Annotated in this window: 187 protein-coding genes, 2 tRNA genes, 2 pseudogenes and 2 riboswitches (1 of these 193 only partly in view); of the genes and pseudogenes, 95 read left to right on the plus strand and 96 right to left on the minus strand. The window is 64.6% G+C overall.

Annotated features, from left to right (window positions below):
• From ACWPM1_RS11150 to ACWPM1_RS11180, 7 genes and pseudogenes are all read right to left on the minus strand, one after another.
• Positions 1–564, minus strand: a pseudogene (locus ACWPM1_RS11150) (heavy metal translocating P-type ATPase); its annotated part reaches 1,464 nt to the left of the window's first position; the annotation flags it as partial.
• A gap of 157 nt (positions 565–721) precedes the next feature.
• Positions 722–4,000: an efflux RND transporter permease subunit gene (locus tag ACWPM1_RS11155; protein ID WP_455694900.1), complete on the minus strand. Its 3,279-nt coding sequence runs from the start codon at positions 3,998–4,000 to the stop codon at positions 722–724.
• 1 nt (position 4,001) lies between these two features.
• Complete coding sequence (locus ACWPM1_RS11160; protein WP_455694901.1) at positions 4,002–5,186, minus strand: efflux RND transporter periplasmic adaptor subunit; 1,185 nt, start codon at positions 5,184–5,186, stop codon at positions 4,002–4,004.
• Between the two features lie 11 nt (positions 5,187–5,197).
• On the minus strand, positions 5,198–6,406 hold the full coding sequence (locus tag ACWPM1_RS11165) for a TolC family protein (RefSeq protein WP_455694902.1): 1,209 nt from the start codon (positions 6,404–6,406) through the stop codon (positions 5,198–5,200).
• A gap of 58 nt (positions 6,407–6,464) precedes the next feature.
• On the minus strand, positions 6,465–6,812 hold the full coding sequence (locus ACWPM1_RS11170; RefSeq protein ID WP_455694903.1) for a hypothetical protein: 348 nt from the start codon (positions 6,810–6,812) through the stop codon (positions 6,465–6,467).
• Positions 6,813–6,907: 95 nt separating this feature from the next.
• Entirely contained in the window at positions 6,908–7,495 is a 588-nt protein-coding gene (locus tag ACWPM1_RS11175) for a methyltransferase family protein (RefSeq protein ID WP_455694904.1), read from the minus strand.
• Positions 7,496–7,500: 5 nt separating this feature from the next.
• Entirely contained in the window at positions 7,501–8,148 is a 648-nt protein-coding gene (locus tag ACWPM1_RS11180; RefSeq protein WP_455694905.1) for a cation transporter, read from the minus strand.
• Between the two features lie 70 nt (positions 8,149–8,218).
• On the opposite strand from ACWPM1_RS11180, the gene ACWPM1_RS11185 reads away from it, so the two are divergent.
• Entirely contained in the window at positions 8,219–8,617 is a 399-nt protein-coding gene (locus ACWPM1_RS11185; RefSeq protein WP_143251055.1) for a MerR family transcriptional regulator, read from the plus strand.
• A 122-nt stretch (positions 8,618–8,739) separates the two neighbouring features.
• Here ACWPM1_RS11185 and ACWPM1_RS11190 read toward each other — a convergent pair whose 3' ends face one another.
• Positions 8,740–9,063 carry a YnfA family protein gene (locus ACWPM1_RS11190; protein WP_455694906.1) on the minus strand — a complete coding sequence of 108 codons (324 nt, stop codon included), beginning with the start codon at positions 9,061–9,063 and terminating at the stop codon, positions 8,740–8,742.
• The gene (locus tag ACWPM1_RS11195) at positions 9,063–9,419 is read right to left on the minus strand and encodes a bleomycin resistance protein (protein ID WP_455694907.1); all 357 of its coding nucleotides are present in this window, start codon (positions 9,417–9,419) and stop codon (positions 9,063–9,065) included. Before ACWPM1_RS11195 ends, ACWPM1_RS11190 begins: the two co-directional genes overlap by 1 nt.
• A gap of 399 nt (positions 9,420–9,818) precedes the next feature.
• Between ACWPM1_RS11195 and ACWPM1_RS11200 the strand changes: the two genes are divergently transcribed.
• The 3 genes from ACWPM1_RS11200 (at position 9,819) to ACWPM1_RS11210 (ending at position 12,325) form a co-directional block, all read left to right on the plus strand.
• Positions 9,819–10,493 carry a hypothetical protein gene (locus ACWPM1_RS11200; RefSeq protein ID WP_455694908.1) on the plus strand — a complete coding sequence of 225 codons (675 nt, stop codon included), beginning with the start codon at positions 9,819–9,821 and terminating at the stop codon, positions 10,491–10,493.
• Positions 10,494–11,261: 768 nt separating this feature from the next.
• Positions 11,262–11,648 (plus strand): c-type cytochrome, encoded by a 387-nt coding sequence (locus ACWPM1_RS11205; protein ID WP_455694909.1) that lies wholly within the window; start codon positions 11,262–11,264, stop codon positions 11,646–11,648.
• 38 nt (positions 11,649–11,686) lie between these two features.
• Positions 11,687–12,325 (plus strand): cytochrome b/b6 domain-containing protein, encoded by a 639-nt coding sequence (locus tag ACWPM1_RS11210; protein WP_455694910.1) that lies wholly within the window; start codon positions 11,687–11,689, stop codon positions 12,323–12,325.
• A 22-nt stretch (positions 12,326–12,347) separates the two neighbouring features.
• Here the strand turns inward: ACWPM1_RS11210 and ACWPM1_RS11215 are convergent, their stop codons facing one another.
• A complete protein-coding gene (locus ACWPM1_RS11215) occupies positions 12,348–14,084 on the minus strand; it encodes a DEAD/DEAH box helicase (RefSeq protein WP_455694911.1) in 1,737 nt (578 codons plus the stop codon).
• A 133-nt stretch (positions 14,085–14,217) separates the two neighbouring features.
• Here ACWPM1_RS11215 and ettA point away from each other — a divergent pair, with 133 nt between their 5' ends.
• Complete coding sequence (gene ettA, locus ACWPM1_RS11220) at positions 14,218–15,891, plus strand: energy-dependent translational throttle protein EttA (protein ID WP_455694912.1); 1,674 nt, start codon at positions 14,218–14,220, stop codon at positions 15,889–15,891.
• Between the two features lie 204 nt (positions 15,892–16,095).
• A complete protein-coding gene (locus ACWPM1_RS11225) occupies positions 16,096–16,485 on the plus strand; it encodes a response regulator (RefSeq protein WP_455694913.1) in 390 nt (129 codons plus the stop codon).
• 50 nt (positions 16,486–16,535) lie between these two features.
• Here the strand turns inward: ACWPM1_RS11225 and ACWPM1_RS11230 are convergent, their stop codons facing one another.
• Positions 16,536–16,916, minus strand: coding sequence for a winged helix-turn-helix transcriptional regulator (locus ACWPM1_RS11230; protein WP_455694914.1), 381 nt, complete (start codon positions 16,914–16,916; stop codon positions 16,536–16,538).
• A 95-nt stretch (positions 16,917–17,011) separates the two neighbouring features.
• On the opposite strand from ACWPM1_RS11230, the gene ACWPM1_RS11235 reads away from it, so the two are divergent.
• The 3 genes from ACWPM1_RS11235 to ACWPM1_RS11245 all read left to right on the plus strand — a co-directional run bounded on the left by ACWPM1_RS11235 (position 17,012) and on the right by ACWPM1_RS11245 (position 19,633).
• Complete coding sequence (locus ACWPM1_RS11235) at positions 17,012–17,584, plus strand: FMN-dependent NADH-azoreductase (RefSeq protein WP_455694916.1); 573 nt, start codon at positions 17,012–17,014, stop codon at positions 17,582–17,584.
• Positions 17,585–17,847: 263 nt separating this feature from the next.
• Positions 17,848–18,831, plus strand: a complete 984-nt coding sequence (locus ACWPM1_RS11240) for an RcnB family protein (protein ID WP_455694917.1) — start codon at positions 17,848–17,850, stop codon at positions 18,829–18,831.
• Between the two features lie 133 nt (positions 18,832–18,964).
• Positions 18,965–19,633 (plus strand): prolyl hydroxylase family protein, encoded by a 669-nt coding sequence (locus ACWPM1_RS11245; RefSeq protein WP_455694918.1) that lies wholly within the window; start codon positions 18,965–18,967, stop codon positions 19,631–19,633.
• A 7-nt stretch (positions 19,634–19,640) separates the two neighbouring features.
• Here ACWPM1_RS11245 and ACWPM1_RS11250 read toward each other — a convergent pair whose 3' ends face one another.
• The gene (locus ACWPM1_RS11250) at positions 19,641–20,192 is read right to left on the minus strand and encodes a DUF1003 domain-containing protein (RefSeq protein ID WP_455694919.1); all 552 of its coding nucleotides are present in this window, start codon (positions 20,190–20,192) and stop codon (positions 19,641–19,643) included.
• A gap of 6 nt (positions 20,193–20,198) precedes the next feature.
• Positions 20,199–21,809 (minus strand): lysine--tRNA ligase, encoded by a 1,611-nt coding sequence (locus ACWPM1_RS11255; protein WP_455694920.1) that lies wholly within the window; start codon positions 21,807–21,809, stop codon positions 20,199–20,201.
• A gap of 332 nt (positions 21,810–22,141) precedes the next feature.
• Here ACWPM1_RS11255 and ACWPM1_RS11260 point away from each other — a divergent pair, with 332 nt between their 5' ends.
• Positions 22,142–24,775, plus strand: coding sequence for an ATP-dependent DNA helicase (locus ACWPM1_RS11260; RefSeq protein ID WP_455695162.1), 2,634 nt, complete (start codon positions 22,142–22,144; stop codon positions 24,773–24,775).
• 22 nt (positions 24,776–24,797) lie between these two features.
• Positions 24,798–25,304: a SixA phosphatase family protein gene (locus tag ACWPM1_RS11265; protein WP_455694921.1), complete on the plus strand. Its 507-nt coding sequence runs from the start codon at positions 24,798–24,800 to the stop codon at positions 25,302–25,304.
• Here the strand turns inward: ACWPM1_RS11265 and soxR are convergent.
• A complete protein-coding gene (soxR, locus tag ACWPM1_RS11270) occupies positions 25,301–25,744 on the minus strand; it encodes a redox-sensitive transcriptional activator SoxR (protein WP_455694922.1) in 444 nt (147 codons plus the stop codon). The two genes, ACWPM1_RS11265 and soxR, sit on opposite strands and share 4 nt — an antisense overlap.
• An 87-nt stretch (positions 25,745–25,831) precedes the next feature.
• Here soxR and ACWPM1_RS11275 point away from each other — a divergent pair, with 87 nt between their 5' ends.
• Positions 25,832–26,206, plus strand: a complete 375-nt coding sequence (locus ACWPM1_RS11275; protein WP_455694923.1) for a VOC family protein — start codon at positions 25,832–25,834, stop codon at positions 26,204–26,206.
• A 33-nt stretch (positions 26,207–26,239) separates the two neighbouring features.
• Here the strand turns inward: ACWPM1_RS11275 and ubiA are convergent, their stop codons facing one another.
• On the minus strand, positions 26,240–27,142 hold the full coding sequence (gene ubiA, locus ACWPM1_RS11280) for a 4-hydroxybenzoate octaprenyltransferase (protein WP_455694924.1): 903 nt from the start codon (positions 27,140–27,142) through the stop codon (positions 26,240–26,242).
• A 39-nt stretch (positions 27,143–27,181) separates the two neighbouring features.
• Here ubiA and ACWPM1_RS11285 point away from each other — a divergent pair, with 39 nt between their 5' ends.
• From ACWPM1_RS11285 to ACWPM1_RS11295, 3 genes are read left to right on the plus strand one after another with little or no spacing between them, the layout of a single operon-like run.
• On the plus strand, positions 27,182–27,928 hold the full coding sequence (locus tag ACWPM1_RS11285) for a 16S rRNA (uracil(1498)-N(3))-methyltransferase (RefSeq protein ID WP_455694925.1): 747 nt from the start codon (positions 27,182–27,184) through the stop codon (positions 27,926–27,928).
• Between the two features lie 42 nt (positions 27,929–27,970).
• Complete coding sequence (locus ACWPM1_RS11290) at positions 27,971–29,341, plus strand: glutamate--cysteine ligase (RefSeq protein ID WP_455694926.1); 1,371 nt, start codon at positions 27,971–27,973, stop codon at positions 29,339–29,341.
• Positions 29,342–29,351: 10 nt separating this feature from the next.
• Entirely contained in the window at positions 29,352–29,651 is a 300-nt protein-coding gene (locus ACWPM1_RS11295) for a putative quinol monooxygenase (RefSeq protein ID WP_455694927.1), read from the plus strand.
• A 3-nt stretch (positions 29,652–29,654) separates the two neighbouring features.
• Here the strand turns inward: ACWPM1_RS11295 and ACWPM1_RS11300 are convergent, their stop codons facing one another.
• The 5 genes from ACWPM1_RS11300 to ACWPM1_RS11320 form a co-directional block, all read right to left on the minus strand.
• Positions 29,655–31,034: a methyltransferase family protein gene (locus ACWPM1_RS11300; protein ID WP_455694928.1), complete on the minus strand. Its 1,380-nt coding sequence runs from the start codon at positions 31,032–31,034 to the stop codon at positions 29,655–29,657.
• A gap of 42 nt (positions 31,035–31,076) precedes the next feature.
• Entirely contained in the window at positions 31,077–32,423 is a 1,347-nt protein-coding gene (locus tag ACWPM1_RS11305; protein ID WP_455694930.1) for an outer membrane protein assembly factor BamB family protein, read from the minus strand.
• Between the two features lie 23 nt (positions 32,424–32,446).
• The gene (locus ACWPM1_RS11310) at positions 32,447–33,211 is read right to left on the minus strand and encodes a tetratricopeptide repeat protein (RefSeq protein ID WP_455694931.1); all 765 of its coding nucleotides are present in this window, start codon (positions 33,209–33,211) and stop codon (positions 32,447–32,449) included.
• Between the two features lie 120 nt (positions 33,212–33,331).
• Positions 33,332–34,483: a glycosyltransferase gene (locus tag ACWPM1_RS11315; RefSeq protein ID WP_455694932.1), complete on the minus strand. Its 1,152-nt coding sequence runs from the start codon at positions 34,481–34,483 to the stop codon at positions 33,332–33,334.
• Positions 34,480–35,370: an alpha/beta fold hydrolase gene (locus tag ACWPM1_RS11320; protein ID WP_455694933.1), complete on the minus strand. Its 891-nt coding sequence runs from the start codon at positions 35,368–35,370 to the stop codon at positions 34,480–34,482. The genes ACWPM1_RS11315 and ACWPM1_RS11320 overlap by 4 nt, the downstream gene beginning before the upstream one ends.
• Before the next feature lie 68 nt (positions 35,371–35,438).
• Here ACWPM1_RS11320 and ACWPM1_RS11325 point away from each other — a divergent pair, with 68 nt between their 5' ends.
• Together ACWPM1_RS11325 and astD are read left to right on the plus strand one after the other, a co-directional pair.
• Positions 35,439–36,842: a protein adenylyltransferase SelO family protein gene (locus ACWPM1_RS11325; protein WP_455694934.1), complete on the plus strand. Its 1,404-nt coding sequence runs from the start codon at positions 35,439–35,441 to the stop codon at positions 36,840–36,842.
• Between the two features lie 103 nt (positions 36,843–36,945).
• Positions 36,946–38,391: a succinylglutamate-semialdehyde dehydrogenase gene (gene astD / locus ACWPM1_RS11330; protein WP_455694935.1), complete on the plus strand. Its 1,446-nt coding sequence runs from the start codon at positions 36,946–36,948 to the stop codon at positions 38,389–38,391.
• A gap of 130 nt (positions 38,392–38,521) precedes the next feature.
• Here the strand turns inward: astD and ACWPM1_RS11335 are convergent, their stop codons facing one another.
• Positions 38,522–38,977, minus strand: coding sequence for a glycine zipper 2TM domain-containing protein (locus tag ACWPM1_RS11335; RefSeq protein WP_455694936.1), 456 nt, complete (start codon positions 38,975–38,977; stop codon positions 38,522–38,524).
• 191 nt (positions 38,978–39,168) lie between these two features.
• Here ACWPM1_RS11335 and rarD point away from each other — a divergent pair, with 191 nt between their 5' ends.
• Positions 39,169–40,077, plus strand: a complete 909-nt coding sequence (gene rarD, locus ACWPM1_RS11340; protein ID WP_455694937.1) for an EamA family transporter RarD — start codon at positions 39,169–39,171, stop codon at positions 40,075–40,077.
• Here rarD and pyrC read toward each other — a convergent pair.
• Positions 40,055–41,092, minus strand: a complete 1,038-nt coding sequence (gene pyrC, locus ACWPM1_RS11345) for a dihydroorotase (RefSeq protein ID WP_455694938.1) — start codon at positions 41,090–41,092, stop codon at positions 40,055–40,057. The two genes, rarD and pyrC, sit on opposite strands and share 23 nt — an antisense overlap.
• Positions 41,093–41,131: 39 nt before the next feature.
• Here pyrC and ygfZ point away from each other — a divergent pair, with 39 nt between their 5' ends.
• Positions 41,132–41,860, plus strand: coding sequence for a CAF17-like 4Fe-4S cluster assembly/insertion protein YgfZ (gene ygfZ / locus ACWPM1_RS11350; RefSeq protein ID WP_455694939.1), 729 nt, complete (start codon positions 41,132–41,134; stop codon positions 41,858–41,860).
• A 6-nt stretch (positions 41,861–41,866) separates the two neighbouring features.
• On the opposite strand, the gene ACWPM1_RS11355 is transcribed toward ygfZ, so the two are convergent.
• Entirely contained in the window at positions 41,867–42,487 is a 621-nt protein-coding gene (locus tag ACWPM1_RS11355; protein WP_455694940.1) for a COG3650 family protein, read from the minus strand.
• On the opposite strand from ACWPM1_RS11355, the gene ACWPM1_RS11360 reads away from it, so the two are divergent.
• Positions 42,480–42,944 carry a hypothetical protein gene (locus ACWPM1_RS11360; RefSeq protein WP_455694941.1) on the plus strand — a complete coding sequence of 155 codons (465 nt, stop codon included), beginning with the start codon at positions 42,480–42,482 and terminating at the stop codon, positions 42,942–42,944. The genes ACWPM1_RS11355 and ACWPM1_RS11360 overlap by 8 nt on opposite strands.
• Here the strand turns inward: ACWPM1_RS11360 and ACWPM1_RS11365 are convergent.
• On the minus strand, positions 42,941–43,570 hold the full coding sequence (locus ACWPM1_RS11365) for a dioxygenase family protein (RefSeq protein ID WP_455694942.1): 630 nt from the start codon (positions 43,568–43,570) through the stop codon (positions 42,941–42,943). The two genes, ACWPM1_RS11360 and ACWPM1_RS11365, sit on opposite strands and share 4 nt — an antisense overlap.
• Before the next feature lie 129 nt (positions 43,571–43,699).
• Between ACWPM1_RS11365 and ACWPM1_RS11370 the strand changes: the two genes are divergently transcribed.
• The 3 genes from ACWPM1_RS11370 (at position 43,700) to ACWPM1_RS11380 (ending at position 44,579) form a co-directional block, all read left to right on the plus strand.
• Entirely contained in the window at positions 43,700–43,936 is a 237-nt protein-coding gene (locus ACWPM1_RS11370; protein WP_455694943.1) for a hypothetical protein, read from the plus strand.
• A 67-nt stretch (positions 43,937–44,003) separates the two neighbouring features.
• Positions 44,004–44,189: a hypothetical protein gene (locus ACWPM1_RS11375; protein ID WP_455694944.1), complete on the plus strand. Its 186-nt coding sequence runs from the start codon at positions 44,004–44,006 to the stop codon at positions 44,187–44,189.
• A gap of 18 nt (positions 44,190–44,207) precedes the next feature.
• Positions 44,208–44,579, plus strand: a complete 372-nt coding sequence (locus tag ACWPM1_RS11380) for a hypothetical protein (protein ID WP_455694945.1) — start codon at positions 44,208–44,210, stop codon at positions 44,577–44,579.
• Between the two features lie 48 nt (positions 44,580–44,627).
• Here the strand turns inward: ACWPM1_RS11380 and ACWPM1_RS11385 are convergent, their stop codons facing one another.
• Complete coding sequence (locus ACWPM1_RS11385) at positions 44,628–45,203, minus strand: DUF4142 domain-containing protein (RefSeq protein WP_455694946.1); 576 nt, start codon at positions 45,201–45,203, stop codon at positions 44,628–44,630.
• A gap of 252 nt (positions 45,204–45,455) precedes the next feature.
• On the opposite strand from ACWPM1_RS11385, the gene ACWPM1_RS11390 reads away from it, so the two are divergent.
• Positions 45,456–46,079, plus strand: a complete 624-nt coding sequence (locus ACWPM1_RS11390; protein WP_455694947.1) for an OmpA family protein — start codon at positions 45,456–45,458, stop codon at positions 46,077–46,079.
• 52 nt (positions 46,080–46,131) lie between these two features.
• Here the strand turns inward: ACWPM1_RS11390 and ACWPM1_RS11395 are convergent, their stop codons facing one another.
• The 6 genes from ACWPM1_RS11395 to ACWPM1_RS11420 form a co-directional block, all read right to left on the minus strand.
• On the minus strand, positions 46,132–46,458 hold the full coding sequence (locus ACWPM1_RS11395; protein WP_455694948.1) for a hypothetical protein: 327 nt from the start codon (positions 46,456–46,458) through the stop codon (positions 46,132–46,134).
• A gap of 5 nt (positions 46,459–46,463) precedes the next feature.
• Complete coding sequence (locus ACWPM1_RS11400; RefSeq protein WP_455694949.1) at positions 46,464–46,703, minus strand: hypothetical protein; 240 nt, start codon at positions 46,701–46,703, stop codon at positions 46,464–46,466.
• Positions 46,704–46,778: 75 nt separating this feature from the next.
• Positions 46,779–47,045 (minus strand): hypothetical protein, encoded by a 267-nt coding sequence (locus ACWPM1_RS11405; protein ID WP_455694950.1) that lies wholly within the window; start codon positions 47,043–47,045, stop codon positions 46,779–46,781.
• A gap of 76 nt (positions 47,046–47,121) precedes the next feature.
• Complete coding sequence (locus ACWPM1_RS11410) at positions 47,122–47,331, minus strand: cold-shock protein (protein WP_455694951.1); 210 nt, start codon at positions 47,329–47,331, stop codon at positions 47,122–47,124.
• Between the two features lie 241 nt (positions 47,332–47,572).
• Positions 47,573–48,169 (minus strand): SOS response-associated peptidase, encoded by a 597-nt coding sequence (locus ACWPM1_RS11415; protein WP_455694952.1) that lies wholly within the window; start codon positions 48,167–48,169, stop codon positions 47,573–47,575.
• A 71-nt stretch (positions 48,170–48,240) separates the two neighbouring features.
• On the minus strand, positions 48,241–48,828 hold the full coding sequence (locus tag ACWPM1_RS11420; RefSeq protein ID WP_455694953.1) for a fasciclin domain-containing protein: 588 nt from the start codon (positions 48,826–48,828) through the stop codon (positions 48,241–48,243).
• Positions 48,829–48,999: 171 nt separating this feature from the next.
• Between ACWPM1_RS11420 and ACWPM1_RS11425 the strand changes: the two genes are divergently transcribed.
• Positions 49,000–49,887: a DUF6929 family protein gene (locus tag ACWPM1_RS11425; RefSeq protein ID WP_455694954.1), complete on the plus strand. Its 888-nt coding sequence runs from the start codon at positions 49,000–49,002 to the stop codon at positions 49,885–49,887.
• Between the two features lie 14 nt (positions 49,888–49,901).
• On the opposite strand, the gene ACWPM1_RS11430 is transcribed toward ACWPM1_RS11425, so the two are convergent.
• A complete protein-coding gene (locus ACWPM1_RS11430) occupies positions 49,902–50,150 on the minus strand; it encodes a hypothetical protein (RefSeq protein WP_455694955.1) in 249 nt (82 codons plus the stop codon).
• Positions 50,151–50,253: 103 nt separating this feature from the next.
• On the opposite strand from ACWPM1_RS11430, the gene ACWPM1_RS11435 reads away from it, so the two are divergent.
• Complete coding sequence (locus tag ACWPM1_RS11435) at positions 50,254–50,616, plus strand: Mpo1-like protein (RefSeq protein ID WP_455694956.1); 363 nt, start codon at positions 50,254–50,256, stop codon at positions 50,614–50,616.
• Positions 50,617–50,860: 244 nt separating this feature from the next.
• Here the strand turns inward: ACWPM1_RS11435 and ACWPM1_RS11440 are convergent, their stop codons facing one another.
• Positions 50,861–51,787: a hypothetical protein gene (locus ACWPM1_RS11440; RefSeq protein WP_455694957.1), complete on the minus strand. Its 927-nt coding sequence runs from the start codon at positions 51,785–51,787 to the stop codon at positions 50,861–50,863.
• 729 nt (positions 51,788–52,516) lie between these two features.
• Positions 52,517–54,373: a phosphomethylpyrimidine synthase ThiC gene (thiC, locus tag ACWPM1_RS11445; protein WP_455694958.1), complete on the minus strand. Its 1,857-nt coding sequence runs from the start codon at positions 54,371–54,373 to the stop codon at positions 52,517–52,519.
• A 29-nt stretch (positions 54,374–54,402) separates the two neighbouring features.
• Positions 54,403–54,510: riboswitch (TPP riboswitch) on the minus strand.
• Positions 54,511–54,615: 105 nt separating this feature from the next.
• On the opposite strand from thiC, the gene ACWPM1_RS11450 reads away from it, so the two are divergent.
• Together ACWPM1_RS11450 and ACWPM1_RS11455 are read left to right on the plus strand one after the other, a co-directional pair.
• A complete protein-coding gene (locus ACWPM1_RS11450) occupies positions 54,616–56,166 on the plus strand; it encodes a flavin-containing monooxygenase (RefSeq protein WP_455694959.1) in 1,551 nt (516 codons plus the stop codon).
• Positions 56,167–56,243: 77 nt separating this feature from the next.
• Positions 56,244–57,707, plus strand: coding sequence for an Nramp family divalent metal transporter (locus ACWPM1_RS11455; RefSeq protein WP_455694960.1), 1,464 nt, complete (start codon positions 56,244–56,246; stop codon positions 57,705–57,707).
• A gap of 1 nt (position 57,708) precedes the next feature.
• Here the strand turns inward: ACWPM1_RS11455 and ACWPM1_RS11460 are convergent, their stop codons facing one another.
• Positions 57,709–59,514, minus strand: coding sequence for a flavin-containing monooxygenase (locus tag ACWPM1_RS11460; protein ID WP_455694961.1), 1,806 nt, complete (start codon positions 59,512–59,514; stop codon positions 57,709–57,711).
• Between the two features lie 113 nt (positions 59,515–59,627).
• On the opposite strand from ACWPM1_RS11460, the gene ACWPM1_RS11465 reads away from it, so the two are divergent.
• Both ACWPM1_RS11465 and ACWPM1_RS11470 read left to right on the plus strand, forming a co-directional pair.
• Complete coding sequence (locus ACWPM1_RS11465) at positions 59,628–60,314, plus strand: DUF6445 family protein (protein WP_455694962.1); 687 nt, start codon at positions 59,628–59,630, stop codon at positions 60,312–60,314.
• Positions 60,315–60,599: 285 nt separating this feature from the next.
• Positions 60,600–63,047, plus strand: a complete 2,448-nt coding sequence (locus tag ACWPM1_RS11470) for a hypothetical protein (protein WP_455694963.1) — start codon at positions 60,600–60,602, stop codon at positions 63,045–63,047.
• A 19-nt stretch (positions 63,048–63,066) separates the two neighbouring features.
• Here ACWPM1_RS11470 and ACWPM1_RS11475 read toward each other — a convergent pair whose 3' ends face one another.
• Positions 63,067–63,903: a MipA/OmpV family protein gene (locus ACWPM1_RS11475; protein ID WP_455694964.1), complete on the minus strand. Its 837-nt coding sequence runs from the start codon at positions 63,901–63,903 to the stop codon at positions 63,067–63,069.
• Between the two features lie 94 nt (positions 63,904–63,997).
• Between ACWPM1_RS11475 and crtY the strand changes: the two genes are divergently transcribed.
• The 6 genes from crtY (at position 63,998) to ACWPM1_RS11505 (ending at position 71,894) form a co-directional block, all read left to right on the plus strand.
• A complete protein-coding gene (crtY, locus tag ACWPM1_RS11480; protein ID WP_455694965.1) occupies positions 63,998–65,179 on the plus strand; it encodes a lycopene beta-cyclase CrtY in 1,182 nt (393 codons plus the stop codon).
• Complete coding sequence (locus ACWPM1_RS11485; RefSeq protein WP_455694966.1) at positions 65,176–66,666, plus strand: phytoene desaturase; 1,491 nt, start codon at positions 65,176–65,178, stop codon at positions 66,664–66,666. The genes crtY and ACWPM1_RS11485 overlap by 4 nt, the downstream gene beginning before the upstream one ends.
• Before the next feature lies 1 nt (position 66,667).
• Complete coding sequence (locus tag ACWPM1_RS11490; RefSeq protein ID WP_455694967.1) at positions 66,668–67,249, plus strand: LOG family protein; 582 nt, start codon at positions 66,668–66,670, stop codon at positions 67,247–67,249.
• A gap of 37 nt (positions 67,250–67,286) precedes the next feature.
• Positions 67,287–68,327 carry a phytoene/squalene synthase family protein gene (locus ACWPM1_RS11495; protein ID WP_455694968.1) on the plus strand — a complete coding sequence of 347 codons (1,041 nt, stop codon included), beginning with the start codon at positions 67,287–67,289 and terminating at the stop codon, positions 68,325–68,327.
• Between the two features lie 139 nt (positions 68,328–68,466).
• Entirely contained in the window at positions 68,467–70,347 is a 1,881-nt protein-coding gene (locus ACWPM1_RS11500; RefSeq protein WP_455694969.1) for an acetyl/propionyl/methylcrotonyl-CoA carboxylase subunit alpha, read from the plus strand.
• Entirely contained in the window at positions 70,344–71,894 is a 1,551-nt protein-coding gene (locus tag ACWPM1_RS11505) for an acyl-CoA carboxylase subunit beta (RefSeq protein WP_455694970.1), read from the plus strand. The genes ACWPM1_RS11500 and ACWPM1_RS11505 overlap by 4 nt, the downstream gene beginning before the upstream one ends.
• Here ACWPM1_RS11505 and ACWPM1_RS11510 read toward each other — a convergent pair.
• Positions 71,891–73,159, minus strand: coding sequence for a multidrug effflux MFS transporter (locus ACWPM1_RS11510; protein ID WP_455694971.1), 1,269 nt, complete (start codon positions 73,157–73,159; stop codon positions 71,891–71,893). The two genes, ACWPM1_RS11505 and ACWPM1_RS11510, sit on opposite strands and share 4 nt — an antisense overlap.
• An 86-nt stretch (positions 73,160–73,245) precedes the next feature.
• Between ACWPM1_RS11510 and dinB the strand changes: the two genes are divergently transcribed.
• The gene (dinB, locus tag ACWPM1_RS11515) at positions 73,246–74,358 is read left to right on the plus strand and encodes a DNA polymerase IV (protein ID WP_455694972.1); all 1,113 of its coding nucleotides are present in this window, start codon (positions 73,246–73,248) and stop codon (positions 74,356–74,358) included.
• On the opposite strand, the gene ACWPM1_RS11520 is transcribed toward dinB, so the two are convergent.
• From ACWPM1_RS11520 to ACWPM1_RS11535, 4 genes are all read right to left on the minus strand, one after another.
• Positions 74,355–74,825, minus strand: coding sequence for an NUDIX domain-containing protein (locus ACWPM1_RS11520; protein WP_455694973.1), 471 nt, complete (start codon positions 74,823–74,825; stop codon positions 74,355–74,357). The two genes, dinB and ACWPM1_RS11520, sit on opposite strands and share 4 nt — an antisense overlap.
• Positions 74,813–75,430, minus strand: a complete 618-nt coding sequence (locus tag ACWPM1_RS11525) for a 6-phosphogluconolactonase (protein WP_455694974.1) — start codon at positions 75,428–75,430, stop codon at positions 74,813–74,815. Before ACWPM1_RS11525 ends, ACWPM1_RS11520 begins: the two co-directional genes overlap by 13 nt.
• A 66-nt stretch (positions 75,431–75,496) precedes the next feature.
• Positions 75,497–76,054, minus strand: coding sequence for a TMEM165/GDT1 family protein (locus ACWPM1_RS11530; RefSeq protein WP_455694975.1), 558 nt, complete (start codon positions 76,052–76,054; stop codon positions 75,497–75,499).
• A 15-nt stretch (positions 76,055–76,069) separates the two neighbouring features.
• On the minus strand, positions 76,070–77,380 hold the full coding sequence (locus ACWPM1_RS11535) for an alkaline phosphatase PhoX (protein ID WP_455694976.1): 1,311 nt from the start codon (positions 77,378–77,380) through the stop codon (positions 76,070–76,072).
• A 90-nt stretch (positions 77,381–77,470) separates the two neighbouring features.
• Here ACWPM1_RS11535 and ACWPM1_RS11540 point away from each other — a divergent pair, with 90 nt between their 5' ends.
• Positions 77,471–78,265, plus strand: coding sequence for an SDR family oxidoreductase (locus ACWPM1_RS11540; protein ID WP_455694977.1), 795 nt, complete (start codon positions 77,471–77,473; stop codon positions 78,263–78,265).
• 10 nt (positions 78,266–78,275) lie between these two features.
• Positions 78,276–79,145, plus strand: coding sequence for an ROK family protein (locus ACWPM1_RS11545; RefSeq protein ID WP_455694978.1), 870 nt, complete (start codon positions 78,276–78,278; stop codon positions 79,143–79,145).
• Here ACWPM1_RS11545 and ACWPM1_RS11550 read toward each other — a convergent pair.
• Both ACWPM1_RS11550 and ACWPM1_RS11555 read right to left on the minus strand, forming a co-directional pair.
• Positions 79,137–80,054, minus strand: coding sequence for an alpha/beta fold hydrolase (locus ACWPM1_RS11550; protein WP_455694979.1), 918 nt, complete (start codon positions 80,052–80,054; stop codon positions 79,137–79,139). The two genes, ACWPM1_RS11545 and ACWPM1_RS11550, sit on opposite strands and share 9 nt — an antisense overlap.
• Positions 80,055–80,080: 26 nt before the next feature.
• Positions 80,081–80,154, minus strand: a tRNA-Gly gene (locus tag ACWPM1_RS11555).
• 132 nt (positions 80,155–80,286) lie between these two features.
• Here ACWPM1_RS11555 and ACWPM1_RS11560 point away from each other — a divergent pair.
• From ACWPM1_RS11560 to mmsB, 5 genes and pseudogenes are all read left to right on the plus strand, one after another.
• Entirely contained in the window at positions 80,287–80,769 is a 483-nt protein-coding gene (locus tag ACWPM1_RS11560; protein WP_455694980.1) for a hypothetical protein, read from the plus strand.
• A 31-nt stretch (positions 80,770–80,800) separates the two neighbouring features.
• A complete protein-coding gene (locus ACWPM1_RS11565) occupies positions 80,801–81,946 on the plus strand; it encodes an acyl-CoA dehydrogenase family protein (protein ID WP_455694981.1) in 1,146 nt (381 codons plus the stop codon).
• Positions 81,943–82,989, plus strand: coding sequence for an enoyl-CoA hydratase/isomerase family protein (locus ACWPM1_RS11570; protein WP_455694982.1), 1,047 nt, complete (start codon positions 81,943–81,945; stop codon positions 82,987–82,989). The genes ACWPM1_RS11565 and ACWPM1_RS11570 overlap by 4 nt, the downstream gene beginning before the upstream one ends.
• A gap of 201 nt (positions 82,990–83,190) precedes the next feature.
• The gene (locus ACWPM1_RS11575) at positions 83,191–83,976 is read left to right on the plus strand and encodes an enoyl-CoA hydratase-related protein (protein WP_455694983.1); all 786 of its coding nucleotides are present in this window, start codon (positions 83,191–83,193) and stop codon (positions 83,974–83,976) included.
• Positions 83,969–84,847 (plus strand): annotated as a pseudogene (gene mmsB, locus ACWPM1_RS11580) (3-hydroxyisobutyrate dehydrogenase); the annotation flags it as partial. The gene ACWPM1_RS11575 and the pseudogene mmsB, both read left to right, overlap by 8 nt.
• Here mmsB and tatC read toward each other — a convergent pair.
• From tatC to ACWPM1_RS11625, 9 genes are all read right to left on the minus strand, one after another.
• Positions 84,831–85,625, minus strand: a complete 795-nt coding sequence (gene tatC / locus ACWPM1_RS11585; protein ID WP_455694984.1) for a twin-arginine translocase subunit TatC — start codon at positions 85,623–85,625, stop codon at positions 84,831–84,833. The pseudogene mmsB and the gene tatC overlap by 17 nt on opposite strands.
• A 121-nt stretch (positions 85,626–85,746) precedes the next feature.
• The gene (tatB, locus tag ACWPM1_RS11590) at positions 85,747–86,103 is read right to left on the minus strand and encodes a Sec-independent protein translocase protein TatB (RefSeq protein WP_455694985.1); all 357 of its coding nucleotides are present in this window, start codon (positions 86,101–86,103) and stop codon (positions 85,747–85,749) included.
• A gap of 34 nt (positions 86,104–86,137) precedes the next feature.
• The gene (locus ACWPM1_RS11595) at positions 86,138–86,392 is read right to left on the minus strand and encodes a twin-arginine translocase TatA/TatE family subunit (protein WP_455694986.1); all 255 of its coding nucleotides are present in this window, start codon (positions 86,390–86,392) and stop codon (positions 86,138–86,140) included.
• Between the two features lie 17 nt (positions 86,393–86,409).
• Entirely contained in the window at positions 86,410–86,967 is a 558-nt protein-coding gene (gene scpB / locus ACWPM1_RS11600; protein WP_455695163.1) for an SMC-Scp complex subunit ScpB, read from the minus strand.
• Between the two features lie 53 nt (positions 86,968–87,020).
• On the minus strand, positions 87,021–87,821 hold the full coding sequence (locus ACWPM1_RS11605; RefSeq protein WP_455694987.1) for a segregation and condensation protein A: 801 nt from the start codon (positions 87,819–87,821) through the stop codon (positions 87,021–87,023).
• Positions 87,818–88,834 (minus strand): beta-N-acetylhexosaminidase, encoded by a 1,017-nt coding sequence (gene nagZ, locus ACWPM1_RS11610; RefSeq protein ID WP_455694988.1) that lies wholly within the window; start codon positions 88,832–88,834, stop codon positions 87,818–87,820. Before nagZ ends, ACWPM1_RS11605 begins: the two co-directional genes overlap by 4 nt.
• 76 nt (positions 88,835–88,910) lie before the next feature.
• Positions 88,911–89,588 (minus strand): SPOR domain-containing protein, encoded by a 678-nt coding sequence (locus tag ACWPM1_RS11615; RefSeq protein ID WP_455694989.1) that lies wholly within the window; start codon positions 89,586–89,588, stop codon positions 88,911–88,913.
• Between the two features lie 3 nt (positions 89,589–89,591).
• The gene (argS, locus tag ACWPM1_RS11620; protein ID WP_455694990.1) at positions 89,592–91,337 is read right to left on the minus strand and encodes an arginine--tRNA ligase; all 1,746 of its coding nucleotides are present in this window, start codon (positions 91,335–91,337) and stop codon (positions 89,592–89,594) included.
• 54 nt (positions 91,338–91,391) lie between these two features.
• On the minus strand, positions 91,392–92,042 hold the full coding sequence (locus ACWPM1_RS11625; protein ID WP_455694991.1) for a hypothetical protein: 651 nt from the start codon (positions 92,040–92,042) through the stop codon (positions 91,392–91,394).
• A gap of 75 nt (positions 92,043–92,117) precedes the next feature.
• Here ACWPM1_RS11625 and ispH point away from each other — a divergent pair, with 75 nt between their 5' ends.
• The 3 genes from ispH to rnhA are packed head-to-tail and all read left to right on the plus strand — an operon-like array spanning position 92,118 to position 94,497.
• Positions 92,118–93,092, plus strand: a complete 975-nt coding sequence (gene ispH / locus ACWPM1_RS11630; RefSeq protein WP_455694992.1) for a 4-hydroxy-3-methylbut-2-enyl diphosphate reductase — start codon at positions 92,118–92,120, stop codon at positions 93,090–93,092.
• A gap of 8 nt (positions 93,093–93,100) precedes the next feature.
• A complete protein-coding gene (thrB, locus tag ACWPM1_RS11635; protein WP_455694993.1) occupies positions 93,101–94,060 on the plus strand; it encodes a homoserine kinase in 960 nt (319 codons plus the stop codon).
• On the plus strand, positions 94,057–94,497 hold the full coding sequence (gene rnhA, locus ACWPM1_RS11640; protein ID WP_455694994.1) for a ribonuclease HI: 441 nt from the start codon (positions 94,057–94,059) through the stop codon (positions 94,495–94,497). The genes thrB and rnhA overlap by 4 nt, the downstream gene beginning before the upstream one ends.
• On the opposite strand, the gene ACWPM1_RS11645 is transcribed toward rnhA, so the two are convergent.
• Together ACWPM1_RS11645 and ACWPM1_RS11650 are read right to left on the minus strand one after the other, a co-directional pair.
• Positions 94,494–95,594, minus strand: coding sequence for an NAD(P)/FAD-dependent oxidoreductase (locus ACWPM1_RS11645; RefSeq protein ID WP_455694995.1), 1,101 nt, complete (start codon positions 95,592–95,594; stop codon positions 94,494–94,496). The two genes, rnhA and ACWPM1_RS11645, sit on opposite strands and share 4 nt — an antisense overlap.
• Positions 95,591–96,412 (minus strand): alpha/beta fold hydrolase, encoded by an 822-nt coding sequence (locus tag ACWPM1_RS11650; RefSeq protein WP_455694996.1) that lies wholly within the window; start codon positions 96,410–96,412, stop codon positions 95,591–95,593. The genes ACWPM1_RS11645 and ACWPM1_RS11650 overlap by 4 nt, the downstream gene beginning before the upstream one ends.
• A 226-nt stretch (positions 96,413–96,638) precedes the next feature.
• Here ACWPM1_RS11650 and ACWPM1_RS11655 point away from each other — a divergent pair, with 226 nt between their 5' ends.
• From ACWPM1_RS11655 to ACWPM1_RS11685, 7 genes are all read left to right on the plus strand, one after another.
• Positions 96,639–97,127: an A24 family peptidase gene (locus ACWPM1_RS11655; protein ID WP_455694997.1), complete on the plus strand. Its 489-nt coding sequence runs from the start codon at positions 96,639–96,641 to the stop codon at positions 97,125–97,127.
• An 87-nt stretch (positions 97,128–97,214) separates the two neighbouring features.
• Positions 97,215–98,300 carry a Flp pilus assembly protein CpaB gene (cpaB, locus tag ACWPM1_RS11660; RefSeq protein WP_455694998.1) on the plus strand — a complete coding sequence of 362 codons (1,086 nt, stop codon included), beginning with the start codon at positions 97,215–97,217 and terminating at the stop codon, positions 98,298–98,300.
• A 53-nt stretch (positions 98,301–98,353) separates the two neighbouring features.
• Entirely contained in the window at positions 98,354–99,922 is a 1,569-nt protein-coding gene (locus ACWPM1_RS11665) for a type II and III secretion system protein family protein (protein ID WP_455694999.1), read from the plus strand.
• Positions 99,923–99,935: 13 nt separating this feature from the next.
• Positions 99,936–100,583: a CpaD family pilus assembly protein gene (locus ACWPM1_RS11670; RefSeq protein WP_455695000.1), complete on the plus strand. Its 648-nt coding sequence runs from the start codon at positions 99,936–99,938 to the stop codon at positions 100,581–100,583.
• A 4-nt stretch (positions 100,584–100,587) separates the two neighbouring features.
• On the plus strand, positions 100,588–101,865 hold the full coding sequence (locus ACWPM1_RS11675; RefSeq protein WP_455695001.1) for a pilus assembly protein CpaE: 1,278 nt from the start codon (positions 100,588–100,590) through the stop codon (positions 101,863–101,865).
• Between the two features lie 75 nt (positions 101,866–101,940).
• Positions 101,941–102,912 (plus strand): type II secretion system F family protein, encoded by a 972-nt coding sequence (locus ACWPM1_RS11680; RefSeq protein WP_455695002.1) that lies wholly within the window; start codon positions 101,941–101,943, stop codon positions 102,910–102,912.
• A gap of 15 nt (positions 102,913–102,927) precedes the next feature.
• Entirely contained in the window at positions 102,928–103,929 is a 1,002-nt protein-coding gene (locus tag ACWPM1_RS11685; protein ID WP_455695003.1) for a type II secretion system F family protein, read from the plus strand.
• A gap of 16 nt (positions 103,930–103,945) precedes the next feature.
• Here ACWPM1_RS11685 and ACWPM1_RS11690 read toward each other — a convergent pair whose 3' ends face one another.
• The 4 genes from ACWPM1_RS11690 to ACWPM1_RS11705 all read right to left on the minus strand — a co-directional run bounded on the left by ACWPM1_RS11690 (position 103,946) and on the right by ACWPM1_RS11705 (position 107,467).
• Complete coding sequence (locus ACWPM1_RS11690; protein ID WP_455695005.1) at positions 103,946–104,404, minus strand: MarR family winged helix-turn-helix transcriptional regulator; 459 nt, start codon at positions 104,402–104,404, stop codon at positions 103,946–103,948.
• 46 nt (positions 104,405–104,450) lie between these two features.
• Positions 104,451–105,323 carry a crotonase/enoyl-CoA hydratase family protein gene (locus ACWPM1_RS11695; RefSeq protein WP_455695006.1) on the minus strand — a complete coding sequence of 291 codons (873 nt, stop codon included), beginning with the start codon at positions 105,321–105,323 and terminating at the stop codon, positions 104,451–104,453.
• A 160-nt stretch (positions 105,324–105,483) separates the two neighbouring features.
• The gene (locus tag ACWPM1_RS11700; protein WP_455695007.1) at positions 105,484–106,266 is read right to left on the minus strand and encodes an SDR family NAD(P)-dependent oxidoreductase; all 783 of its coding nucleotides are present in this window, start codon (positions 106,264–106,266) and stop codon (positions 105,484–105,486) included.
• Between the two features lie 28 nt (positions 106,267–106,294).
• On the minus strand, positions 106,295–107,467 hold the full coding sequence (locus ACWPM1_RS11705; protein ID WP_455695008.1) for an acetyl-CoA C-acetyltransferase: 1,173 nt from the start codon (positions 107,465–107,467) through the stop codon (positions 106,295–106,297).
• 414 nt (positions 107,468–107,881) lie between these two features.
• Here ACWPM1_RS11705 and ACWPM1_RS11710 point away from each other — a divergent pair, with 414 nt between their 5' ends.
• The 3 genes from ACWPM1_RS11710 (at position 107,882) to ACWPM1_RS11720 (ending at position 113,357) form a co-directional block, all read left to right on the plus strand.
• Entirely contained in the window at positions 107,882–110,950 is a 3,069-nt protein-coding gene (locus ACWPM1_RS11710) for a TonB-dependent receptor domain-containing protein (RefSeq protein WP_455695009.1), read from the plus strand.
• 128 nt (positions 110,951–111,078) lie between these two features.
• Positions 111,079–111,330, plus strand: coding sequence for a hypothetical protein (locus ACWPM1_RS11715; RefSeq protein ID WP_455695010.1), 252 nt, complete (start codon positions 111,079–111,081; stop codon positions 111,328–111,330).
• 62 nt (positions 111,331–111,392) lie between these two features.
• On the plus strand, positions 111,393–113,357 hold the full coding sequence (locus ACWPM1_RS11720) for a tetratricopeptide repeat-containing sulfotransferase family protein (RefSeq protein WP_455695011.1): 1,965 nt from the start codon (positions 111,393–111,395) through the stop codon (positions 113,355–113,357).
• A gap of 4 nt (positions 113,358–113,361) precedes the next feature.
• On the opposite strand, the gene ACWPM1_RS11725 is transcribed toward ACWPM1_RS11720, so the two are convergent.
• Both ACWPM1_RS11725 and ACWPM1_RS11730 read right to left on the minus strand, forming a co-directional pair.
• Positions 113,362–114,081, minus strand: a complete 720-nt coding sequence (locus tag ACWPM1_RS11725) for a 2OG-Fe(II) oxygenase (RefSeq protein ID WP_455695012.1) — start codon at positions 114,079–114,081, stop codon at positions 113,362–113,364.
• A gap of 133 nt (positions 114,082–114,214) precedes the next feature.
• Positions 114,215–117,679 carry a TonB-dependent receptor domain-containing protein gene (locus ACWPM1_RS11730; RefSeq protein WP_455695013.1) on the minus strand — a complete coding sequence of 1,155 codons (3,465 nt, stop codon included), beginning with the start codon at positions 117,677–117,679 and terminating at the stop codon, positions 114,215–114,217.
• Between the two features lie 398 nt (positions 117,680–118,077).
• Here ACWPM1_RS11730 and ACWPM1_RS11735 point away from each other — a divergent pair, with 398 nt between their 5' ends.
• On the plus strand, positions 118,078–121,470 hold the full coding sequence (locus ACWPM1_RS11735) for a TonB-dependent receptor domain-containing protein (protein WP_455695014.1): 3,393 nt from the start codon (positions 118,078–118,080) through the stop codon (positions 121,468–121,470).
• A gap of 71 nt (positions 121,471–121,541) precedes the next feature.
• Positions 121,542–122,528 (plus strand): prolyl hydroxylase family protein, encoded by a 987-nt coding sequence (locus ACWPM1_RS11740; protein WP_455695015.1) that lies wholly within the window; start codon positions 121,542–121,544, stop codon positions 122,526–122,528.
• A gap of 4 nt (positions 122,529–122,532) precedes the next feature.
• On the opposite strand, the gene clpB is transcribed toward ACWPM1_RS11740, so the two are convergent.
• A complete protein-coding gene (gene clpB, locus ACWPM1_RS11745) occupies positions 122,533–125,112 on the minus strand; it encodes an ATP-dependent chaperone ClpB (RefSeq protein ID WP_455695016.1) in 2,580 nt (859 codons plus the stop codon).
• A gap of 613 nt (positions 125,113–125,725) precedes the next feature.
• On the opposite strand from clpB, the gene ACWPM1_RS11750 reads away from it, so the two are divergent.
• Positions 125,726–127,054, plus strand: coding sequence for a hypothetical protein (locus ACWPM1_RS11750; protein WP_455695017.1), 1,329 nt, complete (start codon positions 125,726–125,728; stop codon positions 127,052–127,054).
• 58 nt (positions 127,055–127,112) lie between these two features.
• Positions 127,113–127,853 (plus strand): AAA family ATPase, encoded by a 741-nt coding sequence (locus ACWPM1_RS11755; protein ID WP_455695018.1) that lies wholly within the window; start codon positions 127,113–127,115, stop codon positions 127,851–127,853.
• Between the two features lie 163 nt (positions 127,854–128,016).
• On the opposite strand, the gene ACWPM1_RS11760 is transcribed toward ACWPM1_RS11755, so the two are convergent.
• Genes ACWPM1_RS11760 through ACWPM1_RS11770 form a run of 3 tightly spaced genes read right to left on the minus strand, consistent with a single transcriptional unit; the run spans position 128,017 to position 130,121 of the window.
• Complete coding sequence (locus ACWPM1_RS11760) at positions 128,017–128,505, minus strand: YybH family protein (protein WP_455695019.1); 489 nt, start codon at positions 128,503–128,505, stop codon at positions 128,017–128,019.
• A gap of 41 nt (positions 128,506–128,546) precedes the next feature.
• The gene (locus ACWPM1_RS11765) at positions 128,547–129,170 is read right to left on the minus strand and encodes a hypothetical protein (protein WP_455695020.1); all 624 of its coding nucleotides are present in this window, start codon (positions 129,168–129,170) and stop codon (positions 128,547–128,549) included.
• 57 nt (positions 129,171–129,227) lie between these two features.
• The gene (locus ACWPM1_RS11770; protein ID WP_455695021.1) at positions 129,228–130,121 is read right to left on the minus strand and encodes an NAD-dependent epimerase/dehydratase family protein; all 894 of its coding nucleotides are present in this window, start codon (positions 130,119–130,121) and stop codon (positions 129,228–129,230) included.
• A gap of 76 nt (positions 130,122–130,197) precedes the next feature.
• Here ACWPM1_RS11770 and ACWPM1_RS11775 point away from each other — a divergent pair, with 76 nt between their 5' ends.
• Positions 130,198–131,118: a LysR substrate-binding domain-containing protein gene (locus tag ACWPM1_RS11775; RefSeq protein ID WP_455695022.1), complete on the plus strand. Its 921-nt coding sequence runs from the start codon at positions 130,198–130,200 to the stop codon at positions 131,116–131,118.
• Positions 131,119–131,473: 355 nt separating this feature from the next.
• On the opposite strand, the gene ACWPM1_RS11780 is transcribed toward ACWPM1_RS11775, so the two are convergent.
• Positions 131,474–131,851, minus strand: coding sequence for a hypothetical protein (locus ACWPM1_RS11780; protein ID WP_455695023.1), 378 nt, complete (start codon positions 131,849–131,851; stop codon positions 131,474–131,476).
• A 233-nt stretch (positions 131,852–132,084) separates the two neighbouring features.
• Entirely contained in the window at positions 132,085–132,288 is a 204-nt protein-coding gene (locus ACWPM1_RS11785; RefSeq protein ID WP_455695024.1) for a hypothetical protein, read from the minus strand.
• A gap of 602 nt (positions 132,289–132,890) precedes the next feature.
• Here ACWPM1_RS11785 and ACWPM1_RS11790 point away from each other — a divergent pair.
• Positions 132,891–133,589, plus strand: a complete 699-nt coding sequence (locus ACWPM1_RS11790; RefSeq protein WP_455695025.1) for a Crp/Fnr family transcriptional regulator — start codon at positions 132,891–132,893, stop codon at positions 133,587–133,589.
• 183 nt (positions 133,590–133,772) lie between these two features.
• A complete protein-coding gene (locus ACWPM1_RS11795) occupies positions 133,773–133,943 on the plus strand; it encodes a hypothetical protein (protein WP_455695026.1) in 171 nt (56 codons plus the stop codon).
• Positions 133,944–134,075: 132 nt separating this feature from the next.
• Here the strand turns inward: ACWPM1_RS11795 and ACWPM1_RS11800 are convergent, their stop codons facing one another.
• From ACWPM1_RS11800 to ACWPM1_RS11815, 4 genes are all read right to left on the minus strand, one after another.
• The gene (locus tag ACWPM1_RS11800; protein WP_455695027.1) at positions 134,076–134,867 is read right to left on the minus strand and encodes a hypothetical protein; all 792 of its coding nucleotides are present in this window, start codon (positions 134,865–134,867) and stop codon (positions 134,076–134,078) included.
• Between the two features lie 288 nt (positions 134,868–135,155).
• A complete protein-coding gene (locus ACWPM1_RS11805; RefSeq protein ID WP_455695028.1) occupies positions 135,156–135,788 on the minus strand; it encodes a tyrosine-type recombinase/integrase in 633 nt (210 codons plus the stop codon).
• Positions 135,789–135,906: 118 nt separating this feature from the next.
• Positions 135,907–137,823, minus strand: a complete 1,917-nt coding sequence (locus tag ACWPM1_RS11810) for a TonB-dependent receptor domain-containing protein (protein ID WP_455695029.1) — start codon at positions 137,821–137,823, stop codon at positions 135,907–135,909.
• An 85-nt stretch (positions 137,824–137,908) separates the two neighbouring features.
• Positions 137,909–138,973, minus strand: a complete 1,065-nt coding sequence (locus ACWPM1_RS11815) for a sensor histidine kinase (protein ID WP_455695030.1) — start codon at positions 138,971–138,973, stop codon at positions 137,909–137,911.
• A gap of 103 nt (positions 138,974–139,076) precedes the next feature.
• On the opposite strand from ACWPM1_RS11815, the gene ACWPM1_RS11820 reads away from it, so the two are divergent.
• The gene (locus ACWPM1_RS11820) at positions 139,077–139,841 is read left to right on the plus strand and encodes a LytR/AlgR family response regulator transcription factor (RefSeq protein WP_455695031.1); all 765 of its coding nucleotides are present in this window, start codon (positions 139,077–139,079) and stop codon (positions 139,839–139,841) included.
• Positions 139,842–140,362: 521 nt separating this feature from the next.
• On the opposite strand, the gene ACWPM1_RS11825 is transcribed toward ACWPM1_RS11820, so the two are convergent.
• Together ACWPM1_RS11825 and ACWPM1_RS11830 are read right to left on the minus strand one after the other, a co-directional pair.
• A complete protein-coding gene (locus ACWPM1_RS11825; RefSeq protein ID WP_455695032.1) occupies positions 140,363–141,193 on the minus strand; it encodes a DUF5681 domain-containing protein in 831 nt (276 codons plus the stop codon).
• Positions 141,190–142,521 (minus strand): site-specific DNA-methyltransferase, encoded by a 1,332-nt coding sequence (locus ACWPM1_RS11830; protein WP_455695033.1) that lies wholly within the window; start codon positions 142,519–142,521, stop codon positions 141,190–141,192. Before ACWPM1_RS11830 ends, ACWPM1_RS11825 begins: the two co-directional genes overlap by 4 nt.
• A gap of 478 nt (positions 142,522–142,999) precedes the next feature.
• On the opposite strand from ACWPM1_RS11830, the gene ACWPM1_RS11835 reads away from it, so the two are divergent.
• From ACWPM1_RS11835 to ACWPM1_RS11845, 3 genes are all read left to right on the plus strand, one after another.
• A complete protein-coding gene (locus tag ACWPM1_RS11835; RefSeq protein WP_455695034.1) occupies positions 143,000–145,162 on the plus strand; it encodes an acylase in 2,163 nt (720 codons plus the stop codon).
• Between the two features lie 31 nt (positions 145,163–145,193).
• Positions 145,194–148,058, plus strand: coding sequence for a M16 family metallopeptidase (locus tag ACWPM1_RS11840; protein ID WP_455695035.1), 2,865 nt, complete (start codon positions 145,194–145,196; stop codon positions 148,056–148,058).
• A gap of 62 nt (positions 148,059–148,120) precedes the next feature.
• Complete coding sequence (locus ACWPM1_RS11845; RefSeq protein WP_455695036.1) at positions 148,121–148,423, plus strand: hypothetical protein; 303 nt, start codon at positions 148,121–148,123, stop codon at positions 148,421–148,423.
• A 200-nt stretch (positions 148,424–148,623) separates the two neighbouring features.
• Here ACWPM1_RS11845 and ACWPM1_RS11850 read toward each other — a convergent pair whose 3' ends face one another.
• Positions 148,624–148,866: a hypothetical protein gene (locus ACWPM1_RS11850; RefSeq protein ID WP_455695037.1), complete on the minus strand. Its 243-nt coding sequence runs from the start codon at positions 148,864–148,866 to the stop codon at positions 148,624–148,626.
• A gap of 148 nt (positions 148,867–149,014) precedes the next feature.
• Here ACWPM1_RS11850 and ACWPM1_RS11855 point away from each other — a divergent pair, with 148 nt between their 5' ends.
• The 3 genes from ACWPM1_RS11855 (at position 149,015) to ACWPM1_RS11865 (ending at position 153,952) form a co-directional block, all read left to right on the plus strand.
• The gene (locus ACWPM1_RS11855) at positions 149,015–151,189 is read left to right on the plus strand and encodes a TonB-dependent receptor (protein ID WP_455695038.1); all 2,175 of its coding nucleotides are present in this window, start codon (positions 149,015–149,017) and stop codon (positions 151,187–151,189) included.
• Positions 151,190–151,191: 2 nt separating this feature from the next.
• On the plus strand, positions 151,192–152,271 hold the full coding sequence (locus tag ACWPM1_RS11860) for a PepSY-associated TM helix domain-containing protein (RefSeq protein WP_455695039.1): 1,080 nt from the start codon (positions 151,192–151,194) through the stop codon (positions 152,269–152,271).
• Between the two features lie 118 nt (positions 152,272–152,389).
• Positions 152,390–153,952, plus strand: a complete 1,563-nt coding sequence (locus ACWPM1_RS11865) for a serine hydrolase (RefSeq protein WP_455695040.1) — start codon at positions 152,390–152,392, stop codon at positions 153,950–153,952.
• Positions 153,953–153,958: 6 nt separating this feature from the next.
• Here ACWPM1_RS11865 and uvrC read toward each other — a convergent pair whose 3' ends face one another.
• Positions 153,959–155,905 carry an excinuclease ABC subunit UvrC gene (uvrC, locus tag ACWPM1_RS11870; protein WP_455695041.1) on the minus strand — a complete coding sequence of 649 codons (1,947 nt, stop codon included), beginning with the start codon at positions 155,903–155,905 and terminating at the stop codon, positions 153,959–153,961.
• Between the two features lie 74 nt (positions 155,906–155,979).
• Between uvrC and ACWPM1_RS11875 the strand changes: the two genes are divergently transcribed.
• From ACWPM1_RS11875 to ACWPM1_RS11890, 4 genes are all read left to right on the plus strand, one after another.
• Positions 155,980–157,086, plus strand: a complete 1,107-nt coding sequence (locus tag ACWPM1_RS11875; protein WP_455695164.1) for an NAD(P)/FAD-dependent oxidoreductase — start codon at positions 155,980–155,982, stop codon at positions 157,084–157,086.
• Between the two features lie 81 nt (positions 157,087–157,167).
• The gene (locus ACWPM1_RS11880; protein ID WP_455695042.1) at positions 157,168–158,751 is read left to right on the plus strand and encodes a WS/DGAT/MGAT family O-acyltransferase; all 1,584 of its coding nucleotides are present in this window, start codon (positions 157,168–157,170) and stop codon (positions 158,749–158,751) included.
• Positions 158,748–159,551 carry an esterase/lipase family protein gene (locus ACWPM1_RS11885; RefSeq protein WP_455695043.1) on the plus strand — a complete coding sequence of 268 codons (804 nt, stop codon included), beginning with the start codon at positions 158,748–158,750 and terminating at the stop codon, positions 159,549–159,551. The genes ACWPM1_RS11880 and ACWPM1_RS11885 overlap by 4 nt, the downstream gene beginning before the upstream one ends.
• A 75-nt stretch (positions 159,552–159,626) precedes the next feature.
• Positions 159,627–160,205 carry a hypothetical protein gene (locus ACWPM1_RS11890; RefSeq protein ID WP_455695044.1) on the plus strand — a complete coding sequence of 193 codons (579 nt, stop codon included), beginning with the start codon at positions 159,627–159,629 and terminating at the stop codon, positions 160,203–160,205.
• A gap of 53 nt (positions 160,206–160,258) precedes the next feature.
• On the opposite strand, the gene ACWPM1_RS11895 is transcribed toward ACWPM1_RS11890, so the two are convergent.
• Positions 160,259–163,156: a TonB-dependent receptor plug domain-containing protein gene (locus ACWPM1_RS11895; RefSeq protein WP_455695045.1), complete on the minus strand. Its 2,898-nt coding sequence runs from the start codon at positions 163,154–163,156 to the stop codon at positions 160,259–160,261.
• Positions 163,157–163,404: 248 nt separating this feature from the next.
• Between ACWPM1_RS11895 and infA the strand changes: the two genes are divergently transcribed.
• From infA to ACWPM1_RS11920, 5 genes are all read left to right on the plus strand, one after another.
• Complete coding sequence (gene infA / locus ACWPM1_RS11900; RefSeq protein WP_067681512.1) at positions 163,405–163,650, plus strand: translation initiation factor IF-1; 246 nt, start codon at positions 163,405–163,407, stop codon at positions 163,648–163,650.
• A gap of 15 nt (positions 163,651–163,665) precedes the next feature.
• Positions 163,666–164,247 (plus strand): Maf family protein, encoded by a 582-nt coding sequence (locus ACWPM1_RS11905; protein WP_455695046.1) that lies wholly within the window; start codon positions 163,666–163,668, stop codon positions 164,245–164,247.
• Positions 164,248–164,257: 10 nt separating this feature from the next.
• Positions 164,258–165,214 carry a ribonuclease gene (locus ACWPM1_RS11910; protein ID WP_455695047.1) on the plus strand — a complete coding sequence of 319 codons (957 nt, stop codon included), beginning with the start codon at positions 164,258–164,260 and terminating at the stop codon, positions 165,212–165,214.
• Positions 165,211–165,384, plus strand: a complete 174-nt coding sequence (locus tag ACWPM1_RS11915; RefSeq protein ID WP_455695048.1) for a DNA gyrase inhibitor YacG — start codon at positions 165,211–165,213, stop codon at positions 165,382–165,384. The genes ACWPM1_RS11910 and ACWPM1_RS11915 overlap by 4 nt, the downstream gene beginning before the upstream one ends.
• 84 nt (positions 165,385–165,468) lie before the next feature.
• Positions 165,469–165,544: transfer RNA gene (locus ACWPM1_RS11920), tRNA-Phe, on the plus strand.
• Between the two features lie 17 nt (positions 165,545–165,561).
• Here the strand turns inward: ACWPM1_RS11920 and ACWPM1_RS11925 are convergent.
• Positions 165,562–167,094 carry an MFS transporter gene (locus ACWPM1_RS11925; RefSeq protein WP_455695049.1) on the minus strand — a complete coding sequence of 511 codons (1,533 nt, stop codon included), beginning with the start codon at positions 167,092–167,094 and terminating at the stop codon, positions 165,562–165,564.
• A 100-nt stretch (positions 167,095–167,194) separates the two neighbouring features.
• On the opposite strand from ACWPM1_RS11925, the gene ACWPM1_RS11930 reads away from it, so the two are divergent.
• Genes ACWPM1_RS11930 through ACWPM1_RS11940 form a run of 3 tightly spaced genes read left to right on the plus strand, consistent with a single transcriptional unit; the run spans position 167,195 to position 169,196 of the window.
• Positions 167,195–167,569 carry a hypothetical protein gene (locus tag ACWPM1_RS11930; RefSeq protein WP_455695050.1) on the plus strand — a complete coding sequence of 125 codons (375 nt, stop codon included), beginning with the start codon at positions 167,195–167,197 and terminating at the stop codon, positions 167,567–167,569.
• On the plus strand, positions 167,569–168,633 hold the full coding sequence (locus tag ACWPM1_RS11935; protein ID WP_455695051.1) for an alpha/beta fold hydrolase: 1,065 nt from the start codon (positions 167,569–167,571) through the stop codon (positions 168,631–168,633). Before ACWPM1_RS11930 ends, ACWPM1_RS11935 begins: the two co-directional genes overlap by 1 nt.
• Complete coding sequence (locus ACWPM1_RS11940; protein WP_455695052.1) at positions 168,630–169,196, plus strand: N-acetyltransferase family protein; 567 nt, start codon at positions 168,630–168,632, stop codon at positions 169,194–169,196. The genes ACWPM1_RS11935 and ACWPM1_RS11940 overlap by 4 nt, the downstream gene beginning before the upstream one ends.
• A gap of 12 nt (positions 169,197–169,208) precedes the next feature.
• Here ACWPM1_RS11940 and ACWPM1_RS11945 read toward each other — a convergent pair whose 3' ends face one another.
• Positions 169,209–169,664: a YaiI/YqxD family protein gene (locus ACWPM1_RS11945; protein ID WP_455695053.1), complete on the minus strand. Its 456-nt coding sequence runs from the start codon at positions 169,662–169,664 to the stop codon at positions 169,209–169,211.
• A 285-nt stretch (positions 169,665–169,949) separates the two neighbouring features.
• Between ACWPM1_RS11945 and purC the strand changes: the two genes are divergently transcribed.
• A complete protein-coding gene (purC, locus tag ACWPM1_RS11950) occupies positions 169,950–170,756 on the plus strand; it encodes a phosphoribosylaminoimidazolesuccinocarboxamide synthase (RefSeq protein WP_455695054.1) in 807 nt (268 codons plus the stop codon).
• 23 nt (positions 170,757–170,779) lie between these two features.
• Here purC and ACWPM1_RS11955 read toward each other — a convergent pair whose 3' ends face one another.
• Entirely contained in the window at positions 170,780–171,658 is an 879-nt protein-coding gene (locus ACWPM1_RS11955; protein ID WP_455695055.1) for a diacylglycerol/lipid kinase family protein, read from the minus strand.
• A gap of 52 nt (positions 171,659–171,710) precedes the next feature.
• Here ACWPM1_RS11955 and ACWPM1_RS11960 point away from each other — a divergent pair, with 52 nt between their 5' ends.
• The 3 genes from ACWPM1_RS11960 (at position 171,711) to purQ (ending at position 175,524) form a co-directional block, all read left to right on the plus strand.
• Positions 171,711–174,536 carry a M16 family metallopeptidase gene (locus ACWPM1_RS11960; RefSeq protein ID WP_455695056.1) on the plus strand — a complete coding sequence of 942 codons (2,826 nt, stop codon included), beginning with the start codon at positions 171,711–171,713 and terminating at the stop codon, positions 174,534–174,536.
• Positions 174,537–174,607: 71 nt separating this feature from the next.
• Complete coding sequence (purS, locus tag ACWPM1_RS11965; protein ID WP_455695057.1) at positions 174,608–174,847, plus strand: phosphoribosylformylglycinamidine synthase subunit PurS; 240 nt, start codon at positions 174,608–174,610, stop codon at positions 174,845–174,847.
• Positions 174,847–175,524 carry a phosphoribosylformylglycinamidine synthase subunit PurQ gene (gene purQ / locus ACWPM1_RS11970; protein WP_455695058.1) on the plus strand — a complete coding sequence of 226 codons (678 nt, stop codon included), beginning with the start codon at positions 174,847–174,849 and terminating at the stop codon, positions 175,522–175,524. Before purS ends, purQ begins: the two co-directional genes overlap by 1 nt.
• 3 nt (positions 175,525–175,527) lie before the next feature.
• Here purQ and ACWPM1_RS11975 read toward each other — a convergent pair whose 3' ends face one another.
• The 6 genes from ACWPM1_RS11975 to ACWPM1_RS12000 form a co-directional block, all read right to left on the minus strand.
• The gene (locus ACWPM1_RS11975) at positions 175,528–177,891 is read right to left on the minus strand and encodes a putative bifunctional diguanylate cyclase/phosphodiesterase (protein WP_455695059.1); all 2,364 of its coding nucleotides are present in this window, start codon (positions 177,889–177,891) and stop codon (positions 175,528–175,530) included.
• A gap of 97 nt (positions 177,892–177,988) precedes the next feature.
• The gene (gene glmS, locus ACWPM1_RS11980; protein ID WP_455695060.1) at positions 177,989–179,812 is read right to left on the minus strand and encodes a glutamine--fructose-6-phosphate transaminase (isomerizing); all 1,824 of its coding nucleotides are present in this window, start codon (positions 179,810–179,812) and stop codon (positions 177,989–177,991) included.
• Positions 179,813–179,828: 16 nt separating this feature from the next.
• A complete protein-coding gene (locus ACWPM1_RS11985) occupies positions 179,829–180,197 on the minus strand; it encodes a PIN domain-containing protein (protein ID WP_455695061.1) in 369 nt (122 codons plus the stop codon).
• Positions 180,194–180,544: a ribbon-helix-helix protein, CopG family gene (locus ACWPM1_RS11990; protein WP_455695062.1), complete on the minus strand. Its 351-nt coding sequence runs from the start codon at positions 180,542–180,544 to the stop codon at positions 180,194–180,196. The genes ACWPM1_RS11985 and ACWPM1_RS11990 overlap by 4 nt, the downstream gene beginning before the upstream one ends.
• A gap of 31 nt (positions 180,545–180,575) precedes the next feature.
• Positions 180,576–181,484, minus strand: a complete 909-nt coding sequence (locus tag ACWPM1_RS11995) for a DMT family transporter (protein WP_455695063.1) — start codon at positions 181,482–181,484, stop codon at positions 180,576–180,578.
• 53 nt (positions 181,485–181,537) lie between these two features.
• Positions 181,538–183,223, minus strand: a complete 1,686-nt coding sequence (locus tag ACWPM1_RS12000; protein WP_455695064.1) for a hypothetical protein — start codon at positions 183,221–183,223, stop codon at positions 181,538–181,540.
• Between the two features lie 275 nt (positions 183,224–183,498).
• Here ACWPM1_RS12000 and ACWPM1_RS12005 point away from each other — a divergent pair, with 275 nt between their 5' ends.
• Both ACWPM1_RS12005 and ACWPM1_RS12010 read left to right on the plus strand, forming a co-directional pair.
• Positions 183,499–185,034 carry a hypothetical protein gene (locus ACWPM1_RS12005; RefSeq protein ID WP_455695065.1) on the plus strand — a complete coding sequence of 512 codons (1,536 nt, stop codon included), beginning with the start codon at positions 183,499–183,501 and terminating at the stop codon, positions 185,032–185,034.
• 110 nt (positions 185,035–185,144) lie between these two features.
• A complete protein-coding gene (locus ACWPM1_RS12010; protein WP_455695066.1) occupies positions 185,145–186,671 on the plus strand; it encodes a CpaF family protein in 1,527 nt (508 codons plus the stop codon).
• Here ACWPM1_RS12010 and ACWPM1_RS12015 read toward each other — a convergent pair.
• Positions 186,668–186,898 (minus strand): hypothetical protein, encoded by a 231-nt coding sequence (locus ACWPM1_RS12015; protein WP_455695067.1) that lies wholly within the window; start codon positions 186,896–186,898, stop codon positions 186,668–186,670. The genes ACWPM1_RS12010 and ACWPM1_RS12015 overlap by 4 nt on opposite strands.
• A 54-nt stretch (positions 186,899–186,952) precedes the next feature.
• Between ACWPM1_RS12015 and ACWPM1_RS12020 the strand changes: the two genes are divergently transcribed.
• Both ACWPM1_RS12020 and ACWPM1_RS12025 read left to right on the plus strand, forming a co-directional pair.
• A complete protein-coding gene (locus ACWPM1_RS12020; protein ID WP_455695068.1) occupies positions 186,953–187,861 on the plus strand; it encodes a DMT family transporter in 909 nt (302 codons plus the stop codon).
• Positions 187,862–187,930: 69 nt separating this feature from the next.
• A complete protein-coding gene (locus ACWPM1_RS12025; protein ID WP_455695069.1) occupies positions 187,931–188,059 on the plus strand; it encodes an entericidin A/B family lipoprotein in 129 nt (42 codons plus the stop codon).
• 59 nt (positions 188,060–188,118) lie between these two features.
• On the opposite strand, the gene ACWPM1_RS12030 is transcribed toward ACWPM1_RS12025, so the two are convergent.
• The 9 genes from ACWPM1_RS12030 to ACWPM1_RS12070 all read right to left on the minus strand — a co-directional run bounded on the left by ACWPM1_RS12030 (position 188,119) and on the right by ACWPM1_RS12070 (position 199,000).
• Complete coding sequence (locus ACWPM1_RS12030) at positions 188,119–188,601, minus strand: ABA4-like family protein (protein ID WP_455695070.1); 483 nt, start codon at positions 188,599–188,601, stop codon at positions 188,119–188,121.
• 4 nt (positions 188,602–188,605) lie between these two features.
• A complete protein-coding gene (gene gcvPB / locus ACWPM1_RS12035) occupies positions 188,606–190,201 on the minus strand; it encodes an aminomethyl-transferring glycine dehydrogenase subunit GcvPB (protein WP_455695071.1) in 1,596 nt (531 codons plus the stop codon).
• Entirely contained in the window at positions 190,198–191,562 is a 1,365-nt protein-coding gene (gene gcvPA, locus ACWPM1_RS12040) for an aminomethyl-transferring glycine dehydrogenase subunit GcvPA (protein ID WP_455695072.1), read from the minus strand. The genes gcvPB and gcvPA overlap by 4 nt, the downstream gene beginning before the upstream one ends.
• A 35-nt stretch (positions 191,563–191,597) precedes the next feature.
• Positions 191,598–191,969, minus strand: coding sequence for a glycine cleavage system protein GcvH (gcvH, locus tag ACWPM1_RS12045; protein ID WP_455695073.1), 372 nt, complete (start codon positions 191,967–191,969; stop codon positions 191,598–191,600).
• A complete protein-coding gene (gene gcvT, locus ACWPM1_RS12050) occupies positions 191,966–193,111 on the minus strand; it encodes a glycine cleavage system aminomethyltransferase GcvT (RefSeq protein ID WP_455695074.1) in 1,146 nt (381 codons plus the stop codon). The genes gcvH and gcvT overlap by 4 nt, the downstream gene beginning before the upstream one ends.
• Positions 193,112–193,265: 154 nt before the next feature.
• Positions 193,266–193,355: riboswitch (glycine riboswitch) on the minus strand.
• Between the two features lie 50 nt (positions 193,356–193,405).
• The gene (metH, locus tag ACWPM1_RS12055) at positions 193,406–196,018 is read right to left on the minus strand and encodes a methionine synthase (RefSeq protein WP_455695075.1); all 2,613 of its coding nucleotides are present in this window, start codon (positions 196,016–196,018) and stop codon (positions 193,406–193,408) included.
• 17 nt (positions 196,019–196,035) lie between these two features.
• Positions 196,036–197,079, minus strand: a complete 1,044-nt coding sequence (locus ACWPM1_RS12060; RefSeq protein WP_455695076.1) for a homocysteine S-methyltransferase family protein — start codon at positions 197,077–197,079, stop codon at positions 196,036–196,038.
• Positions 197,076–197,993 carry a methylenetetrahydrofolate reductase [NAD(P)H] gene (gene metF, locus ACWPM1_RS12065; RefSeq protein ID WP_455695077.1) on the minus strand — a complete coding sequence of 306 codons (918 nt, stop codon included), beginning with the start codon at positions 197,991–197,993 and terminating at the stop codon, positions 197,076–197,078. The genes ACWPM1_RS12060 and metF overlap by 4 nt, the downstream gene beginning before the upstream one ends.
• On the minus strand, positions 197,990–199,000 hold the full coding sequence (locus tag ACWPM1_RS12070) for an ArsR/SmtB family transcription factor (RefSeq protein ID WP_455695078.1): 1,011 nt from the start codon (positions 198,998–199,000) through the stop codon (positions 197,990–197,992). The genes metF and ACWPM1_RS12070 overlap by 4 nt, the downstream gene beginning before the upstream one ends.
• Before the next feature lie 194 nt (positions 199,001–199,194).
• Here ACWPM1_RS12070 and ACWPM1_RS12075 point away from each other — a divergent pair, with 194 nt between their 5' ends.
• From ACWPM1_RS12075 to ACWPM1_RS12085, 3 genes are all read left to right on the plus strand, one after another.
• Positions 199,195–200,472: a rhamnosyltransferase WsaF family glycosyltransferase gene (locus ACWPM1_RS12075; protein WP_455695079.1), complete on the plus strand. Its 1,278-nt coding sequence runs from the start codon at positions 199,195–199,197 to the stop codon at positions 200,470–200,472.
• A 668-nt stretch (positions 200,473–201,140) separates the two neighbouring features.
• Positions 201,141–202,475, plus strand: coding sequence for a site-specific DNA-methyltransferase (locus ACWPM1_RS12080; RefSeq protein ID WP_455695080.1), 1,335 nt, complete (start codon positions 201,141–201,143; stop codon positions 202,473–202,475).
• Positions 202,475–203,350 carry a DUF5681 domain-containing protein gene (locus ACWPM1_RS12085; RefSeq protein ID WP_455695081.1) on the plus strand — a complete coding sequence of 292 codons (876 nt, stop codon included), beginning with the start codon at positions 202,475–202,477 and terminating at the stop codon, positions 203,348–203,350. Before ACWPM1_RS12080 ends, ACWPM1_RS12085 begins: the two co-directional genes overlap by 1 nt.
• 384 nt (positions 203,351–203,734) lie before the next feature.
• Here ACWPM1_RS12085 and ACWPM1_RS12090 read toward each other — a convergent pair whose 3' ends face one another.
• Together ACWPM1_RS12090 and ACWPM1_RS12095 are read right to left on the minus strand one after the other, a co-directional pair.
• A complete protein-coding gene (locus ACWPM1_RS12090; RefSeq protein ID WP_455695082.1) occupies positions 203,735–204,886 on the minus strand; it encodes a caspase family protein in 1,152 nt (383 codons plus the stop codon).
• 7 nt (positions 204,887–204,893) lie between these two features.
• Positions 204,894–205,589, minus strand: coding sequence for a hypothetical protein (locus tag ACWPM1_RS12095; RefSeq protein WP_455695083.1), 696 nt, complete (start codon positions 205,587–205,589; stop codon positions 204,894–204,896).
• 451 nt (positions 205,590–206,040) lie between these two features.
• Here ACWPM1_RS12095 and ACWPM1_RS12100 point away from each other — a divergent pair.
• Positions 206,041–207,114 (plus strand): hypothetical protein (locus ACWPM1_RS12100; protein WP_455695084.1); only part of this gene is annotated, 1,074 nt, incomplete at its 3' end.

Here is a 207,114-nt window from a genome sequence, read left to right on the forward strand (position 1 = left end):
GCTGCTGTCACCGAGCACCACGAAACCATCTGCGGGTAGCCGCTCGTTGGGCTTCACCAGAACTACGTCGCTGATGACCAGTGCCTCTACTGGCACCTCCAACGTCGCACCGTCGCGCCGGACGACAGCGGTCTTCGGTGCCAATTCAGCAAGTGCTTCAATCGCGCGCTTGGCACGACCCATCGCGTAGTGCTCCAGCGCATGCCCTAGGCTGAAGAGGAAGAGCAGGAGCGCACCCTCAGCCCAAGCGCCGAGCGCTGCGGCGCCAGCTGCGGCGACCAGCATGAGCGTATCGATCTCAAATCGCTTCTGTCGCAGGTTTTGAAGTGCTTCACGGGTAGTGAAGTAGCCGCCCAGAGCGTAGGCAGCGATGTAGCATGCGAGAGGTAGCCAGTCGGGTGCCCCTTCGACCAGCTTTTCAATTGCGAACCCGATGCTGAGGGCCACCCCACAAGCCAGCGCAAAGTACAGCTCCGTGTTCGGACCGAGGATGCCCCCATGCGCATGGTCTCGGCCATCGTTAGGACCATGACCGCCCGGTCCATGTGCGTGACCCTCGTGGCTCCCGGCCTCGGGCAAGCGTCCAGTGCTCGATGGAAGGTGAAGTTCAGCTACGCTTGCCATCAAGTTGTCTCTCTCACCAATTTCGCGGCAGGTTGCGCTTGGAGAACCGAAACCCGCGGTTTCACTGCGCGCTCACAAAACCTTGCGGGCCCCGCACTCATGCTGGCTGCCCTGCGGGTCTATTGTCGTCGACCACCCGCTCGCCCAGCGAAGTCACATCGCTGTAGTCCCCAGGCACGTGCTCCTTGTGGCGGCCGCGCAGCAACAGGTGACTGATTGCGGGCAAGACAAAGAGAGTTAGCAAGGTCGAAGTGATCAGCCCGCCAATGACGACGATCGCCAGCGGCTTCTGCACTTCAGCGCCAGTGCCGGTGGCAATCGCCATTGGCACAAACCCTATTGCGGGCACGATACCGGTCATCAGCACCGCACGAACGCGTTCCATCGTGCCTTCCGCAATGGCCTGATCCACCGGTCGCCCTGCGTCGAGACGCTGATTGATGCTGGTCATCACAACGAGCCCGTTCAGCACCGTCACGCCGGACAACACGATGAACCCCACGGCAGCAGACACCGAGAAGGGGAACCCTGTTAGCAGCAGCGAGAACACACCCCCGGCCAACGCAAGCGGGATGGCCGAATAAACCGCGATAGACTGACGGATACCTCCCAGCGCCATGAACAAGATGCCGAAGATTGCCGCGAAGATGATCGGGATGACAAGCGACAGGGTCCGGGAAGCCGCCTGGAGATTCTGGAATTGTCCACCCCATTCGACGAAGCTACCCGGCGGCAACTTGATCTGCTCGGCGACTTTGGCCTGCGCCTCGGAGACGAACGAACCCAAATCGTTGCCACGCACGTTTGCTTGCACGACCACGCGGCGTTTGCTGTTCTCTCGGCTGACCTGGTTGAGGCCTTCCGAGAAATTGAAGCGGGCGACCTCGCGCAATGGCACCGAAGCACGGTGCGCGTCTTCGCCAGAGAGGATCACTGGAAGCGCGCCGACCGCGTCGAGATCGTTGCGGGTGAAGTTATCGAGACGAACAACGATGTCGTATCGCCGATCACCCTCAAACACGATCCCTGCTTCACGCCCGCCCATGGCGGCCGCGACCGTGTCGCTAACGTCCTGAAGGCTGAGCCCATAACGAGCAATCGCGTCGCGATCGAACTGGACGTCGAGGACGGGAAAGCCCGCTGTCTGCTCGACCTTTACATCGGCTGCGCCCGGGACGGTGTCGAGCACTCCCGCGATCTCCTGGGCTGTACGTCCCATGGCTTCGAGATCATCGCCATAGACCTTGATGGCGATATCCCCTCGCACGCCCGCGATGAGCTCATTGAACCGCAGCTGGATTGGCTGACTGATTTCTACGGCGTTTCCAATGAGGGGTTCCAGCGCTCCTTCTACGCGCTCGATAACATCGTCCTTGGTATCAACCCCGTCGGGCCACTCATCCTTCGGTTTCAAGATGATGAATGTATCCGAGGCATTCACAGGCATCGGGTCGCTTGCCACTTCAGCGGTGCCCGTCTTGGAGTAGACAAGCGACACTTCTGGTAGTTTCATAACCGCGCGCTCTACTTGGCGCTGCATCTCGGTCGACTTGTTGAGCGAGGTCGAAGGGATCCGCAGAGCCTGCATTGCCAAATTGCCTTCACCAAGCACGGGAAGGAATTCGCTCCCCAGCATCATGAAAACCAGCACTGCCGCGCCGAACGTGCCCGCGCCGGCGCCGATCCAAGGCCACGGCCGGGAGATCACGCGCTTAAGCACCGGTTCGTAGCGCTCCTTGACCCAGGCCACTGCCTTCACCTCTTTCTCGGCAACTTCGCCGCGGATGAGCAAGGCGATCATTGCAGGCACGAAGGTAAGGGAGGCCACGAATGCACCTGCGAGCGCGAGCAACACCGTGATTGCCATCGGCGAAAAGGTCTTGCCCTCCACTCCCGTGAAGGTGAGCAACGGTACGAACACGAGGAAAATGATCGCTTGCCCGTAGAGCGTCGGCTTCACCATCTCGCGCGATGCTTCGAATACCTCGTGCAATCGCTCGTTTAGGTTAAGCACGCGTCCCAGCTGATGCTGACGGTGTGCCAAGCGTTGCAAACAGTTCTCGATGATGATGATCGAGCCGTCGACTATCAGTCCGAAGTCGAGAGCTCCCAGGCTCATCAAGTTGCCCGAGGTGCCCGTGAAGTTCATCCCGGTGCCCATGATTAGGAATGAGATCGGGATAACCAGCGTCGCGATGATCGCGGCCCGGAAATTGCCAAGCAGCCAGAACAACACAGCGGCAACTAGAAGAGCACCTTCGGCGAGGTTCTTTTCGACCGTGCCAATGGTCGCATCGACCAGCTCGGATCGATCTAGCACCGGCTTGACGGTCACTCCCGGCGGAAGCGATTTTGCCACTTGATCCAATCGTTCGTCGGCAGCTGCAGCTACGATCCGGCTATTGCCGCCGGCGAGCATGAGCACAGTGCCGATGACAACTTCCCGGCCATTCTGAGTGGCTGATCCGGTACGCAGCTCGCCGCCAATCTGGACGGTAGCAACATCTCCCACTCTGACTGGCACACCGCCGCGATTGGCCACCGTGGCCCGGGATATTTCATCCAGAGTGCGTATGCGGCCGTCTGCACGTACCAGGAACGCCTCCCCGCCGCGTTCAACGAAGTTAGCGCCAACCGAGACATTGGCAGCCTCGAGTGCCTCGGCTAGATCAGTGAAGGACACCCCGAAGCTAACCAACTTTGCGGGATCTGGCTGGACGACGAACTGCTTCTCGTATCCGCCGATAGAGTCGATGCCCGCAACACCCGTCACTGAGCGTAGCTGTGGACGGATTACCCAGTCCTGGACCGAGCGTAGATAGCCTTGCTTGGCCACGTCATCTGTGAGGAGCTCTCCTTCGGGAGTCAGGTACGAGCCGTCGGGCTGTATGCCGGGCCGGCCGGGGATCTTTGGGTTTGCCTTGGTGCCAGCAGGAGCAAAGTCGACGACGTACATCAGGACTTCGCCGAGTCCGGTTGAAACTGGACCCATCTCGGGCTCGATGCCCTCAGGCAACGCGCCTTTCGCCTGGTTCAAGCGCTCCGCAACCTGCTGACGAGCGAAATAGAGGTCGGTATGGTCCTCGAAGACAACGGTTACTTGGCTGAAACCGTTGCGCGAGATCGATCGTGAACCCTCGAGACCAGGTATACCGGCCATCGCGGTTTCGACCGGAAACGTGACCAACCGCTCCATGTCGAGCGGACCGAGGTTGGGCGCGACTGTGTTGATCTGCACCTGCTTGTTAGTGATGTCCGGCACCGCGTCGATCGGCAGCTTGAGGAGCTGGGTCACCCCATAGGCCGAGACAATCAGAGTGACGATGACCACCGCCCACCGAAATCGGATGGCGGCATCGAGAATCCGTTCGATCATCTTAATGCTCCGCCTCGCCCTTGCCGAGTTCGGCCTTGAGCAAGAAAGCGTTTCTCGTGGCGATAGTGACGCCGGGACGTAGCCCGCTAACGACTTCGATCCGGCCGCCGCTGCGCTGGCCTGTAGTTACGTTTGTGGCCTGGAAACCTTTGGCGGTCTTCACGAACACGACGTCTCGGCCCTCGACCGACTGGACAGCTTCTTCGGGCAAAGTGATGCGCCCGTCGCCGTCCTCCCCCGACCGGATTCGCACACGCAAACCCTGGCCTTGGCTGAGCCCAGCTACGCCAGCTGGTTGCAGTACCGCAGTAAGGCTACGGCTCTCCGGATCGAGCCCAGGCGTGATTGAGCGCACTGTTGCGCTGCGGGTATTTCCTCCCGGCAATTCGAGAACGGCCACTACACCGGGACGGATGCGCGCAGCATCGGCGGGCAAGACGGAAGCATTGATCTGGATGCTGTTCGGGTTCGCGACGCGGAACAACTCGGTCCCGGCAGCGACGAACGCGCCCAGCTTGGCGTCGCTCTTGGTGACCTGGCCAGAGACTAAGCTAACGACGGATAGCGTGCGACCGTCCCCGCTCACCCTGGCGGCGCCGGCCGCAGCCTGTGTCCGCCTGACCTCGGCTTGGGCTTCAGCCAACGCCGCTTGTGCTCCTTCCAGATCTTGGCGGGCGGTTACCTTGGCATCATATAGACGCTTCTCGCGGTCGTAGGTCGATCTCGCCAGCGCCAGCCGCGCGGCGGCGGCGCTGCGCTCTGACGCTATCGAAGAGGCCTCGCGGCTTTCCATCACTGCCACCGCCTGCCCGGCGTTGACGTAGTCACCCAAGCGGCGGTTGATGCGCACAACTGTTCCATCAGCGCGTGCGGTCAAAACCGACTCCCCCTCCGGGGTCGCCGCAACCACGCCTTGGGTGATGATCTCGGAGCCAATCCCGCCGCTGCGAACGACCTCGGTGATTATGCCGGCAGCTTGAGCGCGAGCCCCGTCAATCGCGACGAACCCTTCAGGACCGTGGTTTTCCTCCGCTTCGCCCTGCTCCCCCTCTTCGCCTGCCGGTTCTGCAGCGTCCGGAGAGGTGTCGAACAGGGTCTGGCCAAGAAGAATGCCTCCGGCTGTGAACGCAAGTGCCCCCGCCGCCGCGAAAGCGAAACGGCGATTATCGTTTTTGAGCAGTTCCATCGTTGGATATCCTACTGAGCGTTGGCGCGAGCAAGCGCGGCCAAGGCAAGAGCACGGTCAAGTTGGGCATCGATCACTGCCAGCCGTGCGCGGTTCAATGCTTCCTGGGCTTCGATAAGCTCAAGCAGCGGGAACTTGCCCGCACGGTAACCCAGCTCTGCAACGCGTAGAGCTTCGGTAGCCTCGCGAAGGCCGGCGCCAGCCAAGGCGGCCACACGCTCGTCAGCCGCGGCAAGCAAATTTTCTGCTTCGCGTCGGGTGAAGCTCGTATCAAGCCGGGCTTGGAGCACTGCGGCTTCTGCAGCGTCCAGTTCGGCGGTAGCGATCGGCACACCGGAGCGGACCGATCGCTTGAACGGGAGGGGGACCGAAACACCCATTACCAGCGCATGGTCACCGGTCTCTTCGAACCGCCGCACACCGCCAGACGCGGTGATGTTTGGCATACCTTCTGCGCGCGCCAGTGCGATCCGCGCGGTGCTTGTGTCCCGTTCAGCGGCAGCCAGTCGTTCGTCGAGACTCGCCGCTAGAGCAGGTAGCGAGCCGGTAGGAGGGACATCGCTGCCAGACGCCGACAACTCGGGATCGTCGGTGGCAATCAGAAGCCCAAGGCGCCGACGGGCCGTCAAGAGTTGGCCGAAGGTTCGGAGCGCTTCAGCGCGTGCTTCGGCCAGCAGGGCATCGGCGCGCAACTTGCGAAGGGGCGGGTCACGCCCAGCATCGACTAGCAGCCCGGCTACCCTGGACAGCTCTTCGGCGCGCGTGATGTTGCTTCGAGCTAATACTGCGCGTTCTTCGGCCGCGCGTAGCTCGGCATGCGCCGCCGCGACATCGTAGGCTAGATCAACCTCGGCCTTTCGTAGCGACAGCTGAGCGAAGCTTAGCTCGGCGGCGGCGACCCCCTGCCTCGCTCGACGCTCGCCACCGAGTTCGAATTCCTGCGAAACCGCCAGCGTCGTCTCGGTTTGCCGAAAGACGTCGTAGGGGCCGGTGCCGGCAAAGTTTTCCAGCTCCAGCTCGAGCTCAGGGTTTGGACGCAGTCTAGCCTGGATTGCGCGTGCCTCGGCCGCGCGAAGTTGCGCCTGGGCTCGAACAATTCGAGGCGAAGCTTGCAGGCTTTTATCCAGAGCTTGGCCGAGAGTGACCGGTTCAGCTAGGGCTGAACTGACCGGAATGACAAGCGCACTCGCGAAAAGCGAGACGCACCAACGTCGTAACATTTTGAGATACTCCTGATCCTATGCAGTTCGCGCGAGCAAGCCCGCGCGGGCAAAAGACTCAGGTTGCGGGAGGCTCGATCGGGGGCGCGCTGCGCAGCGAGGGCATGGCGAGCACCGACGACACGAGATAAACTTCGGCCATCAGCTCCCGGCTCGCGGCGGCCTCGATCGCGGAGACCGGCGTGGCGCAGCTGCAATGGTGATGGATAGCTAACCCTGATCCCGTGGGTGCTTGTTCCGAAGGCGCACCATCATCGGATGCCTGGTTCTCGGCTTCTGCGAGATGTCCGGATACTTCACCGGCGTGGGCCGCAGCGTCGTCGGAGGGGTGAGCTAGCAAAGGCGAACTCACGCTGCCTAACAGCAGGCCGAAAAGTACGAGAAGAGCTAGAACGCTACGATGCACGGAGGGCCGCCTATCAGACCGCTTCCTCGCAAGCAATTGTGCGGTGACCATAAGCCGCATTCGCCATTGGCTAAGCTGCACGAGGGAGACTTAGATCAAAACCAGCGTCGCACAGATCGGCGATACTGTTCGAAGCTGTCCCCGTGCAGGGCTGAGAGATGCGTCTCTGCAAGCCGAACTTGCACTTGCATCAGCACTTCGCCGAGAAGGAATATTGCAAGCGTCATCCCGCTGGGAAGGACCAGGAAGAGGCCAAGCAAGCTTGCCCGCATGCCCAAAAAGATGGGGTTCCGACTGTGCGCGAAGATCCCCCGTGTGACCAACGGCGTCGGCGTATCCTTGTCAATCCCTATGCGCCAGGAAGCGCCCATTTGAGCCTGCGCTGCCACTATCCAGACCAGCGACAATATCAGCAGGACCCAGCCGGCTTTCTGAAGTGCGGAGTGCTCCAACCAGCGCAATTGCCCGAGCACTCGGTCAGGAAGTCCCAGCGAAAGCGCGATCAACAAAGCGAATACCGCTATTAGCGTTGCGCGAAACCACTTCCCGACTAGACCATAGGCCGTGTCGTCATATGGCAAAACCAGGGCGCTCACCCCGTCGCGTCGCCACAGGCGGAAGGTTGGCCAGAAGAAGGCCAGCGCAAAGAACATCGCAAAGAAGACCAAGAGCGCGAAAGCCATAGCCACTACTCCGCAGGGTGCGCGTGAGGCCGCGCGATGTCCGCTAGCTCGCCTCGCGCTTGCCGAATAATCTGGAATCCGCCCGAAAGGCCAAGCGTTGCCAAGATCGCGGCCACGACGAGATCGGGCCAAGCGGTCCCAGTGCCGAACACACCAGCCGCGGCCGCCACGACCGCGAGGTTGCCGATCGCGTCGTTCCGCGAGCAAATCCAAACCGAGCGCATGTTCGCGTCGCCGGAGCGGAAGCGGTACAGCATCAATGCGACGCCCACGTTGGCGACCAGGGCCAAGACGCCGATCAGGCCCATCGTCCCGGCGTGAGGTGATGCCCCAAGCACCGCAGCATAAGCAGTGCTGCCGAGCACCCACAGACCCAGTGCGATCAGTGTGATGCCCTTGAGCAGAGCAGCGCGGGCTCGCCAGACCAGGGCCATCCCGGCAACGACCAGGCTTATCGCGTAGTTCGCCGCATCGCCCAGAAAATCGAGAGCGTCCGCCATCAACGCACGCGAATCGGCGCTAACACCAGCGACCAGTTCTAAGGCGAACATGCCTCCATTGATGACCAGAGCGATCCACAGCGCCCGACGCCAGCGTGGATCATTCAGTCCGCTTTCGGTGGCGCATCCGCCACCCGAACAACTCGCACTCACGGTCCTACCTCCTCGACAAACTCCGAGTCGGCATCACATATGCACCTTATAGCAAGTAGAGGGTCAAGCGATGGGTTTGACGATCGGCCAGATGAGCAAGGCGACCGGCGTGAAGCCGGTCACCATTCGGTTTTACGAGAAGAATGGCTTGCTTAAGACGCCCAGCCGCAGGGACAACAATTACCGGGCGTATGGGCAGGACGACCTTGATAGGCTTTCATTCATACGGCGTGCCAGGAAGCTAGGTTTCAGCCTCGAGCAGATCGCCGCGCTCCTGACACTATCAGACAGCAAAGGTCAGGACTGTTCGAGTGTGGACCGCATTGCGCGTGAGCACCTCTCCGAAGTGGAGCGAAAGCTCGCGGACCTTAATGCCCTTCGTCGTGAGCTACAGTCAGTGGTCTCGTCGTGCGCAGGAGGATCGGTAGGCGACTGCCGGATCATTGAGGCGCTCGCGCCCAAGAATTAGCGACAACTGTCGGTTTCGAAGCCTTGGCGGTGGAGTCGATCAGCCCGCTGGCACGAACCTCCTACGGCTGCGGCGCGCCCTACAATTTACTCGTATCGGAAAGCAACGTCTGGCTGAATGTGCTACAGAGGGCGGGGTCCGAAGAGGATTATTGCTGCACCCACTAGGCACACTGCAGCGCCTGTCATATCCCAGCGGTCTGGCGTCGCTCCTTCAACCACCCACAACCACGCGACCGCAGCGACGATATAGACGCCTCCGTAAGCCGCATACGTGCGCCCAGCGTGCTCCGCATCAACAAGCGTCAGCAGATACGCGAAAAGCGCCAATGACAGCACTCCAGGCACAAGCCACCACGGCGACTTATCCATTCGGAGCCAAGCCCAGAAAGCGAAGCAGCCCGCAATTTCGGCGAGTGCGGCTCCGATGTAGGCAAATGCTGACATCAATTTTGAATAAGGCGCAGGAGGGTGCCGTCAGGATCGATAAGCGCTGCGATGGTAAGCCCGCTGTCTTCCTCCTGCGGAGGCTGAACACGCGGATGTCCCCAACCCTGCTCGGGCACACCAGCCTCTGTGCACAGGGCGTAGAAACCCGATAGGTCATCCAGCCGAAGGCAGCAGCTGAACCAGCTATCCGCAGGAATTAGCTCCGGATGAGGGAAGAATTCTAGGGTGAGGCTGTCCCGCGTCAATACCATCCAGCCGTCATCTCTCCACCCTTCGATGAAACCAAGACGCGAGTAGAACGACGAGGTCGACTCAAAATCTCTCGATGGCAGGCTGGGCGTTACTTGATCCATATCAGGCCTCCGGCGCGACCGAACATTTGCCTCCCGCTCAATGTCCGCAATGGTCGTTAGCAGACAGGCTGCTGTCCCGCGGTTCAAGCCGAAAGCGGTATGTCTGCTGCCGGCCCATTATTGGACGCTGGAGCAAGCACGCGGAGCGGCTGGGCTCAACGGGCACTCGGAATAGAGACTTAGGCGCCGGATCCGCAGTGATGCAGCGTGCTTACGTACTCTTCGTCCTTACAAAATCAGATGCGTCCGTCGCGGGGGACGGCCCCAAAGTTCAGCTTATCATCCGAAGCGGTATCCGGAAGAATTGTCCGGTGGAGCAGTTAATCCATAACTTCTTCCACTCGAAATAGCTCGTTACCAATCCGATTTTGATTGACAAAATCTACTAGATTTGATACAATGAGCTCACTTCCTTCGCATTCCATCTGCACGCTCATTGAGTGCAGTTTGACGGATGCCAAGGAAGTGTTTCCAATCGACATTTTAGGATTGACAATGAGCAGCGAATTTTCTGCGATTCAGACGTCTGTCAACAGCTCTCAACTCGAGCGTATGATCAATCGGCCCTCGAGCGTTGTGGCAGAGTTTGCATCGCTTGTGGGGTGGTATGGCCTCCCAGGACATTTCGCAAAACTCGACATCAGCGGGGCGATCAACGTGCTGATATTATCGACAGCCGCACATCATGGCGTAGAACCGAAGGTGTTGCGGCCGTGGCTTCCACGGCTCCGCACCGAGGCCCTTGTCAGGCTAGCATGCGACTTGAGTAACTGGGGGTATCAAGGGCCTCCAGAAGAAGAGATGGCTTTCAATGCGAAGCTCTACGGTAGCGCGGCTGACGTGCGAGCGGGAGTAGCTCGATTGCTTGGCATTAACCTGTTCGATGCTGCAGGCTTGCTGCGTTACCATTCTTCCAGCGACATTGAGTGCTTCACCAACAAGCAGATGGAACTGGGGCACGATGGACGTGCCCCGCGGTTCTCAATTTTCGCATCAGATCTAGCGCAGCGGATCAAAGAGGTGTGTCCCAGTCCGCTTTTCATTGCACGCCCCAAGGTGAATGTCTGGGCATGAGCTTCGCCCTGGGCTGAGCTTCCTCACAGGTTTACAATCTCTCGACCAACCCGCCACGGGCCTAACAAACACATTTGCGGAAAAGGCGCCGTAACCGACTTCGCTTGATATTCAGGGGAGGATCTCGAGCCGACGGCCGAGGCAGATTTGCGAACGGTGCGACCCATCTCAGATAGGCTATCTGGAACTGAAATTCAGAAGGATGTGGAAGGTCCTGCGAGCGAGTTTATGTGTACGAAAGGGGACCGAGCCAGGGCCCATTCGCCGGCTAGTTTTGCCGGATTTTGTTTTACAGCTTTAAGCTAAGCCATTGAGCAGATTGGTGCGAAATTTCGGGTGTTTTACATCCATCCCATTGATTTGCCTCCAATACACGTTGCTCAGATGGCAGAGCGCCAGGAATCGTCGCCAACGCTACCCCACATTTTACGCCTGATCCTTCAAGCTTACGGCCACGCCGTGCGAAACGGGCAGTGTTTTACCCATAAACATCTGTAATGAAGCGAAAAATATCTGCTTTGGGAGCAGGATGTCGCAGGTTCGAATCCTGTCTCCCCGACCAACAGCTGGGCGGTCCGCAGGCAGATTTGTCTTTCTGCCGGTCGCTCGATGCGGCAAACAATGCTCGATCGAATGACGGCATCGAGGAGCGGCATGTTCGAACGACGACCGGCAGCAATCGGTTTGGCTGCACTGGCATTGGCCGTTTCTGCCTGCCAAGAATCGGCTCCTCCACCGGCTCCGGACAAGTCTCCGGAAGCGCCATCGATGGCCGAGCTCGTCGAGATACGTCACGATAACTTCGAGGCGATCAGCAAGGCCAACAAGGCGATCAAAAAGGAGCTGGAGCGCGACGCGCCTGACCTGAAGGCCGTCGGGGCAAGCGCAGCGGACATCGCCGCACGAGGCCCGCCGATCCGTGGCTACTTCCCCGTCGGAAGCGGGCCGGAGGCCGGACTGAAGACCGAAGCGCTGCCGACTATCTGGGAGAAGCCCGCCGAATTCTCGGCGGCTGCCGACAAGCTCGTTGCTTCGGCCAAGGCGCTGCAGAGCGCGGCCAACGGCGGCGATGCGGACGAAACGAGATCCGCCGCCGCAACGATGGGCGGCACCTGCAAGGCCTGTCACGACAACTTCCGCCAGAAGAAATCATGATTTCGCCAGGCGAGGCCGCGTCGCCGTCATCGACGGCCGTGTGGGACCTGCCCGTCCGGGCGGTGCACTGGAGCCTCGTACTGGCCCTGCCCGCGCTTTGGTGGACCGGTGAGAACCACGAGATGGACTGGCACATGCGGATCGGGCTCGTCGTCCTCGCGCTCGTCGTGTTCCGCATCCTCTGGGGGTTTGCTGGGAGCTCCACCGCGCGCTTCGGCAACTTCGTGCGTGGGCCCGGGCAGGTGCTGGCGTATCTGAAGGGCAAAACGCGACACTCGGGCGTGGGGCACAATCCCGTGGGCGGTTACAGCGCGCTCCTGCTCCTGGGCCTGCTGGCGCTGCAGGTGGCGCTCGGCCTGTTCTCAGGAGACGAGGACGACGGCGTCACCGGCCCGTTGAACCAGCGTGTGTCATACGCCGCAGGAGATTTCGCGACCGAGGCGCACGAGGTGCTGTTCTACGCGGTCCTGGCGGCCGTGGCGGTGCACATTGCCGCGATCCTGTTCTACCTGTTCGTCAAACGGAACAACCTCGTGTCGCCGATGCTTACGGGCAGGAGCAAGGCGCTCGTCTCGGAGGCCGGGCTCACTACCGTCGCCGGCTGGCGTGCGGCGGCATGCGCGGTGATCGCGCTGACGTTCGCCTGGTGGATCTGGAGCGGGGCTCCTCTCGGCTGACGGGAGCCGTCCGCGAGGATAGCTAGGGCCGCGGCGACTTGCCTCCCTTGCGGTGCGGCTTCTTGCCGTGCGGAGGCCCGGGCCGCCGGTTTGCGTGGACCGGTCGTGCTTGCGCCTCGTTGCCCTTGCGGCGTTGCTTTGCGACGTCCCGCGGCGTGTCGGGCGCTTCCTCGATTCGGACATCGCCGCCGTCCTCCGTGCCCGCAGTGCGTGCGACCGCGCCGGCAAACTTGCCCGCGATCGCGCGCGGTATCTGGAAGTGGGTCTCGTTGGCGCTGATGCGGATGGCGCCGATCTCGTTGCGCGTGATGTGGCCGCGGCGGCACAGCAGCGGCAGGATCCAGCGCGGATCGGCGTTCTGGCGCCGGCCGACGTCCATGTGGAACCAGACGACATCCTCGAATCCGGGCCGGTGCCGCTCGGTGCGGTCGGCCTGGCGCGCTTCGGGTGTGTTGGCGGTAAGGTCTTCGGCTTGCGGCAGCGTCGCGCGATGGGCGCGGACGAGCGCTGCCGCGATATCCTCGCCGCTGCGCTCAGCCATCAATTCGGCCGCCAGCGCCCGGTCCTCGTCGTCGAACTCTGCGGGTGCCAGAAGCATTTCCAGCAGGCGCTTGCGGTCGTTCCGGCGGATCTCATCGGCGGTGGGCGCGGGGATCCATTCGGCCTCGATGCGCGCGCCGCGCAGCATCGATTCGACGCGCCGGCGGCGCGGATAAGGCACGATCAGGACCGCTGTGCCCTTCTTGCCCGCCCGTCCGGTTCGCCCCGAGCGGTGCTGGAGCGTTTCGGCATCGCGCGGCAACTCGACATGCACGACCAGGCTCAGCGTCGGAAGGTCGATCCCCCGGGCAGCGACGTCCGTCGCCACGCACACGCGCACCCGGCGGTCGCGCAGCGCCTGCAGCGCCTGATTGCGCTCCGACTGTGAGTGCTCACCCGACAATGAGACTACGGCGAACCCCCGCTCCTGCAGGATGGCGTGCAGCCGTCGCACGTTCTCGCGCGTGGCGCAGAACAGCATCGCGGTTTCCGCCTCATGAAAGCGCAACAGGTTGACCACAGCGTGCTCGATCTCGGCCGGACCGACGGTGACCGCCTGGTAGGTGATGTCGCCGTGGCCGCGGTCGTCGCCGACGGTCGAGATGCGCAACGCGTCGCGCTGGTAGCGCTTGGCAAGGTTCGCGATGGCTGGCGGCATGGTGGCCGAGAAAAGCAATGTGCGGCGCGTGTCTGGCGTGGCGTCGAGAATTTCCTCGAGATCTTCGCGGAAACCCATGTCGAGCATCTCGTCGGCCTCGTCGAGGACAATGGTCCTCAGTCCGGCCAGGTCGAGCGCGCCCCGCTCGAGATGGTCGCGCAGCCGCCCCGGCGTGCCGACCACGATCTGCGGCCCCTCGCGGAGCGCGCGGCGTTCTTTCGAAGGGTCCATGCCGCCGACGCAAGTCGCGACCCGGACCCCGGCCTTTCCGTACAGCCAGACTAACTCCCGGCTCACCTGCAGCGCCAACTCACGCGTCGGCGCGATCACCAGCGCGAGCGGCTGGCCGCCGAGCTCGGCGCTCCCGTCGGCCTTGAGCAGCTCGCTTGCCATGGCGAGGCCGAACGCAACCGTCTTGCCGGAGCCGGTTTGCGCCGACACCACCAGGTCGCGCCCCGCGGCATCAGGTGCGATGACGGCGGCCTGCACCGGCGTCGGTTCGAGATAGGCGCGCGCGCGGAGGGCTTCCGCGAGGACGGGAGGCAAGCTGGAATAGGGCATGGCGGGGCCGTTAGGCGCATTCGCGCAAGAAAGCACCAGCCAATGCGCCGCCTACCCGCTTGCCCCGTCCCGCCCCAGCCCCTATCTGGCGCGCCGAATTCCAGCCACTTGCCGTTTACCCGAAGGACCACCGATGGCCGCCCAATACGCATATGTCATGAAGGGCATGACGAAGACATTCCCCGGCGCGCCAAAGCCGGTTCTGTCGAATATCAACCTGCAGTTCTACCAGGGCGCCAAGATCGGCATCGTCGGCCCCAACGGCGCCGGCAAGTCCACGCTGATCAAGATCATGGCGGGGATCGACAATGACTTCGTCGGCGAAGCCTGGCCGGGCGAGAACATCTCCGTCGGCTATCTCGAGCAGGAGCCCGAACTCGACCCCACAAAAACCGTGCTCGAGAACGTTAAAGACGGCGCCCGCGAGACGGCAAACCTCGTCGAGCGCTACAATGCCATCGCCGCCGAAATGGGGGAGCCTGACGCCGACTTCGAGAAGCTCGGCGAAGAGATGAGCGAACTGCAGGCCAAGATCGACGCGGTCGACGGGTGGACGCTCGACAACCAGCTCGAAATCGCGATGGAAGCGCTGCGCTGCCCCCCCGGCGACATGGGCGTGCAGAGCCTGTCGGGCGGCGAGAAGCGCCGCGTCGCGCTCACCCGCCTGCTGATCCAGAAGCCCGGCATCCTGCTGCTCGACGAGCCCACGAACCACCTCGACGCCGAGAGCGTCCAGTGGCTCGAGAACCATCTCAAGGAATATGCGGGCGCGGTGCTGATGATCACTCACGACCGCTACTTTCTCGACAACGTGGTCGGCTGGATTCTCGAGCTCGATCGCGGCAGCTATTACCCGTACGAAGGCAACTACTCGACCTACCTCGAGAAGAAGGCCAAGCGCCTCGAGCAGGAAAGCCGCGAGGAGAGCGGCAAGCAGAAGGCGCTGCAGCGCGAACTCGAGTGGATTCGCCAGACTCCGGCGGCGCGCCAGACCAAGTCGAAAGCGCGCATCCGCAAGTTCGAGGAGCTGCAGAACGCGCAGGACAACCGCCCGGTCGGCAAGGCGCAGATCGTCATCCAGGTGCCCGAGCGCCTGGGCGGCAAGGTGATCGAAGCGAAGAACATCTCAAAGGCCTACGGCGACAAGCTGCTGTTCGAAGACCTCAGCTTCACCCTGCCCCCCGGCGGCATCGTCGGCGTGATCGGTCCCAACGGCGCGGGCAAGTCGACGCTGTTCAAGATCCTTACCGGCAAGGAGACGCCCGACGGCGGCACAGTGGAGATCGGCAGCACCGTCCACCTCGGCTTCGTCGACCAGAGCCGCGACGACCTCAACCCCAAGCACAACGTGTGGGAGGAGATTTCCGACGGGCTCGACTACATGAAGGTCAACGGGCAGGACATGTCGACCCGCGCCTATGTCGGCGCGTTCAACTTCAAGGGCCCGGCGCAGCAGAAGAACGTCGGCAAGCTGTCGGGCGGCGAACGCAACCGCGTGCACATGGCCAAGATGCTCAAACAGGGCGGCAACGTGCTGCTGCTCGACGAGCCGACCAACGACCTCGACGTCGAAACCCTCGGCGCGCTCGAGGAAGCGATCGAGAACTTCGCCGGGTGCGCCGTGGTCATCAGCCACGACCGCTTCTTCCTTGATCGTCTGGCCACCCACATCCTTGCCTTCGAAGGCGACAGCCATGTCGAGTGGTTCGAAGGCAACTTCGAAGCGTACGAGGAGGACAAGCGCCGCCGCCTGGGCGACGCAGCGGACCGCCCCACGCGCCTGGCTTACAAGAAGCTCACCAGGTGACTGGGACCCGCGTCGCCCGCGCCGAAAATGTCCCGGTGACCGGTTGCAGTCTCGCCAATGACGGGGCATTGCCCTCGCCGGAACGGTAAGCATCGCGGGATGTTTATAGCGTCATCGAACCTCTGGCCGTGCAGAGGCGATTCCGCTCCGCTCTGATATTCCAGCAAACGGAATGGGTCGCTCCATTCGCACTGGCCGGGTTTTATGGACGATATTCCGCCGATCCTCGTCGTGGATGACGAGATGCTTGTAAGGCTCGCGCTTGTCGAAGCCCTCGATGAAGGAGGCTATAGCGTCGTCGAGGCGGCTGACGGCGACTCCGCCATTGAGGAAATCGAGAAGGCCGAAACGCTTCGCGGCCTGGTCACGGACGTTCGCATGCCCGGCGCGAGCGGGTGGGACATTGCGCACAAGGCTCGCGAGAAGTTCCCCTCACTCGCGGTCGTTTACGTCACCGGCGACAGCGCAGATCAGTGGGCAGCGAACGGCGTTCCGCTCAGCGTAGTTCTTCAAAAGCCTTTTGCCCACGCCGAACTCGTTGCGGCGTTGTCCAACTTGCTGGTGGCTAATCCACCGGCACCGCCCCAGGGCTAAATCCCCCACCGCGGTTCTGCCTTCGGGCATCTCTGGCAATTGAGTCGCTCTCAGGCCGCTTTCCTCATCAGCGCATCGTATTCTGCCCGGTTTGCGTGAATCTGCGGCAGGTGAGCGAAGGTCCAGTCGGCTAGCGCCAGCACTGGCACCGCCAGCGACCGGCCCAGTTCAGTCAGGTTGTATTCGACCGAAGGCGGTAACGTGGGATGCACCGTGCGATCCACCATCCCGTCGCGTTCGAGGGTCCGCAGGGTGCGCGTCAGCATTTGCTGGCTGATACCGCCGATCTCGCGCTTGAGTTCGTTGAACCGGCAGCGTTTTGTGGTGAGCGCCTTGACGATCAGCACGGTCCATTTGTCGCCAACCCGGCTAAGCAACTCGCTAACGGCGCGGCAGTCGGGGTTGGCGTGGGGGTGCGGGTTCTCAGTCATACCGGTGTGACCTGGTCAGCGAAATTTGCGTTCTTGCGAGGCCAATATGGTCACTTATGTGGTGCTGGTCAACATTTGTGACCGGAGTTTACACCATGAACATTCTGCACCTCGATTCCGCCATCACGGGCGATGACAGCGCCAGCCGCGCGCTCACTGCCGCCATCCTGCGTGAACTCACCGCCGCCGGAACGGGCACGCGAGTGACCTACCGCGACCTCGCAGCCGACCCGCTCGACCACCTCACCCTCCCCGGCTTTGCGAGCGAGGAATCGCAGACCGCGCTCGCCGAGTTCAAGGCGGCCGATACCGTGGTGATCGGCGCGCCGATGTACAATTTCGGCATTCCGAGCCAACTCAAGGCCTGGATCGACCGCATCGCCGTCGCCGGCGAGACCTTCCGCTACACCGCCACCGGCCCCGAGGGCCTGTCGGGCGACAAGCGCGTGATCGTTGCGGTCGCGCGTGGCGGCGTCTATAGCGAGGACAGCGGTCAGCGCGCGATCGAGCACGCCGAGCGCTATATGGCGGACGTTTTCGCTTTCCTCGGCGTCACCGACCTCACCTTCGTGATCGCCGAGGGCCTCAAGGTCGGTCCCGCTGAGCGGGAGGCCGCAGTCGCCGCTGCTTACCGGCACATCGGGCAGTTGGTTCCGGTCGCCGCTTGATACTCGCGTTCGACAAAGCATTTTCCTACATCAGGGGTGCCTTGCTAATCTGTCAGGCATGCTCGTCCGCTACCGACTTCGCCGCTTCCTCTCGACTGGCGCCGGCCGATCGCGGGAGCAGCTTGGCGGGCGAGAATTTTCGTCTCCAGAACAGTGTGCCAAGTGTGCCGTCGTTCAGTTTCGCGACAGCCGCGATTAACTAGCTATCGAGTCGTTAATCAGACCGCAGGTGGTGGGGCGGTTCTTCGACACGGAGTACGCCCATGAATATCAGGAACCTGCTGCGTGCCGGAAGCGTAACCGCGCTTGCCGCAGCGCTAACCATCGGGGCGCTGCCCGTCACTGCTCAAGACGAGGATCGCCGCGGACGTCTGCGCGAAAATCGCAGCGGCGACCAGCGAGCCGAACGGCCCCAGCACGTCGAACGCGCCGAAGCTCGCCAGGAACGCCGCGCCCAGCGCGCGGAGCAACCTGCCCAGGCACCCCGGGTCGTGCAGCGACCGCAGCGGCAATGGCAGGCACAGGCCCAGTCGCCGGTCGCGCAGGAACGCAGCGGACGTGACTGGAACCGCAGCGACCGCCGCAGCGGAACCGGCGCCGAACGCTCGGGACTCGAGTGGAACCGCCGCGACAACACCAGCAACGACTGGGGCCAGGCGCGCGCCGCCCGTGCGCAAGCTGAAGCCCAATCCGCCGCTCAGGCTCGCGCCGCAGCACGGACATCGGGCGGGTGGGAACGCAACCGCACCTACAGCGACCGCGACCGCAATCAGACCTACCGTAACGGCTATCGCGATGGTCGCCGCACCGACTCTTGGCGCGACAATCGCCAGCAGCAGAACGCCTATCGCGAAGGCTATCGCGACGGCGACCGGTCGGACGATCGCCGGTGGGACGGCAATCGCGACGGGCGCCGCTATTCAGGCGACCACCGTCGCTGGAACAATCACGACTGGCGCCGTGACAATCGGTACAACTGGTACAGCTACCGCAATGCCAATCGCAGCATCTTTCGTCTCGGCAGCTACTACTCGCCCTATCGCGATTACCGCTACAGCCGGCTGAGCATCGGTTTTCGCCTCGGCAGCCTGTTTTATGGCAGCCGCTACTGGATCAACGATCCGTGGCAGTACCGCCTGCCCGCGGCCTACGGCCCCTATCGCTGGGTCCGCTACTACGATGACGCGCTGCTGGTCGACATCTACAGCGGCGAAGTGGTCGACGTGGTTTACGATTTCTTCTGGTGAGCTTTCCCGGGCGGGATTGAGTGGCCTGCTCTTGGGAGAACTGAACCCCCGCCAGCCTTTGCGCCGGCGGGGGTTCTTTTTCGGAATGCCGCGGAAGGTTTGCGCGCGGCAAGCCGATTGCTAGGAAAGCCAAATGGCTACGACCGAACTGATTCCGGACAAGGACGCGCTTCGCCGCGTGGGCGAATCCGTCCGCAATCGCCTCGCCGGGAATCCGCAGGTCTACAAGGTGCCGACCGATAAGGCGGAAATCTTCGCCATCGGCAACTTCCTGACTCCCGGTGAGTGCGAGCGGCTGATGCGGATGATCGATACCGTGGCCCGTCCGAGTTCGCTTTACGACCAGGACTACGCGACCGGCTTCCGCACATCCTATTCCGGAGACCTCAGCCCGCACGAGCCGCTGGTCATGGCAGTGAGCCGACGGATCGACGACCTACTCGGCATCAACGGCATCTGCGGCGAGGCGATCCAGGGGCAACGCTACTTCCCGGGGCAGCAGTTCAAGCCGCACAACGACTGGTTCTACACCGACCAGGAGTACTGGCGCGGCGAGCGTAAGCGCGGCGGGCAGCGGGCATGGACGGCGATGGCGTTCCTCAACAAGGTGGACAAGGGCGGCGAAACCCACTTCGTGGAAGTGGGCGCCAAGATCGAGCCCAAGCCGGGGGTGTTGCTGGTGTGGAACAACGCCCTGCCCGACGGCAGCCCGAACGAAGGAACCCTCCACGCCGGCACGCCGGTGGTCGAGGGCGTCAAATACGTGCTCACCAAGTGGTATCGCACGCGCAAATGGAAGTAGGCGGTCGTCAACTCTGATGACGCACTTCCTCCATCGCTTCCTCGATCGTCTCTTCGGCTTTCTTCGCTTCCCGCACCGCGAAGTGCGCGATCCGGTCGAGCTTGCGCGACAGGCGGGTAATTTCGACCACCGTGCGCAAGTTGATCTCGTAGTCGTGCCGGTTGGTAATGCGGTCCTTCTTGGCCTGGCGGTTCTGGCTCATGAGGATGATAGGTGCCTGCAAGGCCGCCAATGTCGATAGCGTGAGGTTAAGCAGGATGAAGGGGAACGGGTCGAACCGAACCCCCCAGGCCTGCATTACGTTAAGAGCCATCCACAGCACCATGAGCGCGAGGAAGGCGATGATGAAGCCCCAGCTACCGCCGATCGCAGCGACCCTGTCGGCCATCCGGTCGCCGAGCCTGACATTGACCACGTCGATCTCGTCGGGATCGAGCTCGATCTCGGTCGAGGCGACGCGGCACAGGACGCGCTTCTCATCCTCGTCGAGTTCATCGAAAGGCCGGCCGAGCAAGTCCTCCGCCAAGGCCTCGGGGCTGGTATCGAATGATTTGCGCACGACGCTTCAGCTGCGCGCCAAGGCTTCGCCGATCAGCCGACGCGTGTTTTCGATGCCGTAGAGCGCGATGAAGCTGCCCATCCGCGGGCCCTGATCACTGCCCAGGAGGGTGCGGTAGAGCGTCTGGAACCAGTCGCGCAGCGACGCGAAGCCGAGCTCCTCGCGCTTGCCGATTTCATAAACCATCGTCTGCAAGTCCTCTGCCGAGGCGTCCAGATTAACTTGAGATAGGATTTTGTCGAGTTCCCGCAACGCCATAGCCTCGTTGGCGCTCGGCGACGTGCGCGAGAGCTCGGGCGCGACAAGATCGCGATTGTAGGCGAGTGCATTGCCGACGAGCTTGTCCAGCTCGGGATGCGCGGCGGGGTCAGCATTCGCGACGTAATTACCGAGATAGGACCACACCTGCTCGCGCGTCGCCGAAGCGCCGAGCACGCCGATCAGGTTGAGCAACAACGAGTAAGTCACCGGCAGGCTATCGCCGGCGCCCTTCCTCTCCGGGTCGGTCGCGCCGAGCAAGTGCCAGGCCGGGTTGCCGAGCTGCTTGTCAAGCGGCTGCTCGGCCAAGGCAGCGCGGAATTGCCAGTAGTCGTCGACAGCCTTCGGGATCACTCCTGCATGCAGGCTCTTGGCGCTCTTGGGGTTCGGATAGATGTAGCCGCCGAGGCTGTCCTCGCTGCCGTAAGTCAGCCATTCCTCGATCGTCAGGCCGTTGCCCTTGGACTTGGAGATCTTTTCGCCGTTCGCATCGAGGAACAGCTCGTAGATCAGCCCCTCCGGCTTCCGGCCGCCGAGTACCTGCGCAATCTTGCCCGACTGGACGCCGCTGTCGGTCAGGTCCTTGCCGTACATTTCGTAGTCGACCCCCAGCGCCACCCAGCGCATTGCCCAGTCGACCTTCCACTGCAGCTTCGCCATTCCGCCGAGAACCGACTGCTCGACAGGCGTACCGTCCTCGTCCGTGAAACGGATCGTGCCTGCTTCGGCGTCTATCACTTCGACCGGCACTTGCAGCACCTTGCCCGAAATCGGGCTGACCGGAAGAACCGGCGAGTAGGTCGCGGCCCGTTCCGCGCGCAGCGTCGGCAGCATGACGTCCATGATCGCGCGATAGTTGCGCAGCACCCCGCGCAGAGCCTCGTCGAACCGCCCCGAGCTGTACATCTCGCTCGACGAGATGAACTCGTAGTCGAACCCGAAGTGATCGAGGAATTCGCGCAACTTGGCGTTGTTGTGGGCGGCGAAGCTGTCGAATCCGGCCCCGAAGGGATCCGGGATGCGCGACAGGGGCTTGCCGAGATTGGCAGTCAGCAACTCCCCGTTGGGCACATTGTCAGGCACCTTGCGCAGCCCGTCCATGTCATCGCTGAACGCGACCAGCCTAGTCGGCACACCGCCGGTCAGCGCTTCGAACGCGCGGCGGACGAACGTCGTGCGCAGAACTTCCTGGAAGGTTCCGATATGCGGCAGGCCGCTTGGGCCGTAGCCGGTTTCGAACACCACGGGCGCACCATCCGGGCGGCGTCCGTCGGGATAACGCTTCAACAGCTTGCGCGCCTCCTCGAACGGCCAGGCCTTGGAGGAACGGGCGGCTTCAATAAGAGCGTCGTCGGTCATCGCGGGTTCCATTTAGCCAAACCGCCGCGGAAGCAAGCGAAAGGCCCGAAGCGCTGTAGGACTTGGCACACTTGGCACACTGTTCTGATGAGAAGAAATCATCGCTGCCGATTGGGGAAAGAGCGGACGGAAGAGAGGCGACGGGCGATGCACCCGTCAGGCCTACTCAAGCGCATCATCTGTAGGAAAGCGATGTTTACTTTTCGTTCCGCCGACCGCATTTCCGCCTCGTGACCGCTGCCATCACCTTACCTGCCGTTCACGCGAGCCATGCTGGAACCTGGTTGCGCGAACGCGGCGCAACTCGCGGCTGCGGCAAGGGCGAAGCCGTGATGGCGGCGGCCGACACGCCGCTGCTGATGCTGAATGCACCGTTGGTCGCCACGCGCCTCGGATATCCAGACCTGTCGGGGCTCGACCTCCTGGAGCTGTTCGCGTTCGTCCATCCCGCGCGCTTCGTTGTGCCGACACCAAAGGGCCTCGCACATGCGCTCGGGATGGCCGAGCCCGCGGCCGACGACGCCGTACCGGCCTTCCTGCAAGAGGCAGCCGGACGCCTGATCGAAACGTGCGAAAGCGCCGGGTGGACCGAGCGCGAAGGCGCTTGGTCGAGCTTGCAATCGCTGATGCGGCTGCGCTGGCCGTGGGCCCAAGTTCTCGCGCCCTACGTCCGCAAGCCCGAGCGCGCCGAACGCTGGCTGTTTGCCAAGCTGCCCGAATGGGAAGAGACCCCGGAGCGACCCCAGCCCGGCCATGTCCTGATCGAGGAAGAGGAGGTCGAGGCGCGCCTTGCCCGGCTTACCGGCGAAGGCGCGGAGGCGCGCGAAGGCCAGCGTCGTTACGCCCGCGAGGTAGGCGGCGTCTTCGCGCCTCGCCCCAAACGCGGAGTGCCGCACGTCCATCTCGCGCAAGCGGGGACCGGGATCGGCAAGACCCTGGGCTACCTGGCGCCGGCGCACCTGTGGAGCGAGAAGTCCGGCGGCACAGTGTGGGTTTCGACCTTCACGAAGAATCTCCAGCGCCAGCTTCGCCGGGAAAGCAGGCGGGCCTGGCCGCAGACCCGCGCGGACGGCTCGCGACCCGTGGTCGTGCGCAAGGGCCGAGAAAACTATCTCTGCCTGCTCAATCTGGAAGACGCGTTGCAGGGCGGGTTCGGTGGGCGCGCCGCGATTTTCGCCCAACTAGTCGCCCGGTGGGGGGCGTTCACGCAGGACGGCGACATGATCGGCGGCGACCTGCCCGGTTGGCTCGGCACGCTGTTTCGCAAGCGCGGCGTGGCGGCGTTGACCGACCAGCGCGGTGAATGCGTTTACGCTGGCTGCCCGCACTACCGGAAGTGCTTCATCGAACATGCCGCGCGCGCCTCCGCTCAGGCCGACCTGGTGATTGCCAATCACGCGCTGGTGATGGTCAATGCCGCGCGTACCGGCTTTGGCGGCAGTTTCCCCACGGCTCGCCCGACGCGCATTGTGTTCGACGAAGGCCATCACGTATTCGAAGCGGCCGACAGCACTTTTGCCGCCGCCCTCACCGGTGCCGAAGCGATCGAGCTGCGGCGGTGGCTCGTCGGACCCGAGAAGCAATCGCGTGGCCGGCGGCGGGGGTTGGCGGCCCGCTTGGCCGACGTCGCCAGCTACGACGAGGCCGGTCGCAAGGCGGTGGAGGCGGCACTCGCCGCCGCACACGCCCTGCCCAGCGACGGTTGGCTCCAACGGCTGGTCGATGGGATCCCCCATGGCCCGATCGAAGCGCTGCTCGGTGCGGTTCGCGCGGTGACCTACGCCCGCGACGAGAGCGGCGGGCAGGAAGCCGGATACGGGATCGAGACCGAGGCAGCCGGGTTGGACGGGCCGATTGTCGAACTGGCCGGGCGAGCCGCGGGCGCGCTCGCCGAGATTCGCGCGCCGCTGCTTCGCCTGGGTGGTCGGCTGGAAGCGATAATATCGGACCCACCGGATTGGCTGGACGCGCAGGGCCGCGCGCGGATCGAAGGGGCGCGACACTCGCTATCGTGGCGGTGCGACCTGCTCGCCGCGTGGGAGGCGCTGCTCGATCGGCTGGGGGGGCCTGGCGATCCCGAATTCGTCGACTGGCTGGCGGTGGAACGCAACGAGGCTCGCGAGTTCGATGTGGGCCTACATCGGCACTGGCTCGATCCGATGAAGCCGTTCGCTCACGTTGTGCTCGAGCCCGCACACGGGGTAATGCTGACCAGCGCCACGCTAAAGGACGGTCCGGACTGGGAAGCCGCGGTGGCGCGCAGCGGGGCGCCGCATATCGAGGTCGTGCCTCGGCTGAGCGAGGCGGAAAGCCCGTTCGATTACGCAGCCAATTCCGAAGTGCTGATAGTCACCGATATCCAGCGTGGCGATGTGTCGGCGTTGGCCGGCGCCTACGGCCGCATCATCGAAGCCTGTGGTGGCGGGGTGCTCGGGCTGTTTACCGCGATCCGCCGCTTGCGCGCGGTGCATGGGCGTATCGCCGACCGGCTCGCGCGGTCCGGCCTGCCGCTCTATTCGCAACACGTGGACCCGATCGATACCGGCACTTTGGTCGACATCTTTCGCGACGACCCTGGTGCGAGCCTGCTGGGCACCGACGCGCTGCGCGACGGCGTGGACGTACCGGGCCACTCGCTACGGTGCGTGGTCATGGAGCAAGTCCCCTGGCCGCGCCCCACTATCCTCCATCGCGCGCGCCGGGCGGCGGCCGGCGGCTCGGCTTATGATGACCGGCTGATCCGCGCGAGGCTTGCGCAGGCGTTCGGCCGGCTCATCCGCAGCAAGGATGACCGGGGCCATTTCGTGGTGCTCTCGCCCGCGTTCCCGAGCCGGCTGCTACCCGCTTTCCCGGCCGGCACGCCAATCGTTCGCTGCACGCTCGACGAGGCTTTACAACGCCTGGCGCAGGCGCGAGACGGAGGCCTGACTCGCACCGAAGCCGTGGCGCCAGAAGGGGCTACCTGACCTGACGAAACTGCTCGGCCTGTTGCGGCACGCCAAGTCCGAATGGGACGACATTGGCCAGCGCGACTTCGACCGCGGTCTCAACGAGCGCGGCCGGCGCGGCGCCCGGCTGATAGGCGGCCATATCCGGGAACTCGGCTCCCGCTTCGACGTGGTGCTGGCGAGCCCTGCTGAACGCGTGAAGGCGACATTGGTGGAAGCCTTGCCCGGAACGGAAGTGCGCTACGACCAGCGCATATACCTGGCGGACGCGGAGACCCTGCTCGATGTTCTCCGCGGGGCCGGTGACGCCGAGGCGGTGCTCCTCTCGGGTCACAACCCCGGCTTGCAGGACCTGATGTTCGCGCTGGTGGCACCCGCGAACGAGAACGACATGTTCGACGAGGCGGCGGTCAAGTTCCCCACGGCCACCTTCGCCTTGCTCGAGCTGGCGATCGACGATTGGGCATCCCTCGACAAGGAATGCGGCAAGCTCGTCCATTTCCAGCGCCCACGCGATCTCGATCCCACGCTGGGCCCGGAGCACTAGCGCAGGACGCGCGGCCCGCTACCCCCCTCTCCCCACCTGTCCTGCGGGTTGTAGAGGCGGCATTTCTTCAGGCTCAGGCAGCCGCAGCCGATGCAGCCGTCGAGGTCCTGGCGGGTCTTTTCGAGCGTCGCGATCTTTGCGTCGATCGCTGCCCGCACGCCGCTGCTGATCCGCCTCCAGTCGGCCGCCGTGGGATTGCGCCCGTGCGGCAGTCGCGAGAGCTCGCGTTCGATGTCGGTTAGCGAGAGCCCGAGGTTCTGTGCGATGAGCACGAAGCTCAACCGGCGGATGTCGCCGCGCAAAAAGCGGCGCTGGTTGCCGCCGGTACGGATGGGCTCCACCAGCCCGCGCGCCTCGTAATAGCGGATCGCCGAGACGCTCAGTCCCGTGCGGCGGGACAACTCGCCGATGGTCAGCAGGTCGGTCGCGCGAAGTTGCATCGAAAAACTCCTTGACCTCAAGTTAGCTTGAGGTTGCATCAAAGCCAAGCGGGCGATTCGATCCGCGGCTTGATAAGGTATTCAACGATGCCGACCGGCTTCCTCGAACACGTGAACATCACCGTCTCCGATCCGGAGCGCAGCGCGGCCCTACTCAAGCGAATAGGCGGCTGGCACGAACGCTGGCGCGGCCCCTCGCAGCTTGGCGGGTGGACAATCCACTGCGGCGACGATCGCGCATACGTGGCAATCTATACCCGCGACGGAGCCGCCGCCGGCCCTTTTGCCAAGGGCGCACCGCTCAATCACGTCGGGCTAGTCGTCGACGACCTCGACGCCGCCGAAGCCGCCGTGATCGAGGCGGGTCTCGAGCCTTTCAATCATGCCGATTACGAGCCCGGGCGGCGCTTCTACTTCTTCGACTGGGACCACATCGAATGGGAGATCGTCAGCTATGAATGAGATCATCCTGCGCGAACCGATGTTGGCGGCTTCTCAAGCGTTGCCCACGACAAAACAGGCCGCCGCGACCAGCGCGCCGGCGAAGCGATTCGAGCGGAACCGATCGAGCGGATTGGCAGGGTCGCTCGGCTCGAGCGTGAAGCCCTGCCACAGCAAGTGAGCGCTGGCCGGGACGAGGGCGAGCAGTGCCATCCAGTCGGCGCGGAGCAGCCAGAAGGCGAGACTCCAGCAGGTGATCGCGAGGCAGTAGAAAGCGAGGACGCCGGCCTGCACCTGGTTGCCCAGCCGCAGCGCGCTCGAGCGGATGCCGACCAGCGCATCGTCCTCGCGATCCTGCAGGGCGTAGATTGTATCGTAGCCCATGCACCAGAAGAACGCGCCGGCGTAGAGCGCGGCGACGACCTCTAGCTTGTCGCCGCGCAGCGCGGTCCAGCCCACCAGCGCTCCCCAGGTGAATACAAGCCCGAGCCATGCCTGCGGCCACCACGTAATCCGCTTCATAAAGGGATACGCTGCGACCAGCGCGAGGCTTGCCAGCGCGACGAGCTGCGCCTGCCAACGTAGTTGCAGCATGACGACCATGCCGACGGCGCACAGCGCCAGCAACCACATCCATGCAACTTTCACGGAAACCCGCCCGCTCGCCACGGGACGGCTGGAGGTGCGGGCTACTTGCCGGTCCAGATCGGCGTCGACGATGTCGTTGTACACGCACCCCGCTCCGCGCATGGCGATACTGCCGAGCAGGAGCCAGCCGACCAGCGCAAGCTGCCACCCGGCGCCCGCCAGCCAAACCCCCCAAGCGCAAGGCCAGAACAGCAGCCACCAGCCGATCGGGCGGTCGAAACGGGCCAGCAAGGCCAGGTCGCGCAGCGGCTGCGGCAAGCGGGCTACGACGCCGCGGTGCTCGCTGTCGGGGACGATCGTATCGCTCACTGCTTGTCCCCTACCGCCCGCCGTGCCACCTGCAAAGGGATGCCCGCTACCCCCGCCTGGCCGCCCAAATCGACTCCGCGCCTCTACGTCGACCGACCGCTGGCGTCGGGGGAGGACGTGACGCTGGATCAGGCCGCAGTGCGCTACTTTTTCACGGTGCTTCGGCTGAAGGCGGGCGATCCCGTGCGCCTGTTTGACGACCTAACCGGCGAGTATGTCGCTACTCTGGGAGAGTTATCGTCCGGCCGTGCCTCGGCGAAGGTCAGCGCACTCTTAGCCCCGCGCGAGGAAACGCCCGACCTGTGGCTGTGCGTATCTCCGATCCAGCGCGACAACTTCGCACTCGTCGCGGAGAAGGCTTGCGAGCTCGGCGTCCGGAGGTTCGTGCCGGTCGAGATGCGCCGCACCCAGATTCACCAGGTCAACGCCTCCCGGCTGGAGAAGCGCATGATCGAAGCCGCCGAACAGTGCGAACGGACCGCCCTTCCTCAGCTGGCTTCGCTCGTGCGTCTGGAGAGACTGCTCCCCGATTGGCCCGCCGACCGCACGCTTTTCTTCTGCGACGAGCGCGGCGGCCAACCGGCGGCGGCGGCGATGGCGGCCCACGACGGTCCGGCAGCCATACTCATCGGTCCCGAAGGTGGCTTCGACGATACCGAGAACGCCGCCATACGCGCGGTGCCGCAAGCCGTCCCGATCTCCCTCGGGCCCCGCATCCTCCGTGCCGAAACAGCCGCGATCGGAGCCGTCGCCTTATGGATGGCGACCGTTGGCGACTGGCGATAAATTCGCTGGCGCGGGGCTTTTCCGTTTCCTAGTGCAACCGGCATGAGCACCCGCGAAGCGTCGAGCGCCGACGATCCCATCATCGAAAGCCGCGACCAGTTGGTGGCGCCGATGGCTGACGGCGAGAAACCGAAAGACGCTTGGCGCATCGGCACCGAGCACGAAAAGCTGGTGTACAAGGGCGAAGACCATCGCGCGCCGTCATACGACGAGGCTTGCGGCATCCGCGACATGCTGATGGCGCTCACCCAGTTCGGCTGGGAGCCGGTCGAGGAGAACGGCAAAGTCATCGCGATGCGCGGCGCCGACGGCACCGTCAGCCTCGAGCCTGCCGGGCAGCTCGAGCTGTCGGGGGCGGCGGTGGAGAACCTTCATCAGACCTGCGCCGAAACCGGCCGTCACCTCAATCAGGTCAAGGCGATCGGGGAAAAATGCGGTGTCGGCTTCCTCGGGCTCGGCATGTGGCCCGACAAGACGCGGGCCGAGCTGCCGATCATGCCCAAGGGCCGCTACGAAATCATGCTCCGACATATGCCACGTGTCGGCAGCCTCGGTCTCGACATGATGCTGCGCACCTGCACCATCCAGACCAACCTCGATTATTCGAGCGAGGCGGACATGGTGCAGAAGTTCCGCGTCTCCCTCGCGCTGCAGCCGCTTGCGACGGCGCTGTTCGCCAATTCGCCCTTCACCGAGGGGAAGCCCAACGGCTACCTCAGCTATCGCAGCCACATCTGGTCCGACACCGACCCGCACCGTACCGGAATGCTGCCGTTCGTGTTTGAGGATGGCTTCGGCTACGAACGCTACGTCGATTATATGCTCGACGTACCGATGTACTTCGTGTTCCGCGAAGGGCGCTACATCGATGCCGCGGGGCTCAGCTTTCGGGAATTCCTCAAGGGCGATCTCCAGGCCTTGCCAGGCACAAAGCCAAGCGAGTCCGACTGGATCGATCACCTTTCCACTGCCTTCCCGGAAGTCCGGCTCAAGTCCTTTCTTGAGATGCGCGGCGCCGATGGTGGTCCGTGGAACCGCATCTGCGCCCTGCCGGCGCTGTGGGTGGGCCTGCTTTACGACCAGACCGCGCTCGACGCAGCCTGGGACCTCGTCAAGGACTGGACGATGGAGGAGCGCGAAAACCTCCGCAATGCAGTGCCAAAGCTCGGCTTCGACGCGCCGGTCGCACGGGGGCGCACATTGCGTGATCTCGCGCCTGAAGCGCTCAAGATCGCCCGCGCGGGTCTCGCCGCGCGGGGCAAGCTCAACAGCAGCGGCGATAACGAAAGCGGATTCCTGGAACCGCTCGACGAGATTGTCGCCAGTGGCAAAGTGCCAGCCGAGCGCCTGCTGGATCTCTATCATGGCGAATGGGCAGGCGATGTGAGCCGGGTTTACGAACAGAGCTTTTGAAAGGAGCGCGATGATCCTCGTGGTGGGAACGGTCCGCGTGCCGGAAGGCGCTTTCGAACGCGCGCACGACGCCATGGCCGAGATGGTCGAAGCCACGCGCCGCGAAGACGGCTGCATACGCTACGCGTACGCGCGCGACGTGCTCGATCCCCAGGTGATGCACATTTCCGAAGCCTGGCGCGACCGCGATGCGCTAAAGGCCCATTTCGCGACGCCGCACATGGCTCGATGGCGCGAGACTGTGGCGGCGGTGGGATTCACGGACCGCGACTTGCGCATCTACGATACCGACGAAGGCGAGCCGACCTAGCGCCTATTCAGCCGGCTCCAGCCCACCTTCCGTTCCTCTCAAACGCCCTGCGAATCGCCGCTTGATGCGTACCAATGGCGAAGTGATCAGTCCGTGCTCTGCCATCCATGAATGGTAGGCGCGGTACTTGGGGTCTTCGGCCCACAGATGATCTTCCTCGGTGCGCGCGCGCCAGTAGTAAATCGCGCCGACCGCTGCGAGGCACACGGTGTTGCGTACCGTATCGACCACCGAGCCGTTGGTGACGAGGAATGGGAGCGTCGCGAGCCACCAGAACAGGTTCTTGGACAAGTACGCGGGGTGCCGCGTGAAGCGGTAGGGGCCGTTGGTGAGCACCCCTCGATAAGTGAGGTTGGAGAACCGCAGGCCAAAGGCAAATGTCGCCCAGGCATATACCGCGGTCAGCGCGACGAGAGCCGCAGCCCAAAGAGTGATCAGCACCGGATACTCGCCGAGCCAGAAAGTCCAGTTGGCGTCGCCCTTCCCCGGGGTGCCGAACTCGTAGCCGAGCATTCCCGAGCCCATGAAGGTATATACGAACGGCGGGTAACACATCAGCGCCGCGATCCACCCGGCAAGGTAGGGATTACCGCTGCGGATGTGCGCGTCGAGCGGTCGGAACGTGACGAGGTATCCGACAGTGCCGATCTGGACGTCGATCAGGAAAAGCAGGCCAATAAGTGCCATACCCAGCGCCGCCGGATTCGCCGCGATGGCACCGAAGTCGGCATTCACCGCCGCTTCGAATCCCGGTGGCAGAATCGAGATCATGAAGGCGCTGAAGAATCCCTTGATGATCCAGGCGCGCCAGTGGCGTTTGACTTCCTCGAAGTCGTATCCATCGCGGCCCAGCAGCATCGCACCGAAGTGCCACGCATGGTCTCTCGGGTTGACCAGATAGCGGTCGATCCACAGCACATACGGCACCGAAAACACCAGCAGCGGGAACGCGGCCGCCTCCAGCACCCGCATCGCGAACAGATATTGGCCGTCCCAGTACCAGCGCCCGATCGCGTAGAAACATGCGATCGCGATCCATGTCGCCCATAGCCCGACAAGCTTTACCAGCGAGAAGCGCGCCGTCGTGGCAAGCGGCTGGGGCCGGGACCAATCGATCCCCGTCGACGGTCGTCGATGGACTTTGTCGACCGCCAGCGAGACGACGATCATGGGCAGGATGGAAAAAAGCATCCCGCTGACCGCGGCGTAGGGCCCGTCGAGACGCAGGCGTGGCCCCGGAATAGCGAGCGCCTCGGCAATCGCCGGCCAGTTGCGGCAAACCAGTATCCACGCGAACAGGCCCGTGACGCCGGCGATCCCGACCCACGGCGACACATCGCTGCGGGGCAGGTCGTCATTCCCGGGCCGGCGCGCGCTTTCCACGCCCCCTTGCTAACCGGAAACGCTTAAAAGTGCACTTACCGCCTAACGGAAGGCGTGGATCGTACCGTTCTCGTCGAGCACGTACAGCGTCCCGTTGGCGACGACGGGCGGTTGTGCAATCGGCGCCTTCAGCGTCTGGAACAGCGAGGCGGAACCCTCGCCGACGCTTACGCGGTAAATCTGACCGAGCGAGTTGGCCACCCATAGCTGGTTGCCCGCGAGCACCGGCCCGGTCCAGAAGATGGGATCCTTCTTCTTCTCGACATTGCGATAGCGGCCGAGGTCGGTGATCCAGCGGACGCGGCCATTGCCGCGCGCAATCGCCAGCAGCCGCGCGTCGTCGGTGAGCGCGAAGATCCATTCGCCCGCAACCGCCGGCGTCGAAATGCCGGCAAGGTTGAGCTCCCAGATCCGCTGGCCTGTCACCAGCTCATAGGCGGCCATGCGTCCGCCCTGGCCGAGCGCATAGACGCGGCCCGAGTCGATGATGGGATCGGCGTCGATATCAGAAAGGGCTCCCACCTCGGTCGAGATCGACGTGCGCGCGAGCGCATCGGCCCACAGGGTGCGCCCGTTCTCATAGCGATAGGCGACGAGTTCGCCGCTGGAGAATCCGGAGATGACGGTACCCTGCGCCGCCGCGGGGGACGCGACGCCGAACAGCCCGGTCTGGGCGGTGGCGCCGGACTCGTTCCACAGGAGCTTGCCGTCGCTGGCCGAGAGAGCCACGACCTGGTTGTCCTGCGTCATTACATAGACCGAGCCGAATGCCAGGGTCGGTGCGCCGCGCAACGGACCGGCCGGCTTCACTTTCCAGACCTGCGATCCGGTGTTGGCATCGAGGGCCACGACTTCGCCCACGCCGTTGGTAGCGTAGACGCGGCCCCCTTCGTAACTGACACCGCCGCCGAAATTCGCGGCACGGAGTTCGCCGCCAACCTCGGCGGCATGGCTCCAGAGCTTCCCGCCGCTCTGCGCATCGAAGGCATGAACCATACCCTCGGTGTCCGCTACGAACACCTTGCCATCGCCGATCACCGGCACCGCTGCCAGCCGTCGCCGGTCGCTGGATCCGGCTACGTTAGCGGTCCACACCTGAGCGAGATTGTCTGCCAGTGCGAGGTGACCGTAGCTCTTGCCCGCGTTCCCGCCGGGCTGCGCCCATTCGGTGTTCGTCTGCGCTGGCGGTAGCACCACTGCGACGCCTGCCAACGACGGATCGACCTTGGCGGTCTCGACGCGGGAGAGGACCGGAAGGCGGTTGCCGACGGTCGGGGTCACCTTCTTGTCGCCACCACCGCCCAGGACACCGCAAGCGGAAACCCCGAGCGCAAGCGCCAGCGCCGTGCCCGCGCGACCGAAGAAACGAAAAAGCGTGGCAGTGGTCATCGGGTAAGTTGTCCTTGCGGAAATCATTGGACCGGCGTCCGCGTCTCGTTGATCACGGTATCGACATCCTCGATGGCATCGACGCCCAGAAGGCCCGCCATCTGGCGCGTGCGGGAACGGAGGGTATCGGAACTATTGTCGTCCTTGGCGATCGCGGCAAATAGGGCGCCCGCTTCCGCCTGGTTGCCCTGGTCCAGGTGAGCCATCGCCACCAACTCGCCCGCCGGCCCGAAGAACGGGTTTCCGGGAACCGCGAGTGGCTTCAGGCGGGCGATGACATCAGCGGGCTTCGTGGTGTCGTAGCGGGCAGTGACCGCGCGGATGGTAGCGATATCGCGCAACGCCTGCGGCGCGTCTCCGTCTGCCGCGACCTGATCGTAGAGTGCGGCAGCTTCGGCCGGCTTGGCCTGTTCCATGGCAATGCCTGCCTTGAGCAGTCTCGCCGCCGCTTGAGCGCCCTCGCCTCCGTCGGCGATCACAGCGGCAAGAGCGGCATCGCCGCTCGCCAAGTTACCGCTCTCGACCTGGTCCAGCGCGCCGACAAGCTTCTCGCTATCGGCTTCGCGGGCGGCATTCTGCCGGCTTTCCCAAAACAAGTAGCCGCCAAATAGCGCGAGCACGAGCACGACGGCGATCAGCGCAGGTCGGCCGAAGCGCTTGGCAGCGTCGGCATACTGATCCTGCCGCACCGCGTCATCGACCTCGCGCAGCAGCACATCTTCCTGTGCCGCCTGCGCCAGAGCGCGCTTGTCGTCCGCATTGAGCGATTTGTCGGGTCGAAGAGCCACGCGGGTTATCGTCTCGTGTTGGGAGAAATTCGGATGCGGCGGGTCTTTAGCCGATGGGGCGGTCAATTCAACTTACAACCACTGGATGTCCGCCACGGAGTGAACCGCGGGTGAAGCGCTTCAGGGCAGGTCCGGCCTCCCCATCGCACTCGCATACAGCCGGCGGTAGGCGGCAATCATCGCTTCTTCGTTATACGATGCGCGCGCCTTTGACCGGTTGGCCTTGCGCAGGAGACTGCGCGCATCGGCATAGTGGGCCAGTTCGTCGAGCGCATGTGCCAGGGCTGCCTCGTCGCCCGGGGAAATGATAAACGGCCCGTTGGCCTCCGCGACCATGCGGGCGATGTCGCCCACCGCGTAAGCCGCGACTGGGCGTCCGGCCGCCATCGCCTCGACCAGGGAGATTGGAAACTGCTCTGAGTGGGACGAAAGCGCAAAGACGTCGAACAACCCGACAAAACGATCCGGATCGCGAACGAAGCCCGGCAGGTGGACGCGGTGCTCGACCCCAAGCCGTTCGGCTTCCGCGCGAACGGTCTCCCGCTCCGGGCCCTCCCCGACGATGACCAGGTGCCAACACTCAGGCAGCGGCGCACAGACCCGCACCAGCGCGGCGAGGTTCTTTACCGGGCGAAGCCCTGCCATCGTGCCGACCCAGAATTCGCCCGGTCGCTTGATGAGGCCAGGTATCGCATCGTCCGGCGGCGTCCTTGCGAACGCTTCTACGTCGATCCCGTTCGGAATGACCTTCACCCGACCGATGGGCTGCTGCCATGTGGTGAGGGCGATCTCCTCTAGCGTTTCCGAAGGCACCACCAGCGCCCGGGCCCGTCCGAGAGCGATCCGGCGGTACCAGTTGCGGGAGGCCTTCAACCGCACCTGTTCGTCCTCGTTGAAACCGTCCTCATGGTGGATCAATGGGGGCAGGCCGAACGCTTGTCCGAACAGGGTGTTCGCCATTACCGCATCCATCGCGCCCCAGTTGTAGGTCAGCACGAGATCGTATCCGCGCATCGCTTCCGCGAGCTTCTTCAACCGACCCGGCGTAGGCCGGCCCTGAAGCGCGGGAAATCCCGCCGGCCAGTCGACGTTGATCGCTCGCGAGATTTCCGCCGCTGCACCGATCTCCCCGGGCACGCCGGACACGATCGCATGCGCGACTTTCGGGCCGAACGCGTTCATCAGCCGGACCGCGCGACGCTCCTTGCCGCCGCTCGCAAAGCTCGAGTGAAGATGTAGGATGCGCGGGGGCGCCCCTGAACTGGCGGTCATGCGACTTGAGTAAGAAGCCGGTCGATCGCTTCGAGCGTACCGGGTTCCGCCAGGGTCGGCGCATGGCCGATCCGCGGAACCGTAACCAGGTCCATGTCGGGCACGCGGCGTTGCATCTCGCGTGCGGTGTCGGCCGACAGGATGGCCGACAGCTCGCCTCGCAACAGCAGCAGCGGGCGGCCGGCGAGCGCCTCGAAGGCAGGCCAGAGGTCCGTAGCCGCCGGCGCCGCGTGCGAATCGAACGGGTCCGCGATCCCCATGTCATAGTCGTATGCGATCCGCCCGTTCGCGCCGAGCACCATCAGCCGCTTGGCCATGGCCAGCCAGTCGCTCAGCGCGAAGTCCGGGCAGGCATGCCCGTGAAGCTCTTCGAGCTCGCGAGCGGCGTGCATCCAGGTCGGGAAACTCCCGCCGTGACCGACATATTCGCGGATGGCGGCGATGCCGGCCGGGTCTATCTCGGGCCCCACGTCGACCAGCGTCGCGGCGGCGATCTTGTCGGGTGAAATCATCGCGAGCAGCATCGTCATCAGCCCGCCAAGCGAGGTGCCGACCGAAACGAAGCGGCCGATCGCCTCCTGCTCGAGCAAGGCAGTCAAATCGGCTACATAGTGAAGTGGCGTATAGGTCGCGGTGTCCTTCGCGTAGTCGGATTGGCCGCGCCCGCGCATCTCGGGCACGATCACCCGCCATTCGCCCGCCAGGCGCTCAGCCAGCGCCGCTCCGTCGCGCGCGTTGCGAGTGAGGCCATGAAGGATGATCACCGGCGGCCGGTCCTCCCGACCCGGATAGTCGCGGAAATGGAGGCGCAGGCCATCGCCCGATTGCCAGTGGCGGTCGGCCCAGCCGCGCTCGCTCATACGGTCCGAAACGGTTGCCATTTCCATCGGCGCGGCGCGGTCCTTCAGATCGTTCGCGGCTTGTATGGCCGCACCCTTGCCCCCACTATCGCCCGATGAGCGCAGAACCGCAACCTGCCGATTTCCGCCCCGAGAAGCCGCTGCTCGCTCTCGCCGACTGGCTGGCGGATCCGGTGGAACCGGCCGATTTCCCGCGCACCGAACTGCGCTTCAGGAACGACCGCGCCGCCGCGTCGGTGGGCTTGGCTGACCTTACGGACGAGGATTGGATCAGGCACTTCGCCAGGTTCGAGCCGCTGCCCGGGACCCTGCCGGGCCCTCTCGCCTTGCGGTATCACGGGCACCAGTTCAGGGTCTACAACCCCGAGATCGGCGACGGACGCGGGTTTACCTTCGCCCAGATGCGCAGCGCCGACGGGCGACTGCTCGAGCTCGGCACAAAAGGCTCGGGCACCACCCCATGGAGCCGCACTGCCGACGGCAGGCTCACTCTAAAAGGCGCCGTGCGCGAGCTGCTCGCCACCGAGATGCTCGAGGCGCTCGGTGTAAACACCAGCAAGACCTTCTCGATCGTCGAGACCGGCGAGGACCTGGTGCGAGGCGACGAGCCTTCGCCGACACGCTCCGCGGTTCTCTGCCGCCTTAGCCACGGACACATCCGCATCGGGAGCTTCCAGCGCCTCGCGGCGCTCGATGAGCGCGAACACATGGCGCGGTTGGTCGATTACTGCCTCGCGCAGTTCCCCGGACCGACGCCGCCCATCGATGCGCCCGGGCGCGAGAATCCGAGGGTCGTCCTGCTGCACCAGGTGGTCGAGCGGCTTGCCGACCTCGCGGCCAGTTGGATGGTCGCTGGCTTCGTCCACGGCGTTCTCAACACCGACAACATGAACGTGACGGGAGAGAGTTTCGACTACGGGCCGTGGCGGTGGCTGCCAAGCTGGAACCCCGGCTTCACTGCGGCCTATTTCGATCACGCTGGGCTCTACGCCTTCGGCCGCCAGCCCGAAGCGCTCTATTGGAACTGCGGTCAGCTTGCGATGGCCTTGCGCAGCCTCAGCGAGGCGCCACCGCTGCTGGCCGCGCTCGAGCGGTTCGGTCCGCTCTACATGGCAAACGTGCAAAGGCGCTGGCTTTGGCGGCTGGGCGTGACCCCGCGCGGAGAAGAGGCCGACGCAGCTGTCGTCGCGGCGTGCGAAGCGGCCATGAGCGAGGGCGAAGTGAGCCCGGACCTCTTTTTTCATCGCCACCGCTTCGGCCGCGGCGCCGACGGGCCACTCGGCGACGCGCTTGTCGGATACGAGGCGACGGCCAACTCCCATTCGTTATGGGAGGAGGAGGCGCCGCCGTCACTCGTCATCGAGCGGGTCGAAGAACTGTGGGCCTCGATTGCCGAACACGACGACTGGACTCCGCTGCTGGACGAGGTCGAGGCCATTCGCCGGCTGGGCCACGCGCTGGGCCCGCCCCCACTCGCAGCGGGCCATGCGCCGCTGTGAGACGGGTTAACGGTGGAAAGATATTCACCATCTCCCGCATCTGTGCGTAAGGACAACTGCGGTTAGCGCCTAACCCCGTCCCCGGCCCGGAGTAACCATCCCGTTGTCTGCTGCCGAAATCATTTCCTACGAGCCCGCTACGGGCGCGCAACTGTGGCGCGGCGAGATCGGTGATGTCGATCAGGCGGCCGATCGCGCGCGTCGGGCGTGGCCGGAATGGGCGGCGCGGCCGCTCGCCACGCGGGTAGAACTGGTCCGCCGGTTCGCCAACGAAGTGCGCAAGAGCCAGAAGGAATTCGCTGCGCTGATCGCGCGCGAGACGGGCAAGCCGCTATGGGAAGCGCGTACCGAAGTGGAATCGGTGATCGCGAAGGTCGACATCTCGGTCGGCGCCTATGCCGAACGTACCGGTCAAAAGCGCTTCGACAGCGCGCTTCAGGGTACCGCTGCCGTGCGGCACAAGCCGCATGGGGTGATGGCCGTGCTGGGCCCCTACAATTTCCCGGCTCACCTGCCCAATGGACACATCGTCCCGGCGCTAATCGCCGGCAACGTGGTCATCTTCAAGCCGAGCGAGAAGACCCCCGCAGTGGGAGAGTTTCTCGTCGGGTGCTTCCATCGTGCGGGCATCCCCGAGGCGGTGGTGCAACTGCTGTTGGGCGGGCCCGCAGAGGGCCAGGGCCTAGTGGCGCACCGCGATATCGACGGGGTCTTGTTCACGGGCAGCGCGCAAGTCGGAATTGCCATCAATAAGAAGCTCGCGACCAGTCCGGGCAAGATCGTGGCGCTCGAGATGGGCGGCAACAATCCCATCGTGGTGATCGATACGCCCAAGGTGGCGGAAGCCGCCATCCTCGTCATCCAGAGCGCTTTCACCACCGCGGGCCAACGCTGCACCGCGGCGCGGCGCCTGATCGTCAAGGCAAGCATGTACGACGCGCTGGTCAGCGAGATTCGCAGCCTGGCGAACCGCATCGTCTTTGCCGAGCCCTTTGCCGACCCGGCGCCGTTCATGGGGCCCCTGATCGACAATGCCGCGGCCGATCAGTTGACCGAGAGCTTCCTTTACCTGCTGTCGCATGGCGGCAAGGCTATCAAGCATATGCTGCGCCCTGACGACCGACTGCCTTTTGTGAGCCCGGCCATCATCGATGTCACGTCGATGAAGGACAGGCCCGACGTGGAGCTGTTCGGTCCGCTGTTGCAGGTGATCCGAGTGGAGGACTTCGACGAAGCGATCGCGGAGGCGAACAATACGCGCTTCGGTCTCAGTGCTTCCCTGGTCGGCGGCAGTCCGCAGGACTATAACCGGTTCTGGGCCAACGTGCGGGCCGGAATCATCAACTGGAACCGGCCGACCAGCGGGGCCAGCAGCAAGGCGCCGTTCGGCGGTCTTGGCCTGTCGGGCAATCATCGGCCCTCGGCGTTCTACGCCGCCGACTATTGCGCCTTTCCCGTCGCGAGCACCGAAATGGACCAGCCGCGCGCCACGCTGGGAACGGGCTTCCGCGAAGGCGAGGTAAACGCGCCGCGCCGAGTGCGCACTTAGCCCCGGTCCATCGCCGCCGGCGCCTAGGAAGAAGGCGCCCCCCGCCGAAGCGAGAAGCGCCTTCCGCGACCCCCAAAGGGTTCGCGCTTGCGGCCGCGGGTGGGCACGGCCGCGAAGCTGGTTGGCTACCTTAGCGACACCGGGTGCTGCTGCGGTCGATCGAACGGCCGAGAAGGGCACCGCCCGCCGCGCCGAGAATCGCACCCAGCGTGCGATCACCATAGCGGCCGGCAATCTCGCGCCCGAGTAGCGCACCGCCGGCGGCCCCGATGACCAATCCGGTGGTGCCGTTCGAGCGGCGGCAATAGTAGCGGCCGTCGTCGCCCTGCCAGACGCGGGTGTTCGCGTGGACCGGATCGCCATAATACGCCTGATTGGAGCCGTAATTGTTATAATAGCGCTCATCGTTGTAGCGCTGGTAATCGCGACGGTGCTTGCGGCCGTGCTCGGCCTTTGCACCGCTCCATACGGCGCCGTTGTCATAAGCAGCGCTGTGAGACGTGGGGGCGGCGGCGACCGGCGCGGCGAACGCTAGGCCGGGAATGGCCAGGGCGAGCGCGGCGCTCTTAAACATATGGGTCTTCATCAGGAATTCCTTCTTACTCTCGCGACCGAGAGGCTGAGTGGCACCCCTGCTGTCACGTTCATAAATACAAGGATGTTGCTGAACGAAACGCAACGGAGCCGTCAGATTGCGAATTTCCCGTTTCGCTGGAGAAATTCCCAGCTTTTCGGGCCTTGCCGCTGACCGGAGCCCGACCTAGGCCGGCCGCGAAGATGAACGAACCGGCCATCGAACCTGCCTCGGGCCTGCCGGCGGCGCTGGGAGCTTACCTGATCTGGGGCTTCCTGCCGCTTTACCTGATTCTCGTTCGCACGGTTCCGGCCGTGGAGTTTGTCGCCTGGCGGATCATCTGGACGGTCCCGTTGTGTTTCGTCATCGCTGCCCTTCGCCGGCAATGGCCGGAAATCCTCGCCGCCCTGCGCAATCCGCGCGTGCTGGGCTGGCTGGCGATCAGCGCCATGCTTGTGGGCGCCAACTGGCTGATCTATATCTGGGCGATCCAGGCAGGCGAAATCTATGCGGCGAGCTTGGGTTACTACATCAACCCATTAGTGAACGTACTGCTTGGCACTGCATTGCTGGGAGAGAGGCTGAGCCGGCGGCAATGGCTGGCGGTCGCCATCGCCACCGTCGGAATCGCCAGCCTGCTGGCGGGCGCGCTGACCACCCTGTGGATCAGCCTCACACTGGCCTTCAGTTTTGGCACCTATGGTCTCCTTCGCAAGCGCGTGCCGGTGGGGGCCTTGCCGGGCTTGGCGGTCGAAACTCTGCTCCTGCTCGCGCCGGCGCTTGCTGTTGCTGGTTGGTACGGCGCGACGCCGGCGGGCTCGTCGTTCGGCGGCGAACTCGGGATGAGCGTGCTGATCGTGCTCGGCGGGGCGCTGACCGCGATCCCGCTATGGCTGTTCGCAGTGGCCGCGCGGCGAATGGACTATTCCACCCTCGGCTTCATCCAGTTTCTCTCGCCGACGATCGTCTTCGTTCTCGGGCTGACGGTGTTCGACAAGCCGTTGCATGGGGCGGAGCTCTGGGCCTTCATCGCAATCTGGATCGCGATCGCGATCTTCGTGTGGGACCTCTGGTCTCAGGCGCGCGGGGTCAAGGCTCCAGTCGCCAGTTGAGGCTCTCACCGGCATGGAACGGCACCACCGCCGCGCCGTTCGCGTCGAGGGTATCCGGCACGACCCGCTCGATCCGCTCGAGCGAAATCCATTCCTCGTTCTCCGGCAGTCCGTAGAACGCCGGCCCCGCCAGCGAGGCAAAAGTCTCGAAGCGATCCAGTGCGCCCTCTTCCTCGAATACCTGGAGATAGCTTTCGAGCGCGAAGGGGGCGTTGAAAATGCCCGCACAGCCGCACGCGCTTTCCTTGGCCTCGCGCGAATGCGGCGCGCTGTCGGTGCCCAGGAAGAACTTGCCGCTGCCCGAGGTTGCCGCCTTGCGCAGCGCCACGCGATGCTTCTCCCGCTTGGCGACCGGCAGGCAATAGGCGTGGGGTCTGATCCCGCCTACAAGCATGGCATTGCGGTTGAAGTGCAGGTGCTGCGGGGTAATCGTCCCGGCCACATTTGGGCCCGCACTCTCGACGAACGCAACGCCTTCGCTGGTCGTGATATGTTCGAACACCACCTTCAGGCCGGGAAATTCGCGCACCAGCCGAACGAGGTGGCGATCGATGAAAACTGCCTCGCGGTCGAAAACATCGACGTCCGGGTCGGTCACCTCGCCGTGCACGCACAACACCAGGCCGCCCTTCTCCATGGCCGCGAAGACTGGGGCGAGCTTGCCCATGTCGGTCACGCCGTGGGCGGAATTCGTCGTGGCGTTGGCCGGATACAGCTTCGCCGCCGTCAGGACCCCCTGCGCCTTGCCCATTGCCAGGTCCGCTGCGCGGGTCTCGTCGGTGAGATAGGCGGTCATCAACGGTTCGAACGACGATCCGGCTGGAAGGGCCGCACGGATCCTTTCCCGATAGGCGCTTGCGTCGGCGGCGGTGATAACCGGCGGAACGAGGTTCGGCATCACGATCGCCCGCGCGAACTGGCGGGCCGTGTATGCCACCACGCCTGCCAGCATATCGCCGTCGCGCAAGTGGACATGCCAGTCGTCGGGGCGCCTGACGGTGAGGGATTCGGCCATGCGGGTTCCCTTACGCGCCGCCGCTCCTATCTGTCACCCATGCCCGGAACTCGTCTCTTCGATCGCACCGTCGTCCGCGTCACACCCGAGACCGACTGCGAGGACGCCGGTCAATTTTTGCAAGGCCTGCTGACGAACGATGTGATGGGGCCCTTGCCCGTCTACGCCGGACTGTTGAGCGCGCAGGGCAAGGCACTGTTCGACGTGATCGTGTGGCCCGGCGTACCGGGCGAACTGCTGCTCGATTGCGAATCAGCCGTCGCCGACGATCTGGTCAAGCGGCTCTCCCTTTACCGCCTCCGCCGCAAGCTCGCCATCGCCCGGGATGACTCTGTCGCGGTGCACTGGAAGTCGCTGCCCGGCGACGGCGGGGCGGACGATCCGCGGCTCGCGGACTTGGGCGAACGATGGATTGCCCCCGCCTCCGCAGCAGATGAGGCGGCCGACGATGCCTGGCGCGCCCACCGCTTGTTGCTGGGCGTCCCCGAGGGCCGGGTGGAACTCGGCGACGTGCTCTGGCTCGAAACGAATGCAGCCGAGCTAAACGGCGTGAGCTTCAGCAAGGGGTGCTATGTCGGCCAGGAGAACACCGCTCGGATGAACTGGCGCCAGAAGGTCAACCGCCGCCTCGTCGTGGTACCAATCGGTGAGTCCGACGAGGCGCGCCGGCGGGCGGCGTATCCCAAGCTCGGGTTCGCGGTCGACCATCTCAGGGTCGAGGCTATTCCCCCGGCAGCCCTTCCCCACTGGATGCAATTGGCCGAATGACCCGCTTCAGGGGTTGGCCGGCCCGCTGAACGAATTGCGCTCGGTCCACGCGCAGCCGCTCCGCTGTTCGCCCGTAACTTCGAGGGTCGCAACGAAGGGATAAGTCCGGTCGCTCATCCCGTCGGAGCATTCGCCCGGAGTGACCGCCAGCACGAAACGCGCGCCTTCGTAGATGCCCGTCCAGGACACCCCGCCCCGGCCCGCGAATCGGGATACCGCGAAGTCGGTGCCATCTGGGTTGTCGGGATGCGAATACGTGAGCGCCGTGCCTTTAACCTGGCCGCCCCAGAAGGGCTCGGTGCCGACGAATTTCACGGTCTCGTCGGGGGCGATGCCGGCGAATGCCGTCTCGTAACCGGCTTCCTCTTCCTCCAATTTCTGCGGTCCCGGCGAGGCGCCCTGTTCCGAGGGGGCTGACGAACCAGCCTGCGCCGGATCGCTTTCGACGGCCTGTTCGCTCCCGCACGCTGCAAGGCCAAAAAGCAGCGCGGCAGCCGCCGCCAGTATGGAGATATTCATATCGTTTGGACGCTCCCGACAGTCGGCGGTTCCGGTTTCGAGGAACGCGGCATCGGCCTCGAGCGTTGCAAAGGCAACCAGTTCAATAGTTCCGAAGGCAATGGCCATGCGGGTCAAACCCACCTTTCTGGGTGCGTGTGCACTCGTCTCGATTGCCGGGGCTGTCGGTGGCGCCACGATCAACACCCAGCCCATCCAGCGGGCAGGCATCGGCTCCGAGATGCTACCTCGAACCGATTTCGCCTTCGATCCGTCGGACGACGGCCTGCCGCGCGAAGCGCCGCCCGAGCACTACGCGATGAACACGCCCGAAGGACGGATCGAAGTTGCCGAACTCGCCGACCGAGGCCTTTACTCCCAGCAACGCTTCGGGTGGAGCGAAGTGGCTTACGAGCCGCCCCCACCCCCGGCATGGCCGGAACCGAGCGGCGAGTGGACGACTGAGGTCGCCAGCGCCGAGCCGGGCATCGACCAAGAGCCCGCCCGCCCCCCGGAGGAAATGCCTCGCGAAGAGCCGGTGAATCCGCGGATCATCGACGTGTCCGCGGAGCTCGCTTCGCTCTAGCCGTCCATCAGGACCACGTCCCAGTGATACCGGTTGTCGGCGACCAGCGCGGCAATCGAGGTCGGCGCGCCATCGCCAAGCTGCTTGAACAACATGTCGTCGACGTTCGTTTTCGCTTCGTCGGCGAAGTACATTTGCGCCGGCAGCCGATGCGCCCTCCCGCGAATATCGAAGTGGATGTGCGGCGTGCGCATCCCGATGGGGGAGCCGTATGCTGCCGGCTTGACCGTGGTGATCTTCCAGGTTCCGTCCGCGCCCGTGACGAGGCTGGCGTAGCCCTGGAAATCCGGGTCAAGTGGCGCCGTGGCAGGATCGTTCGCATGATCGTATCGGCCTGCCGCATTGGCCTGCCACAGCTCAAGCCGCGCGCCTTCGATTGGCTGGCCTAGGCGGTTGAGCACCCGGCCGGTAACTTCGATTATCTGCCCTTTGGCGCGTTTGCTCCGCCCTGCGACGCGCGTCAGGTCCGCGTCGGCGTCCATCGGCTGGATGACCGGATAGAACGGCCCGACCATCGATTCTTCGGTAAGCCTCAGCGCCTGGCCGAAGACGCTTCCGCTTGCGAGCACACCGATCGTGCCGGCTGCAAATGCCCGGCGGCCCATTCGCAATGTCTCAATTGTCACGCTGCCCTCCCCCCGAGGAACGCGACCGCGGTCAGATTACCCGCAGTGGCCGGCAGGAGTCAAAGGGGGCGATCGGGAACGCCGGCCCCCTGCGGACGCTTCTTGGGGGCAGGACCAATGGAGATCCCCATGAGCGAGAGCACACGCACGCAGGCCATGCCAGAAGATAAGGACGATCATCCGCCGGCCCGACCGGGGACCGCCGAGACCGCCGGCAAGGGCGGCGGCGGGGACAGCGGCGGCGGCCCCTATCCCAACCCGCACACAGGCAAGGACAGGACGGGCAAGGGCGGTGACTTCGAGGGTGGCCAGAGCGGCGGCAAGGGCGGCGGCGGAACCGGCGAAAGCGATCTATCCGGCCTCTAGGCAAGGCCTTCCGGAACATGGCGACTCGCGCGGTGTTGACCCTATGCCAACAGCACAGGAGGTCGTGATGGCAACCAAGACCAGCGGCGAGCGCGAGCTCATCGAGCCCAACAAGGGCGACAAGCGATACGTGCGCCGCAACGACGACGGCACCTTCGGCGAGACTGTCGACCAGTCTCGCTCCTTGAGCCGCGACGCCCAGCGCCATTCGAATACGAAGAAGCCGCGCAACCAAGGCGACAAGGGCGACTAGGCCGGTCGGCCCCGATCGATGGCGGAACGGATAGTCGGCTGGCGGATCGCGGACGGTGACCGGACCAAGCTGCTCGAACGGTTCCCGCCGAGGTACTCGGAAATCGTCGCCGACCACGTCACGCATGGCCGTGCCGACGAGGCGCCTCCGCTGCCGGACGCGCCCAGTGCGTCGGTCATCGGCCATGCCGACGACGGTGCTGGGGTCGAGGCACTAGTGGTCGCCATCGGCGGATCGCCGGCGCGGTGGGACGGCAGCCGCTACCACATCACATGGTCGCTCGCGCCCGGCCGCGAGGCCAAGGAAAGCAACGACGTCATCGCCACGCGCGGCTGGGAGCCGGTCGAACGCAACCTTGAAGTCCGGCTGATCGCCGCGGATTGGCCCTAGCCCGCAACGGGACCGGAGCCGGCGCCAGGCCGGCTCCGGGGAGGCGCATCAGGGAAGAGTGCGCGCCTCCTTAAGGTGTCCCTCGACGACCGGGGCCGTCTTGGCGGCAAAGTCCTTCAGCGTCCCCTCGCCGCGCTCGGCGTGGCCCTGCAGCAGCGACAGCGCGGCGGTATGCGCGGCGACCTGCTGCTGCTTGAAGGTCCGATCGAAGTTGTCGCCTGCCGACTTGAGCGCATCGAGATCGCTGCGCTGGCGGGCCGTCATCTGGGGGTTGACCGTGAGGTTCTGGCTGCCCGCCGCTGCCTTGAGATCGGCGCTCGACTTGGTGTGATCCTTCACCAGCATCGCGGCGAAGTCTTTTACTTCCTGGCTCTTGGCGCTCTGCTGCGCAAGCTTGCCGGATTCGATCTCGAACATGTCGCTCGCGGCGATGGCATCGACAAAGCGCTGTGCATCAGCCGGAGCGGCGGCTTCGGCGCTCGCTGCGGCGGCATTGCCCGCCCCGGATTCAGTGAGGCTCGTGCCGGCTTCGCCCGCCTCGCCGGTTTCGGTGCCGGTGCCCGAGCCCGAGCAGGCGCCGAGCGCGAGCGTGGCGGCGGCGGTGAAGAGGAGAGTGGTTTTCATGATCGCAGGATCCTCGTGCGCATTAAAGGTGCACTCGCAACCGACAGGAATCGCCTGAGTTCCGCGCAAACGACCAAAATTCTCGTTCCTTTGCATCGACTTAACATAGGTTGGACCATCCGAATGGAAGCCGAGGTCGGGGCCGCCGACAGGATTGCCAAATGTTAATCCGGGACACCCCCGGCACGTCCCCACGTTGCCGCCGGTAGAACGCACCGCTGCGTTCGGCTCACACTGAAGAAGGGGACTGATATGGCTGTCAACAATGGTAACGATCACGATCGGCACGACCGCGCGGCTGATGCCGCCGGCGGCGGGATGCGCCGCTGGTTGCCGTGGATCATCGGGGCTCTCGCTCTGCTGCTCCTGCTGCTGGCGCTTCGCAGCTGCGACGACGATCGCGGCGAAGCCGGCACCGAGACCGTAATCACCGGAGACACTACGACCGTGACGCCCGCCGGCACCGCTGCCGGAACCGCCGCCACGGGCGAACCGTCCGCTTGGAACAGTGCGGCGTTCACCAGCTACCTCGGCGGCAACGAGCCGGTCGGCCGTGCCTTCGCGCTCGACCAGGTGAACTTCGCCAGTGGCTCGTCGTTGATCCGCAACGAAGCGCAAGGCCAGATCGCCGAGGTCGCTGCCGCGCTGAAGGCACGCCCGACGGCGCGCGTATCGCTGCGCGGCTACGCCGACCCGGCGGGCGACGCCGCCGCCAACCAGGAACTGTCGGAAACCCGCACCCAAGCGGTGCGCAACGCGCTGATCAAGGCGGGCGCGGGCGAGAACCAGATCGCCGCCGCCAGCGCGATGGGCGAAACCGGCAATGCCGCGACCGAGGCCAACCGCCGCGTCGAGATTACCGTGACCGCGCGGTAAGAAATCGATCCAGGGCTCGCGCTGGCTGATACCGGCGCGGGCCCACGGGGGCCTAGCCCGGTGTGGTGTCTTGTTCGTGCTCTCCGGGCGGGTCGAGACGCACGATCCAGTCGGGATAGCCGCTTTCGGAAAGCACGATATCGTCGCTGTGGACCATGTCGCTGCCGGTCTCGATCCACCCGCGGCCATCGCAGGTGGGGCATATCGTCCGCTTCGAACGCTGGCTGGCTAGATCGAACTCGTTGTTCCACTGGCCGTGCCCGGCGCACAAAGGGCAAATCCGGTCGAGATTGCCCGACCGGTGGCGGAACGGAATGCCGTCGAACGAATGGCGATCGCCGGGCGAGAGGTTCGCCACGACGCGGCTTTCGTGCGCCACGGCGGCTAGCCCTTCTTCGCCCGCGCGCCCTTCTTGCCGAGCTCGGACTGGGCGGCGCTGCTCTTGCGCGGGTTGCTCTTGCCTTCCTTGCCAGCCTTGGCGTTGGCGCGTTGAGCGGTCGCGCTGCCCCTGCCTTTCTTCTCCGCCATTGCAGTCTCCTCGAGAGAGGAATGACCGGCGAGCGGCGGCGTTCCGGGGCGGAAGGCCTGGCAGGGATCGGCTATCACGGGAAAGTCGTCGGGCACGCCACTGCCGGCGAGCTCAAGCGGCTGGTCGAGAACTTGTGCCGGCGGCGCCTTCCGCCTGACGCGCGTTCCGCCCTACTGGGCGAGGACTTGTGCCTCGGCGGCTTCGTGGCGCGCCAGGCGGGTGGCTTCGGCCTGTTCGGCCTCGGCTTCGCGGCGGGCGAGGCGAAACACCTCCGCCTTTTCGCGATCAACCACCACGCGGCGGGCCTGATCGGCCAGCGCACGCCAGGTCTTGGCAGAGCGAAGCGCGCGTTCGCGCACGTTGTCGAGCACGGCCACTTCGGCCTCGGCGGAAGCTTCCTTGGCGCGGGCGTCGTAAAAATCGAAGGTCTGGCTCATGGGGCGCTCCGGCAAGGGACTCGGGTAGACGGCATTCCGGGCGCAGCGCACACAGGCGCCGCGCCCGGAGGTATGCTTAGGCGGCCGACAGGTTGACGGCGCTTTCCTTGCCATTGCGGCCGGCTTCGACATCGAAGTTGACGCGCTGGTCTTTGCTCAGCGTCTGCATGCCCGCTGCCTGGACGGCCGAGATGTGGACGAAGCTGTCGGCCGAGCCGTCGTCGGGCTGGATGAAGCCGTAGCCCTTGTCGTCGTTAAAGAACTTTACGGTGCCTACTTTGGCCATGGGTGTTTCCTTTCAAGAAACGGTAATGCCGCCGGGCGGAAATGCCGGGCCGGTCGTGCGTCGGGTCTCAATTGAAAGGAAGTCGTCGTCTAATTTGCGCCCCATGCCGTCAGGCAGAATGGCGGTCGTCAAAAGCCGAAGTCCGTCGCAAAATTCGACGTCAGCGAGGCTTATATAGCACGGGTACCCCGATTTACCTAATCGGGCGTATTTTCCCGGCCATATCAAGAGCTCGCGACGGCTAGCGGCCGTTCCAGCGCTGGGCGGTGCGCTCCACCGCCATGAGGTCGGGATAAGGCCGGCACAGCAGCCCCGCGGCGTCGGGCGCGCCGTCGAGCCAGTCGTCCCAGTCGCTGCGCCTGAGGATCACCGGCATGCGGTCGTGGACGTCGGCGACGTTGAGGCACGCCTCGGTCATGACCATCGAGTAGGCCGGTCCCCATTCGGGGGTGTCGCGCCAGATGCCGGCGACGGCGAACAGCTCCTCGCCCGGCAGGGTGAACCAGGTGCGCGTCTTGGCGCCCTTCTCGCCTTCGGCCTCGGCGAACGCGGTCACCGGGATGAGGCAGCGGCGCTCCTGGAACGAGTAGCGCCACATGAAGCTGTCGAGCTTGTCGGCGCGCGCGTTGTTGACCGGGCGCGGCTTCGATCCGGGCCTGGCGTCGCGCGGCTTGAAGGGGAAGCCCCAGACCATAGAGCGGACTTCGCCGCGAGCGAACACCAGCCCGGGATAGCCGGGGTAGATCTCCTCCGGCGCGTTGCTGCCGCCGACCACGATGCCTTCGAACAGCCGCGCGACTTCGGCGGCGGACCTGGTCATGCGGTAGAGGTTGCACATCGCCCCATGATAGTGCGGACGAGGCGCCGGGCAAAGGGCGAGCCCCGCTATGGAGCCCGCCCCGCCCTTGGTTACTTGGGCATCAACACCGTATCGATGACGTGCACCACACCGTTCGAGGCGTCGATGTCGGTCTGCGTCACGGTGGCGACGTTGCCCGCGGCGTCGGTCAGGGTAACCTTGCCGCCGTCGGCCTTGGCGGTCAGCACCGCGCCGTTGACGGTGGTGAGCTTCGCGCCCGCCGCGCCGGCGGCGCCGATCGCCTCGGTCAGCGCGGCGGCCAGCGTCTCGCCCTCGACCACGTGGTAGGTGAGGATGCCGGTGAGGTCCTCCTTGCCGGCGGGGCTCATCAGCGTATCGCGCGCAGCTTGGGGGACCTTCTCGAACGCCGCATTGGTCGGCGCGAACACGGTGTAGGGACCGGGGCCCGACAGCGTCTCGCCCAGCCCGGCCGCGGTAACCGCGGCGACCAGCGTCGAGAAGTCGGGATTGCCCTGCGCGACTTCGACGATCGTGCCGGCGGCGGCGGTCTCGTTAGCCATCCCGTCGGCCATGGCCGCTTCGTCGGTGGGGGCGGCGGTCGTCTCTTCGGGTGCTTCGCTGCACGCGGCAAGGGCAAGCGCCCCGGCCGAGGCGAGCGCGATGGTCAGTGTTCTCATGGTTTGCGTCCTTCGCTTGTCGAATAATGACGTGCGGAAGCGCGGCGAGCCCGCGCGACCGGGCGGAGATACGCAGCCACTGCGCCGGCGGATGCATGGAAGCGGCGAAAAAGTGGCCGGTGCGCGGCAATCGGGTTCGCCTCGCGCCAGGCGCTTCGCTAGAGCCGGCGCATGCGACTGACCCGGATCCGCGACCTGACCCTGGAAAGGCCGCTCTCGTCAGGGCACGCGTTCGTGTCGGCCGCCAGCGGGCTGGTCGTGAAGGGCCGCCGCCTCGGCGTGGTGGCCGACGACGCGCACGATCTCGCGGTGTTCTCGCTCGAGGACGATGCGCCCGGCAGGCTTGTCGGCCTGATCGAGGGCGACCTTCCCCGAGACGCGGCGGCGCGCAAGAAGGTGAAGCCGGATTTCGAGGTACTAGTGGCGCTACCCTGCGCGGGACGAGATCGGCTTCTGGCAATGGGTTCGGGTTCGAGGCCAAGGCGGATGCGCGGCGCGATCATCGATCTGCCCGTCTCGGGCGAGGCGCCGAGCGTGCGACTGATCGACCTCGCACCGCTGTTCACCGCCCTCGCCCCGGTGGTGCCGGAGGTCAATCTCGAGGGCGCGGTGGTCGAAGGCGACCGGCTGCTGATGTTCAACCGCGGCAACATGCGGTCCCCGGCGTCGCATGTGGTGGAGGTGCCGCTGGCGGTGGTGCTGAACGGCAGGCCGGCCACCGCCAGGCTCCGCGCAGAACTGGCGCTGCCGGTGCTGTCCGGCGTGCCGCTCACCGTGACCGACGCTTGCCGGCTGGACAACGGGCACATCCTGCTCTCCGCCGTCGCCGAGGCGACCGCCGACAGCTACGCCGACGGCGCGCTGATGGGCGCGGCGATCGTGGAGCTCGACGGGCAGTTCAACCTGCTGGGCGTCCAGCCGCTCGACCCGCCGATCAAGGTGGAGGGCATCGCCGCCCGCGCCACCGAAGGCGGCCTGCACCTGCTGTGCGTGACCGATGCCGACGATCCGTCGCAGGCCTCCGGGCTCTATGCGGGGCTCTACGAAAGGCCGCGGTGAGCGCGGCCCGGCGGTCAGCCGATGGTGCGGACGCCCTCGTCGGCCCAGTCGCGGTCGACGTCGACGCCCTGCTCGGCCCAGCGTTCGCGGGTCCAGCAGCGGACGCGCTCGACGCGGGTGCCGGTGACGGCCTCGATCCGCATGCAATAGCGGGTATCGGCGGATCCGGCCGGGGCGGTTGCGGGGCGCGTGTCCTGCATCGCGGCGGCCGGCGCGGCGGCGGCAAATGCAGTGAGCCCGAGAACCCATTTCCTGGTCGCCATTTCGTGTCTCCTTGCAGGCAACGCTGGGGCGACTCCGATACCACCGATCGGCCCGCCGCGCGAGCTTGCGCCGCATCCCCGATCGGGGCAGCATCGCGGAGCCATGACCGAGCCCGCCGACGCCGCCCGCTACGCCACCTTCGCCGAGTTCTGGCCGTTCTACCTGCGCGAGCACGCGCGCCCGCTCACCCGCGCGCTGCACTACGTGGGGACGAGCCTGGTGGTGGGGATCGCCGCGTTTGCGGTGGTGACCGGCCGCTGGTGGTGGCTGCTGGCGATGCCGGTGGCGGGCTACTTCTTTGCGTGGCTCGCGCACTTCACGGTCGAGAAGAACCGCCCCGCGACCTTCACCTACCCCCTATGGAGCCTCGCCGCCGACTTCCGCATGTGGTGGCTGTGGCTGACCGGGCGGCTGGGGGCGGAGTTGCGGGCTGCGGGGGTGGGCGAAAATGCTTCGAGCTACTAGCTTAGACAAACACCAATGCGACATCAGCAATGCCTAGGGGGGCAATCATCACTATGCCGAAGCAACGTGTCACTGTTTGGGGTGAGGTCATTCTGATTGACGTTCACCAAGTGTCAAAATCCGTCTGGACCGCCTCCGGTGAATACATGGGGCAGCGCATTGATACCAAAGATCGGACTGCCAGCACCGCGGCCAAGAGATGGAAGGAAGCAGCTACCTATCGCGGCAATTGATAGCAGTCGGTTTAGGTGAACCGTCGTTCCAATTCACCTTTCAGTTCGCGATGTTCTGATTGAACGATGTGGTCCATCTCACAGAAGCAAATCAATAGCCTATGACCATCACCTTTTTCGAGGCCCATTGGGCCACCTTCTAGTATGGAGTTTGAGAGGGCCTGAGCCACGCGGCTTCCATTTGCGTGCTGCTGCGCCGCTCGCAAGGCCCGGAGGATCACCTCCAAGATGTAGGCAATGAACTCGTTGGTTACATCTTCTGATCGGAGCAACTCTTTCAAGCATATTCCAATCGACAAGATAGCCGATTTAACAATACTGGCATTCTCATGCTGCGCCCTTACAGTTTTGATCCGCGCGGCAACATGGTCGTTTTCAACGTACTCAAAAAGCTGAATCCACTCCCGTAAGTTGCGAATAATCGTATATATTATGAAGTGAGCGTAGTTTGGAAACTCAGACTCGCGGTCATATCCCGACGCGTTAATGTCGATGTTCTTCACGACCCTCGACAATATCAAGTTCATGTAATACAACCACATATGCCACTCGATCTTATCTCGAACGGCAGATCTAACCATGATGTCGAAGAAGTGGCACGACAGAAAAAGGCTGTCGTTCTTCTTTGCTTTGTCGATATCGCGTGGCTTTGAATTTAAGAAACGCTGATAAGTTTCATCTTCATCAACGCAGTAAATCGCGAACTCGCCGATAGGGCGGTAAACCTCGAGTTTCTCGGCGACTCTAGCATCCTTGAAAAGAAAATTGATTATGTAATTTTCTTGGTCGATCACATAGAAATGGCGATCTAGGTTATCGTTGTCCCAGATTTCTTGTCGAAGCGGGCCCCCTGGGGCTTCGATCATGTAAGTTAATGAACGATCTGAAAACTCGTAGTAATCCACTCGATCCGCCGTCATTAAGCTAAGGGCGAACATCGGACGCTCTTGAGAAATGAACCGTACGAAACTCTCGTGAGTCAGTATGCGACGAATGACGAGCCGCGCATGACTTTCTGCGCCATCCTCTGACGGAAAAATTGAGGCGATTGGTTTTAGAGCATAAAGGGCCAAAGACTGGACCTGTTTCCATAAGCGTATGCAGCGATAATTCGACCTCACTTTTCTCGGCACCTGCGAGTAAGTCGATCCAAGCCGCCTTTTCGGTTCCGTGGACACGAACCCTATCAAGAGTAAGTTGAAGCCAGTGGGAGCGAGAAGCCCGCTTGGCCAAGTTCTCAATGTGAGGCTCGACAAGCTCGACAAGCTCGCCGTATCGGCGATCCGAAAGAAGTTGTTCAACGAGGTTACGGAACGTGGCGTAATCGCGAATTGAGAACTTCTTCGTGCGATAACCAATGGCAAGAATACCAAGCCAAGTCACTGCCACTAGAAACGCTATGTCATTAGGAGAACTAGACTCTTTGTCCAAATCTAGCCAAGCGCAATAACTGCTATGGCAGCGGAGTCCGACGTATTTAAATAGAAGCAAATAAAAGATTGATCCGATCAACAGGATCGACGGCAGCCATATCTTCCATCCTAACAGTCTAAAGCGTAGCTTAGCGACCGGAGGAGCGATCGTGTACAAGGCCACCAACAGGGCCAAGCATCCGAGGAATCCGTCGATCGACATAAACGCTCGCTAAGACGCGGTCGGCTCTTAAGCTAGTCGTGCTGGCGCCCGCCAGCACCGATATATAGCTCCCGCCCGCCCTCATTATAAACCCGGCTCATCTCCGCCATCCCGGCCTCCGCCTCATCCGCCGCCACGAACGTCTCCACCCCGGCGTTCTGCTTCGCCGCGAACTCGCGGACTTCCTGGGTGATCTTCATCGAGCAGAACTTGGGGCCGCACATCGAGCAGAAGTGCGCGGTCTTGGCGCCTTCGGCGGGGAGGGTCTGGTCGTGGTATTGCTCGGCGGTGTCGGGGTCGAGGCTGAGGTTGAACTGGTCGCGCCAGCGGAATTCGAAGCGCGCGCGGCTCAGCGCGTCGTCACGGACCTTGGCGGCGGGGTGGCCCTTCGCCAGATCGGCGGCGTGGGCGGCGAGCTTGTAGGTGACCACGCCGGTCTTGACGTCGTCGCGGTCGGGCAGGCCGAGGTGCTCCTTGGGGGTGACGTAGCAGAGCATCGCCGTGCCGAACCAGCCGATCATCGCCGCGCCGATGCCGCTGGTGATGTGGTCGTAGCCGGGCGCGATGTCGGTCACCAGCGGCCCGAGGGTGTAGAACGGCGCCTCGCCGCAGGCCTCCAGCTGCTTGTCCATGTTGGCCTTGATCTTGTGCATCGGCACGTGGCCGGGCCCTTCGATCATCACCTGCACGTCCTGCGCCCAGGCGCGCTTGGTCAACTCGCCCAGGGTGTAGAGCTCGGCGAACTGCGCCTCGTCATTGGCGTCGGCGATGGAGCCGGGTCGCAGGCCGTCGCCCAGCGAATAGGCGATGTCGTAGGCTTTCATGATCTCGGTGATCTCGTCGAACCGTTCGTAGAGGAACGACTCCTTGTGATGCGCGAGGCACCACTTGGCCATGATCGAGCCGCCGCGGCTGACGATGCCGGTGACGCGCTTGGCGGTCATCGGGATATAGGGCAGGCGCACCCCGGCGTGGATGGTGAAGTAGTCGACGCCCTGCTCGGCCTGCTCGATCAGGGTATCGCGGAAGATCTCCCAGGTGAGGTCTTCGGCCACGCCGCCGACCTTTTCCAATGCCTGGTAAATCGGCACGGTGCCGATCGGAACGGGGCTGTTGCGGATGATCCATTCGCGGGTGTCGTGGATGTTGCGCCCGGTGCTGAGGTCCATCACGGTGTCGGCGCCCCAGCGGATCGACCAGACCATCTTGTCGACTTCGCTCGCGACATCGCTGGCGACCGCCGAGTTGCCGATGTTGGCGTTGATCTTGACCAGGAAGTTGCGGCCGATCGCCATCGGCTCGCACTCGGGGTGATTGACGTTGGAGGGGATGATCGCGCGGCCGCGGGCGACCTCGCTGCGGACGAATTCAGGGGTGACGTAGTCGGGGATCTCCGCGCCGAAATCCTCGCCGTCACGCTCGTGCGCGATTTGCGCGCGGCCGAGGTTCTCGCGCTCGGCGACGTATTCCATCTCGGGCGTGATGATCCCGCGGCGGGCGTAGTGCATCTGGCTGATGTTGCCGCCCGCCTTGGCGCGCAAGGGCCGGCGCAGCGCGGTCGGGAACGGGGGCACACCGCCCGAGCGGTCGGGGCCGAGCTGGCCGTTGTCCTCCGGCCGCACCTCGCGCGGGGCGTATTCCTCGACGTCGCCGCGGGCGAGCTGCCAGTCCCGCCGGATCATCGGCAGGCCCGCTTGGATGTCGATCTGCGCGGCGGGATCGGTGTAGGGGCCGCTGGTGTCGTACACCCGCACCGGCGGCTCGCCGCTCGAGGGCTCGAGATCGATCTCGCGCATCGCCACGCCCAGCGGCCCCACGTGGACCTTGCGGCTGCCGCGGATCGGGCCGGTTGTGACGCCTATCTCGAGCTTCGAATTGATGTCGGCCATGTGCGCGGGTCCTCTCGAAGGCGGACTGGGGGCGCGATACCGACCCTCCCTCCGCCCGTGCTAACGGGTTCAGGTTCGACGGGTCGTGGGGCGCGAAGCCCACCTCTCAGCGCACGCGCGCTCCCCGGGGATGGCCGCGACACTAGGCGCTTCGCCCGCAGGGGTCCAGCCGGCGCGAATTGATTCCGGTCAAGGATGTGGCGCGGGCATGTGGTATCTTCGATCCTGAGGAGATGCCGACAATGAACGCGATGAAGCCCGTGGCCCCGCCCGCCGCCGCCACTCATGTCGATGTGCTGATCGTCGGCGCGGGGATATCAGGCATCGGCTCGGCCTATCACCTGCAGGACCAGTGCCCGGGCAAGAGCTATCTCATCCTCGAGATGAAGGACACGTTCGGAGGCACCTGGGAGACGCACAAGTACCCGGGCGTCCGCTCCGACAGCGATCTCTACACCTTCGGCTACCGCTTCAAGCCGTGGGTCGGCGCGCCGATCGCCAGCGCCGAGGAAATCCTCAAGTACATGGGCGACGTGATCGAAGAGAACGGCATCGGCGAGCATATCCACTACAGCCACCGCATCGTGCGCTGCAGCTTCTCGCGCGCGACCGACCTGTGGACGGTCGAGGCCGAGCGGCTGGCCGACGGCGCCGTGCAGGCCTTCACCTGCCGCTTCCTGTGGATGTGCCAGGGCTACTACGATCACCAGACGCCTTACGTCCCGCCCGAATGGCGCGAGCGCGGCCTCGCCGACTTCAAGGGAGATTTCGTCCACGCCCAGCAATGGGATCCGGGATACGACTATACCGGCAAGCGCATCGTGGTCATCGGCTCGGGCGCGACGGCGGCGACGATCGTGCCCGCCTTTGCCGAAAAGGCCGCGCACGTGACGATGCTGCAGCGCTCGCCGACCTACTTCTTCTGCTCGGAGAACAGGAACGAGCTGGCCGACCGCCTGCGCCAGGTGGGGATCGACGAGCCGACCATCCACCGCGTCGTCCGCCAGCAGATCATGCACGACCAGGACCTGCTCACCAAACGCTCCCAGGAAGAGCCGGAAGCGGTGTTCGAGGAGCTGAAAGCGCTCATCCGGCAATTCTCGGGCAACCCGGAGTTTGAATTCGAGCCCCATTTCACTCCGAAATACCGCGTTTGGCAGCAGCGATTGGCGTTCTGCCCCGAAGGCGATGTGTTCAAAGCGGCTGTTTCAGGGAAGTTGAGCGTTGTAACAGACACTATCGAGCGCTTCATCGACACGGGCGTGCTAACCGCCTCGGGCGAGGTGATCGAGGCCGACCTGATCGTCGCGGCCACCGGATTCCAGCTTTCGGTGATGGGTGAGATCCCGTTTTACGTCGACGAGCGCCCGGTCGATTGGCACAAAACCGTCACTTATCGTGGGATGATGTTCACCGGCGTGCCCAACCTCGCGTGGGTGATGGGCTACTTCCGCGCGAGCTGGACGTTGCGGGTCGACATGATGGGCGATTTCGTCTGCAACCTGTTGAAAAAGATGGATGAAAGGCGCGCCACACGGGTCGAGGTGACCTTGCGCGAGGAGGACCGGGGGATGGCTCTGCTCCCCTGGATCGAGGCCGACAACTTCAACCCTGGCTACCTCATGCGCGGCCTCGACCGCCTGCCGAGGCGCGGCGACAAGTCCGAATGGCGCCACAACCAGGACTACTGGCGCGAGCGCGAGGAAATCCCCGCGATCGACCTCGACGGCCCGGAATTCGTCTACACCTCCGCCCAACCCGCCGAGGGCGGACTGGAAGCCGTTGCGGGCTGAAACCCCACCCCCCCGCTGGACTTTGCGCGCGGCGTAGCGAATAGTCCGCCCCGGGTTGCGGCACCGGGGGGATGCCGATGACGGGGGCTAGCGCACGCGAAGACCGCACCGGGCTCGAGCCTTGGGGCCGTGCCGACTTGCCGGCCGCGCCGCCCACCCAGGGCCTCAAGATGTTCGGGGTGATCGGCCCGGGCGTGATCCTGCTCGGCAGCGCGCTCGGCAGCGGCGAGTGGCTGCTCGGCCCCGCGGTGCTCGTGAAGTACGGTACCTCGCTGCTGTGGGTCGCCGGGGTGGCGATCCTGCTGCAGACAATCTTCAACACCGAACTGGTGCGCTACACGCTCTACACCGGCGAGCCGGCGGTGATCGGGTTCATGCGCACCCGCCCGCATGCGCGGTTTTGGGCGCTCGTCTACGCGGCGCTCTACCTGCTGCAGGCCGGGTGGCCGGCGTGGGCGGGGGCGGCGGCGGGGGCGATCGTCTACATGGCGATGGGCAGCCTGCCGGGCGAGGCGCAAGCGGGGCTGGTGCACACGATCGGCGCGGGGATATTCGCGGCCTGCGTGCTGATCCTGCTGGTCGGCCGGCGGATCGAACGGACGCTCGAGCTGCTCAACTGGGTCCTGGTGGCGACGATCCTCATCGGGCTGCTTGTGTTGTGCATCATCATCGCGCCCGCCGACCGGTGGGTGGCGACCGCGACGGGCTTTGCCGGATGGAATTGGGATCAGGGGCAGTTCCTGTTCCTGCCGCCGGGCGCCGACTGGTTCCTGCTCGGAGCGTTCGCCGCCTATTCGGGCGTCGGCGGGGTCGGCAACCTGACGCTCAGCAACTGGGCGCGCGACAAAGGCTTCGGCATGGGCGCGGTGGTGGGCTTCATTCCCACCGCCGTCGCCGGCAATACCGTGCCGCTGGCGCACCGGGGGAGCGTGTTCGCGCCCGACGCGGCCAGCATGGCGCGCTGGCGCGGCTGGTGGCGGATCGTTCGCGCCGACCAGTACGGCGTGTTCTTCATCGGCGCGATCCTCGGCATGGCGCTGCCGGCGATCCTCTACACCGCGGTAATCCCCGCGGGCGAGGACATTCGCGGCCCGGGCATCGCGGCCAGGTTGGCGGACGCGATGGGACCGGGGACCTGGATGGCGTTCAGCATCGCGTTCATGGGCGCGTGGCTGCTGTTCAAGGCGCAGCTCGACATCCTCGAAGGGACGGTGCGCGCGGTGACCGACATCCTGTGGACTGGCAGCACCCGCGTCCGCCGGTGGACCAGGGGCGACGTGAGGCTGCTCTACTACAGCGTCCTCGCGTTATTCGTCGCCTGGGGGCTGGTCGCGCTCGGCCTCGCGCAGCCGATCGTGCTGCTGCAATTGAGCGCCAACGTCGGTGGGGTGGTGATGGTCCTCGCCTCGCTACACATCCTCTACGTCAACACCACGATGCTCCCGCCCGAGCTGCGCCCGCCGCTATGGCGTCGCGCAGCGCTGGTGGTAACGGCGGTGTTCTACGGCGGCTTCGTAACGCTGTGGCTTAGCTCGATCTGATCTAGCGGAACTCCAGTCCCGCGAACTCGCCGGACTTCCGCCACGTGTCGATATGATTGAAATAGCCCTGCGCTCCGGCAGGGTGCCCCACGGCGAACCGGGCCTGATCGCCGAAACCCTGTCCCTCGTTGTTGTAGTACCCGGGCGTGCATTCCGTGCTGCCGAGTCGCTGGCCCGGCCCGGTCAGCAGCAGGTCGATCCACGCTTGTTCGGCTTCGGCCGTCGGCTCGACGGTCTCCGCGCCGCGCCGCTCGGCCTCGCCCACCACCGCCGCAATGGTGTCGGCATGATCGACGATGTTGTGGGGCACATTGGCGATGAAATTCGCCGCCTGCGTCGGCTGGACCATGAACACGTTGGGGAAACCGTGCATGTGCAAGCCGTGCAGCGTGCGCATGCCCTCGCCCCAATGCTCCGACAGTTTGCGCCCGCCGCGTCCCACCGTCTCGAACCCGGCGCGCGAGGAATACTCGCTGCCGACCTCGAACCCCGAGGCATAGACGATGCAGTCCACCTCGTACTCGACGCCGTTCGCGACCACGCCGCGCTCGGTAATCCGCTCGACGCCCTGCCCCTCGGTATCGATCAGTCGCGTGCCCGGCTGGTTGAACGCCTCGAGATACTCGTCGTGGAAACACGGTCGCTTGCATAGCTGCCGGTACCAGGCCTTGAGCTTCTGCCCTGCCTCCGGGTCCTTCACCACGCGTTCGGCGCGCTGGCGGATTTCCTCCATCTTCTCGTTATCGGCATCCTCGAACGCGGCCATTACGCCCGCCGGCGTACGCTGCTCGGGCGGCAATGCGACGATCTGCGCGCGTATGCGCTTGCCGAGGTCGGTCCACCCGTCCTGCACCAAGTCTTCCGCCGGAAAGCCGTTGCCGAGATTGGCGACGAAATTCTCGTGCCAACGCTTCTGCCACCCGGGCCCCGAGACGTCGGCGAACCACGCGGGATCGATCGGTCCGTTGTTGCGCTCGTCGACCGACGAGGGGGTGCGCTGGAACACCAGCAATTCCTTTGCCGCGCGCGCGAGGTGCGGCACGGCCTGCACCGCGGTAGCGCCCGTGCCGATGATGGCCACGCGCTTGTCGGAAAGCTTGGTCATCGGCGCGCCGGAGGGATCGCCGCCGGTGTAGGCGTAGTCCCACCGGCTGGTGTGAAAGCTCTTGCCTTTGAACTCCTCTATCCCCGGGAGGCCGGGCAGCTTGGCCACATGCAGCGGCCCAGTGCCCATGCCGACGTATTTCGCGGTGAAGGCATCGCCGCGATCGGTTTCGATCCGCCAGGCCTTGCCGTCCTCCTCCCAGACCACACTGGTCACCTGGGTGTGGAACAGCGCATCGTCGTTGAGCCCGAACTGCCGCCCGATCCGGGCACAGTGCTCGCGGATTTCCGGGGCATGCGCGTACTTCTCGCTCGGCATGTGACCGGTTTCCTCGAGCAGCGGGAGGTAGATCATGCTCGCCGTATCGCACTGCGCGCCCGGGTAGCGATTCCAGTACCAGGTCCCGCCAAAGTCGCCCGCCTTGTCGATTATGCGAACGTCATCGATGCCGGCCTGCTTGAGCCGCGCACCGACGACCAGCCCCGCGAACCCGCCGCCGATGAACGCGAAGGTGACGTGATCGTGCAGTGGCTCGCGCGGTTTGACCGGGAGGTAAGGATCGGTGGCGAGGTCGGCGAACTCGCTTTCGAGCCGCCGGTACTGCGCCGCGCCCTCCGCCCGCAGGCGCTTCTCCCGTTCTGCAGCGTATTTCGCGCGCAGGGCTTCCTTGTCGATAACCGTCGTTGCCGTAGGCATATCCATCGTGCGTTCTTTCGCGTCCTCGAAGCAGCGGTATGGCGTAAATGCGACAACGTCCGGCTCGGCGCAAGTCCGCGCGATTGACTTCGCCTCGCCCCGACGCGACGCTGCCCGGCGTGACGAAGCTCCCCGAAGCCAAGGTGTCGGTGCGCCGGATCGGCCGCGAGGGCGAGCCGATCGTGGTCATCGATGGGTTCAGCGGACAGGTCGACGAGCTGCTCGCCGCGGGCCGTTCAGCAGATTATCGGCCCGGCGGAGCCTCGTATCCGGGTATCCGCGCGTGGGCCGAGCCCGGCTATCTCGACCTCCGCCGCGACCTGATGTTCGGCGCCATGCAACGGGTGTTCGGGTTCACCCGCGGCATTCGCTGCGAGGTTTCCACTTTCTCGCTGGTGACGCTGCCGGAGAGCGATCTCGCGCCGCTCCAGCGGATCCCTCACTACGATCATTCCAGCGGCGAACTCATCGCGGTGATGCACTACCTGCAGGGGCCGGAGAGCGGCGGGACCGCCTTCTACCGCCATCGCCGAACCGGCTATGAAACCATCACCGAAGCGCGCGAGCCTGCCTACAACGCGGCCCTGGCGGAGGACGAGCGGGAATTCGGCATGCCTCGGGCTCGGTACCACTACGGAAACAGCGATCGCTACGAGATGCTCGACGAGGTCGAGGCCGTGCCCGATCGACTTGTTCTTTATAGGGGGCGCCAGCTCCACTCGGGCGTGATTCCCGCTGCTGATGCGCTCTCGGCCGACCCAGAGAAAGGGCGACTAACGATCAACATGTTCCTGCGTGGGACGTAAGGTTCTGGACGCACGCGCGTATTTGTCTTGCGTGATAGGATTTCCTGGCGATTAATCATGCGCGGGAGATCGGGGGGTCCGAGGTCTCGCTTCAATCGGCTGCTGGTCACGCGTTTCACCCCGAGGGACGCGAGCGACCGGTTGCCCGGAGAATCCATCATGTATTCCGCCTTCGCCAAGATCGCGTCCGCGCGTCGCGCAATAGTTCTTTCCGCATCCGCTGCTGGTGCCTTCGCGGTCCCTGCGATCGCGCAAACCGTGGTTCCGAGCATTCCGACGACACCTTTGAACGATACGGATTGCACCTTCGAAGAGGTGAATCCGGTTCTCACCGTGCCGCCCTGTACGACGGTGGGCACTCGCAACGTCACCTACAACGGCCGCACGCGGACAGTTCGCAACGGTTCGACCGATTTCCTGACCGACAACTACTCTGTCACTTATAATGGAAACCTCATCGTCGACGGCTTGCCCGTACAGACCGCGGCTAATTTTTCATATCCGTTCGGAAATCAGACCGGCCCGGGCGGTGGGCCCGTCGATGCTTCCTATTTTTTCGGCACCACGGGTCAGGTCGTGAACGTGTCGGCCAGTTATACCGGCGAGAAGATCCAGGTCGTATCGACCGGCGCAGCTGGTTCGGCGGTCCCCGCCAGCCCGCCTGCTTACTGGTCCCGGGTCACCAACCTGACGGGCACAGTCCATAGTATAGCCATCAGCCTCGATTCTTACTTCGAAACCAGCGACGGCGGCGAATACGACTTCGAACTGGCCTCGCTGAACGCGGCAAACGTGGTCAACAATGCGACGGCGCTTTCCGGCAGGTTCCACGGCTCTGCAGGCAATGGCGCCATCCAGTTCGGAAGGCTCACAGGCACCGCGACCGTCATCCCAGGCCCTGTTACCACGCCTTATCCCAGCGATGCCAACGCGGTGAACACAGGACTGCAATCGCTTTATCAAATGGGCTACGCCGTCTCGGCAACGGTCACCACCAACCTTGATGAATTCGGGCTCACGACCCCCAAGGTCACCGTGTCAGAGGGAATCGCAATGAATGGCAGCAAGATCACGGGTCTTGCAGCGGGCACAGCCGCCACCGACGCGGTGAACAAGGGACAGCTCGATGCCGCGATCGCCGGAGCCGGAGGTGGGACGCCCTATCTCGCGGTTGGGACGGCAGGCAATTCAGCGAGCGCAACCGGCGCGAATTCACTCGCGGTGGGCCCGAGCACGACAGCTGGTGGGGTGTACTCGTCCGCTCTGGGTACTTCGAGCTCGGCCACGGGCGAGGCATCGACCGCGGTAGGTGGAAGGTCCAGCGCAAACGCGCTCAACGCAACAGCAGTCGGTTACCAAGCCACCGCCGGTGAGGTTGGAACCGCTGTCGGGATGAATAGCTTCGCAGCCGGCGCGGGTACCGCGCTTGGAACGCGTGCGCGTACCACGAACGCCGACTCGGGCACCGCTCTCGGATACGAAACAAGCGCTGGCTTCAATGCAACGGCCGTTGGTGCTTCAGCGACCGCGACAGGTGCTCAGACAGTAGCGTTGGGAACCGGGACAAATGCCACGGCGACCAACAGCATCGCGATCGGCCGTGCAGCCGCTGCGCAGACCCAGGGCGGGATTGCGATCGGCGCCTTTGCCGGAGCGGTGACGAACGATTTCGGCATCGCGATCGGCAACTCCGCCCAAGCGAGCGGTTTCCATTCAAGCGTGGTCGGCAACAGCAGTACGGCTGGAGGAAATTATTCCTTGGCTCTCGGTCATCAAACGAGCGCCGCGGGGTCGAGCTCCATAGCTATTGGGTCCGATGGTGACGATGCCGACAGCAAAGGTGCCCAAGCCACTGCAGCGCAGTCGATGGCGATCGGACCGGACGCGAGCGCGACGGGCGTTCAGGCGAGCGCGGTCGGGGTGGTCGCTGCCGCGACTGCCGAACAGTCGAATGCTTTCGGTTTCCAGTCCGGCGCCTTCGGCTACAAGTCGACCGCGGTGGGATCTTCCTCACGTGCGACTGAAGACAAGACGACCGCAGTCGGAGAGCGATCGGAAGCTCTGGCCTATGGCACCGTGGCTGTTGGCCTTGAGGCGACGGCTGCGGCGACCGCCAATTACGGCACCAGTATCGGAGCTTTCAGCCAAGTCGCGGGCGCCAACGGAACCGCGGTCGGTTATGCCGCTCAAGCCAATCACGCAAACTCGACAACGGTTGGGTACCAAGCGACAAGCACTGCCGCCAATCAAGTAACGCTGGGCGGAGCCGGAAGCGCCGTCCGCATTGGCGACGTCACGGCCTCGACCGCAGCGCAAGTTGGCCCCGTCGACATAGTTACTGTCGATGCGAACGGCACGCTCGGTCGTCAGCAAGCCGCCTCTGCACAGGCGGTGCAAGCCGTTAGCGCGCAGATGGAATACATTGCCGCCGTTACCGACAGCCAATTCTCCGCCCTGTCGAACCAAGTGTCGGACCTCTCGTTCCGCCTCGATGATCTCAGCCGCTCCACATCGGGTGGGATCGCGGCCGCGATGGCTTTGGGAGGGACTATCATCGTGCCCGACAGCACCGTTTCGGTCAGCGTCAATGCCTCGACCTACCGGGGGGAGCAGGGGTATTCGGGCGTCGTCGCGGCGCGGCTCGCGCCTAAGGTCTACGTTACAGGCGGTGTTGCGGGCTCGACCGCCAAGAAGTCGACCGGCGCGCGGGTCGGCATGGCGGTGGGGTTTTGACGAGCGGACTTGGGCGCGGTCAGAAGGTATACCCTACTCCGACCGCGCCAAGCCACTGACCCGTGCTGCCACGGATCGACGTGTACGGTGTGTCCTTCGCGTCGCCGAGCATACGCGAGTGGCCGCCAATCACGACGCCCGACAGGCCGCCGTTGGTAAGATCGCCATCAAAGTCGACCGCGAGCAGCAGCGTGGCGCCGGCCTTCGTCCAGCCGCTGTCGGCGGTGAACGTCGGCAGGCCGCTGGCGGCGCTCTGGGCCGGCGTCACTGAGTAGTAGTACCTCGTGTAGTCGCCGTCGGCGCGCTCGGCCGATAACGACAGCGAGGCCGCCATGCCTCGGCTGAGCGGGGTGAAGTAAGTCACGCTCGGCGAGATGGTCATGCCTTCGTGCGCCCCGGCGAGATCCCACAGCGTATCAACGCCGAAGGTCAGCGAATCGTAAGGATTCAAAACCTTCGGCACGCTGAAACCGGCAGCCACGCCGACCTCGATCGCGGTATCCAGTTCGCCGGCGGCGGCGACCACTGGATCCTCGATCTGGCGTGCCCTGTTGGACCTGACCCGCGCGACCGGACCGAGGGCCAGACCTGACGAGGGCACCAGATCGAGAGCCAGCCCGGCGGGGCGCGGCTGGATGCCGATGCCGGCAACCTTGCCCTGGACGATAGGCGCAGGAAAGAGCACGTAATCGTCCGACCCGTCGTAGCTCGGGCCGTATCCGACACCGATGCCAATGCTGAGCCAGGCCTCGTCGTAAACCGAGTCCGGTGGGCCGGCAGTTTCGACTTGTTCGTCCTGCGCGATGGCATTGGTGGCCGTGAGCAGTGCCGCGGCTGCGACGATTGCATTCTTCATGTACCGGACCCTCGTTTCGTCGCTTAACCGATATCAGCACCGCAATGTTCCAAAGCATTGCCCGCAATCGCTTGCGCTCGTAGGGCGGGAGGCAATGAACGGGCGCGAATTCGATGTGGCGATCGCCGGCGGAGGGCTCGCGGGCGGACTCACCGCGCTGGCGCTGCACCGGGCCCAGCCTGCGCTGAAAATCGCGCTCGTCGAAGGTGGCGCCCGGCTCGGCGGCAACCATCGCTGGAGCTGGTTCGCGAGCGATCTCGATGCTCGGGGGGCCTCGCTGCTCGAGCCTTTCAATACGGCCCGGTGGAACGGCTACGGCGTTCGCTTCCCCGGTTTCGAGCGCCGCCTCGAGACGCCCTACAATTCGCTGTCTTCGGCCGATTTTGACGCCGGTTTGCGGGAATTTCTGCCCCCCGATGCCATCCTGACAGGCCAGCCGGCGGCGGCGCTCGACGCGCACGGAATGAACCTCGCCGATGGCGGGCGCATCGAAGCGCGTTGCGTGATCGACGCCCGCGGGATCGACCGGGCGCCGCAGCTCGAAGGGGGTTGGCAGGTCTTTCTCGGCCGCCGCATCCGCACGTCGCGGCCGCATGGGCTGGACCGGCCGATGGTGATGGACGCCGCGGTGGACCAGCACGGCTCCTGCCGCTTCGTCTACACCCTGCCGCTCGGCACCGATGAGCTGTTCGTCGAGGACACCTACTACGCCGACGAGTCCACCCTCGATCGGGATGAGCTTTCGGCGCGGATCGACCGCTACTGCGCCGCTCACGGGTGGAATGGCGAGACGATCGACAGCGAGACGGGAGTCCTGCCCGTCGTTACCGGCGGCAACTTCGAGGCGTTCCGCGCCGCCCACCGCACTTCCGGTGTCCCTACGATCGGCGCGCGGGGCGGGTTCGTGCATCCGCTGACGAGCTATACCCTGCCCTTCGCGGTCGAGACCGCGCTCGCGATTGCCGACCAACCGGGCATCGCCGGCCCCGAACTCGCCAAGCTGGTCGAGGGGCGCGCGGCGGCGCACTGGCGGCGCACGGCGTTCTACCGGCGGCTGGGCCGCATGATGTTCGGCGCGGGTTCGCCCGAGGAACGGTACCGCGCCTTCGCGCTCGTGTATGGGCTGCCGCAGCCGCTGGTCGAGCGCTTCTACGCCGGCAAGTCCACCCACGCCGACCGGGCACGCATCCTGTGCAATCGGCCCCCGGTGCCGGTACTGAGGGCCATACGCGCGCTGGCCACGCATGGCGAACGGCTCCAACGGAAGGCTGCATGAGCATGGAAGGCAAGACCGCTTGCGTCATCGGCGCCGGCTTCGGCGGCCTCGCGCTGGCGATCCGGCTGCAGGCGGCGGGCGTAAAGACCACGGTCGTCGAAGCCCGCGACAAGCCGGGGGGCCGCGCCTACTACTGGGAGCGCGAGGGGTTCACCTTCGATGCGGGCCCGACGGTGATCACCGATCCCGACTGCCTGAAGCAGCTGTGGGCGCTGACCGGGCACGATATGGCCGCCGATGTCGAGCTGATGCCCGTCACTCCTTTCTACCGCCTCAACTGGCCCGACGGCGTGAATTTCGACTATTCTAACGACGAGCCGCGCCTGCGCGCCGAGATCGAGCGGGTCGCACCCGGCGACTACGAGGGGTACGAGGATTTCCTGCGTTACTCCGCCGGGGTGTACAAGGAAGGCTACCTCAAGCTCGGCAACGTGCCGTTTCTAGACTTCGCGAGCATGATCAAGGCCGCCCCTGCGCTGGCCAAGTACCAGGCCTGGCGTTCGGTCTATTCGATCGTCTCGAGCTACGTGAAGAGCGAGAAGCTGCGCGAGGCACTGTCGTTTCATACCTTGCTCGTCGGCGGCAATCCGTTCACCACCAGCTCGATCTACGCTCTGATCCACAAGCTCGAAAAGGACGGCGGGGTATGGTGGGCGCGCGGCGGCACCAACCGCCTGGTGGCCGCGATGGTCCGCCACTTCGAGCGGCTGGGCGGAACCGTGCGCCTGCACGATCCTGTGAAGCGCGTGCACACGATCGGCACCGTCGCCACCGAGGTGGAGACCTGCAGCGGCTGGCGCGAACGCTTCCACGCTGTCGCCAGCAACGCCGACATCATGCACTCCTACCGCGACCTGCTCGGCGGCACGAAGCGCGGGGCGGATCAAGCCAAGAGCCTCTCGCGCAAGAAGTTCAGCCCATCGCTGTTCGTGGTGCACTTCGGGCTCGAAGGCACCTGGCCCGGCATTCCCCACCACGCGATCCTGTTCGGGCCGCGCTACAAGGGACTGCTGGAGGACATCTACGATCACGGCGTGTTGCCGGCGGATTTCTCGATCTATCTCCACCATCCCACGGTCACCGACCCGAGCATGGCCCCACCGGGCAAGAGCACGTTCTACGCGCTGGTCCCCGTCGCCCACATGGGCAAGCTCGCCGTGGACTGGGAGCAGATCGGCCCGATGCTGGAGAAGCGCATCCTCGACGAGCTCGGCCGGCGGCTGATCCCCGACATCCACGACCGCATCGTCACCAAGTTCCACTACGCCCCGCGCGATTTCTCGCTCGATCTCAACGCGCATGTCGGCAGCGCCTTCAGCCTCGAGCCGGTTCTCACGCAGAGCGCCTGGTTCCGCGGCCACAACCGCGACGACGTGATCAAGAATTTTTACCTCGTCGGTGCAGGAACACACCCCGGCGCCGGCATTCCGGGCGTCGTCGGCAGCGCCAAGGCAACCGCGGGGCTGATGCTGGAGGACCTGGCCTGAAATGAAGCGCCTTGCGGTATATTGCGGTTCCGCGAGCCCGTCCGATCCCCGTTACATCGAACTCGCGCGCCAGGTCGGCCATGGCCTCGCGCAGCGGGGCATCGGCGTCGTCTACGGCGGCGGCCGGCTCGGGCTGATGGGCGCGGTCGCGACCGGCGCGCTCGACGCAGGCGGCGAAGTGATCGGCGTGATCCCGCACGCGCTCGCCAACAGCGAGGTGGCCAACCACGATTGCACCGAGCTGCGGACCGTATCGGGCATGCACGAACGCAAGCAGGCCTTCACCGATTTGTCGGACGGGTTCGTCACCATTCCGGGCGGGGTCGGCACGATGGACGAGCTGTGGGAAGCGGTAAGCTGGTCGCAGCTCGGCTACCACCAAAAGCCGGTCGGCTTGCTCAACGCGTTCGGGTTCTACGACCACCTCATCGCCTTCAACCGGCACATGATCGAGACCGGCTTCATCCGTCCGGCGCACGAAGGGATCATCATCGCCGACGAGACGTTGGACGGCTTGCTCGACAAGATGGCCGCCTATCGCCCCCACACCCCGATCTTCGCGATGAAGGCGAGCGAGCTGTGAGGCGCGCCTGAGACGCCCTCGCCTCGTTCGGCCGCGGATGCTGGCCCCCTCGCGCATCCTGCGCACCACCCCTGCGCAGGCCGGCGGCGGGCGCTCTCGCGAAGAGCTGGTCGACGAGGCGGAAGACGCGATCGAGCGCGGTTCCAAGAGCTTCGCCTTCGCCAGCCGCCTGTTCGACCGTGACACGCGGGAGAAAGCCTGGCTGCTCTACGCCTGGTGCCGGCGCTGCGACGATCTTGCCGACAACCAGGACCACGGCGGCGAAATGGGCGAGCAGGAGGGCGCCGAGCGCCGTCTGACCGCGATCCGCTTGCTCACCGAGCGCGCTTTCGAAGGCCTGCCCACCGCCGATCCCGCATTTGACGCCTTCGGCCTCGTCGCGCGCGAATGCGGGCTAACGCGCGAGATGGCCGAAGACGTGATCATGGGGTTCGAACTCGACGCGCAGGGCTGGCGGCCGCGCAACGAGCGCGACCTGGCGCGCTATTGCTACCACGTGGCCGGCGCGGTGGGCGTGATGATGGCGGTCGTCATGGGGGTCCCGAAAGAGGATTCCTGGATGCTCGACCGCGCCTGCGACCTCGGCTTCGCGTTCCAGCTCGCCAACATAGCGCGCGACCTGGACGAGGACGATGCGGCGGATCGCTGCTACCTGCCGCTCGAATGGCTGGCCGAGGAGGACATCGAACCGGGCCAGTTGATGAAGCCGCACCACCGGCAGGAGGCGGCGGACATGGCCGCGAGGCTCGTTCGCCGGATGGAGCGGCACGAGGCGATGGCGCGGCTGGGGGCCGCCCGCCTGCCCTTCCGCAGCCGCTGGGCCGTGCTCGCCGCCGCCCGTATCTATGGTGCGATCGGCCGCGAGGTGGTGCGCCTGGGACCGGAGGCATGGAATCACCGGGTCGTGATCGGCAAGCGCGATAAGCTGCGCCACGTAGCCGCCGCCTTCTGGGAAGCGGTTAGAAACAAGCCCGAAGAACCCGGCGAGCCGCCTGCCTGGAGCCGCGGCGATATCCTCATCGACGTGCGCATGAGCCAGCCAATTCCGAATCTGCCTATGGAGCCTTTGCCGGAGTAGACCTGAGATCGTCATTGCGAGCGCTCGAAGAGCGCGCGGCAATCCAGCTCCTTTGCTCAAAAAGACGCCCCGCCGGTCGATGGATTGCTTCGTCGCTTAGCTCCTCGCAATGACGAATAAATTGGGTTAGCCCGCCCCCATGATCACCAAGCTTCTGATCGCCAACCGCGGCGAGATTGCCTGCCGCATCATGCGCACCGCGCGTGCCATGGGCATCGCCACGGTCGCGGTATACTCCGACGCCGATGCCAAGGCGCTGCACGTGCGCCAGGCGGACGAGGCGGTGCATATCGGACCCTCCCCCGCCGCGGAAAGCTACCTGCGCGGCGAGAAGATCATCGCTGCCGCCAAGCAGACCGGGGCGGACGCCATCCATCCGGGCTACGGTTTCCTCAGCGAGAACGCCGACTTCGCCCGTGCGGTCATCGCGGCAGGGTTGATCTGGGTCGGGCCCAAGCCCGAAAGCATCGAGGCGATGGGCCTCAAGGACGCGGCCAAGAAGCTGATGCGCGCCGCCGGAGTGCCGGTGACGCCGGGTTACGAGGGCGAGAACCAGTCGGTCGAGCGGCTGCAGAGGGAAGCCGCGGCGATCGGCTATCCGGTGCTGATAAAGGCGGTCGCCGGCGGCGGCGGCAAGGGCATGCGTAAGGTCGATGCGCCGGAGGATTTCGCGGCAATGCTCGAAAGCTGCCGGCGCGAGGCCAAGGCCAGCTTCTCGAACGACGACGTCCTGCTCGAAAAGTGGATCACCTCGCCCCGGCACATCGAGGTGCAGGTGTTCGGCGACAGCCACGGTACCGTCGTCCACCTGTTCGAGCGCGACTGCTCGCTCCAGCGCCGCCACCAGAAGGTGATCGAGGAAGCCCCCGCCCCCGGCATGGATGAAGCCACGCGCGAGGCGATCTGCGCCGCCGCCGTCCGCGCGGCCAAGGCGGTCGACTACGAAGGCGCCGGCACGATCGAGTTCATCGCCGACGCCAGCGAAGGCCTGCGCGCCGACCGCATCTTCTTCATGGAGATGAACACCCGCCTGCAGGTCGAACACCCGGTGACCGAAGAAATCACCGGGGTCGATCTGGTGGAGTGGCAGCTAAGGGTGGCAAGCGGGGAGCCGGTGCCGCTGAAGCAGGAGGAGCTTAGCATCAACGGCCATGCCATCGAGGCGCGGCTTTATGCGGAGGACCCGGCGAAGGGTTTTCTGCCGAGTACGGGACGCCTCGAACGCTTCGAGGTCAACGACGAGTACGTTCGCGTGGACACGGGAGTCGGAGAGGGGGGCGACGTCTCACCGTTTTACGACCCAATGATCGCGAAGGTCATTGCTCATCAGCAGGACCGCAACAACGCCATCATCCTGCTCAAGGGTGCACTTGAAGGCACGGCCGTTTGGCCGGTCAAATCGAACGCCGGATTTCTTTATCGACTGCTCGAAGAGTCGCAGTTTCTGGCTGGTACGATGACGACCGACCTGATCGCGGCGCGCGGTGACGACCTTCTTCCTTCCGCTTCCCCGAGCCAAGCGATGCTTCAAACCGCCGCCTTGCACTTGCAGCGCGAATATGTGGGACTGGAACGTGCGGCACTGACAGGATTCAGGCTCAACGCCGCGCCGAAACGGGCGGTGCTGCTCGAAACCGCGGATGGTCCGGTGACCGCGGAGATCCCTCACGATTGGAACGACGAGGTCTGGTCGTCGGCGGCCGGACCTGGCGCCTCCTTGGTGACTGAGAAGGGATCAACTTTCGCGCTGAGACCCTTCCATCCGCATGGCAGGGGACATCACTCCGCCCACGATGGCGACATCATCGCCCCCATGCCGGGCAAGGCAATCGCAGTCGATGTGGCCGAAGGAGACAGTGTCACCGCCGGTCAGCGGCTGCTGGTGCTCGAGGCGATGAAGATGGAGCACGCGCTCACCGCGCCGTTCGATGGGACGGTGGCGGAGCTCAACGTTAGCGAAGGCGCGCAGGTACAGGTCGAGGCGCTGCTCGCGCGCGTGGAGCCGCTTGCCGAGGAATGACCTGGGCCAAGGAACTCGAGGAACTGCGCCGCCGCGAGGCGCTCGCCGAGGAAATGGGCGGACCCGACAAAGTCGCCCGCCAGCATGGCCGCGGCAAGATGGACGCGCGCGCGCGGATCGCCGCGCTGGTCGATCCCGGCTCCTTCCGCGAGATCGGCAAGATCGCCGGCAAGGGCTCGTACGACGAGAACGGCGAGCTGACCGGCGTCCTCCCCGCGCCATTCCTGTTCGGCAAGGCCACCATCAACGGCCGCCCGGTGGTCGCCACCGCCGACGACTTCACCATCCGCGGCGGCGCGGCGGATGCCGGGATCGGCCGCAAGATGGTCCAGGCCGAGAAGATGGCCCGCGAGCTGAAGATGCCGCTGATCCGCATGATCGACGGCACCGGCGGCGGCGGCTCGGTCAAGACGCTCGAGATGATCGGCGCGACCTATATTCCCGCCGTGACGTTGTGGGGCGACGTGGTGAAGAACCTGGAGACCGTGCCGGTGGTCGCGCTCGCCTTGGGGCCGACCGCGGGGCTCGGCGCGGCGCGCATCGTCGCCAGCCACTATTCGATCATGGTGCGCGGCCTCAGCCAGATCTTCGCCGCCGGTCCCGCCGTGGTCGATGCGATGGGGGATTCGTGGAAAGGCGGCGCGGCCAATCACGAGGACGCCAAGGAGGCATTGGGTGGCAGCGCGATCCACACCCGCAACGGGGTGGTGGACGACGAGGTGGCGAGCGAGGCCGAGGCCTTCGCCCGCGCGCGGCACTTCCTGTCGTTCATGCCCGAGTATGTCGGACAGATTCCACACCGATCAGACTGTTCCGACCCTGTTACCCGGCGCGATGAAGCGCTTCTTTCGCTCGTTCCGCGCGGCGAAAAGGAGGTCTACTCGATGCGCCGCGCGCTCGATCTGGTGTTCGACAAGGGCACCGTGTTCGAGATCGGCCGCATGTGGGGCCGCGCCGCCATCACCGCCCTCGCCCGCCTCGACGGTTGGCCGGTGATGGTCCTCGCGAGCGACCCGAGTTTCCTCGGCGGATCGTGGGACGCGAAGACCTCCGAGAAGGTCGAACGCTGGGTAAAGCTCGCCGACCTGTTCCGGTTGCCCATCGTCCATCTCGTTGATAATCCAGGGTTTATGATCGGTCGCGAGGCCGAAGTCGCCGGAACCATCCGCTACGGGGTGCAGGCGATGAACGCGGTCTACAAGGCGACCGTGCCGCTCGCCTCGGTGGTCATGCGCCGCGCCTACGGCATCGCCGGCAGCGCGATGTCGAACGCCGACCTTTACCAGTACCGATACTGCTGGCCCTCGGGCGACTGGGGCAGTCTGCCGATCGCCGGCGGGCTCGAGGTCGCCTACAAGTCGGAAATCGAGGCGGCAGCCGATCCCGCCGCCGAACTCGAAGCGATCCGCGCCCGGCTGGCCAAGGTCACCAGCCCGTTCCGCAGCGCCGAGCGCTTCAACGTCGAGGACATCATCGACCCACGGGACACGCGGCCCCTGCTTTGCGAATTCGCCGAACTGGCTTGGCGCAGGCTCGGCGCGAGCTAGTGAATCTCGTGCATCGCCAGGTATTTGCGCGCATCCCGCGGGCGCCGGAACAGCACGCCCCGCTCGCTGAATAGAACGAGGCAGAGGCTCAGGAAGCTGCAGCCGAACAGCGCGAAGGCGAGCGGCTTCGCAGTGCCATCGTAGAGTTGGCCGATCGCAATCCCGAGCAGCGCCCCCATCGACATGCGAACGAAGCTCTGCGCGCTGGACGCGGCGCCGGCGGTCCTCTCGAACGGCTGCATCGCGATCGAGCCGAAGTTCGCGCCCATGAATCCGAGCAGGCAAAGGTTGGCCGCCATCAGCGGCACGAACCATTCGAGCGACTTGCCGTGATATAGGGCGGCATAAACCTGCAGCGCCGATACGAAGATGAATGTCACCAGCGCGCTGTGGCTCACCCGCCTGGCGCCGAAGCGCTCGACAATGCGCGAGTTGGCGAAGCTCGACACCGCCAGTGTCGAAGCTGTCGCGCCGAATATAAAGGGGAAGTTATCGCCGGCTCCGAAGTGCTCGCCGACCAGTTGCTGCGCGCTGTTGATATAGCCGAACATCGCCCCGAAGGTGAGCCCGCTACCGAGCACGTAGCCGATCGCCACGCGGGTGCGGAAGGTCAGCGGCAGGTTATGCGCGACGCTGCGAAAGTCGAGCGGCTGGCGGTCTTCGCGCGCCAAGGTCTCGGGCAGCCGGAAGTACGTCCATCCGCCGACTAACGCGGCCAGTGCGGCCATGCCGACGAAGACCCACGGCCAGTTGCCCATCTCGAGAATGAGTTGGCCAAACGTCGGCGCGAGCACAGGTACGACCATGAACACGATGAAGATGGTGCTCATCAGCCGCGCCATCGTGTCGCCTTCGAAGCGGTCGCGCATGACAGCCGCGGGGATCACCCCAAGCCCGGCGGTGCCCAGACCCTGCACAACGCGCAACGCGAGCAGCGCGTCGTAGCTTGGCGCCACGGCGCAGAGCAGCGAGGTGACCACGTAGAACCCGAACGCCGCGAACAGCAGTGGGCGCCGGCCGAACCGATCCGCTAGGCTGCCCGGCAGCAGGCACCCTACTCCGCTCGCCAGCAGGTAAACGCCGACGACGAGTTGCCGGCGGTTGGGATCTTCGATTCCGAAGCTCGCCGCGATCTCGTCGAGCGCGGGAAGCATCGCGTCGATCGCCAGCGCGCCCAGGCTCATGATCGCCGCCATCAGGGCGACGAACTCGCCGCGCCGGATCACCCGGGCGCTGCCGTCGCTAGCGTGAATGGCGGTGGTCATTCCCGGGGCCATGCCCTCCACGCCACGGCATGGAAAGCGCTTTTGGAAGCATTGGAGAATTCGCCGGCGAACTCTAGACTGCCGGGATGGACGAGGACGACGAGGAAGAGGAAGCGCAAGGGCTGCGCAAAATCATCCACGTCGATATGGACGCCTTCTTCGCCAGCGTCGAGCAGCGCGACCATCCCGAGCTTCGCGGCAAGCCGGTCGCAGTCGGCGGCTCCGGCGGGCGCGGTGTGGTTGCCGCAGCCAGCTACGAAGCGCGCAAGTTCGGCGTGCGCAGCGCGATGCCCGGGATGACCGCGCGACGACTGTGCCCCGACCTCATTTTCGTGCGGCACCGGTTCGAGGTGTACAAGGAGGTCAGCCGTCAGATCCGCGCGATCTTTATGGAGTACACGCCGCACGTCGAGCCGCTCAGCCTCGACGAGGCCTATCTCGACGTCACCGACGACCTGCAGGGAATCGGCAGCGCGACGCTCATCGCCGAGGACATCCGCCGACGCATCCGGGCCGAAACCGGGCTAACGGCCAGCGCGGGCGTCAGCTACAACAAGTTCCTCGCCAAGCTGGCGAGCGATCAGAACAAGCCCGATGGCATTTGCGTAATCCGGCCCGGTCAAGGAACGGCGTTCGTGCAGAGCCTGCCGGTCCGACGGTTTCACGGCGTTGGACCCAAAGGGGCCGAGAAGATGGCGCGGTTGGGAATTGAGACCGGCGCCGATCTCGCGGCCAAGGACCTGCCTTGGCTACGCGCGCATTTCGGCAGCTTCGCCGACTACCTCTACCGGGCAGCACGCGGGATCGACCTGCGCGCCGTGAGAGCCAACCGCATTCGCAAGTCGGTCGGCGGTGAGCGGACCTTCTCCGAAGACATTTCGAGCGGCCCTTTGCTGCGCGAAACGCTCGAGAACATCATTGAAATCGTCTGGGAGTCGATCGAGCGCACGAATGCCAAAGGACGCACCGTGACGCTGAAGATGAAGTACACCGACTTCCAGATAACGACGCGCGCGAAGTCGCTGCCGCATGCGGTAGCCGACAAGACCGAGTTTGCGGCAGTTGCGCGCAAGCTTCTCGACGAGGCGCTGCCCCTTCCGCTCCCGATCAGGCTGATGGGGCTCACGCTCTCCAATCTGGACCGGGGGGAAGTTGCGGTCGAGCGGCCGCGCGATGACGCCCAGCTTTCGCTGCTTTAGCCCTTTCGCTCTTTCCAGGCGGCGATGCGTTTGCGGGTGAGCGGCGTTTGCGGCTCGGGTAGCGAGTGGACCGGGAAGAACTTCGCCTCGATCACCTCCCGGCAGTCAGGCACGGGCCGGTCGATCGTTCGGCCCGTCACGAGATAGCCGGTGTGTGGGGCGCCGGAGACGATCTCCTCGATCGCCTCGATGACGTGCGGGTTCTGAAGCGTGCAGCCGGTTTCTTCGGCCAGTTCGCGGCAAGCCGCATCCTCGGGCTTCTCGCCGCGGTTCATTCCCCCGGCCGGCAGACACCAGCTTGTTGGCCCGTAGCTATGCCTGACCAGGAGCAGCCTTCCCTCAAGGTCCAAAGCCAGTACCGACACGCCTGAGAGCCTCCGCCCCGTCGCTTTGCGCCACCTGTGGCGCAAGCGATACGCAATTCGCAGCAGGAGCCGATGCAGCGGCGCCGGGATCAGGCGAAGCATGTCACCGGCTGCCTGGCCGCGCCAAGAAGGCGCGCAACGGGAAGGTCGCTCTCCCCCGCCGCCGCGGTGTCGAACACGCGCCGCTTGGCCTCGCCGCGGATCACGAACATGAGCCGGTCACTGTTCAGTAGCGCCGGAAGGGTCAGGCTGATCCGATCGAATGGCGCCTCCGGCGGCAGAGGATCGGGCGTCAGGCGGCGGATCGAGGCAGGATCGTCCACTCGGGGCTGGGTGTTGGGAAAGAGCGAGGCGACGTGACCGTCCTCCCCCATTCCCAACCACGCCAAAGCGAAACGGGGAACCTGCTCCATCTCCGTCAGCGTCACTACCTCCGCGCCGACCGGTTGCATCAGCGCGCGTATGCGGCCGGTATTCGACGCCGGATGATCTTCGGCGACCACACGGTCGTCCCCCGGCCACACGGTCACTCGCGACCAGTCGAGCGGCTGGGTGGCCAGGCGCTGCAGTATCGGGAAGGGCGTCGACCCACCCGGAACGGTTATCGCAGTAGGCCCGCCGCGAGCGAGCGCTTCTCCTAGTATGTGCCCGATCCACGCCGCGATCGCGGCGTCGTCCGCATCTTCGATGACAGTGGGCTGTCCCATAGCCCTTCGATAGCGCAATCCGGTGCCGCTGCCAGCGCCATTGTCGAGAAAAAACAGTGCCTAGGGTCAGCCAATGATCCCGCGTGCCGCCAGTGCGACTAAGATTGCAGCGACCAGCAAGGCAAGGCTGAGTGCCAAGCGAATTGACCGGAGCCGCCAGCGATCGATCTCTTCTCCGAACAGCGCGCCGCATGCCAGCGCCGCCGTGCCGCCCAGCGCGCCGCCTATGCCGGCCATCCATGCCGACCCGCCCGCGGCAAAGGCAAACACGCAGAAGCGCGAGGCATCGCCCAACTGGTGCGCAAGCAAGACAACGAAGCTGGCGAACAGCGAGCGGGTCGGTTCCTCGGGCAGTTTGCCAGGCCGCCTCCATGCAAGTTCGATGGCGGCGAGCAGCAAGGCAAACCCGACCAGCATGTCTGCCGCCGGGCCCGGCAGGATCAGCGCCAGCGCAAGTCCGGCCGTGGCCATCGCCAGCGCAGAGGCAGTCGAAGCGGCGGCGGCGACGGCAAGGAGGCTGCGGTCGTTACCTAACCGCTCAGCGAGCCGGGCAACGAGCAACTGGTCGCGTCCGCCGAGCGAAACCGCGAATACCGAAACGAGGGCGAGCAGAAACGCCGCCACGCGGCTAGCCTGCGGTCAGACCCACGGGCCGGTGATGGCAAAGGTCTTGGCGGGGCTGTAAAGATTGACGAACAGCGTCTTGCCGTCGGGCGAGAAGCAGGCGCCCGCCCATTCGGTCTGCACGTGCGAACGGGCCAGCGGGTAGGCGACGCCCGAGGGCGCAATGCCGCGGAGGTGGTTGTCGACCACGTCGGTGTACTGGTCCTCGCACACCACCAGATCGCCCCACGGTGCGATGGTGAGATTGTCGCCATAGTTGAACTGGTCGGGACTGGTCGATTCGAAGAAGAGCTGCAACTTGTCGGTGGTGCCCGACACATCGAGCCGGAAGATCTGCCCGAGCTTGGCGGTGCCGCCGCTGGTGGCGGTGAAATACATCTCGCCCTCGCCCATCCAGATCCCCTCGCCGCGCGCGAACTTCGCGGCGCCGAGCGCTGCCCCGCGCATGCGGAGATCGTCCTTCGGCGCTTCGACGGCGTCGAGATCGACCCAGCGCGCCGGGTGCCAACTATGCGGCGCATAAGCGACGCCGCCCCAGTTGCGGGTGTCCTGCACCCCGTCCGACAGCACGAGTGCCTGCAGTTTGCCGCCCTGCTCGAGACGGCCCTTCACGTTGGGAATGAAGCGATAGAGCAGCGAGTCGTCGCGGTCCTCGGTAAGGTAGGCGTAGCCGGTGCGCGGATCGACGCAGGCCGCCTCGTGGTTGAAGCGGCCCATCGCCTTCAGAGGCACCGGATCGACGAGGCCGGGTGCGTCCGCAGGCACTTCGAATACCCAGCCATGGTCCTTGCCGATCCGGCCGTCAGCAAGCGAGGTGTTCTCTTCGCACGTCAACCAACTGCCCCAGGGCGTGACCCCGCCGGCGCAATTGCGGATCGTGCCGGCGAGCGAGCGATATTGCCTTTCGACTGCAAGCGTATCGGCATCGAGCACGATGGTCGTGGTGCCCCCGGGCAGGGGAACGAGGCTCTTGGCGATATAGTCGTAGGCGCGGCCCATCACCCCGCCGCCATCGTGGCGGGGCGGATAGCACTCGTGGTTGCGGACGAGCGCGATCTTCCCGTTCGGGAGGTCGAAACAGCCCATCCCGTCCGCCGCGTCGGGGACGGTGAAGCCGTCGCTCATCGCGTCGCCAAGCTTTGAGATCAGGCGGTAGGAAAAGCCCTGCGGAAGATCGATCAGCCCCGCTGGATCGGGCACCAGCGCGCCGTATCCCACGCGCCCGCCTCGGGTCGTCACGGTGGTGCATCCACCACACGCGGCCAGTGCGGCAAAGGCGCTGGCGGTTGCGCCCAGGAAGCTGCGGCGGTGCATCGGCATGGTCATGGAATACGATCCCCTCTTGGCGTTTCGGCCACGCGCCTGCGATAGCGCGGTGACGCGGCGATGACAGCCGATTCTTGTGGGAGATGCGCGATGAAGATCGAAGCCGGCTTGGCGGCCGTAGTCACCGGCGGGGCCTCCGGCCTAGGCAAGGCGAGCGCCCATGCGCTGAGCGATGCCGGATTCAACGTCGCCATCTTCGACCTCAACGATGAAGCGGGCGAAGCACACGCGAACGCCATCGGCGGGTTGTTCTGCCACGTCGACATCACGGACGAGGAATCGGTTCTAGCCGGCTTCGAGAAAGCACGCGCGGCGCACGGGCAGGAGCGGGTCACGGTCCACTGCGCCATGACCAGCCGCCGCGGCAAGACCGTGGGCTGGGACAAGGCCAGCGGCGGGTACAAGCGGCTCTCGACCGAGGACTATGCGTTCGGCGCCGAAGGAGTGCTCGTTTCGAGCTATCGCGTGGCGTCAATCTCGGCGCTCGGAATGGCCAATGCCGAGCCGCTCAACGACGACGGCGAGCGCGGTGCGATCATTCTCACCGCCAGCGTCGCCGCGCAGGACGGCCAGATCGGCCAGGTCATCTACGGCAGTTGCAAGGCGGGCGTGAACGGCCTGGTGCTGCCGATGGCGCGCGACCTGATGGATCTCGGCATCCGGGTGAACTCGATCATGCCGGGCATCTTCGCGACGCCGCTGATGCTGGGGATGAAGGATCGCAATCCGGCGATGTGGGACCAGCTCAACGCCAGCGTTCCGTTCCCCAAGCGCCTCGGCGAGCCGGAGGAGTTCGCCTCGCTCGTGCTCGAGATCGCCCGCAACGGATATCTCAATGCCCACCAGTTCCGCCTCGACGGCGGCATCCGCATGCCGCCCAAGTAGGATTCGGCAGGTGATCGGAGCGATCGAGGCCGGCGGCACAAAGTTCGTGCTGGCGCTCGCTCGGGAGGACGGAACCGTGCTCGAACAGGCGCGGATCGATACGCGTAGTCCAGGGGAGACTTTCGCGGATCTGACCGACTGGTTCTCGGTCGCCCAGGACCGACACGGCTCGATCCAGGCTTTCGGCATAGGCAGCTTCGGCCCGATCGATATCGACCCGCTGTCCCCGGGCTGGGGGACGTTCACCACCACGCCCAAGCCCGGTTGGAGCGGCGCGAGTTGGCCGTGTGCGCTGGAGCAATTCGGCGTGCCGCTCGCCATCGACACCGACGTCAACGCCGCCGCTCTCGGCGAGTGGCTGGCCGGCGCGGGGCGCGGGGCCCGGACGCTGGCCTACACCACCGTAGGGACCGGCATCGGCACCGGGGTATTGTCGGAAGGTCGGGCGCTGGGCGGCGCGGCGCACTATGAGGCTGGCCACATCGCGGTACCTCGCGGGCGGGACGACGACTGGCCGGGCATCTGCCCCTATCATCGAGACTGCCTCGAAGGTCTGGCCAGCGGCCCCGCCATCCTCGCGCGGTGGCGGCACGATCTGTCTCGGGGTTCCGCGGAGGAGATTTCCCTAGTTGCCCGTTACTTGGGCCACCTCGCCGCGACGCTAGTGCTGCTGCACATGCCGGACCGGATGGTCTTCGGCGGCGGGGTGATGAAGAGCGCCGGTCTGCTCGAGAGGTTGCGAACGGCCACGCGGAAGCAGTTGAACGGCTACATCGCCGCGTGGGACCGCGACCTCGATGACATGATCGTCGGCCCGGCCCTCGGGGACGATGCCGGGATAGCAGGGGCTATCGAACTGGGGCGCCGAGCGCTAAGCTAGCTCGACCAGGCCTTCGCGGATGGCGGCGATCATTTCGAGCGGCTTGTCGACCATGATGTGATGCCCTGCATCGGGGATCGCCGTGACGAAACGGCAGTCGTCCAGCAGCTCGACCAGCTCTTCGAGACGGCCGTCGGGGAAGAGGAGCGAGTCGGCACCATAGATCACGCCCATCGGTGCAACCGGGCGCGCCGACAGCGAGCCACGATCGAAGTGGGCCCAGAACTGCGGATCGAAGCGCCAGGTCCAGCCGCCCGGATCTGCATCTGTCTCGGGCACCTCGTGCAGCGCGTTGCGCGCCATGAAGTCGACCACCTCGGGATAGGCCGCGCCCTGTTCCGGCATCAGGCGAAACCGCCGCAGGGCGAGCTCCAGCGTGCGGTACCGGTTGTGCGCCTCGCGCCCTTCGGCGAGCCGCGGCGGCGGCCCGCCACCGGGCTTGGGCGGCGCAGAATCGACCAGGATCGCGCCGGCAATCGCCTCCGGGTGAAACGCGCCGATATAGAGGGTCGGGAAACCGCCGAAGGAATGCGCGACGATCACCGGCGGCTTGCCCGACGCGGACAAGCCCGCGACCTCGACCGCGGCGAGTGCTTCCTTGGCGAATGTCGGAATCGAATACCGCTCGCGCCAGTCGGAACGACCCATGCCGGACCACGATATCGCGGCGCAGCGATAGTCGGCGGCAAACATCGGCGCGATGAAGCTCCACCAGTCGGCATGAGCCGCATTGCCGTGGAGGAACAGTAGGCCGGGCTTGCCGACCTCGCCCCACGTCAACAGCTCGATAGCCGCGCCCTCGACTTCGAAGCACGAACGTTGCGGCGCATCGGCCAGGGCCTCGGTGAACCACCCTGCGGCCGGGGGGTGCTCTCCGCCGAAACGGCCGAGCAGCGACGGGTCTTCCAACTGTGTTCCCCCGTCGGCGTGGCGGATGGAGCGGGTAGCGGGAATCGAACCCGCGCGTTCAGCATGGGAAGCTGACAGGCTACCATTACATCATACCCGCCTGCGGGCGGGCATTAGCGGGGGCGCCGTCAGTAGGTCAATCGTTTCGGCCAGCCCGCTTGACTTCGAGCGATTGCGCTGACGAATGGGACGACCGCCGCAGTTGTTTTGCACCGCCTTGGGGAGTCTCCCGATGAAGTACCTCGCCGCCATGATTCTGCCGATCACGCTGTTAGCCTGCCAACAGAGCCCCCAAGACAGCGCGACAACCGAGGGTGCCAACGGGGCTGCGGACGCTGCACCGGCCGTGAGCCCTTCGGACACCGCAAGCGTGGCCCCGACACCTGCCGGGGTGCCGGGCGAGGGCGAAATCCCCTCTACCATGCAAGGCCGCTGGGGCATGGTGCCGGCGGACTGCACGAGCACACGCGGCGACGCCAAGGGCCTCCTGCGCATCTCGCCAACGACGCTGACCTTCTACGAATCGGTCGGCCGGCTGGCGTCGATCATGGATCGCAGCGACAGCTCCATCCGCGCCGAATACGCCTTTACGGGCGAAGGCATGGAGTGGAAGCGCGACATCGAGCTGAAGGTATCCGGCGATACGCTAACCCGCACCGATCGAGGCGGTGAGGAGCCGGGCGGTCCGTTCACTTACACCAAGTGCGCCGCTTGAACCTCGCGCAGCATCGGCTTACGCGGCGCGCATGACCGGCCAGTTCCAGCTCACCGACGACCAGCTCGCCATCCAGGAGATGGCGCAGAAATTCACCGCCGACCGCATCACCCCGTTCGCGGCGCAATGGGACGAGGAGCATCACTTCCCGCGCGATGTCGTGCAGGCCGCGGGCGAGCTCGGGTTCGGCTCGATCTACGTGTCCGAGGAGAGTGGCGGGATCGCCCTCGGCCGACTCGAAGCGGCGCTGATCATGGAGGCAATGGCCTACGGCTGCCCCGCGACGAGCGCCTACGTCTCGATCCACAACATGGCGAGCTGGATGATCGACCGCTTCGGCGGGGCCGAGATCAAGGCGCGCTTCCTGCCCAAGCTCGTCAGCATGGAACACATCGCCAGCTACGCGCTCACCGAGCCGGGCTCAGGCTCGGACGCGGCGGCGCTCAAGACCAACGCGCGGTTGGACGGCGATCACTACGTCCTCAACGGCACCAAGCAGTTCATCTCGGGCAGCGGGTTCAACGACCTATACGTGGTGATGGTCCGCACCGCTGACGACAAGTCGAAGGGCATTACCTGCCTCGTGGTGGAAAAAGGCACCCCGGGCCTCAGCCACGGCGCGCCCGAGAAAAAGCTCGGCTGGAACGCCAGCCCCACGGCACAACTGATCTTCGAGGATTGCCGCGTGCCTGTCGCCAACCGCGTCGGCGGTGAAGGCGAAGGCTTCCGCTTCGCGATGGCCGGCCTCGACGGCGGACGGCTTAACATCGGCGCATGCTCGCTCGGCGGCGCACAGCGCTGCCTCGACGAAGCGGTAAAGTACACCAAGGAACGCCAGCAGTTCGGCACCCCGATCGCCGACTTCCAGAACACCCAGTTCATGCTCGCCGACATGGCGACCGACCTCGAAGCGGCGCGCGCCCTGCTCTATCTCGCCGCCGCCAAGGTGACCGACGGGGCGCCCGACAAGACGCGCTTTTCGGCGATGGCCAAGCGGCTGGCGACCGATTCAGGGAGCAAGATTGTCAACGACGCGCTCCAACTGTTCGGCGGCTACGGCTACTTGAAGGACTACCCGATCGAGCGCTTCTGGCGCGACCTGCGGGTTCATTCCATCCTCGAAGGCACCAACCAGGTCATGCGGATGATCGTCGGCCGGGACATGCTGCGCCAATGACGGACGAAGTGGTGATCCGCACAGACGGCCGCGTAGGGCACATCTCGCTCAACCGGCCCAAGGCACTGCACGCGCTAACTCTCGACATGTGCCACGCGCTGAGCGCGGCGCTGACCGCTTGGGCCGATGAAAAAGGGATCGAGGCGGTGATCCTCGACCACGCCGAAGGGCGCGGGTTTTGCGCCGGGGGCGACATCAACCTGCTGCGCCACAGCGCGCTGACCGACGGCGGCGCGTCGGGCCGCGCGTTCTTCCACGACGAGTACCAGCTCAACCACCAGATGTTCGAGTACGACAAGCCGATCGTCGCATTCATGGACGGGATCACGATGGGGGGCGGGGTCGGTATCAGCCAACCGGCGAAGTTCCGCGTCGCTACCGAGCATACCCGTTTCGCGATGCCAGAGACCGGGATCGGCCTGTTTCCCGACGTCGGAGGTGGCTGGTACCTCTCACGCCTTCCAGGGCGGGTGGGTCAGTTCCTTGCGCTCACCGGCGCACGGCTCGACGGAGCGGAATGCCTGTGGGCGGGCCTCGCCACGCACTACCTGCCGAGCGACAAGCTCACCGAAGCCAAGGCGCGCATTGCCGAGCATCCGGATCGCGTCGCGGGTATTCTCTCCGAATTGTCGGTTACCCCGCCCCCGGCTCGGATCGAGGAGAACGCCGAGCGGATCGCGCATCACTTCAAGTCCGACCGGCTGGAAGAGATAATCGCCAGCCTCGAGGCCGATGATGGCGAATGGGCGATGAAGGAGCTGGCAACCATCCGCACCAAGAGCCCGCAGACCTGCAAGGTCGCGCTCCGGCAGCTGGCGAATGCCGCGTCACTGACCGATTTCGCGGACGAGATGCGGATGGAATACCGCATCGCCAGCCGCGTGCTCACCCGCCCCGACTTCGCCGAAGGGGTGCGGGCGGTGATCGTCGACAAGACGAGCGATCCCAAGTGGGCCCCAGCTACGCCCGAGGGCGTGAGCGAGTCGCTGATCGACAGTATCTTCGCACCGCTGCCGCAGGACGAGGAGTGGACACCCGCCTGAAGGACGCACGGCGAGAATTCGCTTTCCTACATCTTCGAGCTTTGACAAGGCTTGGCCCAAGCCCGGTCGCAACGGCGGGGCGCGTAGAAAAAGGCAATGTGGTCAATACGATAGGGTATCTTTCGGCAGCAGTTACGGTGTATACTTAGTGTAGCCTTCCGCGCCAGCGAACCCGATTTGGAACGATGTGAGGGAGGCCCCGTGGCCGAGTACGAAACTATCACCGTCGAACAGCGCGATGCGGTCACGCTGATCACGCTCAATCGGCCGCAAGCGCTGAACGCACTCAACTCGCAGGTGCTCGAGGATTTGGTCGCCGCGTTCGCCGCTTTCGAGGCCGATCCCGGCCAGCGCTGCGCGGTGCTCACTGGCGCGGGCGACAAGGCTTTCGCCGCCGGGGCCGATATCAAGGAGATGGCCGACAAGCCCGCGGCCGATTTCTATCTCGACGACTTCTTCGCGCGCTGGACCAGCCATCTGGTCAAGGCGACGCGCAAGCCGTGGATCGCCGCGGTCAACGGCTTCGCGCTCGGCGGCGGATGCGAGCTGGCGATGATGGCGGACTTCATTATCGCCTCCGAGAAAGCGAAGTTCGGCCAACCCGAAATCAAGCTCGGCGTGGCCCCCGGAATGGGCGGGAGCCAGCGGCTGACCCGCGCGGTGGGCAAGGCCAAGGCGATGGAGATGTGCCTGACCGGCAGGATGATGGACGCCGCCGAGGCGGAGCGCAGCGGGCTGGTGGCGCGCGTCGTGCCGCACGAAAATCTTGTCAATGAAGCGCTCGATACGGCCCGTTCGATCGCTTCGATGCCGCCGATGGCAGCGATAGCGAACAAGGAAATGGTCAATGCAGCGTTCGAGACCAGCCTCGACCAGGGCCTCATCGTCGAACGCCGCATCTTCCAGATCCTCGCCGCGAGCGAGGACAAGGCCGAGGGAATGGCCGCGTTCATCGAAAAGCGCGACGGACAGTGGAAGGGTCGCTGACATGAGAATCGCCTTCATCGGCCTCGGTAACATGGGCGGCGGGATGGCCGCGAACCTCGTCAAGGCGGGGCATGAAGTGCGCGCGTTCGACTTGAGCGAAGACGCGCTTGGCCGGGCCATGGACAACGGCTGCCAGACCGCCGGTTCGATCGGCGAAGCGGTTGCGGATGCCGAGGCAGTGGTTTCGATGCTGCCCAACGGCCAGATCGTGCTCAGCGCTTATACCGGCGAGGTGATCGGCAAGGCGCCCGCGGGCGCGCTGTTCATCGACTGCTCGACGATCGATGTTGCCACCGCGCGCGAGGTGGCCGAGCAGGCCCGGAAGGCCGGCTACGCGATGGTCGACGCGCCGGTCTCGGGCGGGATCGCCGCGGCCAACGGCGGCACACTCACCTTCATGGTCGGCGGGTCAGACGAGGCCTTCGCGCGTGCGAAGCCGGTCCTGGAAGCAATGGGCAAGGCCGTCATCCACGCCGGTGCCGCCGGTAACGGGCAGGCGGCCAAGATCTGCAACAACATGCTGCTGGGCATCCACATGATCGGCACCTGCGAGGCGTTCACGATGGCCGAGAAGCTTGGCCTCGATCAGCAGACCTTCTTCGACATCTCCTCGGTCAGCAGCGGCCAGTGCTGGTCGATGACGAGCTATTGCCCGGTCCCCGGGGTGGGGCCGGTCACCCCGGCCGACAACGGCTACCAAGGCGGCTTCGCCACCGGCCTCATGCTGAAGGACCTCAAGCTGGCGATGGAAGCGGCTGAGACCGCCGGACTCGACCCGCAGATGGGGCGGCGGGCTAAGGAGCTCTACGAAGCGTTCGACGCGGCGGGCAACGGCGCGGTCGACTTCTCCGGCATCATTCGGACGCTGTAGGCGCCGCCGCTTCCTCGGTCGCGGAGTCCTTGGCCTTCTTGCGCTCGGTGAAGTACATCACCGCCAGTGCGCCTTCGAACAACAGGATCAGCGGTATCGCGAGCATGAGCTGGCTGATCACGTCCGGCGGCGTCGCGACCGCCGCGATCACGAACGCGACCACGATCATATAGCGCCGCGCACCCGCCAACTGCGCGCGGCTGACGATGCCCGCGGTGTTGAGCAGCAGCAGCAGCACCGGCAGCAGGAACGACAGCCCGAACGCCATGATGAACTGCATCACCAGGCTGAGGTAGTCCTCCGAATTCGGCAGCGCGTCGATCTGCACCCCGCCCTGCGTGCCCTCGAACCCGAGGAAGAACACGAAGGCCGTCGGCATGACGACGTAGTACGCCAGCGCTCCGCCGGCGACGAACAGCACCGGAGTCGCCAGCAGGAACGGCAGGAACGCCTTCTTCTCTTTGGCGTAGAGCCCCGGCGCCACAAACGCCCAAAGCTGGTTGGCGATGATCGGGAATGCGAGGAAGAACGCCCCGAACAGCGCGACCTTCAGTTCGACGAAGAACTGGCCGTAAAGCTTGGTATAGATAAGCCGGTTCTGCCCCGCATCGAGCAGGGGCTGGACGAGGAACGCCAGAATATCCTGCGCGAAATAGAAGCACACCCCGAAGGCGATGGCCAAGGCCACGAACGCACGCAGCAGCCGGGCGCGCAGCTCGATGAGGTGATCGAGCAGCGGCGCCTGCGTCTCGTCGATGTCGGGAATGCGAAAGACCATCAGCGCCCTCGCTTGGCCTTCGTCATTGTGGGGCGCTGCAAGCGCAGCGGCAATCCATTGTCCGGGAGATGGATTGCTTCGCCACACTCGCAATTACGGCGGAAAGGAGGTCGGACTGTCATCAGCGCAGCGGGAGCTGAGGCTCGTCGGCCCCGGACGATGGACCCTCAGGCTCCGCGCGCGCCTCGGCGCTAGCGGCGGTCGGCGGCAATGGGCGCATCTCGTGGTCGGACAGATCGACCGGTGGATGCTCCGCCATGATCCGGGCGTTCTGCTCGGCCCACTTCTTTTCCATCTCTTCCATCTCGGCCTCGCGGATCATCGCCTCGATGCCCGAGCGGAAATGGTTGGAGGTCCGGCGCACCTTGCCGATCCATTTGCCCGCGGTGCGCAGCGCGCGCGGCAAGTCCTTCGGACCGATCACGACCACAGCGACGATCACGATCATCAACAGTTCGGTTGCGCCGATATCGAACATGGATCTGCCCGGCCCTTAGAGGGCGTTCAACGGATCACTCGCGGTGATCGGCGCTCGGATGCGGGTCCTTGGCCGCTTCGCCGGCGGGCTTCGCGTCGTGGTGCGGGCCCTCGAGGCTGTGCACCTTGGGAGCGGCGCCGGGCTTGGCTTCGTCTTCGTTCATGCCCTGCTTGAAGCTTTTGATGCCCTTGCCGAAGTCGCCCATGATCTCCGCGACGCGGCCACGACCGAACAGCACGAGGACGATCAGCAGAACGATCAGCCAATGCCAGATGGAAAACGAGCCCATGGGTAATCTCCTTGCGCTCAATCTAGGGGATCGGCGGCCTCATTGCCAGCCTGCGGCGCCGTTTCCTCCGCGACTTCGAGCGACAGCGCTTCAAAGGCATCTTCCAGCGGATCGAGCAACCCAGCCGCCTTCAATTCGTCGATTCCCGGCAGGTCCCTGCGCGACACAAGGCCGAAGTGGTCGAGAAACTCGGGCGTGGTGGCATAAATGACTGGCCGGCCCGGGACCTCGCGCCGCCCGGCCGTGCGCACCCAGCCCGCCTCCATCAGCACGTCGAGCGTACCGCTGGAGGTCTGCACGCCGCGGATCGCTTCGATCTCGGCGCGGCTCACGGGCTCGTGATAGGCGACGATCGCCAGCACCTCGGTAGCCGCCCGGCTGAGCCGGCGGACCGCTTCGCGCTCGCGGCGCAAGATGTGCGCGAGATCCGGCGCGGTCTGGAAGCGCCAGCGCCCGCTGCGCTCGACGAGGTGCACCCCCCGCGGCTCGTAGTGCGCGGCAAGCCTGGAAAGCGCCTCGCGTATCTCCGCGGGGGGAGAACCGCCGAGATGCGCGGCCAGCGATTCGGCACTCATTGGCTCTTCGGCGGCGAACAGCGTGGCCTCGACCGCGCGCTCGATTTCTTCGCTCACGCTACCACCCGGCGCAGCCGCAGCGGACCGAAAACCTCGTCCTGCTCCATCTCGGCCTTACCCAAGCGGGCGAGTTCGAGCACGGCAACGAAGCTTGATGCCAGCGCCGACTTGCGCAAGCGCGGCTCGGCATACGGCGGAAGAAACTGGCGGATCTCCATCCAGTCCAGTGTGACGCCGAGCATCGCCGAGACCCGGTCGAGCGCCGACTCCAGCGTCATGACCGGGCGCTCGCGCACCATGTGCACCACAGGGGCGGTGCGCGCCTTTACCTGACCGTACGCTTGGACGAGCGCGAACCAGTCGCACTGCCACAGGTTCTTGCGATCGGTCCGCAGGCCTTCGGGCGCGCTGCGCACGAAGACGTCGCGGCCCAGCCGGTCGCGGCCCATCAGCCGCGCCGCGGCCTCGCGCATCGCGGCGAGGCGCGCGAGCCGCAGTTGCAGCCGCGTTGCCAGTTCGTCGGGACTCGGATCCTCCTGCTCGTCGCGCGGCAGCAGCAGGGCGGATTTGAGATAGGCGAGCCATGCGGCCATCACGAGGTAATCGGCCGCCAGTTCGAGCTTGAGCGCCTCGGCCCGCTCGATGTAGGCGATGTACTGGTCGACCAGCGAGAGAATAGAGATCGCCTTTAGATCGACCTTCTGCCGCCGCGCGAGGTCGAGCAGCAAGTCGAGCGGACCCTCCCAATTGTCGAGCTCGAGATAGAGCGCGACGTCGTCCGTCGGCGCGGACGCGGGGCCGGTCCAGTCGCCCGCCTGGTCGCCGAGATCGAGGATCAGAGCGTCCTCGCTCACGCATTCGCTCCAGCAATGGCAAGCAGCTCGTCGCGAGTCGCCAGGAGCGCCTGCTTATCGGCCTGCGAGCGCTGCCCGGTGACGGCGAGCGCACGCTCGAGCCGCGCCGAGGTGTCCGCGCTCATCGCCGGCAGGCGCCGGGCGATCTCCGCCATGTAGTCGAGATTGGCCCAGCAATAGAGCGCGAGGTCGCAGCCCGCGGCGACGGCGCGTTCGGCGCGCTCCGGCACCGATCCGCTCAGCGCCTCCATGTCGAGGTCGTCGGTGAGCAGCAGTCCGTCGAAGCCGATCTTCCCGCGGATCACTTCGCGGATAACCGTCGGCGATTGAGTGGCCGGGTGCGCTGGATCCCAGGCGTCGAAGACGAGGTGCCCGGTCATTCCGATCGGCGCGTCCTTGAGCGCGCGGAACGGAGCGAGATCGATCTCGAGCTCCGCTTCGTTGGCCGTGACGGTGGGCAGCTCCTTGTGGGTATCGCAGTGGGTGCGGCCGTGTCCGGGCATGTGCTTGATGCAGCCGACGACTCCGGCGTTGGCGAGGCCTTCGAGGATTGCACGGCCGAGAGCGGCGACCCGGAGGGGCTCGGCCCCGAGCGCCCGGTCCCCGATCACGTCGTGGGCACCGGGCTGGCGGACATCGAGCGGCGGATGGCAATCGACCGTGATCCCGGCGTCGGCGAGCTCCATGCCCATCGCTTCGGCATTAGCCCGCGCCGCCGCGATCGCCGAACTCGGGGCGATTTCGTACAGGGCGTCGAACGCGGCCCCAGCGGGGAAGGCCGTAAAATGAGGGGGACGCAGCCGGGCCACCCGACCGCCTTCCTGGTCGATGCACACGAATAGCCGGTCGCGGCCGTGGAGTTCGCGCAGGGAATCGGTCAGCGCGCGCAGCTGATCGGGCGTATCCACGTTACGGCCGAACAGGATATACCCGGCCGGGTCGGTCTCACGGAACAGCCCGCGCTCATCGTCGGTGAGGCGAAGGCCGGAGAAGCTGAAAATCGCAGGCGTCATCGCCTCAGACTCGCACGGAAAAGGCGTGGGCCGCAAGCGCGCGCCCGATGCAATCCCCTACGCGTGCGGCAGGCGCCTAGCGCTTGACCTGGCAGGCCACTCCGTCACCCTTGAGCGCCTCGCAGAGACGGCTGGCCGCCGCGGCGTCGCCCGCCATCGCCTGGAGGCGGAACACAGTTCCGATGTCTGCCTGTCCCTGCACCACGCGGTGCGAAACCCCGGCGAGCTTGTCCGTCTGGGCGAGCAGGCGTTGCCACCCGGCCTCAGCGTCCGCCTTGTTCGAGTACGCGCCGACCTGCACGGCGACCCCGCCGGAAGCCGCAGGGGTAGAGGTCGCCTCGGGAACAGCAGCGGCCTTTGCGGTGGCGGTGGGCGCAGGCGCGGTCTCGGCCAGGCGCCCCTCGCGCCGCTCGCCCTCGCCCACTGCAGGAGCAAGGTTGCCGGTGCCTTCGAACTGCTTGCCACCGGGATCAGCCGGCTTTTCCTTGTAGGGGCCGGCCGGCGCGCGGATTGTGCTGCCGTCCGCGACGAGCTCGGAGTCCGGCGCCCGCTGCCCGAACCACCAGATGCCGCCGACGAAAGCCGCCAGCGCCAGGAGGGCCAGCAGGGCGAAGCCGAAGATGCGGCCGGTATCGACCCCTTCCTCCTCGTAGTCCTCATCGCCCGATTCCAGCCAGGGCAGCCGTTCGTCCTCGTCCGCGAGGGTGAACTGCTCGTCGGCCACGAAGTCGTCGTCCCTCCGCCCCCCGATCATCGCTTACATCTCCTCGACCGCCTCGACGCCCAATAGCGCGAGGCCGTTGCGGATCACTTGCCCGATCTGCTGGCCGAGGAAAAGTCTCGCGCCGGTCAGCGCCGCATCCTGTGCCACGATGAAGCGCTTGTCGGGCGAATCGTTGCCGAGGTTCCAATAGGCATGGAACGCCGCGGCTAGATCGTAGAGGAAGAACGCGACCCGGTGCGGCTCGCGCGCGGCGGCCGCGGCCTCGACCAGGCGCGGGAACTGCGCGGCCTGCTTGACCAGTGCCAGCTCTTCCTGCCCAAGCCGATCGAGCGCCGCCGGATCGGGTGTCAGCCCCTCGGCCAAGGCCTTGCGCATCGTCGAATGAATCCGGGCGCTGGCATATTGCACGTAGAATACCGGGTTGTCCTTCGACGCCTCGACCACCTTGGCGAAGTCGAACTCCATCTGCGCTTCGGGCTTGCGGGTGAGCATGGTGAAGCGGACGACGTCCTTGCCGACCTCATGCACCACATCGGCGAGAGTGACGAAGGTGCCCGCCCGCTTCGACATTTTCACCGGCTCGCCGGCACGCAGCAGCTGGACCATCTGCACCAGCTTCACGTCGAACGGGATGGAGCGGCCCTCGCCCTCCCCCAAGGCGGCGACGGCGGCCTTGATCCGCTTGACGGTGCCCGAGTGGTCCGCACCCCAGATGTCGATTAGCTCGTCCGCCTTTGCGGCCTTCTGCATGTGATATGCGAGGTCGGCGCCGAAGTAGGTCCAGCTTCCATCGCTTTTGCGGATCGGACGGTCCTGATCGTCGCCGAACTTGGTGGCGCGGAACAAGGGCAGTTCGACCGGTTCCCAGTCGTCGGGGGTCTTGCCTTTCGGGGCTTCCAGCATGCCGTCGAACACGAGGTCATGCTGCCGCATCCAGGCCTCGGCCTCGGCGGGCTTGCCGGCCGCTTGCAACTCGGCCTCAGACGCGAACACGTCATGCCGGATTCCGAGCAGCGCGAGATCGGCGCGGATCATGTCCATCATCGCGCGGACGCTCTGGCGCCTGAACTCGGGCAGCCATTCGTTCTCCGGCGCGTCGGCGAACTGGGCGCCGAACTGGGCTGCGAGCTCCTTGCCGAGTGGAACTAGGTATTCGCCAGGATAGAGCCCCTCGGCGATGCCGCCAGCTGCTTGACCCAGCGCCTCGCGGTAGCGCCAATGGGCCGAACGCGCGAGCACGTCGACTTGTCCGCCCGCGTCGTTGACATAGTATTCGCGGGTCACTGGATGCCCGACGAACTCGAGCAGATTGGCGAGCGCGTCGCCGACCACCGCGCCGCGGCAGTGGCCCATGTGCATCGGCCCGGTGGGATTGGCGCTGACGTACTCGACGTTGACCCGCCGGCCCGCTCCCACCTGCGAACGGCCGTAGTCGGTCCCGAGAGCCGCGATGGTGCATAGTTCGGTCAGCCATTCGCCTTCGGCGAGCCGCAAGTTGATGAACCCCGGCCCGGCAATCTCCGCGCCCACCACCGAGGATTGCCGCGAGAGGTGCTCGATGATCTTCTCGGCAAGCGCGCGGGGATTGGTGGCCGCCTGCTTGGCAAGCACCATCGCGGCGTTGGTGGCGAGATCGCCGTGCGACGGATCGCGCGGCGGCTCGACGGTTATCGCCGCTTCGCTTGCGCCGGGCGGCAGCGCGCCCTCCATCTCTAGAGCATGCAGCACAGCGGTAATGCGCGCCGCGAAGGCGGCGTGGAGAGTCTGGGTCTCGGACATGGCGGCGCGGGTTAGCCGATCAGCGCTAAAGCGCAAGGCTCGCGCCGGTCGGCACTAGCGGGTAGCGTTGTAGGCCAGTTGCTGCTCGGTGAGCTGGAAGCCGATGAGAAGCTCGAAGGTCGCGCGGGCTACCGCCGCCTTCACCGCCGGATCGGACAGCGGATCGATCGCCGCATCCTCGTCGCCAGCTCGGCGCTTGCGGGTGATCTGCTCTCGGATATCGGCCGGCAACGTCGCCTCGGCACGATCGACGTAGGCGCCGGCCTGAGCCCGAGCCTGCGCACGCTCCTGGCCGTCAGCAAAGTTCAGCGTCACTTGACCTACCCTCTTCGAAGTGACCTGGCTTCCACCACGAAGAACCACCGAATAGAACGGCAAGGTGACCTGGCGAGCCCCGCGCGGGTCGGTGCGGCGGGCCAGCACGTCGAAGGTTGCGTTGGTATAAAGGCGCGGGCTGCCCTCGTCGCATGTCGAGCGCACATTGGTGATTGAGGCGCTAACGTCGATGTTGGCCGCCGTGACATCGCCCGGGACCCGGAACGTCGTGACGTCCCCGGTATAGTCCGGCACGCCCACGGCCGGGCACGCCGTACGCACCGCGGTGATGCCTACTCCCTGGTCCAAAACCAGTTCGCCATCGGACTTGCAGCCGGCCAGCGCGGCCCCCATCATCAGCATGGCGGCAAGGCGAAGGCGGTTGGTCATGTCAGGGTCGATCCACAAAGCAGCGTTGAGCCGTCGCCCTAGCGGCGCGCGCGGCGAAGCGCTAGGGGGCCGGATATGAACGCGCCCTTGCACCCCACGTATGCCCCTGCAGACAAGCCTCTGCTGACGCTGCTGATAGCCGCGCCACGGGGGTTCTGCGCGGGTGTCGACCGGGCGATCGAGATCGTAGAGCGGGCGATCGAGCGCTTCGGAACGCCGGTTTATGTGCGGCACGAGATCGTCCACAACCGCTTCGTAGTCGACTCGCTCAAGGCCAAAGGCGCGGTTTTCGTCGACGAGCTCGACGAGGTCCCAGATGGCGCGCCGGTGGTGTTCAGCGCGCACGGCGTGCCCAAGGCCATCCCCGTCGAAGCCAGCCGCCGCGAGATGGTCTGGGTCGATGCGACCTGCCCTCTGGTCAGTAAAGTGCACCGCCAGGCCGAGCGGCAGATCGAGGCGGGGCGGCATATCATATTCGTCGGCCACGCCGGACACCCGGAGGTCATCGGCACCATGGGACAGGTTCCCGATGGCTCGATCACCCTCGTCGAGACCGTCCAGGATGTTGCCGCGCTCGATTTCGCCATAGACATCCCATTGGCGTTCCTGACCCAGACCACGCTCTCGGTCGATGACACGCGCGAGATCGTCGCGGCGCTGCAGGCAAAGTATCCGCAGATCGTCGGGCCCAAGGCCGAGGACATCTGCTACGCGACTTCCAACCGCCAGGCAGCGGTGAAGGCGATTGCACCCGGCAGCGACCTCGTGCTCGTCATCGGTGCGCCGAACTCGTCGAACTCGCTCCGCCTGGTCGAAGTGGCCGAACGGATGGGGACTGACGCCAGGCTGATCCAGCGGGCGAGCGATATCGATCCGGCGTGGCTGGAAGGCGTCGGAACCATCGGTCTGACAGCGGGTGCCTCGGCGCCCGAAAGCCTCGTTCGCGAGGTCGTCGCGCGTCTCGCTGAATGGCGCACGATCGAGGAAAACACCCTGGTCACCGCCGAAGAGAAGATGGTCTTCAAGCTGCCCCGTCTGCTCGCCGGCTGACGGATAACATGGCGGTCTACACCCACCTCGCCGCCGAGGACATGGCCACCTTGCTTACCGCCTACGACGTGGGCGAGTTGGTTTCGGCCAAGGGCATTGCCGAGGGCATTTCCAATTCCAACTGGCTTGTCGAGACGACTACGGGCCGGTTCATCCTTACCATGTACGAACGCCGCATCGACGTCAGCGACCTGCCGTTCTTCCTCGGACTGCTCGATCATCTCTCGGCGAATGGCTGCCCGGTGCCGCGCACGATCCACGATCATGGCGGCGCGGGCTGGCGCGAGGTGAAGGGCAAGGCGGTTGCCCTCATCGAGTTCCTGCCCGGAATTTCGGTCGATCGCCCATCCCCGGCGCAAGCGCACGCAGTCGGGCAGGCATTAGCTCGCTTGCATCTCGCCAGCGAGGACTTCGGCCGTCGGCGCCCCAATCCGCTCGATCTCAAGCACTCGTTAAACGCACTGGATGCGTGGGGCCATGAAGCGTTGCAAAAAGTCGATCCCGCGCTTCCGAAGATTGCGGCGTTGGGCGAAGCGCTACGGGCAGATTGGCCGCAGGATCTGCCCATGGCCATCTGCCACACCGATCTGTTTCCCGACAACGTACTTATGCGCGGCAACCGCGTTACCGGGATGATCGACTTCTACTTCGCCTGCGACGAGGCGATGGCCTACGACCTCGCGGTCACCCATGCTGCATGGAGCTTCGACCTCTCCGGCCACCGCTTCGACCAAGCGGTCGGCGCTGCGCTGCTCGCGGGCTACCAGAGCGTCCGGCCTTTGACAGCGCCCGAGCGGGTGGCATTGCCTGCCTTGGCTCAAGGCGCATGTCTTCGCTTCGTTGCCAGCCGCGTCGAAGACTGGATTGCCACCCCTCCCGAAGCTTTGGTCACCCGCAAAGAACCGATGGGGTTCGCGCGGCGCTTGCAATTCTACGCAGATGCGGGCGAGAAGCCGTTCGAATCATGAAGAAAGTCGAGATTTTCACGGATGGCGCCTGCAAGGGGAATCCCGGCCCCGGCGGCTGGGGCGCCCTGTTGCGGATGGGCCGACACGAAAAGGAAATGTCCGGCGGCGAATTGGCGACCACCAACAACCGCATGGAGCTGACTGCAGCAATCAAGGCGCTCGAGGCGTTGATTGAGCCATGCGACATCCGCCTTCACTCCGACAGCAAGTACGTCCTCGACGGCATCACCAAGTGGGTGCACGGCTGGCAGAGGAACGGGTGGAAGAACGCCAGCAAGCAGCCGGTGCGCAACGCCGACCTGTGGCACGAGCTGATTGCCGCCGCCAACCGGCACAAGATCGAATGGATCTGGGTAAAGGGCCACAACGGCCACGCCGAGAACGAGCGCGTGGATGCTCTCGCGTGCGAGGAGGCGAACAAGGCGGCGGCCCGCTAGAAGCGGGCGGGTGAATAAAGCCCGGCGTCAAGCGCTTCGGTCATCCCATCGCGCGCTGTGCCGAGAAGGAGTTGGGCAGCAAGTCGGGCAGCAGCCGGGGCGGTCTGGATGCCGAAACCTCCCTGACCCGCGAACCAGAACAGTCCAGGTACCTGCGGGTCGAAGCCGTAAACGGGCAGACGGTCCGGCGCGAAGCTACGCAGGCCGGCCCACTTCCGCTCTACCGCCACGACGCGCCAGTCGACTACCCGCTCGAACCGGTCGATGGCCTCCGCGATCGCCAACTCCTCCGGTGCGGCATCGCACGGCGGCGAGGGCTCCTCGTCGTGCGGGCTCAGCCAAAGGCGGCCGCTTTCGGGCTTGAAGTAGAACCGGCCCGCGATGTCGAGCACGAGCGGCAGATCGGGGGGCGGCGGCGGATCAGTCCTCAACTGCGCCACTGTCCGGCGGAGCGGCTGGATGCCGAGCGCGCTCGCCCCGGCAAGCTCGGCCAGGCTGTCAGCCCAAGCCCCCGCGGCGTTTGCCAGCACGGCGGCGGAAACAACCTCGCCGCTTTCGGTTTCGAGCTGCCAAGCATCGCCAGTATATTCCGCGCTCACCACCCGCGCCCTTGTTCGCAGTTCAACCCCGCCCTGCTTCGCGGAGGTCAGGTAATGGTGATGCAGCGCTGCGACGTCGATATCGGCGCAGGCCGGTTCCCATACCGCGCCGTTCCAGCCTGCGCGCACCCCAGGCAGGCGCGTGGCCAGCCCCCTTGCGTCCAGCCGTTCGATCTGGACACCGCTTCCCGCAAACCGCTGCATGAACGCATCGAGTTCGGACGCTTCCTCCGGGCCGCCGACGTAGAGCGCGCCGCGCGGTGACAGGAATCCATGCTCCCGCAGCCACGGGCCTGAGGCGAGCGTAAGCGGGACTACATCGGGCCCTCCGTAGCATTCCTCCCAGAAAGCGGCGGACCGCCCGGTGGTATGGTAGCCCGGCCGGTCCTCCGCCTCGAGTATGACGACGCGCTTCGCTCCGTGCGCCGCCAGTTCGGCGGCAAGGCTCGCCCCGGCGATCCCCGCGCCGACGACGGCGATGTCGAAATCCTCGCTCATCCTTTAGCATCTAGATGTGCGAGGAACTCTTCGATCGCCGCGAGCGCGCGCAAGCGCACGGGATCGGCCTCGCGCAGGATCTCATGACGCGCCTCACTGCCGAATGTCACCAGCTCAGCGTTGGGCAACCGGGCGACGGCGGCAAAAATCGCCTTGTATGCCACTAGCCGATCGTCGGCAGCCGCGAGAATGAGGGTGGGCACCGACACTCTTTCAAGCACGCCCGGGGCAAAGAGTCCGCGCATCGAGGCGTAAGCCCGCTCGACCCAGCGCCAGCTTCCGGGACCCATCACCAGTTCAGGCCTTTCTCGTCGCCACCAAAGTTCATCTTCGTACCGCGCGTCGTCATGGGTCAACAGGTGGCGCCTCGATGCGGGCGGTTCGCCGGGCTTCACGTCCCACTTCCACGCGGGGCGACGCGGATCGCCCACGGCACACATCGCCTGCGCTATTCGGTGCATCGCCGCCGGCGGCAACGGCGCGTGGAGGCCGAGCATCGGGGCGACCAGCACGAGGCCGTCGGGCGCCACTTTGCCTTCGGCGGTCGCCCGCAGAGCGAGGTGCGCCCCCATCGAATGGCCCGCGAGAACCTTCGGGCTGGGACCAGAGCCGACCCACTCGCTCCAGAACGCAGCAAGGTCCGCGACCCACTCTGCAAAGTCCTCGATGTGACCGGTGACCTCGTCCGCGCCGAGACGGCCGGAACCGGCCTGGCCGCGCCAGTCGAGCGACGTCGTTCGCCAACCGGCCGCGTGCCAGTGGGTCAGCGTTTCGAGGTACTTTTCGTAGCCATCGCCCCTGCCGGCAAGGAACAGCAAGGAGCCTTTCGCGCCATTCTCGGGCTTGGGAAAATCGATCCGCCTGATCGCGTGGCCGTCGGTCGCCGACCATAGGCATTCGACTGCGCCCGCAGGGGTCGCACGCCGGCCGAGCGGGTTTCCGTCACCGGCACTTGCTTGGCTAATGTCGAACCTCCGGGGTTGGTTACTATTTGGTAAGCACTGCAGGGTAGCACCACGGCTGAAGGGGACCGGGGGCTTACCAATGCTGGGCGGATATCTGCACTACGGGCTGGTCGTAGCCCTGGCAATCGCGCTGCTCGTTGCCGCCGCCACCGATTGGCGTCGCCGTCAGATCGACAACTGGCTCAACGCCGGAATCGCCCTTGGCGCACCGCTGTTCTGGTGGGCCAGCGGTCTCGACCTGTGGCCTGGTGTCGCCCTGCAGCTGGGCGTGGGCCTGGGCGCATTTGTTGTTTTCGCAGCGCTGTTTGCGCTCAAGTGGATGGGTGGGGGCGACGTCAAGCTGCTGACCGCTCTCGCCCTGTGGATCGAACCCACGTGGTTCCTCAAGCTCATCATCGTGATGGCGCTCGTTGGCGGGGTACTGACCCTGGTCATGGGTGCTTGGCATATCGCCCGGCACCGGCGTGACCGGCTGGCCATCCCCTACGGCGTAGCCATCGCCATCGCCGGTCTATGGGTCATCGGCGTGCATTATCTGCCCACTGCGCAAACGGCGGTGGCCGGGTGAACCTGATTTTAACCGTTCGCCGCTTAACCACGGCAACCATACCCGCCCGCGGTGTCACACGGGCCGATTGAGGGGGCTTTGACAGCCATGGACAGGAAGAAGCTGCTGCTGATGGGGGGTGCGCTGGCGATCGCCATCGTCACCGCGATGATGGCCCGGAGCATGTTCGCCGGGGCATCGGCGCCGGAGGCGCAAGCCGCGCCGGTTCCAAAGGGGCCCAAGGTTCTCGTGGCGCAGCGGGTGCTGCCGACCGGCACCATAATTACGGCCGACGCGATCGGCTTCCAGCCCTGGCCGCAGGAGCTCGTCAAGGACGCATACTTCATCGAAGGCGAGGCGGACGTGAGCAAGCTGCTCGGCACCGTCGTGCGCTTTCCGGTGACCGCCGGGGAGCCCGTTACTCAGGGTTCGCTGGTCAAGCCCGGCGACCGCGGCTTCCTCGCTGCCGCTCTCGGGCCGGGTATGCGTGCCGTTACCGTGCCGGTGTCGGCCAAGACCGGCGTGGGCGGCTTCGTCTTCCCCGGCGACAGGGTCGACCTCGTTCTCACCCAGACCGTCAAGGGCGAAGGCCCTGGCGATCTGCGCGCCTCCGAAACAATCCTACGCAACATCCGCGTGCTGGCGACCGATCAGTCGACCACTCAAGAAGTCGTCAACGGAAACACCGTGGTGAAGCAGTTCACGACCGTCACGCTCGAAGTTACGCCGAAAATCGCCGAGAAGGTGTCGGTGGCGCAGACGATCGGCACTCTCAGCCTGTCGTTGCGCTCGATCGCGGACAGCCAGTCTGAACTCGAGCGCGCCATCGCTCAGGGCGACATCAAGATCCCTGACGGCGTTTCGCCGCAGGAGGAGGAAAAGCTGCTTCGCGAGGCCATGAACCGTCCGAGCGAAGGAGCCACCACCTACCAGACGGGCGGCGACGTATCGCGCTTCCAGCGCCGTACGCTCCCCCCGGCGCCGGCTTCGGCCGCTGCGCCGGGAGCACCGGGCGCACCGCCGCGCACTTACGTGCCGGCCAAGCCGCGCTCCACGGTCACCGTTACACGCGGCAAGGCGTCTACCACTGTCGAAATTTCGCGCGGCGGACAAGTCAGCGAGTTCACGGGCACCCAGGCTAACGCCGTGCGCAATGGCGGCCAGGTCGTCTCCGGCATCATGGGCGCATACTGATGATCGCGCATAACAACATGGGGCCCAGCAAGGCTCATTCGAGGGGCAAATCGATGAAACGCCGCCTTTCCACCACAGTCCTGCTCGCCGGCCTCGCCGTCGCTCCGCTGGCGGGCTTGCCCGTCGTGCCGGTCGCCGCGCAGGATACGGTCGCTCCGACCCGTGACATCAACCTGTCGATCGGCCGTGGCGAACTCATCAACGTGCCCGGCAGCATGGCCGACGTGTTCGTCGCCAACGACAACGTTGCCGATGTGCAGATCAAGTCGGAACGCCAGCTCTACCTGTTCGGCAAGGCCGGCGGGGTGACGACGGTTTACGCCAGCAACAAGTCCGGTGCGATCATCTGGTCGGCCAACGTCCGCGTCGGCTCGAACATCGACAGCGTCGACCAGATGCTGGCCCTCGCGATGCCCGAAGCCAAGGTGAACGTCGCCACGATGGGGACCAATACCTTCCTTCTGACCGGCACCGTCGCCGCGCCTGAAGATGCTGCGGAGGCCGAGCGCCTGGTCCAGGCCTTCGTCGGCGAGGACGCCAACGTCATCAGCCGCCTTCGCACCGCGACGCCGTTGCAGGTGAACCTGCAAGTGCGTTTTGCCGAAGTGAGCCGATCGCTCGTTCGCGAGATCGGCGCCAATCTTCAGACCGTTGATACGACCGGCGGCTTCAAGTTCGGTGTTTCCACCGGCCGTGGTGCCGCCACGAAGTATACCCCTGGAAGTCCGGCAGGATTGGGCGTGGGGTTCACCGCTGCACCCGATGGGGGTAGCTTGGTTGCCTCTACCGGAAGCGGATCGACATTGGCCGGTTTCGGCAAACTGTTCGGTCTCGACATTGCGAGCGCACTGGATCTCGCAGAACGCGTAGGCCTCGTGACAACGCTGTCGCAGCCCAACCTGACCGCACTGTCGGGCGAGACCGCAGACTTCCTTGCTGGCGGCGAGTTTCCGGTGCCGATCAGCCAGGGTCTCGGCTCCACCTCGGTGGAGTACAAGAAGTACGGCGTGAGCCTTGCGTATACTCCCACGGTGCTTGCCAACGGCCGTATTTCACTTCGCGTACGTCCTGAAGTCTCCGAAATATCGAGCGTGAACTCGGTAACGCTGAACGGCTTCCAGATTCCCGCTTTGACCACGCGCCGAGCGGAAACGACTATCGAGTTGGGCTCGGGACAAAGCTTCATGATCGCGGGTTTGATGAGCAATGCCTCGCAGAACTCGATCGACAAGACGCCGGGCGTCGGAGACATCCCGATCCTCGGCAACCTGTTCCGCTCGACCAGCTATCGCAAGGGCGAAACCGAACTCGTCATCGTCGTCACGCCGTATCTGGTGAACCCCGTCAACGATGGCGACATCAAGCTGCCGACGGATGGGTTCAATGCTCCTAACGAGGCAGCCCGGTTGTTCGGCATGCAGGACAACGCCGGTGTAACCGGTGGAACCCGCCCTGGCCCGACGGCCGTACAGAGCAATGTTCCGGCCTCGCCCGGAATCTCGGCCCTTACGCCAGACGCGATCATGCCGTCGCAGGCGCCCGGCGAAGAAACCAAGCGTCGGAAGAAACGCCGCACCGCCAGCAACGAAGCCGCGGCGAAGCCCGGCTTTAGCCTCCAGTGAAAAGGTGAGAGTGATGACCACCACACGCCAAGTTGCGGGCGCCCTCGCCCTCACTGTCGCCCTCTCGGTTTCGGCCTGCTCGGGCCCCGCATGGGATAACACCAGCCTCTACAGCGCGCGCCAGCCCGTGGTGGAGCGGACGAGCTACACGCTGGACGTTGCCACTTCCTATGAAGGTTTGACCGTTCCGGAGCAGCAACGCCTGTCTGGCTGGTTTGACGCCATGGATCTGCGTTATGGTGACCGCGTATCGGTCGAAGATCCCGTGGCTGGTGGCGCGACACGCGCCTCGGTCGCTGCGATCGCTGCACGCCATGGCATCCTGTTGGCCGACGGAGCGCCGGTCACCACCGGCCAGTTGCAGCCGGGCACGGCCCGGGTCGTGATTACCCGGTCCAGCGCCTCGGTACCGAACTGCCCCAACTGGGATCGCAAGAGCGACGCCAACTACGCCAACGCGACCTCGCCCGGATATGGCTGCGCGGTCAACGGCAATCTCGCTGCAATGGTCGCCAATCCGGAAGACCTGATCGAGGGCCAAAGCGGAAACGGCGAAACCGTGATCATGAGCTCGAACAAGGCGATCAAGACATATCGCGAGAAGGCTAACACGGGCACGGGCGAGCTAAAGGCGCCCCCCACCACTGGCGGAGGGAATTGAGGACATGAATGCCCCCTGGAAACCCGGCCCCGGCGGCCGCGACCCTTTCGCCGCTTTCATATGCGACGAAACTGCGCTGGACACGCTGCGCCCGGTCGTCATCGAAATGGGCTGGCAGCCCGAGAAGTGCGCCAAGGGCGGCCTCCGAAACGCCGTCCAGTCGCTGTCGGTGTCGGCGAGCCCGAACATCCTGATGGTCGACCTGTCGGAAAGCGGCGATCCGCTCAACGACATCAACGCGCTGGCGGAAGTCTGCGAGCCAGGCACTGTGGTCATCGCGGTCGGCCAGGTGAACGACGTCCGCCTCTATCGTGACCTGCTCGCGAGCGGCATTCACGACTACCTTCTCAAGCCGCTCTCGGCCGGCCAACTGCGCGATGCGCTGACTAACGCACACGCCGTGTTCTCGGCCCCGAAGGCCAACGACCCGGACGCGGCCAAGCGCCACATCTCCACCGCGATCGTCGGTACACGTGGCGGAGTCGGCGCCTCGACCTTGGCGACTTCGCTAGCCTGGCTGTTCTCGGCGGACCACAAGCTGCCCACCGCCCTCCTCGACCTCGACGTGCATTTCGGCACCGGCGCGCTGGCGCTCGACCTTGAGCCCGGACGCGGACTGACAGACGCGATCGACAATCCGAGCCGCATCGACGGGCTGTTTATCGAGCGGGCGATGATCCGCGCGAACGACAACCTCGCGATCCTGTCGGCTGAAGCGCCGATCAACTCGCCCCTGATGACCGACGGCAGCGCCTTCGTTCAACTCGAGGAGGAGTTCCGTCACGCTTTCGAAATGACGGTAATCGACCTGCCGCGGAACATGCTGATCAATTTCCCGCACCTGTTGGCAGACGTGAACGTGGTAATCTTGGCGACCGAGATGACGCTGGCGAGCGCGCGGGACACCATTCGCATACTGAGTTGGCTGAAGACCAACGCAGGCCACGCCCAGCCGATCATCGTTGCCAACAAGGTTCAGACCGGCATCGCGGAGATCAGCAAGCCCGATTTCGAGGCTTCGATCGAGCGCAAGATCGACTTCATGGTCCCGTTCGACCTCAAGGCGGCCGCCAACGCCGCCAAGCTGGGCCAAACCTTCGCCGATGCCAATCGCGCGAGCAAGGCGAGCCAGGTCATCCGGCAGTTGGCCGAACGCGTAATCGGCGCGTCGGACGACGAATCCGCCGACAACGTGGCGGCCAAGAAATCGCTTCTCGGCAGCTTCGACTTCAAGTCGTTGCTGGCCAAGAAGGGCAAGGCGCCGGCGAAAGCCGACGCCTGACGCTCGATGCCGCGGCGGCTCCGGCTGCGCGACAACGAGTGAACGACGACGCGGGTTAGGGGACGGATCGGTCCGATGAACATTGTTCAGTTGCTGATGATCGCCGGTGGACTGATGGCCATGCTGGTCCTCGGTTACTCCGCGTTCGCGGGCCCGTCCGTGGCGAAGGAAGCAACCCGGCGGCTGCAGGCCGTACGCTATCGCCACTCCGAAAGTACCGACACCAAGGTCGAATCCCAGCTCAAGAAGGCGATAGCCGCCCGCAAGCCCAAGACTTTTAAGGTGGCTGGCTCGGGTTCACGCATCGAAGCTCTTACCGGTCGGCTCGACCGCACGGGCAAAGGCTGGACGCTGACCCAGTACCTCTATGGTTCGCTTGGAATCGCCGTTCTATTCATGGTGATCGTGTTCCTTCGGACCGGCGCGCCGGTAATGAGCCTGGCGGTCGGTATGTTCGCCGGCGCTGGGATCCCGCACATGGTGGTGAACTTCTTCATCAAGCGGCGCACGAACCAGTTCAACTCGAAGTTCCCCGACGCCATCGAACTGCTGGTCCGCGGCCTCCGCTCCGGCCTTCCCGTGACCGAGACGCTGCAAGTAGTGGCACAGGAGATCGCGGGGCCGGTGGGCGTCGAGTTCAAGGGCATCGTGGATCGCATCCGCGTCGGCCGGACAATGGAGGAGTCGCTTCAGGTCACGGCCGACCGGCTGCAGATCGCGGAATTCAGCTTCTTCTGCATCACGCTCGCCATCCAGCGCGAGACCGGCGGCAACCTCGCCGAAACGCTATCCAACCTGGCGGACGTGCTGCGTAAGCGCGGCCAGATGAAGCTCAAGATCAAAGCGATGAGCTCGGAATCGAAGGCGTCGGCCTACATCGTCGGCTCGCTGCCTTTCATCGTGTTCTTCATGGTTTGGTGGATCAACCCGACCTACCTCGCCGGCTTTTTCAGCGACGATCGCCTGATCGTGGCCGGCCTCGGCGGCATGGTGTGGATGGGAATTGGCGTGTTCATCATGGCCAAGATGGTCAACTTCGAAATCTAACGGATCGCAGCAGCCATGATCAGCAACGCACCCGGCCCAACGCTTCTCGGCTTCGACGTCATACTGGTAGGCACACTGCTCGCCGGCGTGGCGGCGCTCGCCATGGTAATGGCGATCTACGCGGCTGTTACAATCAAGGACCCGATGTCGAAGCGGGTGAAGGCGCTCAACGCTCGCCGCGAAGAGCTGAAGGCCGGTATCGTCAAGGCCAACGCCAAGAAACGCACTAGCCTCGTGCGGCGCAGCGAGGGGACCGACAAGGTCCGGGAAACGCTCGCCAACATGAAGGTGTTGCAGCAGAGCCAGATCGAGGTCATCCAGCAGAAACTGGCCTGGGCTGGCTACCGCAATAAGGAATTGGCGGTCTATGTGATCGGCGCGCGCATGATCGTGCCGATCGTTTTCGGACTGATTGCCTTCATCCTAATCTACGCGCTTAACACCTTCCCGGAGTGGGGCAGCATGAAGCGCCTGCTCGCGCTGACCGCCTCGGTCGGGATCGGCTACAAGGCGCCGGAGATTTTCCTCAAGAACAAGGCCACGAAGCGGACCGATCTCGTTCGTAAGGGCTTGCCGGATGCACTCGACCTGCTGGTGATCTGCGCGGAAGCGGGCCTGACGGTCGACGCCGCGTTCAATCGCGTCGCCAAGGAACTCGGCCGTGCCTACCCGGAACTGGGCGACGAGTTTGCCCTGACCGCGATCGAACTGTCGTTTCTCACCGAGCGGCGCATGGCGTTCGAAAACCTCGCTTACCGCGTCAACCTTGACGCGGTGAAAGGCGTCGTCACCACGATGATCCAAACCGAGCGCTACGGCACGCCGCTGGCGTCGGCGCTGCGGGTGCTCTCGGCAGAATTCCGCAACGAGCGCATGATGCGCGCGGAAGAGAAGGCGGCGCGTTTGCCGGCCATCATGACCGTTCCGCTGATCCTGTTCATCCTGCCGACGCTGTTCATCGTCATTCTCGGCCCGGCCGCCTGCTCGATCAGCGACGCCTTCGCCAACCAGAAGTGAGGCGGCGGGTCGGGCGCTAGAGCGCTTCCGGGTCGAGTTCGCCCACGGCTTCGCGCAGCCGGGCGAGCATGGCGCCGAAGCTCTCGCGCTCCTGGCATGAGAAGCTCTCGAACAACTGGCGTTCCATGTCGAGCGCCAGGGGCATGATCCGCCCGTACATTTCGCGGCCGTCGCCCGTGAGTTCGAGATGGTGCGATCGCCCGTCGCGTGCGTTGGCGGTGCGGGCGGCCAGGCCCCTGTCTTCGAGCGCCTTGCACGCCCGGTTGACCGCCACCTTGTCCATCACCGTGGCCGCCGTGAGATCGCGCTGGGTCTTTGCCCCGGCGTCGCCGAGCACGGCCATCACGCGCCATTCCGGAATTCGCAAGCCGAATTGCCGGCGGTAGACTTCGGCCACCCGGGTGGACACCGCGTTCGAGGTGACCGACAGCAGGTAGGGCAGGAAGTCGGCTAGGCGAGTGGCAGGTTCGGTCATCGCAACCGGTTTCCCCCGAAACCGTCCGCTAGGCAAGCGCCGTCGGTCACTCGTAACGCGGCTGCTCCCACCAGGGGTAGAAGTCGGGCATGCTGGCGCCGACCGTGTCGGGGTAGTCGGGCGCGCGCTTCTCGAGGAACGAGTTCACGCCTTCGCGCGCATCGGCGCTACGGCTGAGGCGATAGATCGCCCGGCTGTCGATCCGGTGAGCCGCCATCGGATGCTCGGCCGCCGACAGCCGCCAGAGCATCGCGCGAGTCATCGCCACCGATACCGCCGAGGTATTCTCGGAAATCTCGTGAGCCAGCGCGAACGCCGCATCGAGCAGTTCGCCTTGCGGATGGACTGACCGCACCAGGCCCTTGTCGAGCGCTTCGGCGGCATCGAAGATGCGCCCGGTCATGCACCATTCGAGCGCGGTCTGGATGCCCACCAGCCGCGGCAGGAACCAGCTCGACGCCGCCTCGGGCGTGATCCCCCGCCGGGCGAACACGAAACCGAAGCGTGCATTGTCCGAACACAGCCGCATGTCCATCGGCAGCTGCATCGTTGCCCCGACCCCGACCGCTACGCCGTTGCAGGCCGAGATCAGCGGCTTCTTCACGTCGAACAGCCGCAGCGTGAGACGCCCTCCCCCATCACGCACCCGCTCGTCGGAGAGATCCTCGACTACCTCGGGATCGGAGAACACGTGGCCCCCGCCTTCCGGCGTAAGGTCCGCGCCAGCGCAGAACGCGCGCTCGCCGTGACCGGTGAACACCACCGCTCGCACCCGGTCGTCGCCGTCCGCCTCGTCCATCGCATCGATCAACTCGGCCATCATCGTGCGAGTGAAGGCGTTCATCTTCTCGGGCCGATGAAGGGTAACGAGCGCCACCGGGCCTTGAACGTCGTACTTGATCTGGCCGTAACCGCTCATGCGGGTTCCCCTCGGGCGATGTTGGACTTGGCACACATGGCACACTGTTCTGCGCAACAAAAACCGGCGCTACCTGACCCGCTGCAAACCGCGGGAAAGGGAGCGCCGGAAATCGTCATCGGCACGGCCTAGCGCGGACCGGGCGGTGTAGGAAAGCGGATCAGCGCGGCGCCATGCGGATCGCGCCGTCGAGGCGCACGTCTTCGCCGTTGAAGTAGCCGCATTCGATCATCGTCATCGCCAGCATCGCGTATTCCTCGGCGTTGCCGAGCCGCTTGGGGAACGGCACCGAAGCGGCGAGCGCGTCCTTCACGGCTTGCGGGGCAGCGTTCATCAGCGGGGTGTTGAAGATGCCCGGGAGGATCGTGTTCACCCGGATGCCCTCGCTCATCAGGTCGCGCGCGATCGGCAAAGTCATGCCGACCACCCCGCCCTTCGATGCCGAGTAGGCCGCCTGGCCCATCTGGCCGTCCTCGGCTGCTACCGAAGCGGTGTTGACGATGGCCCCGCGCTCGCCGTCCTCGAGGGAGTCGAGCGTCAGCATGCCGGCCGCCGATTTCGCGATGCAGCGGAACGTGCCGACGAGGTTGATCTGGATGATCCAGTTGAAGGCATCGAGCGGGAAGTGCTTGATGCTGCCATCGGTCTTCGAGCGGCTTGCGGTCTTGATCGCATTGCCGGTGCCAGCGCAGTTGACGAGGATCCGCTCCTGCCCATGTGCTTCGCGGGCCTTGGCGAAACCGGCGTCGACCGACCCATCGTCGGTCACGTTGACCTCGCAGAACACCCCGCCGATCTCCGCCGCAACCGCCTCGCCCTTCTCCGCCTGGAGATCGAAGATGGCGACTTTGGCGCCCTTGGCGGCCAACGCGCGCGCGGTTGCCGCGCCGAGGCCCGAGGCGCCGCCGGTAACTACCGCGGCGGTGTTGCTGTCGACTTTCATGGGAAATCCTCTCCGAAGTTAATGGCGGTCAGACCGCTTCGATAATCGTCACGTTGGCGACGCCGCCGCCTTCGCACATGGTCTGCAGGCCATACTTGCCACCCCGCGCATGGAGCGCGTTGAGCAGCGTGGCCATCAGCTTGGTTCCGCTCGCGCCGAGCGGGTGGCCGAGCGCGATCGCGCCGCCATTCACGTTGAGCCGCGCCGGATCGGCGCCGGTATGCTGGAGCCACGCCATGGGCACGGTCGCGAAAGCCTCGTTGACCTCGTAAAGGTCGATGTCGGCGATCTTGAGCCCCGCCCGCGCCAGCGCCTTGTCGGTCGCGAACAGCGGTTCCTCGAGCATGATCACCGGGTCGCCCGCGGTCACCGTCAGCGTGTGAATTCGAGCACGGGGCGTGAGGCCGAGCTCCTTGAGCATGGCTTCGGATACGATCAGCGCGGCGCTGGCGCCGTCACAAATCTGGCTCGAGCTTGCGGCGGTGATCTTGCCCCCTTCCTTGAGCAGTTTGACCCCGGCAATCCCTTCGAGCGAGGCATCGAAGCGAATGCCCTCGTCGGCGGTGTGCTCCACCGGACCTTCGGGCGTCTCGACCGTGATCGGGACGATCTCGCGCTCGAAGGCGCCCGATTGCGTCGCTGCGATCGCCTTCTTGTGGCTTTCGTAGGCGAAGCGGTCGATCTCGTCCTTCGAGAATCCGTACTTGTCGGCGATCATCTCGGCGCCGGCAAACTGCGACCACATGATACCCGGAAACTTGGCTTCGAGGCCGGGCGACTTGTAGTGTCCCATCCCCTCCTTCAGGTGGAAGGTCAGGTTGGTGCCCATGGGCACGCGGGTCATGCTCTCCACTCCGGCCGCGATCACCGCATCCTGCGTCCCGCTCATCACCGCTTGCGCGGCGAACTGGATCGCCTGCTGCGAGGAGCCGCACTGGCGGTCGATCGTCACCGCCGGGCACGACTGCGGAAGGCTCTTGCTCGCGAGCACCGCCATGCGACCCACCTGCATCGACTGCTCGCCGGCCTGGGTTACGCAGCCCATTATCACGTCGTCCACCCGCGCGGGATCGATGCCTGTGCGGTTCACCAACGCGTCGAGCGTTGTCGCCGCGAGGTCGACGGGATGAACGCCGGAAAGCTTGCCGCCCCGGCGCCCGCCGGCGGTACGAACGGCATCGACGATATAGGCGGTGGGCATGCCCGGTTTCCTTCAATTCGCGTGGTGCCTGACGTTTGCGTAAGCGGCAGCCCGAGCCGGGTCAAGCTGCCCGGTAAGTGAGGGACGACGGAGCACTTTATCGGCTGTTGGCAGGGCTTCGTCGAAAGTCCCTTGCCGAGCTCGATCGAGCGACCTGCGCTAAAGTTACCACATGACGCACTTAACTTTCGTCAGTTTTACGCCCGGCGAAACACAAGTGCGCAGCCGACAGCACTTGTGGTGCGGCTGCAACAGATGTGTCATCCTTTTCACGCTTCCCTTGAAAACGCTTTGAAACCGCCGCGCATCGCGCGCAAAGCGAGCAATCCGAAGAGAACCGTGACCCCAACGGCACGGTCCTAGGGGACTGGACCTGCGGGCTTCGCCCGCGAGTTGAAAAAGGGATAAACCGACGTGAAATTCCAACACATCTTCAAGGTGAGCTCCGCGACCGCCGTGCTCGGTGCGATGCTCGCTTCGCAGCCTGCCATGGCGCAGGAAGCCGCTGGCGACGATAGCTCGGCCGATGAAGGCGCCATCGTCGTCACCGGTTCGCGTATCGTTCGTCCGAACGAAGAGTCGAACAGCCCGATCATCGTCGCCACCGGCGAAGACACGGTCAAGAACGCCGACGTAACGCTCGACACGTACCTAAACACCCTGCCCGCCGTTAACCCGGCCGGCACCACCACGTCGAACAACCCCAGCAATGGCGGCCAGTCCAACGTCGACCTTCGCGGCCTCGGCGCCAACCGCAACCTCGTCCTGATCGACGGCCGCCGCCCGATGGTGTCGGCATCCGACCAGACGGTCGACCTCAACACGATCCCGCAGGGCCTGATCGAGCGCATCGAAGTCGTCACCGGCGGCGCCGGCGCGACCTACGGTGCCGACGCCATCGCGGGCGTGGTCAATATCCGCATGAAGGACGATTTCGAAGGGGTCGACCTACGTGCAAGCTACGCCAACACCGCAGCTGCCGACGCAGAAGAGTGGCAGATTAGCGGCGTTATCGGCGGCAACTTCGCCGACGGTCGGGGCAACATCGCGGTCGCTGCCGAGCATGCCGAACGTGACGGTCTCATCAAATCGGAACGTCCGTTCTCAGCACAAGCCACTTCGACCACCCGCACCTTCCCGACGGGTCGCCTGGTGGAAAGCACCACCAACCCGATCACGCAGGCGGCGATCAACTCCGTGTTCGCAGGCTACGGGATTACCACCGGGCAGCCGAGCCAGGGCTCGTCGAACCTCGCTTTCAATGCTGACGGAACGCTCTTCGGAACGGGCGTCTTCAACAACCCCGAGGACGTCACCAACCTGCGGCCGACCAACGGCGTAAACCCGAATCTCAATTTCCTGCCCGATTTCTACAGCTACAACTTCGACATCATCAACTTGCTTGTTCTGCCGTTCGAACGCGACTCCGTGTTCGGCCGGGGCAACTACGAAGTCTCCGACGCGCTCGAATTCTTCGCACAGGGCGGATGGACGAAGTATACCTCGGCAACCGCGTTGGCGCCGACGCCAGTCAGCACGGGTGTGAACAACCCTGCAAACCGCACCAGCGTACGGAATGCTACCTCGGAGTTGATTACGCCGGGCGCGAATCCTGCCTCCTCTACGGGGGCGCCGTATCGTTTCGCCGCCTTCGTGGTACCGGTGACGAACCCGTTCATCTCGCCTGATCTGAGGACGATCCTCAATTCGCGTACGGGCGACAACCCTGGCCTTGTGGGCTCCGGCGCCAACGAAGCCTTCCAGATCTCTAAGCGCTTTCTTGACACCGGCCTCCGTCAGGAGACCCTTATCAACGAAGTGATTCAGGGCCTGATCGGCGTCCGCGGCGAATTTGCCCCGGGCTGGAACTACGAGCTTTACGCGTCGAAGGGTAAGACCACGATCACCGACGAGTTGAACGGTAACGTCAACGTCGACGACGTGCAGCGACTTCTCGAAGCTGCCGACGGTGGCGCGTCGCTCTGCGCCGGCGGCTTCAACCCGTTCGGTGTGCAACCGCTGTCGGCCGCGTGCCTCGAGTACGTGTCGGAGCCTGGCTTCACCACAACCACGTTCACCCAGGAAATCTTCCAGGGCTACGTGACCGGCACGCTGGCAGAGCTTCCCGCCGGCGCGATCCAGCTGGTGGCCGGCGCCGAGCACCGCAAGTTCGTATACCAGTACGATGCCGGTACGCTCAACGGCCCGATCGCGGGCTTCAACACCGGTACCGACGACAACGGCACCAACACCTTCAGGGACTTCTTCGGCGAACTTCTGATCCCGCTGGTCCGCGACGGTTTTGTGAACTCGTTGGAACTGAGCCTGCAGGCCCGTCACTCGACGAGCGACTTCAACGACATCGAGAATGGGATCGACGGCGAATCGCAGGGCAACTGGGCCTACGGCGCCACGCTCAGCGCCGGTGTGAACGATGCGCTGCGGCTCCGTGGCAGCTACCAGCACTCGGTCCGCGCGCCGAACTTCGGCGAGCTGTTCTCGGGCGGTAGCTCGTTCCCACAGTACTTCGATCCGTGCTCCAACGGCACTGCGTTCCGCGCCACTGGCGCCCAGGCCGCAGCGCTTTGCACGGCCACGGGCGTTGGGAACATCTCGCAGTACGCACAAACGCCGGGCAGCCAGGCGTTCCTGGGCATTACCGGCAATCCCAATCTGCAGCCAGAGACCGGCGACACCTTCACGGTGGGTGCGGTGTTCGAAGCGTTCGGGTTCACGGGTTCGATCGACTACTACAACATCCGTATCAAGGACGCGATCCTGCAGCCGGATCCAAACCTGATCATCGCCGCGTGCTATGGCTACCACGGCCAGAACACGAGCCTGAGCGCTACGAGCCCGTACTGCGAAGGCATCGTTCGCGTGCCGGACATCAGCTACATCTCGCTGCCGGTTTCGCTCGGCGGTGACGGTGCCGGCTACTTCCAGCAGGTGAACCAGGGGACGATCAAGACTTCCGGTATCGACTTCCAGCTCGGCTACAACCTGCCGACCGAGTTCATCGGTCCGGAATCGAACCTGCGGTTCAATTTCCTCGCCAACTACATAATCGACTACAAGGTCGAGGAACTCCCCGGCGTGGTGATTGATTATGCCGATACCGTCTCGTACTTCGGTGCGAACCTCGGTACGAGCTTCCCGCGCTTCAAGGCGACCCTGAACACGATTCTGAATTTCGACGAAGGCCTCGCGTGGGATACCCGCGTTCGGTACATCGACGGAATGAAGAACCGTGCCTCGGTGCAGTTCCCGGGCGAGACGTTCGACGGCACCGATGGCGCGGTCTACGTGGACACGGCGATCGCCGCCACCGTCGACGACCGCTTCACGTTCCGCGTGGGCGTCAACAACCTCCTCGACCGCAAGCCGGAGCTTTACGCCCCGAACGTGCAGTCGGGCACCGATCCGTCGCTCTACGACATCATCGGTCGTCGCTACTTCGTCCAGGTCGGCCTTAAGCTCTGATCTAAACGCAAAGCGTAACAGGGAGGGCGGGGCTTCGGCTCCGCCCTTTCTATTTGCGGGGGTCGCTTGGCCCTTCAAGGTCGGGGGTCCTTCTGCTAATCCGACCGGGTCAACGTAAGGAATTGTGCATGAACCGAACGATGCTTGCTGCCGTAGCAGGGGCAGCATTATTGCTGCCGGCGAGCGCTTTCGCGCAGGGCGACAAGGATCGGAACGATCCGAGCGAGCTCGTCTGCAAAAGCCAGAAGAAAACCGGCACCCGCTTCGCGACCAAGACCTGCTACACGCGCAAGCAGTGGGATGACCTTACCGAAGCCAACAAGCGGAACTACGCCGAGATGCGTGACCGCAGAACGATCGATACAACGCGCGACAACTGATACGGACGCTGCGGCACTCGCCGAAAGGCCCTTAATTGCGATTATCCAACCTCGTGGCGCAGATGGCGCAGGCCAAAGGCGCATTCGAAAGCGGTGACTTCGCGCGAGCGCGCGATTTGGCGAGCAAGGCTTCGGCCCAGCAGCCCCACAATGCGCAGGTTCTGCAGTTTCTCGGCATCGCTCAAGCGCGAGCCGGTGATCCGGCTCAGGGCCTGGCGACCCTTAAGCGGGCGATAGCCCTCGCTCCATCCGATGTTCAGCTTCGCCTCAACGCTGCGCGCGCCGCAATTGACGCGGGCGCTTATTTCGAGGTCGCAGACATATGCGCTCCGGTGTCCGAGAATCCGGCGGCTCAGCAGGCGATGGCCCAGGCGGCTCGATTGGGGGGCGACGCCGAAGCTGCGGTCGACAGGCTCGCAGCGCTGGCCGCGAAAAAGCCCCGCGATTTCCACGTCCTCAACAACTTCGGCAACGCCCTGATCGATGCAGGGAGGGCCCGCGAGGCGGCGGGGGTCCTGGAACGCGCGCTGACGATCAGCGATAAGGAACCGCACCTCTGGTTCAACCTCGGGCGTGCCCGCACCGTGATGCAGGAGTTTGAGGCCGCCTGGGAAGCCTTCGCCCGTGCCGCTGGCCTCAATCCGGTCGACCCCGAACTCAACGTCGAACTCGGCAAGTCATTGTTGCGCTATCAGCAGCACGAAGCGGCCCTCCTCCGCTTGTCGGAAGCGGCTCGCTCGGGACGCGCCGATGCACAAGTGCTGACAATGATCGGCCTGTGCTTTGCAGGCATGGACCGCCGCGAAGAAGCTGAGCGGGCCTACCGCATGGCGCTCAAGATTGATCCGCAAGCTTCGCAGGCAGTGCTTAACCTCGCTCTGCAGATGGAACGCGAAAACCGCGTTCGGGAGCTGGAGAAGCTGGTCGACGACGCCCGTAAGACGGGGATGGATGGTCCGGAGATCGCCTATTGCGACGCGCTCATTCTTCGGCGGAAGGATGATTTGGCTGGTGCCCTTAAGATTGCCGAACAGAACAGCCCGGAAGGCCTGGATTCCTACGTCCGTTCCCAATTCATTGGCCAACTTGCGGACCGCATGGGTGAGACCGAAAAAGCGTTTCTCTCCTTCCGCGAGATGAACGAGGCGGTGCAAGTGACCCCGGCAGGCAAGAGGTACGAGGGTACCGAGCATGGCGCATTGGTTCGCCAGGCTACGGCCAACGTCACTCCCGCATGGTATTCACGATGGACCGGAACCCCTCCCGAGGACGGGCGAGCATCGCCGGCGTTTCTCGGAGGGTTCCTCCGGTCGGGCACCACTCTGCTCGATACCATCCTCATGGGCCATGACGGTACCGAAGTGCGCGAGGAACAGCCGATGCTGGCGCGGCTAGAAGAGACGGCGCCCGCGATCGAGGACTTACCGACCCTTCAAGGTGAGCGAATGGCCGCCATGCGCGCCGCCTACTTCACTGAGCTACGCGCAAGAGGCCCTATTCCGCCCGGCAAGCTGATCGTCGACAAGTTCCCGCTGATGACTTTGAGGGCGGCGCACATCCACCGCGCGTTCCCCGACGCGAAGTTCATCTTCGCCCTGCGTCACCCATGCGATGTGGTCCTCAGTTGCTACATGCAGAACTTCATGGTCACGAGCGCCATGTCGAGCTTCCTGACGTTGGAGAACTCGGCGAAGCTCTACGATGCGGCGATGACATTCTGGCAGCGGGCGCGCGAAGTCATGCCACTCGATGTACATACCGTCCGCTACGAAGACATGGTGCAGGATCTGGAGGGCGAGCTGCGTCCTCTCATCGCATTTCTGGGCCTCGAGTGGGACGCGGCCTTGCTCGACCACCAAAAAACAGCGCGCGATCGCGGTTACATCCGCACACCGAGCTACGCGCAGGTAACCGAGAAGGTTTACACGCGGTCCAGCGGCCGATGGGAAGCCTATCGCCGCTACATGGAGCCGGTGCTGCCGGTGCTCGCGCCCTGGATCGAAAAGTTCGGCTACGAGCCGGTCTAGGCAATCACGGTTGCGACGCGCTGTGTCGCAGCCAACCCGTGATCGACAATCGGCGGGCCTGGACCCAAGGCGCGACGTAACTAACGTGGTGTTTGCTCGGCACCGAAAATATGCGCAGTACGTTGAAGTCGGGGACGAAGCCGGTAACGGCGTCCCCTTTCTCGAACAGCAGCAGGCCGCCCCAATCGGCCTGCCATCCACTCGTCAGGCCGTACACGTATGCGGCGACGCGGTTCTTGCCCTCGATCGCGTCGTCATGCGTGGTCAGGAAGTCTCTCGCCCGATAGTCCGTGGCCTGGGCGTCGGCAAAGGAGATCGCGTCGGACCCGGTGATGCCGCGCATCAAGGCAATCGTTTCCGCCGAGTTCAGTAGGTCATTGAACCGATCGAGCAACATTCCCCTCGCAGTCCGGGACGTTGGCTCCTCGGAAACGCGGATCGCCCGATAGCGGTACTGTAGACCGGTTCGCGCGGCGTTTTCGATCATCCGCTGCAATTCGGTCTTCTGGTGGTCGGCGAGCCGCAGGAACTCCGCGTGGGGCATTTCGTAGACCTTCTCCCCTGCACGGAAGATTTCGATCCAAGCGTCTGTCCCGGCCAACTCGCGCGCAAGGGCACTTGCCTCATCGCCCGGTAGCAGCCCCGGAACTGATACCGCGCCGGAGCGTGCAAAGTGCATCGAAAGCCCAGGTAGATCGATCCGAGGAGCGAGCGAAAGCTTCATCCGCCGGTCCATACGAACAACCCAACGCGAAGGCGAGCCTGCTTGCCGTCCAGGGCTGCGCATCTCCCGCCCGATCAAAAGAAAACGGCCCCGGCTTTCGCCGGGGCCGCAGTCTTACAACAAATGCTGTTGATCAGAACTTCTTGCGAACGGAGAGGAAGAACTCCCGGCCATCGTAGTCGTAGCCGTTACCAATCGCCGTATTGTTGATCGCGAACACTTCGTTCCCGTCAACCAGCGGCGGCGCGGTGTTGAAGATGTTGTCCACACCGCCGATGATGGTGAGGGTATCGGTCTGATAACGCAGCGAGAACGTGTGGAGGAAGTGCTCCTTGGCGAAGCCCACGTCCCGGCAGTACAGGCCATCGCCCGCAACCACGCCGTTCGGCACGCCTGCGGCATTACGCGAGCCACCACCAAGACAGGTGTCGCTGATGAACCCGGTCAGCTGACCGTCCGGACCACGCCCGAATATGTCGCTGAACTCGTCGATACCGGTCGCATCTTGCTCGACCGGCCCGGTGTAGTCGACGGTCCAAGTCGCGCGCCAACGGTCGACATCGGCGAAGAGCTGCGCGCGGCCGGTCCACTTGGGTAGACCGAACTCACCAGCATCGTCTTCGTAAGTCGGGTTACCGTTGTCGTCGATGAACAGCGAGCTGCGCTCGATCAGGTGGTTCGCCCGCAGGTTGAGACCGAACTCCACCGACTGACCGAAGAGAGCGACTTCCTTCTCGAAGTTGCTGTTAAGGTCGATACCGCGCACTGCTTCCTGATTGAGGTTGATGAACCCGGAGTTGATGTCCGAGATCAGGAACCGGGTAACCGGGCTGTTGAAATACACAATCCGGTCGCAGAACGGGCTCCGCTGTCCATCGTCGCGGGTGAAGCAGTCGTTGATGATGAACTGCGACGATGGCTCGATGATGGAATCCTTGAGCTTGATATCGAAGTAGTTGAACCCCAGGCTCACGTCCACGCCACCGAGGGTTTCCTCGAATGCGAAGCCCGCCGTGATCGAACGCGACGTTTCAGGATCGATATCGAGGCTGCCGCCGGTGGCGATCTCGACGCTCGACTGAGTCAGCGTGTTCAGGTTGTTCTGGTCGATGCCGACCCGAGTCGGGTCGCGACCTTCGCGGACGCAATTCGCGAGCACGTTGGCATCGCGAGTGTCGAGCGCAGGGTTGTAGCCACCCGCGGTGGAGTTGAACGCTGCAGTCGGCACGGCGCACGGATCAAACAGCGTCAGGAAGCCCGACTGTCCGCGCAAGAAGTTCTCGCGCAGGTTCGGCGCGCGGAATGACGTACCGTAGCTGAACTTGAACAGCAGCGGGTCCACCGGACGCCAGCCGGCCTTGATCGAGTAGGTGAAGTTGGTGCCGTAGAACTCTTCATCTGTGACGCGGCCGGAGACGTTGAGGTTCAACTCGCGAACGCCCGGCTTATTGGCTTGGAGCGGGATATCGAGCTCTGCGAAAGCCTCCTTGATGTCCTTGCTACCCGACGCGCCAAGGTCGGAGAAGAAGCTCGCCAGCAAGCCATTCGAAGCGACGAAGTCCGGCTGCGAGTCGATCTTGTCCTTGCGATACTCGACACCGATCACGGCGCCCACTGGCCCAGCAGGAAGGTCGAACAGGTTGCCGGTGACGAACCCGTTCAGAGTGAGCTGCTCGTAAGTGGTATCGAACCGGCGGACGCCGAACACATAGTCCGTTTCGGCTTGCGAGGCGAACGTGCCGATTGGCGAGCCCAGGACGCTCGGCGCGAACAGGTTCACCGGAACGCAGCCTGCGCGGAGGTCGGCGGCGGCCAGGTTCGGGTTGGCGAGGGCCGTACCGCACTCGCCGATGTACTGAGTGTCACCGAAGAAGCCGAAGACGTCGAGGTTCTCGTCGTAATCGTCCGCAATGCCGTCGCCGTCGTTGTCGACGATGCCGTCACCGTCGTAATCGGCCGTCGGGTCGAGACCCAGGGCAAGCGCCAGCTTGTCCTCGCGGATGCCGCGGCGGATCGAAACGCCCTTCGAGTACGAGTAGACACCCGCGACTTCGAAGGTCCAGCTCGGCGAGATGAACGGGAGGTCGCCGCGCACGCCGAGAACGCCGCGGTACTGCTCCTGCGTCACCTCGAAATTGTCGCGGTCCCCCTGGATCGCCACGATCGGCGTGGTCGGCAGCGGGAAACCGGTCGACAGCGGCGTGAACGGCAGCCCGGCACGCGCCTGCAAAAGGTTGTCCGCCCGGCGGCAATCGACGCCGGTGCCGGTGACGAAGTTGCAGGGGTTGAACCGGTTGAGATCAGGCACCGACGGGAACACCTGGGCCTGGCCGAGCGTGTTGTCGCTGCTGATTTCGGCACGGCTGTAGTTGGCCTCGAAGAACGGGGTGATGTTACCCGATCCGCCGAGGGTGTACTCGCCGTACGCCATCACATTGTACAGCTTCTGGCCGCTGAGAAACGTTTCGTTCGGATCGGCGCCGTTGGTGTTGACGTTCTGGAAGTCGACGTCGCGAATACCATCGCCGTTCAGGTCGATTTGGCGGCCGAAGGCATCGGCGGAATCGCTGTAGTTGCCCAACAGCGGCACGTTGCCCTGGCCCGGCTGGAAGTAAATCGAGCCGAAGCGCGTGTACCCGTTGAAGATGCGCCCGCTGATGCCAGACTGCTTGCACTCGGACTCGGAGACGCGGACGAGACCGTTGCTGGCCGCGAGCACCGTCGCGTTGTCGAGCTTTCCGACCGTGTAGATATTTCCGTTCTGGTCGACTTCGTAGTTGCGGTCGCAACCCTGGAAGAAGCTGCGGTCGCTCAGGCGGACGGCATCGCGATAGTCGTATTCAGCCCCAATTCCGATGAACCCGCGATCGAAGTTCATGCCGTAAGAGGCGCTGAGTGTGTAGTCGTCGCCACCACCCTGCGGGTTGAGTTCACCGCGAGCGAACAACTCGAGGCCGTCGAAGTCCTTGCGCAGGATGATGTTGCCCACGCCGGCGACCGCGTCCGATCCGTAGACCGACGAAGCGCCGTCGAGCAGGAGCTCGTAACGCTCGATGAGCGAGCCGGGCAGCAGGTTGATCGAAGGGCTCGTCGGAGCGCCTTCCACGCCGGCCGGCGCGAGCCGGCGGCCATTGACGAGAAGCAGGGTGCGGTCGGCGCCGAGGCCGCGCAGGTTCAGAGTCTGCGAGCCAGGGCCGTTGTCGAGCACGAAGCCGTTGAAGGTCGCGTCGATCTGCTGGCCGGCAGCCGATTCGGTCCGCTGCAGGATCTGCGCGGGATCGAACAAACCGGCTTCGTTCTCGTTCTGCGAGGTGATGACCTGCAGCGGTGAAACGCTGGTGTAGGTATCCCGCTTGATGCGCGAACCGGTGACGATGATCGCCCCTTCGCCAGGAGCTGCGGTATCCGTCGTTACGGTCGCGCAGTCCGGATCGGTCGCGATCGCGATACCGTTGGCGTCGGTGGCGCAAGTGCCATCCGCTTCATCGACCTGCTCGGGGCTACCTTCCTGCGCCCAGGCTGGTCCAGCGACTACCAGGGCGAGTGCCGAGGCAGAGCACGCCAGTCCCTTCAGCGTGCCGACACGAATCATGTTCATTAGCTAAGCTCCCATCGAATTCGACGGGGACCAGATGCGACCCTGCATCGAAGCAAGCTTACGCCCACAGGCGCACTCCCCGGCAGCTCACAGTCAATCGGCCCAGTCCCCAAGGCTAAGGAGGCGATACCGTTAACCTGAGAGCGTTGACCACCCGGTCGAGACGATTTGGCGACTTTTACGGAGCCTTGTTGCAAAATACCCACACTTCATCCCGGCTTACGGATCGGCCCATCCTGCCAAGCCTCTGTGATTCCCGCGCAACACAGTCGATTCTAATCGACGAACGACATGGGATTTCATTTGTCCTGGCGGCGAAGTTTACTCATCGGGCACGATTATGGCGCTACGGGCCGCTTGCAGCTCAAGCCAATGCGTTTTGAATGAGGGGAACTACCGTGAAATCCATTTCCTTCCGATCCACCTTGGGTGGTTCGACCTCCCTGTGCACTCTGGCGCTTGCCGCGTCGCTCGGACTGACCAGCACCGCCTACGCGCAGGATACAGAGACCAGCGTGGACGACGTCGCTTGCGAAGATGCCGACAACGACGGTGGATGCGACAACCTAGCGACCGGCCAAGCCGGCCAGGGCACCGAAGGGGGGATCGTCGTGACCGGCTCGCGCATCGCGCGCCCCGGTCTTGAGTCAACCGTGCCGATCCTTTCGATCGCGGGCGACACCCTCATCGAGCAGGGCACCAACAACATCGGCGATACGTTGAACGAGCTTCCACAACTGCGCAGCACACGCCAGCAACAGAACGCCTCAACCGGCATCGGCATTTCGGGGCTTAACCTGCTTGATCTTCGCGGACTCGGGACCAACCGCACATTGGTGCTGGTGAACGGACGCCGCCATGTTGCCGGCGACATTACCAGCAACGCCCAGTCGCCAGACGTTAACACCATTCCGAACGATCTTATTGAGCGTGTCGATATCGTCACTGGCGGCAATTCGGCGATCTACGGCTCGGACGCGATCGCGGGCGTGGTCAACTTCATTCTCAAGAAGGATTTCGACGGTCTTCAGGTGCGCGGGAATGCCGGCATAACTACCCCCGGCAACTACGGCGCAAACCAGTTCATCTCGGCGATGTACGGCATGAACTTTGCCGACCGCCGCGGGAACATCACACTTCACGGCGAATATGCGCACCAGGATCGCATCTTGGCGTCCGATATACCTGCCTTGCGGATCGTCGAAGGCCTTGGCGTCGTCGATGTCGACCCGGGTACCGCGGTCAACGGAAGCGACGGCAATCCGGATAACAACTATTTCCAGAACATCCGTTCACGCAGCCAGAGCCGGTACGGCTTGGTGTTTGTGTCGCAGCCGTTTGCCACTCCGCAATGCGGCGTCGGCTACGGTTCGACCACGACAAACGGAACTCCGTACAACTGCCTCTTGGCGTTCGGCGGGGACGGAAGCTTGGCTCCATCCGATGAAACCGGCCGTTTCTCGACCGGACCGATCGGCGGCGCGGTCGGCGGAACGCGCCTCGACACTCAACGCGAGGAAGATACGTATTCGATCATACCGGAGCAGAACCGCTACAACGCCAACCTGCTCGCGCACTTCGAATTCGCCGAGGCGCTCGATGCATTCGTCGAAGCGAAGTATGCGCGGATCAAGTCGTTCGGCTCGGCCTCGGGCTATGCCGGCATCCAGGGTACTTTCAGCAATGGTTTCGACCAGCGCGAGCGCATCCGTCTCGACAACCCGTTCCTGACCACGGCGCAGCGGACCACGATTGCAAATGCGATCCTTGCCTCAGGATGCAACACTTCTGTCAACAACGCGTGCAACACCACTTCGGCGCTCGGCTTTAACGGGCCCCTGACTGCGGCTCAGCAGGCCCAGATCGCCGCCGGCACTTATCGCTTCGCGCTCGGTCGCTCGAAGATCAATCGCGGTCCACGCGACGAATCCTTCACTCGCGAGACGTTCCGAGCTGTGGCGGGTCTTCGTGGGACCTTTAACGACGACTGGAACTACGAGATCTCGGCCAACTACGGCAAGATGGAAGAGGATACGGTCAACACGGGCTACATCGATTCCCAGCGCTTGGCGCTGTCGCTCGATGCCGGTCGCAATCCGGTGACCGGTCAGATTCAGTGCCGATCCCAGTTCGATCCGACTGCGGCGCTCGGGTATGACCAGGGCATCTTCAAGACCACGACGGGCGCGAGCCGCGGCAATGCCGGCCAGGCGGCTCGGTTGGCTGCCGACATCGCGGCTTGTGTACCGTTCAATCCGTTCGGCGATGCCGACAACTCGGCCGCGCAGGATTATTTCGAGCACACCGCCACAAACACGGCGTGGATCAAGCAACAAGTTTATTCGGCATTTGTTAGCGGCGACACCAGCGAGTTCTTCAACCTTTGGGGTGGCCCGGTGCGCTTCGCTCTCGGTGCGGAGTATCGCGAGGAAGATATTTACTACAAGCAGGACGACTACACGGCGACGGCGGGCAACACCAACAACGTGGTGCTTGGTACCCTCTACGACACCGATCCGTTCACCGTGAAGGAAGCCTTCGGTGAAATTCAAATCCCGATCCTGGCGGACAGGCCTTTCTTTGAAGAGCTTACCTTGTCGGGCGCGGCGCGCATCGCCAAGTACCAGGGCGGCGTTGGCACGGTATGGGCTTATAATGGCGGTGTTGACTATTCGCCGATCCGCGACATCCGGTTGCGCGCCAACTACAGCCGCGCGGTGCGGGCGCCGTTCCTAACCGAGACTACCGGCACGCTGGTGTCCAACTTCTCGCCGGGCTTCGTCGATCCCTGCAGCACCGGACGTATCGGGCAGGGCACGCAGTTCCGCAACGCGAACTGTGCAGCCGACCTTGGCGGCCTGCTGCCGCGCGAAGGCAGTTACTCGCTGCAGGTCGTCAGCGGGTTCAATCCGAATCTGAAGGCAGAAGAGTCCGATTCGTGGACCATCGGCGGGGTTTTCCAGCCGCGCTGGGTCCCGGGACTGGCGATCTCAGTCGATTACTACGACATAACGGTGAACGGGATCATCGCCTCGCCGACGGCGCAGACGATCGCCGACTCGTGCTACGACCAATCGACCCTGGACAACGTCTTTTGCCAGTCGTTCCAGCGGTTCCGGGGTCCAGGCACGGGCCCTTTCAGCGAAGATCCGGGCCACATCCTCGGCGGTTCGCTGTTGCAGGCGCCGCTTAATTATGCGTCGCGCAAGCGTCGCGGGATCGACACGCAGGTCGACTACCGCACAAGCTTGTCTGATGAAGTGCGGCTCAAGCTGTTTGGCATCTACACCCACAACTTCCAGATCAGCAATTTTGAGAACCCGGGCGACCCGACGTTCGAGAACCGCATTCTGGGCGAACTGGGTGATCCGGTCGACGAGTTCCGGATCGATACGGACGTTTCGTTCGGCGCGTTCACCTTCGGCCATAGCATGCGCTACATCGGCAAGATGACGGTCGGTGCGTGGGAGAATTACAACGCTCTCGGCGGACGCAATCCGCAGAATCTCGATGCGTCGCCAATCCAGTTCTACCCCGCAGTTACGTACCATAACTTCCGCCTCGAGTGGGATGCGAATGGCGAGGATGGAGACGGCAATTTCGGCCGCGATTTCAACTTCTTCGTTGGGGTCGACAACGCCTTCAACAAGGTTCCGCCGCTTGGTGCGAGCGGTGCCGGTGCGGGCGGTGGCGGCGGCGCCAACGATCGCCCGGGTTCTGCTAACTCGACGGGCGCGATCTACGACGTGCGTGGCCGTCAGTTCTATGCCGGTTTCCGCGCCCGCTTCTAAGCACGGCGTTGAACAGGAAATCAGGGGTCGGAACGCTGTTCCGGCCCCTCTTTCTTGTCTAGGTTCCGCACATGCCCAGCCCCGCAGTCGCCAACGCAATAGCCGCCGCCCAGCGCGGACAGGTCATTGCCGCGGCACAAGCGTTGGAGGCCGCTGCGGCCGGTGGCGATGGCGAGGCCGCGCTAACACTGGCGAACTGGCGAATGGCGGGCGATCCCGTCCGGCGCGATCTCGCACTCGCGCGCCAGTTCTTCGGCCGTGCCAGCGAACTGGGCGTCGCTGAGGCCGAGCCTGTCTATATCGCCATGCTCGCCAACGGAGCGGGCGGATGCGCCCGCCAGTGGCCCGAGGCACTGGAGCGACTTCGTCAGCGCGCACGTCGGGACGGGGCTGCACGGTCAGAACGTGACGTCCTCGAGAACATGGACCTCGACGATGACGGAAATCCGTTGAGCATTCCGGAGATGCAGAGCCTGCATTCCGCGCCTGCAATTCGGAAACTCGAAAGTTTCTTGAGCATCGCCGAGTGCCGCTACCTGGTCCGGCTGGCGAAACCGCTGCTGCAACCCGCGGTGGTATTCGATCCGCGAACCGGCCAGATGACGCGCCACCCGGTGCGCAGCGCCGAAAGCGTCGGCTTCCCATTTGTCAGCGAGGGCCCCGCGCTCCATGCCATCAACCGCCGAATCGCCGCCGTCACAGGCACTTGTTACGAGCAAGGGGAACCTGCCCAGATTCTCTCTTACCTGCCGGGGCAGGAATACAGACTGCACAGCGACGCGATCGCGAACGAGCCTAACCAGCGCACCGCGACCTTCCTGGTCTGCCTGCACGACGATTTCGAGGGCGGCGAAACGGTGTTTCCCCGACTGGACTTGGCATGGCGGGGCAAAGCTGGCGATGCTCTCCACTTTTGCAACGTCGATGACGCCGGACGGCCCGAGCCCCTTGCGTGGCACGCGGGAAATCCAGTGACCAGGGGACAGAAGGTCATCCTCTCGAAGTGGATACGCGCCCGTCCGCTGGATTTGAGCGGACCGCCAGGGCGGCCGCTCTAACCTCCTACCCTACCACCATCGCCAGCGCCCCGTCGCCTTCATCGATCGTGACGGTGCTACCATCGGGCACTTCCCCGGAGAGGATTTTCTCCGCAAGGGGATCCTGCAAGTAGCGTTGCACCGCCCGCTTCAACGGGCGCGCTCCGTAGACCGGGTCGTAGCCCACGCGCCCGAGCCAGCGGCGTGCCGCCTCGTTCAGCTCGAGCACGATCTTGCGGTCCTTCAGCAGTTTCTGCACCCGCTTGACCTGAAGGTCGACGATCGGCGCCATGTGCTGATGACCGAGGCGATGGAACAGGATGATCTCGTCGAGCCGGTTGAGGAATTCCGGCCGGAAGTGCGCCCGCACCACGTCCATCACTTGCGGCTCGACCTTCTCGACGTCCTGATCTTCCTCCAGGCTGGCGAGGAACTGGCTACCGAGGTTCGACGTGAGGATGATCAGCGTGTTCGAGAAGTCGACCACGCGGCCCTGCCCGTCGGTCAGGCGTCCGTCGTCGAGCACCTGGAGCAGGACGTTGAATACGTCGGAGTGAGCCTTCTCGACCTCGTCGAAGAGCACGACCTGGTAAGGACGGCGACGCACCGCCTCCGTCAGCACCCCGCCCTCTTCGTAACCCACGTACCCTGGAGGCGCGCCGATCAGGCGGGCGACCGCGTGCTTCTCCATGAATTCGGACATGTCGATGCGAACCATCGCGTTGTCGTCGTCGAAGAGGAAGCCCGCGAGCGCCTTGGTCAACTCGGTCTTCCCGACACCGGTCGGTCCAAGGAACAGGAACGAGCCAAGTGGCCGGTTAGGGTCTTGCAGGCCGGCCCGCGCGCGCCGGACGGCCTTGCTGACCGCCTCCACCGCGCGCGCCTGACCGATGACCCGCTTGCCGATGGTCTCCTCCATCCGCAGCAGCTTCTCGCGCTCGCCCGCCAGCATGCGCTCGACCGGTACGCCCGTCCACTTGCTGACGACCGACGCGATATCGTCCTCGGTCACTTCCTCGCGTAACAGCGCGTTTTCGGCAGGGGACTCCACCTCCGCGAGCCGCTTTTCGAGTTCGGGAATGCGGCCGTACTGAAGCTCGCCGGCGCGGGCGAGATCGCCTTCGCGCTGCGCCCGCTCGAGCTCGATGCGGGCCGCGTCGAGCTCCTCCTTTACCTTGCCTTCGGCGGCGATCTTGTCGCGCTCGTTCTGCCAGCGGGTAGTGAGTTCACTCGACTGTTGCTCTAGGTTGGCGAGCTCGTCGCGCAACGTCGCCAGGCGGTCCTTCGATGCGGCGTCGCTTTCCTTGCCGAGCGCCTGTTCCTCGATCTTGAGCTGGATGATCCGCCGGTCGAGGTTCTCGATCTCTTCAGGCTTCGATTCCACCTCCATCCGTAGACGGCTCGCCGCCTCGTCCATCAGGTCGATCGCCTTGTCGGGCAGGAAGCGGTCGGAGATGTAGCGATTGGACAGTGTCGCGGCTGCAACGATCGCGCCGTCGGTGATGCGCACCCCGTGGTGCAGCTCGTAGCGGTCCTTCAGTCCGCGCAGGATGCTGATGGTATCCTCGACCGTCGGTTCGCCGACGAACACAGGCTGGAAGCGGCGTTGGAGCGCGGCGTCCTTCTCGACGTACTTCTGGTACTCGTCGAGCGTAGTCGCGCCGATGCAGTGAAGCTCGCCCCGGGCGAGCGCGGGCTTCAAGAGATTGCCGGCGTCCATCGCGCCCTCCGATTTGCCCGCGCCAATCAGCGTGTGCATCTCGTCGATGAACAGGATGATGTCACCCTCGGCACCCTTCACCTCGTCGAGCACGGCCTTGAGGCGTTCCTCGAACTCGCCGCGATATTTGGCGCCTGCGATCAGGCTGCCCATGTCGAGTGCCATCAGCTTGCGGTCCTTGAGGCTATCCGGCACGTCGCCATTCGCTATGCGCAGCGCCAGGCCCTCCGCGATCGCGGTCTTGCCGACGCCGGGCTCGCCGATGAGCACGGGATTGTTCTTCGTCCGGCGCGCCAGGATCTGCACCGTTCGGCGGATTTCCTCGTCGCGGCCGATGACCGGATCGAGCTTGCCGGTCCGGGCGACCTCGGTGAGATTGCGCGCATACTTGCTGAGCGCGTCATAGCTTTCCTCGGCGCTCGACGAGTGCGCCTGGCGCCCGCCACGCAGCTCCGTGATGGCGGCCTCCAGGGACTGAGGAGTAACGCCCGCGGCTTTTAGTGCCTGACCCGCGGCGGTGGTCGTCGCGAGCGTGAGGGCGAGCACCATCCGTTCCACTGTGACATAGCTGTCGCCGCTCTTGTTCGCGAGCTGCTCGGCCTGGTCGAGCACCCGCACGCTATCGTTGTCGAGGCCCGGCGTCGCTTGCGCACCGCCACCGCTCACGGCCGCGATCTTGCCCAGCGCGGCGTCGATACCTTGCACCGCCACCGCCGGATCGCCGCCGGCGCGCGTGATCAGCCCGGCCGCCATTCCTTCGCTGTCTTCGAGCAGCGCCTTGGCCAGATGCTCCGGCGAAATCCGCTGATGGTTCATGCGGATCGCGACTGTTTGCGCGCTCTGTATGAAGCCCTTCGCGCGGTCGGTGAACTTTTCGAGATTCATGGGTGCTCCCTCAATCTTCAGACCAGATAGTGTTGCTCAAAGGCAACACAAGGGGCTCTAGCCATCATTCGTCCCGGACCGGTGTTGGCTCGGGTCATACGAAATGTCGTCCGGGGACGACAGCGCACAGGTCCAGAAACGCTGCGAGTATGAGTTGCCTTGCTGCGAAGGAAGAGCAATCCAAATTATGATGTGTTCGAATGCTAACCGACGGCTCCCGGGGAGGGGTGATCCAGACCGGTCACGCCATCAGATCCAGTTTCGCTGGAGGGCGATCCAGGAGCTGATTGAAACCCAACATCGATCTAGCGAACGAGGCGATGAGCTGAGAAGGGCCTCTCGCAAATGGGGCGTCTCTATACGGACGCTGCAGAGGTGGATGGTTCAACTTCGCGAGGCGGACGACAGCATCACCGCACTCGGCCCTCGGCCGCCAAAGAACGCTGGAATGCGCCGAGTATGGGTCTCGCGGACGTTTGACCGGTGCTTCCTCGCCTCACGATCAAGTCAGGCCAATGTGCTGACAAAGCTGGGCGAGAAGGTTGATCAACTAATCAAGGCGGCCTGGGCATCGCCAGTGCAACGAGCCGGCTGGAGACAGGTGCGCAGGGAGGTGGAGACTGCCTTCGTGAGATACCTTGGCCAAAATGAAATTGATATGCCCGCGTCCTCGATAGCGCTGTCCCAAAGGCGGATACGAGAAGCTCGGTATTACCGGATCGTCGATGTCCGCGCTCACGATCGGAAGACCTACGATGACAATCGCCCTCGGATCACGCGGCAGAATGACGCACTGACCCCGATGCAGCAGATCGTGATGGACGTGAAAGTCGTCGACTGCGCAGTTGTGAGACGAGACGGTACTACCGCGTGGCCGCGGATGGTGGCCTACATGGACACGGCAACTCAACGGGTCTTCCGCCGCTTCTTTCTGCTAGGTCCATCAGAAGGGATCAGGCAGGAGCATGTCGCTTCGACGTTCCTTGAGATGGTCGACGATCCGGCCTGGGGGTTTCCCCAGCAACTCTACCGTGACAACGGCTCCGAGTTCTTCATCTTCGACCTAATCAGAACCGCCTTAGATCAGCTGCAAGAGCAGAAGGCGCCGACCATCATCAACGCACGCCCATATGCGGCAGCTTCAAAACCCATCGAAAGCAGGTTCGCAGTTTTTGACCGCTTCGTATTCTCTCAAATGGGGGGATGGAGCGGTGGCGATCGAATGCGGAAGAAATCGGCCACGTTGGGTCGGCCTCCTGCCCCCTATCCGAGATCGTTTGCTGAGTTCGTTCAAGAAGCGGAATGCCGCATCGATCTTCTAGAGAGCACCAAGATTGAAAGCGGACCCTTTGCCGGCCGCTCGCCCACCGAAATGTTGAACGAGCATGTTCAGAATGGATGGCGCCCATTGATGTTGCCATCCGAACGACTTGATGCGGCATTCTGTACTCGGGAGACGCGTCGGGTATCGCGGGGCTACGTAAAAGTCAGAGGAGATACGTTCAGGCACCCTGAACTCGTCACAGGCGCCATTGTGACTGTCGCCCTGCCCTGGCGTCGCGGAGCTATGCCACTGGCAAGGATTTCAGGAGGTAGCTGGTTGCAGTTACAGCCGAATACTGCCTTCGAACCAACGGACATCGAAGGAGCTCGCGAGAGCAGCAAACGTAAACGCGAGCATGATGCGGCGGTCACCCTTCTAAAGGTGGACGCCGGCTGCATTGATCTTGAGGCGAACCGCCGAGACCGCCTCCTCACGGCATCACCCCGACTGATCGCTCGCTCGCGTTTGGACCGGGAAGCGCTGCCTGACCAGAAGGCCTTAGGTGACATGCTCGCCCTTGGGCTGAAGTCACCTCCGCGAAAGGTGGCTGATTGCGGAGATCGCAGATGGAGAGAAACCGAAGACTTGGAGAGAGTACTTGCTAGACGTCGCGGCTGAGCCCGCCGATCCAATCGTAAATACTTCTGTTATTCGTTTCATCCGTGCCAGGCTCGATATGGCGCACGAAGAAAAAGGAATCTGCGTCATCTCGGGCCCGTGGGGTATTGGCAAGACAACCGCCATCAGCAGTTTCGCGCAGTCACATGCTGGGCAGTGCGCAATCGTGAAGGTCGAACAAGGTTCAATGAAGCGCGGTGCGTCGCCCGTGCTGCTGCTCCAACAAACAGTGGAGGCAGTTCGCCCGCTCATAGGGCGGTCCGCCAGTGCCACCCTTAGCAACGCGTACTGGTCACTCCGGCAGATGCTCTACAACCATCTGGTAGAGTGGCGCGCAGATCGACAGCACTCCTCTCACTTGACCGACGTCGCCCAGTTTTCGATCGTGTTCGATGAAGCTCAGTACCTCTCTCGCGAGGCCATCGAGATGATGCGGTACTGGAACGACGCCGACACCGCTACCTCGCCGTTCCCAGTTGCCCTGCACTTTCTCGGCAATAGCGAATTTGCGCTGGATTCAAGCAAGGCTGACGAAAGCGTTCTGAGTGGTGCGGTGCGTAGTAGGGCGCTTTTCATCGAAACCATGGGATACGAAGACGTTAGCGACAGGGACATTTCAGATTACATCGATTCCCGGGGAGCGTACGATGATGAAGCGAAAGCGCTTTTGCTCCAACATTTCAGCGGCCGCCGAGTGCGACGTGACTTCCGAACGTTAGCACGACTCGACGGTTCTTTGCGGCGTCGCAGCCAAGGACCAACCATCGGCCCGGAAGACGTCCTCTCATTGGTGGGCTAAATCGGAGCTGGAGCCGTCGTTTACCTCTCGAGTCCGATCTTGGGCCGGTAGCAGACCTTCTGCTTAGCGTCCGCGACGGTGGAAAAGCGGACTGTTGCCCCCCGGCATGCCTCTGGCATTGCCCTGTGCTTTAGCGCCTCACCTATGTCGGCTGCGCAGATCGCTATTGGTCCTGCGGTAATGCAGAGGCATGGAAATGAACGATATGCCAGTAAGCTCCTTCCCGTCGGAAGAGTATTGAGCGCCGGCCGATGTTGCCTTTGCCGCGGAGGTGAAACGACGCAATCGCAAAGTCGCCAAGATGCTGAACTTTCAAGTCTTGGGGCTCAAGCCCCAGGCGGGTGGTTCCTCTCTCTTTAGCGGCGTCGAAGAGCTTCCGGAACGCAGCTGTTACTTCCTGCTTTCCTTCCACCCGCTCCTTTGGAAACGGGCCGCCTGGAAAGAACATAGTGACCTCCTCGCCAAAGAAGGCATCAAATCGGACGGTATCGAGTGAGTCGAACGCATTGAGAAAGGCATGTGCCGCAGCCTCGGGCGCGACAACGGGTTGATCCGCTACTGTCGTGCAGGCTGAAACCGCAAGCGAAGGAAGTACTACTCTGGCAAACGCCAAGTCGGCGAAATCCCCAGTTTGAAAGCTGCCGAAGATCATATGATACTCGCCTTTATTGAGGGTTGGTTGCCCTTTGAGGGCTAGCGAAGAGAAGGACGGGTCGTGAACGCCGCGGTCCATGAGCTGCCGGCCGCGCCTTCGGGGTGGAATTGCGTGTAGCGGCTGAAACTCGTGTCCCAAGTGACGCTCAGTACGCACCACCTGACTCCGTCACTCACGAGCTGTATGCTGTTTATCCCCCCTGAGTACGGCGCTTCCCCGGGCGCCTCGCGCGATTCATAGCTGCTCCAGACGTGGGCGATGTGGCCGAAGCGCTCAACGCGGCGAGCCACTTCGTTCTCAAAGAAGCCCTGGTTAGCGAACAGCTTCACGTTCAGCGCGATGAATTCGTCAATGTTGAATGAGTTGACCTCGAATTGACCTGAGGGAGCATGGCGCGGAAGCAAAATGCGCGCGTTCGGCGCGTGAAGCGCACGGAGCGTAGACCACGGTCGCTGGCGTTCTGGAGCGCCCGAAACAACCTCGTAGATGGCCGCAGCTACCTCGTCTGGGGAGCCGCTGCCGGGCACTACGGGGTCACTTGGGGGAACTCCGCAGGCGCCATTCTGCACGGTCTCGCTAACGATTGGCTGCACCGGCGCCAGTGTTGGCGGCGCTTGCTGCAGCACTAGAAGCAAGGCAGCTTGTGAGAAAATGCCAGACATGGTTGGATCCGTAATTAAATAGGGGTGACTTACGAGAAGAGGCCGCGTGCTAAGCGGCTATTGCAAAGCGCGTCGCAGGGTTGCGTTGCGGTCCAGTTCCGATGGCGAGAACATTGAGATTGCTGGTGTATCTCTGCCGAAGATGGAGGCAAAGTGCTCTTCATGAGCCTCATCAATCTGACTGATGTTAGGAATGAGTTCGGTGGCAAGGTCAGCAAGTTCGCCCACAGTGACGGGACGGCCATGGCACCCGTGGAAAACTCCGCCTCTTCCAGCTGCGACACCAACGTACAGGCGAGCGAGGTCAGTCACTTCGACGAGAGGAATGCGATTGGCACGGATTTCGTCAGGCACTTCCTTTCCAGCAAGCGCAGAAGCTGCCTCCGGTAGTGTGCCACCTTGGGATCCATAGACCCAACCAAGTCGAATGACTGATGTCCGAAGCTTTTCAGTGGCGGCCGCGAGTACTCGATCAGCGACTGCGTGCCGCCAATCACCCGGATCTAAAGGCTTGGCGCTTAGCTCAGAGACAGATTCGCCTTCGTCAGATCCGTATCGGAAGACACTCGAGGTATAGACAAAATGCCGCGCCCTGCGATCCGATGCAGCGATCTCGAGCAGAACCGCGGTAGCAGCGGCATCGATATCTGAGCGTTCTTCTCCTGTGTCCGAATAGGAGAAAGCGGCGTGCACGATCACGTCGGCCGCCAAAGCCGCAGCCCTAAAGGTTCCCGGATGTTCCAGATCGCCGGTGACTGGTGAAACCCCTAGATCGGCTATCCTTTTCGCAGCAACTTCCGAGCGGGCCAGCCCAGACACAGCATACCCTCGGCTGACGAACTCGCGCGCGACATGGTGTCCCACATATCCCGAGGCGCCAGTGACGAAAACAGACTGCACTAATTTCTCCATGAAGTTTTCCTGAGTTGTCGAGGCGAGCGATGCGCTCACTCATCCTGAACCGATCTAGCGAAGCCGGCTCAGAGGCGGTATTTGGAAGATCCAAAATGTCTTAAGGAAAACTGAAATGAAGATCGCCGGCTCGCATCGGCCGACACTGAACGCTCTGAAGACGCTCGAAGCTGTCGGCCGGCTCAAGAGTCTGACTCTGGCCGCCCATGAGCTCAATGTGAGCGTTTCCGCAGTCGCCTTCCAGATCAATGCTGCAGAGACGGCTTTCCGAAGGTCGCTCGTGGAACGGCAAGGTCGCGGGTTACACGTCCCTCAAGAAACGGAATTACTGGCTCAGGAGCTAGGAGCAGCATTCCATGCCATTGATGCCGCAGTGGGTAGGTTTGCACGATCTCCTGCAGCCGTATTTAACGTTGTGACGGTGGCAGTCCTCCCGAGTTTCGCAGCCTTGTGGCTCCTGCCGCGGCTGAGCCACTTCTGGGCATCGTACCCTGAGATTGATGTGCGCATTACCGCATCCGACCGGAAAGCCGATCTCTTGAGCGAGGGTATTGACTGCGCCGTGCGCGTCGGTGCCGGAGAATGGCAGGGCCTACAGGCAAAAGCTTTGTTTCCGCAGGTCCTGACACCGGTCTGCCACTTCTCTTATCTAAAGCGCTTTCGCGCTCCCGCAACGCCAGGTGACCTCAAAGACCACCTTCTGATCCATGATACTTTGCGGGAGAAGGAGTGGTCAGAATGGTTCACTGCTGTTGGAGGGCCGATTAGGTTCGCGAGACTTCAAGAAGTACAGGGACGGGGGGCAGTCGGACAAGCCGTGACCGCAGGCCTCGGGATAGGGCTGGTCGACGTTTCAATTCATGAAGACCGCATACGCAGGGGAGAGATAGTGCGGTTGTTTCCTTGGGATCTCGACACTGAATGGAAGCACTGGTTAGTCACGCCCGAGGGGGAAGAGCCGTCCGACGTGTGTAAGCTGTTCATTTCATGGCTCGAAAGCCAAAAAACCGGTCGGGAGACAAGCGATGACATATGACCAGCCTTCGGCCGCTCTCTGCCAGTCTGTTTTTGAGGTTCGGACTGCTCAAAACCGCCAGGCCGCTTGCGACCTAATTGCAGACGTCGCGACCTAGTTTTTATTGCTCTGACCGTGCTCGCCGGCATGGGCATGATCGCCTACTATCGGCACAACAGTTGGGACCGAAAAGTTGAGCGTCAACGCGCCCGTTAGAAGCGCTCGCGTTCCCGGAGCTAGATCAACACCATCAGAAAGCGCATCCACACTAACGATGCCAAGGCCACGAACAGGAGCGTCGTGAACTCACGCTCGGTGTGGGTGGCGTAGGTGATAAGCATCGGGGCGTTAGGGCGAAGGTACAGTTGACGGAGCCTCACTCGCGAGCGCTGCGCATCAGGTGGAACTCTTTCGAACAGCGGCGGTTGATGTAGTGGGCGCCCTTGAGACCCCCCTCCAGTCGGGCGCCCGATCCGTTCAACACCCGACCTACCTTTCCCGCTTCGGCGGGATTTTTTTCGGCTCCAGTACGAATTTCACTAAGGCTCGGCATCAGCAAAGCGTCAGACGCCGGGCGGTCAAAGGTCGTATCCCGCTTTGGCGGAGCAGGAGTCTTTTCTCGTATGAGGTCTTCGCCCTGCCTGATGGTGGATACCGCCGTTTCGGTATCCGGGCCATCTTCATGCTCAAGGATGACCATGTAGGGCTCTTCCATGGCGGAAGTCAGAACGATGTACCCATGCTTGGCAGTCATAACGCCTCCGTACTCCACGCTTTGCGTGCAAACCGAGAGCGTCTGCGGGCGGTATCCGTTCCAGCCGTTGCGAGGTTCCTATCACGCGGGCTTTTCTAGCGCCGCCTCATCCATAACTCGACGAGGGAGTACACCGTTACGCCGGTTGCCACGATCGCGAGAATGACAATGGCTGTGCTGGACATGACGACCTCCCGGTCACCGGTTTACGCGCCAATGTTAAGTTTGGCGAGTCACGTCTCTTCCCAAGAATCGCCCTCGAACTGCCAGTGGTGCGGACCCTGGGGCGGCGGGCCGCCTGTCCAGTCGCCCAGTTCGCCAAGCCAGCTTTGCAGCTCGCGAACCTTGGTAGGCGGCAATTCGAGTATCACCGCTTCCGTCGCTTCAAGCGCGCCTGCCAAATAGGCCGCCCGCATCGAGGGGTCTTCGTAACGCATGCCGACGCGACTAGATAAGCGGCACTTCCGCTGTCACCTACCTAAGTACGCCACGAGTGGCATAACCCAAGTTGACGTGCCCGGCTTGACCCGTTCTCTCTCTGTTCAATACTTGGCGAAACCTAACGCGTTGTCCTCCCCACGTCGGGGCTGAGCGGAACAAGTGGTACGCCAGCTCCACTTTGCGATGACCGATCCTTGGCGCACCGCGCGTAGTGTACCTGCGGTCAATTGATTGTCACTTCGCTAGTCGAGGTTAGAACACTTAGGCAGCCTTTGTCGCTTTTATCCAATCGGTTGGGGCCCCTTTCGTTTAGAAGCGCGCCGCGACCCGAAGGGCTCATCGCTACCATGATGAGACTTCAACTTGCGGCCTCGGAGCGATCCGGGGCCGCTTTTCTTACATACCGGAAAGTCCCATCGGGTCGCATTCACTGGTCGACATGACCCTTCGCTTGAAGAGGTTAGCGCGACGGGTCTCTGCCGCGCGCCGGGAACCAAAGTCGGCTGCTGGGCTATAGCGAGTCAGCAACTGATGATGTGGGTCGCATGGTCGGCTGCGCCGGTAGTGCCCGGCCGTTGGTGTGCTTACCTGAGGTATCATGTCCCAACGCAGGCATCTCGATTTGCGACCTTTCGTTCGTCGGCTGGCGAGCCGATCCGCGCTCGGTCAGACCGAGCGCGAAGCCATTCTGTCCCTTCCGGTGAGTGAGGAATTCTTCAAAGCCAATCACCACGTCCTCGGCTCGAGTTGGGACGGCGCGCATGCCTTGATGGTGAGCTCAGGCCTCGTGGCCAGGGTGGACATCAACAATGGGAAGACGCGCGCGATATCCGCATTGGCCATCGCCGGCGACGTTCCCAACCTTCATTCCATTGTGCAGCCGATGTCATCCAGTGACCTGATCGCCTTGGCGCCGACAACGGTTCTCAAGCTTCCACTCGCGCATCTTCGTGATCTTGCCGATCAATATCCGGGCATAGGGAAAGCTCTCTGGCGTGATTGCGCGGCTGACGGCAGCATCCTGTCTCGCTGGGTCTGGAACCTCGGGCGCCGCGATGGGGTCAGCCGCATCGCGCACTTGATGTGCGAGATGGCTTATCGAAGCTTGCCAGCTGAACCCTCGGGGGAGGTGAGGTTCAAGTTGCCGCTCACCCAGATCCATCTTGGCGACATCATTGGCATGACCTCCATTCATCAACCGCTGCCTGATGAAACTCAAGCCGCTCGGATTGACCCTTCGCCATGGAAACGTCTGGATCGCCGACTGGTCAGCAATCGCGGAGATTGTCGGCTTTGATCCCGAGTACCTCCAGCTTGCGCCCTACCGACATCCATCGACAGCCCGAGCAGCGTAAGAAGACCGCTGAGGTCCGGCTCAAATTCGATTGCAGACCGATGTTCCCAGCATCTCCCTGTCTCTTGGCGCGCCGTCGGGGAGCCATAGCCAGACCCAACCGTTTTACGCCCTTAGGAGTCTGTCATGCGAGACGATCGCAAGATCCGCGCCGAAACCCATCTGGACATGCTCAAGCAATGCCTCAAGCGTGTGTTTCCCACCCATAGCGATGATCATTTTGATGCAATAGTCGAGGCCCTTGATCCCGGCGTCGAAAAAGCGGGAGCGGTACGAGAACGGATCGGAGTGCGATAAGGCGGCTCATTGCGTTGGCTTGTCAGGCAGTGCTTTCAGCTTTTTTCGCACTGAAGCGGACCGTCAGCAAACGACCCCATATCAGACATTCAGCCGCCGCACCTCAGGCTGTCACTGACCTAGCGAGACTGTTCAAGCTGACCGCACTGATAGACCAATGGAAGTGGCAGGCCTTTTCCCCGCCTGCCATCCGGCCCAGCTTGTCGCCGCCCCGATCGCAAAGCCCGTCAACACCACTGTCGCGCTTGGCAAATTGCCAACTAAAAACAAAGTGGACTGAACGGCCGGGAGGTCGCCCATTAGACCCATAGCTACCATCTCGATGACTATCAGAACCCCAGCGACAGCGAAGGGGTGTGCCCGTTCGCCTACACGCCAGCGGACGATTAGACAGAAGAGCAACGCCGTCGCCATCGCCCATTCAATCGAGTGAAGGATGCGATCGAAGTCCTCCGGACCACGCACTGTCAGTCCAGGCATAAACCCGTTGAGGAGCCGACTGAATGGCGATTCCCACAGGATCAGCGGCGTCGCCAGCATATAGCCGGAATGCAGCCACACCTTTCCTCGATATTTCAAAGCGCGGTAGTAAAGCAGGACGTAAGCCCCGACCGCCACCAAGAGGCCAAGCAAGAAAGATCCCCCGAACATAATGGTCACTGGAGCCCCACCCTCGACAAACTTGCTGGCAGTGACATCGATGATCGCGAACAATCCGCCGATCAGAAACGGGAACAGGAGGAGGCTCGACTTACCGATCAAGCGGTGCAGGGGCAATTGCGGCCGATGATGCGCGGTCCAGCTTTGTGCGAGAACCATTACGACCCACACGCTGGCAATGACGCCGTGGGCATGAAATTGCCAGGGGCCGCTACTCAATTGGGAAAAGTAGCTTGGCCAAAAGCCGCTGACGATGACCGCCATGCAAAGCAAAACGTAATAGTGGGCCCGTGGATATGGCATCGGCTCCCCTCCGCTGCTCGCGCGGGCATACGCCCAAATCGGATATTTGCATAGTGAGAGGGTCATAGTTTGAAGCATCTGCGCAGCCGCCAGCGGCTGCCGCAATGCAGCCGCTATGCGAGCCACGTAGCCTGCGGCCCTGTTTTATATTGCAATGGCCGCTTTCCACCCAAACCTAGTCGTCCACTCTATGGCCACGTGATCTGTGAAGCGGCCATTCCGAACCGCAGAATGACCGCCCCCCCAACGTCAGATCTCCGTGCGCTCCGCGAGCATAAGCGCGTCTTCAACGTCGACTCCGAGATAACGGACGGTGTTCTCGATCTTCGTATGGCCGAGCAGGATCTGCACGGCGCGCAGATTGCCGGTCGCCTTGTAGATCATCGATGCTTTCGTCCGACGAAGGGAGTGCGTGCCGTACTCTGCTCGTCGAAGACCGATCGCTGTCACCCACTCATCGACAAGCCGAGCATATTGCCTCGTGCTCATGTGATTTGCGCGGTCGATGCGGCTCGGAAACGCATGTTCTTCGGGCGAGCCACGCCGTCGCTCTAACCAGGACAACAGGCTGGCACGAACATCGCCAGTCAGCTCGAATTGGACCGGCCTGCCGGTCTTTTGCTGGATTACAATCGCTCGAGTGCGGACCTCCTCGCCAGCGACAAGGTCTCCGATCCTAATCTTCACAAGGTCGCAGCCACGCAGCTTGCTGTCGATCGCCAAATCAAACAGCGCTCGATCTCGAAGCCGGCCCTCCCGATCGAGGAAGAAGCGGATTGCCCATATCTGCTTCTGCGTCAGCGGACGCTTGGTGCCGACGGTTTTGCCGGCGTTCCAAGCCGCGCGACCTTGCATCCATGGATCATATTCTGAGTAGCCCATGGCATTTCTCCGTGGCCGGGATGGCCAAGGAGAAACCGAGCTACCGGTCAGATGCTGGGCAAGCAGACAGTCCGTGTACGAACCTCATACACTTAAACATGTGCTCCGCTTGCTGACCTTATATGTCGACCGTCAAACTCATCTGGAACCGGCGGGGCGCGTTGTAATAGAAGCCTTCGCCCAGGTTGCTGTAGCCGTAGGGGTTGTTCGCCGATGCCATCTGCGCGCGGAAGGTGGCGGGCCGGTCCAACATGTCGAACCGGTAGCGGCCGCCTAGCGAAACAATGTATCGACCTGGGATCTCGAACGAATTGGCCCGATCTGCGACGCGTTTGGTAAAGCTTTCGTAGGCTACATCGAGCGACAGGCCCTGAACCCACGGCACGCTCCAGTTGACCGCGCCGGTGGCGGTGAGCGGGGCAGCGCCGATCGGCTTGCGCCCGATCAAACCTTGGTCAACCTGGTCTCCGCTGACCGACGCGTCGAGCAACACGGCGCCCAGCACCACGCTCAGGCCAGGAGTAATCTGTCCCGCGATCGACATCTCGACCCCGCGGTTACGCACCACCCCGAGTTCGCGAAAGACCCGTGCCGGGTCTAGCGCGAAGTAGGGTTTGCGCACGTCGAACACCCCCGCGACCAGCTTCAACGAAGGCGTGAATGCATAGCGGAAACCCGCGTCAATTTGCTCGGTTAGGATGGCGGGAGGCGCCTCGCCCCGGTTGACCGCGATGTCGGGCGCGACCGGGCTTTCCTCCAGCCCTTTGCTGTAGCCGGCGTAGAACACGAGATCACTGCCGGCGAGCACCGAGACGGTGCCGTTGAACAGCCACGGGCTCGACTTCGACACCGGGAGCGCGCCCGTGGGGCGGACCACCGCCTTTTCGTAGAACGTACGCTGCACCCCCAGGCTTAGCTCGCCAACCCCACGCCAACGCCCTTCGTAGCCGAGGCCGAAGGTGGCCTGACGAACTTCATCGGTGGTCTGCTGGCCGAGGGAAAAGACCGGCTCGGGAGCCACGATAGGCTCGTCGACACGGCCCGGTCCAAAGTCGAAGCGCTGGCCACCTCCGTTACGTCGGTCCTGCATGCGCCCGCGCGACATGAGATGCACCAAGTGCATCCGATCGCCCTCGATGAATTGGCGGGTGAGGCGCAGCTCCCCCGAAGTCGAGGCGAAGCGGCGCTTCTGCTCGGAGATAACTTCGTGATCCGCCACCCCGTCGGGCGTGGTGTCGAGAAACACCGGGGTGAAGTTGCGGTGATCGTGGGCGATCGAGCGGAATGCGCCGCCGCGCAAGGTCCACTCGCCGAGGCTGACAGTGCCTAGCACTCCCATGTTGTAATCGTCGCCGCTGTTACGCGCCCATTCGGGCCCAAAGTAGCGCCGGCGTTCGATCCGTGGCGGCAAATACGAACCATCGGTGAAGATGATCGGCTGCGCTTCGCCGCCGCGCTCGGCCTTCATGCTCCAGAAGGGTATGACTTCTACAGCGTCCGTCGGCCGCCAGCGCGCGATGATCGCCGCGTCGAGGATGCGCTGGTCGCCCCCATAAGGGTTTTCCGCGTCGTTGAATCCCACGCCGCCGGCTACCCCGAACGTCCCGCTTATCGGAAGCTGGGCGTCGACCTCCGCGCGCGGGCCGCCAAAGGGACCGATGCCGATGACTGTGCTGGCGACGGCTTGGCGGCCTGGCAGGCGCAGCGAAAAGTCCGCCACGCCGGTCGGAGCCGGAAACGGGTAACCTTGCGCGGTTAGCCCGACGCGAACGTTGCTGGCCGAGGTCAGCCGCTGGTTGAGGTCGGCCTGATAATCGAAATACATCCCCTCAATGCGCACGTTGCCAGCCTGCACGGGGCTGAATCCGCGCGCGCTTTGGGGAAAGTAAAGGCCGACGCGCTCGTTGCCCACGCTCGTGCCGAACGCATCCTCGGCCGAATCGACCGCGTTCTCCTCGGCTCGCTGCGCCCACGCCGCCTGAGGGGATGCCAGCAGAGCCGTGAGCTGCGCGCCAATCAATAAAGTGTGTTTCATTCCGACCTCCGTTGCCGCTCGATTGGCGGATGGAGGCGCGTGTTCGGCTGGTTGATCGACGAGCGTTCGTTTGCGGCGACGAGCGTCAGCGGCGAAGCGGAATTCGCACGGTATTGCGGAAACCGCCCCCGGCCAGCTCCTCGGCGGAGAGCGCGGCTTCCTCGCCGAAGCGCGAGCGGAGCCGATCGCCAACGTTGCGCAGCCCCACTTTCTCGCCGTTGGGACTGGGACCCGATCCGGTGGCATCGTTCTCGACGACGAGCTCCAGGATCGGGCCGTCAACCCGTGCGCGGATGCGGATAGAGATCGGCGCCTCGGATCGCGCGACGCCGTGCTTCACCGCGTTCTCGACCAGCGGCTGCAGCAGCAGCGCAGGCACCTTGGCTTCGGCGCTGCCTTCCTCGAGCGCCACGTCGAAGCGCAGCCGGTCGGGGAAGCGCGTGCGCTCGATCTCCAGATAGAGCCGCTGGAGGTCGACCTCCTGCGCCAGCGTCACGTCCTCCATCGGATTGATGGCAAGGCTGCGGCGAAAGAAATCGGACAGCTGCACCACCATTGTCTCTGCCCGCGGAGGTGCATCGCGAACCAGAGCGGCAATGGCGTTCAAGGTGTTGAACAGGAAATGGGGGTTGATCTGGTACCGCAGCGCGAGAACCTGCGCCTCTTGCGCCCTCACGGCCAGATCCGCCGCACGCCGCTCCTGCTCCTGGACCTCAATGCTGTACGCAAACGCGAGGTAGGCGGTGGTCCAGCAGAAGTAGAACCAGAACCAGTACATCGTAGAGTATAAGAAACTGGCGACAAAGCGATCCTCTCCGCTGCTGAAAACGATGGCGTTGGCGGCACCTTGCACGCAGGCGGTAACGAAGGCCAAACCGGCCCCGATCGCGGCTTGCTGCATGAAGTCCCGCCGGCGAAGGAGCCGCAACACGCGGTAAAGAGCGTAGCCGAGCGCGGCCCCCAGCACCGCGAACGAACCCCTGCGGATGAAGCTATCCAGAAACGTTTCGCGGCCGGGATCGTGATTCAGCTCTGCGCGCACCAGCATGATCACCAGGTGCAGCGTCCAAAATAGCACGAGCAGCACCGTCGCGCCGCGCTTCAGGCGATCGGTCGCGTCAGCCTCGTCGAGATGCGCAGTGTTCGTCAATTATTCCCCTGGAAATGCAGCAGCCGATGCTAGCTCATCGCTTCGGCGCGCGAAAGCCAAGGCCACTCGACAGGCGTCCGCTCTGACCGATAAACGTCTGCCGATGCGCGTCCTGATTGTCGACGACGAGCCGCTCGCGCGGCGGCGGCTGGTGCAACTGCTGGCGGGCCGGCGCGATGTCGAGATCGTGGGCGAGGCCGATGGCGGCCGCGAGGCGCTCAAGCTGGTCGAGCTGCTGCGGCCCGACGTGCTGCTGCTCGACATCGAGATGCCCGCGGTGGACGGTTTCGAGGTGCTCAAACGACTACCGGCAGAGTCGCCGCCGGCAATCGTCTTCGTGACTGCGTTCCAAGATCATGCCGTCACCGCGTTCGAGTTGCGCGCGACTGATTTCGTCGTCAAGCCCGTCAATGGGGACCGCCTGGGTCGCGCGCTCGACCAAGCGCGCAAGGACCTCGACGCGCGTCGCGCCGGGGGGCGGCTCGCATTTCTCCAGGCCCGCCTCGCCGAGCTCGAAAGTCGTGCACTGGCGACCTCGGACGAGGCCCTGTGGGTGCAGATTGGCAACGAGAAGCGCCGGCTCTCCTTGACCGGCATCCGCTGGCTTGAGGCGGAGCGCGATTTCGTTCGGGTGCATATGAGCGGAGGCGTGCACCTCGTCAGCGCCATGCTCGGCGAAATGGAAAAGCAGCTGGACAGCGAACAGTTTGTGCGCGTCCACCGTTCAACGATCGTGCGGAAGGACAAAGTCCGCGCGGTGGTCCGCGGCCGGTTCTCGACGCCAGTGCTCGAACTCGATGACGGGCAGCGGGTGCAGGTCGGGCGCAAGTATCGCGATGCTGTGCGTGCGGCGTTCGATTTTGTCTAGCTTGGGCGCTGCTGGAGCCGCGCTTGCACCGCTTGCGCCTGCGCGACGATCTTTGCGGCGAGGTCTTTGGAGGCCGAGATGTGGTAAACCGCGTGGCGTTGGCCGCTCGAGCAGATGCCAACGGCCCAAAACGCCGCCCGCATTGACGAAACGCTAGCCGCGACTTGAGCCATCGGCGTCACCTGCGCGAAAACTAAGAATTAATTGGCTTCAACCAATCGCGGATCGCGAGTCATGCAAATGCACCAGAAAGAGTATGCTTTTTGGAGTCAGGCCATTGGCACCGCGAAAGGCGACGATTGGGGCGTGAAGCTGACCATGCTCCAGCCGAGTGATCGGCAGCTTTGAAGATGACGCCGAAAATGGTTGAACGGCCGAGATTGGGCGCAAAGCGGACGGAGGTTGGATGGCCGCTCAAATGTCGGGCTTCGTAGAATCGGAACGGTTGCTTAAACGCGCTTGGGTATATCAATGGGCTAGTTAGCAGCCCGAACTTTACTGCAACGTCAAATCTGCGGGACTTATTCCACATACTCATCGCGAAGCTTTTTGCTCTCCCGCAATTCCTCGAGGGCCTTGCCCGATCTCGACGCCCCTTCTCTGTAAGACCGGTTCTCAAGCTTGACCTTATAGCGCTCCGAGACGGCTTCATTGATGATGTCGAACATCCGCTGCTCCCAGTGCCAGTCGTCAAGGTAACGTGGCTTCAGAGGGTCGTCGTCAGGCAGCCTCTTGTAGTGATCCGCGTAGTAATTGACGTTGTCCTGCGCCTCGGCGCGGCGGGCCAACGCCTGATCGAGCCGATCCCGCGCTTCCTTCGTCAGCGGACCGGTAAAGCTGACATCGCCGGTGTGCGGATCGACGATCACATCGTCCGGGTGCGGGATAGGTCGCGGAGGCTCGAGGCCAGCCCTTGCCGCCCGCTCGATGACCTCGCCCCATTCGTGCTTGTACTCGACCCACTTGCCGAACGCTTCGAGGCGCGAGGTGAAGTCGTCGTGCTCGACCCGGGTTATCATCTCGGTAAGCGTCTTCTGCGCAAACCGATTACCCTTGAGCGCTGACACTCCCATCGCCCGGAATACTGCCTGGATCGCTGGCAGCTCGATCACCTTGTCGCCCTCGCGCAAGGTGACCACCCGGTAGGCTTCTGCTCGCAAGTACGCCTCGGCGCCGCGCATGCCGATGCCGGTGTCGACCTTGGGCTTGTTGGGCGCGCCGCGCGGACGGCCCCGCGGGTTGCCGGACCTCCCTTTGCGGAACCGGTGCTCGGCCGGCGGTCGGCCGTAGCCGACCGGGTAAGACACCGGGAGCGTACCGCCGGTTTCGTCTTCATCCTGGGCCGCGCTCATTCGGCAGCATCCAGCTCGATCCCACGCCGAGCGTCGGCCACGTCCTCGAAGGACTCGTTGCTCTCGACCAACCTGGCGCGCTTGCCCGTGAAGTTCTGCCAGCGGCGGACGATGATGTCGCAGTAGATCGGATCGTACTCGATGAGCCGCGCTGACCGGCCCGTCTTCTCGGCCGCGATCAGCGTGCTGCCGGAGCCGCCGAACCCATCGAGGACTATCTCACCCCGCTTCGAGCAATCCCGGATAGCGTCAGCGATGAGTGCGACCGGCTTGACCGTCGGGTGCATCGCGAGTTCGTCCGATCGGCTCGCACCGACCGAGCTGATGCCAGCGTAGTCCCACACGTTGGTGCGATATCTCCCGGTCTCGCCGAGACCGAAGGTGTTGGTGTGAGCTGCCGTGCCTTGCTTGAACACGAACACCAGCTCGTGCTTCGAGCGATAGAAGGCGCCCATCCCCCCGTTGGTCTTGTTCCACACCACCAGGTTCTTGAGCTCGGTGAAGCACTGGCTGCCGGCGGCAATCAGCTCGCCCAGGTGGCGCCAGTCCATGCAGACGAACGCGATGGCGCCGTCGCGCATGACCCGCGCCGTGTTGCCGAGCGTCTCGGTCAGGAAGCCTGTAAACTGGCTTTGGCTCATCTCGCCCGAGGCGAAGGCAAACTCGCGGTGCTTGACCGAACCCAGCCCGCAGACATTGCCGTCAATCGCGACGTTGTACGGCGGGTCGGTGAACACGAGGTCGGCGCGCTCGCCTGCCATCAAGCGGTCCATTCCGGCCGCGTCGCGCGTATCGCCGCAGAGCAGTCGGTGGCGACCGAGTTGCCACAGGTCACCCATCCGCGTGACGGATTCGCCAAATGCCGCTGGCACCGCATCTTCAGGCTCCAGCGGGCCCTCGAGGCTTGCCTCGCGCGCATCGTCGATGGCGAGGTCGACCTCGGCCAGACTGAACCCCGTCAGCTCGATGTCGAACTCGAGATCGACCAGTGCCTGGAGCTCGATCGCCAGAACCTCCTTGTCCCACCCGGCATTGAGCGCGAGCTTGTTGTCGGCCAGCACGTAAGCCCGTCGTTCGGTCTCGGAGAGATGTGACAAGGTCAGCGTGGGCACAGTCTTGCGACCAAGCAGACGCGCTGCCTCGACGCGGCCATGGCCGGCGATGATCTCGCCGGCGTCCGAGACGAGCACCGGGTTGGTGAACCCGAAGCGCTCGATCGACGAGGCGATCTGCTTGATCTGTTTCTTGGAGTGGGTGCGCGCGTTGCGCGCGTAGGGCTTCAAAATGTCGACCGACAGATCGACTACCTGCGTGGCAGGGTAGGTCATGCTTGTCTCCGCCTTCAGCCGTCACGGCGATGGAGCAGGGCCTGTATCACAGCTCGACCGAAAAGTCAAACAAAACGAGAACACACCTTGTGGACAGGAGCAGGTTAGACCTGGCTGCGTTGCGAGATTGTAGTTCGCTGGTCCGGGCCGGCGCTTCCCTGATCTAGGCCGAAACGCTCCCTGCTCAGCGGAACTGAATTTCCTGTTCTGCGCGCAGGGAATTGCCCCGAGAAATGGCGGATTCCTGCGGTTCTCGAGGGCATAAGCGAGGACCATCGGCGCCCGAAAACCCGCTATTCCCTGTAGATTCCCTGTAAAAACAGGGAAATCAGGGTCGTGGTCTTTGGCAACTGCCAAGACGTAAGACCAGAGCTAGTGTATTACTCGACTAGGTGGGCGCCTCGCAGTCCAGGGGCAAGGCCCGGTTGCAAGGAATCTACGGCTCGCTATGTCCCGTATCGCGGGGGAGACATACGTAATGCGCACATTGATCATGCGAGCTGGGCTTCTGCTGCTCGTGCTCGCGCTGGCGGCCGGGATCGCGTTGATGACCTGGGAGCCGCTGGTGGCTCGCCCCGGCGTCGCTCCGCCCGCCCGCGAATATCGCGCCGAAATCATCCGCGACGAATGGGGCGTGCCGCACATCTACGGCCATACCGATGCCGATGTTGCGTACGGTGTGGCCCAAGCCCACGCGGCGGACGACTTCTTCACCCTGCAGGATGTCGTCGCGATGACTCGCGGCCGCTATGGAGCCATCTCCGGCCAGGAGGGCGCTCAATTCGATTACGTGCTCGCGCTCCTCGATGCGCGCGGCACCGCGGAGCGCAAGTATGACGAACTCGAGCCCAGAACCCGCGAACTCCTCGAAGCGTATGCAACCGGGCTCAACGATTACGCAGCCGAGCACCCCCACGAGATCAAGCTGGGCAACCTATTCCCGGTAGACGGCCGGGATATTGCCACCGGCTTTGCGCTACGCCAGCCATTTTTCTTCGGTCTCAACGGGGTGATCGGCCCGCTCGTCGAGGGCAAGACATTGCTGCCGGACCCAGGACCCAAGCTAAACGGGCCGCTGCCCGATCGCGAGGGGGCCGAGAACGCCGGCTCGAACGCTTTCGCCATCGCGCCTGAACGATCCGGCGACGGGGTGACCCGGCTGGTCTCCAACAGCCATCAGCCGTGGGAAGGCGGCGTGGCGTGGTACGAACTCGTCGTCGAGAGCGGCGAAGGATGGCACTTCGCCGGGGCGACCTTTCCGGGAAGCCCCTTCCCATTCCTTGGGCATAACGAGGATCTCGGCTGGACGAATACCGTCAACCAGCCCGACATGATCGACACCTATAAGCTCGTCCTCGACGATAGCGGGACGAGGTATCGGCTCGACGGCAAGTGGCTGGCGCTACAACGGAGCCAGGTTCGCCTGCCGGTTCGCTTCGGGCCGCTGGTGCTCCCCGTGACCCGCGAGGTGTGGCGCAGCGTCCATGGGCCGGTCATCAAGAATGGCGCGGGCGCATTCGCCTTCCGTTACGGAGGAATGCGGTCGCTCGAGCAGCTAGATGCCTACTATGCCCTTAACAAGGCCAAGACTTATGCCGAATGGCGGGGCATTCTTGCCCGTCAGGCAGTCCCTTCGACGAACTTCATCTACGCCGACAAGAGCGGCACCATCGCCTATTGGTACAACGCCGCAATCCCCGCGCGGCAGGCGGGCCCGGACTGGCGCGGCGTGCTTCCGGGTGACCGGAGCGACCTCATCTGGCAGCGCCTCGCGCCGTTCGAGAGCCTGCCTCACTACGAGAACCCGGCCACCGGTTTTCTATTCAATGCCAACAACACGCCGTTCGTGGCGGCCGGCCAGGCGGGCAATCTCGACGCAAGGGCGTTCGCACCCGAGCTAGGCGTAGAGCTGAAGATGACAAACCGGGCGTACCGCGCCGAGAAGCTGCTCGACGAGACCCCGGTGATCGGCCGCGCAGAGCTCGAGCGGATCAAGTACGACACGGGTTGGGATCGCCGGGGCTACGTCGGTGAAGTACTCGATGGTATTGCCGCGCTCGACACTCGCGACGATCCAACGCTCGCCGCGGGGCAGCGGATGATGGCGCAGTGGGACCTCACCAGCGACGGTGCGGGGCGCGCGGACGCACTGGCCCTCCTCATCATGCGCGTTGCGATGAGCGACAGCTACAATGGCCGTCCCCTGACCCCCCCGCGCACTTTGCTTCAGGATGCCGCGACGCACCTGAAGACCCACTTCGGCCGGCTCGATCCCCCACTGCAGAGCGTCCTCCGCCTGCGGCAGAGCCCGGGTCCTTACGCAGTCGACCTGCCGCTCGACGGTGGGAGCGACACCCTGCGCGCCTCGACCTTGTGGAACGTGGACGAGGATGGGCGTCTGTCGGTCAAGCACGGCGACAGCTTCGTGATGTTCGTCGAATGGGCGCCGGGGAAAGTGGTCGCCAGCCAGTCCATCCAGCCGTTCGGGGCCGCGACCACGCGTCCGAATAGCGCTCACTATACCGACCAGTCGGCCCTTTTCATCCAGCACAAGCTCAAGCCGGTCCGCTTCGCGCGCGCCGATGTCCTGGCGAACGCGGTTAGTCGAAAAGTAGTGACGCATCGCGTCCGGCGGCCGTAAGGCTCCGGCGACACATATCGGGGATTTTCGAATGCAGTTTCGTTTCGCGACCGCCGGTCTGGTCGCACTGTCGCTCGCCGCTTGCGCCACCGTACCTGCCGACACTTCAGGCGACAGCCGCGAACCGGCACACGAGACAACCGTGGCACCGCTGAGCGAGCTCGTCGACGAAGTCTCGATACCATACGAGAAGTTTACCCTCGACAACGGCCTCACCGTCGTCGTCCACACCGACCGCAAGGCGCCGGTGGTTGGCGTAACCACGTACTACCGTGTCGGATCGAAGCACGAACCGCGCGGGCGCACCGGCTTCGCGCACTTGTTCGAACACATCATGTTCACCGGCAGCGAGAACGTCGAGAACTTCGACGTGCCGCTCGAGGCGGCGGGATCGACCAGTACCAACGGCTCGACCGGCGCCGACCGGACGAACTACGTCGAGACCGTTCCCACGGGGGCGCTCGACCTTTCACTGATGCTGGAAAGCGATCGGATGGGTCACCTTCTCGGCGCGGTGAACCAGGACAAGCTCGACAAGCAGCGGGGCGTCGTCAAGAACGAGAAGAACCAGGGCGACAATCAGCCCTACGGTCTCGTCCGTTACCTGATCAACGACGGCCTGCTGCCGGTCGGGCACCCGTACCGCCATTCGGCTATCGGCTCGATGGCGGACCTCGACGCGGCGTCGGTCGCCGACGTGCGCGATTGGTTCCGCGACAATTACGGCCCCAACAACGTCGTTCTCGCGCTGACGGGCGACATCGATGTCGCAACCGCGCGCGAGAAGGTACAGCACTGGTTCGGGCACATTCCCCGCGGTCCGGAAGTCGTCCAGCGGCCGGCCGCGCCGGTCACGCTTGCCGCGCCTGCTTCGCGGGAGATGGCGGACCAGGTGCCTCTCGTGCGGATCTACCGCCTGTGGACCGGGCCGGGTCTGCTCGATGCCGACAGCGCGCCCTTGCAGGCCGGCCTGTTCGTCTTCGGCGGCCTCGCCTCTTCGCGCCTCGACACCGCGCTCGTGCGCAACGAGGAGCTCGCGACCAGCGTGACCGCGTTCTACGATCAGGACGAGGAACTCGGCACCGCGTACATTTCGATGGATGTCCGCCCGGGGGTGGACCGTGGGGTGGCCGAAGCCCGTCTCGACGCGCTGCTCGCCGAATATCTCGCCAACGGCCCGACCCAGGACGAGCTGCAACGCGCTGCGACCCAGATCGTCAGCAGCCAGATCGACGCCCTCGAACAGGTCGGCGATTTCGGCGGCAAGGGGACCACGCTGGCCGAAGGCGAGCTCTACGCAGGCGACGCGGGGCTCTACAAGAAGCTGCTTGCCGCTCTGGCCGCGGTCCAACCGGGAGAGGTCCGAGAGGCGCTGCGGAAGTGGCTCGGCCGGCCGGTGTACAAGCTGGCGGTAGTTCCCGGCGAGCGCACCGAGAAGGGCGCATTGCTCGGTGGCTGGGGCGACGAGGGGACCGTCCCCGCCCCCGCGCCCGACGCCAAGAAGCCGGCACCGTCGATCGCGAAGGGCGCGCCGCGCGCGATGCCCGAGGTCGGCCCGGTCAAGCCGCTGGTCTTTCCCGCAGTCGAGCGCGCGACTCTTTCCAACGGCATCCCCATCTCGCTCGCCCGGCGCAGCACGATACCCAAGATCAGCATGGCGATCGAGTTCGACGCGGGGTTCGCCGCCGACGGGGCCGCGCGGGCGGGCACGCAGTCGCTGATGATGGATCTGCTCGAAGAGGCGACCACGAGCCGCAGCGCGCAACAGATCGCCGAGGAGCAGGAGCGGCTCGGCGCCAATATCGGTGTCGCCACCGGACGCGACGCGAGCCTGGTCCAGATGACCGCGCTGACCGCCAACTTGGCGCCGTCGCTCGCGCTGCTGGCGGACATCGTGCGCAATCCCGCGTTCGCCGAGGCCGACGTCGCGAGGGTCAAGAACCAGCGACTTGCCAACATCAGCCAGGCGCTCGCCGCCCCGCAGGCGGTCGCGGCGCGGGCCCTCGATCCCTTGCTTTACGGAGAGCGGCATCCCTACGGCTCGGTCGGCTCGCTCGGCGAGAAGGCGGTAGTCGAGACCCTAACGCCGACCGCGTTGCGAACCGAGCATGCCCGCTGGCTACGGCCCGGCAAGGCCCACATCACCGTCGTCGGCGACCTGACCATGGCCGAACTGCTGCCCCGGCTCGAGGCGACGTTCGGCTCCTGGGCCGAGCCCGGCGAACCAGCCCCGGCGAAGCACCTCACCGCCCCGATCCCCACCCCCAAGCCCCGCCTGGTGGTCATCGACCGGCCCAACTCGCCAAGCTCGATGCTGCTTTTCGGCCGGATCCTCCCGCTAACCGGGCGCGACCCCAACCAGGAAGCGCTCGACCTCGCCAATGAGGTGATCGGCAACGGCTTTCTCTCGCGCCTCAATGCGGACCTGCGCGAAACCAAGGGCTGGACGTACGGCATCCGCACCGGCGTATCGAGCGTGCTCGGCCCGCGCGCGGCGACGGTGCAGACGATGGTGCAGGCCGACCGCACCGGCGATTCGATCAAGGCCATAGTCGAGCAGATGAAGGCCTTCCCCGCGACCAAGGGCGTCGAACCGGGTGAGTTCCAGCGGGTCACCCAAGGCAACATCGCGAACCTGCCAACGCGGTTCCAGACCAATGCCGACGTGCTCGGCGCACTGCTGGCCAACCGCCGCCTCGGCCGGCCCGACGACTACCAGGCGCGCCTCGCCGATATCTACGCAAGGCTCAGCCCCGAGGCGATCGACGCGGCCGCGGCGCAGTACCTCCAGCCCGAGCAGATGGTCGTCATCGTGGTCGGCGACCGCAAGGTGATCGATCCGCAGCTCGCCGGGCTGGGCATGCCGATCGAATACCGCGCCGCGTCCGAGTTCTGATTGACACGAGTGTCAGCAAGCCCGATTGCTGCCCGCGCACTTTTGCCTTGAGGAGAGACGAGATGGGCGTTGCCGGAAGCTACGATTGCGTGACCAAGACCCCGATGGGTGACCAGAAGAGCGTTTTCACCGTGGTCGACAACGGTGACGGCACTTTCAGCGGCACCAACGCCGGGGCGACCGGCACGTTGGAGATCGAGAACGGCAAGGTCGACGGCAACAACCTGAGCTGGACGATGAACATGACCGTGCCGATGCCGATGAAGCTCGAAGGCAGCGCGACGGTCGACGGCGACGCTCTGAGCGGCAGCATCAATGCCGGCGCGTTCGGCTCCATGCCGATGAGCGGCACCCGCCAGGGCTGACGCGAGCACCGCGAACGCGAGCCAGAGGGGCGCCGGAGCGATCCGGCGCCCTTTTGCATTGGGCGTCGCGAGGCGCGGTTGTAGGACTTGGCACACTTGGCACACTGTTCGGAGGCAAGAAAAGCAGCTCCGCGCAGAGCTCTCCCGCTGGCCCGCAGGTTGGCCAAGACGAGGATTGGAAGCGCGTGCATGACCCCGGCCTAGCAAGCGAAGAGCATGTAGGAAAATCGTCCGGCGAGAATCCGCCGCGCCGTGTACGAACGACGAGCCGGCCACCAGTGGTAGCCACCGAGGGCTCGTTGAGGATCAGCGCGGCGGCTCGACGGATCGATTTCGAGCTGCTGCCGCAAACCGCGAATGGCCGTAGCCGGCATGGCGCCGTGCGCGAGCATCTGTTCGCCTTGGATGCTCAAGGTTTCGGAATCGGCAATGGACTTCTCCAAGTTGACCACCAACGGGGGTCTAACCCGGAATTTCAACTGAGAATCTAACGCTCCCAGAAGCTCGCGCGGAAATCAGCCCATCTGACAGAACTGTTATTGCTAATTACTCGCAATAACTTTAGTGGCCTCTCCACTTCAGGGAGTCCCCATGCCTTTTCATCGCCGCAGAATCTATCTCGTCACCTCGCTTGCCGCGCTCGCCTCTGCGTTGGGTGCGCATCCCGTAGCGGCCGCCGAAGGCGAGGCGGATGCGGCGGACGTGGCCGCCGGCGAGGCTGACGATGCCCGGCGGCCAGCGATCGTGATCACCGCGGCGCGTACCGAGCTTCCCGCGAGCGCACTGCCGCTCACGATCGACGTCCTCGGCGGCGAGGCGCTTCAGGACCAGGTCGCGATCTCCGGTTCGGTGGTCGATGCCGTGTCCGCCCGCTATCCGGCGTTCTCGCCCACCCGCGAGAAAATGTCTGGAGCGGGCGAATCGCTGCGCGGCCGCTCGCCGCTGTTCGCCATCAACGGAATCCCGCAGTCGACCCCGGTGCGCGACGGTTCGCGCGACGGCTACACCATCGACCCGTTCTTCATCGACCGGGTGGAGATCATTTACGGCTCCAACGCGCTGCAGGGCATCGGCGCGACCGGCGGGGTGGTGAACCAGGTCACCGTCGGCGCGCCGCGCGGCGACCGGATCAGCGGGCGCGCGCTGGCGCAAGTCACCGCACCGAGCGGGTTCGAAGGCGAAGGCTTCGGCGGCAAGCTGGCGGCCTACGCCGGCTATCGCGCGGGCGCGTTCGACGCCACCTTCGGTGCGGCGGTCGAGCGGCGCGGCGCGTTCCTCGACGGAGACGGCCGCCGCATCGGCGTCGATGGGACGCAGGGCGAGATCCAGGACAGCGACAGCTGGTCGGTCTTCGGCCGCGTCGGATACCAGCTCACCGACAGCGCCCGCTTCGACCTTGTCGCCAACCGCTTCGATCTCGAAGGCAACGACAACTACGTGGTGGTAGCGGGCAATCGCGCCAGCGGACTGACGACTAGCAGCGTGCGGGGTGAAACGCCCGGGGACACGCCGCGCAACCGCGCCGAGCTCGTCTCCGCCTCGTTTGTCGAGGAGGACCTAGCCGGCGGCATTCTCAATCTGCAGGGCTTTTTCAGCCGCACGCTCGATGTGTTCGGCGGGCTGGTGACGAGCACATTCCAGGATCCGGTGATCGACCCGACCGGCCAGCTGTTCGACCAGTCGGCCAATCGCAGCCGCAAGCTGGGCGGCAAGGCCAGCTACGAGCGCCGGCTGCCCGGGTTCGACGACCTCGTGCTGACCACGGGGTTCGATGCGCTGTTCGACCGTACCGCGCAGACTCTGACCCAGACGGGCCGCGCCTGGGTCCCCCAGAGCGACTTCCGCAGCCTCGCTCCGTTCGCGCAGGCGAACCTCGCGCTGCTGGGCGGCGCATTGCGGTTCGCCGGCGGGATCCGGTGGGAAAACGTGCGCCTGTCAGTGCCGGACTACACCACGCTGGCGTTCTACGGTCCGCAGCAGGTTGCGGGCGGATCGCCCTCGTTCAGCCGGGTGCTGTGGAACGGCGGCGCGATCGTCGAGCCGATCGACGGCGTGCGGGCCTACGGAAGTTATGCGGAAGGCTACACGATAGCCGACGTCGGCCGTATCCTGCGCGCGGTGGACGAACCGGGCGTCGATATCGACGAGTTCATCGCGCTCGAGCCGGTCATTTCCAACAACCGCGAGATCGGGCTGGAAGTGGAGCGCGGGCCGCTTGAGGCGAGCGTCAGCTACTATTGGTCGTCAAGCAAGCTGGGCTCGCTCCTAGTCGAGAACGCTGGAGGCATTTTCGACGTAGCGCGCCAGCCGATCGCCATCGAGGGACTGGAGCTGAGCCTCGCGACACAGACACCGGTGCCCGGACTGACGCTGTCGACCGCCTATAGCCAGGTGCTCGGCCAGACCGACAGCGAGGCCGACGGGCTGGTCGACGACGATCTCGACGGAGCGAACATCTCGCCTGACCGCTTCAACCTCGCCGCCGACTATCGTGCGGGGCCCTTCGCCGCGCGGCTGGCCGCCCGGATTTACCTTTCGCGCACGTTCAACAACCTGCCGGCGCGCGACGACTTCGAAGGCTACGGCCTGATCGACGCGTTCGCTAAATACGATACCGGCCTCGGCGAAATATCGCTGGCGATGAACAACCTCCTCGACGAGCAATACGTCACGTACAATTCCGACACCGTGCGCACGACCGACAACCTGCGCTTCTTCGCCGGGCGCGGGCGGACCTTTACGCTCGGCTGGCAGGTCGGCTTCTGACCATGCGCCTGCTCGCACTCTTGCATGGCTGGGCCGGTGGCTTGATCGGCCTCGCGCTTTCCCTTCTCGGCCTCAGCGGCGCGCTACTGGTGTGGAAGGACGACTGGACCGCCCTGCCCTACGCTGACGCCGTGCCGGTTCTGACGCCGGCAGCGCTCGCCCAGGTGACAGAGCGGGCGACGGCCGGGGGCGAGTTGTCGCGCCTGACCTTTGCCGGCGATACGCTCGGCCTCCACCAGGCGATCTACAGCGATGGCGGCGGGGCCTACTTCGGCCCGCAGGCCCAGGAAGTGGCGCGCTGGGCGAGCCAGTGGGAACGGCCCGAGCTGTGGCTGTTCGATTTCCACCACCACCTGTTCATGGGCGAAGCCGGCGAGCTAGCCACCGGGGTGTTCGGCGTCGCCGGCGTGCTGTTCGTGCTGACGGGCACCATCCTCTGGTGGCGCACGCGCAAGACCTTCGCTCCGCGCCCGTGGCCGGCTCGCATGACCCGGCCCGCGATTGTCCGCCAGCACCGCGACCTCGGGATCGTGGCCGCGCCGCTCCTGCTGCTTTCGATGGCAACGGGCACGCTGATGCTGTTCAAGCCCCTCGCGGCGACCGTGCTCGCCCCATGGGGCTCACTCGAGCCGCCCGCGAAGGTGGAGCTACCGAATGCCGGCGTGCCGGGTCCCGATACCGACTGGGCGGCCATGTTTACCGCAGCACAGGCGCGTTTCCCGGCAGCGGCGTTGCGCCGCCTGCAATTCCCGCGCGAAGCCAGCGAGCCGGTCGTGCTACGGCTGCGACAGCCCTTCGAGTGGACCCCCAACGGCCGCACCTACCTAAAGCTGGACCCTGCCAGCGGGAAAGTGCTGGCGGTCGACGACCCGGCTAAGGGCAATGCTGCGCAAATGACACAGGATACGTTCTACCCGCTGCATGCCGCCAAGGTCGGCGGCCTGCCTTGGAAGCTGGCGATTACTCTGTCCGGACTTGCCCTCGCGATGCTCGGGTCGCTGGCGATGTGGAGCTTCTGGTTCCGCCGACGGAAGCCAGCCCGGGGAGTAGGGCCCGGGGCCCCCCTGCCCGCCGCTGCCTGACGCAACCTCGCGGTATCGACGCTTTCGGCGCCCGACCAATTCCTGTGGTCAGGCTGCCGTTGCGCGGATAACCCCGCGGGCGAGACCAAATCGGGCTCGTGTCGTGGAGAGTCGTGTGATGGATCTGAAATGGAACCTGGCATGCGCGATCGCGCTTGGCGCCCTCGCGACCCATCCCGCTGCCGGGCATGAAGTAGCCCAGCCCGACTACGCGGCAGAGGCAGAACGCATCGTCGCCGGTCTTGACGCGACCGGAATGACCGCCGCGGTGATGGTGGACGGTAAAGTCGTATATTCCGGCACCTTCGGCACGCTCGAGGAAGGTTCCAGCAAGCCGGTTACCCCCGATACGCTGTTCCCAATAGCGTCGATTTCCAAGGCGTTCACGACAACGGCACTGGCAATGCTCGTCGATCAGGGCAAGCTTGGCTGGGACGATCCCGTGCGCAAGCACGTCCCCGAATTCGGAATGTACGATCCTTGGGTCAGCGAGCATTTCACCGTTCGCGATATGCTGACGCATCGATCCGGCCTCGGTCTCGGAGCGGGCGACCTGGTGATGTGGCCCGACGGCAATGCAAAGGCGCCCGATGTGATCAACGCGCTGAAGCATTTGCGCCCGACGACCGGCTTCCGCGACGGCTACGCCTACGACAACCTGCTCTACATCGTCGCCGGCGAGGTGGTCAGCCGGGTCTCGGGACAAAGCTGGCAAGATTTCGTGACCGCCGAAATATTCGCGCCCGTGGGCATGACGGCCTGTGCCGCAGACGGCAGCCGCCTGCGGCCGGGGCAGAGCTTCGTGCGCGGGCACGAGCGTGAGGCAGGCGCCACGGCCGGCGTGCCTATCGACAAACGGATGGAGTTCAGCCCGACGGTCGCGCCTGCGGGCGGCATCTGGTGTCCATCAGCCGACATCATGAAGTGGGCGAAATTCTGGCTCGACGGCGGTGTTACCGAAGACGGGCGTCGACTGGTTTCCGAAAAGCAGAAGAACGAGCTGTGGAAGGGTGTGACGCCCGTCGGCAGCGGCATCATTCGCCCGGCCGGTGGGTCTACCCATCTATCGCTTTACGCGCTCGGCTGGTTCGTCGCCGACATGGAAGGAACGCCGGTGGTCCACCATTCCGGCGGCGCGCCCGGCGTCACCAGTAACCTGATCCTCCTGCCGCAGAAGAAGATTGCGGTGTTCGCCTCGTCGAACGACTACATGAGTACTGCTGGTGCGTGGACGCGTCACATCGCCGACAAGCTGATCGACGGCAAGCAGGACAACGACGTGATCGGCGCCGCTATCAAGCGTAGCGCCGAAGAGAACGCCGTTGCGAAGAGCGCGATCGCCAACGCCATGGCCAGGCCGAAGGATGCCGCTACCCCGAGCCTTCCGCTAAGCGCCTATGCCGGCACTTACCGCGATCCCTGGTATGGCACGGTGACCATTACCCAGAAGCGCGGGCGCCTGATGATCGACATGAGCCGGTCGGAGCTTCTGGACGGGCCGCTCACGCCATACGACGGCGACACCTTCGCCGCGATCTGGCCAGACCGGACCATGAAGGCCGACGCGTTCGTGACCTTCAAGGTCGAGGGCGGCAAGGTCGCTGGAATGACCATGAAGGCCATATCGGAAATTACCGACTTCTCGTACGACTTCCAGGATCTCGATCTCGTCCGGGAATGACTAACCTCACCCCGCCGGGTGGTAGAAATCCCAGATCTTCTGCGCCACGCCCTCGCTGATGCCGGGGGTGCGCTTGAGGTCGTCGAGCGAGGCCGCGCGCACCTTCCCCGCCGTCCCGAAAGCCAGCAGCAGCGCGCGTTTGCGCCCCGGCCCGATGCCGGGGATCTCGTCGAGCGGTGAGGCAGTGATCGCGCGGCTGCGCTTGGCTCGGTGGGCGCCGATGGCGAAGCGGTGGACTTCGTCGCGCAGGGTCTGGAGATAGAACAGCAGCGGCGAGTTGACCGGCAGCGTCTTCTCGCGGCCGTCGGGGAAGTGGAACACCTCGCGGCCCTCGCGCCCGTGGTGCGGGCCCTTGGCGATGGCGATCAGCGGCACATCCTCGATTCCGAGCTCCTCGAGCGCATCCTTCACGCTCGACATCTGGCCCTTGCCGCCATCGATCAGCACGAGATCGGGCCAGGTCTCGCCGTCGCGGTCGGGATTTTCCTCGAGCGCGCGGGCGAAGCGACGAGTGAACACCTCGCGCATCATCGCGAAGTCGTCGTTGGTCTGCGCGGTGCGCATGTTGAACTTGCGGTACTGGCCCTTCACGAACCCTTCCGGCCCGGCCACGATCATCGCGCCCAGCGCCTTGTCGCCCTGGATGTGGCTGTTGTCGTAGACCTCGATCCGGCGCGGCGGGCCTTCGAGCTCGAGGAACTCGGCGAGCTCGCGCAGGATGCGCGCCTTGGTGCCGCTTTCGGCAAGGCGGCGCTCCAGCGCCTCGCGGGCGTTGCGACTGGCCTGCTCCATCAGCTTGCGCCGGGTGCCGCGCTCGGGAATCGAGATTTCCACCCGGTGCCCCGCCTTGGCGCACAGCGCCTCGGCGATCAGCTCGCATTCGGGCAAGTCGCGGTCGACCAGCACGGTGCGCGGCGGGGGAACCTCCTCGTAGAACTGCAGCAGCACATCGGCGAGCACCTGGTCCTCGTCGATCTCGGCGGTGTGGCTGGGGTAGAACGTGCGGTGGCCCCAGTTCTGCCCGCCGCGAATGAAGAACGCCTGCACCCCCACCTGCCCGCTGTGGCTGGCGAGCGCGAACACGTCGGCGTCGCCCACCCCTTGCGCGTTGATCGCCTGGCTGCCCTGGATCGCGGTCGCGGCGCGGAGGCGGTCGCGCAGCATCGCGGCGCGCTCGAAGTCGAGATCGGCGGCCGCTTCGGCCATCTGGCTTTCGATCTTGCGTTGGACTGAAGCGGACTTGCCGGAGAGGAACTCCTTGGTTTCGGCGACCAACTCGGCGTACCCGCTGTCGTCAATCCGTCCCACACAGGGCGCCGAGCAGCGGCGGATCTGATAGAGCAGGCACGGGCGGTCGCGACGGGCAAAGAAGCTGTCGGTGCAGCTCCGCAGCAGGAACAGCTTCTGCAGCGCGTTGATCGTCACGTTGACCGCGCCGGCGCTGGCGAAAGGGCCATAGTAGTTGCCTTTACTTCGCCGCGCGCCGCGATGCTTCTGGATGCGCGGGAAGGCATGATCGCCGCGCAGAAGTATGAAGGGGAAGCTTTTGTCGTCGCGCAGCAGCACGTTGTAGGGCGGGCGGAAGCGCTTGATCAGCTGCGCCTCGAGCAGCAGCGCTTCGGCCTCCGAATTGGTGACGACGATCTCCATCCCGCGGGTCTGGCTGACCATGCGGCGCAGGCGGTTGGAGAGCGCCTTGACCTGGACGTAGTTCGCCACCCGCGCCTTGAGGCTGCGCGCCTTGCCGACGTAAAGCACGTCGCCGCGGGCATCGAGCATGCGATAGACGCCAGGTCGCGGTTTGAGGGTGCGGACGACGTCGCGGATCACGGCGCAACCCGCCTCGATGTCAGGCTGCGCGCCCGCGCCCTTCACGGTGTAGGTGGCGCGCTCCTCGTTGAAGCGTTCGCTGCCGCGCGGATCGTGGGGACTTCCTGCTTCGGTGCGCGACATGCCAGTCAGCTAGGGGTAGGGGGGCGCGCGTGCAATACGATGCGATCATCCTTGGCGGCGGGGCGGCGGGACTGATGTGCGCTGCCCGCGCGGGCCAGAGAGGTAAGCGCGTGCTGGTGCTCGAGCGCGCCGCGGCGGTGGGGAAGAAGATCCTCATCTCCGGCGGCGGGCGGTGCAACTTCACCAACCTCCACACCGCACCCGACCGGTATATCTCGGCCAATCCGCATTTCGCCAAGTCGGCGCTGGCGCGCTACACCGCGCGCGATTTCCTCGAGCTGGTCGATACTTACGGGATCGCCTGGCACGAGAAGACGCTCGGGCAGCTGTTCTGCGACGGCTCGGCGCGGCAAATCGTTGACCTGCTGCTGGCGGAATGCGCCAAGGGCGATGTGGAAGTGCGCTGCGGGGTCGAGATCGGCGAGGTTGGCCACAATGATCAATTCACCATCGGCGACGACACTGCGCCGGCGCTGGTCATCTCCACCGGCGGGCCTTCCATCCCCAAGATGGGCGCAACGGGCTTTGCCTACGATCTCGCGCGGCGCTTTGGGCTCAAGGTGGTGGAACCTCGCCCCGCCCTTGTCCCGCTGACATTGGGCGGCGAGGACGTGCTGTTCCGCGAGCTGTCGGGCGTCTCCGCCGAAGTCGTCGCCAGCGCGGGCAAGGCGGCTTTTCGCGAGGCGGCGCTGTTCACCCACCGTGGGCTGTCGGGGCCGGCGGTCCTGCAGGTTTCGTCCTACTGGCGGCCCGGGGATGAAGTCCGGATCGACTTTTTGCCGGGCCGCGCCGCCGGCTGGCTGCTCGACGCCAAGAAGTCATCACCGCGGTCCACTCTGCGCGTGCTGCTGCGTGACGAGCTCCCCGAGCGCCTCGCGGCCACGCTCGCCGAGCGGCTTGGCATCGAGGAATTGCACCACGCCTCGGACAAGGCGCTGCGCGAAGCCGAGACGCGGCTGGCGGCGTGGACCTTCTGCCCCAACGGCAGCGAAGGCTTTGCCAAGGCCGAGGTCACGGTGGGCGGCATCTCGACTGCCGAATTGTCGTCGCAGACGATGGAAGCGAAACGCGTCCCCGGGCTCTACGCCATCGGCGAGGCGGTCGACGTGACCGGCTGGCTCGGTGGATACAACTTCCAGTGGGCCTGGGCGAGCGGGGTCGCCGCGGGGGACGCGATTTAGGGCTTAAGTTGCCAACCGCCACGCTTGTGTTACGCTCCTCCCCTTCGGACCCGGCAAACGGGCCGCAACAGGAGGATGCGCTTGCGGCAATTGCAGGGCATGGATGCGAGCTTCGTCGCACTCGAGACGAAGAATTCGCCGATGCACATCGGTTCGATCCTGATCTACAACCCCGCGACCGCGCCCGGCGGCTTCGTCCGCTTCAAGGACATCCTGAACTTTTTCCAGAGCCGGCTGCAGCTCAGCAAGACCGTGCGCCAGCGCATGGTCAAGGTGCCGTTCGACCTCGACTACCCCTATTGGATCGAGGACCCGGATTTCGACCTCGAGTACCATGTCCGCCACGTGGCGCTACCCAAGCCCGGCGACTGGCGACAATTGTGTATCCAGGCGGCGCGCATCTTCGCCCGTCCGCTTGACCTCACCCGCCCGCCGTGGGAATTCACCGTGGTCGAGGGGCTCGATAACATCCCCGGTGTTGCCCCCGGCAGTTTCGCGATGGTGACCAAGGTCCACCACGCGGCGATCGACGGGATGAGCGGCATCGACCTGATGGAGGCGATGCACACGCTCGATCCCCACCAGCCGCCGCCGAGCGAACCCGATACCTGGAAGCCCGAGAAAGTCCCCAATCCCGCCGAGTTGATCGGCAAGAGCTACTTCAATGCGGTCACCAATCCGCTGAAGCAGCTCGAGGTCGCTGCCAAAGCGGCCCCGGGCCTTGCCAAGGCACTGAAGGGCCTCGTCGCCAAGGAATTCAACGTCTCCGGCGAGATGGTCGCGCCCAAGACCCGCTTCAACAAGGTCATCTCGGCGCACCGGGTGGTCGGCGGGGTCAGCGTGCCACTGGCCGACATCAAGGCCATCCGGGCACTCGCCGAGGGGTCCAAGGTCAACGACGTGTTCCTCGCGATCGTCGGCGGGGCTCTGCGCAAATACCTGCTGGCGAAGAACGACCTGCCGGCCAAGTCGCTCACCGCCATGGCGCCGATCTCGGTCCGCTCCAAAGGCGAGAAGGGCGACATGGGCAACCAGGTCGCCGCGATGATCGCCCCGCTCGGCACGCATATCGAGGGCCCGGCGGAGCGGCTCAAGTTCTGTCACGAGCGGACGACCAACTCGAAGGCGATGACCGAGGCGATCGGCGCGCGCAACATGACCGAGGCGAGCAAGGTTGCACCGGCGCTGTGGATGAGCCTCGGGGCGCAGCTCTACACCCGCCTCGGGCTTGCCAACCGTGGGGCGGCGCCGATGTTCACTACGGTGGTCACCAACGTTCCGGGCCCGCCAGTGCCGATCTACTCAACCGGTGCGAAGCTGGAGAGTATGTACGGCCTCATCTGCCTGACCGATGGGATGGGCCTTGCGCACACCGTGCAAAGCTACGTCGACGAGGCGACCGTCACCTTCACCGCTTGCCGCGAGCTGATGCCCGACCCCGAGTTCTATGCCCAGTGCATCGAGGACAGCTTCGCCGAATTGCGCGACCTGGCGAGGGGGGCATCGGCCACCCCGAAGCCCTCCACAAAACCATCGAAGCGGCCTGCAAAGGCCACAGCTGGCCGATCAACAAATGCTAAATCGGGCACCAAGCCCGCCGCCAGCCGTTCCAAAGCCAAACCCGCCGCCAAATCCGCGGCGCGGAAAAGGACCTCCAAGTCATGACCGCTGCAACCGCCACCGCTACTCGCGGGACCAGGCCGCATCCGCCCAGCAAGCTTCTGGCGCTGACCGAACCGCACCGCGCGATGGGCGAATTCGCCGCCTTCATCGCGTTGCGCCCGCTGATGTCTTTCCTCCCCAAGGGCGACGGGCACGGCGTGCTCGTGCTCCCCGGTTTCATGGCCACCGACAGTTCCACCGTGCCGATGCGCCGGCTGCTGAGCCAGCTCGGCTATGAAGTCGCCGGCTGGGAACTCGGCCGAAACCTGCGCGTCGATAACGAGCGGGTCGAGGCGATGGCCCGCTGCGTCGATGCGCTCTACAAGAAGACCGGCGGCAAGATCTCGCTCGTCGGCTGGAGCCTTGGCGGCGTGTTCGCCCGCGAGTTGGCCAAGCAGATGCCCGACAAGGTCCGCCAGGTAATCACCCTTGGCAGCCCCATCAGCGATAACCGCCGCTACACCAACGCGCGGCCGATCTTCGAGGCGATCAACGGCAAGCGGCCTGAGCCGATGCGCAACGGCAAATTCAAGAAGCTGTCCGACGCGCCGCCGGTGCCCACCACCTCGATCTTAACCAAGGCGGACGGCGTGGTCCACTGGAAGGGCTCGGTGCAGCACCCTGGCCGTGGCCACGAAATGACCGAGAACATCGAGGTGTTCGCCAGCCACATCGGCCTCGGCGTGAACCCCGCGGTGATGTTCGCCCTCGCCGACCGCTTGGCTCAGCCCGAGGGCCGATGGGTGCCGTTCCGCGCCCGGGGTCTCGCGGGAATGCTGTTCCCGCGCACGCGCCTTCATTAGGCAGCGGATCGTCGCCATGATTGCCGGGATGAAGGCTATGGGGTAGCTTCGCGCCCCCCGATCGGAGGCGTTCTGATGCTCAAAGCTCTGCTCTGTTCCGCCGTGTTAGTGGCGAGCGTCGCCGGACCGGCGCTCGCTCAGGCCCCCGCCACCCCGCCGCCGCCGCTACCGGGAAGCGACGACCTCAGCGGATCGCGCGGCATGGGGGAAATGAACCGCGTGCCCGGCGAGAGCGCCGACCCGCGAACCGCCGCCGAGGACGCGCTCGCTCGCCGCAACAGTGGTCAATCTCGAGCGGGAACGAACACCAGTCAGGCTGACTTGGCGCGGGCATATCTCGGCGCGCTGGAGGCCTACGTCGAGAGAACCGGCGGACGCCGAGCGGATGCCCTCGAGCAAGCGGCAGCGCAGCCGGATGGGCCCCCGCAAGCGGCAAACCAGATCAGAAACTCGCTCGCCAAGGACTTGGCAGAGTGGAGCAAGGCTTTCGGCTTCGACGAAGCGACCCAGAAAGACCAACGCGGGCAATGGCTGACCGACGCGCCTGAGATGAGCGCCGCGGACTGGACCAAGCGCCGAGCGGCCTGGTTCGCCGCGCGGGATGAATGGATAGCCCAGCAGCAAGCCTGGGCGACTACTCAAATCCGTCCCTGATCGTCCGCGCAGGTTGTCTCTTCCATGACGCCGAGGAGTGAGGCCCGCCGCTCTCAGAACATCTTGCGAAATTCAATCTCGACGAAGCGTCCGACCGGATCGATGAGGCCGGGCTGGTATCGCAGCGGCACCGAGCCACTTTCATCGGTCACCCGCTGGCGCGTGTCGAGCAGATTGCGCACGCTGACGCCGAAACGGGTGCCCTTCCAGAACCCGGGGTCTCCGTTGCCCGTAAGCCATTTTTGTTGCTCCAGATTGACGAACGACCGCAGATCGAAAGTGACGAGGTCGCCGAAGCGCAAGTCGCTCGCGCCGGGCAAGTCGCTGCCCCGCACGGTCGAGCCGCTGCGGTAGTTGCCGCTCACTCGCGTGCCGATGCCTCTGTAAAACACGCCGCCTTCGAGCTGGATCGTATGCCGCGATACCCCACTCTCTCCCAAAGCCTCGCCCTCGAGGAGGTCGAGCGGTGGGTTGCCCGGTGCGATCTGTGCCTGGTTCGACAGCTCGATCGAGTGGTAGAGCGACAGGTTCCAGCGGCCTTGACCATCGCCGCCGCCACCCATCATTCCCCGCATTCCTCCGCGAGAACCGCCGCCGCCCCCCGGGCCGCCAGTGCCCGAGCCGCCAACGGCAGCGCCTTGGCCACCGCGACGCCGCCCTTCGCCGCCGCTTGGACCCCGCTGACCTTGTATGTCGCCGGCGGGAATGGCGCAGATTCGGGTACGCAATTCGGAAAGGCGCGCGGGGTCGATCGTGCCATCTGGGCCCTTCAAGCGGGCCGCCGCCTCGGGAGGAAGCGCGGCGAGGTCGGGTTCCTTGCCTTCGACGCCGCACGCTAGTGCCGCCCGCAGGGCGCCGAACTGCGCCGGGTCGAACCGCCGCGGCCCGCTGTTCAGGTTGGGCGTGCCGTCGGCATTGCAGAAGCGCTTGCGCAGGGCGGCGATCTTGGCGGGGTCGAGTTGGCCGTCCTCTCCCTTCAGCCGCTCAAGCATGCGCTCCGGCATGCCAATGAGATCGGGGTTCTCGCCCGCGGGAGTGGCGCAGAACTTCACTCGCATCTGGTCGAACTGTCCGGCGTCGAACTGGCCCCCGCCGCGCGTGCCCTGAGCATCACCGGAGTTCGTACCCGGACCAGAAGGGGCATCCGCCGGAGCCGGCTGCGCGGCCGCCATAAACCCGCGAAACCCTCGCCCCCCCCCGCCCCGACCCTCGGGTGCGGGCTTGCCGACCCGGCCGAACACATTGAAACCGTAGCGGATCCGGGACGAAGACCGCTCGGCGAAAGTGACCGGGCGCCGATCGACCGCCAAGAGCGTACCGTCGGCCCCGCGCGTCACGCGTTCCGGGAAAGCCTGCTCCACCGCGGGCGTGAGCAACGGAAAGCTCTCAGTCGTGTCGTTCGAGTTGTTGCGGAAATACTCGACGAGGATGTTCGCGCGGTCGAACAGGTCCAGGTCGTAGCTGGCCGACAGCTTGAGGTCCCGCTGGGTCTCGGCGAGAAGATCCGGGTTGCCACCGGTGGTGACGGTGGCGAGCGCTGTCTGCCCGGTGGCGAAGTCGTAGACCGGCACGTTGACGTCGACGATCTGCGGGCTACCCAGCTGGCTCAGGCCCGGGGCCGCTTCGCGCACGACGTAGCTACCCTGCAGCGCCAGCCGTTCGGTTGGACGCCAGTTGAGCCCGGCATTCCAGTCGGTCAGTGTGCCGAAGTCGGACAGGTGGTCCACCCCACCACCGAGGTTCACTGAGACGTCGCCGATCGCGTCGAGGAAACCTTCGCGGGTGCTTGTAATCGGCAAGCTGAGACTAGCCCCGCCGTTGACGTTACCGCGGGTTAGCTGCGTCCGTTCGATCGTGCGGGTATCGCTGCTTTCGATCCGCGTCCAATCGTAGCCGGCGTCGAACGTCAGGTTGGCTTCTCCCCCCGGCAAACGGAACGGGCTGCCCGAGAGGGTGTTCTTCTGGGTCGCCGACCAAACCCGGCTGAGTGCGCGATCGGCACCCACGCCGTTGGAGATATCGCGGCGGCTGTCGCTGTCGGTCCGCGTCGCGTCCAGCGTGGCTGACAGACGCCAGGCGCCAAGCGCGCGGTTGAAGGCACTGCCCAACGAATAGGTATCGGTCTCGCTGCGTCGTTCGATGGGTGCGAGGTCGACGGTGTCAATTCCCGATAGCGAGCGCGTGACGGAGCGGCCGACTTCTCCGCTGAGCGTCAGCTGACCGCCCGAGCCCAACTCGCCAAGACCCTGGGTCACAGTGGCGTTTCCGGTCACGCTTTCGCGCCTGGCGACTAACGCGCGGTAGTCGGCCGGATCAAGCCCGGCCGCGATTACTTCTGACGGGACTGTCGTCGTCTGGACCACATCCCGCTCTGCCTCGGTTAGCAGGCTGGTGCGCTGGTAATCGACCCCGACGTTGACCCGGCGGGCACCGTCGATGGTCAGCAACGACGCTTCGAGTTGGCCGGTACCAGTGCCGCCGGCTGTCGGCATGCCGTATTCTGCCTCGATCTCGCGGCTGGCGAAATTGTCCTTCAGAATGAAGTTGATGACCCGCGCGTCGGGCGGATAGCCGAATTGGAGCGCGACTTCCTCGGGCAGCACTTCGACCTTGCGGATCGCCTCGGGTGGGAACCGGCTGAATTCGCGAAAGCCCGACACCCGCTGCCCGTTAACCAGGAACACCGGACGGCCGCCCCGCCCGCGGCCGGAGCCCGTCTGAGGCGCGAGCTGATTGACAAGATCGGCGATAGAAGTCGCGCCGTAAGCCGCGACCTCCTCTTCGTTCAACTCGAGCACCGGCGGGCTGTCGGTCTGCACCTGACCGGGAATGCGGGTAGCGACGACGACGATCTCGCCGCTGCCATCGATATCGTCGGCTGCCGCCGGTGTGGTCTGCTCGACCGGCGGCGCTTCCTGGGCGGCGGCGGCTCCGGCGCTAGCAAGCGCCATCAGCGAGATGGTATGAAAGAAGCGCAAGGAGGTCGGACCCTTCGTCAATTGGTTGCAGTCGTCCCTCCCGCAACCTGCATGGCGCAGGGCGGACGATCCGGACAACCCTTCCCCGCGTAATGATTTGTCGCGCAAACCTTTCCCGTGCCTGACCAACCGCCCGCGAACAGGGCGCGCTTCCCTTTTCCGCCGCCGCCGTATATGGGCCGCGGCCAATTCGACCTCACGACAAGGAACCGACGAGCTACATGGCCAAAGAAGAACTCCTCGAAATGCGCGGACGAGTGGTGGAGCTGCTGCCGAACGCGATGTTCCGGGTAGAGCTCGAGAACGGCCACGAAATCCTCGGACACACTGCGGGCAAGATGCGGAAGAACCGCATTCGCGTGTTGACGGGTGACGAAGTGCTTGTCGAACTGACGCCCTATGACCTCACCAAGGGGCGCATAACCTACCGCTTCATGCCGGGACGCGGCGGCCCGGGGCCGCAATAAGCTGCCTGGGCAGGTATGCCCGACTTAGCACCCTCGCTGATCCTGGCCTCCGCTAGCCCCCGCCGCCGCGACTTACTCGCGCGGCTCGGTGTTGAGCCAGCACGAGTAGTCTCAGCCGACATCGACGAAACGCCGATCAAGACGGAGCTTCCTCGTGTATATGCGGCGCGGATGGCGCGCGAGAAGGCCTCCGCGGCCGCCGATCGCCAAGCCTTCGTGCTCGCTGGAGATACCGTGGTCGCCGCAGGTCGGCGTATTCTTCCCAAGGCCGAAGACGAGGCAGTCGCACGCCAATGTCTCGAGCTCCTTTCGGGCCGCCGGCACCGGGTGTTCTCAGCCATCGCCCTGCGCGCGCCGGACGGCAGGGTGCGCGAGCGACTGAGCGAGACGCAGGTACGCTTCAAGCGCCTCTCCACTAGCGAGATCGATTCCTATCTCACGGGCGGCGAGTGGCGCGGCAAGGCGGGCGGCTATGCCATCCAGGGTGCGGCCGAGGGCTTGATCGCCTGGATCGCCGGCAGCCACTCAGGCGTGGTCGGCCTGCCCCTGTTCGAGACCCGCGCGATCCTGCAGGCGGCAGGCTTCGCCATCCCATGACCTTGGCCCGATGAGCTGGATCGTCGAGCAGGGCATCGGCGAGGAACGTGCGCTCCGCTACGAAAACGGGCGAGCGGTCGCGGCACGCATGCGCTGGCTGGGGGAATTGGAGCCCGGTCTCGTAGCCGATGCGGTCCTGGTCGAACGCGCGCGGGGATCGGCGCGCGGGCGGGCCCGCTTTGAAAGTGGCGAGGAAGCGCTGGTCGATCATCTGCCGGGCGGAATCACCGAGGGCCAGACTCTTCGCCTCGAAGTGTCCAGGGCGGCCTTTCGCGAAGATCGCCGCGGGAAGCTTGCGCAAGCCCGGCCCACCGCTGGCGAATGCCGGGATGCGCCGACGCTCGCCGAAACACTCGAAGCCGAGGTCGTTCGACACTTCCCGGACGATGCATGGCAGGAAATCTGGGCCGAAGCGGCCGACGGCGTGGTGGATTTCCCTGGCGGCTCGCTCCATTTTGCGCCGACAGCAGCCATGACGTTGGTGGACGTCGACGGCCACCTCCCTCCGCGCGAGCTCGCGCTCGCCGCCGTTGAACCGATCGCGTGGGCCATCGACCGCTTCGCCTTGGCGGGCTCCTTAGGGATCGACTTTCCGACGCTTACCGCTCGGGGTGACCGCAAGTCTGTCGATGCCGCGCTCGGCGTGGCGCTCTCCCACTGGGACCACGAGCGCACGGCGATGAACGGGTTCGGCTTCGTGCAACTGGTCGCCCGAAGCGAGCGACCGTCGATACTTCACCGGCTGCGGTTCCAGCCAGCGGATGCCGCCGCGCGGCTGCTGCTGCGGCAGGGCGAATTGCTCGACCGCGCGGGCGCCATCGCATTGACCGCGGCCCCCCGAGTGCTCGACAGGATCGGCCCAGATTGGCTCGCCGAGCTGGGACGGCGGGCCGGGCGCAGCGTTCGTCTCGCTCCCGATCCGTCGCTTGCATCGACGGGCGGCCATGCCCAGATCGTCCCGCTATGAGCGCGACCCACCGCCCCTGCCCGATCTGCCGCAAGCCCCGCAGCGAGACCCACGCGCCGTTCTGCTCGACCCGGTGCAAGGACCGTGACCTCGTCCGGTGGTTCTCCGACGGATACTCCGTCCCCGGTCCTCCGGCCGACCCCGAGGACATCGATCGCGCGCTCGATTGAGGGCCTTGCCAAGCCGCCCCGGCCCCGCCATAGCGCCGCCTCGCCAACCGCTAAGCGCCCCCGACGGGCCTTCGCGCAGTGCCTGCCTCGGTAGCTCAGTTGGTAGAGCATGCGACTGAAAATCGCAGTGTCGGTGGTTCGAATCCGCCCCGAGGCACCACTAACGTCAATCTGCAGCTAGGCTTCCAGCTCCCTCAAGCTGCGGCCGCGCGTCTCGCGGCCGGCCCAGGCGACCATCGCGCTCGAGGCCGCCATCGGCAGCAGAAGTGCCAGCGCCGCGCCGCCCAGCGTCGGTATCATCCCGGTAAGCGCAAACAGCTGGACCGCGACGCCGCCGAACTTGCTGCTTCCCGCTATCAGGCCCGTCCCGCGTCCGCGCGAGCCGAGGGGGTAATTCTCCGCCGCGTATGGCAGCAGTACTGCGATCATGCCGTTGGTGCCCACGACTAGCATTGCGATGACCGCCAGCAGGATAGGCGGCCACGCCAAAGTGGCGGCCGGTAGCAAGGCCCCGGCCAGCCCCGCCAGCGTGAGGATGATCGTTCCGACGAGCGTCCACTTGCTACTCCAGCGACTGTAAAGCCAGGCCGCTGCCATCACAGTCGGCAACGCAATCAGCGCGGAGCTAGCAATTATCCCGCTGGCGAGTTGCGAGGAGTACCCGCGCGCCTGGAGATCGCTTGGCAGCCACAGCAGCAATCCGAAATTGATGAAGCTCCACGATAGCGCGACCAGCGTCAGCGCGACGGTGAGCCGAGCGTGCCGCTGATGAGCGACCGGCGCGTCGTCGGGCGCGGCCACACGGGGCCGGGGCGCGATGCCGAAGCGGGTCTCCATGCGCGCGAGTTCGGCAAGCCGCCCTTGCTCGGCAAGAAAGCGTGGGGATTCGGGGATGAACCGCGCGAGAGCCAGCAGAAGCAAGCCCGTGGGAAATCCCTGTAGCCACAGCGCGCGCCAGCCGAACGCCGGTTCGAAGGCATGCGCCGCGGCGCTCGCCGCGAGAAAGCCGCCGACAAGCCCCGTCCCGCCGACCAGCACCAGCACCCAGCTGCGGTGGCGGGGCGGCATCACCTCGGCGAGCAAGGTATAAACCACCGGCAACATGCCGCCGGCCGACGCGCCCATCAGGAAGCACATCACGATGTTCCACTCGAACGCCGGCATGGCGCCGCAGATCGAGGTCGATACGAACAGGATCGTCGACAGCAGGATCGACACCCGCCGTCCGTAGCTGTCGGCGATCCAGCCCCAGAGGAACGACCCCACAGTCGTGCCGATGAGCGCCGACAGCGGTAATAGTGCAGAGATTGCCGGCGAAATGCCGTACTCGTCGCGCATTCCGGGTAATACGAAGCCGAGCGTCGCGGGCTTCATGGTGTCGATCACCAACCCGAGCGTGAGCACCAATAGAACGCTACCGTGCCAACGGTTCAACGGCGTCAAATCCGGCGCTTCGTAGCTTGTGCCGGCGTCGTCGGCATGGCGCGGCCTGCGCTTCGGGAACGCACCGAAACAGGCGAGCGGAACTCCGAGGGCGATTAACGCCATCCCGAAGTACATCGCCCGATCCATCGGCATGCCGACCAAGTGATTGCCCATCAAATGCGCCTCAGCGAGCATTGGCAGGTGCAGCAGCACGCCTGCGCTGATCGCAGCGCAACCGGCCCAAAACCAGGCCGCGCGCTCGCCGATGATTGTTTCTCCCCCCATTCCGCCTCCAGTTGTCGCGGCGGGGCGTAAGAGGTGTGCTGGCGCCGTTCAACGAGATTGTCCGACGACCGCCTGCGCTCGCCGCGCTTGACGTCGTCGAATGAAGCGCGAAAGTTATGTCGGGATGAAGGAAGACGCTGTTTTCGATCCGCTTGCCCTCGCCCGCCAGTGGGCGGCGCAGTGGGAAAAGCTCGCCAACGAGCACGGCACTGAATGGCTTGCCAAGCCGGAAGCGGCACAGGCCATGCAGGGAATCACTGGCGCGGCGCTGAGCATGCAGGCCGCGTCGAAGGAAGCCAGCGCGCGCGTGCTTGCTGCGGCGAACCTTCCAAGCAAGGCCGATATCGATGCCCTCGGTCAGCGTCTGGCCGCGGTAGAGGCTGCGCTGGGTCGGATCGAAGACCGTTTGCGCGCGGACGATCCCGCTCCCAGCCGCCCGGCGGTGCGGCGCACACGCAAGCCGCCGACGGCCTGATGGCAACCGCGGCGATCCTCGAGCGGACCCGGACCGAGGTCGAGCGAGCGATCCAGCGCAACCTGCGCGGGCTCGAGTATCTCGCCTCCCCGGCCCCCGTCCTCGGCGCGAGCGCGAAGGACACCATCGTCTTGCGCGGTCCGATGCGGCTCTACCACTACCATCCGCTCGTCGACGAAGTGTACCGGGTGCCGGTGCTGCTGGTGATGGCGACGACCAACCGCGGCTACATTTTCGACATGGTGCCGGGCCAGAGCCTCGTCGAGTTCCTGTTGCTGCGCGGTTACGACGTGTTCATGCTCGACTGGGAAGCGCCGCGTCCGGACGATCGCGGCCTATCGCTTAAGAGCTACGTGGAGGATTTCCTCGGCGGCGCCATCGCGGAGGTACAACGCGCTACTGGCGAGGGCGACGTCAGCCTGATCGGCTATTGCATGGGCGGCGTGCTCTCCGTGCTCTGGTCGGGGCTGAACCCAGACGCCGGCCCCAAGAACCTCGTCGTGTTCACCACGCCGGTCGACTTCAAAGCGATGACGCTTTTCCAGGCTTGGTCGGACGAACGCTACTTCGATGTCGACCGGCTGGTCGACACGCTCGGACTAGCGCCGGCAGAAATGCTGCTGACGGCATTCGACATGCTCCGCCCGGGCGGGCGCGCGGGTTCAAACTTCCGTCTTATCGACAACCTGTGGGACGACGAATTCGTAAAATCGCACCGGATGTTCGACCGCTGGAGCAATGACATGCTGCCCCTGGCGGGGGAGTATTTTCGCGAGACGACCAAGGAACTTGTATGGTGCAATCGCCTGATGGACGGCAGCCTGAAGATCGGCGGGCGTCCGGTCCAGCTTGACCAGATAACGTGCCCCTTCCTGCACGTGACCGCCGAGCACGACCACATCGTCACCACCGCAGCTTCGGCACCGCTGATCGACATGATCGGGTCGTCCGACAAGGAGCAGGTCGTGTTGAAGGGTGGTCACGTCAGCCTCATCGCGGGCCCCAATGCGGTCAAGCGCATGTGGCCGAAGCTCGACGCATGGCTGGGAGAAAAAAGCGTTTGACTGACGAACTCGATCTCGATGGCGACTCCGTTGCGATCCGCGTGCCGACGTGCTCCGACCTGCCGGCATTGGCGCGGTTTGCCGCTGCCGTTCCTCCTCACGACCTGCTGTTCTTGGCCCGTGACATCCGCGAACCACGCGTGCTCCAGGCTTGGGTCGAGGGGGTGGAGGAAGGTGGGATCGTCAGCCTGATCGCGCTTTCAAAGGGCGAAATCATCGCCACCGTGGCGGCGCTGTCAGACGCCCTCAGTTGGTCGCGCCACGTATGGGACATTCGTCTGCTGGTGGCAGCGGGCCATCGCAATAAGGGACTTGGTCGGCGCCTGCTCGATGGCGCGATCGAGCGGGTTTGCGCGCTCGGCGCCGGCAAACTGACCGCGCGCATGACGCCAGACCAGAAGGGCGCAATCACTTTGTTCGAGGAGTGCGGCTTTCGCGCCGAGGCACTTCTGCGGGACCAAGTCCGCGACAGCGACGGCCGCCTGCACGACCTGGCGCTTCTCTACCTCGACCCAGTACACGAGACGGCCCGGCGAAGTGCGTTCGGCGAAGTAGCGCCTTAAAACCGCGCGCCACTAGCGGAGCAAGCGCACCAAGCTGGTGTCGAGCGCTTGCAGGAAGCGCGACCGGTCGGCCTTGGCAAAGGGCGCCGGTCCGCCGAGTTGTTCCCCGCCCGCGCGCAGATCGGCCATGATGGCCCGCGTAGCGATGACTCCGCCGATCGAAGCGCTCGTGAAAGCCTTGCCGGTCGGGCCGAGCACGGTTGCGCCGGCGTCGAGACAACGCTTCGCCAGCAGGATGTCCGCGGTCACCACCACGCTGTCCGGTCCGGCCGCTTCGGCGATCCAGTCGTCCGCGGCGTCGAAGGCATCGCTGACGACCATGCGGCTGACCAAAGGGTCGTTTGGAATGCGGATGAGGGCGTTGCTGACGATGGTCACCGGAACGCGGTATCGGCTCGCGACGCGGTAAATCTCATCCTTCACCGGGCACGCATCGGCATCGACGAGAATCTTCACGTCCTTGCTCATGCCTGCGCCTCGAACACCGATCGCTTCGAGCGCCGAAACAGCCGGGTGATCCCTCTTTGCCCAACGCCTGTCAGCCGGGCGGGTGTTGCGATCCACACGCTTGTCATGGGGCCCGCCTTAGCACGCCGCCCGGCGCATGCACGCTCGAGGCGTCTCCCGGGGGCATGACGTTGCGTTCCCGCGGCCTTTTGCCTATGGCGCGCGCACACGCCCCGGCCTCGCGAGTCACCCGGACCCGCCTGCCGGGGCGCCTCGTTTTTCCGCTACCGAGAAGGAAGCGCTCTGATGTCCTCCCGCCGCCGCCAGGTTTACGAAGGCAAGGCCAAAATCCTCTACGAAGGCCCCGAGCCGGGCACCCTGATCCAGTACTTCAAGGACGACGCAACCGCCTTCAACGCCCAGAAGAAGGGCACGATCAACGGCAAGGGCGTGATCAACAATCGCATCAGCGAATATGTTTTCACCCGCCTCGCCCACATCGGAATCCCGACGCATTTCATCCGCCGCCTCAACATGCGCGAACAGCTCGTGCGCCAGGTCGAGATCATCCCGATTGAGGTGATTGTTCGCAACATCGCTGCCGGCTCGCTCTCGAAGCGCCTCGGCATCGAGGAAGGCGAGCCGCTGCCCCACACGCTTATCGAGTATTGCTACAAGGACGACGCTCTCGGCGATCCGTTCATTTCCGAAGAGGAGATCGCCTGCTTCAACTGGGCGAGCCACGAGGAAATGCAGGACATCTCCAGCATGGCGATCCGCATCAACGACTTCATGAGCGGTATGTTCGCCGCGATCGGCATTCGCCTGGTCGACTTCAAGCTCGAGTTCGGGCGCATCTGGGACGGCGACTTCAGCCGCACCATCCTGGCCGACGAGATCAGCCCCGACGGCTGCCGCCTGTGGGACATGGTCACCGGCGAAAAGCTCGACAAGGACCGCTTCCGCCGCGATCTCGGTGGCGAGAGCGAGGCCTATCAGGAAGTCGCGCGCAGGCTTGGCCTACTGCAGGACGACAACGGCGGCCCCGGGGAGGTGTTTGACATGAGCGCTCACCGCTCGCGCCTGCGCACTTCGTCCAAGCCGAAGAAGTAGCCGGCCGTCCTTCGAGCAAGGGCCTAAACGACGTAATGCAGGCTTAGTCCGCTCGGCCCGATGGCGTAGGCGCAATCGGGGATATGATCGCCGTCAACCTGCACGGGGCTGACGCACCGGTCGAACTCGACGCGCCGCACGCTGCGGATGTCGGCAAGGCCGAGGCGGTCGAGGGGCAGCCGCAGCAGCGCGGCCGCGGTAAACGCGAGGGTCGCCCAGCGGCTCGACCGCCGAAGAACGATCAGTTCAACTGAATCCGCCTTGAGCGCTGCGCGCGGGCTGAGCCGGAATGAGCCTGCGTAGTGCGCGCCATGGCTGGCAACGACCGCACCGGCCTCGCATTCGAAGCGCTCGCCATCCGTCGTCTCGCCGCGAACGGTCATCGTCTCCTGCGGCCAGCGACGGAGCAGCCGCATCATCGCGACCCCGTAAGCCAACCGCCCTATCCGCCGCTTGAGCGCGCTCGAGACGTCGGCCACCGCGTGGCTGTCCGGCCCGATCGATAGGCAGGCTACCACGGGCAGCTCGCCTAGCGTGTAGAGCGGCGCATGTAGCCAGCTTCCCGGTCCCCGCGCCCAAGCGGCGAACACCAGCTCGGCCAACGCTTCCGGTTCGCGCGGATAGCCGATCTCGCGGGCCACGAGGTTGATCGTGCCCGAAGGCGCGATGCACAACGGAATTTCGCCCGCCATAGGCCCGAGCGCCTGCACAGCGTCGCGCAGCGTGCCGTCACCTCCGTGGACGCAGACGAGGTCGGGCGGATCGTTCGCCGGATCCCAGTTGCGGGCGGACGGCACCTCGCGGACGGCCGCGCCCTTCCGCTCGAGAGCGCGCCTCAAGTCGGCCAGCCGCTTGGCGCGATAGCTGCCCGCGGCAGGGTTGTAGACAAGATCGACATTCATGGGATTGCGCGCGTTGTTGCTCCGTTCAGGCGAACGGGGCAAGGAGCACTGCATGAAGTCGATGTTCCTCCTGCCGTTTTTCCTTGCCACTGCCGCACCGGTCCTCGCACAGACTGCCGGGCCCGAAGCCACTTGGGCCTTCGAAGAGAGCGACGTGCCGGTCGATCCGGCCTTCACGTTCGGCGAGCTTCCCAACGGGATGCGCTACGTCTTGCGCGAGAACCACACGCCGGAAGATACCGTGCTCATGCGCCTGCGCATCGGTTCGGGATCCCTGGAAGAGCGCGACGAGGAGCGCGGGCTAGCTCACTACCTCGAACACATGGCGTTTAACGGATCGAAGAACGTCCCGGAAGGCGAGATGGTCAAGCTGCTTGAGCGCGAAGGATTGGCCTTCGGCGCCGACACCAACGCCTCGACCGGGTTCGAGACGACCACATACAAGCTCGACCTGCCGAGGAACGACCCGAAACTGATCGATACGGCGCTGATGATCATGCGCGAGACGGCAAGCGAACTCACGATCTCCGACGAGGCGGTCGAGAGGGAGCGAGGCGTGATCCTCGCCGAAAAGCGCGATCGCACGAACTATGCGCTCAAGGAATTGGAGGACGAGTGGGCCTTCTCGACGCCCGGCGCGCGCTTCGCCAGCCGTCTGCCGATCGGCACCGACGCGACCCTGCGCGCGGCCGATGCAGCGAAGCTTCGCGAGTTCTATCGGCGCGCCTACGTTCCCGCGAACGCGACCTTGGTCGTTATCGGCGCGATCGACGTGCCGACCGTGGAACGGGCAGTCGCCGCGCGCTTCGGCAACTGGAAGCCGGCTCCGGCGCCGGCGCCGCCGGCGACGGGACCGGTCGACCTCTCCCTCAGCGGAGAAACCGACATCTACCTCGACCCGGCGCTATCGGAGCGGGTTACGGTCACCCGCCTCTCGAAGTGGATCGACGAACCGGACACCGTCGCGCAACGACGACTGAACCTCCTGCGCTCAATCGGCTACCGGGCGCTCAATCGACGCCTGGAGACGATCGCACGGGGCGAAGATGCTCCCTATCGCGCTGCCGGCTTCGGCACCGGCAAAGTCTTCGAGGATGCACGGGCGACTAACCTGATAGTCGACGCGGTCGACGGGCGATGGGCAGATGGCCTCGCGGTGGCCGCGCGCGAATGGCGCCGCGCGCTCGAATTCGGATTCTCGGAGGCCGAGATCGCGGAGCAGTTGGCGCGCGACCGTCAGAATGCGCAGAACGCAGCAGCGTCCGCGGCAACCCGCAGCAACGCAACACTCGTGAACGTGGTCGAGCAGCTTCTGGACGACGACATGGTCCCCTCCACGCCCGAGAGCGCGCTTCAACGGTTCGAAGCATTTGCGCCCTCGATCACCCCCGACGCCGTGCTCGCCGCGCTGCGGGCGGACGCCGCGCCGCTGGATGATCCGCTTATCCGCTTTCAGGGCCGGGTCGCCCCCGAAGGCGGAGCCGAGGCGCTGCGCAGCGCGTGGAACACCGCGATGGCGGAGAAGCTAGCCGCTCCGGCGCAAGCGGCCGCGGCGTCGTTCGCCTACACCGACTTCGGCGCGCCCGGTGCAGTGGTCACCCACGAAGTGGAACCACGCACAGGCATCCGCATGATCCGCTTCACCAACGGCGTGCGACTCAACCTGAAGAAGACCGCGCTCGAGACCGACCGGGTGCGCTTCCAGCTCAATCTCGACGGCGGGTCGCTGCTCGACACGCGCGACAACCCGCTGGCGACCGCGATGGTGGGATCGCTTACTGCCGGCGGTCTCGGAAAACACTCGCAGGACGAACTCGAAAGCGTGCTGGCGGGACGCACCGTCGGTTTCGCTCTCGCCACCGCCGGCGATACTTTCGTCAGTGGAGGCGGGACGACCCCGCGCGATCTCGAGTTGCAGCTCCAGCTGATCGCCGCCGCCCTGACCGACCCGGGATATCGCCGCGAGGGCGAAATCCGCTATCGGCGCGAGATCTCGAACTGGTTCAAGCGCAAGGACGCGACTCCCGGCGGCGCCCTCGGCTCGGCCCTCGGCGGTATTCTTTCCGACAGCGATCCGCGTTTCACCGTCCAGCCGGAAAGCGACTACCAGAAGCTCAGCTTCGAGAAGCTGCGCGCCGCAATCGGCGATCGGCTTGCCAGCGGCGCCATCGAACTTGCGCTCGTCGGCGACATCGACGAGGCTGCCGCGGTCGCGATGGTCGGCAAGACGCTCGGGGCGCTACCGGCACGCGAAGCGGACTTCCTACCTCGCGACGCCGAGCGGCAGCGCGGCTTCACCGCGGACCGCTCGCCGCGCACCGTCTCCCACACTGGCGAAGCGGACCAGGCGCTGCTGCAGTGGACCTGGCCGACCGTCGACGACAGCGACCACCTCGAGGTGGAGCGCATGGAACTCCTCGAGCGCGTTGTCCGCATCGAACTGACCGAAGAACTGCGCGAGAAGCTCGGCAAGGCCTACTCGCCTTCCGCCAGCAGCGCGCCGTCGTCGGTCTGGGATGGCTACGGCACCTTCAGCCTCGCCGCGTCAGTGGACGTGGACGACGTCGATCCCACGCGCCAGGCGCTACAGGCGGTAATCGAGCGGCTTGGACGCGAGCCGGTGGGCGCCGACACGCTCGACCGGGCCCGCCGGCCCCTGCTCGAAGGCTACGACAACGCGCTCAAGACCAACGGCGGCTGGATGCGGCTCGCCGCAAGGGCGCAGAGCGAAGCATTCCGCATCGATCGTTTCCTCTCCGCAAAGGCCCTGCTGACGAACATCACCCCTGCCGACCTGCGGGCAACCGCCGCACGGTATCTCGCGCCGTCGGCAGCCGTAGAGGTCCTTGCGCTACCGGCGGGCAAAACCGGCGGCTAGCGCTTGTCGGCGCAGCACCCTTTCGCCATAGGCTGCGCGCGTCCCCGCCATCACGAAGGGCCGCCACCGCCATGAAAGTCCGCGTTTACGTCAGCCTGAAGCCCGGGGTGCTCGACCCGCAGGGCCGCGCCGTGCATCACGCGCTCGAAGGTCTCGGCTTCGAAGGGGTCGAGGACGTCCGCGTCGGACGGCTGATCGAGCTCGACATCGCCGACGGCACCAGCGACGTGTCGCTCGACGAGATGTGCCGCAAGCTCCTCGCCAACATGGTGATCGAGAACTATCGCATCGAGAAGATGGAGACCGCGTGATGGCGTTCCGCGGCGCGGTCATAACTTTCCCCGGATCGAACTGCGATCGCGATATGGCGGTGGCGCTCCAGAAAGTCTCGGGCGTCCCCGCGCTCCGAGTGTGGCACGGCGATGCCGAATTGCCGCCCGGCCTCGACTTCATCGCGGTGCCCGGCGGCTTTTCCTACGGGGACTACCTGCGCTGCGGCGCGATCGCGAGCCGTAGCCCGGTGATGCGTTCGGTCGTGGAGGCTGCCGAGCGCGGCGTGCCGGTGCTGGGTGTGTGCAATGGCTTCCAGGTGCTCACTGAAAGCGAACTGCTTCCCGGCGCGCTGATGCGCAATGCGCAATTGAACTTCACCTGCCGGGCCGCTCCGCTGACGGTTGAGAACAACCAGTCGCTATTCACCGCCGGCTACGAAGCGGGGGCGGCGATCACCCTTCCCGTTGCGCACCACGATGGCAACTATTTCGCCGACGAAGCGACCCTCGATCGGCTGGAGGGAGAAGGCCGAGTAGCCTTGCGCTACGCCGACGAGTGCAACGGCTCGCAGCGGCGCATCGCGGGCATCCTCAATGCCAACGGCAACGTGCTAGGGATGATGCCCCACCCCGAGCGCGCGATCGAGCCGGAGCTCGGCGGGACCGATGGGCGGGCGCTGTTCGAAAGCGCGGTCGGCGCGCTAGTACACGCCTAGCGGTTAGGCACGCAGGCGCTCGGGCAGCTCGGGCCGGCGGCGGAACAGCTTCAGCGCGTCCTCCGATTTCATCGGCCGGCCGAAGTGGAAACCTTGTATCTTCGTGCAGCCAAGGCGGCGGATCATCGCCGCTTGGTCTTCGTTCTCGACCCCTTCGGCGGTCGTCGACATCTCCAGGCTGTCAGCCATCGCGACGACCGCACGGATGATCGCAAGGCTTTCCTTGCTGTCCTGCGCCGCTCCCTGGACGAAGCTGCGATCGACCTTGATTGTCGAAAAGCGAATCTTACGCAGGTAGCCGAGCGATGAGTAACCGGTACCGAAATCGTCGAGCGCCACCGTGCAGCCGAGCGCCATCACCTGCTCCAGCGCGCTGCGCGCGACGCTGGCATCACGCAGGAAGATGCTCTCGGTGACCTCGAGCTCGAGGCGACTGGCCTCCAGCCCGCTGTTCGAGAGAGCGCGCACCACCGCGGTCGCGAAGTCCGGCTCGAACAGCTGCTCCGGGCTAACGTTGACCGCGATCCGGACATGCTCGGGCCAGCGGGTCGCCTCCCGGCAGGCTTGTTCGAGGACCCAGGTTCCGATCGGCACGATCAGGCGAGTATCTTCGGCGATCGGCACGAACTTGCCCGGGCTGACCGAGCCGTGGTCGGGACTGTTCCAGCGGACCAGCGCTTCAAAGCTGACGACTTGCTCGGTTAGAGTGTCGACCACCGGCTGATAGTGCAATTCCAACTCGCGCTTCTCGAGCGCGCGGCGGAGGGCGAATTCGAGCTGGCGCCGTTCCTCGGCATTGGCGTGGAGTTCGGGCTCGTAGTTGCGATGCTCGCCGCCGCCGTCGTCCTTCGCGCGGTAAAGCGCGAGGTCGGCGTTGCGCATCAATTCTTCCACGCTCTGCCCGTCGCGCGGCCCGACGGCGGAGCCGACGCTGGCACCGACATAGAGGGTATGATGATCGACCTCGTATGGCTGCGACAGGCGTGCGATGACGCTTCTCGCCACGCGTTCGATGCAACCGCGGTCGCTCGCATCGCGGATGACTATGGCGAACTCGTCGCCGCCGAGCCGACCGCACAGCTCGTTCTCGCCCATCAGGGCCTTCAACCGCGCCGAGACCTGCGCGAGCAGCTTGTCGCCGGTCTGGTGCCCGAGCGAATCGTTCACCGCCTTAAACCGGTCGAGGTCGATCATCAGGAAGGCGCAACGGGTACGCCACTGCTCGGCGTAGCGAAGTGCATCGCCGAGCGCCTCCGTCAGCATCAGCCGGTTGGGCAGGCCGGTAAGCGTATCGTAGCGCGCGAGGTAGGCGATCTTCTCGCTCGATTCGCGCTGTTCGGTGACGTCGGAGCCGACCCCGCGAATGCCGAGATAGGCGCCGTTGTCGTCGAGCATCGGCGTGCCGGACAACTCCCACCAGCGGTGCTCGCGGCCGATCGCGACCTTGACCAGCAAGTTGGAAAAGCTCTCGCGCCGCTTCAGCCGTTCCGCCAGGTCGTGCAGGCTCGCCGGGAATTGCCCGGTGGACCACGCCTCGCCGCTGATCAGCTCGAGAAACGGCTTGCCCTCGACCTCCTCGATCGGGCGACCCAGCGCGAACGCGAAGCGGGGCGACGCCGAGCGCACGAGGCGGTTCGTGTCGATTTGCCACAGCCAGTCGGCCTGGTTCTCCTCGAACTCACGCAGCAGAAGCGATACGACTTCGCTCTTTTCGGCATTGCCGGCTTCGGCGAGGCAAGCGTTGAGATGGACTCGCGCCACCACCACCACACCTCTGATCACCGCAATGAGCATCAGCACGATGCCTATCGCCGCAGGATACTGGCCAAACCACAGGAAGCAGGCGACCGTGGCAAGCGTCGTGACGACCCCCATCACCACGGTGGCCAGCGGTGCGGCTCCGAGCGCCAGCGATGATCCCGCGAGCAGCACGCAGATGAGCATCCCTAGGCCGGCCCGGTCGGCATTGTCGCCGAATAGGCCGAACCCGACGATCGGGATGCACCAAGCTAGCGCGACGATGAACGTCGCCACGCCCTTGCGGTTCATTTCCTCGCGGGTGACTCGGGGCCGATCCCCCTCGGCGACCCCGACGTTGGAGCGGACGTTGATCATCAGCCCGCCACCGAGTGCGATCACGAACATCGCGATCAGCCAGAGCGGCGCCGTGCCCGCGTAGATACCGATCGCGAGCAAGGCGCAGGCCGCGTGCATAGCCACACGCAGCCGCACGGTCTTGATCAGTTGCGCGTACTGCAGCCCGCGCAAGCGCGCCCAGTCGTCGCCCTCGGGATCCCTCAGACCGAGGATCGCTAGCAGCGGCAGGTCCGCCGGCACTTCGGGCGCAGGAATGGTGCGATCGGTCACCCCCAAGCTTTACCGGGGAAAAGGTTATTCGACCGTAAATCCTTTTATCAAAACGATAAAATTCAGCTCCGCAGGAACCTGGAATTAACCAAGTCGCTCATTCGACTGTGACCGACTTTGCCAGGTTGCGCGGCTGGTCGACGTCGGTGCCCTTCGCGCATGCGACGTGGTAAGCCAGCAATTGCACCGGCACGGCATACACCAATGGCGCGATGAGTGGGTGGACCTTGGGCATCTGGATCGTCGCCAGGCAACCCTCGCCGGCCTCCTCCAGGCCCTTTTCATCGCTGATCAGCACGATCTTGCCGCCCCGTGCGCGCACTTCCTGCATGTTCGAAACCGTCTTCTCGAACAAGGGACCGGAAGGCGCGAGGACAATCACCGGGACCGCCTCGTCGATCAGTGCGATCGGGCCGTGTTTCATCTCGCCGGATGCATAACCCTCGGCATGGATATAGCTGATTTCCTTCAGCTTCAGCGCCCCTTCGAGCGCCAGCGGATAGTCGGGGCCTCGCCCGAGGTAGAGCACGTCGCGCGCCGGGGCGATGAGGTATGCCATTCCCGCGATATCCTCGTCGTGATCGAGAGCGGCGTTGAGCGCGGCCGGCGCTTCGAGCAGGTGTCGCACCACTTCCTGCTCCTCGGCGCGGTTCATCCTGCCTTTTTTCACCGCGAGGTGCGCGGCGAGCGCGGCGAGCACCGCAAGCTGGCAGGTAAAGGCCTTGGTGCTGGCCACGCCGATTTCGGGGCCGGCATGGGTCGGCAGCAGCAAGTCGGCCTCGCGCGCCATCGAACTGGTCGGCACATTAACCACCACTGCGATCGTCTGGCCGCGTTCCTTGCAAAGGCGGAGTGCGGCGAGCGTGTCGGCGGTTTCGCCGCTCTGGCTGATGAATAGGGCAAGGCCGCCCTGCTCCAGTACCGGGTCGCGATAACGGAACTCACTGGCCACATCGATGTCGACCGGCACCCGGGCAAACGTTTCGAACCAGTACTTGGCCACCATTCCCGCATAGTAGGAGGTGCCGCACGCAACGATCGTCACCCGTCGGATCGACGAGAGGTCGAAATCGATCTGCGGCAGCGCCACGCGGTTGTCGGCCTGATGGACGTAGCTTTTGAGGGTCTGCGCCACGACGGTCGGCTGCTCGAAGATTTCCTTCTGCATGAAGTGCCGGTAATTGCCCTTCTCGACTGCTGCCGCAGACGCGCCCGATGTGGTGATCTCGCGCGTGACCGGGGTGTTCTCGGCGTCGTAGACCTGCGCGCCGTCACGGTTGATGACCACCCAATCGCCTTCATCGAGGTAAGCGATGCGCTGGGTCAGCGGCGCTAACGCGAGCGCGTCGGAACCGAGATAAGTCTCCCCTTCGCCGTAGCCGATCACCAGCGGAGAGCCGAGCCGCGCGCCGATGAGCATGTCAGGGTGGTCGCGGAAGGCAATTGCCAGAGCGAATGCACCCCGGAGGCGCGGAAGCACGGTCTTGACCGCATCTTCCGGCGAAGCGCCCTTCTCGACCTCCTCGGATATCAGGTGCGCCACCACCTCGCTGTCGGTCTCGCTCTCGAGCTTCCGGCCTTTGGCGGTGAGTTCGTCGCGCAGCGGCTTGAAGTTTTCGATGATCCCATTGTGCACCAGCGCGACATGCTGGGTGGCATGCGGGTGCGCGTTGTGCGCCGTTGGTGCGCCGTGGGTCGCCCAGCGGGTGTGAGCAATGCCCACTTGGCCAGGAGCCGGATGCGCGGCGAGTTCGCGCACGAGGTTCGCCAGCTTCCCTTCTGCCCGCCGGCGCACCAGTGCGCCATCGAACAGCGTGCAGACGCCCGCACTGTCGTAGCCGCGGTATTCCATTCGCCGGAGCCCGTCGACCAGCCGGTCCGCGACTTCTTCCCTGCCGGCGATGCCGATGATTCCGCACATGCTGCTTCGTATTCCTTCAAAGAGTATAGGGGACGCGGACGCCCGGCATGTTGGCCGGGAAATCCTTGGTGTTGCGGGTGACGAGAATGCGGCCGGTGCTCTGCGCGGAGGCCAGGACGATGGCGTCGAGGGCCCTCAGACGAAGGCGCTGCGAACGCAAGACCGCCGCTTGCCGAGCCACTTCTTCGCTGACCTCGACAATGCGAAAGTGATCGAGATAGGCTTCCGCCCGCTTGCCGTCGTCGGGCAAGGCGCCGGCCATGACTTCGATCCATGTCACCCGGCTGATGTAACGTTGCGAATAGCGGACCAGCTCCGCCTGCGCCTCTCGCACCCCGCGCAAGGCATCGATCACGATGTTGCTGTCAAACACAGCTTCGGTCATGGGCGCCGCGCCGCTTTCCCGGCAAGCCAGGCCTTGTGCCTGTCATGCTCGCGGTCGTCCTCCGGGTCGAACAGATCCGGAAACTCGGATCGCGCAGCTTCGTAGTCGGGATCCCACGGCCGGGCGTTGCCTGCGCGTTCGCGGCGTTGCCACTCGACGGCGTCACCGATGTCCGAGCGATCCTGCCAAATCCCGAAGAATTTTTCGATCCCGTCGCGCGCCGTCTCCCCGCGATAGGAGGACACGGCTTCGCGCAATATGGCCGCGCGTGATTTGCCCTGCTCTTCGGCCAAGCGATCGAGCCATCGAATATCGTCGTCAGGAAGATCCGCCAGGATACGAGTCATGATATCATGATATGATATTGCGATATCGCCGTCAACTCGCCCGCCTGCGCAAATTCGAGCGCCAAAGAAACAGCCCCGAACCGATGACGACCACCGCGCCCAACAGCGTTGCGCCATCCGGTCGGTCCCCGAAGAACCACCACCCGAGGCTCGTCGCGACCAACAGCTGGACGTAAGTCATGGGTGCGACGCTCGCCGCGCCGGAACGCGTCGTGCCCAGATAGATCAGCCAATGCGCCGTACTCGCGCTCGCTGCGACCACCGCGCATTTCACCATGACGTGTACCGAAGGCACGCTCACCACCAGGGCTTCAACCCCGGAATAGTGCCCCACGAGAGTCGCCATCAGCAGGATGGGTAGCGCCGCTAACGCGAGGACTGCCTGCATGGCGAGTGGGCTCGCCTGTCCCGCCGCCGCGCGATTGGCCATGAACAGGGTGCTCATCGCAAAGGCGGACACCAGCGGCAGCAACGCCGCAAAACCCGTCTCGACGAGATTTGGGCGCAGTACGATCATCACCCCGGCAAAAGCGATCGCGCATGCGATCCAGGTCGCCGCGCTTGCCCGCTCCTTGAGGAAGACTGGGGCGAGAAGACCGGTTATCAGGGGGCTGACGAACACGATTGTGGTGGCTTCAGCCAGCGGCATGATCAGCAGCGAAGAAAAGAAGGTCACCGTCGCGACTGCCACGCTCAACCCGCGGAGAAGCTGCAATCGCGGGCGGGGCACCGCCAACCCGGCGGGCCCTTCGCGCACCAGCAACAGGGCCGACAGCGCGACCGCGGCAACCCCGTATCGCAATGCCGCGATCGCGGTTGGAGCCCACTGCCCCGCCATCGATTTGACTACCGCGTCACCGCAGGAGAGCAGCACGAAGCCGAGCAGCGCGAATAGCAGGCCGCCGCCGCGATCCTCAGGTCGGTGATGCTCGCGGCCCATCGCCGCAGGCCTCTAGGGCACCCTGCCTTGTGTTGCCACCGGCTTGATGCCCGTCAGGGCGAGGGCGCTAGGGGAACCACCGTACAGCCCGCCTTCGCCGCGGCGCGAGCGAGATCGGGGACCAGGCCACCCGCTGGCACTTCCGGCCGGCCGAGCTCGTCGGTGATCGGTGCGAGACGTTCGGCGTCAACGAATGCGATGGTGCGGTCGGAACAAAGCCTCGCCAACTCACCGCCTTCAATCCGGCTCGCCAGCAAACGGATCGGGCGGCGGTCCAGGTACGGCGGGTTGTAGACGAGGTCCGCCGTGAATTCCGGAGCGGTATCGTCAACGATCACCAGGTCGGAGTTAGTGGCCGCGATGCTTCGGTCCACCTCGGCGAAAAGCCCGGAGAAGTGGTGCGCCTGCCACAACAGCCACGGCATCGCGATGAACAAAGTGGCCCCGGTGGCCGCTGCGAGGTGACGCCGATCGAGGGCAAGCTTGGTGCGCAGGTCGCGCCAGCCGAGGGCCGCGATGAGACAGGCTACACCGACTAGGCCGTGCATGTAACGGAACCCCCAACCGTGCCCTTGGTAAGGGCGCAAGACGAGCTTGAAGATGACCAGGACCGCCAGCGCCGCCACCGCGCCGAGGAGCACTGGATCGCGCGAACGCAGTGCGGGACCAAGCCCAGCCAGCAGCAACGGCACTAGCAGCAGGTTCTGCCAGGCGGCGAGACGCACGAGGTTGGCCGCCTGTGTCCACAAGTACGCCGGCGAGATCTCCGAAATCGCCCACCACAGGCGCGTGAGCAGGAATGAATCCACATCCTGCGGCTTGCCGGACACACCAAGCTCGCCGAGGGGCAGCGCAGTGTACTTGCCCCAGGCTACGACCCCCGCGGCATACGCCAGCGCGTAAATCCCCGACAGGCCCCAGCGTCGTCGCATGACCAGACAGAAAAACAGGAACGGCCCCGCAAACATCGGATGGTACGCGGGCTGATGAAGGCCGATGGCAAGGAACCCCACGCCGATCGCGGCAGCGTGCGAATACCAGCGATCGTGAAGTAGCAGCGCAAGCCAGATCATGTTGAACGCGAGGTGGCCGGCCATCGCGTAGCTGGTCATCGCGGTCGCCAGCACTTGCGTGCTGGTCGCGTAAAGCAGGATCGCGACCAGCTGGCTTTCATTATCGCCCGGGAGAACGCGGCGCGCTACGCGCCAGGTCGCCAGCAATCCCGCCGCAGTGAGCAGCGGGCTGGCCCACGCCGGGTCCGCGACGAAGCCTACCAGGGCATGCAGTGCCGCGTTGACGGGGCGATAGATCGAGAACCATCCGGTGCCGACCGCCGATTCCGGAATGAAGAAGACGTTGAGCGCGGAATGATAGGGGCGCCATAGATCCGGCAGAGAAGCCGCGAAATGGCCCCCGGCGAATATCTCTGCATCGAACAGGGCCATTTGCTCGTCGCGACTGAACGCGTAGCCACACAGCACGAGGTAGTGACCCGCTAACCCGACGGCGATGAGAGCCGCTGCCGCCCCCCCCGCCGTCCACGCAGTAAGCCGGCTCGAAGGCGCGGCGACGGTTCGGCCCCCGCGAACCGGCATGAGGGCGAGCCCCAGCAAGGTCACCAAGAGCAGTACTATGACCGGCAGGTCCTGGCGGTAGAGAAAGTAGTGCGGCAGCGTCTCGCGGATCGGCCTGCTCGCCATCGCGGCAAGGAGGACGATCAGAAGCGCGGCGATACGCATCGCGGCAACTCGTGCGCCGGTTCCCAGAAGACTCTCAACCCCCGCCGTGGTGGGTTCGGCGCCAGCCGCGGCAAATGATCCCGAGGGTCCGCTCATCGGGTCCTTCTTCGCCAATTGTGGTTAATATTGCCTCACCGCGGTACCGCGTGCCCGGGAGCTGCCGCGGGCGGTGAGCGCCGACGGTCCAATTATCCACGATTTTCCGCGCGTTATGGTTACCGCCCGTTAACGATGTCGCCTTAGATCGCCGTCGGGGCCAAGCGGCCGGGGGGCGCATGACCAGTCTGACAGGGCAATTGCTACGCTGGCCACGCTGGCGCGCGGCGCGTTCGGCCAACACTGGGTGGCTGCGCGCCATCGACGCCCGGCTGACGCGGCCCGCCGTATGGCTTGGCGCCGTCACCTTCGTCTTCGCGCTCCAGGCACTGTTGATCGCCGGGCACCGGCCATGGCTCGACGAGGTGCAGGCCGTGCAACTCGCCGTCGAAGCGCCGGACCTCGCGACCCTGTTCGCGTGGCTGCGCTACGAAGGACATCCTCCGCTTTTCTACCTCATCCTGCGCGGGCTAGCGCATGTAATGGAGCCCTTGGCTACGCTCCCGGTGCTCGCCGCGGCGCTCGCTGCGATCACCCAAGCCTGCATCCTGTTCCGCAGTCCATTCACCCGCGCCGAGCGGCTCCTGATCGCGCTGTCGACGTTCGTGCTGTTCGATTTCCTGACCCTGTCGCGCAGCATGACACTCGGCGTCGCGCTGATCGTCGTGGCCACGGCGTACTGGCGCAGCCGCTGGGTGTGGCTGGTGATCGCATTGCTGCCGATGTGCGATTTCCTGTTCGGGGTGATCTCCGGCATTCTCGTGCTGCTCAAGCTTCGGGAGCGCCAACTGTTCTGGCCGGGCGCTCTGCTGTGGCTGGGGCTCGGACTGCTCGCCGCTTGGTCGGTCCGCCCGGCGGAAGACATTATTCCGGCGGTCCAAAGCAGCGGCTTTGCACAAGATTTCCTCGGTTATGTTTCGAACCTCGGAGCGCTCGCGCTGCCCTTCCAGGGCGGCCTGGTGGCAACGTGGAACGCGCCGCCGTTTCCGCTAGCGGGCATACTGTGGATACCGTTCCTCCTGCTATGCTGGACGACCACGCAGGGCGACCGCTTCCAGCGGCTGCTCTTGTTCGGTTTCATCGGGCTGACCTTCGTGTTCTCGATGGTCGTTTACCCGCTGGCCATTCGTCACCTCATGCTGATCGCGCTGCTGGTCATCGTCTTCGCGTGGTTTCGCCGCGAGCGAGGCGAAGTGCCGCAGCCTGGCTTTCGCCTGTGGCTGGCAGTCTCGGCCGCCTGCGGCCTGGCCACTGCCGCAATCAACCTCGCGCTGCCGTTCAACACCGCCCCGGAGGCCGCCGCCGAGATCGAGCGCCTGGGCCTTGCGGACAAGCATTGGATGGCCTGGCCCGATTTCCGCTCGCCCGTGGTCTCGACGCTGACCGGGATCGATTTCGAGCAGACTGGGGAGCATTGCATGATGAGCGCCATGAAGTGGAACCACCGGACCCGGCTGACGAAACCGGCGCGGCTTCAGCGTTACCTGAAGGCCGAAGTCGCGCGGCACGGGCAGTTCTATCTCCTGAGCGATCGAAGGATCAGGGGCTTTGACCCCAACTTGATCCAGCCCGTCGCGGAAATTCCCGCCGGCTACGATGGGCAAGCTCACAATTTGTATTTGGTGGGTCCTAATGCGCCCGAAATTTCGCAGAGCCTGCCGCCCTGCATCGCGCACCGGCGACCCTTTACGCGGCTGACGGCCCAGCAGCCTTAGGAAAAAAACAACCTTTCCAACTTATTCACTTTGTATCGGAAGGCGGCGTTCGCACCGCGTGTGCGAGGTCTCGCGCGCCGATGAAGCGAGCCGCCGTGGGGGATTGTTAGATGAGCGCATTCGGACGCAGGAACGGACCCGGGGGGATGACACCCGCGAGCCGGCCGTCGTTCGGTGTTGCCCGCCCGATGAAGGGCGGCGTTCCGGCCGCACCCGTTGCACCGAGCGGCGGCGAGCAGTTTCCGCCCCTGCCGAGCGACGAACAGTTCGCCTCGCAGAGCCCTGCCAGCGGCGGCGCGGCGAAGCCCGACGACGCGTTGGCCCGCCTCGCCGATCGCGCCAACGCGGTTCACGAGCAGCAGCAGGTCGGCGGCTTCGAAGCGAGCGTCCACAAGATCAAGGAACAGGTGCTCCCGCGCCTGCTCGAGCGCGTCGACCCCGAGGCGGCGGCGACCCTGACCAAGGACGAGCTTTCGGAAGAATTCCGCCCGATCATCCTCGAGGTGCTCGCCGAGCTTAAGGTCACCCTCAACCGCCGCGAACAGTTCGCGCTCGAAAAGGTGCTGATCGACGAACTGCTCGGATTCGGGCCGCTCGAAGAGCTGCTCAACGATCCCGACATTTCCGACATCATGGTCAACGGGCCGGACCAGACCTACATCGAAAAGAAGGGCAAGCTGGTCGTCGCGCCGATCCGGTTCCGCGACGAACAGCACTTGTTCCAGATTGCCCAGCGCATCGTGAACCAGGTCGGTCGCCGCGTCGACCAGACCACGCCGCTCGCCGACGCCCGCCTCAAGGACGGCAGCCGCGTCAACGTCATCGTACCGCCGCTATCGTTGCGCGGCACGGCGATCTCGATCCGTAAGTTCTCCGAAAAGCCCATCACCATCGACATGCTGCGCGATTTCGGCAGCATGAGCGACAAGATGGCGACTGCGCTCAAGATCGCCGGCGCGTGCCGGATGAACGTGGTCATCTCGGGCGGCACAGGCTCGGGCAAGACCACGATGCTCAACGCCCTGTCGAAGATGATCGACCCGGGCGAGCGCGTGCTGACCATCGAGGACGCTGCGGAACTTCGGTTGCAGCAGCCGCACTGGCTGCCGCTCGAAACCCGTCCGCCCAACCTCGAAGGCCAGGGCGCCATCACCATCGGGGACCTCGTCAAGAACGCCCTGCGTATGCGCCCCGATCGCATCATCCTGGGCGAAATCCGCGGCGCCGAGTGCTTCGACCTCTTGGCGGCGATGAACACCGGCCACGACGGATCGATGTGCACGCTTCACGCCAACAGCCCGCGCGAGTGCCTGGGCCGCATGGAAAACATGATCCTGATGGGCGACATCAAGATTCCCAAGGAGGCCATCAGCCGCCAGATCGCGGAATCGGTCGACCTCATCGTGCAGGTCAAGCGCCTGCGGGACGGCTCGCGCCGCACGACCAACGTGACCGAGGTGATCGGGATGGAAGGCGACGTGATCGTCACCCAGGAGCTGTTCAAGTTCGAGTATCTCGACGAGAGCGAGGACGGCAAGATCCTCGGCGAGTTCCGCTCGAGCGGCCTGCGCCCCTATACGCTTGAAAAGGCGCGCCAGTTCGGCTTCGACCAAGCCTACCTCGAAGCCTGCCTCTAACCCTTGAGCAGCCCGATCGCGCCCAGCGCGAGGAGGGTCAGGCCGACGACCGCACAGACCAGGAACAACCCGGTCCACGGCATCCAGCCCACTTTGTCGATGCGCTCGCGACGTACCCTGCGGCGCTCGGCCATGCTGGTGATCGCGGCGAGCACCAGGAAACCGGCTCCGACGAACGCAGCGAGTTCGGCATCGCTGGCGAAAACTAATTCTCGGGTCACGTTCACGCCGCGCAATATGGGATGCGTTGCGCCGCCCGCCAGTAGCCTTATGGGGGCCGGGTGAACGAACCCGCTGCCGACCAACGCCCGGGGCTGGCGCTACTGATCAGGCTCGGTGCGGCCTTCGTGCTTTCAGTCATGCTGGTGTTTGTGAAACTGGTGGTCGAATCCGGCGTCAGCCTCGCCGAGACGTTGTTCTGGCGTCAGCTTCCTACCGTGCCGCTGCTGCTTCTATGGTTCGGCCTACGCAGGCGCTTGCATGCACTCGGAAGCGTTCGGCTGAAGGCCCATGCCGGGCGCGCGATCACCGGTACGGTGGGGATGTTCCTCAACTTCGGCGCGGTGACGCTGTTGCCGCTTGCCGAGGCAACTACCTTCAACTTCACCTCGGCCATCTGGGCGGTGATCCTTTCGGCCCTGCTCCTGCGGGAGAGAGTGGGCCCGTGGCGGTGGGGTGCGGTGCTGCTCGGCTTCGCCGGGGTGCTGGTGATTGCCCAACCCGGGAACGGGCACATCCCCGGATTCGCCGCTACCGTGGCGCTGTCGGCGGCCTTCATGATCGCGCTGATATCTATCCAGATCCGCGACCTCGCGCGCACGGAAGCGCCCCTGACGATCGTGTTCTGGTTCGCCGCCTTCAGCGTGATCCCCCTGGGCCTGGCAATGCCGTTCGTGATGACCGAGCACACGCCTTACCAGTGGGCGCTCCTTGCCGGGCTCGCGCTGTTCGGGCTGCTGGGCCAGTTCCTGCTCACCGCCGCGCTCAAGTACGGTGCGGTCGCCAGCGTGATCGTGATGGATTACTCGTCGCTGTTGTGGGCCACGCTGTTCGGTTGGGCCGTATTCGGCCTGCTACCCCCCGCGACGACCTGGCTCGGGGCGCCGCTGATCGTCGGCGCTGGTCTGTTGATCGCCTGGCGGGAACATCGCTTGTCGCTGCAAAAGGCGCGCGCGATGGTTGGGGAATAGGGAACCCCGTGCAACAAGTGCCGTTGAGTGCTTCGACCACTCAGCGAATCGAGCCAAAAGGGACAAACCATGGCCAAGAAACTGCTTCTCGCGCTCGGCGTGGCGGCGATCACCTTCACTGCTACCGCCTGCAATACCGTCAAGGGCCTCGGCCGCGACGTGGAATCGGTCGGCGAAGCCGGCGACCGCGCGATCTGATCGAATACTGCAAAGGGCCGCTTAAGAGCCCTTCGTGGTCGCAAGAAACGCCCGTCGGTTCAGCCGGCGGGCGTTTTTCCTTTGCGGGCCCAGCCGGCGGCGCGAGCCCGGCGTTCGCGGACCAGCAGCCAGGCGAACAGGCCAAGCGGCCCTGCCATGAACGTTGCAATGAGGAACGGCACCTGCACCAGCCGCGAGAAGCCCTTGGCATCGGCGTCCCGCGCGATCCACAGGCCCGTGAACAGGTCGAACGCCAGATAGTGCGTCCAACCTAGGACTATCCCACCCTCCGAGCGGAAAAAGCCCTTCAGCCCTTCGACCGAATAGTTAGAAAGATCGGGCAGCGGCGCGCCCGCATCGCGCACGGGATCGGCCAGCCCGCCGAACAGCACCGCGAACATGCACACATAGGCAAGGCACAGCACGCCAACGCCGCCATACAGCACCAGCGCCAGCGGAAACGGCTTGCGCGGTAGCGCGATCAGCACTGCCCACCCCGCCAGCGCGACAACATTGGTGAGCGTGAACAGCGATTGCCACACGGGTTTAGCGCCCTCCTTGCTCGTTGGGTGCTGGGGCGCCGGCCGGGGCGGCCGGTTCGGACCAGGCCAGCACGGGCTTTCTCGCCGCGAGCGTCTCGTCGAGCCGGCGGCGCGGAGCGTAATGCGGCGCGGTCTTGAGCGTCTCGTCGCCCGCTCGAGCCCGTTCTGCCAGCGAGCGCAGCGCGACGATCAACTGGTCGAGGCCGGCCTTGCTCTCGGTCTCGGTCGGCTCGATCAGCATCGCGCCGTGGACCACCAGCGGGAAGTACATCGTCATCGGGTGGAATCCCTCGTCGATCATGCCCTTGGCGAGGTCCAGCGTCGTAAGCCCTTCCGCGAAGCCTTTGTCGCTGAACAGCGCCTCGTGCATGCACGGTCCGCTATGCCCGAACGGCGCGTCGAGCACGTCCTCCAAGCTGCGAAGGATGTAGTTCGCGTTGAGCACCGCGTCGCCCGAGGCCTGCCGCAGTCCGTCGGCGCCGTGGCTGAGGATATAGGCAAGCGCTCGGGTGAACATGCCCATCTGCCCGTGGAACGCGCACATCCGTCCAAAGGTGTGCGGATGCTCCTCGCCGGCATTCTCCTCCTCGATCAGCTCGACGGTGCCATCGGCCCGTCGCGCGGTGAACGGTAGCGGGCCGTAGGGGCTGAGCGCTTCCGACAACACCACCGGCCCGGAGCCCGGTCCGCCACCACCGTGTGGGGTGGAGAAGGTCTTGTGAAGGTTGATGTGCATCGCATCGATGCCGAGGTCGCCCGGGCGCACGCGCCCGACGATGGCGTTGAAGTTCGCCCCATCGCAATAGACGAAGCCACCGGCCACGTGGACTGCGTCGGAGATCGCCTTCATGTCGCGCTCGAACAGCCCGCAGGTGTTGGGGTTGGTGATCATCACCCCGGCGACGTCGGGGCCCAGGCGGGCTTTGAGCGCTTCAAGGTCGACGCGGCCCTCGCTCGTCGCTGGGATGTTTTCGACGCGATAGCCCGCGAACGCAGCGGTCGCCGGGTTGGTGCCGTGCGCGCTTTCGGGGACCAGGATAACCTCGCGCGGGTCGCCCCGAGCTTCCAGCGCCGCGCGGATGCACAGAATGCCGCACAGCTCGCCGTGCGCGCCGGCCTTGGGCGTCATCGCCACGCCGTGCATGCCGGTGAGCTCGATCAGCCAGTGGGCCAGTTCGTTGATCACATCGAGCGCGCCGCGCACGGTGTCCACCGGCTGCAGCGGGTGCACGTCGGCGAAGCCCGGCATCCGCGCCACTTTCTCGTTGAGGCGCGGATTGTGCTTCATCGTGCAGGACCCGAGCGGGAAGAGCCCTAGGTCGATGGCGTAGTTCTGCCGGCTGAGACGGGTATAGTGGCGCACCGTCTCCGGCTCGGACAGGCCGGGCAGGCCGATCGGTTCGGCGCGCACGAGGTCGCCGAGGCGATTTGTGCCGCCCCTGGGCTCCGGCAGGTCGACGCCGGTGGTTTCGGTCGTGCCGATTTCAAAGATCAAAAGTTCTTCGAGCATCAATGCACGGTTGCCTGTGGCCGTATCAAGCGCTTCATTGGCACCTTCATGCATCGCCGGCCTCCAGCCGCTCTGGTTGGGCGCGTTCATGCCAGCACCTCCTGCAGGGCAGCGGCAAAGGTCTCGATGTCCTCCTCGCTGGTCGTTTCGGTCACCGCGACCACGAGGCCGCCGCCGAGCGCTTCTTCCGCGGGATAGAGCCGTCCGAGCGAGACCCCGGCAAGCACCTTGCGCTCCGCCAGCTCGCGCACGACCGCCCTCGCATCGCTGGGAAGAACCAGCGTGAACTCGTTGAAAAAGCTTTCGTTTAGCACCGACACGCCCGGGACTTTCGCCAAGCGGTCGGCCGCCAGACAGGCGAGGCGGTGGTTCTCCGCAGCGAGCTGCCTCAGCCCTTTCTCGCCGAGCAAGGTGAGGTGGATCGTGAAGGCCAGCGCGCAAAGCCCTGAATTGGTGCAGATGTTGCTCGTCGCCTTCTCGCGCCGGATGTGCTGCTCGCGGGTCGAGAGCGTGAGCACAAAGCCGCGCTTGCCCTCGGCATCCACGGTCTCACCGCACAGCCGCCCGGGCATCTGCCGCACATGCTTGGTGTCGCGCACGGCGAATAGCCCGAGGTACGGCCCACCGAACTGGAGGCCCACGCCGATCGACTGCCCCTCGCCGACGACAATGTCCGCGCCCATCTCGCCCGGCGACTTGAGCGCCCCGAGCGCCACCGGCTCGGTGCTGACGGCAATCAACAGCGCGCCCTTCTTGTGCGCCGCCTCGGCGATCGGCGCGAGGTCGTAAACCCGCCCGAGAATGTCGGGATACTGCACCACCACGCAGCTTGGCTCGCCCGCCTCGATCTGCTCGATCAGCGCCTTTGCCCCGCCCTCCGCCGAGAGTGTCGGCACGCTGCTCGAAATCTCGTCGCCGGTGAACTTCGCCATCGTACGGATGGTCGAAACGTAGTGCGGGTGCAGCCCCTCATGGAGGATCGCCAGCTTTCGCTTGGTGACGCGCCCCGCCATGCTGATCGCTTCCCAGCACGCGGTCGAGCCATCGTACATCGATGCGTTCGCCACCGCGCAGCCGTAGAGCCGCGCCACCTGGCTCTGGAACTCGAACAGCATCTGCAGCGTGCCCTGCGCGATCTCGGGCTGGTACGGCGTGTAGGCGGTGAGGAACTCGCCACGCTGGATCAGGTGATCGACCGTGGCCGGCACGTGATGGCGGTAGGCCCCCGCCCCGACGAAGAACGCGGCGTCGGCCGCGGCGAGGTTCTTCTTGGACAGCCGCCGCATGTGCCGTTCGACCTCCATCTCGCTGGCGCGCGAAGGCAAGCCTTCGACCGGCGACTTGAGGTAATGCTCGGCCGGGACATCGGCGAACAGCGCATCGACATCGGCGGCGCCGATTACGCTAAGCATTTCGCCGCGATCGGCGTCGGTCAGGGGCAAATAACGCATGTTGAACCTCTGGAGCGCGCACGAAGCGCTGGGGTTTAGAGCGTGTCGCAGAAGGCCTTGTAGGCACCTTCGTCCATCAGGCCGTCCAGCTGTCCGGCGTCGGCGATCTGCAGCTTGAAGAACCAGCCGTCGCCCTCCGGCGCGGTGTTGACGAGCGCGGGGTCGTCCTCAAGCGCGGGATTGCCCTCGGTCACGGTGCCGCTGACCGGCGAGTAGACGTCGCTCGCCGCCTTGACGCTCTCGACCACCGCGGCCTCGCCGCCTTTTTCTACCGACGTGCCTTCGCCCGGCACCTCGACGAAGACGATGTCGCCCAGCTGGCCTTGCGCATAGTCGGTGATGCCGACGGTGGCGGTGTCGCCGTCAACTTCGATCCATTCATGATCTTCGGTGAAATAGCGGGTCATTTCTGGGCTCCCTTGCGATGATAGCGGTGGGCGATGAAGGGCATCGTTTCGACGGTGAGCGCCACGCGCTTGCCGCGGACCTCGGCCTCCAGTGGAGTGCCTGGAGCGGAGTATTGGGTTTCGACATAGCCCATCGCGATCGGCGCGCCGACGCTGGGCGCGAAGCCGCCCGAGGTGATCCGGCCAACAGGCGCATCGCTCGAATAGACGATCGCGCCCTCGCGCACCGGCACGCGGCCGTCGACGGTGAAGCCCACCAGTTTCTTGGCCGGGCCATCCTGGAGCGCCCCCATGATGCGCTCCGAACCATGAAATCCGCCTTCCTCGCGGCGTCGCTTCGAAATGGCGAACGATGCGCCCGCCTCCACCGGATCAAGCGTGTCGTCCATGTCGTGCCCGTAGAGCGGCAAGCCCGCCTCGAGGCGCAGCGAGTCGCGCGCGCCGAGGCCGATAGGGCGCACCCGCGCGTCGGCGATCAGTGCGTCGGCCAACTCGGTCAGCCGCTCGGCGGGGAACGACAGTTCGAACCCGTCCTCGCCGGTGTACCCGCCGCGGCCAATGCCCAGCGCCTCGCCGCGCCACTCCACCGAGGTGCCCTGCATGAAGTAGAGGCCGTTGGTCGCCCCGGGGATCACGCTTTCTAGGACCGCAGCCGCCTCTGGCCCCTGCAACGCGAGCAGGCCTCGCTCGTCGAGATGGGTCAGGGTGATCTCGTCGGGCAAATGCTCGCGCAGGAAGGCGATGTCGTCCCACTTGGTCGCGCCGTTGACCACGACGTAGTATCGCGCGGTTTCGCCGCCCGGCGGGGTGACGTTGGTGACCATCAGGTCGTCGAGGATGCCGCCGTCCTCGGCGAGCAGTAGCGAATAGCGGATGCGGCCCGGCTGGAGCGCGGAAATGTCGCCCGGCAGGATCGCCTCGAGCGCCTCGGCAGCGCCTTCTCCTTCGACGATCAGCTGGCCCATGTGGCTAACATCGAACAGGCCCGCGTGCTCGCGGGTCCACAGATGCTCGGCCATGATGCCTTCGTACTGGATCGGCATTTCGTAGCCGGCAAACGGCACCATCCGCGCGCCTTGCGCACGATGCCACGCGTCGAGCGGCAGGGCCTCGGTTTCTATCGTCTCGTCGCTATCGCTCACGCGCATACCCCGACAGCGCGGCCGATGGCCGGGGAGGCCATCTTGCAACCGCTGCCCCCTCTGTCGGGAAACCTGAGAGTTTGGCCAGGCGCGGGCCCGGCTTACACCGTCGGTGGCCCCATCGACACGATGAGACGCTTTCCAGAGTATCGCACGGCCCGCCACGGTCCTTGGGCCTGAGAGTTTCCGGGGCGGTTGCTCCTTCGGCGTCCCCGCGAACGAGGCGCTCTCCCATGGCGGACGTCGGAATCGCTTCCGGCGACGCGCAGCCCCTGCGCGATCAAAACAGCCCGGTCAATCGAGATTGGGACGAAGCCACCGTTCGGCCTGCTCGAGCGAAACCCCGCGCCGCTGCGCGTAGTCCTCGACCTGATCGCGGCCGATACGGGCAACGCCGAAATATTCGGCTTCGGGATGGCCGAAGTAGAATCCGCTCACCGCTGCGGTCGGCAGCATGGCGAAGCTCTCGGTGAGCGTGATGCCTGTGCTATTTGTCGCGTCGAGCAACTCGAACAGCGTGGGCTTGAGGCTATGGTCCGGGCAGGCGGGGTAGCCGGGCGCCGGGCGAATGCCGCGGTATTCTTCCTTCACCAGCGCCTGGTTGGTGAGTTGCTCACCAGGCGCGTAGCCCCACAGATCGGTGCGGACGTGCTTGTGCAGTCGCTCGGCGAACGCCTCTGCGAGCCGGTCGGCTAGGGCCTTGAGCAGGATGTCCGAGTAATCATCCTTGTCCTCGCGGAAGCGCGCGGCGTGCGGCTCGATGCCGTGGATACCCACCGCGAACCCGCCGATCCAGTCGCCCGAGGGGTCGATGAAGTCCGCCAGGCACATGTTGGCGCGGTCGCGGCTTTTCTTGACCTGCTGACGCAGGAACGGGAGCAGCACATGGCGCTCTTCCTCGACGAGGTGGATGGTTACGTCGTCGCCATCGCGCGCGCATGGCCACAGGCCGGCAACGCCTTTCGCCGTCAGCCACTTCTCGGCAATCATCTTGTCGAGCATTGCGTCCGCATCGGCTTTGAGGCTCTGCGCGGTTTCGCCGACCACTTCATCGTCGAGGATAGACGGGTAGTTGCCGTGCAACTCCCAAGCGCGGAAGAAGGGCGTCCAGTCGATGTATTCACGCAGGTCAGCGAGGCTCCAGTCCTCGAACACGTGAACCCCGGGCTGTGCGGGCGGCGCCGGCTTGTTGGCGTAGTTCGGGTCGTAGAAATTCGCCCGCGCCTCATCGAGCGTGAGCAGCACGCTCTGCGCCTTGCCCTCGCGCGCCTCGCGCACCTTGGCGTACTCGCCTGCGGTGTCCGTCACGAACTGATCTCGCTGGGTGTCGCTCAGCAGACGGCTGGCGACCCCGACTGCGCGGCTGGCGTCGAGCACGTGAACCACCGGCCCATCGTACTTGGGATCGATGCGCAGCGCAGTGTGGACCTTGCTGGTGGTCGCTCCCCCGATTAGCAGCGGCATCGTCATCCCCGCGCGCGCCATTTCCTCGGCGACAGTGACCATCTCGTCCAACGACGGTGTGATCAGGCCCGACAGACCGATCATGTCGGCGTTGTTGTCGTTGGCGGTCTCAAGGATCTTCGACCACGGGACCATCACGCCAAGGTCGATCACTTCGTAGCCGTTGCATTGGAGCACTACCCCGACGATGTTCTTGCCGATGTCGTGGACGTCGCCCTTGACGGTCGCCATCACGATCCTGCCCTTCGACGTATCGGCGAGCCCCGAAGCCTCCTTCTCCGCCTCGATGAAGGGAATGAGGTGCGCGACCGCCTTCTTCATCACGCGGGCGGACTTCACCACCTGCGGCAGGAACATCTTGCCGCTGCCGAACAGGTCGCCGACGACGTTCATGCCGTCCATCAGCGGGCCCTCGATCACCTCGATCGGCCGCGCGAAAGCCTGCCGCGCTTCCTCGGTGTCGTCGACCACGTAAGCGTCGATGCCCTTGACCAGCGCGTGCTCGATCCGGCGCGAGACCTCCCAGCCGCGCCATTCCTCGGCGGCTTTCTCGTCTTCCTTGGTCTTGCCCTTGTAGCTTTCGGCAAGCGCGATCAGCCGCTCGGTCGAGTCCGGCCGGCGCATCAGGATCACATCCTCGCACGCCTCGCGCAGGACGGGATCGATCTGGTCGTAGATGTCGAGCTGGCCCGCATTGACGATCGCCATGTCGAGCCCTGCGGGGATCGCGTGGTAGAGGAACACCGAGTGCATCGCCCGGCGGACGGTCTCGTTGCCGCGGAAGCTGAAGCTCAAGTTCGATAGCCCGCCCGAGTAATGCGCGTGGGGGCATAGCTGCCGGAGCTCGGAGACCGCCTCGATAAAGTCGAGCGCGTAGCGGTCATGCTCCTCGATCCCGGTCGCCACCGCGAACACGTTGGGATCGAAGATGATGTCTTCGGGGGGAAAGCCGATACCGGTGAGGAGGTCGTAGGCGCGCTGACAGATTTCGACCTTGCGCTGCTTGGTGTCGGCCTGGCCGGTCTCGTCGAACGCCATCACGACCGCGGCGGCGCCATAGTCCATGCATTTGCGGGCGTTCTCGAGGAACGCCGCCTCGCCCTCCTTCATGCTGATCGAATTGACGATCGGCTTGCCGGAAACGCACTTGAGGCCCGCCTCGATCACCTCCCACTTTGAACTGTCGATCATCACCGGTACGCGGGCGATGTCGGGCTCGGCGGCGATCAGCTTCAAGAAAGTGGTCATCGCGTAGACCGCGTCGAGCAGGCCTTCGTCCATGTTGACGTCGATCACCTGCGCGCCGTTTTCGACCTGGCTGCGCGCGACCTCGACCGCCGCCGCATAGTCTCCCGCCATGATGAGCTTCTTGAACGCCGCCGACCCGGTGACGTTGGTGCGCTCGCCGATGTTGACGAAGCGCGAGGATGCAGCGGTGTTCAAAGAAAATTCCAGGGTTGTCAGGCAGCGAGCGTGAAGGGTTCCAGTCCGGCAAGGCGAGTCATCACCGGCGGCTGCGGCAGTTGGCGAGGCGCAAGGCCCCGCACCGCGTCGGCGATTGCCTTGATGTGCGCCGGGGTCGAGCCGCAGCACCCGCCTAGGACGTTCACCTGTCCATGCTCGGCCCACTCGTGGACGAACGCGGCGGTCTCGCTCGGCTGCTCGTCGTAGGCGCCGAGTTCGTTGGGCAGGCCGGCGTTGGGATAGACCATGATCGGCGCGTCGGCGATCTCGGCGAGCGTCTTGACGTGCGGGCGCAGCTGGGTCGCGCCGAACGAGCAGTTGAGGCCGATCGTCAGCGGTTTCGCGTGGCGCACCGCGTGCCAGAACGCCTCCACCGTGTGGCCCGAAAGATTGCGGCCCGAAAGGTCAGTGAGCGTCATCGACAGCATCACGGGCACTTCGCGGCCCAGCGCGCGCTCGACTTGCTTGACCGCCATGGCCCCGGCCTTGGCGTTGAGCGTGTCGAACACCGTCTCGATCAGAATGAAGTCCGCCCCGCCTTCGACCAGCGCCTCGGCCTGCTCGCGGTAGACGTCGACCAGCGTATCCCAGTCGATCTCGCGATATCCGGGGTCCTCGACGTCGGGCGAGAGTGACAACGTCTTGTTGGTCGGCCCGATCGCCCCGGCGACGAAGCGCGGGCGGCCGTCTTGAGCGAACTCGTCGGCGAGCCGACGCGCCAGCTTGGCGCTCTCGACGTTGATCTCGCGCACCAAGCCTTCCGCGCCATAGTCGGCCTGGCTGATGCGGTTGGCGGAGAACGTGTTCGTCTCGGCGATGTCCGCCCCGGCCTCGAAATAGGCGCGGTGGATTGCCTCGGGCACCTCGGGCTTGGTCAGCGCGAGGATGTCGTTGTTGCCCTTCTGATCGTGGCTGAGGCCCAGCGACCCGGCATATTCGGCTTCGGCGAGCTTCCAGTTCTGGATCTCGGTACCAAAGGCGCCGTCGGTGATGAGGATGCGCTTGGCGCACTCGGCGAGGAATTGTTCACGCCGCGTCATGGGCGGTCTCCCAAAGGTTGTGGAGTGGGCCGCACGCCGAGCAGATGGCAGATGGCGTAGCTCAGCTCGGCACGATTGAGAGTGTAGAAATGAAACTTGCGCACGTCGCCGGCATAAAGCCGGCGGCACAGCTCGGCAGCGACCGTCGCTGCGACTAGCTGGCGCGCGGCGGGGCGATCGTCGAGCCCGTCGAAGAGTGTCTCCATCCAGCCGGGAATCGCGGTGCCGCACAGCCCGCTCATGCGCTGGATGCTGGCGAAGCTCATCACCGGCATCACGCCGGGCACGATCTCGGCGTCGATCCCAACGGCGGCAGCCTTGTCGCGGAAGCGGAAGAAGCATTCGGGCTCGAAGAAGAACTGGGTGATCGCGCGGCTCGCCCCGGCGTCGACCTTGCGCTTGAGGTTGTCGAGATCGGCCGCTTCGTCGGTCGAATCCGGGTGACTTTCCGGGTAAGCGCCGACGGAAATCTCGAATGGCGCGACCCTTTTCAGGCCGGCCACGAGATCTGCGGCATTGGCGTAGCCCTGGGGATGAGGTGCGTAAGCCGCGCCGGGTTCCGCTACGTCGCCACGCAGGGCGACGATGTGCCGCACACCGATATCCCAATATGCTCGCGCCACCGCGTCGATCTCGTCGCGCGTGGCGTCCACGCAGGTGAGGTGCGCCGCGGCCGGGATATGCGTCTCGCGGATGATCCGCTCGACTGCGGCGTGCGTGCGCTCGCGGGTCGAGCCACCCGCGCCGTACGTCACCGAAACGAAATCCGGGCCGAGGGGCGCGAGCGTCTGAACGCTGTCCCACAGCGTCTCGGCCATCTTCTCGGTCTTCGGCGGGAAGAATTCGAAGCTGACGCCAATGTCGCCGGGCAGCGAGGCGTAAAGCGGCTGGGCGTGGGCAATTTCAGCGTTCATCGACCGGCGGCCCGACATGGCGGCGCAGCGGCGTCGCCCCTGATGCGCGACAACTCTGGCTCGCGACGCAGGGCTGTCCAGACCTTCACTGCTAGCTCGCCGCCTGCGACGGTGGTCGCAGGCATAGGCTCGAAGCCAAAGCGCGCAAGCATCAGCTCCATTTGATCGTCCGCGAAGCCCAGCCGAACGTGCGCGTGGCTGCGGCGGAGCTCTTCGCGCGCGTGCGCGGCAAGGTCTACAATCGCTATCCGGCCACCCGGGCGGCACACGCGGGCGGCTTCCGCCACTGCATACTCGGGCTGATGCGCATAGTGCAGGACCTGGTGAAAGACGACCGTGTCGAAATTGGCGAGCTCGAACGGCAGCGCGGTAAAGTCTCCCTGCACCAGCTCTACCTTTCCGGCGGGAAGATGCTGCAAGCGAGCGCGCGCGAACCGTAGCATTTCGGGGCTCTTGTCCAGCCCGATAACCCTTTCGGCGGCAGGCTCGAGAAGCTCGGCGATACGCCCCGTGCCGGTCCCTACGTCGAGCACCATGCCAAGCTCGGACCTGCCGAGCGCCGCGACCAAAGTCCGCTCGACCGCTTTCGCCGGAGCGAGCAAGGCACGTAGATGATCCCATTCCGCCGCGTGGCGGGCGAAAAACTCGGCCGCGCTCTTTTCGCGCGCATCCCGGATAGCCGCCAGATGACGGCGGTCGTCGGCGCAGATCCGTGCGAAGGCGATATCTTCTTCTTCCGCGGCGGCCAGCAACCGGGCGGCAGAGAGAGCGGTACGCTGGCCGACGGCGTTGGACTGCCGGAGAAAAACCCAGCTGCCCTCTCTTCTGCGCTCGGCGATTCCGGCATCGGCCAAGATCGCCACGTGGCGCGAGACCCTGGGTTGGCTTTGACCCAAGACATGTGCCAGCTCCCCAACGGCAAGCTCCATCGTCCCGATCAGTCGCATTATCCGCAGCCGGGTCGGGTCGCTCAGCGCACGCATGACCGTTTCGATCGACACGATCATATAAAGATATCGTTATATGTGAAAGTCAAGCGTTTCGTGCGGAGTCAACCAAACAACGAACAGCCCGTTATCACGCCTCATGCGGCCGGCAATCGCCTATCGTTAGAGGACTTTTACCTCGGAAGCAGTCCCGTTATGGCCGCACTCGAGACTGCAGGAAGAGCTGTTGAGATGAGCAATCACGGGGCGTTGCGATGCGCCAGGCGCTAAAAAGGTACGCTCCGGTCTTCCTGCGTGAGAAGGTCATCGCCGTGCGTTCGGCACTGGCGGCCCCGCCAACCGACGATGTCGTCCTTCGCGACTTTCGCGCCGTCGAGGACTCTTCCAATGTCTCTCGCTTGACCCTGATGCTCCCGAACCTTTCGCCGCACAGCGAGTTCGGAGGCATTACCACCGGCCTCGATATCTTTTTCGAGACGCTGGCGCGGCTGCGCAAACGGCGGCGGTGCGACGTTCGGATCATTCTAAGCGAGCCGGCGCGGGACACCGACACGTCGGCAGCCGACAAGGCCGCACGGCGGCACGGTGTGGAGCCATTGGACGTTTCCTTCCGATTGCTGCCACTCAAGGAGGGCGAGATTTCCGTTCGACGGGGCGACCTGTTCTTCCCGTTCAATTGGTGGTGCCTGTTGAACCTTCGCGCATTGATCGATGGCCAAGCCGAAATGTTCGGGATGCCTCGCGCTCCCATGGTCTACATGATTCAGGAGTACGAGCCCCAGTTCGAGCCGTTTTCGAGCGCCCACATGTTAGCGCGCGATGCCTATTCCGAGGCGTCGCGGGTGTGGGGAATCTTCAACAGCTCCTCGCTCAGAAATTACTTCGAGTTGCTTGGACACCGGGTCGAACATGGCTTCACGTTCGAGCCCGTGATCAACGAAGCGCTTCGATCCTATTTGCCTCAGGTGAGCCAAAGTGCGCGGCAGAGGCGAGTGCTCGTCTATGGCCGTCCGGGTGCCGAGCGGAATTGTTTCCCAGCGATCGTGCGCGCGTTGATGCTATGGAACGAGCAGCATCCCGAGTTCGCAGACTGGGAGCTGGTTTCGGCCGGGACCCCGCACGCGCCGGTCGATTTGGGCAACGGGCGGCGCCTGGTCTCGCTGGGCAAGCTCACCCTACCGCAATATGCCGAAGTGATGCTCACGAGTTCGGTCGGGATAGCGCTCATGGCATCCCCGCATCCGAGTTACCCGCCACTCGAGATGGCACATTTCGGTCTGCGAACCGTGACCAACAGCTACACCTGCAAGGATCTTTCCGGCTTCCATCCCAACATAATCTCGGTCGACTCGCTCACGGCATCTGCCCTCGCCGACGCGATCGCCCTCGCCGCGCGTGGCTCGTCCAATTCGGTCGACGCGGCGCAGGATGCCGGGTTCGTGCGACGCGACAGCTATCCATTCATGGCGGAATTGGTGGGCATGCTCGAAGATTGGCTGGCCGCGGAGCGGTCCGATGCCCGACCGGAGTGAGGCGCAACCCCAATCAACGCAAACGGTAGATTATGACCAGACCGAAGACGCACAGGGCGGCCAACGCGAACCAAGTCAACGAATAGGCCAAGTTGCCGAACACGCCGTCGCCGCCTAGCGACCACAAGGCGAAGGCGGCGCACCGATCGAATACAGGGTCTCTGCGAAACCGATCCGGGAGCAAGAGTGGTGCGTGACGCAGTCCTGAGCGAACCAGTCTCGCCCCTGTTTTCCCTGCCTTACAGGGAATTTACAGGGAAAACACCGTTTTTGAGGTCATTCCGTCGGCTTTCGAGGCTTCGGAAACCGCGGAATTCCGCCATTTCCTGAGGCAATTTCCCTGCGCGAAGAACAGGGAATTACAAATGCACGATCAGCGAACGGCCAAATGGCTAACAGCGAATCACGTCGCCCGGAACAGCGAAAAAAATGCGCTCGGTCTTTCGGAAGGGGATCGGTCGTACCGAATCATCGCTGGCCTAGGCGCCAACATCAGGCGCAGCTGTGCCAGCGTCGTGTCTCAGTCACGCGCTGTCAGCCACAAAAATGCGGTTGACCGTGCTTTTTGTACGATGTATGTTCCCGTTCTGGTCTAGTTATATCTCGCTTCCTGTGCTAGTGGAAACTGGCGCGCTTTGCTGTGCGCAGGGTTCGCACAGGGGGCACTGATGACGGGACTAACTCAGGCAATTGTCGAGCGGACGATCACGTCGCTCCGCCCGTACGCGCGTAATGCACGGACGCATTCGAAGAAGCAGGTCAGACAGATCGCTACCTCGATCGAGCGGTTCGGGTTTACCAGTCCGGTGCTCATCTCCGACGACGGCGAGATCATCGCCGGCCATGGCCGGGTCGAAGCGGCGAAGCTGCTCAAGTGGAAGACGGTGCCCACCATCGCGCTGTCGCACCTCTCCGAGACCGAGCGGCGCGCCTATGTGCTTGCCGACAACAAGCTCGCGCTCAATGCCGGGTGGGACAAGGAAATCCTCGCGATCGAGCTTCAGGCTTTGGTCGATCTCAATTTCGACGTGGAACTGACCGGGTTCAGCCTGGCCGAGGTCGACTTCGCGAACGGGGAAGCCGGCGAGGCCGATCCTGATGGTCGCGACGCGGCCGACGACGCCGTCGTCATCGCCAGCGGCCCCGCGGTCTCGCGCCGCGGTGACCTCTGGCACCTGGGACGACACAAGTTGCTGTGTGGCGACGCGCGGAGCGCGGTCGACTTCGAGGCGCTCATGGGCGGCGACAAGGCCGATCTCGTGTTCACCGACCCACCCTACAACGTGAAGATCGACGGCAACGTCTGCGGGCTCGGCACGGTCAAGCACCGCGAGTTCGCCTTTGCCTCCGGCGAGATGAGCCGGACGCAGTTTACGGGCTTCCTCACCGCGACCCTGGGCAACATCGCAGGCGTCATGCGCGATGGCGCCATCGCCTATGTCTGCATGGACTGGCGCCATATGGGCGAGCTGCTCGCTGCCGGCAAGGAGGCATTCACCGAGTTCAAGAACCTCGTCGTGTGGAACAAGAGCAACGGCGGGATGGGCGCCTTCTATCGTTCGAAGCATGAGCTCATCTTCGTGTTCAAGCAGGGAGCGGCCGAGCACACCAACAGCTTCGGACTAGGCCAGACCGGGCGCTACCGCACCAACGTCTGGGACTATGCCGGGATCAGTTCGATCGGCGCCAACCGCTCTGACGAGCTCGCGATGCACCCGACGGTCAAGCCGGTCGCGCTTATCGCCGATGCCATCCGTGATTGCTCGAAGCGCGGGGAGATCGTCCTCGATGCGTTTGGCGGCTCTGGAAGTACGCTCATCGCTGCCGAGAAGACCGGCCGCTCGGCACGCCTCATCGAGTACGATCCGCTCTATTGCGACACCATTGTCAGGCGCTGGGAAGCTTACACCGGCAAGCGTGCCACGCTGACGGTGACGGGAGAAACCTTCGAAGCCGTCACGGAGGCCCGCCTTGGTACTGACCTCGGCTGCGAGGCTGCGTGATGGCGAGCAAGGCAATCGCCGCTGAGGAAGGCGAGGAGCGAGACGGCAAGCCGGCGGGCAACAGCAACCTGCCGGTCCCGTACGATGTCGGGTACGGCAAGCCGCCTTCCCAGCACCGGTTCCAGAAGGGCAGATCGGGTAATCCCGGTGGCCGCCCGCGAGGAGCGAAGAACAGGCCCAAGCCATACGATCCGGCGACCAAGCCGACAGATAGCCTCATTCTCGAGGAAGCCTATCGCCCGGTGACGATCAGGGAAGGCGACAGGGTCATCGAGCTGCCGGCTATCCAGGCGGCGATGCGCTCGCTCGCGATCTCGGCCATGAAGGGAAGCCGCCTGTCGCAGCGGGCGCTCGCGGAACTGGTGCGTGAGGTGGAGGAGCGGCGTACGAAGGACCACTACAGCGCACTCGAGAACGCGTTCGAGTACAAGCAGCGCTGGACCGACGAACTCGAGCGTCGCCGCAAGCTCGGCATCGATGAACCCGATCCAGTTCCGCACCCTGAGGACGTCATCATCGACATGCGGACCGGCCACGTGCGGACCGAGGGGCCGCTGGACGAGCGGGAGAAGCGATCGTGGGATGAGCGCATTGCCCGCCGTGACGAGGCCCAGGCAGAGGTGAAATCATTCGCCGAGAGGTATCGGCGATCGCGCTCAGACGAACAAAAGGCCCGCTGGCTAGAGGAATGGCAGTTGGAGCAGCGCATATTCGACATCATCAACGACAGTTTCCCTCCCCGCTACAAGGCGAAGCTCGAGAATCGCTCTTACCGTGAGGGCGCCTCGCGCGAGGGCAAAACCCTCGAGGCGTTCGTTCAGGACCGGAAGCGGCCCAAAGCCAAGAGAAAGTGGGGGGATTATGTGGAGGATTGAGTTCTCTTAGGTCCGCTTCGCGCCCAAATTTGGTCGTTCGGGAACAGAGCCCAGTCGCCGACAAGCGGACGCTCCGTTACCTCCGCTTTTATCTTCAGGCGAATATCTGACAACGTGTCGATAGTAGTCGTTCTCGCGCCAACAAAATAAGCCAGTGCGATCACTCCTACGGCAGGATGTTAAACACTCAGGTGGTTGGTCTTCCCCCGGGGGGGCCGCCAGCGCATCGCGATTAAAAGGATATGACCTGGATGTCCTGGTGGAGGGCCGCCCACACGACGAATTGTGACCGCCAGAGACGGTGCCACAAAAAGCTCGCGAGGTTTGTCGCACCATCACATGACCATAACGGGTCGTTTTTTTCAGCTGTAGTGGGCCTAACCGCTAGCAACGTCGCAAACGAAGATTGTACTCTTTCCAATCCTCGTCACCCTCATTCTTGCCGCGCATTTGCGTCATCAGTTTCCCTGAAGCGCTAAAATCCCCAAATTCAAAAGTCACAGTGTCGCCCATTTTGTTCCAGTCGACTAAGATCGTTCCATCGGGGCTTACCCTTATTCCCTTGATGTCGAACACAGTGCCCTCTCGCCCTAGTTGATAGCGGATCTTATTGGCGGAGATCTCCAGTTGGAGGCCCATCGACCTTCCCGGCGTACACCATTTGCCTAGTATCGACTCCTGATTGACCGCGGCCATGCGCACTTCCGCCTCTCCAGTGGGTGGGCCCAAGTCAGGCTGAGCCAGGGCAGGCGACCCGCCCGCGAAATAGAATTGCTGCCGCAGAGTGGAGCGGATTTCCGGCAACTGACGCTGTTTCGTTGAAGCTGACACCTCGTTTCGTACGAGGCGAAAGGTGTTTGAGATTTCCGAATCTGGGAATGGAAGATACTTCGCGAGAGCTAGTGCGTACGGGCTGTTTTCTGCGTTGCCGTCATCAGCAATGTTTCCGGCGGTCGCTGCAAAGGCGACAAAGAACTCGCTATTCCCCAGTCCAATCTGACTTAATCCGGAAGACCCGCTTTTACCAAATGAGGTCGTGTAAGGGCTCGTTCTGCAGGCGTCCAGGATCACGATCTTGTTACTCACGCCGGACGATTCCATTTGTGCCATGAGATCTGAGGTTCGGATTGCACCGAATCTAAGATCCGATTCTCGGCGTGCCTCTACATCCGTCGGCAAAAGGTAATTCTCGCCATTCGACTGCACTGCGTGTCCCGCGTAGTAAAATAGCCCGACGGCGGAGGGACCTGCATTATGAAGCCGCTGACCGAAAGCGCTGATAACCCGCTCCATCGAGTCTCGATCCGCATTTTCTCTGTATAGAACCTCGAAACCAAGCCCTTCCAGTGTCTGTCGCACCAATCGTGCATCGTTTAGAGGGTTCGACAGATCGGTGATCGCTTCGTAATCAGCGTTCCCAACAACCAGCGCGATGCGCGGCGCCGCAGCCGCAGCCGCCGGCGTTTGCGACGTTACAAGGGCCACAGTTGCCGTAAGGATCAGCAAGCTGCGCCAAAGGGTGATGATTGCAAACATTCCCTAGCTACCCTGTCAGCAAATCAAACTGATAGTAACATTCATTCTCGCTTAAGAGCCGAGCCAGTTCGACAGTATCGGCCAGCTTCTGGCCGATCTGCACTTCACGGACCGTAATATAGTGCTCGTACTTGTTGGGAGCCTGCACGAAATAGCGGACTCCGTCGGCTAGTGGGGCTCGATACGGCCAGAAGGCGAAATTCTCGCCTTGGCTCCAACGAATCAATATCCTCTCGGCGTGGGGAGACGAGAAGTATAACTCGTAGCCTTCTTTCGCATCAGCGCGCCATATTTCCACTTCAGGATCGAGATAGCACCAGGTCCCTGGAAGCGAGGGGTCGATATGCCAGATGGTGGGCGCCATCGAGCGACGCGCTTTCACGCCCCTTGAAGCTGCTTGGCTGTCGGCAACGAGTGCCTGCTGAACTTCGTTGCGATAGTCCCTTGCAGCCGCAATGCGAGTGCGCTTGCTTCGAGCTTCGCGTGTGAGGACCGCGAGAACAGATGCGCGCTCGTGCGATTGCCTGCGGGAAATGTCCTTTAGATGTGCGGGACCTTTGAGTGAAATGGTTCCACCGCTGTCGAGGAGAGTGATCTCATCGCCCTTCCGCAAGACGATGTCGCTATCCTCGGGAATGACAGTCCCAACGCGGAACCGATCGGCCGACGGGCCTTGCGAAGAGACAATCATCAAGCCCGCCATAACCTGGGCCGGCAGCGCGATTAGCGTCGCTGAGACAAGGGCACTGATAACCCGTTTCAACATCTATTTCGAGTCGACATAATCGGCGATCCAATCATTCCACGAGACGGACCCGCCGTCGGCGTCCTCTCCACTGCACTCGGGGGGCCGACTTAGCCTTCCAATCTTACTACATTGAGTCGGGTCACGGCAATCCCTCTCGCTTTTCTTGGTTTTGGAGAGTGTTGCGCTCATTGAGTGGATAGATTATGCGAAGCTAACGGGCGCTCAAACCTTCGTAAGCAAGGTATCCTGACGAGAGACGGCAACAACATGCCGGCGTCGTCGTGGGACGGGGGGGAGGCGCATGAAATCTGATAGGCCGACGGGATCCGATCGATGGTCAGGCGAGGGCGCGGCGGGGCTGAAGCTCTTTGCGTCTCCAAGCAATACGTTAGAATCATGCGTCAGTGTGATCAATAATGACCGGCCGCTAGCCAGTAAGTATGTCCTATATTCTGCAGCGGCGTTGCTTTTAGGTTCAATGGCGCTCAACGAAGCGGGCGCAAGTTCGACCTACGTCAATTCTAATGGCGGTGCCTTTGCGCAACGTTATGGAGATTGGTGGAACTTCCACCGAGCTCGAGGCAGCAATGTGGGCAGTTCTACGGAGTCCGGGCCGCATTGCGCAGCTTGCCATACAACTGAAGCGCCAGGTACCACCGGTGGGGCTCGTAATGCCTTCGGCCAGGCTGTGCTCACCAACGGCGGCTCCGGCAGTGTAGCTGCGATTGATGCCGCTGCTGCGCAGAGCTACGACTCTGACGGCGTTTCGACTGTTGATGAACTTAGCAATTCTGCAATCGTATCCGGTCTTTTGGATTTTACATTTCCAACCCTAACTGACGCGGTACGAGTTACAGCTACTTCTCTCAACAACGCGGTCCAAAGCGTTGAGGCCGGTACATCCGGTACCACAAAAGTTGCGGACATCGGGCTCGTTTTTAATTTGGGATCAGACGCTTCCGTGGCTTCTCTCACGTTGGGCGGTGCAGACGCTTCGCTTTTTGAGATATTTGGCTCGGAATTGCGGCTGCGCGCGGGCCAGTCACTAACGGCAGGTCAGACTCTGCGGGTCTTTGTGTCCGCAGATAGTCTCACGACAGCTGCCGTCGAGGCGGTACAAAGTAACTTATTAAATATCACGGTGGCGGCGGCCGATGTCGCGCCGACGGCGGTCAATCTGACTCAGATGGTGAGCACGGTACCGGATACGCAGAGTGCGCAGATCGACATTGCCTCCGTAGCAGTGACCGATGACGGCAGAAGCTCGGTAGCTCTAAGTCTCACGGGGCCAGATGCTGCAAAGTTTGGTCTGAGTACGGTTACGGGTACCAGCGCCACGGTTTTTCTGAAGGCAGGGCAGAGCCTGACCGCAGGCACCCCCCTCTCCGTTGCGGTGATTGCGACCGACGCGGTTGGCTCCAAGACCAGTACTGCGCTGACTCTGTCGATCACCGCCACCAACCAGCCACCCACCGCGGTG

It is taken from the genome of Tsuneonella sp. HG249, from assembly GCF_053819205.1.

What these genes read in the sequence shown, in the direction of transcription:
- ACWPM1_RS12025 (WP_455695069.1), top strand. Translation starts at nt 187,931, where the DNA reads ATGGCCAAGAAACTGCTTCTCGCGCTCGGCGTGGCGGCGATCACCTTC.
- ACWPM1_RS11855 (WP_455695038.1), top strand. Translation starts at nt 149,015, where the DNA reads ATGCCTTTTCATCGCCGCAGAATCTATCTCGTCACCTCGCTTGCCGCG.
- uvrC (WP_455695041.1), bottom strand. Translation starts at nt 155,905, where the DNA reads ATGTCGCGCACCGAAGCAGGAAGTCCCCACGATCCGCGCGGCAGCGAA.
- ACWPM1_RS11425 (WP_455694954.1), top strand. Translation starts at nt 49,000, where the DNA reads ATGCGACTGACCCGGATCCGCGACCTGACCCTGGAAAGGCCGCTCTCG.
- infA (WP_067681512.1), top strand. Translation starts at nt 163,405, where the DNA reads ATGGCCAAAGAAGAACTCCTCGAAATGCGCGGACGAGTGGTGGAGCTG.
- ACWPM1_RS11200 (WP_455694908.1), top strand. Translation starts at nt 9,819, where the DNA reads ATGAGCTCACTTCCTTCGCATTCCATCTGCACGCTCATTGAGTGCAGT.
- ACWPM1_RS12000 (WP_455695064.1), bottom strand. Translation starts at nt 183,223, where the DNA reads ATGCGTATCGCCGCGCTTCTGATCGTCCTCCTTGCCGCGATGGCGAGC.
- ACWPM1_RS11500 (WP_455694969.1), top strand. Translation starts at nt 68,467, where the DNA reads ATGATCACCAAGCTTCTGATCGCCAACCGCGGCGAGATTGCCTGCCGC.
- ACWPM1_RS12060 (WP_455695076.1), bottom strand. Translation starts at nt 197,079, where the DNA reads ATGACGCGGCGTGAACAATTCCTCGCCGAGTGCGCCAAGCGCATCCTC.
- ACWPM1_RS11780 (WP_455695023.1), bottom strand. Translation starts at nt 131,851, where the DNA reads ATGACTGCCAAGCATGGGTACATCGTTCTGACTTCCGCCATGGAAGAG.
- ACWPM1_RS11830 (WP_455695033.1), bottom strand. Translation starts at nt 142,521, where the DNA reads ATGACCTACCCTGCCACGCAGGTAGTCGATCTGTCGGTCGACATTTTG.
- ACWPM1_RS11740 (WP_455695015.1), top strand. Translation starts at nt 121,542, where the DNA reads ATGCCCAGCCCCGCAGTCGCCAACGCAATAGCCGCCGCCCAGCGCGGA.
- ACWPM1_RS11665 (WP_455694999.1), top strand. Translation starts at nt 98,354, where the DNA reads ATGAAACGCCGCCTTTCCACCACAGTCCTGCTCGCCGGCCTCGCCGTC.
- ACWPM1_RS11810 (WP_455695029.1), bottom strand. Translation starts at nt 137,823, where the DNA reads ATGAAACACACTTTATTGATTGGCGCGCAGCTCACGGCTCTGCTGGCA.
- ACWPM1_RS11725 (WP_455695012.1), bottom strand. Translation starts at nt 114,081, where the DNA reads ATGAAGCTTTCGCTCGCTCCTCGGATCGATCTACCTGGGCTTTCGATG.
- ACWPM1_RS12005 (WP_455695065.1), top strand. Translation starts at nt 183,499, where the DNA reads ATGACCAGTCTGACAGGGCAATTGCTACGCTGGCCACGCTGGCGCGCG.
- ACWPM1_RS11460 (WP_455694961.1), bottom strand. Translation starts at nt 59,514, where the DNA reads ATGGATATGCCTACGGCAACGACGGTTATCGACAAGGAAGCCCTGCGC.
- ACWPM1_RS11720 (WP_455695011.1), top strand. Translation starts at nt 111,393, where the DNA reads ATGGCGCAGGCCAAAGGCGCATTCGAAAGCGGTGACTTCGCGCGAGCG.
- ACWPM1_RS11955 (WP_455695055.1), bottom strand. Translation starts at nt 171,658, where the DNA reads ATGAATGTCGATCTTGTCTACAACCCTGCCGCGGGCAGCTATCGCGCC.
- ACWPM1_RS11790 (WP_455695025.1), top strand. Translation starts at nt 132,891, where the DNA reads ATGTCCCAACGCAGGCATCTCGATTTGCGACCTTTCGTTCGTCGGCTG.
- ACWPM1_RS11495 (WP_455694968.1), top strand. Translation starts at nt 67,287, where the DNA reads ATGCTGGCCCCCTCGCGCATCCTGCGCACCACCCCTGCGCAGGCCGGC.
- ACWPM1_RS11435 (WP_455694956.1), top strand. Translation starts at nt 50,254, where the DNA reads ATGACCGAGCCCGCCGACGCCGCCCGCTACGCCACCTTCGCCGAGTTC.
- ACWPM1_RS11595 (WP_455694986.1), bottom strand. Translation starts at nt 86,392, where the DNA reads ATGGGCTCGTTTTCCATCTGGCATTGGCTGATCGTTCTGCTGATCGTC.
- ACWPM1_RS11845 (WP_455695036.1), top strand. Translation starts at nt 148,121, where the DNA reads ATGGGCGTTGCCGGAAGCTACGATTGCGTGACCAAGACCCCGATGGGT.
- thrB (WP_455694993.1), top strand. Translation starts at nt 93,101, where the DNA reads ATGGCGGTCTACACCCACCTCGCCGCCGAGGACATGGCCACCTTGCTT.
- purS (WP_455695057.1), top strand. Translation starts at nt 174,608, where the DNA reads ATGAAAGTCCGCGTTTACGTCAGCCTGAAGCCCGGGGTGCTCGACCCG.
- thiC (WP_455694958.1), bottom strand. Translation starts at nt 54,373, where the DNA reads ATGGCCGACATCAATTCGAAGCTCGAGATAGGCGTCACAACCGGCCCG.
- ACWPM1_RS12080 (WP_455695080.1), top strand. Translation starts at nt 201,141, where the DNA reads ATGACGGGACTAACTCAGGCAATTGTCGAGCGGACGATCACGTCGCTC.
- scpB (WP_455695163.1), bottom strand. Translation starts at nt 86,967, where the DNA reads ATGAGTGCCGAATCGCTGGCCGCGCATCTCGGCGGTTCTCCCCCCGCG.
- cpaB (WP_455694998.1), top strand. Translation starts at nt 97,215, where the DNA reads ATGGACAGGAAGAAGCTGCTGCTGATGGGGGGTGCGCTGGCGATCGCC.
- ACWPM1_RS11325 (WP_455694934.1), top strand. Translation starts at nt 35,439, where the DNA reads ATGAGCGCAGAACCGCAACCTGCCGATTTCCGCCCCGAGAAGCCGCTG.
- ACWPM1_RS11795 (WP_455695026.1), top strand. Translation starts at nt 133,773, where the DNA reads ATGCGAGACGATCGCAAGATCCGCGCCGAAACCCATCTGGACATGCTC.
- argS (WP_455694990.1), bottom strand. Translation starts at nt 91,337, where the DNA reads ATGTCCGAGACCCAGACTCTCCACGCCGCCTTCGCGGCGCGCATTACC.
- ACWPM1_RS11700 (WP_455695007.1), bottom strand. Translation starts at nt 106,266, where the DNA reads ATGAAAGTCGACAGCAACACCGCCGCGGTAGTTACCGGCGGCGCCTCG.
- tatC (WP_455694984.1), bottom strand. Translation starts at nt 85,625, where the DNA reads ATGGTCTTTCGCATTCCCGACATCGACGAGACGCAGGCGCCGCTGCTC.
- ACWPM1_RS11240 (WP_455694917.1), top strand. Translation starts at nt 17,848, where the DNA reads ATGAATATCAGGAACCTGCTGCGTGCCGGAAGCGTAACCGCGCTTGCC.
- ACWPM1_RS11775 (WP_455695022.1), top strand. Translation starts at nt 130,198, where the DNA reads ATGAAGATCGCCGGCTCGCATCGGCCGACACTGAACGCTCTGAAGACG.
- ACWPM1_RS11715 (WP_455695010.1), top strand. Translation starts at nt 111,079, where the DNA reads ATGAACCGAACGATGCTTGCTGCCGTAGCAGGGGCAGCATTATTGCTG.
- ACWPM1_RS11440 (WP_455694957.1), bottom strand. Translation starts at nt 51,787, where the DNA reads ATGTTCGCCCTTAGCTTAATGACGGCGGATCGAGTGGATTACTACGAG.
- ACWPM1_RS11455 (WP_455694960.1), top strand. Translation starts at nt 56,244, where the DNA reads ATGACGGGGGCTAGCGCACGCGAAGACCGCACCGGGCTCGAGCCTTGG.
- ACWPM1_RS11695 (WP_455695006.1), bottom strand. Translation starts at nt 105,323, where the DNA reads ATGAGCGGTTACGGCCAGATCAAGTACGACGTTCAAGGCCCGGTGGCG.
- ACWPM1_RS11430 (WP_455694955.1), bottom strand. Translation starts at nt 50,150, where the DNA reads ATGGCGACCAGGAAATGGGTTCTCGGGCTCACTGCATTTGCCGCCGCC.
- ACWPM1_RS11670 (WP_455695000.1), top strand. Translation starts at nt 99,936, where the DNA reads ATGACCACCACACGCCAAGTTGCGGGCGCCCTCGCCCTCACTGTCGCC.
- ACWPM1_RS11235 (WP_455694916.1), top strand. Translation starts at nt 17,012, where the DNA reads ATGAACATTCTGCACCTCGATTCCGCCATCACGGGCGATGACAGCGCC.
- ACWPM1_RS11690 (WP_455695005.1), bottom strand. Translation starts at nt 104,404, where the DNA reads ATGACCGAACCTGCCACTCGCCTAGCCGACTTCCTGCCCTACCTGCTG.
- ACWPM1_RS11415 (WP_455694952.1), bottom strand. Translation starts at nt 48,169, where the DNA reads ATGTGCAACCTCTACCGCATGACCAGGTCCGCCGCCGAAGTCGCGCGG.
- ACWPM1_RS11275 (WP_455694923.1), top strand. Translation starts at nt 25,832, where the DNA reads ATGCCGACCGGCTTCCTCGAACACGTGAACATCACCGTCTCCGATCCG.
- ACWPM1_RS11165 (WP_455694902.1), bottom strand. Translation starts at nt 6,406, where the DNA reads ATGTTACGACGTTGGTGCGTCTCGCTTTTCGCGAGTGCGCTTGTCATT.
- ACWPM1_RS11385 (WP_455694946.1), bottom strand. Translation starts at nt 45,203, where the DNA reads ATGAAAACCACTCTCCTCTTCACCGCCGCCGCCACGCTCGCGCTCGGC.
- gcvPA (WP_455695072.1), bottom strand. Translation starts at nt 191,562, where the DNA reads ATGCGTTATTTGCCCCTGACCGACGCCGATCGCGGCGAAATGCTTAGC.
- ACWPM1_RS11315 (WP_455694932.1), bottom strand. Translation starts at nt 34,483, where the DNA reads ATGACCGCCAGTTCAGGGGCGCCCCCGCGCATCCTACATCTTCACTCG.
- ACWPM1_RS12010 (WP_455695066.1), top strand. Translation starts at nt 185,145, where the DNA reads ATGAGCGCATTCGGACGCAGGAACGGACCCGGGGGGATGACACCCGCG.
- glmS (WP_455695060.1), bottom strand. Translation starts at nt 179,812, where the DNA reads ATGTGCGGAATCATCGGCATCGCCGGCAGGGAAGAAGTCGCGGACCGG.
- rnhA (WP_455694994.1), top strand. Translation starts at nt 94,057, where the DNA reads ATGAAGAAAGTCGAGATTTTCACGGATGGCGCCTGCAAGGGGAATCCC.
- clpB (WP_455695016.1), bottom strand. Translation starts at nt 125,112, where the DNA reads ATGAATCTCGAAAAGTTCACCGACCGCGCGAAGGGCTTCATACAGAGC.
- ACWPM1_RS11935 (WP_455695051.1), top strand. Translation starts at nt 167,569, where the DNA reads ATGGCAACCGCGGCGATCCTCGAGCGGACCCGGACCGAGGTCGAGCGA.
- ACWPM1_RS11760 (WP_455695019.1), bottom strand. Translation starts at nt 128,505, where the DNA reads ATGATCTTCGGCAGCTTTCAAACTGGGGATTTCGCCGACTTGGCGTTT.
- ACWPM1_RS11820 (WP_455695031.1), top strand. Translation starts at nt 139,077, where the DNA reads ATGCGCGTCCTGATTGTCGACGACGAGCCGCTCGCGCGGCGGCGGCTG.
- ACWPM1_RS11160 (WP_455694901.1), bottom strand. Translation starts at nt 5,186, where the DNA reads ATGGAACTGCTCAAAAACGATAATCGCCGTTTCGCTTTCGCGGCGGCG.
- ACWPM1_RS11835 (WP_455695034.1), top strand. Translation starts at nt 143,000, where the DNA reads ATGCGCACATTGATCATGCGAGCTGGGCTTCTGCTGCTCGTGCTCGCG.
- ACWPM1_RS11225 (WP_455694913.1), top strand. Translation starts at nt 16,096, where the DNA reads ATGGACGATATTCCGCCGATCCTCGTCGTGGATGACGAGATGCTTGTA.
- metF (WP_455695077.1), bottom strand. Translation starts at nt 197,993, where the DNA reads ATGAACGCTGAAATTGCCCACGCCCAGCCGCTTTACGCCTCGCTGCCC.
- ACWPM1_RS11705 (WP_455695008.1), bottom strand. Translation starts at nt 107,467, where the DNA reads ATGCCCACCGCCTATATCGTCGATGCCGTTCGTACCGCCGGCGGGCGC.
- ACWPM1_RS11895 (WP_455695045.1), bottom strand. Translation starts at nt 163,156, where the DNA reads ATGGCGCTTGCTAGCGCCGGAGCCGCCGCCGCCCAGGAAGCGCCGCCG.
- ACWPM1_RS11570 (WP_455694982.1), top strand. Translation starts at nt 81,943, where the DNA reads ATGACGGACGAAGTGGTGATCCGCACAGACGGCCGCGTAGGGCACATC.
- ACWPM1_RS11890 (WP_455695044.1), top strand. Translation starts at nt 159,627, where the DNA reads ATGCTCAAAGCTCTGCTCTGTTCCGCCGTGTTAGTGGCGAGCGTCGCC.
- ACWPM1_RS12070 (WP_455695078.1), bottom strand. Translation starts at nt 199,000, where the DNA reads ATGATCGTGTCGATCGAAACGGTCATGCGTGCGCTGAGCGACCCGACC.
- ACWPM1_RS11680 (WP_455695002.1), top strand. Translation starts at nt 101,941, where the DNA reads ATGAACATTGTTCAGTTGCTGATGATCGCCGGTGGACTGATGGCCATG.
- ACWPM1_RS11910 (WP_455695047.1), top strand. Translation starts at nt 164,258, where the DNA reads ATGAGCTGGATCGTCGAGCAGGGCATCGGCGAGGAACGTGCGCTCCGC.
- ACWPM1_RS11405 (WP_455694950.1), bottom strand. Translation starts at nt 47,045, where the DNA reads ATGAGCCAGACCTTCGATTTTTACGACGCCCGCGCCAAGGAAGCTTCC.
- ettA (WP_455694912.1), top strand. Translation starts at nt 14,218, where the DNA reads ATGGCCGCCCAATACGCATATGTCATGAAGGGCATGACGAAGACATTC.
- ACWPM1_RS11195 (WP_455694907.1), bottom strand. Translation starts at nt 9,419, where the DNA reads ATGGATCAAGTAACGCCCAGCCTGCCATCGAGAGATTTTGAGTCGACC.
- ACWPM1_RS11675 (WP_455695001.1), top strand. Translation starts at nt 100,588, where the DNA reads ATGAATGCCCCCTGGAAACCCGGCCCCGGCGGCCGCGACCCTTTCGCC.
- ACWPM1_RS11490 (WP_455694967.1), top strand. Translation starts at nt 66,668, where the DNA reads ATGAAGCGCCTTGCGGTATATTGCGGTTCCGCGAGCCCGTCCGATCCC.
- ACWPM1_RS11800 (WP_455695027.1), bottom strand. Translation starts at nt 134,867, where the DNA reads ATGGCGGTCATCGTCAGCGGCTTTTGGCCAAGCTACTTTTCCCAATTG.
- ACWPM1_RS11535 (WP_455694976.1), bottom strand. Translation starts at nt 77,380, where the DNA reads ATGACCATGCCGATGCACCGCCGCAGCTTCCTGGGCGCAACCGCCAGC.
- ACWPM1_RS12075 (WP_455695079.1), top strand. Translation starts at nt 199,195, where the DNA reads ATGCGCCAGGCGCTAAAAAGGTACGCTCCGGTCTTCCTGCGTGAGAAG.
- ACWPM1_RS12090 (WP_455695082.1), bottom strand. Translation starts at nt 204,886, where the DNA reads ATGTTTGCAATCATCACCCTTTGGCGCAGCTTGCTGATCCTTACGGCA.
- ACWPM1_RS11525 (WP_455694974.1), bottom strand. Translation starts at nt 75,430, where the DNA reads ATGGGACAGCCCACTGTCATCGAAGATGCGGACGACGCCGCGATCGCG.
- ACWPM1_RS11985 (WP_455695061.1), bottom strand. Translation starts at nt 180,197, where the DNA reads ATGACCGAAGCTGTGTTTGACAGCAACATCGTGATCGATGCCTTGCGC.
- ACWPM1_RS11475 (WP_455694964.1), bottom strand. Translation starts at nt 63,903, where the DNA reads ATGAAGAATGCAATCGTCGCAGCCGCGGCACTGCTCACGGCCACCAAT.
- ACWPM1_RS11360 (WP_455694941.1), top strand. Translation starts at nt 42,480, where the DNA reads ATGGCCATGCGGGTCAAACCCACCTTTCTGGGTGCGTGTGCACTCGTC.
- ACWPM1_RS11885 (WP_455695043.1), top strand. Translation starts at nt 158,748, where the DNA reads ATGACCGCTGCAACCGCCACCGCTACTCGCGGGACCAGGCCGCATCCG.
- ACWPM1_RS11840 (WP_455695035.1), top strand. Translation starts at nt 145,194, where the DNA reads ATGCAGTTTCGTTTCGCGACCGCCGGTCTGGTCGCACTGTCGCTCGCC.
- ACWPM1_RS12095 (WP_455695083.1), bottom strand. Translation starts at nt 205,589, where the DNA reads ATGGCGGGCTTGATGATTGTCTCTTCGCAAGGCCCGTCGGCCGATCGG.
- ACWPM1_RS11520 (WP_455694973.1), bottom strand. Translation starts at nt 74,825, where the DNA reads ATGCTTCGCCTGATCCCGGCGCCGCTGCATCGGCTCCTGCTGCGAATT.
- ACWPM1_RS11290 (WP_455694926.1), top strand. Translation starts at nt 27,971, where the DNA reads ATGAGCACCCGCGAAGCGTCGAGCGCCGACGATCCCATCATCGAAAGC.
- ACWPM1_RS11155 (WP_455694900.1), bottom strand. Translation starts at nt 4,000, where the DNA reads ATGATCGAACGGATTCTCGATGCCGCCATCCGATTTCGGTGGGCGGTG.
- ACWPM1_RS11410 (WP_455694951.1), bottom strand. Translation starts at nt 47,331, where the DNA reads ATGGCCAAAGTAGGCACCGTAAAGTTCTTTAACGACGACAAGGGCTAC.
- ispH (WP_455694992.1), top strand. Translation starts at nt 92,118, where the DNA reads ATGAACGCGCCCTTGCACCCCACGTATGCCCCTGCAGACAAGCCTCTG.
- ACWPM1_RS11540 (WP_455694977.1), top strand. Translation starts at nt 77,471, where the DNA reads ATGAAGATCGAAGCCGGCTTGGCGGCCGTAGTCACCGGCGGGGCCTCC.
- ACWPM1_RS11860 (WP_455695039.1), top strand. Translation starts at nt 151,192, where the DNA reads ATGCGCCTGCTCGCACTCTTGCATGGCTGGGCCGGTGGCTTGATCGGC.
- purQ (WP_455695058.1), top strand. Translation starts at nt 174,847, where the DNA reads ATGGCGTTCCGCGGCGCGGTCATAACTTTCCCCGGATCGAACTGCGAT.
- ACWPM1_RS11905 (WP_455695046.1), top strand. Translation starts at nt 163,666, where the DNA reads ATGCCCGACTTAGCACCCTCGCTGATCCTGGCCTCCGCTAGCCCCCGC.
- ACWPM1_RS11190 (WP_455694906.1), bottom strand. Translation starts at nt 9,063, where the DNA reads ATGTCAGCATTTGCCTACATCGGAGCCGCACTCGCCGAAATTGCGGGC.
- ACWPM1_RS11865 (WP_455695040.1), top strand. Translation starts at nt 152,390, where the DNA reads ATGGATCTGAAATGGAACCTGGCATGCGCGATCGCGCTTGGCGCCCTC.
- purC (WP_455695054.1), top strand. Translation starts at nt 169,950, where the DNA reads ATGTCCTCCCGCCGCCGCCAGGTTTACGAAGGCAAGGCCAAAATCCTC.
- ACWPM1_RS11960 (WP_455695056.1), top strand. Translation starts at nt 171,711, where the DNA reads ATGAAGTCGATGTTCCTCCTGCCGTTTTTCCTTGCCACTGCCGCACCG.
- ACWPM1_RS11355 (WP_455694940.1), bottom strand. Translation starts at nt 42,487, where the DNA reads ATGGCCATTGCCTTCGGAACTATTGAACTGGTTGCCTTTGCAACGCTC.
- ACWPM1_RS11450 (WP_455694959.1), top strand. Translation starts at nt 54,616, where the DNA reads ATGAACGCGATGAAGCCCGTGGCCCCGCCCGCCGCCGCCACTCATGTC.
- dinB (WP_455694972.1), top strand. Translation starts at nt 73,246, where the DNA reads ATGGACGAGGACGACGAGGAAGAGGAAGCGCAAGGGCTGCGCAAAATC.
- ACWPM1_RS11615 (WP_455694989.1), bottom strand. Translation starts at nt 89,588, where the DNA reads ATGATCGGGGGGCGGAGGGACGACGACTTCGTGGCCGACGAGCAGTTC.
- ACWPM1_RS11260 (WP_455695162.1), top strand. Translation starts at nt 22,142, where the DNA reads ATGGCGGCGGCCGACACGCCGCTGCTGATGCTGAATGCACCGTTGGTC.
- ACWPM1_RS11185 (WP_143251055.1), top strand. Translation starts at nt 8,219, where the DNA reads ATGGGTTTGACGATCGGCCAGATGAGCAAGGCGACCGGCGTGAAGCCG.
- ACWPM1_RS11990 (WP_455695062.1), bottom strand. Translation starts at nt 180,544, where the DNA reads ATGACTCGTATCCTGGCGGATCTTCCTGACGACGATATTCGATGGCTC.
- ACWPM1_RS11645 (WP_455694995.1), bottom strand. Translation starts at nt 95,594, where the DNA reads ATGAGCGAGGATTTCGACATCGCCGTCGTCGGCGCGGGGATCGCCGGG.
- gcvPB (WP_455695071.1), bottom strand. Translation starts at nt 190,201, where the DNA reads ATGAACGCGCCCAACCAGAGCGGCTGGAGGCCGGCGATGCATGAAGGT.
- ACWPM1_RS11370 (WP_455694943.1), top strand. Translation starts at nt 43,700, where the DNA reads ATGAGCGAGAGCACACGCACGCAGGCCATGCCAGAAGATAAGGACGAT.
- ACWPM1_RS11565 (WP_455694981.1), top strand. Translation starts at nt 80,801, where the DNA reads ATGACCGGCCAGTTCCAGCTCACCGACGACCAGCTCGCCATCCAGGAG.
- nagZ (WP_455694988.1), bottom strand. Translation starts at nt 88,834, where the DNA reads ATGACGCCTGCGATTTTCAGCTTCTCCGGCCTTCGCCTCACCGACGAT.
- ACWPM1_RS11380 (WP_455694945.1), top strand. Translation starts at nt 44,208, where the DNA reads ATGGCGGAACGGATAGTCGGCTGGCGGATCGCGGACGGTGACCGGACC.
- ACWPM1_RS11765 (WP_455695020.1), bottom strand. Translation starts at nt 129,170, where the DNA reads ATGTCTGGCATTTTCTCACAAGCTGCCTTGCTTCTAGTGCTGCAGCAA.
- ACWPM1_RS11420 (WP_455694953.1), bottom strand. Translation starts at nt 48,828, where the DNA reads ATGAGAACACTGACCATCGCGCTCGCCTCGGCCGGGGCGCTTGCCCTT.
- ACWPM1_RS11215 (WP_455694911.1), bottom strand. Translation starts at nt 14,084, where the DNA reads ATGCCCTATTCCAGCTTGCCTCCCGTCCTCGCGGAAGCCCTCCGCGCG.
- ACWPM1_RS11625 (WP_455694991.1), bottom strand. Translation starts at nt 92,042, where the DNA reads ATGACCAACCGCCTTCGCCTTGCCGCCATGCTGATGATGGGGGCCGCG.
- ACWPM1_RS11510 (WP_455694971.1), bottom strand. Translation starts at nt 73,159, where the DNA reads ATGACCACCGCCATTCACGCTAGCGACGGCAGCGCCCGGGTGATCCGG.
- ACWPM1_RS11305 (WP_455694930.1), bottom strand. Translation starts at nt 32,423, where the DNA reads ATGACCACTGCCACGCTTTTTCGTTTCTTCGGTCGCGCGGGCACGGCG.
- ygfZ (WP_455694939.1), top strand. Translation starts at nt 41,132, where the DNA reads ATGCCCGGAACTCGTCTCTTCGATCGCACCGTCGTCCGCGTCACACCC.
- soxR (WP_455694922.1), bottom strand. Translation starts at nt 25,744, where the DNA reads ATGCAACTTCGCGCGACCGACCTGCTGACCATCGGCGAGTTGTCCCGC.
- ACWPM1_RS11255 (WP_455694920.1), bottom strand. Translation starts at nt 21,809, where the DNA reads ATGACCGACGACGCTCTTATTGAAGCCGCCCGTTCCTCCAAGGCCTGG.
- gcvH (WP_455695073.1), bottom strand. Translation starts at nt 191,969, where the DNA reads ATGACCCGCTATTTCACCGAAGATCATGAATGGATCGAAGTTGACGGC.
- ACWPM1_RS11390 (WP_455694947.1), top strand. Translation starts at nt 45,456, where the DNA reads ATGGCTGTCAACAATGGTAACGATCACGATCGGCACGACCGCGCGGCT.
- ACWPM1_RS11295 (WP_455694927.1), top strand. Translation starts at nt 29,352, where the DNA reads ATGATCCTCGTGGTGGGAACGGTCCGCGTGCCGGAAGGCGCTTTCGAA.
- ACWPM1_RS11285 (WP_455694925.1), top strand. Translation starts at nt 27,182, where the DNA reads ATGCCCGCTACCCCCGCCTGGCCGCCCAAATCGACTCCGCGCCTCTAC.
- tatB (WP_455694985.1), bottom strand. Translation starts at nt 86,103, where the DNA reads ATGTTCGATATCGGCGCAACCGAACTGTTGATGATCGTGATCGTCGCT.
- ACWPM1_RS11485 (WP_455694966.1), top strand. Translation starts at nt 65,176, where the DNA reads ATGAGCATGGAAGGCAAGACCGCTTGCGTCATCGGCGCCGGCTTCGGC.
- ACWPM1_RS11335 (WP_455694936.1), bottom strand. Translation starts at nt 38,977, where the DNA reads ATGAAGACCCATATGTTTAAGAGCGCCGCGCTCGCCCTGGCCATTCCC.
- pyrC (WP_455694938.1), bottom strand. Translation starts at nt 41,092, where the DNA reads ATGGCCGAATCCCTCACCGTCAGGCGCCCCGACGACTGGCATGTCCAC.
- ACWPM1_RS11930 (WP_455695050.1), top strand. Translation starts at nt 167,195, where the DNA reads ATGAAGCGCGAAAGTTATGTCGGGATGAAGGAAGACGCTGTTTTCGAT.
- ACWPM1_RS11245 (WP_455694918.1), top strand. Translation starts at nt 18,965, where the DNA reads ATGGCTACGACCGAACTGATTCCGGACAAGGACGCGCTTCGCCGCGTG.
- ACWPM1_RS11655 (WP_455694997.1), top strand. Translation starts at nt 96,639, where the DNA reads ATGCTGGGCGGATATCTGCACTACGGGCTGGTCGTAGCCCTGGCAATC.
- ACWPM1_RS11205 (WP_455694909.1), top strand. Translation starts at nt 11,262, where the DNA reads ATGGCCGAGCTCGTCGAGATACGTCACGATAACTTCGAGGCGATCAGC.
- ACWPM1_RS11755 (WP_455695018.1), top strand. Translation starts at nt 127,113, where the DNA reads ATGGCGCACGAAGAAAAAGGAATCTGCGTCATCTCGGGCCCGTGGGGT.
- ACWPM1_RS11805 (WP_455695028.1), bottom strand. Translation starts at nt 135,788, where the DNA reads ATGGGCTACTCAGAATATGATCCATGGATGCAAGGTCGCGCGGCTTGG.
- rarD (WP_455694937.1), top strand. Translation starts at nt 39,169, where the DNA reads ATGAACGAACCGGCCATCGAACCTGCCTCGGGCCTGCCGGCGGCGCTG.
- ACWPM1_RS11825 (WP_455695032.1), bottom strand. Translation starts at nt 141,193, where the DNA reads ATGAGCGCGGCCCAGGATGAAGACGAAACCGGCGGTACGCTCCCGGTG.
- ACWPM1_RS11945 (WP_455695053.1), bottom strand. Translation starts at nt 169,664, where the DNA reads ATGAGCAAGGACGTGAAGATTCTCGTCGATGCCGATGCGTGCCCGGTG.
- ACWPM1_RS11230 (WP_455694914.1), bottom strand. Translation starts at nt 16,916, where the DNA reads ATGACTGAGAACCCGCACCCCCACGCCAACCCCGACTGCCGCGCCGTT.
- ACWPM1_RS11875 (WP_455695164.1), top strand. Translation starts at nt 155,980, where the DNA reads ATGTGCGCTGCCCGCGCGGGCCAGAGAGGTAAGCGCGTGCTGGTGCTC.
- ACWPM1_RS11375 (WP_455694944.1), top strand. Translation starts at nt 44,004, where the DNA reads ATGGCAACCAAGACCAGCGGCGAGCGCGAGCTCATCGAGCCCAACAAG.
- ACWPM1_RS11320 (WP_455694933.1), bottom strand. Translation starts at nt 35,370, where the DNA reads ATGGAAATGGCAACCGTTTCGGACCGTATGAGCGAGCGCGGCTGGGCC.
- crtY (WP_455694965.1), top strand. Translation starts at nt 63,998, where the DNA reads ATGAACGGGCGCGAATTCGATGTGGCGATCGCCGGCGGAGGGCTCGCG.
- ACWPM1_RS11730 (WP_455695013.1), bottom strand. Translation starts at nt 117,679, where the DNA reads ATGAACATGATTCGTGTCGGCACGCTGAAGGGACTGGCGTGCTCTGCC.
- ACWPM1_RS11560 (WP_455694980.1), top strand. Translation starts at nt 80,287, where the DNA reads ATGAAGTACCTCGCCGCCATGATTCTGCCGATCACGCTGTTAGCCTGC.
- ACWPM1_RS11505 (WP_455694970.1), top strand. Translation starts at nt 70,344, where the DNA reads ATGACCTGGGCCAAGGAACTCGAGGAACTGCGCCGCCGCGAGGCGCTC.
- ACWPM1_RS11685 (WP_455695003.1), top strand. Translation starts at nt 102,928, where the DNA reads ATGATCAGCAACGCACCCGGCCCAACGCTTCTCGGCTTCGACGTCATA.
- ACWPM1_RS12085 (WP_455695081.1), top strand. Translation starts at nt 202,475, where the DNA reads ATGGCGAGCAAGGCAATCGCCGCTGAGGAAGGCGAGGAGCGAGACGGC.
- ACWPM1_RS11785 (WP_455695024.1), bottom strand. Translation starts at nt 132,288, where the DNA reads ATGCGTTACGAAGACCCCTCGATGCGGGCGGCCTATTTGGCAGGCGCG.
- ACWPM1_RS11995 (WP_455695063.1), bottom strand. Translation starts at nt 181,484, where the DNA reads ATGGGCCGCGAGCATCACCGACCTGAGGATCGCGGCGGCGGCCTGCTA.
- ACWPM1_RS11925 (WP_455695049.1), bottom strand. Translation starts at nt 167,094, where the DNA reads ATGGGGGGAGAAACAATCATCGGCGAGCGCGCGGCCTGGTTTTGGGCC.
- ACWPM1_RS11915 (WP_455695048.1), top strand. Translation starts at nt 165,211, where the DNA reads ATGAGCGCGACCCACCGCCCCTGCCCGATCTGCCGCAAGCCCCGCAGC.
- ACWPM1_RS11175 (WP_455694904.1), bottom strand. Translation starts at nt 7,495, where the DNA reads ATGGCTTTCGCGCTCTTGGTCTTCTTTGCGATGTTCTTTGCGCTGGCC.